The 224,485-nt window shown below is 69.2% G+C and carries 218 protein-coding genes, 7 tRNA genes, 1 other RNA gene, 1 pseudogene and 2 riboswitches (2 of these 229 only partly in view); of the genes and pseudogenes, 142 read left to right on the plus strand and 85 right to left on the minus strand.

Annotated elements, in window-relative coordinates:
- The 4 genes from QWJ39_RS09480 to QWJ39_RS09495 all read left to right on the plus strand — a co-directional run.
- Window positions 1-974, plus strand: the 3' portion of a protein-coding gene (locus QWJ39_RS09480) for a YifB family Mg chelatase-like AAA ATPase (protein WP_290257550.1). Its footprint begins 571 nt before the window's first position; 974 of the gene's 1,545 nt are visible here — the last part of the coding sequence; its start codon lies off the left edge, out of view; it ends in the stop codon at window positions 972-974.
- 28 nt (window positions 975-1,002) lie between these two features.
- Window positions 1,003-2,187: a DNA-processing protein DprA gene (gene dprA, locus QWJ39_RS09485; protein ID WP_290257552.1), complete on the plus strand. Its 1,185-nt coding sequence runs from the start codon at window positions 1,003-1,005 to the stop codon at window positions 2,185-2,187.
- A 126-nt stretch (window positions 2,188-2,313) separates the two neighbouring features.
- The gene (locus tag QWJ39_RS09490; protein ID WP_290257554.1) at window positions 2,314-3,240 is read left to right on the plus strand and encodes a tyrosine recombinase XerC; all 927 of its coding nucleotides are present in this window, start codon (window positions 2,314-2,316) and stop codon (window positions 3,238-3,240) included.
- Between the two features lie 315 nt (window positions 3,241-3,555).
- Entirely contained in the window at window positions 3,556-4,059 is a 504-nt protein-coding gene (locus QWJ39_RS09495) for a DUF3145 domain-containing protein (RefSeq protein WP_290257555.1), read from the plus strand.
- Window positions 4,060-4,151: 92 nt separating this feature from the next.
- Here QWJ39_RS09495 and QWJ39_RS09500 read toward each other — a convergent pair whose 3' ends face one another.
- Entirely contained in the window at window positions 4,152-5,168 is a 1,017-nt protein-coding gene (locus QWJ39_RS09500; RefSeq protein WP_290257557.1) for an Lrp/AsnC family transcriptional regulator, read from the minus strand.
- 117 nt (window positions 5,169-5,285) lie between these two features.
- Between QWJ39_RS09500 and QWJ39_RS09505 the strand changes: the two genes are divergently transcribed.
- Window positions 5,286-6,521: a M20 family metallopeptidase gene (locus QWJ39_RS09505; RefSeq protein ID WP_356903162.1), complete on the plus strand. Its 1,236-nt coding sequence runs from the start codon at window positions 5,286-5,288 to the stop codon at window positions 6,519-6,521.
- Window positions 6,522-6,573: 52 nt separating this feature from the next.
- Window positions 6,574-7,530, plus strand: coding sequence for an ABC transporter substrate-binding protein (locus QWJ39_RS09510; protein ID WP_290257558.1), 957 nt, complete (start codon window positions 6,574-6,576; stop codon window positions 7,528-7,530).
- 90 nt (window positions 7,531-7,620) lie between these two features.
- Here QWJ39_RS09510 and fabF read toward each other — a convergent pair whose 3' ends face one another.
- From fabF to aceE, 6 genes are all read right to left on the minus strand, one after another.
- Window positions 7,621-8,856, minus strand: a complete 1,236-nt coding sequence (gene fabF / locus QWJ39_RS09515) for a beta-ketoacyl-ACP synthase II (RefSeq protein WP_290257559.1) — start codon at window positions 8,854-8,856, stop codon at window positions 7,621-7,623.
- A gap of 180 nt (window positions 8,857-9,036) precedes the next feature.
- Window positions 9,037-9,282, minus strand: a complete 246-nt coding sequence (locus QWJ39_RS09520) for an acyl carrier protein (RefSeq protein ID WP_290257560.1) — start codon at window positions 9,280-9,282, stop codon at window positions 9,037-9,039.
- Between the two features lie 138 nt (window positions 9,283-9,420).
- Entirely contained in the window at window positions 9,421-10,473 is a 1,053-nt protein-coding gene (locus QWJ39_RS09525) for a beta-ketoacyl-ACP synthase III (protein ID WP_290257561.1), read from the minus strand.
- The gene (locus QWJ39_RS09530; RefSeq protein WP_290257562.1) at window positions 10,470-11,399 is read right to left on the minus strand and encodes an ACP S-malonyltransferase; all 930 of its coding nucleotides are present in this window, start codon (window positions 11,397-11,399) and stop codon (window positions 10,470-10,472) included. The genes QWJ39_RS09525 and QWJ39_RS09530 overlap by 4 nt, the downstream gene beginning before the upstream one ends.
- A gap of 87 nt (window positions 11,400-11,486) precedes the next feature.
- Window positions 11,487-12,731, minus strand: a complete 1,245-nt coding sequence (locus QWJ39_RS09535; RefSeq protein ID WP_290257563.1) for a helix-turn-helix domain-containing protein — start codon at window positions 12,729-12,731, stop codon at window positions 11,487-11,489.
- Between the two features lie 164 nt (window positions 12,732-12,895).
- Window positions 12,896-15,649 carry a pyruvate dehydrogenase (acetyl-transferring), homodimeric type gene (gene aceE / locus QWJ39_RS09540; protein ID WP_290257564.1) on the minus strand — a complete coding sequence of 918 codons (2,754 nt, stop codon included), beginning with the start codon at window positions 15,647-15,649 and terminating at the stop codon, window positions 12,896-12,898.
- A gap of 407 nt (window positions 15,650-16,056) precedes the next feature.
- Here aceE and QWJ39_RS09545 point away from each other — a divergent pair, with 407 nt between their 5' ends.
- From QWJ39_RS09545 to QWJ39_RS09565, 5 genes are all read left to right on the plus strand, one after another.
- A complete protein-coding gene (locus QWJ39_RS09545) occupies window positions 16,057-16,476 on the plus strand; it encodes a DUF3052 domain-containing protein (protein ID WP_290257565.1) in 420 nt (139 codons plus the stop codon).
- Between the two features lie 44 nt (window positions 16,477-16,520).
- Window positions 16,521-17,033, plus strand: coding sequence for a peroxiredoxin (locus QWJ39_RS09550; protein ID WP_290257566.1), 513 nt, complete (start codon window positions 16,521-16,523; stop codon window positions 17,031-17,033).
- Window positions 17,030-17,950: an NAD-dependent protein deacetylase gene (locus QWJ39_RS09555; RefSeq protein WP_290257567.1), complete on the plus strand. Its 921-nt coding sequence runs from the start codon at window positions 17,030-17,032 to the stop codon at window positions 17,948-17,950. Before QWJ39_RS09550 ends, QWJ39_RS09555 begins: the two co-directional genes overlap by 4 nt.
- A gap of 100 nt (window positions 17,951-18,050) precedes the next feature.
- Window positions 18,051-18,123, plus strand: a tRNA-Val gene (locus tag QWJ39_RS09560).
- A 152-nt stretch (window positions 18,124-18,275) separates the two neighbouring features.
- Complete coding sequence (locus tag QWJ39_RS09565; protein WP_290257568.1) at window positions 18,276-18,566, plus strand: hypothetical protein; 291 nt, start codon at window positions 18,276-18,278, stop codon at window positions 18,564-18,566.
- A 163-nt stretch (window positions 18,567-18,729) separates the two neighbouring features.
- Here the strand turns inward: QWJ39_RS09565 and QWJ39_RS09570 are convergent, their stop codons facing one another.
- Window positions 18,730-19,470 (minus strand): FCD domain-containing protein, encoded by a 741-nt coding sequence (locus QWJ39_RS09570; protein WP_290257569.1) that lies wholly within the window; start codon window positions 19,468-19,470, stop codon window positions 18,730-18,732.
- Window positions 19,471-19,606: 136 nt separating this feature from the next.
- Here QWJ39_RS09570 and gndA point away from each other — a divergent pair, with 136 nt between their 5' ends.
- A complete protein-coding gene (gndA, locus tag QWJ39_RS09575) occupies window positions 19,607-21,043 on the plus strand; it encodes an NADP-dependent phosphogluconate dehydrogenase (protein WP_290257570.1) in 1,437 nt (478 codons plus the stop codon).
- 61 nt (window positions 21,044-21,104) lie between these two features.
- Here gndA and epsC read toward each other — a convergent pair whose 3' ends face one another.
- From epsC to msrA, 3 genes are all read right to left on the minus strand, one after another.
- Window positions 21,105-21,689: a serine O-acetyltransferase EpsC gene (epsC, locus tag QWJ39_RS09580; protein ID WP_290257571.1), complete on the minus strand. Its 585-nt coding sequence runs from the start codon at window positions 21,687-21,689 to the stop codon at window positions 21,105-21,107.
- Window positions 21,690-21,722: 33 nt separating this feature from the next.
- Window positions 21,723-22,658 (minus strand): cysteine synthase A, encoded by a 936-nt coding sequence (cysK, locus tag QWJ39_RS09585; RefSeq protein WP_290257572.1) that lies wholly within the window; start codon window positions 22,656-22,658, stop codon window positions 21,723-21,725.
- A gap of 67 nt (window positions 22,659-22,725) precedes the next feature.
- Window positions 22,726-23,307 (minus strand): peptide-methionine (S)-S-oxide reductase MsrA, encoded by a 582-nt coding sequence (msrA, locus tag QWJ39_RS09590; protein WP_290257574.1) that lies wholly within the window; start codon window positions 23,305-23,307, stop codon window positions 22,726-22,728.
- A gap of 118 nt (window positions 23,308-23,425) precedes the next feature.
- Between msrA and QWJ39_RS09595 the strand changes: the two genes are divergently transcribed.
- Together QWJ39_RS09595 and QWJ39_RS09600 are read left to right on the plus strand one after the other, a co-directional pair.
- Window positions 23,426-24,409: a Nif3-like dinuclear metal center hexameric protein gene (locus tag QWJ39_RS09595; protein ID WP_290257576.1), complete on the plus strand. Its 984-nt coding sequence runs from the start codon at window positions 23,426-23,428 to the stop codon at window positions 24,407-24,409.
- Window positions 24,410-24,542: 133 nt separating this feature from the next.
- Complete coding sequence (locus QWJ39_RS09600; protein ID WP_290257578.1) at window positions 24,543-25,280, plus strand: C4-type zinc ribbon domain-containing protein; 738 nt, start codon at window positions 24,543-24,545, stop codon at window positions 25,278-25,280.
- A gap of 7 nt (window positions 25,281-25,287) precedes the next feature.
- Here QWJ39_RS09600 and QWJ39_RS09605 read toward each other — a convergent pair whose 3' ends face one another.
- On the minus strand, window positions 25,288-26,052 hold the full coding sequence (locus QWJ39_RS09605; protein WP_290257579.1) for a peroxide stress protein YaaA: 765 nt from the start codon (window positions 26,050-26,052) through the stop codon (window positions 25,288-25,290).
- A gap of 80 nt (window positions 26,053-26,132) precedes the next feature.
- Window positions 26,133-26,963 (minus strand): slipin family protein, encoded by an 831-nt coding sequence (locus QWJ39_RS09610; RefSeq protein WP_290257879.1) that lies wholly within the window; start codon window positions 26,961-26,963, stop codon window positions 26,133-26,135.
- A 110-nt stretch (window positions 26,964-27,073) separates the two neighbouring features.
- On the opposite strand from QWJ39_RS09610, the gene rnpB reads away from it, so the two are divergent.
- An RNA gene (rnpB, locus tag QWJ39_RS09615) (RNase P RNA component class A) lies at window positions 27,074-27,467 on the plus strand.
- Window positions 27,468-27,542: 75 nt separating this feature from the next.
- Here the strand turns inward: rnpB and QWJ39_RS09620 are convergent.
- The gene (locus tag QWJ39_RS09620; protein WP_290257580.1) at window positions 27,543-27,689 is read right to left on the minus strand and encodes a hypothetical protein; all 147 of its coding nucleotides are present in this window, start codon (window positions 27,687-27,689) and stop codon (window positions 27,543-27,545) included.
- A 279-nt stretch (window positions 27,690-27,968) separates the two neighbouring features.
- Between QWJ39_RS09620 and QWJ39_RS09625 the strand changes: the two genes are divergently transcribed.
- The 3 genes from QWJ39_RS09625 to QWJ39_RS09635 all read left to right on the plus strand — a co-directional run bounded on the left by QWJ39_RS09625 (window position 27,969) and on the right by QWJ39_RS09635 (window position 30,675).
- Window positions 27,969-29,462, plus strand: a complete 1,494-nt coding sequence (locus tag QWJ39_RS09625) for a glyceraldehyde-3-phosphate dehydrogenase (RefSeq protein ID WP_290257581.1) — start codon at window positions 27,969-27,971, stop codon at window positions 29,460-29,462.
- Between the two features lie 71 nt (window positions 29,463-29,533).
- Window positions 29,534-29,743, plus strand: a complete 210-nt coding sequence (locus QWJ39_RS09630) for a hypothetical protein (protein ID WP_290257583.1) — start codon at window positions 29,534-29,536, stop codon at window positions 29,741-29,743.
- A gap of 137 nt (window positions 29,744-29,880) precedes the next feature.
- The gene (locus tag QWJ39_RS09635) at window positions 29,881-30,675 is read left to right on the plus strand and encodes an HNH endonuclease family protein (RefSeq protein WP_290257585.1); all 795 of its coding nucleotides are present in this window, start codon (window positions 29,881-29,883) and stop codon (window positions 30,673-30,675) included.
- Here the strand turns inward: QWJ39_RS09635 and QWJ39_RS09640 are convergent.
- The 5 genes from QWJ39_RS09640 to orn all read right to left on the minus strand — a co-directional run bounded on the left by QWJ39_RS09640 (window position 30,662) and on the right by orn (window position 34,473).
- On the minus strand, window positions 30,662-31,633 hold the full coding sequence (locus tag QWJ39_RS09640; protein ID WP_290257586.1) for a 1-phosphofructokinase family hexose kinase: 972 nt from the start codon (window positions 31,631-31,633) through the stop codon (window positions 30,662-30,664). The genes QWJ39_RS09635 and QWJ39_RS09640 overlap by 14 nt on opposite strands.
- Before the next feature lie 49 nt (window positions 31,634-31,682).
- Entirely contained in the window at window positions 31,683-32,255 is a 573-nt protein-coding gene (gene def, locus QWJ39_RS09645) for a peptide deformylase (protein ID WP_290257587.1), read from the minus strand.
- Window positions 32,256-32,309: 54 nt separating this feature from the next.
- Window positions 32,310-33,464 carry an acyl-CoA dehydrogenase family protein gene (locus tag QWJ39_RS09650; RefSeq protein WP_290257588.1) on the minus strand — a complete coding sequence of 385 codons (1,155 nt, stop codon included), beginning with the start codon at window positions 33,462-33,464 and terminating at the stop codon, window positions 32,310-32,312.
- Window positions 33,465-33,565: 101 nt separating this feature from the next.
- Window positions 33,566-33,638, minus strand: a tRNA-His gene (locus tag QWJ39_RS09655).
- Window positions 33,639-33,768: 130 nt separating this feature from the next.
- Window positions 33,769-34,473, minus strand: a complete 705-nt coding sequence (gene orn, locus QWJ39_RS09660) for an oligoribonuclease (protein WP_290257589.1) — start codon at window positions 34,471-34,473, stop codon at window positions 33,769-33,771.
- Window positions 34,474-34,628: 155 nt separating this feature from the next.
- On the opposite strand from orn, the gene mptB reads away from it, so the two are divergent.
- Entirely contained in the window at window positions 34,629-36,206 is a 1,578-nt protein-coding gene (mptB, locus tag QWJ39_RS09665; protein ID WP_290257590.1) for a polyprenol phosphomannose-dependent alpha 1,6 mannosyltransferase MptB, read from the plus strand.
- On the opposite strand, the gene QWJ39_RS09670 is transcribed toward mptB, so the two are convergent.
- The 3 genes from QWJ39_RS09670 to QWJ39_RS09680 all read right to left on the minus strand — a co-directional run bounded on the left by QWJ39_RS09670 (window position 36,199) and on the right by QWJ39_RS09680 (window position 37,719).
- On the minus strand, window positions 36,199-36,921 hold the full coding sequence (locus QWJ39_RS09670) for a DNA alkylation repair protein (protein ID WP_290257591.1): 723 nt from the start codon (window positions 36,919-36,921) through the stop codon (window positions 36,199-36,201). The genes mptB and QWJ39_RS09670 overlap by 8 nt on opposite strands.
- 69 nt (window positions 36,922-36,990) lie before the next feature.
- Window positions 36,991-37,464: a lipopolysaccharide assembly protein LapA domain-containing protein gene (locus QWJ39_RS09675; protein ID WP_290257592.1), complete on the minus strand. Its 474-nt coding sequence runs from the start codon at window positions 37,462-37,464 to the stop codon at window positions 36,991-36,993.
- A 182-nt stretch (window positions 37,465-37,646) separates the two neighbouring features.
- Window positions 37,647-37,719 (minus strand) — tRNA-Arg (locus tag QWJ39_RS09680).
- Between the two features lie 159 nt (window positions 37,720-37,878).
- Between QWJ39_RS09680 and QWJ39_RS09685 the strand changes: the two genes are divergently transcribed.
- The 3 genes from QWJ39_RS09685 to ettA all read left to right on the plus strand — a co-directional run bounded on the left by QWJ39_RS09685 (window position 37,879) and on the right by ettA (window position 40,781).
- Window positions 37,879-38,385 carry a single-stranded DNA-binding protein gene (locus QWJ39_RS09685; RefSeq protein ID WP_290257593.1) on the plus strand — a complete coding sequence of 169 codons (507 nt, stop codon included), beginning with the start codon at window positions 37,879-37,881 and terminating at the stop codon, window positions 38,383-38,385.
- A 121-nt stretch (window positions 38,386-38,506) separates the two neighbouring features.
- The gene (locus tag QWJ39_RS09690) at window positions 38,507-39,016 is read left to right on the plus strand and encodes a hypothetical protein (RefSeq protein WP_290257594.1); all 510 of its coding nucleotides are present in this window, start codon (window positions 38,507-38,509) and stop codon (window positions 39,014-39,016) included.
- 82 nt (window positions 39,017-39,098) lie between these two features.
- A complete protein-coding gene (gene ettA / locus QWJ39_RS09695) occupies window positions 39,099-40,781 on the plus strand; it encodes an energy-dependent translational throttle protein EttA (RefSeq protein WP_290257595.1) in 1,683 nt (560 codons plus the stop codon).
- A gap of 84 nt (window positions 40,782-40,865) precedes the next feature.
- On the opposite strand, the gene tesB is transcribed toward ettA, so the two are convergent.
- Complete coding sequence (gene tesB, locus QWJ39_RS09700; protein ID WP_290257596.1) at window positions 40,866-41,786, minus strand: acyl-CoA thioesterase II; 921 nt, start codon at window positions 41,784-41,786, stop codon at window positions 40,866-40,868.
- 63 nt (window positions 41,787-41,849) lie between these two features.
- On the opposite strand from tesB, the gene QWJ39_RS09705 reads away from it, so the two are divergent.
- Window positions 41,850-42,509 (plus strand): hypothetical protein, encoded by a 660-nt coding sequence (locus tag QWJ39_RS09705; protein ID WP_290257597.1) that lies wholly within the window; start codon window positions 41,850-41,852, stop codon window positions 42,507-42,509.
- 19 nt (window positions 42,510-42,528) lie between these two features.
- Here the strand turns inward: QWJ39_RS09705 and QWJ39_RS09710 are convergent, their stop codons facing one another.
- The 4 genes from QWJ39_RS09710 to QWJ39_RS09725 form a co-directional block, all read right to left on the minus strand.
- Window positions 42,529-43,155: a hypothetical protein gene (locus QWJ39_RS09710; protein ID WP_290257598.1), complete on the minus strand. Its 627-nt coding sequence runs from the start codon at window positions 43,153-43,155 to the stop codon at window positions 42,529-42,531.
- 80 nt (window positions 43,156-43,235) lie between these two features.
- On the minus strand, window positions 43,236-43,688 hold the full coding sequence (locus tag QWJ39_RS09715; protein WP_290257599.1) for a GNAT family N-acetyltransferase: 453 nt from the start codon (window positions 43,686-43,688) through the stop codon (window positions 43,236-43,238).
- A gap of 141 nt (window positions 43,689-43,829) precedes the next feature.
- Entirely contained in the window at window positions 43,830-44,288 is a 459-nt protein-coding gene (locus QWJ39_RS09720) for a globin (RefSeq protein ID WP_290257600.1), read from the minus strand.
- Window positions 44,288-44,953, minus strand: coding sequence for a mechanosensitive ion channel domain-containing protein (locus tag QWJ39_RS09725; RefSeq protein WP_290257880.1), 666 nt, complete (start codon window positions 44,951-44,953; stop codon window positions 44,288-44,290). Before QWJ39_RS09725 ends, QWJ39_RS09720 begins: the two co-directional genes overlap by 1 nt.
- Before the next feature lie 88 nt (window positions 44,954-45,041).
- Here QWJ39_RS09725 and QWJ39_RS09730 point away from each other — a divergent pair, with 88 nt between their 5' ends.
- On the plus strand, window positions 45,042-46,061 hold the full coding sequence (locus tag QWJ39_RS09730) for an NAD-dependent epimerase/dehydratase family protein (protein ID WP_290257601.1): 1,020 nt from the start codon (window positions 45,042-45,044) through the stop codon (window positions 46,059-46,061).
- 31 nt (window positions 46,062-46,092) lie between these two features.
- Here QWJ39_RS09730 and QWJ39_RS09735 read toward each other — a convergent pair whose 3' ends face one another.
- Window positions 46,093-46,560 carry an OsmC family protein gene (locus QWJ39_RS09735; RefSeq protein WP_290257602.1) on the minus strand — a complete coding sequence of 156 codons (468 nt, stop codon included), beginning with the start codon at window positions 46,558-46,560 and terminating at the stop codon, window positions 46,093-46,095.
- 110 nt (window positions 46,561-46,670) lie between these two features.
- A complete protein-coding gene (pepN, locus tag QWJ39_RS09740; protein ID WP_290257603.1) occupies window positions 46,671-49,226 on the minus strand; it encodes an aminopeptidase N in 2,556 nt (851 codons plus the stop codon).
- Window positions 49,227-49,368: 142 nt separating this feature from the next.
- Between pepN and QWJ39_RS09745 the strand changes: the two genes are divergently transcribed.
- From QWJ39_RS09745 to QWJ39_RS09755, 3 genes are read left to right on the plus strand one after another with little or no spacing between them, the layout of a single operon-like run.
- A complete protein-coding gene (locus QWJ39_RS09745; protein WP_290257604.1) occupies window positions 49,369-50,370 on the plus strand; it encodes a hypothetical protein in 1,002 nt (333 codons plus the stop codon).
- 52 nt (window positions 50,371-50,422) lie between these two features.
- The gene (locus QWJ39_RS09750) at window positions 50,423-50,929 is read left to right on the plus strand and encodes a ribose-5-phosphate isomerase (protein WP_290257605.1); all 507 of its coding nucleotides are present in this window, start codon (window positions 50,423-50,425) and stop codon (window positions 50,927-50,929) included.
- Window positions 50,929-51,858 (plus strand): DNA glycosylase, encoded by a 930-nt coding sequence (locus QWJ39_RS09755; RefSeq protein ID WP_290257606.1) that lies wholly within the window; start codon window positions 50,929-50,931, stop codon window positions 51,856-51,858. Before QWJ39_RS09750 ends, QWJ39_RS09755 begins: the two co-directional genes overlap by 1 nt.
- Before the next feature lie 72 nt (window positions 51,859-51,930).
- Here QWJ39_RS09755 and QWJ39_RS09760 read toward each other — a convergent pair.
- Window positions 51,931-52,001, minus strand: a tRNA-Gly gene (locus QWJ39_RS09760).
- A gap of 131 nt (window positions 52,002-52,132) precedes the next feature.
- Between QWJ39_RS09760 and QWJ39_RS09765 the strand changes: the two genes are divergently transcribed.
- The 8 genes from QWJ39_RS09765 to QWJ39_RS09800 all read left to right on the plus strand — a co-directional run bounded on the left by QWJ39_RS09765 (window position 52,133) and on the right by QWJ39_RS09800 (window position 60,017).
- Window positions 52,133-52,207 (plus strand) — tRNA-Pro (locus QWJ39_RS09765).
- 68 nt (window positions 52,208-52,275) lie between these two features.
- A complete protein-coding gene (gene tig, locus QWJ39_RS09770) occupies window positions 52,276-53,667 on the plus strand; it encodes a trigger factor (protein ID WP_290257607.1) in 1,392 nt (463 codons plus the stop codon).
- A 245-nt stretch (window positions 53,668-53,912) separates the two neighbouring features.
- Window positions 53,913-54,518 (plus strand): ATP-dependent Clp protease proteolytic subunit, encoded by a 606-nt coding sequence (locus tag QWJ39_RS09775; RefSeq protein WP_290257881.1) that lies wholly within the window; start codon window positions 53,913-53,915, stop codon window positions 54,516-54,518.
- Between the two features lie 38 nt (window positions 54,519-54,556).
- Window positions 54,557-55,216, plus strand: a complete 660-nt coding sequence (locus QWJ39_RS09780; RefSeq protein WP_056738346.1) for an ATP-dependent Clp protease proteolytic subunit — start codon at window positions 54,557-54,559, stop codon at window positions 55,214-55,216.
- 208 nt (window positions 55,217-55,424) lie between these two features.
- Entirely contained in the window at window positions 55,425-56,705 is a 1,281-nt protein-coding gene (gene clpX, locus QWJ39_RS09785; RefSeq protein WP_290257608.1) for an ATP-dependent Clp protease ATP-binding subunit ClpX, read from the plus strand.
- Between the two features lie 94 nt (window positions 56,706-56,799).
- Entirely contained in the window at window positions 56,800-57,420 is a 621-nt protein-coding gene (locus tag QWJ39_RS09790; protein ID WP_290257609.1) for a DsbA family protein, read from the plus strand.
- Between the two features lie 380 nt (window positions 57,421-57,800).
- A complete protein-coding gene (locus tag QWJ39_RS09795) occupies window positions 57,801-59,663 on the plus strand; it encodes a glycoside hydrolase family 15 protein (protein ID WP_290257610.1) in 1,863 nt (620 codons plus the stop codon).
- A gap of 57 nt (window positions 59,664-59,720) precedes the next feature.
- Window positions 59,721-60,017 carry an antibiotic biosynthesis monooxygenase family protein gene (locus QWJ39_RS09800; protein ID WP_290257611.1) on the plus strand — a complete coding sequence of 99 codons (297 nt, stop codon included), beginning with the start codon at window positions 59,721-59,723 and terminating at the stop codon, window positions 60,015-60,017.
- Between the two features lie 74 nt (window positions 60,018-60,091).
- Here the strand turns inward: QWJ39_RS09800 and valS are convergent, their stop codons facing one another.
- Complete coding sequence (valS, locus tag QWJ39_RS09805; RefSeq protein WP_290257612.1) at window positions 60,092-62,722, minus strand: valine--tRNA ligase; 2,631 nt, start codon at window positions 62,720-62,722, stop codon at window positions 60,092-60,094.
- An 83-nt stretch (window positions 62,723-62,805) separates the two neighbouring features.
- On the opposite strand from valS, the gene QWJ39_RS09810 reads away from it, so the two are divergent.
- Both QWJ39_RS09810 and QWJ39_RS09815 read left to right on the plus strand, forming a co-directional pair.
- Window positions 62,806-63,174 (plus strand): DUF488 family protein, encoded by a 369-nt coding sequence (locus tag QWJ39_RS09810; RefSeq protein ID WP_290257613.1) that lies wholly within the window; start codon window positions 62,806-62,808, stop codon window positions 63,172-63,174.
- Between the two features lie 30 nt (window positions 63,175-63,204).
- Window positions 63,205-63,975 carry an SDR family oxidoreductase gene (locus QWJ39_RS09815; RefSeq protein ID WP_290257614.1) on the plus strand — a complete coding sequence of 257 codons (771 nt, stop codon included), beginning with the start codon at window positions 63,205-63,207 and terminating at the stop codon, window positions 63,973-63,975.
- Window positions 63,976-64,040: 65 nt separating this feature from the next.
- Here QWJ39_RS09815 and QWJ39_RS09820 read toward each other — a convergent pair whose 3' ends face one another.
- Complete coding sequence (locus QWJ39_RS09820; RefSeq protein ID WP_290257615.1) at window positions 64,041-65,114, minus strand: endonuclease/exonuclease/phosphatase family protein; 1,074 nt, start codon at window positions 65,112-65,114, stop codon at window positions 64,041-64,043.
- A gap of 399 nt (window positions 65,115-65,513) precedes the next feature.
- On the opposite strand from QWJ39_RS09820, the gene ileS reads away from it, so the two are divergent.
- The 4 genes from ileS to ndk are packed head-to-tail and all read left to right on the plus strand — an operon-like array spanning window position 65,514 to window position 71,133.
- The gene (ileS, locus tag QWJ39_RS09825; protein ID WP_290257616.1) at window positions 65,514-68,873 is read left to right on the plus strand and encodes an isoleucine--tRNA ligase; all 3,360 of its coding nucleotides are present in this window, start codon (window positions 65,514-65,516) and stop codon (window positions 68,871-68,873) included.
- Between the two features lie 3 nt (window positions 68,874-68,876).
- Window positions 68,877-70,235 carry a folylpolyglutamate synthase/dihydrofolate synthase family protein gene (locus QWJ39_RS09830; protein ID WP_290257617.1) on the plus strand — a complete coding sequence of 453 codons (1,359 nt, stop codon included), beginning with the start codon at window positions 68,877-68,879 and terminating at the stop codon, window positions 70,233-70,235.
- 3 nt (window positions 70,236-70,238) lie between these two features.
- Window positions 70,239-70,682 carry a DUF4233 domain-containing protein gene (locus QWJ39_RS09835; protein ID WP_290257618.1) on the plus strand — a complete coding sequence of 148 codons (444 nt, stop codon included), beginning with the start codon at window positions 70,239-70,241 and terminating at the stop codon, window positions 70,680-70,682.
- A 37-nt stretch (window positions 70,683-70,719) separates the two neighbouring features.
- Complete coding sequence (ndk, locus tag QWJ39_RS09840) at window positions 70,720-71,133, plus strand: nucleoside-diphosphate kinase (protein ID WP_290257619.1); 414 nt, start codon at window positions 70,720-70,722, stop codon at window positions 71,131-71,133.
- An 89-nt stretch (window positions 71,134-71,222) separates the two neighbouring features.
- Here the strand turns inward: ndk and QWJ39_RS09845 are convergent, their stop codons facing one another.
- A complete protein-coding gene (locus tag QWJ39_RS09845; protein WP_290257620.1) occupies window positions 71,223-71,894 on the minus strand; it encodes a vitamin K epoxide reductase family protein in 672 nt (223 codons plus the stop codon).
- Between the two features lie 561 nt (window positions 71,895-72,455).
- Between QWJ39_RS09845 and QWJ39_RS09850 the strand changes: the two genes are divergently transcribed.
- From QWJ39_RS09850 to QWJ39_RS09920, 15 genes are all read left to right on the plus strand, one after another.
- Window positions 72,456-75,989 (plus strand): Rne/Rng family ribonuclease, encoded by a 3,534-nt coding sequence (locus QWJ39_RS09850; RefSeq protein WP_290257621.1) that lies wholly within the window; start codon window positions 72,456-72,458, stop codon window positions 75,987-75,989.
- A 172-nt stretch (window positions 75,990-76,161) separates the two neighbouring features.
- Window positions 76,162-76,259, plus strand: a riboswitch (TPP riboswitch).
- Between the two features lie 118 nt (window positions 76,260-76,377).
- On the plus strand, window positions 76,378-77,931 hold the full coding sequence (locus tag QWJ39_RS09855) for a bifunctional hydroxymethylpyrimidine kinase/phosphomethylpyrimidine kinase (protein ID WP_290257882.1): 1,554 nt from the start codon (window positions 76,378-76,380) through the stop codon (window positions 77,929-77,931).
- A 365-nt stretch (window positions 77,932-78,296) separates the two neighbouring features.
- Window positions 78,297-78,605, plus strand: coding sequence for a 50S ribosomal protein L21 (gene rplU, locus QWJ39_RS09860; RefSeq protein ID WP_290257883.1), 309 nt, complete (start codon window positions 78,297-78,299; stop codon window positions 78,603-78,605).
- A 61-nt stretch (window positions 78,606-78,666) separates the two neighbouring features.
- Window positions 78,667-78,930 (plus strand): 50S ribosomal protein L27, encoded by a 264-nt coding sequence (rpmA, locus tag QWJ39_RS09865; RefSeq protein ID WP_009372867.1) that lies wholly within the window; start codon window positions 78,667-78,669, stop codon window positions 78,928-78,930.
- A 115-nt stretch (window positions 78,931-79,045) separates the two neighbouring features.
- Complete coding sequence (obgE, locus tag QWJ39_RS09870; protein WP_290257622.1) at window positions 79,046-80,635, plus strand: GTPase ObgE; 1,590 nt, start codon at window positions 79,046-79,048, stop codon at window positions 80,633-80,635.
- Window positions 80,625-81,782, plus strand: coding sequence for a glutamate 5-kinase (gene proB / locus QWJ39_RS09875; protein ID WP_290257623.1), 1,158 nt, complete (start codon window positions 80,625-80,627; stop codon window positions 81,780-81,782). Before obgE ends, proB begins: the two co-directional genes overlap by 11 nt.
- A 26-nt stretch (window positions 81,783-81,808) precedes the next feature.
- Entirely contained in the window at window positions 81,809-83,140 is a 1,332-nt protein-coding gene (locus QWJ39_RS09880; protein WP_290257624.1) for a glutamate-5-semialdehyde dehydrogenase, read from the plus strand.
- 80 nt (window positions 83,141-83,220) lie between these two features.
- Entirely contained in the window at window positions 83,221-83,454 is a 234-nt protein-coding gene (locus QWJ39_RS09885) for a hypothetical protein (RefSeq protein WP_290257625.1), read from the plus strand.
- Window positions 83,455-83,467: 13 nt separating this feature from the next.
- On the plus strand, window positions 83,468-84,139 hold the full coding sequence (gene nadD / locus QWJ39_RS09890) for a nicotinate-nucleotide adenylyltransferase (protein WP_290257626.1): 672 nt from the start codon (window positions 83,468-83,470) through the stop codon (window positions 84,137-84,139).
- A gap of 7 nt (window positions 84,140-84,146) precedes the next feature.
- Window positions 84,147-85,448, plus strand: coding sequence for a hypothetical protein (locus tag QWJ39_RS09895; protein ID WP_290257627.1), 1,302 nt, complete (start codon window positions 84,147-84,149; stop codon window positions 85,446-85,448).
- A 110-nt stretch (window positions 85,449-85,558) separates the two neighbouring features.
- Window positions 85,559-85,960 (plus strand): ribosome silencing factor, encoded by a 402-nt coding sequence (gene rsfS / locus QWJ39_RS09900; protein WP_290257628.1) that lies wholly within the window; start codon window positions 85,559-85,561, stop codon window positions 85,958-85,960.
- A 117-nt stretch (window positions 85,961-86,077) separates the two neighbouring features.
- A tRNA-Ala gene (locus tag QWJ39_RS09905) sits at window positions 86,078-86,150 on the plus strand.
- A 197-nt stretch (window positions 86,151-86,347) separates the two neighbouring features.
- Window positions 86,348-86,420, plus strand: a tRNA-Ala gene (locus QWJ39_RS09910).
- Window positions 86,421-86,509: 89 nt separating this feature from the next.
- Window positions 86,510-87,661 carry a class I SAM-dependent methyltransferase gene (locus QWJ39_RS09915; protein ID WP_290257629.1) on the plus strand — a complete coding sequence of 384 codons (1,152 nt, stop codon included), beginning with the start codon at window positions 86,510-86,512 and terminating at the stop codon, window positions 87,659-87,661.
- A gap of 150 nt (window positions 87,662-87,811) precedes the next feature.
- Window positions 87,812-89,014 carry an ROK family transcriptional regulator gene (locus tag QWJ39_RS09920; protein ID WP_290257630.1) on the plus strand — a complete coding sequence of 401 codons (1,203 nt, stop codon included), beginning with the start codon at window positions 87,812-87,814 and terminating at the stop codon, window positions 89,012-89,014.
- Between the two features lie 33 nt (window positions 89,015-89,047).
- On the opposite strand, the gene QWJ39_RS09925 is transcribed toward QWJ39_RS09920, so the two are convergent.
- Together QWJ39_RS09925 and QWJ39_RS09930 are read right to left on the minus strand one after the other, a co-directional pair.
- Window positions 89,048-89,245: a hypothetical protein gene (locus QWJ39_RS09925; RefSeq protein ID WP_290257631.1), complete on the minus strand. Its 198-nt coding sequence runs from the start codon at window positions 89,243-89,245 to the stop codon at window positions 89,048-89,050.
- Window positions 89,246-89,303: 58 nt separating this feature from the next.
- A complete protein-coding gene (locus QWJ39_RS09930) occupies window positions 89,304-89,810 on the minus strand; it encodes a DUF2004 domain-containing protein (RefSeq protein WP_290257632.1) in 507 nt (168 codons plus the stop codon).
- Window positions 89,811-89,918: 108 nt separating this feature from the next.
- Between QWJ39_RS09930 and QWJ39_RS09935 the strand changes: the two genes are divergently transcribed.
- A complete protein-coding gene (locus tag QWJ39_RS09935) occupies window positions 89,919-91,337 on the plus strand; it encodes an aldehyde dehydrogenase family protein (protein ID WP_290257633.1) in 1,419 nt (472 codons plus the stop codon).
- Between the two features lie 27 nt (window positions 91,338-91,364).
- Here the strand turns inward: QWJ39_RS09935 and QWJ39_RS09940 are convergent, their stop codons facing one another.
- The gene (locus tag QWJ39_RS09940) at window positions 91,365-92,285 is read right to left on the minus strand and encodes a LysR family transcriptional regulator (protein ID WP_290257634.1); all 921 of its coding nucleotides are present in this window, start codon (window positions 92,283-92,285) and stop codon (window positions 91,365-91,367) included.
- Window positions 92,286-92,457: 172 nt separating this feature from the next.
- Here QWJ39_RS09940 and QWJ39_RS09945 point away from each other — a divergent pair, with 172 nt between their 5' ends.
- The 10 genes from QWJ39_RS09945 (at window position 92,458) to QWJ39_RS09990 (ending at window position 103,838) form a co-directional block, all read left to right on the plus strand.
- Window positions 92,458-93,834 carry an FAD-dependent oxidoreductase gene (locus QWJ39_RS09945; protein ID WP_290257635.1) on the plus strand — a complete coding sequence of 459 codons (1,377 nt, stop codon included), beginning with the start codon at window positions 92,458-92,460 and terminating at the stop codon, window positions 93,832-93,834.
- A gap of 11 nt (window positions 93,835-93,845) precedes the next feature.
- Entirely contained in the window at window positions 93,846-94,577 is a 732-nt protein-coding gene (locus QWJ39_RS09950; protein ID WP_290257884.1) for a DUF1365 domain-containing protein, read from the plus strand.
- 2 nt (window positions 94,578-94,579) lie between these two features.
- On the plus strand, window positions 94,580-95,992 hold the full coding sequence (locus QWJ39_RS09955; protein WP_290257885.1) for a class I SAM-dependent methyltransferase: 1,413 nt from the start codon (window positions 94,580-94,582) through the stop codon (window positions 95,990-95,992).
- Window positions 95,989-97,236 carry a cyclopropane-fatty-acyl-phospholipid synthase family protein gene (locus tag QWJ39_RS09960; protein WP_290257636.1) on the plus strand — a complete coding sequence of 416 codons (1,248 nt, stop codon included), beginning with the start codon at window positions 95,989-95,991 and terminating at the stop codon, window positions 97,234-97,236. The genes QWJ39_RS09955 and QWJ39_RS09960 overlap by 4 nt, the downstream gene beginning before the upstream one ends.
- A gap of 560 nt (window positions 97,237-97,796) precedes the next feature.
- Complete coding sequence (gene nrdH, locus QWJ39_RS09965) at window positions 97,797-98,042, plus strand: glutaredoxin-like protein NrdH (RefSeq protein WP_120949950.1); 246 nt, start codon at window positions 97,797-97,799, stop codon at window positions 98,040-98,042.
- 42 nt (window positions 98,043-98,084) lie between these two features.
- Window positions 98,085-98,582, plus strand: a complete 498-nt coding sequence (gene nrdI / locus QWJ39_RS09970; protein ID WP_290257637.1) for a class Ib ribonucleoside-diphosphate reductase assembly flavoprotein NrdI — start codon at window positions 98,085-98,087, stop codon at window positions 98,580-98,582.
- 50 nt (window positions 98,583-98,632) lie between these two features.
- Window positions 98,633-100,753: a class 1b ribonucleoside-diphosphate reductase subunit alpha gene (nrdE, locus tag QWJ39_RS09975; protein WP_290257886.1), complete on the plus strand. Its 2,121-nt coding sequence runs from the start codon at window positions 98,633-98,635 to the stop codon at window positions 100,751-100,753.
- A 92-nt stretch (window positions 100,754-100,845) separates the two neighbouring features.
- Complete coding sequence (nrdF, locus tag QWJ39_RS09980) at window positions 100,846-101,820, plus strand: class 1b ribonucleoside-diphosphate reductase subunit beta (RefSeq protein ID WP_290257638.1); 975 nt, start codon at window positions 100,846-100,848, stop codon at window positions 101,818-101,820.
- Between the two features lie 112 nt (window positions 101,821-101,932).
- Window positions 101,933-102,928: an AAA family ATPase gene (locus tag QWJ39_RS09985; protein ID WP_290257639.1), complete on the plus strand. Its 996-nt coding sequence runs from the start codon at window positions 101,933-101,935 to the stop codon at window positions 102,926-102,928.
- Window positions 102,921-103,838, plus strand: a complete 918-nt coding sequence (locus QWJ39_RS09990; RefSeq protein ID WP_290257640.1) for a PIN domain-containing protein — start codon at window positions 102,921-102,923, stop codon at window positions 103,836-103,838. The genes QWJ39_RS09985 and QWJ39_RS09990 overlap by 8 nt, the downstream gene beginning before the upstream one ends.
- A 30-nt stretch (window positions 103,839-103,868) precedes the next feature.
- Here the strand turns inward: QWJ39_RS09990 and QWJ39_RS09995 are convergent, their stop codons facing one another.
- From QWJ39_RS09995 to QWJ39_RS10035, 9 genes are all read right to left on the minus strand, one after another.
- Complete coding sequence (locus QWJ39_RS09995) at window positions 103,869-105,338, minus strand: HNH endonuclease signature motif containing protein (protein ID WP_290257641.1); 1,470 nt, start codon at window positions 105,336-105,338, stop codon at window positions 103,869-103,871.
- Between the two features lie 125 nt (window positions 105,339-105,463).
- The gene (locus tag QWJ39_RS10000; protein ID WP_290257642.1) at window positions 105,464-106,528 is read right to left on the minus strand and encodes a spore photoproduct lyase family protein; all 1,065 of its coding nucleotides are present in this window, start codon (window positions 106,526-106,528) and stop codon (window positions 105,464-105,466) included.
- Between the two features lie 27 nt (window positions 106,529-106,555).
- Window positions 106,556-107,800: a 23S rRNA (adenine(2503)-C(2))-methyltransferase RlmN gene (rlmN, locus tag QWJ39_RS10005; RefSeq protein ID WP_290257643.1), complete on the minus strand. Its 1,245-nt coding sequence runs from the start codon at window positions 107,798-107,800 to the stop codon at window positions 106,556-106,558.
- A 156-nt stretch (window positions 107,801-107,956) separates the two neighbouring features.
- Entirely contained in the window at window positions 107,957-108,931 is a 975-nt protein-coding gene (locus QWJ39_RS10010) for an aldo/keto reductase (protein ID WP_290257644.1), read from the minus strand.
- Between the two features lie 90 nt (window positions 108,932-109,021).
- A complete protein-coding gene (locus QWJ39_RS10015; protein ID WP_290257645.1) occupies window positions 109,022-109,690 on the minus strand; it encodes an alpha/beta hydrolase in 669 nt (222 codons plus the stop codon).
- A gap of 5 nt (window positions 109,691-109,695) precedes the next feature.
- Window positions 109,696-110,484, minus strand: coding sequence for a class I SAM-dependent methyltransferase (locus tag QWJ39_RS10020; protein ID WP_290257647.1), 789 nt, complete (start codon window positions 110,482-110,484; stop codon window positions 109,696-109,698).
- Window positions 110,485-110,493: 9 nt separating this feature from the next.
- Window positions 110,494-112,032 (minus strand): EAL domain-containing protein, encoded by a 1,539-nt coding sequence (locus tag QWJ39_RS10025; RefSeq protein ID WP_290257648.1) that lies wholly within the window; start codon window positions 112,030-112,032, stop codon window positions 110,494-110,496.
- Complete coding sequence (locus QWJ39_RS10030) at window positions 112,029-112,418, minus strand: STAS/SEC14 domain-containing protein (RefSeq protein ID WP_290257649.1); 390 nt, start codon at window positions 112,416-112,418, stop codon at window positions 112,029-112,031. Before QWJ39_RS10030 ends, QWJ39_RS10025 begins: the two co-directional genes overlap by 4 nt.
- 108 nt (window positions 112,419-112,526) lie before the next feature.
- Window positions 112,527-113,150, minus strand: coding sequence for a GNAT family protein (locus tag QWJ39_RS10035; RefSeq protein WP_290257650.1), 624 nt, complete (start codon window positions 113,148-113,150; stop codon window positions 112,527-112,529).
- Between the two features lie 138 nt (window positions 113,151-113,288).
- On the opposite strand from QWJ39_RS10035, the gene QWJ39_RS10040 reads away from it, so the two are divergent.
- A complete protein-coding gene (locus tag QWJ39_RS10040; RefSeq protein ID WP_290257651.1) occupies window positions 113,289-113,507 on the plus strand; it encodes a three-helix bundle dimerization domain-containing protein in 219 nt (72 codons plus the stop codon).
- A 203-nt stretch (window positions 113,508-113,710) separates the two neighbouring features.
- Here QWJ39_RS10040 and QWJ39_RS10045 read toward each other — a convergent pair whose 3' ends face one another.
- The 3 genes from QWJ39_RS10045 to QWJ39_RS10055 all read right to left on the minus strand — a co-directional run bounded on the left by QWJ39_RS10045 (window position 113,711) and on the right by QWJ39_RS10055 (window position 115,711).
- On the minus strand, window positions 113,711-114,373 hold the full coding sequence (locus tag QWJ39_RS10045; protein WP_290257652.1) for a ScbR family autoregulator-binding transcription factor: 663 nt from the start codon (window positions 114,371-114,373) through the stop codon (window positions 113,711-113,713).
- A gap of 208 nt (window positions 114,374-114,581) precedes the next feature.
- Entirely contained in the window at window positions 114,582-114,995 is a 414-nt protein-coding gene (locus QWJ39_RS10050; RefSeq protein WP_290257653.1) for a RidA family protein, read from the minus strand.
- An 11-nt stretch (window positions 114,996-115,006) separates the two neighbouring features.
- Window positions 115,007-115,711 carry a class I SAM-dependent methyltransferase gene (locus QWJ39_RS10055; RefSeq protein WP_290257654.1) on the minus strand — a complete coding sequence of 235 codons (705 nt, stop codon included), beginning with the start codon at window positions 115,709-115,711 and terminating at the stop codon, window positions 115,007-115,009.
- Between the two features lie 81 nt (window positions 115,712-115,792).
- Here QWJ39_RS10055 and QWJ39_RS10060 point away from each other — a divergent pair, with 81 nt between their 5' ends.
- Window positions 115,793-116,341: an AAA family ATPase gene (locus QWJ39_RS10060; RefSeq protein ID WP_290257655.1), complete on the plus strand. Its 549-nt coding sequence runs from the start codon at window positions 115,793-115,795 to the stop codon at window positions 116,339-116,341.
- 3 nt (window positions 116,342-116,344) lie between these two features.
- Entirely contained in the window at window positions 116,345-116,893 is a 549-nt protein-coding gene (locus QWJ39_RS10065) for an AAA family ATPase (RefSeq protein ID WP_290257656.1), read from the plus strand.
- Here QWJ39_RS10065 and QWJ39_RS10070 read toward each other — a convergent pair.
- Both QWJ39_RS10070 and QWJ39_RS10075 read right to left on the minus strand, forming a co-directional pair.
- On the minus strand, window positions 116,890-117,648 hold the full coding sequence (locus QWJ39_RS10070; protein ID WP_290257657.1) for a polysaccharide deacetylase family protein: 759 nt from the start codon (window positions 117,646-117,648) through the stop codon (window positions 116,890-116,892). The genes QWJ39_RS10065 and QWJ39_RS10070 overlap by 4 nt on opposite strands.
- A gap of 129 nt (window positions 117,649-117,777) precedes the next feature.
- A complete protein-coding gene (locus QWJ39_RS10075; RefSeq protein ID WP_290257887.1) occupies window positions 117,778-118,833 on the minus strand; it encodes a DNA polymerase IV in 1,056 nt (351 codons plus the stop codon).
- Between the two features lie 87 nt (window positions 118,834-118,920).
- Here QWJ39_RS10075 and QWJ39_RS10080 point away from each other — a divergent pair, with 87 nt between their 5' ends.
- Window positions 118,921-119,718, plus strand: a complete 798-nt coding sequence (locus tag QWJ39_RS10080) for a class III extradiol ring-cleavage dioxygenase (RefSeq protein WP_290257658.1) — start codon at window positions 118,921-118,923, stop codon at window positions 119,716-119,718.
- Here the strand turns inward: QWJ39_RS10080 and QWJ39_RS10085 are convergent.
- Window positions 119,715-122,153 (minus strand): alpha/beta fold hydrolase, encoded by a 2,439-nt coding sequence (locus QWJ39_RS10085; RefSeq protein ID WP_290257659.1) that lies wholly within the window; start codon window positions 122,151-122,153, stop codon window positions 119,715-119,717. The two genes, QWJ39_RS10080 and QWJ39_RS10085, sit on opposite strands and share 4 nt — an antisense overlap.
- Window positions 122,154-122,222: 69 nt before the next feature.
- Between QWJ39_RS10085 and QWJ39_RS10090 the strand changes: the two genes are divergently transcribed.
- Window positions 122,223-122,852, plus strand: coding sequence for a TetR/AcrR family transcriptional regulator (locus QWJ39_RS10090; RefSeq protein ID WP_290257660.1), 630 nt, complete (start codon window positions 122,223-122,225; stop codon window positions 122,850-122,852).
- Between the two features lie 23 nt (window positions 122,853-122,875).
- Window positions 122,876-123,730, plus strand: coding sequence for a 3-hydroxyacyl-CoA dehydrogenase (locus QWJ39_RS10095; RefSeq protein WP_290257661.1), 855 nt, complete (start codon window positions 122,876-122,878; stop codon window positions 123,728-123,730).
- 33 nt (window positions 123,731-123,763) lie between these two features.
- Here QWJ39_RS10095 and QWJ39_RS10100 read toward each other — a convergent pair whose 3' ends face one another.
- Complete coding sequence (locus QWJ39_RS10100) at window positions 123,764-124,180, minus strand: VOC family protein (protein WP_290257662.1); 417 nt, start codon at window positions 124,178-124,180, stop codon at window positions 123,764-123,766.
- A gap of 9 nt (window positions 124,181-124,189) precedes the next feature.
- Entirely contained in the window at window positions 124,190-124,624 is a 435-nt protein-coding gene (locus QWJ39_RS10105; RefSeq protein ID WP_290257663.1) for a universal stress protein, read from the minus strand.
- A gap of 237 nt (window positions 124,625-124,861) precedes the next feature.
- Here QWJ39_RS10105 and QWJ39_RS10110 point away from each other — a divergent pair, with 237 nt between their 5' ends.
- From QWJ39_RS10110 to QWJ39_RS10135, 6 genes are all read left to right on the plus strand, one after another.
- Window positions 124,862-125,281 carry a hypothetical protein gene (locus tag QWJ39_RS10110; protein WP_290257664.1) on the plus strand — a complete coding sequence of 140 codons (420 nt, stop codon included), beginning with the start codon at window positions 124,862-124,864 and terminating at the stop codon, window positions 125,279-125,281.
- A gap of 81 nt (window positions 125,282-125,362) precedes the next feature.
- Window positions 125,363-125,770 (plus strand): large conductance mechanosensitive channel protein MscL, encoded by a 408-nt coding sequence (gene mscL, locus QWJ39_RS10115; protein ID WP_290257665.1) that lies wholly within the window; start codon window positions 125,363-125,365, stop codon window positions 125,768-125,770.
- A gap of 53 nt (window positions 125,771-125,823) precedes the next feature.
- A complete protein-coding gene (locus tag QWJ39_RS10120; protein ID WP_290257666.1) occupies window positions 125,824-126,045 on the plus strand; it encodes a hypothetical protein in 222 nt (73 codons plus the stop codon).
- A gap of 185 nt (window positions 126,046-126,230) precedes the next feature.
- Window positions 126,231-126,932, plus strand: a complete 702-nt coding sequence (locus QWJ39_RS10125) for a DUF4397 domain-containing protein (RefSeq protein ID WP_290257667.1) — start codon at window positions 126,231-126,233, stop codon at window positions 126,930-126,932.
- A gap of 128 nt (window positions 126,933-127,060) precedes the next feature.
- Window positions 127,061-127,630, plus strand: coding sequence for a sigma-70 family RNA polymerase sigma factor (locus QWJ39_RS10130; RefSeq protein WP_290257668.1), 570 nt, complete (start codon window positions 127,061-127,063; stop codon window positions 127,628-127,630).
- Window positions 127,617-128,510: an anti-sigma factor gene (locus QWJ39_RS10135; RefSeq protein ID WP_290257669.1), complete on the plus strand. Its 894-nt coding sequence runs from the start codon at window positions 127,617-127,619 to the stop codon at window positions 128,508-128,510. Before QWJ39_RS10130 ends, QWJ39_RS10135 begins: the two co-directional genes overlap by 14 nt.
- A 65-nt stretch (window positions 128,511-128,575) precedes the next feature.
- On the opposite strand, the gene QWJ39_RS10140 is transcribed toward QWJ39_RS10135, so the two are convergent.
- From QWJ39_RS10140 to QWJ39_RS10150, 3 genes are all read right to left on the minus strand, one after another.
- Window positions 128,576-129,610: a Gfo/Idh/MocA family oxidoreductase gene (locus QWJ39_RS10140; protein WP_290257670.1), complete on the minus strand. Its 1,035-nt coding sequence runs from the start codon at window positions 129,608-129,610 to the stop codon at window positions 128,576-128,578.
- A gap of 50 nt (window positions 129,611-129,660) precedes the next feature.
- Window positions 129,661-130,923 (minus strand): MFS transporter, encoded by a 1,263-nt coding sequence (locus tag QWJ39_RS10145; protein WP_290257671.1) that lies wholly within the window; start codon window positions 130,921-130,923, stop codon window positions 129,661-129,663.
- 240 nt (window positions 130,924-131,163) lie between these two features.
- Window positions 131,164-131,514 carry a metalloregulator ArsR/SmtB family transcription factor gene (locus QWJ39_RS10150; RefSeq protein WP_290257672.1) on the minus strand — a complete coding sequence of 117 codons (351 nt, stop codon included), beginning with the start codon at window positions 131,512-131,514 and terminating at the stop codon, window positions 131,164-131,166.
- A gap of 105 nt (window positions 131,515-131,619) precedes the next feature.
- Here QWJ39_RS10150 and arsB point away from each other — a divergent pair, with 105 nt between their 5' ends.
- From arsB to QWJ39_RS10175, 5 genes are read left to right on the plus strand one after another with little or no spacing between them, the layout of a single operon-like run.
- Window positions 131,620-132,717, plus strand: coding sequence for an ACR3 family arsenite efflux transporter (gene arsB, locus QWJ39_RS10155; protein ID WP_290257673.1), 1,098 nt, complete (start codon window positions 131,620-131,622; stop codon window positions 132,715-132,717).
- A gap of 23 nt (window positions 132,718-132,740) precedes the next feature.
- On the plus strand, window positions 132,741-133,157 hold the full coding sequence (locus tag QWJ39_RS10160; protein WP_290257674.1) for an arsenate reductase ArsC: 417 nt from the start codon (window positions 132,741-132,743) through the stop codon (window positions 133,155-133,157).
- 2 nt (window positions 133,158-133,159) lie between these two features.
- Entirely contained in the window at window positions 133,160-134,572 is a 1,413-nt protein-coding gene (locus QWJ39_RS10165) for an FAD-dependent oxidoreductase (RefSeq protein ID WP_290257675.1), read from the plus strand.
- The gene (locus tag QWJ39_RS10170) at window positions 134,569-135,084 is read left to right on the plus strand and encodes a GNAT family N-acetyltransferase (RefSeq protein WP_290257676.1); all 516 of its coding nucleotides are present in this window, start codon (window positions 134,569-134,571) and stop codon (window positions 135,082-135,084) included. The genes QWJ39_RS10165 and QWJ39_RS10170 overlap by 4 nt, the downstream gene beginning before the upstream one ends.
- A gap of 40 nt (window positions 135,085-135,124) precedes the next feature.
- Complete coding sequence (locus tag QWJ39_RS10175; RefSeq protein ID WP_290257677.1) at window positions 135,125-135,775, plus strand: DNA alkylation repair protein; 651 nt, start codon at window positions 135,125-135,127, stop codon at window positions 135,773-135,775.
- Window positions 135,776-135,803: 28 nt separating this feature from the next.
- On the opposite strand, the gene QWJ39_RS10180 is transcribed toward QWJ39_RS10175, so the two are convergent.
- Window positions 135,804-136,055, minus strand: a complete 252-nt coding sequence (locus tag QWJ39_RS10180; RefSeq protein ID WP_290257678.1) for a hypothetical protein — start codon at window positions 136,053-136,055, stop codon at window positions 135,804-135,806.
- Between the two features lie 133 nt (window positions 136,056-136,188).
- Window positions 136,189-136,383: riboswitch (cyclic di-AMP (ydaO/yuaA leader) on the plus strand.
- A 2-nt stretch (window positions 136,384-136,385) separates the two neighbouring features.
- Between QWJ39_RS10180 and QWJ39_RS10185 the strand changes: the two genes are divergently transcribed.
- Window positions 136,386-137,147, plus strand: coding sequence for an NlpC/P60 family protein (locus QWJ39_RS10185; protein WP_290257679.1), 762 nt, complete (start codon window positions 136,386-136,388; stop codon window positions 137,145-137,147).
- A 54-nt stretch (window positions 137,148-137,201) separates the two neighbouring features.
- On the opposite strand, the gene QWJ39_RS10190 is transcribed toward QWJ39_RS10185, so the two are convergent.
- The 3 genes and pseudogenes from QWJ39_RS10190 to QWJ39_RS10200 all read right to left on the minus strand — a co-directional run bounded on the left by QWJ39_RS10190 (window position 137,202) and on the right by QWJ39_RS10200 (window position 140,030).
- A complete protein-coding gene (locus tag QWJ39_RS10190) occupies window positions 137,202-137,828 on the minus strand; it encodes a dihydrofolate reductase family protein (RefSeq protein ID WP_290257680.1) in 627 nt (208 codons plus the stop codon).
- A 9-nt stretch (window positions 137,829-137,837) separates the two neighbouring features.
- Entirely contained in the window at window positions 137,838-138,215 is a 378-nt protein-coding gene (locus QWJ39_RS10195; RefSeq protein WP_290257681.1) for a cupin domain-containing protein, read from the minus strand.
- Window positions 138,216-138,299: 84 nt separating this feature from the next.
- Window positions 138,300-140,030 (minus strand): annotated as a pseudogene (locus QWJ39_RS10200) (DUF5129 domain-containing protein).
- Between QWJ39_RS10200 and QWJ39_RS10205 the strand changes: the two are divergent.
- Both QWJ39_RS10205 and QWJ39_RS10210 read left to right on the plus strand, forming a co-directional pair.
- Entirely contained in the window at window positions 139,981-140,436 is a 456-nt protein-coding gene (locus QWJ39_RS10205) for a hypothetical protein (protein WP_290257682.1), read from the plus strand. The pseudogene QWJ39_RS10200 and the gene QWJ39_RS10205 overlap by 50 nt on opposite strands.
- Entirely contained in the window at window positions 140,433-142,154 is a 1,722-nt protein-coding gene (locus tag QWJ39_RS10210; RefSeq protein WP_290257683.1) for a DUF5671 domain-containing protein, read from the plus strand. Before QWJ39_RS10205 ends, QWJ39_RS10210 begins: the two co-directional genes overlap by 4 nt.
- 13 nt (window positions 142,155-142,167) lie before the next feature.
- Here the strand turns inward: QWJ39_RS10210 and QWJ39_RS10215 are convergent, their stop codons facing one another.
- Window positions 142,168-143,259: a cation:proton antiporter gene (locus QWJ39_RS10215; protein WP_290257684.1), complete on the minus strand. Its 1,092-nt coding sequence runs from the start codon at window positions 143,257-143,259 to the stop codon at window positions 142,168-142,170.
- 191 nt (window positions 143,260-143,450) lie between these two features.
- Here QWJ39_RS10215 and QWJ39_RS10220 point away from each other — a divergent pair, with 191 nt between their 5' ends.
- Window positions 143,451-143,837: a hypothetical protein gene (locus QWJ39_RS10220; protein ID WP_290257685.1), complete on the plus strand. Its 387-nt coding sequence runs from the start codon at window positions 143,451-143,453 to the stop codon at window positions 143,835-143,837.
- Between the two features lie 57 nt (window positions 143,838-143,894).
- On the opposite strand, the gene QWJ39_RS10225 is transcribed toward QWJ39_RS10220, so the two are convergent.
- From QWJ39_RS10225 to QWJ39_RS10245, 5 genes are all read right to left on the minus strand, one after another.
- Window positions 143,895-144,893 (minus strand): HAMP domain-containing sensor histidine kinase, encoded by a 999-nt coding sequence (locus QWJ39_RS10225; protein WP_290257686.1) that lies wholly within the window; start codon window positions 144,891-144,893, stop codon window positions 143,895-143,897.
- Window positions 144,894-144,929: 36 nt separating this feature from the next.
- Entirely contained in the window at window positions 144,930-145,592 is a 663-nt protein-coding gene (locus QWJ39_RS10230; RefSeq protein WP_290257687.1) for a response regulator transcription factor, read from the minus strand.
- Window positions 145,593-145,596: 4 nt separating this feature from the next.
- Entirely contained in the window at window positions 145,597-146,379 is a 783-nt protein-coding gene (locus QWJ39_RS10235; RefSeq protein WP_290257688.1) for a VTT domain-containing protein, read from the minus strand.
- Between the two features lie 12 nt (window positions 146,380-146,391).
- Window positions 146,392-147,171: a phosphatase PAP2 family protein gene (locus QWJ39_RS10240; RefSeq protein WP_290257689.1), complete on the minus strand. Its 780-nt coding sequence runs from the start codon at window positions 147,169-147,171 to the stop codon at window positions 146,392-146,394.
- Window positions 147,172-147,257: 86 nt separating this feature from the next.
- Window positions 147,258-148,658, minus strand: a complete 1,401-nt coding sequence (locus tag QWJ39_RS10245; RefSeq protein WP_290257690.1) for a glutamate decarboxylase — start codon at window positions 148,656-148,658, stop codon at window positions 147,258-147,260.
- Between the two features lie 145 nt (window positions 148,659-148,803).
- Between QWJ39_RS10245 and QWJ39_RS10250 the strand changes: the two genes are divergently transcribed.
- The gene (locus QWJ39_RS10250; RefSeq protein ID WP_290257691.1) at window positions 148,804-149,478 is read left to right on the plus strand and encodes a DUF1345 domain-containing protein; all 675 of its coding nucleotides are present in this window, start codon (window positions 148,804-148,806) and stop codon (window positions 149,476-149,478) included.
- 44 nt (window positions 149,479-149,522) lie between these two features.
- Here QWJ39_RS10250 and QWJ39_RS10255 read toward each other — a convergent pair whose 3' ends face one another.
- Both QWJ39_RS10255 and QWJ39_RS10260 read right to left on the minus strand, forming a co-directional pair.
- Window positions 149,523-150,734: an alkaline phosphatase family protein gene (locus QWJ39_RS10255; protein ID WP_290257692.1), complete on the minus strand. Its 1,212-nt coding sequence runs from the start codon at window positions 150,732-150,734 to the stop codon at window positions 149,523-149,525.
- Window positions 150,731-151,999 carry an alkaline phosphatase family protein gene (locus QWJ39_RS10260; RefSeq protein WP_290257693.1) on the minus strand — a complete coding sequence of 423 codons (1,269 nt, stop codon included), beginning with the start codon at window positions 151,997-151,999 and terminating at the stop codon, window positions 150,731-150,733. Before QWJ39_RS10260 ends, QWJ39_RS10255 begins: the two co-directional genes overlap by 4 nt.
- Before the next feature lie 430 nt (window positions 152,000-152,429).
- Here QWJ39_RS10260 and QWJ39_RS10265 point away from each other — a divergent pair, with 430 nt between their 5' ends.
- On the plus strand, window positions 152,430-152,954 hold the full coding sequence (locus QWJ39_RS10265; protein ID WP_290257694.1) for a hemerythrin domain-containing protein: 525 nt from the start codon (window positions 152,430-152,432) through the stop codon (window positions 152,952-152,954).
- A 56-nt stretch (window positions 152,955-153,010) separates the two neighbouring features.
- Here the strand turns inward: QWJ39_RS10265 and QWJ39_RS10270 are convergent, their stop codons facing one another.
- Window positions 153,011-153,691: an endonuclease/exonuclease/phosphatase family protein gene (locus QWJ39_RS10270; protein WP_290257888.1), complete on the minus strand. Its 681-nt coding sequence runs from the start codon at window positions 153,689-153,691 to the stop codon at window positions 153,011-153,013.
- Between the two features lie 125 nt (window positions 153,692-153,816).
- Between QWJ39_RS10270 and QWJ39_RS10275 the strand changes: the two genes are divergently transcribed.
- Entirely contained in the window at window positions 153,817-154,620 is an 804-nt protein-coding gene (locus tag QWJ39_RS10275; RefSeq protein ID WP_290257695.1) for a thioesterase family protein, read from the plus strand.
- Here the strand turns inward: QWJ39_RS10275 and QWJ39_RS10280 are convergent.
- Window positions 154,617-155,000 carry a DUF2177 family protein gene (locus tag QWJ39_RS10280; protein WP_290257696.1) on the minus strand — a complete coding sequence of 128 codons (384 nt, stop codon included), beginning with the start codon at window positions 154,998-155,000 and terminating at the stop codon, window positions 154,617-154,619. The genes QWJ39_RS10275 and QWJ39_RS10280 overlap by 4 nt on opposite strands.
- A 16-nt stretch (window positions 155,001-155,016) precedes the next feature.
- Here QWJ39_RS10280 and QWJ39_RS10285 point away from each other — a divergent pair, with 16 nt between their 5' ends.
- The gene (locus QWJ39_RS10285) at window positions 155,017-155,763 is read left to right on the plus strand and encodes a lipoate--protein ligase family protein (protein WP_290257697.1); all 747 of its coding nucleotides are present in this window, start codon (window positions 155,017-155,019) and stop codon (window positions 155,761-155,763) included.
- 28 nt (window positions 155,764-155,791) lie between these two features.
- Here QWJ39_RS10285 and QWJ39_RS10290 read toward each other — a convergent pair whose 3' ends face one another.
- From QWJ39_RS10290 to QWJ39_RS10305, 4 genes are all read right to left on the minus strand, one after another.
- On the minus strand, window positions 155,792-156,295 hold the full coding sequence (locus QWJ39_RS10290; RefSeq protein ID WP_290257698.1) for a DinB family protein: 504 nt from the start codon (window positions 156,293-156,295) through the stop codon (window positions 155,792-155,794).
- Between the two features lie 84 nt (window positions 156,296-156,379).
- Window positions 156,380-157,024 (minus strand): MBL fold metallo-hydrolase, encoded by a 645-nt coding sequence (locus tag QWJ39_RS10295; protein ID WP_290257699.1) that lies wholly within the window; start codon window positions 157,022-157,024, stop codon window positions 156,380-156,382.
- Complete coding sequence (locus QWJ39_RS10300) at window positions 157,021-158,106, minus strand: S-(hydroxymethyl)mycothiol dehydrogenase (RefSeq protein ID WP_290257700.1); 1,086 nt, start codon at window positions 158,104-158,106, stop codon at window positions 157,021-157,023. Before QWJ39_RS10300 ends, QWJ39_RS10295 begins: the two co-directional genes overlap by 4 nt.
- A 120-nt stretch (window positions 158,107-158,226) precedes the next feature.
- Complete coding sequence (locus QWJ39_RS10305) at window positions 158,227-158,484, minus strand: mycoredoxin (protein ID WP_290257701.1); 258 nt, start codon at window positions 158,482-158,484, stop codon at window positions 158,227-158,229.
- A gap of 166 nt (window positions 158,485-158,650) precedes the next feature.
- On the opposite strand from QWJ39_RS10305, the gene QWJ39_RS10310 reads away from it, so the two are divergent.
- The gene (locus QWJ39_RS10310) at window positions 158,651-159,403 is read left to right on the plus strand and encodes an SOS response-associated peptidase (protein WP_290257702.1); all 753 of its coding nucleotides are present in this window, start codon (window positions 158,651-158,653) and stop codon (window positions 159,401-159,403) included.
- Window positions 159,404-159,416: 13 nt separating this feature from the next.
- Here the strand turns inward: QWJ39_RS10310 and QWJ39_RS10315 are convergent, their stop codons facing one another.
- The gene (locus QWJ39_RS10315; RefSeq protein WP_290257703.1) at window positions 159,417-159,839 is read right to left on the minus strand and encodes a VOC family protein; all 423 of its coding nucleotides are present in this window, start codon (window positions 159,837-159,839) and stop codon (window positions 159,417-159,419) included.
- A gap of 14 nt (window positions 159,840-159,853) precedes the next feature.
- Between QWJ39_RS10315 and QWJ39_RS10320 the strand changes: the two genes are divergently transcribed.
- Window positions 159,854-160,180, plus strand: coding sequence for a chorismate mutase (locus tag QWJ39_RS10320; protein WP_290257704.1), 327 nt, complete (start codon window positions 159,854-159,856; stop codon window positions 160,178-160,180).
- On the opposite strand, the gene QWJ39_RS10325 is transcribed toward QWJ39_RS10320, so the two are convergent.
- On the minus strand, window positions 160,181-160,567 hold the full coding sequence (locus QWJ39_RS10325) for a hypothetical protein (protein ID WP_290257705.1): 387 nt from the start codon (window positions 160,565-160,567) through the stop codon (window positions 160,181-160,183).
- 211 nt (window positions 160,568-160,778) lie between these two features.
- Between QWJ39_RS10325 and QWJ39_RS10330 the strand changes: the two genes are divergently transcribed.
- The 6 genes from QWJ39_RS10330 to pdxS all read left to right on the plus strand — a co-directional run bounded on the left by QWJ39_RS10330 (window position 160,779) and on the right by pdxS (window position 169,196).
- Window positions 160,779-161,108 (plus strand): DUF6504 family protein, encoded by a 330-nt coding sequence (locus QWJ39_RS10330; RefSeq protein ID WP_290257706.1) that lies wholly within the window; start codon window positions 160,779-160,781, stop codon window positions 161,106-161,108.
- Window positions 161,105-164,644 (plus strand): DNA polymerase III subunit alpha, encoded by a 3,540-nt coding sequence (gene dnaE / locus QWJ39_RS10335; RefSeq protein ID WP_290257707.1) that lies wholly within the window; start codon window positions 161,105-161,107, stop codon window positions 164,642-164,644. The genes QWJ39_RS10330 and dnaE overlap by 4 nt, the downstream gene beginning before the upstream one ends.
- Window positions 164,645-164,784: 140 nt before the next feature.
- Window positions 164,785-166,791 carry a threonine--tRNA ligase gene (thrS, locus tag QWJ39_RS10340; protein WP_290257708.1) on the plus strand — a complete coding sequence of 669 codons (2,007 nt, stop codon included), beginning with the start codon at window positions 164,785-164,787 and terminating at the stop codon, window positions 166,789-166,791.
- Window positions 166,792-166,805: 14 nt separating this feature from the next.
- A complete protein-coding gene (locus QWJ39_RS10345; protein WP_290257709.1) occupies window positions 166,806-167,426 on the plus strand; it encodes an HIT domain-containing protein in 621 nt (206 codons plus the stop codon).
- The gene (pgsA, locus tag QWJ39_RS10350; protein ID WP_290257710.1) at window positions 167,416-168,054 is read left to right on the plus strand and encodes a phosphatidylinositol phosphate synthase; all 639 of its coding nucleotides are present in this window, start codon (window positions 167,416-167,418) and stop codon (window positions 168,052-168,054) included. Before QWJ39_RS10345 ends, pgsA begins: the two co-directional genes overlap by 11 nt.
- A gap of 215 nt (window positions 168,055-168,269) precedes the next feature.
- A complete protein-coding gene (gene pdxS, locus QWJ39_RS10355; protein ID WP_290257711.1) occupies window positions 168,270-169,196 on the plus strand; it encodes a pyridoxal 5'-phosphate synthase lyase subunit PdxS in 927 nt (308 codons plus the stop codon).
- Between the two features lie 210 nt (window positions 169,197-169,406).
- On the opposite strand, the gene QWJ39_RS10360 is transcribed toward pdxS, so the two are convergent.
- The gene (locus QWJ39_RS10360; protein ID WP_290257712.1) at window positions 169,407-171,419 is read right to left on the minus strand and encodes a M3 family metallopeptidase; all 2,013 of its coding nucleotides are present in this window, start codon (window positions 171,417-171,419) and stop codon (window positions 169,407-169,409) included.
- 81 nt (window positions 171,420-171,500) lie between these two features.
- On the opposite strand from QWJ39_RS10360, the gene QWJ39_RS10365 reads away from it, so the two are divergent.
- Window positions 171,501-172,781, plus strand: coding sequence for a CapA family protein (locus tag QWJ39_RS10365; RefSeq protein ID WP_290257713.1), 1,281 nt, complete (start codon window positions 171,501-171,503; stop codon window positions 172,779-172,781).
- Window positions 172,782-172,783: 2 nt separating this feature from the next.
- Complete coding sequence (locus QWJ39_RS10370; RefSeq protein WP_290257714.1) at window positions 172,784-173,686, plus strand: alpha/beta fold hydrolase; 903 nt, start codon at window positions 172,784-172,786, stop codon at window positions 173,684-173,686.
- Window positions 173,687-173,696: 10 nt separating this feature from the next.
- On the opposite strand, the gene QWJ39_RS10375 is transcribed toward QWJ39_RS10370, so the two are convergent.
- The 3 genes from QWJ39_RS10375 to QWJ39_RS10385 all read right to left on the minus strand — a co-directional run bounded on the left by QWJ39_RS10375 (window position 173,697) and on the right by QWJ39_RS10385 (window position 176,280).
- Window positions 173,697-174,164 (minus strand): GNAT family N-acetyltransferase, encoded by a 468-nt coding sequence (locus QWJ39_RS10375; RefSeq protein ID WP_290257715.1) that lies wholly within the window; start codon window positions 174,162-174,164, stop codon window positions 173,697-173,699.
- Window positions 174,165-174,184: 20 nt separating this feature from the next.
- Window positions 174,185-174,892: a glutamine amidotransferase gene (locus QWJ39_RS10380; protein ID WP_290257889.1), complete on the minus strand. Its 708-nt coding sequence runs from the start codon at window positions 174,890-174,892 to the stop codon at window positions 174,185-174,187.
- Window positions 174,893-174,975: 83 nt separating this feature from the next.
- A complete protein-coding gene (locus tag QWJ39_RS10385) occupies window positions 174,976-176,280 on the minus strand; it encodes a Mur ligase family protein (protein ID WP_290257716.1) in 1,305 nt (434 codons plus the stop codon).
- Window positions 176,281-176,372: 92 nt separating this feature from the next.
- On the opposite strand from QWJ39_RS10385, the gene pdxT reads away from it, so the two are divergent.
- The 9 genes from pdxT to QWJ39_RS10430 all read left to right on the plus strand — a co-directional run bounded on the left by pdxT (window position 176,373) and on the right by QWJ39_RS10430 (window position 186,285).
- Window positions 176,373-177,074 (plus strand): pyridoxal 5'-phosphate synthase glutaminase subunit PdxT, encoded by a 702-nt coding sequence (gene pdxT, locus QWJ39_RS10390; protein ID WP_290257717.1) that lies wholly within the window; start codon window positions 176,373-176,375, stop codon window positions 177,072-177,074.
- A 3-nt stretch (window positions 177,075-177,077) separates the two neighbouring features.
- Window positions 177,078-177,833: a YebC/PmpR family DNA-binding transcriptional regulator gene (locus tag QWJ39_RS10395; RefSeq protein ID WP_290257718.1), complete on the plus strand. Its 756-nt coding sequence runs from the start codon at window positions 177,078-177,080 to the stop codon at window positions 177,831-177,833.
- Complete coding sequence (ruvC, locus tag QWJ39_RS10400; RefSeq protein ID WP_290257719.1) at window positions 177,830-178,438, plus strand: crossover junction endodeoxyribonuclease RuvC; 609 nt, start codon at window positions 177,830-177,832, stop codon at window positions 178,436-178,438. The genes QWJ39_RS10395 and ruvC overlap by 4 nt, the downstream gene beginning before the upstream one ends.
- A 67-nt stretch (window positions 178,439-178,505) precedes the next feature.
- On the plus strand, window positions 178,506-179,150 hold the full coding sequence (ruvA, locus tag QWJ39_RS10405; protein ID WP_290257720.1) for a Holliday junction branch migration protein RuvA: 645 nt from the start codon (window positions 178,506-178,508) through the stop codon (window positions 179,148-179,150).
- Window positions 179,143-180,219 (plus strand): Holliday junction branch migration DNA helicase RuvB, encoded by a 1,077-nt coding sequence (ruvB, locus tag QWJ39_RS10410; protein ID WP_290257721.1) that lies wholly within the window; start codon window positions 179,143-179,145, stop codon window positions 180,217-180,219. The genes ruvA and ruvB overlap by 8 nt, the downstream gene beginning before the upstream one ends.
- Window positions 180,220-180,430: 211 nt before the next feature.
- Complete coding sequence (gene yajC / locus QWJ39_RS10415; RefSeq protein WP_290257722.1) at window positions 180,431-180,859, plus strand: preprotein translocase subunit YajC; 429 nt, start codon at window positions 180,431-180,433, stop codon at window positions 180,857-180,859.
- A gap of 106 nt (window positions 180,860-180,965) precedes the next feature.
- Entirely contained in the window at window positions 180,966-182,741 is a 1,776-nt protein-coding gene (gene secD, locus QWJ39_RS10420; RefSeq protein ID WP_290257723.1) for a protein translocase subunit SecD, read from the plus strand.
- Window positions 182,742-183,749, plus strand: a complete 1,008-nt coding sequence (gene secF / locus QWJ39_RS10425; protein WP_290257724.1) for a protein translocase subunit SecF — start codon at window positions 182,742-182,744, stop codon at window positions 183,747-183,749.
- Window positions 183,750-183,993: 244 nt separating this feature from the next.
- Window positions 183,994-186,285, plus strand: coding sequence for a bifunctional (p)ppGpp synthetase/guanosine-3',5'-bis(diphosphate) 3'-pyrophosphohydrolase (locus QWJ39_RS10430; protein ID WP_290257890.1), 2,292 nt, complete (start codon window positions 183,994-183,996; stop codon window positions 186,283-186,285).
- A 23-nt stretch (window positions 186,286-186,308) separates the two neighbouring features.
- Here the strand turns inward: QWJ39_RS10430 and QWJ39_RS10435 are convergent, their stop codons facing one another.
- From QWJ39_RS10435 to QWJ39_RS10445, 3 genes are all read right to left on the minus strand, one after another.
- Window positions 186,309-186,914: a type IV toxin-antitoxin system AbiEi family antitoxin gene (locus QWJ39_RS10435; protein ID WP_290257725.1), complete on the minus strand. Its 606-nt coding sequence runs from the start codon at window positions 186,912-186,914 to the stop codon at window positions 186,309-186,311.
- Between the two features lie 110 nt (window positions 186,915-187,024).
- Entirely contained in the window at window positions 187,025-188,443 is a 1,419-nt protein-coding gene (locus QWJ39_RS10440; RefSeq protein ID WP_290257891.1) for a DUF349 domain-containing protein, read from the minus strand.
- 129 nt (window positions 188,444-188,572) lie between these two features.
- Complete coding sequence (locus QWJ39_RS10445) at window positions 188,573-189,373, minus strand: peptidylprolyl isomerase (protein ID WP_290257726.1); 801 nt, start codon at window positions 189,371-189,373, stop codon at window positions 188,573-188,575.
- A gap of 150 nt (window positions 189,374-189,523) precedes the next feature.
- On the opposite strand from QWJ39_RS10445, the gene hisS reads away from it, so the two are divergent.
- Complete coding sequence (hisS, locus tag QWJ39_RS10450) at window positions 189,524-190,876, plus strand: histidine--tRNA ligase (RefSeq protein ID WP_290257727.1); 1,353 nt, start codon at window positions 189,524-189,526, stop codon at window positions 190,874-190,876.
- A 26-nt stretch (window positions 190,877-190,902) separates the two neighbouring features.
- On the opposite strand, the gene QWJ39_RS10455 is transcribed toward hisS, so the two are convergent.
- Window positions 190,903-192,186 (minus strand): APC family permease, encoded by a 1,284-nt coding sequence (locus QWJ39_RS10455; RefSeq protein WP_290257728.1) that lies wholly within the window; start codon window positions 192,184-192,186, stop codon window positions 190,903-190,905.
- A 96-nt stretch (window positions 192,187-192,282) separates the two neighbouring features.
- On the opposite strand from QWJ39_RS10455, the gene aspS reads away from it, so the two are divergent.
- From aspS to QWJ39_RS10470, 3 genes are all read left to right on the plus strand, one after another.
- On the plus strand, window positions 192,283-194,079 hold the full coding sequence (aspS, locus tag QWJ39_RS10460; protein WP_290257729.1) for an aspartate--tRNA ligase: 1,797 nt from the start codon (window positions 192,283-192,285) through the stop codon (window positions 194,077-194,079).
- Between the two features lie 105 nt (window positions 194,080-194,184).
- Complete coding sequence (locus tag QWJ39_RS10465) at window positions 194,185-195,000, plus strand: GNAT family N-acetyltransferase (protein WP_290257730.1); 816 nt, start codon at window positions 194,185-194,187, stop codon at window positions 194,998-195,000.
- 151 nt (window positions 195,001-195,151) lie between these two features.
- A complete protein-coding gene (locus tag QWJ39_RS10470) occupies window positions 195,152-196,741 on the plus strand; it encodes an HNH endonuclease signature motif containing protein (RefSeq protein WP_290257731.1) in 1,590 nt (529 codons plus the stop codon).
- 20 nt (window positions 196,742-196,761) lie between these two features.
- Here QWJ39_RS10470 and QWJ39_RS10475 read toward each other — a convergent pair whose 3' ends face one another.
- Complete coding sequence (locus QWJ39_RS10475; RefSeq protein WP_290257732.1) at window positions 196,762-197,409, minus strand: acVLRF1 family peptidyl-tRNA hydrolase; 648 nt, start codon at window positions 197,407-197,409, stop codon at window positions 196,762-196,764.
- Between the two features lie 92 nt (window positions 197,410-197,501).
- On the opposite strand from QWJ39_RS10475, the gene QWJ39_RS10480 reads away from it, so the two are divergent.
- From QWJ39_RS10480 to QWJ39_RS10610, 27 genes are all read left to right on the plus strand, one after another.
- Window positions 197,502-198,953: a replication-associated recombination protein A gene (locus QWJ39_RS10480; RefSeq protein WP_290257733.1), complete on the plus strand. Its 1,452-nt coding sequence runs from the start codon at window positions 197,502-197,504 to the stop codon at window positions 198,951-198,953.
- A gap of 188 nt (window positions 198,954-199,141) precedes the next feature.
- The gene (rpsD, locus tag QWJ39_RS10485; protein WP_290257734.1) at window positions 199,142-199,768 is read left to right on the plus strand and encodes a 30S ribosomal protein S4; all 627 of its coding nucleotides are present in this window, start codon (window positions 199,142-199,144) and stop codon (window positions 199,766-199,768) included.
- A 142-nt stretch (window positions 199,769-199,910) separates the two neighbouring features.
- A complete protein-coding gene (locus tag QWJ39_RS10490) occupies window positions 199,911-200,285 on the plus strand; it encodes a DUF948 domain-containing protein (RefSeq protein WP_290257735.1) in 375 nt (124 codons plus the stop codon).
- Window positions 200,286-200,315: 30 nt separating this feature from the next.
- A complete protein-coding gene (locus QWJ39_RS10495) occupies window positions 200,316-200,561 on the plus strand; it encodes a DUF6167 family protein (RefSeq protein WP_290257736.1) in 246 nt (81 codons plus the stop codon).
- A gap of 87 nt (window positions 200,562-200,648) precedes the next feature.
- The gene (gene alaS / locus QWJ39_RS10500; RefSeq protein ID WP_290257737.1) at window positions 200,649-203,327 is read left to right on the plus strand and encodes an alanine--tRNA ligase; all 2,679 of its coding nucleotides are present in this window, start codon (window positions 200,649-200,651) and stop codon (window positions 203,325-203,327) included.
- A gap of 9 nt (window positions 203,328-203,336) precedes the next feature.
- Window positions 203,337-203,951, plus strand: coding sequence for a Holliday junction resolvase RuvX (gene ruvX / locus QWJ39_RS10505; RefSeq protein ID WP_290257738.1), 615 nt, complete (start codon window positions 203,337-203,339; stop codon window positions 203,949-203,951).
- A complete protein-coding gene (gene mltG, locus QWJ39_RS10510; protein ID WP_290257739.1) occupies window positions 203,932-205,692 on the plus strand; it encodes an endolytic transglycosylase MltG in 1,761 nt (586 codons plus the stop codon). Before ruvX ends, mltG begins: the two co-directional genes overlap by 20 nt.
- Window positions 205,689-206,549: a shikimate dehydrogenase gene (locus tag QWJ39_RS10515; RefSeq protein ID WP_290257740.1), complete on the plus strand. Its 861-nt coding sequence runs from the start codon at window positions 205,689-205,691 to the stop codon at window positions 206,547-206,549. Before mltG ends, QWJ39_RS10515 begins: the two co-directional genes overlap by 4 nt.
- 26 nt (window positions 206,550-206,575) lie before the next feature.
- A complete protein-coding gene (gene aroC, locus QWJ39_RS10520; protein WP_290257741.1) occupies window positions 206,576-207,775 on the plus strand; it encodes a chorismate synthase in 1,200 nt (399 codons plus the stop codon).
- A 65-nt stretch (window positions 207,776-207,840) separates the two neighbouring features.
- Window positions 207,841-208,371, plus strand: coding sequence for a shikimate kinase (locus QWJ39_RS10525; RefSeq protein WP_290257892.1), 531 nt, complete (start codon window positions 207,841-207,843; stop codon window positions 208,369-208,371).
- Window positions 208,368-209,459, plus strand: a complete 1,092-nt coding sequence (aroB, locus tag QWJ39_RS10530; protein WP_290257742.1) for a 3-dehydroquinate synthase — start codon at window positions 208,368-208,370, stop codon at window positions 209,457-209,459. The genes QWJ39_RS10525 and aroB overlap by 4 nt, the downstream gene beginning before the upstream one ends.
- The gene (locus QWJ39_RS10535; RefSeq protein ID WP_290257743.1) at window positions 209,459-209,977 is read left to right on the plus strand and encodes a tetratricopeptide repeat protein; all 519 of its coding nucleotides are present in this window, start codon (window positions 209,459-209,461) and stop codon (window positions 209,975-209,977) included. The genes aroB and QWJ39_RS10535 overlap by 1 nt, the downstream gene beginning before the upstream one ends.
- Window positions 209,978-210,124: 147 nt before the next feature.
- Window positions 210,125-210,688 carry an elongation factor P gene (gene efp, locus QWJ39_RS10540; protein WP_056739180.1) on the plus strand — a complete coding sequence of 188 codons (564 nt, stop codon included), beginning with the start codon at window positions 210,125-210,127 and terminating at the stop codon, window positions 210,686-210,688.
- Entirely contained in the window at window positions 210,688-211,098 is a 411-nt protein-coding gene (nusB, locus tag QWJ39_RS10545) for a transcription antitermination factor NusB (protein WP_290257744.1), read from the plus strand. The genes efp and nusB overlap by 1 nt, the downstream gene beginning before the upstream one ends.
- A 222-nt stretch (window positions 211,099-211,320) precedes the next feature.
- Window positions 211,321-211,932: a bifunctional pyr operon transcriptional regulator/uracil phosphoribosyltransferase PyrR gene (pyrR, locus tag QWJ39_RS10550; RefSeq protein ID WP_290257745.1), complete on the plus strand. Its 612-nt coding sequence runs from the start codon at window positions 211,321-211,323 to the stop codon at window positions 211,930-211,932.
- On the plus strand, window positions 211,929-212,927 hold the full coding sequence (locus tag QWJ39_RS10555) for an aspartate carbamoyltransferase catalytic subunit (RefSeq protein ID WP_290257746.1): 999 nt from the start codon (window positions 211,929-211,931) through the stop codon (window positions 212,925-212,927). Before pyrR ends, QWJ39_RS10555 begins: the two co-directional genes overlap by 4 nt.
- Entirely contained in the window at window positions 212,927-214,276 is a 1,350-nt protein-coding gene (locus QWJ39_RS10560; RefSeq protein ID WP_290257747.1) for a dihydroorotase, read from the plus strand. Before QWJ39_RS10555 ends, QWJ39_RS10560 begins: the two co-directional genes overlap by 1 nt.
- Window positions 214,276-214,794, plus strand: a complete 519-nt coding sequence (locus QWJ39_RS10565) for a hypothetical protein (RefSeq protein ID WP_290257748.1) — start codon at window positions 214,276-214,278, stop codon at window positions 214,792-214,794. Before QWJ39_RS10560 ends, QWJ39_RS10565 begins: the two co-directional genes overlap by 1 nt.
- A gap of 88 nt (window positions 214,795-214,882) precedes the next feature.
- Window positions 214,883-216,070, plus strand: coding sequence for a glutamine-hydrolyzing carbamoyl-phosphate synthase small subunit (gene carA, locus QWJ39_RS10570; protein WP_290257893.1), 1,188 nt, complete (start codon window positions 214,883-214,885; stop codon window positions 216,068-216,070).
- On the plus strand, window positions 216,070-219,393 hold the full coding sequence (carB, locus tag QWJ39_RS10575) for a carbamoyl-phosphate synthase large subunit (protein ID WP_290257749.1): 3,324 nt from the start codon (window positions 216,070-216,072) through the stop codon (window positions 219,391-219,393). Before carA ends, carB begins: the two co-directional genes overlap by 1 nt.
- Complete coding sequence (pyrF, locus tag QWJ39_RS10580; RefSeq protein WP_290257750.1) at window positions 219,386-220,252, plus strand: orotidine-5'-phosphate decarboxylase; 867 nt, start codon at window positions 219,386-219,388, stop codon at window positions 220,250-220,252. Before carB ends, pyrF begins: the two co-directional genes overlap by 8 nt.
- 115 nt (window positions 220,253-220,367) lie before the next feature.
- The gene (gene mihF / locus QWJ39_RS10585) at window positions 220,368-220,700 is read left to right on the plus strand and encodes an integration host factor, actinobacterial type (protein WP_290257751.1); all 333 of its coding nucleotides are present in this window, start codon (window positions 220,368-220,370) and stop codon (window positions 220,698-220,700) included.
- A gap of 19 nt (window positions 220,701-220,719) precedes the next feature.
- The gene (gene gmk, locus QWJ39_RS10590; RefSeq protein WP_290257752.1) at window positions 220,720-221,289 is read left to right on the plus strand and encodes a guanylate kinase; all 570 of its coding nucleotides are present in this window, start codon (window positions 220,720-220,722) and stop codon (window positions 221,287-221,289) included.
- Between the two features lie 44 nt (window positions 221,290-221,333).
- Entirely contained in the window at window positions 221,334-221,597 is a 264-nt protein-coding gene (gene rpoZ, locus QWJ39_RS10595) for a DNA-directed RNA polymerase subunit omega (protein WP_138769242.1), read from the plus strand.
- A gap of 26 nt (window positions 221,598-221,623) precedes the next feature.
- On the plus strand, window positions 221,624-222,910 hold the full coding sequence (locus QWJ39_RS10600; RefSeq protein WP_290257753.1) for a bifunctional phosphopantothenoylcysteine decarboxylase/phosphopantothenate synthase: 1,287 nt from the start codon (window positions 221,624-221,626) through the stop codon (window positions 222,908-222,910).
- Window positions 222,911-222,988: 78 nt separating this feature from the next.
- Window positions 222,989-224,224 (plus strand): methionine adenosyltransferase, encoded by a 1,236-nt coding sequence (metK, locus tag QWJ39_RS10605; protein WP_290257755.1) that lies wholly within the window; start codon window positions 222,989-222,991, stop codon window positions 224,222-224,224.
- 147 nt (window positions 224,225-224,371) lie between these two features.
- Window positions 224,372-224,485: the 5' portion of a primosomal protein N' gene (locus QWJ39_RS10610; RefSeq protein WP_290257756.1), read on the plus strand. 2,121 nt of this gene lie beyond the right edge of the window; 114 of the gene's 2,235 nt are visible here — the first part of the coding sequence; the start codon lies at window positions 224,372-224,374; the stop codon falls past the right edge of the window.

Genomic DNA, 224,485 nt, shown 5'->3' on the forward strand with positions numbered 1-224,485 from the left:
AGCCTGCGATGGTGCCGGACATGGCCGACGTGTCGGGCCAGGCCGAGGGACGGCGGGCCCTGGAGGTGGCGGCCGCGGGGGCGCACCACGTGCTGCTGACCGGGCCGCCGGGTGCCGGCAAGACCATGCTGGCCGAACGCCTGCCCGGGCTGCTGCCGGACCTCGGCGACCAGGAGGCGATGGAGGTCACCGCCATCCACTCGCTCAGCTCCCTGACCACATCGGCCGTGACGCTCCGGCGCAGGCCGCCTTACGAGAGCCCCCACCACACTGCCACCCCGGCCGCCATCATCGGCGGCGGTTCCGGCCTTCCCCGACCCGGCGCCGCGTCCCGGGCCCACCGCGGCGTGCTGTTCCTGGACGAGGCGCCCGAGTATGAACGCCGGGTCCTGGACGCCCTGCGGCAGCCGCTGGAAAGCGGCGAGCTGATCCTCCATCGCGCCGCAGGCACCGCCGCCTACCCGGCCCGCTTCCAGCTAGTCCTGGCCGCGAATCCCTGCCCGTGCGGCAAAGCCTCGGGGAAGGGTGTGGAGTGCACCTGCACCCCGACGATGCGCCGCCGGTACTTCGCCCGGCTGTCCGGGCCGTTGCTGGATCGGGTCGACATCCAGCTGGACGTCGAACGGGTAGCGCTTGCCGACTTCGGTGCGCCCCGGGCGGAGGAAGCATCGGCCGCCATTGCCGCCCGGGTCAGGGCGGCGAGGGACACCCAGCTTGACCGGCTGCGGCCGCTCGGCTTCGAGACCAACGCCCAGGTTCCCGGCCGGGTGCTCCGCGGTGGGCTTCGGCTGGGCGCCCACCACACCGGAATCCTGGACCGCGCCTTGGAACGCGGCTCCCTCACCGCCCGGGGCTACGACCGGGTACTGCGCCTTGCATGGACGGTCGCCGATCTGGCCGGCCGCGGCAGCCCCGATGCCGACGACGTCGGCCAGGCCCTGGCCCTGCGGCAGTCCACCGGAGCAACCCCATGACAGCGTGTCCGATTCCGAGGAGAGCAACATGACCGCCAACGAACGCACCGCCCGGGCCGCCCTGTCCCGGCTGATGGAACCGCAGGACGCCGCCGGCCTGGCCCTCGTGCGGGCGGTTGGTGCGGAGGATGCGCTCCGGATCGCCACCGGCCAGCTGAAGCCCGGCCCGTCTCTGGAACAGGAGATCACCGGGCTGCTGGCGGACGCCGGTGCCGGCGGCGGCTGGTTGGGCCTGGGTATGGCGCTCAAACGCTGGGCACCCCGCGTCCCGGACCTCGCCCCGGCACGGGACTTGGCTACCATGCAGCGGCTCGGCGGAAGGCTGCTAATCCCCTCCGACCAGCTGTGGCCGGCGCAACTGGCGGATTTGGGGCTGCAGGAGCCGCTGTGCCTGTGGTGGCGGGGCGTGGAGCAGGAGTTACCTCCTCCGACGAAGGCTGTCGCCCTCGTCGGGTCGCGGGACAGCACCTCCTACGGCTCCTCCGTTACCGCCGATCTAGCCTACGCCCTGGCTCAGCGCGGTTTCACCATCGTCTCGGGCGGGGCCTACGGGATCGACGCCCACGCCCACCGGGCCGCTTTGGCCGGGGCCACCGGCCTGCCGACGATCGCGGTGATGGCCGGGGGAGTGGACCGCTTCTATCCGTCCGGGAACGAGGACCTACTCCGCACGGTGGCCAACCAGGGCGCGGTGCTGGCCGAGGTCCCTCCCGGCTCCGCGCCCACCAGGTACCGCTTCCTGCAGCGCAACCGGATCATCGCCGCCCTGGCCGGGGCCACCGTGGTGGTGGAGGCGCGCTGGCGCTCCGGCGCCCTCAACACCGCCCACCACGCCGAAACCCTCGGCCGGTCGGTCGGCGCCGTCCCCGGATCGGTCCACAGTGCCAACTCCGCGGGCTGCCACCGGCTGCTGCGGGAGGGCGGGGCGGTGTGCGTCACGGATGCCGCGGAGATCGCCGAACTCGTCTCGCCCAGCGGTGACTCCCTGCCGGACCCGGCAGCGGGACGGTCGGAGGCCCACGACGGGCTGACCCTGGAAGACCTGATCCTCCTCGACGCGCTGCCGTTGCGGGTCACCAGCACCGTGGAGAAACTGGCGGTCGTCGCCGGGCTAAGCCCCGAGTCCGTCCGGGCCGGCCTGGGACGGCTCGGCCTGGTGGGCCTGGCCGAGTCCCGCCACGGTGGCTGGAAACGCTCGGCGGCGGCGGGTTAGGGCAGACGCCGTGCATCCCGCGTCGCCAAGAGGGGGCGGTACCGTGGCAAGCCCGCTCGAGCCGGAAGGAAACGGCGCGCCGTCGGGCTCCGCCGGGAAGCAGGATGGGGCTGGGAGAGTGGAAGGGTGCCAGCTCCAACCATCCCTCCCGCGCTCGCCGATGCCGCCGCCGCCTTCGGCCGGTACCTCGACGCCGAGCGCGGCCGCTCCGCCCACACCGTGCGCGCGTATCTGGCCGACGTCGAGAGCCTCCTCGGCCACGCCGCGTCCGAGGGTGCCACCGGACTGGGAGACCTCGAACTCGGCACCCTCCGCCGCTGGCTGGGCGCCCAGAGCGAGGCCGGCATGGCCCGGGCCACCCTGGCAAGACGGGCCGCCACCGCGCGGGCCTTCACCGCGTGGGCCGTCCGCGAGGAACTCCTGGCCGCCGACCCGGCCCTCCGGCTGCGGGCCCCCAAACGCGAGAAGTCCCTGCCCGGCGTGCTCCAGCAAGGCCAGGTCCAGCGCCTGGTCGCCGGCGCCGAAGCGGCCGCGGCGGACGGCGGCCCCATGGCCCTGCGGAACCGGGCCATGCTGGAACTGCTCTACGCCACCGGCATCCGCGTCGGCGAGCTGACCGGCCTCGACATCGACGACCTCGACCCGGACCGCCGCACCCTCCGGGTGCTAGGCAAGGGCAACAAGGAACGGACTGTGCCCTACGGTGTCCCGGCCGCGCTCGCCGTCGACGACTGGCTCCGGCGCGGCCGTCCCGCCCTGGTGGCGGACGGCTCCGGGCCCGCCCTCTTCCTCGGCGCCCGGGGTAACCGGGTGGACCAGCGGCAGGTCCGCAGCGTCGTCAAGGACCAGTTGGAGGGCCTCGGGGACACCTCCGCCACCGGTCCGCACGCGCTGCGGCACTCGGCTGCCACCCACCTGCTCGACGGCGGCGCCGACCTCCGGGCCGTCCAGGAGATCCTCGGCCACAGCAGCCTCGCGACCACCCAGATCTACACGCACGTCTCCGTGGACCGGCTCCGCAGCAGCTATCAACAGGCCCACCCGCGCGCCTGAAACAGCATCCGCGACACGCCGAAAACCCGGTGGTGACGGCGCGCTGCGCGGCACTGGCTTATTAGGGTGGGGTACGGCACAATGGGGTTCACGCCCGGCATCCACCACGGGGTCACGCGAAGCTTCCGAGTTTCCCGGCCACCACGGATCCGGACGTGCTTTATGTCGAGTCACCCTGAGTTTCAAAAGTATTTGAGTCACCACACAACTGAATAGTCTGGCAGGGGCACCAGCCCCGCACGCGGGCGACCGCGGCAGACGGACATCCGGGCAGAGGTCGTTGGGGAAGACGTACCTATAGCTATGGAGGATGGAATGTCTGTTGCACTAACCCGTGGTGTCCTGTTCGTTCACTCGGCCCCGACCGCCCTGTGCCCCCACGTTGAGTGGGCCATTGGCTCGGTCGTGGACAAGCGCACGGACCTTGAGTGGACCCCGCAGCCCGCCGCGCCCGGAATGTTCCGGGCCGAGCTCTCGTGGACCGGTACGCCGGGGACGGGGGCCACTTTGGCGTCGGCACTGCGCGGCTGGGCCCACCTGCGCTACGAAGTGACGGAAGAGCCCAGCCAGGGCGTCGACGGCGGCCGCTGGTCCCACACCCCCGAACTCGGCATCTTCCACGCCGTCACCGACGTGCACGGCAACATCATGGTCTCCGAGGACCGCATCCGCTACGCGTATGAATCCGGCGCGGGCGACCCCTCCGCCGTCTACCACGAGCTCTCCCTGGCCCTCGGCGAGGCCTGGGACGAGGAGCTGGAGCCCTTCCGGCACGCCGCCGAGGGCGCCCCCGTGCGCTGGCTCCACCAGGTCGGCTAGCCCCCCCACGACTCCCCGGCAGGCTCCGGCGCCGCTTCCTCCATGGCGGCGCACAGAGCCAGCGGGAGGGAGCTGACCGGGGACTGCCCTGCCTACCAGGGCGAAATCGGCACCGTCCCGATGCGCCGGCCCTCGGCGTCGCACAGGTGCCCCATCCGCTTGGGCGTGCTCAGCGCCACCATCCGGTCCAGCACGCCCAGGGTCGGGAAGACGGCGCTCGTCCGCGCCTCCACCCGCTGCAACTCGCCGAGATCCCTTACCCAGAACGTGGCGTAAAGGTTGGCCGTCCCCGTCACCGCCGCCACGAACCGGCACTCCGGCCACGCGGCCAACTCCCGGCCGATCCGGTCCAGGTCCTGCCCCGGCGCGACGCCCAGTAGCGAGGCCTGGATCGGCCAGCCTGCCAGCGGATGGGCGATCTCGCAGCGGAAGGTCATGATCCCCGAGGAGATCAGGCGGTTCACCCGGCGCCTCGCCGTGGCCGTGCTCGCGCCCGTCAACGATGCCAGCTCCGCCCATCCCAGCCGCCCGTCCAGGGACAGGTGCTCCAGCAGGGACCGGTCCAGGTCGTCCAGGACCATGGCGTAGGTGCCTTGACCCACGGACATGGTGCTCCGGTTGAGGACATTGAGCTGGCTCGGGTCCAGCGACCGTAGCCGCCAGCGGCTACCTTCCAGATAGAGGGACGTGGTGAGAAGCACGGACACGGACACCACCCCCGGCACCCCGTAGACCTTGGTGGTCAGGAAGACGTCCAGTTCGCGCAGGTCACGGGTCAGCACGTCGCAATTGATGTCGTGACCGCCTGTGGCGACCTCAATCGTGGCAACCTCGGGACACGCGGAGAGCCGCTCCACCAATGCCGTCCGGGTACCCGGATCCGCGCGGATCATGACGTAGGAGATGCAGCGGCTGCGGCTGAATTCCCGACCGAAAGAGGCCGTGATCCAGGCCAACCCCGCGGCGGTCATCCGGTCCCACCGGCGGGCGAGTGTGGTCGCCGTCGTGCCCAGCGGACCGGCCAGCTCCGCCCAGCTGGCCCGCGGGCGCAGCTGCAGGGCGTTCACCAGCGCCAGGTCCAGCTCACCCAGCGTGACCGAATCCTGCATATTACGCAGAGTAGAGTCCGTTTCCGTCAATTTGGGCGTCTGCATGGGCCAAGTATCACACGGTGGAGGGGTTGACCCGGTCCCCGTGACCGCCCGACTACCGAAAGCATGGAGAGCGTGACGATCTCAGACACCAGGAAACCCACCCGCACCCAGGAACTGGCGGCGGAGCTCGCCGACGGGCTCGTCTCGTTCCGGCGGGAGCTGCACCGGATCCCGGAGCTGGGCAACGACCTGCCCCTGACCCAGCGCCGGCTCCTCGCCGAACTGGAGGGCCTCGGCCTGGAGATCACGCTGGGACGGAGCCTGAGCTCCGTGACGGCGGTCCTCCGCGGTGGCGCAGTGCCGGCCGGCGGAACCAAGCCCGTGGTGCTGCTCCGCGGCGACATGGACGCCCTGCCCGTGACCGAGGACAACGGGCTGGAGTACCGCTCCTCGCACGAGGGGTTGATGCACGCCTGCGGCCACGACATGCACGTCGCGGGCCTGGTGGGCGCGGCCCGGATCCTGTCCTCGCTGAAGGACGAGCTGGCCGGCGATGTCGTGTTCATGTTCCAGCCGGGGGAGGAAGGCCCCGGGGGAGCGTTGCCGATGATCGAGGAGGGCGTCCTCGAGGCCGCCGGGCGGCGCGTGGACGCGGCCTTCGGCCTGCACGTCTTTTCCGCGGCGCACCCGCGCGGCGTCTGGTTCGGCCGCCCCGGCCCCCAGATGGCCGCCGTCGACGACCTCCACGTCCGGTTCATCGGATCCGGCGGCCACGGCTCCCAGCCGCACCACGCCAACGACCCCATCCCGGCCCTCTGCGAGGCGGTCACCGCACTTCAGACCATGGTGACCCGGGCCTTCGACGTCTTCGATCCGGTGGTCCTCACCGTGGGACGGATCGCCGGCGGCACCCGGGAAAACATCATCCCCGAGCACGCCGAATTCGACGCAACCGTCCGCAGCTTCAGCGCCGAATCCCGGGCCGCCATCAAGGAACGCAGCGTGCGGCTGCTCGAGGGCATCGCCGCCTCCCACGGCCTGAAGGCCGACGTGAACTACCACGAGCTCTACCCGGTCACGGAGAACGCCCCGGACGAGTACGAGCTGGCCCGCGGGGCCATCGTGGACCTCTTCGGCGAGGACCGCTACGAGCCCATGGCCAACCCGATGCCAGGCGCCGAGGACTTCTCCTTCGTCGGCAACGAGGTCCCGAGCGCCTACCTCTTCCTCAGCGCCTGCGCCCATGGCGACCCCGCCGACGCCGGCTCCAACCACTCACCCCACGCGCTCTTCGACGACGCCGTGCTCCCGGACGCCGCCGCCTGGCTGGCCGAGGTGGCGCTGCGCCGGATCAACCAGGGAGCCTAGGACAGCCCGCCCGACCACCACGTGGGAGGGCACCAGGAAAGGTAGTAACAGCATGAACGTACTGAATGGGCAGCGCCTCCGCACGGCGGCGGCCGCAGCGGCCGTCCTCGTCGCCCTGAGCGCCTGCACGAACGCGTCCGAGGCGGGGTCAGGTGCCGGGGCAGGTTCGGGCACCGGCGGCAGCGGGCAGGCGACGGCGACGTTTGACCCGGGAACCGTCGCCAAGGACGACGCCCTTGCCGCCAAGGTGCCGGATCAGGTCCGGTCCAAGGGAAAGCTGACGGTTGGCTCGGACACCACCTACGCCCCGGCGGAGTTCCTCGCGGCCTCCGACGGCCAGACCCCCGTGGGGTACGACGTCGACCTGGCCAAGGCGATCGGCGCCACCCTGGGCCTGAAGGTGGAGGTGCAGACCTCCCCGTTCGAAGGCATCCTCCCGTCCCTCGGCCCGAAGTACGACCTGGGTGTGTCCTCGTTCTTCATCACGAAGGAGCGCAGCAAGGCCGCCAACTTCGTCAGCTATTTCCAGGCCGGGACGCAGTGGGCGGTGCAGAAGGGCAACCCGAAGAACATCTCCCTGGACGACCTGTGCGGGAAGACCGTCGGGGTGCAGACCGGAACCTTCCAGGAGAACCCGGACATCTCCGGACGGAGCGCCCAGTGCGTCGCGGCCGGCAAGCCCGCGATCGACGTCGTCTCCCTGAAGAACCAGACCGACGTCACCACCCGCCTGGTGGCCGGAGGCATGGACGCAATGGCTGCCGGGTCCATCACGGTGGCCTACGCCATCACCCAGTCCGACGGGAAGCTGCAAACCCTCGGCGACGTCTACGGCGCCTCGCCGGTGGGCATCGCCGTCGCCAAGTCTGACACCGCCCTCGCCGAGGCGGTGGCCGGCGCCACCAACAAGCTGATCCAGGACGGGACGTACAAGAAGATCCTGGCTGCGTGGGGCACCGACGGCGGCGCCATCGCCAAGGCCGAGGTCAACCCCACGGTCAATAAGTAACGGCCGGGCCAACGCCAACGCAAACGACGGCGGCCAGGTTCCCCGCGAAGGGAACCTGGCCGCCGTCGTTCGTGCTGCGTGCGGTGGCGGCTAGATGCTGCGCACCGCGATCACGGCGTTGTGGCCGCCGAAGCCGAAGGAGTTGCTTAGCGCGACGATGTTGCCGGCCGGGAGGGCCCGCTCTGAGGTCACGACGTCCAGCGGGATCTCCGGGTCCTGGTTTTCCAAGTTGATGGTGACGGGAGCCTTGCGTTCGTGCACGGCGAGGACCGTCAGGACCGCTTCCACGGCACCGGAGGCGCCCAGCAGGTGGCCCATCTGGGACTTGGTGGCGGAGACCGCCACGTTGTCCACGTGGCTGCCGAGGGCGGCCTTGAGGGCGGTGTACTCGGGCTTGTCACCGACCGGGGTGGAGGTGGCGTGCGCGTTGACGTGCACCACGTCCTCGGCCTGGATGCGGCCGTCGAACATGGCTGCCTTCAGCGCGCGGGTGGCGCCGAGGCCCTCGGGGTCCGGGGCGGTGATGTGGTACGCATCGGCGGTCACCGAGGTGCCGGCCAGTTCGGCGTAGATCCGGGCGCCGCGGGCCAGGGCGTGCTCCTCGGCCTCGAGGACCAGGGCGCCTGCGCCCTCGCCCATGACGAAGCCGTCACGGTCGCGGTCGTACGGGCGGGAGGCGTGCTCGGGATCGTCGTTGCGGCGGGAGAGGGCCTGCATCGAGGAGAACGCGGCGATCGGCATCGGGTGGATTGCGGCTTCGGCGCCGCCGCAGACGACGACGTCGGCCTTCCCGGAGCGGATCAGCTCCAGTCCCATGTGCACGGCTTCGGTGCCGGAGGCGCAGGCGGAGACGGGGGTGTGGGCGCCGGCCCGGGCTCCCAGGTCCAGGCTGACCGCAGCGGCGACGCCGTTGGGCATCAGCATCGGAACGGTCATCGGCAGGACGCGGCGGGGGCCCTTTTCTCGCAGGGTGTCCCAAGCATCCAGCAGGGTCCAGACCCCGCCGATGCCGGTGGCGAAGGCCACTGCCAGGCGGTCGTGGTCGATGCCGTCGATGTTGGCGTCGGCCCAGGCCTCACGGGCGGCGATCACGCCGAACTGGGTGGACGGGTCCATGCGCTTGGCTTCGACCCGGCTCAGGACCTCGAGGGCGGGGGTGGAGGCGCGGGCGGCGAAGTGGACGGGCAGCTCGTACTTGGCAACCCAGTCGTCTTCGAGCGTATGCGCGCCGGAGACGCCCTTGAGCGCGTTCTTCCACATTGTGGGGACATCGCCGCCGATGGGTGTGGTGGCACCCAGACCGGTGATGACTACTTTGCGTGCCATGGGATCACTCTTTCGTCGGTGCGCGTGCCGCTTACGGTGCCAGCCAGGGCGCCGGGGCCTGCGTAGGAAACTCGGTGGTCAGTCAGTGAATCGGGGGAGCGCCGGGAGCCGCTGCGTAAGCGGCACCCGGCGGCCCGCGGTACCGCCCCCGTGGGGGACAGTGCCAGGGACCAGGCGGAATTAGGCCTGGGCGTTGGCGATGAAGTTGACGGCGTCGCCGACGGTCTTGAGGTTCTTGACCTCTTCGTCCGGGATGCGCACGCCGAACTTTTCCTCGGCGTTGACCACGATGGTCATCATCGAGATGGAGTCGATGTCCAGGTCCTCGGTGAAGGACTTGTCCATTTCGACGGCCTCGGGGGCCAGGCCGGTCTCTTCGTTGACGATTTCGGCCAGGCCGGCCAGGATCTCTTCGTTGTTAGCCATGGTGGCTCCTTCTTTTGTTGGTGCCATCGGCCGCCGGACGGGTCCGGAGCGTTGGGCGGAGTGGTTCGGGCCGAGGGTTCGGCCCGGTGGGGGAATCCGGGCTGCCTGCCGTGCCGGCACCCGGGAAGTCACGGTGGACTACGGCAGCACGATCACCTGGGCGCCGAAGACCAGCCCGGCGCCGAAACCGATCTGCAGGGCCAGTCCGCCGCTGAGGCCGGGGTTGTCCTGCAGCAGCCGGTGCGTGGCCAGCGGAATGGACGCCGCCGAGGTGTTGCCCGCCTCGGCGATGTCCCGGGCGATGATGACCGATTCCGGCAGCTTGAGCTGCTTGGCCATCTCGTCGATGATCCGCATGTTGGCCTGGTGCGGGATGAAGGCCGCGAGGTCCTCGGCCTTGACGCCGGCGGCGTCGAGGGCCTGCTGGGCCACCTTGGCCATTTCCCAGACCGCCCAGCGGAACACGGTCTGGCCGTCCTGGCGCAGCGTGGGCCAAAGCGCGGCCTCGGTGACGGCGGCTTCGCCCTCGCTGAGGGCGCCCTTGCCGGCGGCGTGGTCGCGGATGTCCAGCATCGAGTGGGTCATGCCGATGGCGTCCCACTTGCTGCCGTCCGAGCCCCAGACCGACGGGCCGATGCCCGGGGTGTCGGAGGGGCCGATGACGACGGCGCCCGCGCCGTCGCCGAGCAGGAAGGAGATGGTGCGCTCGGTGTTGTCGATGACGTCGGAGAGCTTCTCCGCGCCGACCACCAGCACGTACTTGGCGGCACCGGAGCGGACCAGGGCGTCGGCCTGGGCGATGCCGTAGCAGTACCCGGCGCACGCGGCGGAGATGTCGAAGGCCGGGGCCGGAGTGGCGCCCAGGCGGTCGGTCAGGCTCGCGGCCGCGGAGGGGGTGGCGTAGGGGTGGGTGACCGTGGAGACGATCACGGCCCCGAGCTCGGAGGGGTCGACGCCGGCGCGTTCGAGGGCCTCGCGGGCGGCGCCCTCGGCCATGTCGATCACGCTGACGTCTGCGGGGGCGCGGTGCCGGGTGACGATCCCGGTGCGCTGGCGGATCCACTCATCGGAGGAGTCGATCCACTGGCAGACGTCCTCGTTGGTGACGATGACGTCGGGACGGTACGCGCCGACGCCCAGCACACGGGTGCCGTTCTGCAGGGGAGCCTGCTTCAGCGTAGGAGTGCTCATTTTCCTCCCTCAAGTTCTGCGAATAGTGCCAAGGCAGCGGACAGATCATCCGGTGTCTTGACGGTAACAGTCTTCACGCCGGGCATGCCGCGCTTGGCCAGTCCGGCGAGGGTGCCTGCCGGGGCCAGTTCGATCAGGCCGGTCACGCCGCGCTCCACCAGGGTCTCCATGCAGCGGTCCCAGCGGACCGGGCGGGAGACCTGGGCGATGAGGCTGTCCACCGCGGCGCCGCCGTCGGTGACCGGCGCGCCGTCGAAGTTCGAGAGCAGCGGAACCTGCGGGTTGCGGGGGTGAAGCCTGGGACGCAGCGCCTGCAGTGCGGCGACGGCGGGGGACATGTGCGAGGTGTGGAACGCCCCGGCAACCTTGAGCGGGATGACCCGGGCCTTGGCCGGCGGCTTGTCCGCGAGGGCCTTGAGCTGCTCGAGGGTGCCGGCGGCGACGGTCTGTCCGGCGCCGTTGACGTTCGCGGGGGTCAGCCCGGCGGCCTCGATGGCGGCCAGCACCTCGGCGGGGTCGCCGCCGACGACGGCGCTCATGCCGGTCGGGGTGGCGGCGGCCGCGGCGGCCATGCCGTTGGCGCGTTCCCGGACGAAGGTCATGGCCTCGGTCTCGGTGAGGACACCGGCCAGCGCGGAGGCGGTGATTTCGCCCACCGAGTGGCCGGCGAGGATGACGGGGAGGGTTTCGAGTTCGACGTCGAACAGGGCCTTCGCGGCGACCAGTCCGGCCGCGACGATCAGCGGCTGCGCGACGGCGGTGTCCTTGATGGTTTCTTCATCGGAGGTGGTGCCGTGGGCGGTGAGGTCGATACCTGCTATTTCGCTCAGGGAGGCCAGATGGCCTGGGACGGAGGGCAGTTCCAGCCAGGGGGCCAGAAAACCGGAGGTCTGGGAGCCCTGTCCAGGGCAGACGATTGCAAGCACGTATCCAGCTTTCCAAATGCCGCGTGATTCATCGGTACTTTCATGCACCAAGCTCACTGGGTCAGTTTGTAGGAAGTCTACAACCTCTCAGCCGCCGTTACGGGATGGCTGACGCTCCACGGCGGGCTTCGGCGGGGTGGAGAGACGCCCCACCACGAGGGCCGCCTGGAGCACGAACGCCTCCCGCGGGATCAGCGGATCCCAGCCGGTCACGTCGCAGACCCGCTTGAGCCGGTAGCGGACCGTGTTGGCGTGGACGAACAATTCCCGGGCCGTGGCCTCGAGCGAATGACCCAGTTCCAGGTAGGTCCCCAAGGTCTCCACCAGCCCGTTCGAGGCGGCCAGGAGGGGCCGGTAAATGTTCTTCACCAGGGATCGGCGGGCCGCGTCGTCGCCGGAGATGACCCGCTCCGGCAGCAGGTCGTCCGCGGCCACCGGGCGGGGGGCCGAGGGCCAGGCGCGGGCCGCGGTGAGGCCGGCGAAGGCGGACTGGGCGGAGCTGCTGGCCTCCGGCAGGGAGGCTGCCTCGGCGCCGTACACGACGGGACCGGGGGCAAAGAGTTCGCTGAGTTTCTGGCAGGCGGTCTCCCGGTCCTGCACGCCGCCGAGGATCAGGATCAGCCGGTCGCCCTGGATTCCCACCAAAGCGTCCTCGGCGAACCGGCCGGCGGTGCGGCGCAGCTCGCTGACGTAGCTGGCGCTGGGTTCCGAGGGCGAATTGCCCACCATGACGGTGAAGCGTTCCTGCGCCTTCCAGCCCAGGGCCGCGATCCGGGACCGCAGGGCGTCGGTGTTCTCTCCGCGCAGGATGGCGTCGACGATCAGGGCTTCCAGCCGGGTGTCCCAGGAGCCGCGGGTCTCCGCGGCGCGGGCGTAGACGTCGGCGGCGGCGAAGGCGACCTCGCGCGAGTAGCGGAGCACCGCCTCACGCAGGGCGGCCTGGTCCGCCTCGGGGGCGATGATCGGGACCTGCTCCTCGACCACCTCCACCACGATCCGGATCAGCTGGAGCGCCTTCTGCAGGCTGATGGAGCGGGTCAGTTCGGTGGGGGCGGTGCCGAAGACGTCGGAGAGGATCCACGACGGCGAGCTGGGCCGTTCGAACCAGGTGACGAAGGCGGCGATGCCGTTCTGGGCCACCATGCCGAGCGCGGAGCGTTCGTCGGAGTTCAGCCGGCTGTACCAGGGCAGTGAGGATTCCAGCCGCCGCAGCGTGGTGGTGGAGAGCTGGCCGACGCTGGAGCGGAGCTTCTTCAGCGTCTCGGCCTTCTCCGGGGACAGGGTCCGGGCGGCGGATTTGCGCTGCGCGGGGGTGGGGGTGGGCTCTGCCATGACAACGAGCATACGGCGGCCGCCTGACAAGCTCCATTTGTGCGAAGGCTACAACTCGCTTTGCGCTGGATCACACGGCGCGACCGCCGTGGTTAAAGCCCGACGGCGGCCCCCACACCGTGGGGACCGCCGTCGTCGTGTTTTCCGGTCCGGCCGGGTGACTCCTAGGAGTCGCCGCCCGCGTTGCCGGTGGTGCCGGCGTTGACGTTGAGCAGCCGGTACTTCTCGATCGCCTGGGCCGGGGCCTGCGCGTCGACCTCGCCGCGGCGGGCGAGCATCTGCAGCGAGCGGACCACGATCGAGTGCACGTCGTTCTTGAAGAAGCGGCGTGCCGCGGCGCGGGTGTCGGAGAAACCGAAGCCGTCGGCGCCGAGCGAGGCGAACTCGTTCGGGACGAACTGCCGGATCTGGTCCGGGACGGCCTTCATGTAGTCCGAGACCGCGACGATCGGGCCGGTGGCGCCGGCGAGCTGTTCGGTGACGAACGGCACGCGGGCCGGCTGGCCGGGGTTGAGGAAGGCCTCTTCCTCGGCGGCCATGGCGTCGCGGCGCAGCTCGGTCCAGGACGTGACGGACCAGACGTCGGCGGAAACGCCCCAGTCCTCGGCCAGCACGCGCTGGGCCTCGAGGGCCCACGGCACGGACACGCCGGAGGCGAGGATCTGCGTGCGGGGGCCGTCGATCTTGGCCGGCGCCAGCAGGTAGATGCCCTTGACGATGCCCTCGACATCGAGCTCGGCGGGGGCCGCCGGCTGCGAGATCGGCTCGTTGTAAACCGTCAGGTAGTACATGACGTTCCGCGACGGGTCGTTATCCGCAGGGCCGGGGCCGTACATCCGGTTCAGGCCGTCACGCATGATGACGCCGATCTCGTAGCCGTAGGCGGGGTCGTACGTGACGACGGCCGGGTTGGTGGCGGCGAGGATCGGGGAGTGGCCGTCGGCGTGCTGCAGGCCTTCGCCGGTCAGCGTGGTGCGGCCGGCGGTGGCGCCGATGATGAACCCGCGGGTCATCTGGTCGGCGGCGGCCCAGAAGGAGTCGCCGGTGCGCTGGAAGCCGAACATCGAGTAGAAGACGTAGATCGGGATCAGCGGCTCGCCGTGGGTGGCGTAGGAGGTGCCGGCGGCGGTGAAGGCCGCGACCGAACCTGCCTCGTTGATGCCGGCGTGCACGATCTGGCCGGCGATCGACTCCTTGTACGCGAGGACCAGGTCGCGGTCCACGGACAGGTAGTTCTGGCCGTTCGGGTTGTAGATCTTCGCGGTCGGGAAGAACGCGTCGATGCCGAAGGTACGGGCCTCATCCGGGATGATCGGCACGATCCGGGAACCGAATTCCTTGTCCCGCATCAGGTCCTTCAGCAGCCGGACGAACGCCATGGTGGTGGCGGCGAGCTGCTTGCCGGAGCCGCGGTTGGCGACCTCGTACGCTTTGTCGCCCGGCAGGGTGACGTCGGTGTGCTTGGACCGGCGCTCGGGCACGAAACCGCCCAGGGCCTGGCGGCGCTCCATCAGGTACTTGATCTCCGGAGAGTCCGCACCCGGGTGGTAGTACGGCGGCTGGTACGGGTCGGCCTCGAGCTGGTCGTCCGTGATCGGGATGCGCAGGTGGTCGCGGAAGGCCTTCAGATCCGCCAGGGTGAGCTTCTTCATCTGGTGGGTCGCGTTGCGGCCCTCGAAGTGGGTGCCCAGGCCGTAGCCCTTGACCGTGTGGGCCAGGATGACCGTCGGCTTGCCCTTGAACTCGGTGGCGGCCTTGTACGCGGCATAGACCTTGTTGTAATCGTGGCCGCCGCGCTTGAGGTTCCAGATTTCCTGGTCCGTCATATCCGCGACCATGTCCTTGGTCTGCGGGGTCTTACCGAAGAAGTGCTCGCGGACAAACCCGCCGGACTCGGCCTTGTAGGTCTGGTAGTCGCCGTCGACAGTCTCGTTCATGATCTTCACGAGGGAGCCGTCGTCGTCCTTGGCGAGCAGGTTGTCCCACTCGCGGCCCCAGACGACCTTGATGACGTTCCAGCCGGCGCCGCGGAAGAAGGCCTCGAGTTCCTGCATGATCTTGCCGTTGCCGCGGACCGGGCCGTCGAGGCGCTGCAGGTTGCAGTTGATGACGAAGTTGAGGTTGTCCAGCTTGTCGTTCGCGGCGAGCTGGAGCAGGCCGCGGGATTCCGGCTCATCCATTTCGCCGTCGCCCAGGAACGCCCAGACCTGCTGGTCGGAGGTGTCCTTGATGCCGCGGTTGTGCAGGTAGCGGTTCGACTGTGCCTGGTAGATGGCGTTCATCGGGCCGATGCCCATGGAGACGGTGGGGAACTCCCAGAACTCCGGCATCAGGCGCGGGTGCGGGTAGCTGGAGAGCGCGTGGCCCTCCTTGGACTTCTCCTGGCGGAAGCCGTCGAGGTCTTCCTCGCTCAGCCGGCCCTCGAGGAAGGCGCGGGCGTACATGCCGGGGGAGGCGTGGCCCTGGAAGAAGACCTGGTCGCCGCCCCCCGGGTGGTCCTTGCCGCGGAAGAAGTGGTTGAAGCCGACCTCGTAGAGGGTCGCGGCACCGGCGTAGGTGGAAATGTGGCCGCCGACGCCGATTTCGGGCCGCTGCGAGCGGTGCACCATGATCGCGGCGTTCCAGCGCAGCCAGGCGCGGTACTTGCGTTCGATTTCCTCATCGCCGGGGAACGGGGCTTCCTGGTCCACCGGGATGGTGTTGACGTAGTCCGTGGTGGTCACCATCGGCACGCCCACGCTTTGGGCGCCGGCCCGCTGAAGCAGGCTGCGCATGATGTACTGGGCACGCTCCGTGCCCTGTTCCTGAATCAGGGTGTCCAGGGACTCCAGCCATTCGGCGGTCTCTTCCGGATCACGATCAGGCAGCTGGTTAGTCAACCCGCTGAGGATATGGGAGGTATCTTCTCCTGCAGCCACGTCCAACCTCTCTTTGAGCGCATTCACCGGCACCCTCAGCTCCGGGCAGGGTGACTGCCTGGCGTGAACGCGACGTGTGCGACATATCGGTAACAGCAGCCCGGTCCTGTACGCCGGGCTTGGTCCAATCACAACCAGGCCTGACAGTGGGAGCGGTCGGTTGTCCGCGCAGGCATGGTCGTCATCAGCCACTCTAGCCTTGCGCGTCCGCGGATGCGTAGCCGCCGCCGCCCCGGTGTGACGCAGAATATGGCGGATCGCGGGGCCCACAGCTTGAAGCGGACGCACAAAGGGTGTTGGCTTGGAGTAATGGAAATCACTAGCACCAAGGAATGTGTCACTATCGGACACAGCGGGCATTCTGCCGGCAGGCACCAACAGACGCATCAACAGCATAGGAGCAGCACGTGAGCGAGGCCGACGCCGCCACTTCGGTAAATGTGGCGGAAAGATTGGGTTTCAAGAACGGGGATCTGATTCAGGAGTTCGGTTACGACGACGACGTCGACTTCGACTTGCGTGATGACATCGAGGACCTCACCGGGTCGGAGATCTTCGACGAGGACGACCACGAGGTGGTCGACGCGGCCATCCTCTGGTGGCGCGACGGTGACGGCGACCTGGTGGACACGCTGGTGGACTCCCTGACCTCGCTGACGGACGGCGGTGTGGTCTGGGTGCTGACCCCGAAGAAGGGCCGCACCGGCTATGTCTCGCCCTCGGAACTGCAGGAAGCGGCGCCCACCGCCGGCCTGCACTGCACCACCTCCGCCGGCGTCTCCCAGGACTGGAGCGCCACCCGGCTGGTGACCCGGAAGAACAAGTGACCGGTTCCGCGCCGGTGCAGGCTCCCGCACGGCAGCCAGATACTGTGCCCGCCGTCGGGCAGCCGGCCCCGGACTTCGAGCTGGTCAACCAGTTCGGCGAGCCGGTCCGGCTCTCCGAACTGCGGGGCCGCACCGTGGTGCTGGTGTTCTTCCCGTTCGCCTTTTCCGGCATTTGCACGGGCGAACTGTGCGAACTGCGGGACAACCTGGCCGTCTTCGAGGACGCCGACGCCGTGGTGTTGGGCATCTCGGTGGACAGCAAGTTCGCCCAGCGCGCCTACGCCGAGAAGGAGGGCTACAGCTTCGACCTGCTGGCGGACTTCTGGCCGCACGGAGCGGTGGCGGAGCGGTACGGGGTGTTCGACCCGGAGAGCGGCATGGCCCTGCGCGGGACGTTCATCATCGACGCGGCCGGCACTGTCCGGTACGTCGTGGTCAATCCCCGGGGCCAGGCGCGTGACTTCGCCGGTTACCGGGCGGCCCTCGCGGAACTGTCCGGCGGTTCCCCCGCCCCCTCCCCAGACCCGTCCTACAGCCGGGGACCGGAAACGGCATGAGGCAGCGGCGGCCCGGGGTGGGGATGACGGGATTTGCGAGCCTGCCCCCCGTCACGCCCGCGGAGCCGGCCCGCAACGAACTTGAGGTCCTGCAGGAGATCCACGGGGTCCTCGCGGGGAAACGCTTCGCGTTGCTCACCGGCGCCGGTCTCAGTACCGACTCGGGCATCCCCGACTACCGCGGCCCCGGTGCGGCGCCGCGCGCGCCCATGACGTACCAGGAGTTCATCGGGTCGCCGGATAACCGGCAGCGCTACTGGGCCCGGAACCATATCGGCTGGTCCCATCTCCGCCGGGCCGACCCCAACGACGGCCACACGGCCGTGGCCCGGATGGAGCGGCGCGGGCTGCTCACGGGCCTGATCACCCAGAACGTGGACCGGCTGCACGAGGATGCCGGCAGCCGGAACGTCGTGGACCTGCACGGCCGCTTCGACCGGGTGGTGTGCCTGGCCTGCGGCCGCAGCTACAGCCGGACCCTGCTGGCCGGGGTGCTGGAGGAACTCAACCCCGGATTCCTCGACGCCGCCCTCGCCGGCGGCGTGGTGGAGGCCGCTCCGGATGCGGACGCCACCGTGGAGGACGAGGCGCTGATCAGCGAGTTCGTTGTCGCTAACTGCCCGGCCTGCGGCGGCACCCTGAAACCCGACTTCGTCTACTTCGGCGAGAACGTGCCCAAGGACCGGGTGGAGCGTTCCTACGCCATGGTGGACTCCGCCGGCGCGCTGCTGGTGGCCGGTTCCTCGCTGACCGTGATGAGCGGGCTGCGCTTCGTCCGCCACGCCGTCAAGCAGGGCAAGGAGGTCGTGATCATCAACCGCGGCCAGACCCGCGGCGACGATCTGGCGACCATCAAGCTGGAGGCCGGCGTCAGCGAGTCCCTGACCTGGCTCGAGGCCGAGCTCCCCGCCCTCTGACCCGGCGTTCCGTGGCCGCGCCGATTGGCGCCGGAGCCCGCGTTTCGGGTAAGGTCAATGTTCGTTGGTTGACGTGCCGAGGCATGGAAACCGGCGTGATGGGTCTTTAGCTCAGCTGGTAGAGCGCCACGTTTACACCGTGGATGTCATCGGTTCGATCCCGGTAGGACCCACCGTCATGAACCCCGTCGCGGGAGCCGCAAGGCAGCCGCGGCGGGGTTTTTCTTTGCCTGCGGCCCGGCCCGGGGGACCGGTGGAGGTCAGGCCGTAAACCACGGCGGCCGGTCCCGGATAAATGTCGGTGCCTGGCCATAGCGTCAGCGGCATGGAACACGTACTCGTCACAGCCGGCCCGGACGGGCGCCCCCACACCGTGATCCGCGGCGGCCGGGAATGGATCATCGGCGCGGACCCGGTCCGCTGGTTCGAGCGGGTGAGCTGGTGGGAGGCAGAGCGGCGGATGCCGCGGGGCCTCGGCCGGGTGGACGTGGAAGTCTGGCAGGTCCAGGCGCGGCTGGGCCGCAATGCCGGATCGGCGCTGACCACCATGGAACTGATCCGCGACGGCCTCGGCGGCGGGTGGCGGCTCAGGGACCTGGTGGCCGACGCGGCGTGAGGCCTGTTCCGGGCCGATTTCCGGGCATTGGAAAAGCCCTCCACCGCGGCTATTGGGGGATGCCGCGGTGGAGGGCTTGAGAAAAAGATACCGGAAATGAGACGAAATGTGAAACTGAAAGCGGTTGAATTAGCCCAGTGTCGGGACTAATTCGCGGGGCCGGTCACCGGCCCCGGATCAGGCCGGCCGGACGGGGACGAAACCGGGGCTGGTCCCGCCAGCTCGGCTCCATGTCCGCGATGGTCTCGCGCATGATCTTGTCCGAGGCCTCCCGCGCCGCCGGCCCGTTGCCGGTGGCGATGGCCTCCGCGACATCCACGTGCCACTGCAGCGCGTAGGTCTGCGGATGGTCGGGCATCAGCCCGTGCATGGTCCGCCCGGTCAGCGTTTCCGCCACCTGCCCCACAAGATTGGCGAACATCTCGTTCCCGGACCCCGTGAGCAGCAGCGAATGGAACCTGATGTCGAGGTCCAGGAACCTCGGGACGTCCCCGGCCACGCCCGCTTCCCGCATGGCGTGGGAGATTTCCACCAGCTCGCTGCGGATGTCATCGGGTGCGTTGGCCGCGGCCAGCTCGGCTGCGACGGGTTCCACCGCCGTGCGCAGCTCCGCGAGCGAGCGGAGCTGGGCGCCCCGGCCCTCGCCGGCCAGGCGCCACCGGATCACGGACGGGTCGAACGGGTTCCAGCGGTTGGCCGGCAGCACCCGGATCCCCACCCGCTTGATGGTCTCGACCAGGCCGAGGGACTGCAGCACCCGGACCGCCTCGCGGACCACGGAGCGGGAGACCTTGAGTTCGTCCTCCAGGTGCTCGGCGAGCATCACGTGGCCGGTCGGGAGCTCGCCCCTGACAATCCGGGTTCCCAGATGCTCGATGGCTTGATGGTGGAGGCTGGTCGACATAGTCGTAAGCATAGTGGCGTGCCCGTCACAGGAGCCGCGAACGGGCGCGGTCCCGGCCGAAAATCATAGACTGTCTAGGAGGCGCCGTCTTCGGCCAGCCAACTGCACTCGTTGCACCCAATGAATTGGAGATTTGATGTCAGCACACATCGGTGTCACCGGCCTTGCGGTGATGGGGGCAAACCTCGCCCGTAACCTCGCCCGTAACGGCTTCACGGTCGCCCTCCACAACCGCTCGGTGGAAAAGACCGACGCGCTCCTTGAGAAGCACGGCTCCGAGGGCGACTTCGTCCGGACCGAAACGCTGCAGGAACTCGTTGACTCGCTGGAGAAGCCCCGCCGCGTCCTGATCATGGTCAAGGCCGGCAAGCCGGTCGACTCCGTCATCGAACAGCTTGAGCCGCTGCTCGAACCCGGCGACATCATCATCGATGCCGGCAACTCGCACTATGAGGACACCCGCCGCCGCGAGGCCGCCCTCGCCAAGAAGGACCTGCACTTCGTCGGCATCGGCGTCTCCGGCGGCGAGGAGGGTGCCCTCAACGGACCCTCGATCATGCCCGGCGGCTCCAAGGAGTCCTACGAGGCCCTCGGCCCGCTCCTGGAGAAGATCTCCGCCCACGTGGACGGCCAGCCCTGCTGCGCCTGGATCGGCACCGACGGCGCCGGCCACTTCGTCAAGATGGTCCACAACGGCATCGAGTACGCCGACATGCAGGTCATCGGCGAGGCCTTCGACCTGCTCCGCTCCGGCGCGGGCATCGAACCGGCCGAGCAGTCCAAGATCTTCGCCGAATGGAACAAGGGCGACCTTGCCTCCTTCCTGATTGAAATCTCCGCCGAGGTCCTGGGCCACGTCGACGCCAAAACCGGCAAGCCGTTCGTCGACGTCGTCGTGGACGCCGCCGGCCAGAAGGGCACCGGCCGCTGGACGGTCATCTCCGCCCTGGAGCTGGGGTCCCCGGTCTCCGGCATCGCCGAGTCCGTCTTCGCCCGGGCGCTGTCTTCCCAGGCCGGCCAGCGGAAGCTGGCCCAGGAGCTGCTCGCCGGGGGAGAGGCCGACGTCGAGGTCCCCGAGACCTTTGTGGAGGACGTGCGCCAGGCGCTCTACGCCTCCAAGCTGGTCTCCTACGCGCAGGGCCTGGACATGCTCACCTCCGCCGCGAAGGAATACGGCTGGGAGCTGAAGCTGGACGAGATCGCTTCCCTGTGGCGGGGCGGCTGCATCATCCGCGCCGAACTGCTCAAGGACATCACCAAGGCGTACTCCGCCGATGAGAAGCCGGCCAACCTGCTCTTCGCCCCCGCGTTCACCGCCGCGATCGCCGACGCCCTGCCGGCGTGGCGCCGCGTGGTGGCCACCGCGGTGCAGCTGGGCATCCCGGTGCCGGTGTTCTCCTCCTCGCTGGCCTACTACGACGGCCTGCGCCGCAAGCGCCTGCCGGCCGCCGTGATCCAGGGCCAGCGCGACCTGTTCGGCGCCCACACCTACGGCCGCGTCGACGCCGAGGGCACGTTCCACACCCTGTGGGGCGAGGACAAGTCCGAGGTTGAGGCCGTCGACACCCACTAGCGCTTAAACGGCTGCGGCCGCCGTCCCGGACTTCCGGGGCGGCGGCCGCAGTGGTTTAACCCTAGATGCGGTATTCGATCAGGTACTCGGCCGGGTCGACGGCCTTCTTGGTCTCGCGCTGGGCGTCGCGGTGCCGCCAGGTGGCGGGCACGCCGGTCAGGATCGATTCGGCCGGGGCGTCCTTGACCACGACGGCGTTCGCGCCGATGGCGCTGTCCCGGCCGATGGTGATAGGGCCCAGGACCTTGGCGCCGGCGCCGATCACGACGCGGTCCTCGATGGTGGGGTGCCGCTTGATCTTCGCCAGCGAGCGACCACCGAGGGTGACGCCGTGGTAGATCATCACGTCTTCGCCGATTTCCGCCGTCTCGCCAATCACCACGCCCATGCCGTGGTCAATGAAGAACCGCCGGCCGATCGTGGCGCCCGGATGGATCTCGATGCCGGTCATGAACCGGGCCAGCTGGGAGATCAGCCGGGCCGGGAACCGCAGCGACGGGTTCTGCCACAAGCGGTGGGTGAGCCGGTGGGCCCAGATCGCGTGCAGCCCCGAGTAGGCGAAGAAGTTTTCGAAAGAGCCCCGCGCCGCCGGGTCGTGGGACCGGGCGGTGTCGAGGTCTTCCTTGAGTCGTGCGAAAAAGCCCACAAAATTCTTTCTGAGAATGCGGCCGCGTTAGGGTCAGCCGCGGATGTCGTCGTACAGCACGGTGGAGATGTAGCGCTCCCCGAAATCGCAGACCACGGCAACGATCAGCTTACCGGCGTTCTCCGGCCGCTTGGCCAGTTCCAGCGCGGCCCAGACGATCGCACCGGAGGAGATGCCGCCGAGGATGCCTTCCTTGCCGCCGAGGTCCCGGGCCACCCGGACGGAGTCCTCGAGGGAGGCGTCGATGACCTCGTCATAGATGGTGGTGTCGAGGATCTCGGGGACGAAGTTCGCGCCCAGGCCCTGGATCTTGTGCGGGCCGGGGGCGCCGCCGTTGAGGATGGGGGAGTCCTTGGGTTCGACGGCGACGATCTGCACGCCGGGCTTGCGCTCCTTGAGGACCTGGCCGACGCCGGTGACGGTTCCGCCGGTGCCGACGCCGGCGACGAAGATGTCCACCTTGCCGTCGGTGTCCTCCCAGACCTCCTCGGCCGTGGTGCGGCGGTGGACGGCGGGGTTGGCCTCGTTGGCGAACTGCTGGGCCCAGATGGAGTTCTCGGTGTTGGCGACGATCTCCTGCGCCTTTTCGACGGCGCCGCGCATGCCCTCCGAACCCGGCGTCAGGACGATCTCGGCACCGTAGGCGCGCAGCATGACGCGGCGCTCGGTGGACATGGTCTCCGGCATGGTGAGGATGACCTTGTAACCGCGGGCCGCGCCGACCATGGCCAGGGCGATGCCGGTGTTGCCGGAGGTGCCCTCGACGATCGTGCCGCCGGGCTTGAGGGCGCCGGACTTCTCCGCGGCGTCGATGATGGCGACGCCGATCCGGTCCTTGACGCTGTTGGCCGGGTTGTAGAACTCCAGCTTCACGGCCACGGTTGCGTCCAGGCCCTCGGACAGCCGGTTCAGGCGGACCAGCGGGGTGCCGCCGACAAGCTGGGTTACGTCGTCATAGATTCGTGCCATGGGGAAATGTGCCTATCTGTGAGGAGGGAATTCTAGGGTCAGCTTATTGAGGGCGCGAGAAGCCCGGCTAAGCATTAAGCCATGCGGAGTAATATTTCCTTGCCTTCGCCAGCTTCGGGTTGATAATCACCTGGCAGTAGCCCTGGTCCGGGTTCTTCGCGAAGTAATCCTGGTGGAAATCCTCCGCCACGTGGAAGACCGGCAGCCGGCTGACCTCGGTGACGATCGGGTTGGCCCACAGCTCCTGATTCCGCTCGATCGCCTCCTCGAACAAGATCTTCTCCTCCGTGGTCTCGTAGAACATGGACGAGCGGTACTGCGTGCCGACGTCGTAGCCCTGCCGGTTCAGCGTGGTGGGATCGTGCAGGGCGAAGAACATGTCCAGGATGACCTCCGCCGGGATGACGGATTCGTCGAAGCTGACCGCCACCACTTCCGCGTGGCCGGTGGTCCCGGAGCAGACCGAGTAGTAGTCGGGGTTGCGGTCGTGACCGCCGGTGTAGCCCGAGACCACCGAGGTCACGCCCCGGGTCTTCTGGTACACGGCGTCCAGGCACCAGAAGCAGCCGCCACCCAACACAAAGGTCCGTTCACTGCTGCCGTTCACGACGTCGGTGTCCACGCGTTCTCCTGTCTTGGTTTCCTGCATGCTGTTCCTTTCGGCCCGTGCGGGATCGTCCGTACGGGATCCTCCTTGTTCAATGGATGAACCGTCCGGATCATTCCCGCAGGGCGTCCCGGACGGTCAATAGGGTAAGAATGTGGGTATGGAACCAGAGGATACGGACGCTTCAGCCCCGCCCGCCGGCCCCGCCCCGGACGATGCCGCTCCCACGGGAAGCACCGGGAACACCCCTGACACAGCAGGAACCGCCGAGGCGGCGGGCGCCGATGAGACCGACGACGCCGGGGACACCGGCGCCACCCTCGGCGCCGTCCAGGTGGCCGTCGAGGAACTCTGGCCCGAATCCCTGGCCGAAGGCTGGGACGAGGTGGGCCTGGTGGCCGGACACCCGTCCGCGCCGGTCACCCGCGTGCTCTTCGCCGTCGACCCCACCCTCGAAGTGATCGAGGAGGCCGTGGAGTGGGGAGCGGAACTCCTCATCACCCACCACCCCCTGCTGCTCAAGGGCGTGACCTCCGTGGCGGCCAACACACCCAAGGGCCGGGCGGTGCACCGCCTGATCGAAACCGGTACCGCGCTGCTGACCGTGCACACCAACGGCGACTCCGCTGTGGGCGGTGTCTCCGACGTGCTGGCTGACGCGCTCGGCCTGCAAGACGTCCGGCCCCTGACCCAGGCGGCGAACGGGCTCCCGGAGGAAGGCATCGGCCGGGTCGGCGACCTCGCCGACGTCGAGACCCTGGGTGACTTCGCCGCCCGCGTCTTCGGCATCCTGCCCGCCGTCGCCGGCGGTGTCCGCGTCTCCGGCGACCGCGACGGCCTGGTGCGCCGGGTGGCGGTTTGCGGTGGGGCCGGCGACTCGCTCTTCGATCAGGTGCGGGCCAGCAACGCCGACGTCTATGTCACCGCCGACCTGCGCCACCACCCTGCCTCCGAGGCCCGCGAGGCCGCGCTTAACGACCGCCCCTACCTGATCGACGTCTCGCACTTCGCCAGCGAATGGCTCTGGCTGCCGGCGGCGGCCGAGGCGCTGGGTAACGTCCTGGCGGACCAGGGCCACGACGTCGAGATCCGGGTCAGCACCACCAACAGCGACCCGTGGGACTTCATCCTCACTCCCGGCTGAGTCCGGCTGAGGTCTGCGTTGGGCCCGGCGTGCGGGGAGCCCCGGGTGAGCGCAGGGCATGCCACGCGCTAGAGTCGAGGGAGCGCCGTTCAGGTGCCCGGCACGGCCGGACGACAGACATTCGGAGGAAACAGTGGCCAAGGCAGCCCCGGCGGAACAGATGAAGTTACTCGAGCTGCAGGCGCTCGACGCGAAACTGAAGTCACTCTCCAACCGCCGCCGCAGCCTCGAAGGCGACTCCCGCATCACCGACCTGGAGGCCGCCCTGGGCGTGGCCAACGGTGAACTCGGCGCGGCGAAGGTGGCCGTCGCCGACGCGGAACTGGAGCTCAAGCGCGCCGAGGCAGACGTCGAGCAGGTGGCCTCCCGGATCACCCGCGACGAGGCCCGGCTGAACAGCGGGACCGGCCTGTCCAAGGACCTAGTGGCGCTGCAGAAGGACATCGCGTCCCTGAACAAGCGCCGCTCGGACCTGGAGGACGTGGAGCTCGAAGTCCTGGAGAGGCTGGATGCGCTGCGCCTGCGCCAGGCGGAGCAGCAGCAGATTGTCGACGACATCCAGGGCTCGTTCGCCGGCATCCGCGCCGAGATCGACGAGAAGCTCGCCGAGGTTGCCGCGGAACACACCGTGGTCCGCGGGCAGCGGGCAGAGTTCGCGGCAGGCCTGGACGAGGGCATGCTGGCGATCTACGAAAAGACTTTGGCCAAACGCGGCGTCGGCGCCGCTCGGCTGTTCCACGGCACCTCGGAGGGCTCCGGCATGCAGCTGAGCCCCGGCGACCTGGCCGAGATCAAGGCCGCCGCGGAGGACGACATCGTCTTCTGCCCTGACTCCGGCTGCATCCTGGTCCGCTCCGCCGAATGGGCCTGACCGAGGCCTAGCCCGGCAGGATCAGGTTCAGCGTGTGCGGCTTCCGGGCCGTACCGGGGACCAGTTCCGCCGTCCACCTCTCGGCCGCCGCCTTCTGCAGCTGCGCCGGGGTCTGCGGGGCCTTGCCGCGCCGGGTCAGCAGGTGCCGGGCCAGCTCGCCGCGTGTGTGCTTGGCGAAGTGGCTGACCACCTTGCGCACCCCGTTGACCTCGGTTAAGACGTTCACGGCGACGGTACGCTCCGGCGGCGGGGCCCAGGCGGCCGCGTAGGTGTTGGAGCGGCAGTCCACCAGAAGCTCGCCGTCGGTCTCCCCGGCCAAAGCTGCGGTGATCTGCGGTTTCCAGAAGGATGCCAGGCGTCCGATCCCGGGGAGCGCCGTGCCCATCGAGAGCCGGTAGGCCGGCACCCTGTCGCCGAACCGGATGGCGCCCCAAAGCGCGGAGACCACCAGAACGGACGCGTCGGCCTTCTTCCGCTGCGCCGGGGTCAGCGAAGAGTAGCCCAACGCGTCGTAGAGCACCCCGGAGTAGACCTGGTGTGCGGGCGCGGCGGGCTCCGCGTGCAGCCTGGTGTTGCGTTCGACGTCGGCGCTCAGCGAGGCGCCCACACCCAGCAGCGACAGGGCGTCCTCGTGCGCGCTGACCGTGCCGAGGGCCTCCAGTACCTGCGCCCGCCCGTCGTTCAGGGCGGGAAAACTCAGCGACGAGGGGTCGACGGCGTCGCCGCGGCTGGCGGGGGTCTTGCCCTCGGAGGGCGGGAGCAGAATCAGCACCGTACGATCCTACCGGCGCGGCTCCGGCACCCGCCCCGTCCCCATGGCGGCTGCCGGGCCTCGCGAAGGTGGTGGCGCGCCTAGCTGGGCGGGGGAGGGGCCGGCGGCGTAGCTGCCGTTCGGGCGGCGGCCGCCGCGGCCTGGTTCTCCCGGGCGAGGAAGGCCGAGAGCTCTCCGATGGTGCTCATGAGGGGTGCCGGGAAGACGACCGTGGAGTTCTTGTCCACCGCGATCTCCACCAGAGACTGCAGGTTCCGCAGCTGCAGGGCGAGCGGGTGCTCCATCATCATGTCCGAGGCCTCGCCGAGGGCCGCGGCCGCGATCGATTCGCCCTCGGCGGCGATGATCTTGGCCCGCTTCTCCCGCTCCGCTTCGGCCTGCCGGGCCATGGCCCGCTTCATGCTTTCTGGCAGCTGGATGTCCTTGAGCTCCACCAGGGTCACCTCGACGCCCCATTCCAGGGTCAGGGCGTCCAGGATCTCCCGGATATCCCCGTTGATGCGCTCGGTCTCGGAGAGCGTTTGGTCCAGGCTGTGCCGGCCCACCACCTTACGGAGCGTGGTCTGGGCGATCTGGTTGATGGCGGCGGCGACGTTCTCGATCGCGACGACGGACTTCACGGCGTCGATGACGCGGTAGTAGGCGACAGCGGAGATGTCCACGCTGACGTTGTCCTGGGTGATGATCCCCTGGGACTGGATGGGCATGGTCACGATCCGGAGGCTGACCAGCTGCAGCCGGTCGACGACCGGGATGATGAAGCGCAGCCCCGGCATCCGCACGCCGATTACCCGGCCCAGGCGGAAGAGGACGCCGTGCTCATACTGACGGACGATCCTGATCGAGGAACGGGCGGCGATCAGCACGAGGACGGCGACGATCAGCCATATGACGACGGCGGTGAAGTCCATCCGGATCGCTTCCTTGGACGGTGGGGTGCCTGTTTCCATTCTCCCACCGGCCGCGGCGGAAGGATCCGGGGCGAACGGCCCGCCGGCCAGACCGTAGAATGGTCAGCGGATGGGTTGACCAGGCGGCCGCGCGTCACGCAAGTGGCTCGAGGAACGTCCGGGCTCCGCAGGGCAGGGTGGTGGGTAACGCCCACTCGGGGTAACCCGCAGGCCAGTGCCACAGAGAACAGACCGCCCGGGGCGGCGCCGTGTTTGCACGGTTCCGCGGCCGGGTAAGGGTGAAACGGTGGTGTAAGAGACCACCAGCTTCCCGGGTGACCGGGAAGGCTAGGTAAACCCCACCCGGAGCAAGGCCAGACAGGACACGTTTGAGGGCTGCCCGCCCGAGTGTCCGGGTAGGCTGCTGGAGGGCGTCGGCAACGGCGTTCGTAGATGGATGGCCGCTATTCCCGTGCCGGCAACGGCCCGGGACCACAGAACCCGGCGTATCGGTCAACCCATCCCACGACTTAGAGCAGGACAACGGCTGAGGGCCGGCACCATGCGGTGCCGGCCCTCAGCCGTTGGTGGACGTGCGGGTCAGGCTTTGCGTTTGATCCAGCCCCACACGGCGGTGGCGACCAGGAGGACCAGGCCGATGATGGCCAGCCACAGCAGGCCCTTCACCACGAAGCCAAGGATCGAGAGGATGAGCCAGATGACAAGAAGTGCAACGATGAGTCCCATGCCGCCATCCTAGGCCAGTGGTGCCGGGAAACCCCGGCAATCCGATGTGAGTGATTTCACCCTGTACCGGCCGGTAGGGGGAGGGGGTCCGCCCTAGAATGGAGCGTGAACGTAGAGGTTCAGCCATCGGGTCTGCGTTCGCAGCCGGTGGCTTTTTCTTTGCGGTCACGCGCTCGCCGGGGTGGACCGAATCCCCGCAGCGAGAAGGTTCCGGAGACCCGCCGGCGGCCGACTTCCGCACACGAGGACGTATGCGGTGGATTTTAGGAAGGTAGTTCTGTGAGCCAGACGTCAGATTCTTGTCTTGATACGTGGATGGGCCGGGAGGCGCTCGCCGAGGCCATGATTCCGGTGATCGGCCGGCTGTACCGCGAAAACAACGTGGTGACCTCCATTCACGGCCGGAGCCTGATCAACAAGTCCACCATGAACATCCTCAAGGCGCACCGCTTCGCCCGCCGGATGAGCAAAGAGGAACTCCGCCTCGAGGAGACCGCCCCGCTGCTGGACGCGCTCACCAAGCTGGACCTCGGCGCCGCGGCCATCGACATCGCCCGCCTGACCGAAAAGTACCGCGCCGAGGGCGACGGCGTCAGCCTGGACGAGTTCCTCCGCGAAGAACTCGCCGAGGTTGTCGGCAAGCGCGGCGGCGATGACCGCACCAGCACCGACGTCGTGCTCTACGGCTTTGGCCGCATCGGTCGCCTCCTGGCCCGCCTCCTGATTGAAAAGGCCGGCGGCGGCCACGGCCTGCGCCTGCGTGCGATCGTGGTGCGCCGGGGCTCAGACAACGACCTCGCCAAGCGCGCCAGCCTGCTGCGCCGCGACTCCGTCCACGGCTCCTTCGAGGGCACCATCAAGGTGGACCTCGAGAACGACACCATCACCGCCAACGGCGTCCAGATTCAGGTGATCTACTCGGACAACCCCGCCACCGTCGACTACACCGCCTACGGCATCCACGGCGCGCTGGTGGTCGACAACACCGGCCGCTGGCGCGACGCCGAGGGCCTCTCCCAGCACCTGCAGAGCAAGGGCGTGTCCCGGGTCCTGCTCACCGCCCCGGGCAAGGGCGACCTGAAGAACATCGTGCACGGCATCAACCACGCCGCGATCACCGACGAGGACAAGATCGTCACCGCCGCGTCCTGCACCACCAACGCCATCACCCCGGTGCTTAAGGCCATCAATGACCGCTACGGCGTCATCCACGGCCACGTGGAGACCGTCCACTCCTTCACCAATGACCAGAACCTGATCGACAACTTCCACAAGGGCGACCGGCGTGGACGCTCAGCAGCGCTGAACATGGTCATCACCGAGACCGGTGCTGCCAAGGCCGTAGCCAAGGCCCTCCCCGAACTCCAGGGCAAGCTCACCGGCAACGCCATCCGCGTCCCCACCCCGGACGTCTCGATGGCCATCCTGAACCTCAACCTCGAGAACGGCACCACCAAGGACGAGGTCAACGACTACCTGCGCGAGATGTCGCTGCACTCCGAGCTGCGCAAGCAGATCGACTACATCGACTCGCCCGAGGTGGTCTCCACCGACTTCGTCGGCTCCCGCCGCGCCGGCATCGTAGACGGCCTCGCCACGATCTCCAACGACAAGAACCTCGTCCTCTACGTCTGGTACGACAACGAGTTCGGCTACAGCTGCCAGGTGGTCCGGGTCATGGAGGAAATGGCCGGGGTCAACCCGCCGTCGTTCCCCGCCAAGGACGCCGTCGCCACCCTCGAGGCGGCTGGCCTGCCCGTCGAGGTCGGCTGAGTCACTGACACGGAGCGCTTTCCCGGCCGGTTCTCTGGAAACGGCCGGGAAAGCGAACCACAATGGGAGCCATGGAACAGAACCAGGCTACGGAGCACGAAACCACCCTTGAACACGCCCTCGATGTGGCCCGGCGCAATGCCAAGGAAGCCAAGCGGCTCCTCGACGACGCCCGCGCCAAACGTGAGGCCGGCGAGATCGACGACGCCCGGGTCGCCCAGCTGGAGGCCCTGTCGAACCTCGCGGAGGAGGACCTCCGCCGCGTCACCCGCGAACAGTAGCCCCGCGGCCCCGCCCTTCTGGTAGGACCGTGACCTTCCCTCCACACTGTGCATAACCGCGGCCCTGGGCGGGCCGCGGCCTAGGCTTTTCCCGTGATGGAGAACCAGCACCCGGCACGGGCCCCCGCGGGGACGGCATGAGCGTCACGTGGGCGCAGTACCGGCGGGCACGACGGCGGTCCCGCCAGGCGTGGATCGTCCTGGCGGCCGCCGCGCTGGCCGTCCTCCTGGCGCTGGTCTGGTTCTTTGCCGACGGCCAGTTCCGCCTCGGTGGCAGGTTCTCCGACGGGCCTACGGAGGCCCCGGTGCTGGCGGCGTGGATGACTCCCGTCGCTGCGGTGCGGGCGGTGCCGGCGGCCCGGGCCGCGGACCTGCTGGAGTCGCTGCCGGTCAGGGCCCGGGATCCCGCCGCCAACTACGACCGGGCGGCGTTTGGACAGGCGTGGCTCGACGTTGACCGGAACGGCTGCGACACCCGCAACGACATCCTGCGGAGGGACCTCGCCGACGCCCGTTTCACGGACGGGTCCCGCTGCCGGATCGGGTCCGGCAGTTTCCGAGAGCCCTATACCGGCCGGCAGACCGCCTTCAGACGTGGGGCCGAGTCCAGCAAAGCCATCCAGATCGACCACGTCGTGGCGCTCGGCGACGCGTGGCAGACCGGCGCGCAGCAGCTCACGGCCCTGCAGCGCACACACCTCGCCAACGACCCGCTGAACCTGGTTGCTGCGGACGGCCCGGCCAACCAGGACAAAAGCTCCTCGGACGCCGCCGGCTGGCTCCCGCCCAACAAGGCCTTCCGCTGCCACTACGTCGCCCGCCAGGTCTCGGTGAAGGCGGCCTACGCCCTGTGGGTGACGGCGTCGGAAAAGGAGGCCATCCGGCGGGTGCTCGGGAGCTGCCCGGATCAGCCCACCATCAGGTCAGGCTGAACTCCTGCCGGGCCAGTTCGGCTTCCAGCCGCTCGACGTCGTCCCGGTGGCAGAGCTCAGTGGCCGGGGTGGTCACCGTTGCGCTGCCCGCCGCGACGGCGGAGCGGAACGCGGCGGCGCTGTCCAGCCCTTGCGCCAGCCGCAGGACGAATGCTGCGAGGAAGCTGTCTCCGGCACCGACCGTGCTGCGGACCTTCACCTTCGGGACGGCCAGGCGCAGCGTGCCCGCCGCGGAGGCGAGCACCGCGCCGGCCCCGCCGAGGGTCAGGGCCACGTTCTCGGCGGAGCCGTCCGCTACCAGCGCGGCGGCGGCGTCGAGTTCGGCCTTTTCGTCCGTCAGGGTGGTGCCGAAGTGCAGGCCCAGTTCCCGCCGGCTGGGTTTGACCAGGAAGACGCCCTCGGCCAGGGCGGCGGCCAGAGCCGGACCGGAGGCGTCCACCACGCAGCGGGCGCCCTGCTCCCGGGCCAGGCGGGCGATCCGGGCGTAGAAGTCCTCGGGCACGCCGGGTGGCAGGCTGCCGCTGGCCACCACGTAGCCGCCGGGCTGGATGGAGTCGGCCACCAGCCCCAGGCAGAGGCGCCATTCGGGTTCGCTGAGCTCGGGACCCTGGAGGACGAAGCGGAATTGCTGGCCGGTGCCGGTCTCGTCCACGGTGAAGTCCTGCCGGGTGCTGCCCTGGATCGGGACCACCAGGGCTGGCAGCCGCTCCGCTTCGACCAGTCGTCGGTAGGCCTCGCCGGTGGGCCCGCCGGCGGTGTAAATGGCGAGAGGCCGGCCGCCGAGGCGCTGGACCACGCGGGCCACGTTGATGCCGCCGCCGCCGGGATCCAGGCGGCTGGGGCCGCAGCGCAGCTTATGTCCGCTGGAGACGTGCTCCGTGGTGGTGCTGACGTCCAGCGCCGGATTGATGGTGAGGGTCAGGATGGGCTTCGCCGGGGCGGGCAGAGTGGCTTCCATGCTGCCAAGCATAGGAGCGGCGGCCGCCGGTTTCCCGGGTCCTCTCCGGTCAGTGCCCGAAGGGGTCCGGGTCCACGCCGGGCATCCAGGTCAGGCCCGGGACGCCCCAGCCGCTCTTCTTGGCCTGCTTCATCGCCTTGCGGGAGTACCGGTCGATCAGGCGGTTGACGTACAGCTTGCCGTCGAGGTGGTCGAATTCGTGCTGCATGACCCGGGCGAACCAGCCCGTCGCCTCGAACTCGATCGGGTTGCCCTCGCCGTCGAAACCCTGCACGCGGGCCCATTCGGCCCGCTTGAGGGGGTAGTGGCCGCCCGGGAAGGACAGGCAGCCTTCCTCTTCCTCGTCGGGGTCGGGGAGCGCCCCGGAGACTTTGGAGAGGGTGAGGACCGGGTTGACCACGACACCGGAGGGCGGCGCGCCGTCGTCGTTCTCGTACTTGTAGACGAAGAGGCGCTTGCCGACCCCCACCTGCGGGGCGGCCAGGCCGACGCCGTTGGCGGCGTCGTTGGTCTCGAACATGTCCGCGATCAGGGTCCGCAGCTCGTCGTCGAAGACCTCGACCTCGGCGGCCCGGCGGTGCAGCACGGGTTCGCCCCAGATGGTGATGGGCAGGACGGTCATGGCGCGGGGCTTCCTTTGCTGCGGAGGAGGGAATGGTGCTGGAGAGGGGACGGGTCAGCCGGCGATGCCGCGGCCGACGACGTCCCGCATGATCTCGTTGGTGCCGCCGAAGATGGTCAGCAGGCGGGCGGCGAGGAAGGCCTGCGCCACCGGGTATTCCATGATGTAGCCGTAGCCGCCGTGCAGCTGCAGGCAGCGGTCCGTGACGGACTTCGCCCGCTCGGAGGCCCACAGCTTCACCCGGGCGGCGGAGGACGCGTCGAGTTCCCCGGCGTTGAACGCGGTGATGGCCCGGTCCACGTAGGACTCGGTGACCTCGACCTCGGTGAGGATGTCGGCGAGTTCGAAGCGGCTGTTCTGGAAGTCGATGATTCGCTCGCCGAAGGCGTTGCGGTCCTTTGTGTACCGCACGGTCGCCTCATACACGGCGCGGGCGACGGCGGAACCGGCGACGGCGATGCCCAGCCGGCCCTGCGGCAGCTGCCCGGCGCAGTAGCGCAGCCCCTGGCCTTCCTCGCCGACCAGGTCGGCGTGCGGGACCCGGACGTTGTCAAAGAAGAGCTCGGGGGTGTCGGAGGCCTTGAGGCCCATCTTGTCGAGCTGGTTTCCGGTGGTGTAACCCTCGCCCTTGCGGACCATGAAGAGCGAGAAGGACTCGGCGCCGCCGCGGCCGCTCCCGCCGTCGGTGCGGGCGAGGACCAGGGCGGCGTCGCCGGAGATGCCGTTTCCGATGAACGTCTTCTGGCCGGTGATCAGCCAGTCATCGCCGTCGCGGACGGCCTTCGTGCGGACGCCGCGGAGGTCAGAGCCTGCGCCCGGCTCGGTCCAGGCCACGGAGGTGACGGTCTCGCCGGAGACCATGCCGGGCAGCCAGCGCTGCTTGAGGTCCTCCGAGCCGTAGGCCAGCAGATGCGGCAGGACCATGTCGTCGTGCAGGTGGAAGGCCAGACCGACGGCGAGGTGGTTGCTCTTGGCGAATTCCTCATCCAGCACGGCGCGGAACCGGTAGTCGGTCATGCCGAGGCCGCCGAACTCCTCGGGAACGGCGAGCCCCAGCAGGCCCTGTTCCCCGGCGGCGGTCCACAGCTCCCGCGGCATCATGTGGTCCCGGTCCCACTGCGCGTAGTGCGGGGCCACGGCGCGGACGTTGAACTCGGCCGCCATTTCGCGGAACATCTCATGGTCTTCTTCGAAGAGCTGGCGCCTCATCGCGGTTCCTTCCATGCGTTTTCGGGACAAACAGCAAAGGCCGCACCGGATATCCGGTGCGGCCTTTGGCAAGGTCGGACAATCGTGCCGTCCTCGGTGAGGGTGAGCGACGGGGGTTGAACCCGCGACCTCCTGGACCACAACCAGGCGCTCTGCCAACTGAGCTACGCCCACCATGTGCCTGTCAGTCGAACCGGCGAACCGGCCTTCCGGAAAGGCAACGACAAATAGCTTACCTGCTCCGCGGGGGTGCTTTTGCCAGTTTCGGCGATTTCATCAAAAAAAGGCCGAAACGTGGCGCAGATTACTCTGAGCGGGCGCCCGCGGGAGACTCGGCCGGGGCGCCCCCGGGGTTCCCGGCGTCGTCCGCGGCGTCCGCCGGCGCGCTGCCGGGGGCGGCGCCCGAGGTGGCCATGACGTCCTTGGCGATGCGCTGGGCGGTGGAGCTGTCCGGGCCGGGCGCCGGGACGAAGACGGCCTGCCGGTAGTAGCGGAGCTCGTCGATGGAGTCCTTGATGTCGCCGAGGGCGCGGTGGCCGCCGAGCTTGGCGGGGGACTGGAAGTATGCGCGGGCGTACCAGCGGCGGGAGAGCTCCTTGATGGTGCTGACGTCGATCACCCGGTAGTGCAGGTGCTCGACCAGTTCCGGCATGTCCCGGACCAGGAAGACGCGGTCGGTGCCCACCGAGTTGCCGCCGAGCGGGGCCTTCTTCGGGTCCGGCACCCACTTCTTGATGTAGGCCAGCACCATCTCCTGCGCCTCGGCCATGGTCTTGCCGTGCGGGAGTTCCTCCAGCAGTCCGGAGCGGGTGTGCATGTCGCGCACGAAGTCGTTCATCTGGGCCAGGGCGGCGTCGTCCGGTTTGATGACGACGTCGACGCCGTCGCCTAGGATATTCAGTTCCGAGTCGGTCACCAGGGCCGCCACCTCGATCAGGGCGTCATTCTTGGTGTCCAGGCCGGTCATTTCGCAGTCGATCCACACGATGCGTTCATTAGATATAGGCACGCGCCCAGCCTACCGTTCCGCCGCCCAGGAGGGGCCCGGTGCTACGATTTTGGCAACGCGGCCGTCGGAATTTTTCCTCCGTGCGGCGTGCCCCTGACCGGCTTTCAGGCCACGAGTGGGCTCCACCAGCACTCGACAGATTGGACACCCCTGAGATGACGGCGCCTGTACCTGCGGCGGGGAAGACGGCTGCCGGTACGTCCCGGGCATCCTCCGGGGCACCGTCGGCGGCGGCCCCGGACGACGTGGACAACGCACGCTCACCCATCTTCTCCGGATTCCTGGGCTCGCTGTTCATGTTCATCGGGTCCCTCGGCGTCGGCTGGCTGGCACCGGTCTCCGAACTGCGCCGTCTGCCGCTCTTCATCTGGATGCGCACCGAGGCCGTGGGCGTCGGCATGTGCATCGTGCTGCTGGCGGTTGGCGGAATGCTGCTGGTGCGGGCGTGGCTGCGGCTGGGCCAGCGGGTGCGGCACTGGGGCGCCGGTGCGCGGAAGGCGACCTTGACCGCCGTCGTCGCGTGGGGCCTGCCGATGATGTTCTCCGTGCCGCTCTTCAGCCGCGACGTCTATGCCTACATCGGCCAGGGCCGGCTGATGGTCGAGGGCTTCAACCCCTACGAGAACGGCATCTCCGCGCTCTCCAACTACTTCCAGCTCGGCGCGGACAAGATGTGGACCGAGGCGCCGGTGCCCTACGGCCAGCTATTCCTCTGGATTGAGCAGTTCGTCGTGTGGTCCACCAACGTCCAGCCGGAGGCCAGCATCATGCTGTTCCGGCTGGCCGCACTCGTGGGGATCGTGCTCTGCATCATCTATGTCCCGAAGCTCGCGGAACTCCACGGGGTCAACCCGCACCGCGCCCTGTGGCTGACCGCCGCCAACCCGCTGTTCCTGACCAACTTCATCGCCAGCGTCCACAACGACGCGCTGATGATCGGTCTGGCCCTCGCCGGCCTCTACTACTGCGCCACCAAGCGGGTGCTGGTGGGCCTGGTCCTGGTGACGCTCTCGATTGCGGTCAAGCCGATCACGATCGTCTTCCTGCCCTTCATCGGGCTCCTGTGGGCCGGCAGGAACGCCCGGTGGCCGCGGAAGTTCGTGTTCTGGGCCCTGACCGCCGGGATCAGTGTGGGCCTGCTCTACGCCATGAGCGCCGTCAACGGTTTCGGCTTCGGCTGGATCAACGGCCTGTCCGCCCCCGGCAGCATCTGGATCTGGTACGCCCCGGTGGGCCTGGTCGGGCTGATCGTCGCCTCCATTTCCAACGCCTTCGGCCTCGACGGCTGGGGCTTGGCCAAGTACGTGTACGACGCCGGCAAGGTCCTGGCGCTGGGGATCGTGGCCTGGCAGATTTTCCGCGGCGACTACGACCGGCTGATGCGCCGCCTGACCCTGGCCTTCGCCGCCGTCGTGTTCCTCGCCCCGATGATCCAGTCCTGGTACGTGGTGTGGCTGATCCCGCTCTTCGCCGTCACCGGTATCCGCGACGACTGGCAGGTCAAGGCCCTGTACTTCATGGTCTCGTTCTTCATGGTCTACGCGATTTCCGACCAGCTGGAGGTCTTCCCCTACCTGCAGAGCCAGGACCTGGGCCTGGCGCTGGCCCTGGCCCGCAACGCCGCCGCGATCATCGCCCTGCTGTTCGCGCTCTACCTGATCTTCCTGGACCCCAAGACTAAACAGCTGTTCAGCAAGCCGGAGGAACCGGTCACCAGCCGGCCCGTCATCTGAGGCGGGTCACCTGGGGCCCCTCCTCCAAGGGTGCGGCTGGTCCCAGCTTCCTTAACGCCTCGCGGCGGGAGAGCGGGCTCAACCCGTCCCCGGCGCGGTCGACGAAGCCCCGGACCCAGTCCGGATCCGTCGTGGAGAAGTCCCGCAAGGCCCAGCCGATGGCCTTACGGATGAAGAATTCACGGTCGCCGAGGTTGGCCGTGATCACGTCCGCCAGCAACGCCCGGTCCGTGGCGCCCTTGGCTCCCAGCTGGGCGGTGATGGAAGCACGGCGGATCCAGAGGTCCGGGTCCTGGCTCCACCGGCGCAGCAGCGACGCCATCGTTCCCGGGTGGGCCAGCAGCAGACCGCCCAGGCGGTGCGCCAGGGAATCGACCAAGTCCCACCAGGCACCGTCGCGGATGATCTCCTCGTACAGGGGAAGCATGGCGAGCTCGTCCCGGGCCAGCCGTAAGCCGGTGAGTTCGATGGCCGCGAGCCGTTCCTCCCGCCAGCGTGCCTCGCGCCACAGCCCGGTGACGGCGGCGGTAAGTTCAGACAGCGACTGCGGCGGCAACCGCCGGGCGGCATTCCTGACGATGGCCCGGACCTCCGGGACCCGGACGCCCAGGGATGGCATCTTTGACTTCAGATACCGCTGGGCCGCCGCGCCGCGAACCGGATCCGCCGCGACGTGCAGGGCAGTGCGGATGGTGGTGACGAGGCCTTCGGACATGCGGCAACTGTAGGGCAGTCCGGCCGGTCTGCGCTCCTGCCGTTCCTCCGGCTTGGCGTTTCCTCCGGCCTAGCGGTCGCGGGTGCCCTTGCCGGCCAGACGGGTGCGCTGGCGGTGCGCGGTCAGCCGGAGCTGGATGATGCGGGCGGCCCCGGCGATGGCTACCAGCACCCCGCCGCCGACTGCGGCGATGAACAACGCCACCCCCAGCGGGACGGCTCCCGCCAGTCCGAAGTACTTGACCTGGACGTAGTCCTGGTTCTGCAGGATGAAGACGATCAGCAGGATCAGCACCACAAGGGCGACGGCGACGACGGTCCAGACCATCCCGGCGCGGGTCACCTGGCGGGCCTCGTGCGTGGGCGCGGGTGCTGCCGTGGTGGCGGGGGCGGGCTCCGGCGTGGGAGCCTCTGCGGGCGTCCGGGCGGGGGCGGACGTGGCCGCCGGGGTGTCCTCCCGGGGGAGTCCGGTGGTTGCGTGCTGCGGTGTCGCCGGGGTGTCGGCCTGGTCGTAGGAGTCGAATCCGCGGGGCGTCTGCGTCATGGCTGCCTTACTTTCGGTTACGGGCCGGAGCCCTGCCTCCATCTCTCGACTCAATACTAAGCCTGCTTATGGCTTGGGCGGGAGACGGCGCTCCGGAAGCTGAGCCGGGGAGCCCAAGAAGCGGCGGGAGCTTAATCGGAACGGCCCCGGTCACGGATAGTCCGTGACCGGGGCCGTGCAGGCGCCCCAGGAGGGAATCGAACCCCCGACCGGCGGATTAGAAGGCCGCTGCTCTATCCCCTGAGCTACTGGGGCACTCGCGTGCCCATCGGCCGGAGCCGGGCACGCCTCAAGAAGTTTACCGTGCCACCACGGCCCATTTTCCACATAGCCCCGGTACGGACTGCCGTGCGCCGGACCCCGGTTGCAGAGTGGGAAGGACCAGCCAGCCTTCCCATGAGACAGGACATACCAATGAATGACAGCATCACCATTCGGGGCTTCGTCGCCACGGAGATCAAGAGTTCGACGACGCCCGGCGGCGTCGCCACCGCGTCCTTCCGGCTGGGTTCCACCGGACGGCGCTTCGACCGGGCGGCCAACGCCTGGGTGGACGGGACCACCAACTGGTTCACCGTGCAGGGCTACCGCCAGCTGGCCGGCAACATGGCCTGCAGTATCCGGAAAGGGCAGCCCGTCATCGTTGCCGGCAGGCTCAAGATCCGCACCTGGGAGTCGGAGGGCCGCATCCACCACGCCGTGGACATCGATGCCGACGCCATCGGTCACGACCTGTCGTGGGGCGCCGCCAACTTCACCCGCAATACCGGCGGGCAGCAACAGCAGTCGGACGGGGCGGACCAGGGTGGGACTCCGGGAGCCGCCGGGCAGGGGAGCGGCGGCGACGGCGGAGCCGACGCCGCGGAGGAGTTGCCCGACTTCGACGAGGAAACCGGAGAGGTGAAGGAGGACGCCGCCTGAGGGCCTCGTTTCCCGGCCAGTGCCAGCAGGCTGCCGGCACCGCCGACCAGAGGGGCTCGGACAAGAGCGGTGAAGGCGGTGACGGCGATGTCCGGACCGGTGCCGGTGGCAGAATGGCCGGGTGACCCGGCCCAGACTCCTTCCCCGCGCGCTGTTCCCGACGTCCGCCACCCTGGCAGGCATTGTGGTGGCAGCAGCCCTCGCCGGATGCACCGGGTCGGGCGATACAGTCGCCCCCGCGGCATCAGCGTCCACCGCCGTCGCGACCGTGACGGCCACGCCCACAGCCCCCTCCGCGCCCACGCCCACGGCTCCTTCGACGGCGGGCGGCTCGGCGGCCACGCAACCCGAGGATGCGGCCAAGGTGCGCGACGCGCTCGCCGGCCTCGCCGCTGGGTCGGTGCCGGGGACGGACAGCGTGCGGGCGGCCCTGGTCCGGGCCGGTTACGCTCACGGGGCCATCGAGGTCACCGCCAGCCGGACCCCCACGGGCCTGGACGCCGACGCCGTGGAAGCGTCCGTCCGGCAGGGCGGGGACTGCGTCGTCGCCCAGATCCGGGGGCGGTCCGTCACCGCCACCGTCCTGCCGGCCCTCGCCGACGGCCGCTGCCTCGCGGGCCCGGCCGCCTGACCGGTCTCCCCCGGTATGGGCGGCGCGGAACCTGTCGCCTCGGAATGTGAGTTATCAGCGCCGAACCACTAGATTTGAGAGTATGGCGGAATTTATCTACACAATGACCAAGGCCCGTAAGGCCGTTGGCGAAAAACTCATCCTCGACGACGTGAGTATGTCCTTCTTCCCCGGTGCCAAGATCGGTGTTGTCGGCCCGAACGGCGCCGGTAAGTCCACCATCCTCAAGATCATGGCCGGCCTGGACACTCCCTCGAACGGCGAGGCTCGGCTGAGCCCCGGCTACACCGTCGGCATCCTGCTGCAGGAGCCGCCGCTGAACGAGGAAAAGACCGTCCTCGGCAACGTCCAGGAGGGCGTGGGCGAGATCTACGGCAAGATCCAGCGCTTCAACGAGATCTCCGAAGAGATGGCCAATCCGGACGCCGACTACGACGCCCTGCTTGAAGAGATGGGCCAGCTTCAGGAAGCGATCGACGCCGCCGACGCCTGGGACCTCGACTCCCAGCTGGAGCAGGCCATGGACGCGCTGCGCTGCCCGCCGGCCGACGCCGACGTCACCGTGCTCTCAGGTGGTGAGCGTCGCCGCGTCGCCCTCTGCAAGCTCCTGCTGCAGAAGCCCGACCTGCTGCTCCTCGACGAGCCCACCAACCACCTCGACGCCGAGAGCGTGCTCTGGCTCGAACAGCACCTCTCCTCGTACCCCGGCGCCGTCCTGGCCGTCACCCACGACCGGTACTTCCTGGACCACGTGGCCGAATGGATCGCCGAAGTGGACCGCGGCCACCTCTACCCCTACGAGGGCAACTACTCGACCTACCTCGAGAAGAAGCGTGCCCGCCTGGAAATCCAGGGCAAGAAGGACGCCAAGCAGGCCAAGCGCCTCGCCGAGGAACTCGAGTGGGTGCGCTCCAACGCCAAGGGCCGCCAGACCAAGTCCAAGGCCCGTCTGGCCCGCTATGAGGAAATGGCTGCCGAGGCAGACCGGACCCGCAAGCTCGACTTCGAAGAGATCCAGATCCCGCCGGGACCGCGACTGGGCGGACTGGTCCTGGAGGCGAAGAACCTGCAGAAGGGCTTCGAGGACCGGATGCTGATCGACGGCCTGTCGTTCTCGCTGCCGCGCAACGGCATCGTGGGCGTCATCGGCCCCAACGGCGTCGGCAAGACCACCCTGTTCAAGACCATCGTCGGCCTGGAGCCGCTCGACGGCGGCGAACTGAAGGTCGGCGACTCGGTGAAGATCTCCTACGCGGACCAGAGCCGCGGCGGTATCGACCCGAACAAGACCCTGTGGGAGGTTGTCTCCGACGGACTCGACTTCATCCAGGTCGGCCAGGTCGAAATGCCGTCCCGCGCCTACGTCGCCGCCTTCGGCTTCAAGGGCCCGGATCAGCAGAAGAAGGCCGGCGTCCTCTCCGGCGGTGAGCGCAACCGACTGAACCTCGCGCTGACCCTCAAGCAGGGCGGAAACCTGCTGCTCCTCGACGAACCGACCAACGACCTCGACGTCGAAACCCTCAGCAGCCTCGAGAACGCCCTGCTGGAATTCCCCGGCTGCGCCGTCGTCGTCTCGCACGACCGCTGGTTCCTCGACCGGGTGGCCACCCACATCCTCGCCTACGAAGGTGACGAGGAGAACCCCTCCAAGTGGTACTGGTTCGAGGGCAACTTTGAATCCTACGAGGAGAACAAGGTGGAGCGCCTCGGCCCCGACGCGGCCAAGCCGCACCGGGTCACCCACCGCCGCCTGACCCGCGACTAGTTCCGCGGCCGGCCCGCCAACGCAAAAGCCCGGCGCGCCCCCGAGAGGGGGTGCGCCGGGCTTATGCGTTAAAGGCGTTCGCCGTTACCGGGGCGCCGGTTCCGTGGGCACCCGGATCATGCCCTCCTGCGCCACGGTGGCGACGTGCCGGCCGTCGCGGCTGAAGATCTTCCCGGTCGCCAGGCCTCGGGCGCCCTGGGCGCTGGGGGATTCCTGCACGTACAGCAGCCATTCGTCCACCCGCACGGGCCGGTGCCACCACATGGCGTGGTCCAGGCTCGCCACGGACATCCCCGGCGTAATCCAGCTCAAGCCGTGCCGCCGCAGGACCGACTCCAGGAGGGTGTAGTCGCTGGCGTAGGCCAGCGCGGCGCGGTGCAGGCCGGGATCGTCCGGCATCGGTCCAAAGGTCCGCATCCACACGGCGTTGCGGGCCTCCTTGGGCCCCTCGGCCGAGACATACAGGGCAGGGTCCACGTGGCGGATGTCGAAGGGCCGCTCATAGGCCCAGTGCCGGGCCACCGGGTGGTCGAACTTGCCCAGCAGGTCGGCCGTGCTCGGCAGCGACTCCGGGTCCGGGATTCCCTCCGGCATCTGCGTCTGGTGCTCGATGCCCTCATCCTCGTCCTGGAAAGAGGCGATCATCGACAGGATCGGCTTGCCGTCCTGGTATGCGTGGACCCGGCGGGCCGAGAAGGAGCGCCCGTCGCGGAGCCGCTGGACGCCGAAAGTGATCGGCTGGTTCGCGTCGCCCGGCCGCAGGAAATACCCGTGCATCGAGTGCACGCCCCGGCCCTCGGGAACCGTCCTGCTGCCGGCCACCAGCGACTGCGCCAGCACCTGGCCGCCGAACACCCGCTGCCGGGGCTGCTTTTGCGACGGGCCCAGGAAAATGTCCTCGTCCGTCCGGGCGCCCTGAAGTTCGCCCAGGTCCAGGAGCTGGATGAGCGAGGTGGTCGGGTCCTCCGGGGGTGCGGCCTGCACTGCGGCTTCGGCTTCAGTCATGGTTTGACTTTAGACGGCGGCTTGGCCGGGCTCCAAAGAGGCTCAGCCGGTAAAGTCGGGAATGTGTCTGATGTCCTCACCGAGTCCCTGCAGTTTTCCGATCCCCGCGACCTTGCCGACCTGCGCACCTTCGCCACCAGGGCCAAGGCGGTGGACGACGGCGGCATCCGCCTCAGCGCCGACGGCACCGTCCTGGCCGCCTACGTCTGCCTCCTACGGCCGCGGCTCTTGGGCGAGGGAACGCCGACTATCCTGGGCCTGCGCACGATGGCTCTGGCCGCGCCCGCCCGGCTGGACGTGACCGTGCCCCTCGCGGCGGTGCTGGACCGCCTGGCCCGCTCGGGGCCCGACGACGTCGACCTTCCCGTCCCGCCGATGACCCTGCGGGAATCCTGGGCCGGCGTCGGAGCACCCCGCGGCGGCTGGGAACCGGCCGGCACCGTCCCCGACGCGGAACTGCGGCGGGCGGCTGAGGAGGGGATCAGGGAGATCGCCGGCATCATCCCGGACAAACCCGGTGCCCTGATCGTCAACAACGCCCGCGCCACCGTCTGGGGCCGGCCGCTGCCGGCGGCGCACGGGTTGCCCGCGGGGGCGGCCTTCGCGGCGCTGACCCTGGGGTTCCTGGCCGAGGGGGAGCAGTCCGTCTTCCGCGCCGACACGTGGTTCCGGCTCAGCAGCCCCCGCGGCCACGTGCTGGTCCGCGCAGGGTCCGGCCTCTAGCGGCCCCCGCGACGACGCCCTATCCTTCCGTGACGGCGGCGAGGGCTACCGGAGTGTCCTGACCCTCCCAGGTGCCGACCAGGGAGCGGGCTGCCGGCGGGACAGCGGGGTCGAGCCGCCGGTAGACCAAAATTTCCAGCGCACCGGCGCGGATCACGGTCCCCTCCGCGGCGTCGCTGGCCGTGACGTCGCCGACCTCCGGAACCGGTGTACCCGCGGTTCCCGTGCCGTGCACGGTAACCGACTCGGGGAGGACCTTTTGCCCGCCGTCGACCTGCAGGACATGCTGTGCCTGCGGCGTGCCGGCCAGGATGGCACCGGCCAGGGCACGGACGTAGGCCGGGTCCGCGCACGCGTCGTAGACCCAGCGGCTGCCCAGGACGGAGTGTTCCATGGTGCCGACCAGGTGATCGTCGCCGCCGGGCAGGGGAGCGCCCCGGTAGCTGAGCGGCACCTGGAACACGGCGCCGCCGGAACGCACCAGGATGGTCTCGAGGCCCACCTCCCCCTCCGGGTCGTCGAAGCGGAAGTGCCCGGCCTTCTCCGGGGCGGACCCGGTGTCCGGGAACCAGGACCGGCCGGGGAGCCAGCGCTCGAGGAGTTCCATCTTGGAGGGGGTCAACGTTGCCTGATGAATGATCGCCATGACCGCCAGCCTAGACCCGGGGGCGCCGGGAAGTGCTCGGAAGTGCCCGTAAGCGGGCCCGGTACGGGTGGGTACGCAGCTCAGAAGGTCAGCACGTTCAGTTCCGACGCCGGCACGAAACCGAGCCGCGCGTAAAAGCTTCGAGACTCCGACGACGGAGAGAGGAGCATGCGGACCGCGTTGATCTCCCGCGAATAGGTCAGGGCGGCCTCCACCAGCTGCGCCCCGATGCCGGCGTTCCTGCGGTCCGGAAGCACATAGACGTTCCCCAGGTACACCCAGCGTGAGATGTCCTTGCCTGGCTTGGGCATGCGTTCGAACACCATGAGGTTCAGCATGCCCACGGGAACGCCGTTGTGCTCGGCGAGGAAGAAGGTCCGCGGATTGGCCTCCAGCCACCGCTTGAGCACGGCGACGAACTCTTCCGGGTCTATGGTCGTGCCGTCGGCGGGTGCCTGTTCGGCCGTCCAGGTGGCCCGCAGCGCGGCGAGGGCGGGCAGGTCGCCGTCGACCGTTTCGCGAATGGTGATCATGGCTCCAGCCTAGGCGGAGGGGACCCCTTGCGCGGTCATACCCGGGTGGGTATTATAAATTTCAGAAAGACCCCGGAGGCATCCCCCCAAGTGCCTCCGGGGTCTTTCTCTGTGTGCCGGCCGGCAAGCGGCGCAACCCGCCTAGGCTCCGGACGGGCTGTTGACCATGGAGAGGGCGGCCCGCTCCATGTAGTCCCACAGGGTTCCCTCGTGGAGCGGCGGGAGCTCCAGGGCATCGACGGCGGTGCGCATGTGCCGGAGCCAGGCGTCCTTGGCCTCCGGGGTCACGCGGAACGGCTGGTGCCGCATCCGGAGCCGGGGGTGGCCGCGTTCCTCGCCGTAGGTGGTGGGACCTCCCCAGTACTGCTCCAGGAACATGAGGAAGCGGCGCTTCGCCGGCGCGAGGTCCTCCTCCGGGTACATGGGCCGCAGCAGCGGGTCGGTGGCGACGCCGTCGTAGAACACGTCGATGAGCTTTACGAACGTCTCGTGCCCGCCGACGGCGTGGTAGAAGTTGTCGGTGTAGCCGGGCTTGCTGAAGGGGTCGTTCTGCATCAGCTGCCGGGGCTGGCGGGGATCTCCGCCGAGGGGGATGGTCATTACTCTCCGGCTTTCTGCTGGGGTGCTGCCTCGGCGGCACCGGCCTGGTCGGCCTCGTCGGCGGGCGGGGTGTAGGTGCCCTGGGAGCGGTTGCCCACACGGAGGATCTCGCCGTTGCGCAGGTACCAGATGGTGCCGTCGTCGGCGCGGACCCGGGTGATGCGCAGGCCCATCGACTCCACCGTGCCCACCACCTCGGAGGTTTCGATGACGTCGCCGATGCCGTACTGGTCCTCGATGGTGATGAAGATCCCGGCCAGGAAGTCGCGGATGAGCTGCTGGGCGCCGAAGCCGATCGCGACACCCAGGATGCCGACGCTGGTCAGCAGCGGCGCGATATTGACGTCAAGATACTGCAGCACGTACATCGCGGTGATCACGACGACGAGGACGCTCACCACACTGGTCAGCAGCGCGCCGATGGTGCGGGCCCGCTGCTCCCGGCGCTGGTGGTCCAGCGCGCGCAGGGCGGGGGCAACCCAGCGGAACCGCGGCTTCTTGAAGAAGGTGCTGCCCGCGGCGACGCGCTTGGTGATCCCGGAAATCACGAAGGACGCCACCAGCCAGACGAGGACGCCCACCCCGATGCTGATCAGGGCTCCGGGCACGTTGATTGCGGAGACATCGAGCGGTGTCAGGGGTTCGGGGGTGGTCAAGCTCAAGATCAAGTGGTACTGCTCCTTCGGCACGCCCGCGTTCGCCGGCCGCATAAGACTCTGTTCACTGTCCAGACTAGCGCCGTAGCGTGGCCCCATGCGCATCCTCGTCCTCGGTGGCACCGCCTTCCTCTCTGCCGAAATCGCCCGGCAGGCAGTAGCCGCCGGCCACGACGTCATGTGCCTGGCCCGTGGATCCCGGACCGCGCCGCCGAAGGGTGCCAGCTGGCTCAAGGCGGACCGCTCGCAGGGTCCGGCTGCCTACGCCGGGGCCGTCCACGCGGGGGAGTGGGACGCCGTCGTCGACGTGGCCCGCGACCCCGGGCAGGCGGAGGATGCCCTCGTGGCGCTCGCCGGCCGCGCACGGCACTGGACCTTCGTCTCCAGCTGTTCGGTCTACGCGGACCCCTCGGTCCCCGGCACGGCGGAGGACGCCGTCGTGCTGCCGCCGCTGCCCGCCGGGACGCCGGCGACCATGGAGAACTACGGTGCCGCGAAGTCCGCGATTGAACACCTGACCCTGGAACTGGCCGGGGACAAGGCGCACCTGTGCCGGCCGGGCCTGATCGGCGGGCCCGGGGACGAATCGGACCGTTACGGGTACTGGCCTGCCCGCTTCGCCCGACACCCGGGACCCGTCCTCGTCCCGGACACCCCGGCAGCATTGACCCAGATCATCGACGTCCGGGACCTGGCCGCCTGGGTGCTGACCGCGGCGGAGCGGGGCGTTACCGGGCCGCTGAACGCGGTCGGCGATCCCGTGCCGTTCGCCGAATACCTCGATGAATCACGGCGTCTCGACGGGGGAGCCGCGGAGATCGTGGCCGCGCCGCCCGACTGGCTCGCCGCGCGCGGGGTGAACTATTGGGCGGGTCCGGACTCACTGCCGCTGTGGCTGCCGCCGGGCCACGAGGGATTCACCACCCGCAGCAACGCCGCGGCGGTTGCGGCCGGACTCCGGTTGCGGCCGTGGACCCGGACGCTGGCGGACAGTCTCGACGACGAGCGGCGCCGGGGGCTGGACCGGGAACGCAAGGCCGGACTCAATCCGGACACCGAGCGCCGGCTGCTGGGGGAATGGCGGGACGCGACGGACCCGGTTGGCGCCGCAGGCTAATCGCCGCCCGAGGCTGGGAGGCGCCGAACCGTCAGCCGGCGGACGCCTCGTGCCGGACCGGGAAGTTGACGCTGCGGGCGATGAAGCAGAGTGAGTTGGCCTCGTGGTGCATCTCTGCCAAGGTTTCCGGGGCCACCGGTTCCTTCGTGGCCACCACCGGACGCAGCGTGACCGACTCGAACTGGCCGCTGCCGTCCCGGTTGGTCCGCATCAGCCCCTCGGCCCGGTCCCGGTAGCCGGTGACCACCACGCCATGCTTCACCGCCACGTGCAGGAAAGAGAGCATGTGGCACTGGCTTAGCGCGGCCAGGAGCAGTTGCTCGGGGTTGTACCGGCCGGGGTCGCCGCGGAAGGTCGGGTCCGCCGAGCCCTTGAGGACCGGCAGGCCGGGAATCTCGATGTCGTGGTCCCGGCCGTACGCCCGGTAGCCGGACGTCCCCTCGCCGAGGTTGCCCGTCCAGGTGACCGTCAGGGCGTAGTGGTGCTCGTCCAGGCTCATGCCGCCAGTCTAGGACACGTCCCCGCCCAACTGACTGGCAGCAGGGGCCGTTCTGAGCGTCCAAAACGGCCTTAGCTGCGAGCTAGTTGGGCGGGGTGGGGGCTTCCTGCCTAGCCGACGTCCGCGGCGCGGGCGCGCAGGGCGCGGGCCACGCCGTCGCGGTTCTCCAGCATCATCCGGCGCAGGGCGGCGCTGTCCGCCGGCAGGGCGGCGAGGAACTCGTCCGTGCGGTCCACGGTGGCCTGGGTGGTCAGCTGCGCCGGGTAGAGCCCGACGACGATCTGCTGGGCCAGGGCGTGGGTGCGGTCCCGCACGATCCCGGGAACGGCCTCGAAGTACTTCTCCGCGTAGGGCTCGAGCAGGGCGGTGTCCAACACCCGGGTGAAGCCGGCGACGGCGGACCCCTGCAGAGCGTTGGACAGCTCGCCCGTCACCACGATCGACTCCCAGGCGGCGGCTTTGGCCTCCGGGGTGGGGATGGCGGCCGTGGCCTGGGCGGCCGCGTTCTGGCCGGTGGCGGTGTTGTCGTGCTCGAGCTCGGCGTCGATCTCCGCCTTGCCGGCCCGGCTGCCCACCACGAGGGAGGTGATCAGTTCCCAGCGCAGGTCCTGGTCCACGGTGAGGCCCGGCAGCTCGCGGGAGCCGTCCAGTAGCCCGGCGACCGTGTCGAACTGCGCGCCCGTGCGGGCCAGCAGAGCGTAGGACTTCACGAACTGCAGCTGGGCGTCGGAACCGGCGGCCACGCGGGAGGCGAGGTCCCAGAGCCGGTCCGCGGCGGCGGCCGCCGTGGCGTCCTTGTGCTCGGCGGCGACGTAGAAGTTCAGCGTGGTGGCCAGCTGGCGCAGCTGCACCAGGATCACGGAGGAGTCCGTCTCCTCCGCGATGTTGGCCAGGATCAGCTCCACGTAGCCGCGCGCCGGGGTCTCGCCGTCGCGCGCCGCGTCCCAGGCCGAGCCCCAGACCAGGGTCCGCGGCAGGCTGCGGCCGAAGTCCTTCAGGTGCGCCGTGGCCGTGGCCCACGATTGCGGATCAAGCCGGACCTTCGCGTAGGCGAGGTCGTCGTCGTTGAGCAGGATCAGGTCCGGCCGCGCCAGGCCGGCCAGGGCCGGGACCTCGGTGCGTGCGCCGTCGACGTCGAGCTCCTCGCGGTGCACGCGCTCCAGCTTGCCGGCGCCGTCGAGGTTGTAGAAGCCCACGGCCAGCCGGTGCGGGCGGATGGTCGGCTGCGCTTCGGTGGCGGACTGCAGGATCGCGAAGGAGGTGATGGTCCCATCCTCGCCGACGGACAGCTCCGGCTTCAGGGTGTTCACGCCGGCGGTCTCCAGCCAGAGCTTGCCCCACTGGTCCAGGTCGCGGCCGCTGGCCTGCTCCAGCTCCACCATCAGGTCCGCCAGCTCGGTGTTCTTCCACGAGTGCTTGCGGAAGTACTCGCGGACGCCGGCCATGAACTCCTCCGGACCCACCCAGGCCACCAGCTGCCGCAACACCGAGGCTCCCTTGGCGTAGGTGATGCCGTCGAAGTTGACCTCGACGTCCTGTAGGTCGTTGATCTCCGCGAAGATCGGGTGCGTGGTGGGCAGCTGGTCCTGGCGGTAGGCCCAGGACTTTTCCACCGAGGCGAAGGTGGTCCACGCGGCGTCGAACTTGGTGTTTTCGACGGCGGCGAGGTGGGACATGTATTCGGCGAAGGACTCATTCAGCCAGAGGTCGTTCCACCAGCGCATCGTCACCAGGTCGCCGAACCACATGTGGGCCAGTTCGTGCAGGACGGTGATGGCGCGCCGCTCGACCTGCGCCCCGGTGACCTTGCTGCGGAAGACGTAGCCCTCCAGGATGGTCACCGCCCCGGCGTTCTCCATGGCGCCGGCGTTGAACTCCGGCACGAAGAGCTGGTCGTACTTCTCGAACGGGTAGGGGCAGCCGAACTGCGCCTCGAAGAACTCGAAGCCCTGGCGGGTCAGTTCGAAGATGTTGTCCGCGTCCAGGTACTGCATGAGGGATTTGCGGGCGAAGACGCCCAGCGGGGTGACCTTGCCCGTGGCGGAGACCACCTCGCTGCGGACGCTCTGGTACGGGCCGGCGATCAGCGCGGTGACATAGGAGGACAGCCGCGGGGTCGGCGCGAAGGCCCAGACCGAGCGCGCGCCGCCGTCCTCGCCCGGGCTGGTCTCGGACGGTGCCGGGGTGGGGGAGTTGGACACCACGTCCCAGTGCGACGGCGCGGTGACTGTGAACGTGAACGTGGCCTTGAGGTCCGGCTGTTCGAAGACGGCGAACATCCGGCGGGAGTCGGGGACCTCGAACTGGGTGTAGAGGTAGACCTCGCCGTCGACCGGGTCCACGAAGCGGTGCAGGCCCTCGCCGGTGTTCATGTAGGGGGCGTCCGCGACCACCACGAGTTCGTTCTTCGCGGCCAGGTCCGGGAGCTGGATGCGGATGCCGTCCGAGACCTCGGCCGGGTCCAGTTCGCGGCCGTTGAGGGTCACGCTGTGCACGGTCCGGGTGACCGCGTCGATGAACGTGGAGGATCCCGGCGCCGCGGTGAAGCGCACGCGGGTGGTGGAGCCGAAGACGGTGTCGCCCCGGGTCAGGTCCAGGGTCACGTCGTAGGAGTCGACGGCGATCAGGGCGGCGCGCTCGCGGGCTTCGGCGCGTGTGAGGTTCATACCGGGCAAGGGGGCCTCCAGGAATGCGGGAACGGGAGATGGGGATAGGCGTGAAGTTATTCTTTCACGCCTTGCGGCCTTGGCAAGTTGCCCCCGTCACAGCCCAGCCGCCGGTGGCGCGGACGGGGGTAGCGTTGACGGCATGGGAACCTTCCGGGACTCCGTCGACACCAGGGCCGTGCGCTTCGCCATCGGCTTTCCCCTGGTGTTGGCCGCCGCCTTCACGGTGTGCGCGTTCCTGATCCGGTCCCGGCTGCCCGAGCCGCTGGCCGTCCGGTGGTCCGCGGACGGCGCCGAAAACTTCGCCCCCTTCGCCGCCGTGGTGGGCGTGGGCGCCGCCCTGATCGTCCTGACGGGCTGGGCCGTGCTGCTCCAGGCCGCCCCGTTGACCCGGCCGGCCGTGATGCGTCGGATCATGATGGGCGCCGGGCTGGGCCTCAGCCTGTTCGTCACCGCCGTACTGGCCGCGGTCCTGGTCGGGCAGATCGGGCTCTCCGACGCCCGCGCCTCGCACGTTGACGTCACCATCCTCGCGATGGGCAGCGGCGCCGCCCTGGGCCTGGGCGTGGTGATGGGATTCGTATTCAAGGCCGACGAGCGCTGGTCCGTCGACGACGAACGCGCCGCCCGCGCGGCGCTCGAACACCTCCGCGACCCGGACCTGGCCAGGGACGACGTCCGCCTCTGGGTCCACGCCCGCAGCTCGATCTTCGTGATGCTCGGAATCTCCACGCTGTTCCCGGCGGCGCTGCTCAGCCTGGCCCTGCCCTGGCTCGCGGCCGTCCTGGCGGCCGCGGCGCTCGTGGCGACCCTCTTCCTCTTCGCCCGGGTCAGGGTGGACCGGGCCGGGCTCAGGGTCCTCGCCGCCGGACTGCTGCCCGTGCTGACGATCCCCGCCGCCGAGATCGGCTCGGCCGCCCCGGAGCTGGTGCGCGCGGCGGAGCGTGGCGGCTGGGGCTTCCGCCGCCACGGCCGGGACTCCAGCATGCTGGTGGCCAACGGGCCCGCCGTCGTGGTGCGGCGCCTGGACGGCGGCACCGTGACGGTCAGCGCCGGCGGCCCCGCCTCGGCGGACAACGTCGCGCAGGCCCTGACCCGCGTGGCTTCCCGGGCCCGCGGCGACGGCGCGCCGCCCCGTCCCTAGTAGGCTGGAGCCACCCCGATCACCACGCCGGATGCCCTCCGGCGACCACAGAATGGATCCGACTGTGACCACCGCCCAGGACCTCCCGCGCGTCCACATCGCTACCGACCACGCCGGCATGGAGCTCAGCGCCCACCTGGTGGAGCACCTCAGCGCCAAGGGCTACGAGGTGGTGGACCACGGACCGAAGGTCTACGACGCGCTCGATGACTACCCGTCCTTCTGCATCAACGCCGCCCTGGCCGTCGTGGCGGACCAGGACGCCGGCGTCCACGCCCTGGGGATTGTCCTGGGCGGGTCCGGCAACGGCGAGCAGATCGCCGCCAACAAGGTCAAGGGCGTCCGCGCGGCCCTCGCGTGGAGCCTGCCCACCGCGAAGCTGGCCCGCGAGCACAACGACGCCAACGTCGTCGCCGTCGGCGGCCGGCAGCACAGCGTCGACGAGGCCACCGAAATCATCGAGGCGTTCCTGACTGAGCCGTTCAGCCACGACGAGCGCCACGTCCGCCGCATCGGCAAGATCGCGCGCTACGAGGCCACGGGCGAGGTCGTCGAGTAGTGCCCGAGGGCCACTCGATCCACCGGCTCGCCCGCCAGTTCGCGGACGTCTTCACGGGCGAGCGGCTGGCCGTCTCCAGTCCGCAGGGACGCTTCGCCGTCGGCGCCGCCCTGCTGGACGGGCACGTCCTCACTGGCTCGACGGCGCACGGCAAGCACCTGTTCCTCCGCTTCGAGCACGGGCTGTCCCTGCACGTCCACCTGGGCCTGTATGGCGCCTGGAACTTCGGCGGCGACAGCACCTTCCGGGGCGCCTCGAGCATTGGCGCGCCGCGCAGGGTCGGGGAGCGGGAGGACCGCGACGCCGGCGCTGATGCGGTGAATGACGACGCCGCCTACGCCGGGCCGCCCGCCCCGGTGGGCGCCGTCCGCGTCCGGCTCGCTGGCAGCCACGGCTGGGCGGACCTGCGCGGGGCGACCACCTGCGAGACCCTCACCGAGGGGGAAACCGAGGCCGTGATGGCCCGGCTGGGCCCGGACCCGCTGCGGAACCTGCCGGGGGACAGGGAGGCCTTCGTCGCCACGCTGGGCCGGCGGAAGACCCCGCTGGCCACCCTGCTCATGGACCAGAAGGTGATTGCCGGCGTCGGGAACGTCTACCGCGCCGAGCTGCTGTTCCGGCAGCGCCTGAACCCCTGGCTGCCCGGAACCGGCCTCCCGGCCGGGGACGCCGGGCTGCTCTGGGACGACACGGCCGCCATCATGGCCGACGGCGTGCGCGACGGCCGGATCATCACCACCGGACCCCGGTACTGGAGCGGCGGGGGAGAGGCCTTCGAAGGAGAGGGCGCGGCCCTTCCCGCCCCGGAGGAGGCGCACTTCGTCTACCGGCGGCAGGGCCAGGACTGCCGGGTCTGCGGCACCCCCGTCTCGCTGGTGGAACACGCGGCCCGCAAGCTGTACTGGTGCACGGTTTGCCAGCAAAGATAAGACCGAATGCGAGGCCCGCAGAAAGCACGAAGGGCCCCTCCGCTGGAGGGGCCCTTCGTGATGCTTTTGGAGAGGGGACGACGGGAATCGAACCCGCGTAATCAGTTTGGAAGACTGAGGCTTTACCATTAAGCTACGTCCCCGGGACTATGCTGGAAATTCAGCAAAACTTCCGGTCGGCTGTTCAAGCCGGATACAACTAAACCCAATGCAGCCCCGCAGTGTCAAATGTGCAAATGGCCACACGATGACCTTAGACTGTTCTGTGCACTTACGGGGTGTAGCTCAGCTTGGCTAGAGCGCCTGCTTTGGGAGCAGGAAGTCGCAGGTTCAAATCCTGTCACCCCGACTCTGCAGCAACTGCCGGTCATCGGCGTTGCAGACCCACAATCCCCCAAAACCAGGAGTACTTAGACTGTGAAGAGCGCCGTCGAGAACCTCACCCCTACGCGGGTCAAGCTCAATGTTGAGGTCCCGTTTGAGGAACTGCAGCCCAGCATCGCCGAGGCGTACAAGAGCGTTGCTTCCCAGATTCAGGTACCCGGCTTCCGCAAGGGCAAGGTCCCTTCCAAGCTGATCGACCAGCGCGTTGGCCGCGGCTACGTCCTGGAAACCGCCATCAACGAAGGCCTCAACGGCTGGTACCAGGCCGCCGTCCAGGAGACCGGCATCCGCCCGCTGAGCCGTCCCGAGGTCGAGATCACCGAGGTGCCGGACCCGTCCGCCACCGACGGCGAGCTGAAGTTCCACGCCGAGGTTGATATCCGTCCCGAGATCGAGCTGCCGGACTACGCCGGCATCAAGGTCGAGGTTGCCGCCGCCGAGTCCTCCGAGGCCGACGTCGACAAGGCCCTGGACGAGCTTCGCGGCCGTTTCGGCACGCTGAAGAGCGTTGACCGCCCGGCTGCCGACGGCGACTTCCTGACCATCGACATCACCGCGTCCATCGAGGGCTCCGAGGTTGATTCCGCCTCCGGCCTGTCCTACCAGGTTGGCGCCGGCACCATGCTCGAGGGCCTGGACGAGGCGGTCACCGGCCTCAGCGCCGACGAAGATGCCATCTTCGACACCACCCTGGTGGGCGGAGACCACGCCGGCGAAGCCGCCCAGGTCAAGGTTGTCGTGAAGGCCGTCAAGGAGCGCGAGCTCCCCGAGGCCAACGACGATTTCGCCCAGCTGGCCTCCGAGTTCGACACCCTGGCCGAGCTCCGTGAGGACCTCGCCAAGCAGGCCGCCGACTCCAAGACCGTCGAGCAGGGCGTCGAAGCCCGCGACAAGGTCCTGGACAAGCTGGTCGAAATGATCGAGGTCCCGGTTCCCGAGTCCGTCGTCGAAGAGCAGCTCGAGCAGCACTTCAGCGCCGAGAACAACCACGGTGAAGGCGAGCACGACACCGAGGAGCACCGCGCCGAGGTCAAGGCCAACACCGAGCGCGCCTTCCAGAACGAGATCATCCTTGACGCCATCGCCGAAAAGGAAGAAGTCAACGTCACTCAGAACGAGCTGATCGACTACATCGTCACCACCGCCAGCCAGTACGGCATGGACCCGAACCAGTTCGCCCAGATCATCGATCAGAGCGGCCAGGTCCCGATGATGGTCTCCGAGGTCCGCCGCCGCAAGGCCCTGGCCGTCGTGCTGGGCCAGGCCGAGGTCACCGACTCCGAGGGCAACAAGGTTGACCTGAGCGAGTTCGTCCGCCCCGGCGGCGAAGAGTCCTCCTTCGAGGAAGCTCCGGCCGAGGAAGCGTCCTCCGAGGAAGCCGCCGAGGCTCCCAAGAACGACGACCCGGCGGCAGTGAAGTTCTAGCCCGCCCGGCACCCTGAGCAGTGCCCGCACCCCCGGATCACCGATCCGGGGGTGCGGCTTTTTAAGCCGCAGACGAACCCGGCGGCCCAATCGTGCGCCGTCAGCGAACAGCCCGCCACGCCGGCACAATGCGGCAGGGAAAACGGTTAGTGTCCATGTAGGAAAGTTCAGTGGAGCCACCCCACGGCACCACCGTCGCCAGCGAGAGGTAAGTACACATGTCACAGCAAGCAGGGGCACCCCGGATGGCTACCGTCGATCCCGCGGCCCAGGATAACTACATTTACAACCGCCTGCTGAAAGAGCGCATCATCTGGCTCGGCTCCGAGGTCCGCGACGAGAACGCCAACGCGATCTGCTCCCAGCTGCTCCTCCTCTCGGCGGAGAACCCCGAAAAGGACATCTACCTCTACATCAACTCTCCCGGCGGCTCCGTCACTGCCGGCATGGCCATCTACGACACCATGCAGTTCATCCCGAACGACGTCGTCACCGTGGCCACCGGCCTCGCCGCCTCGATGGGCCAGTTCCTGCTCAGCTCCGGCACCAAGGGCAAGCGCTACGCCACCCCGAACGCCCGCATCCTGATGCACCAGCCCTCCGGCGGCATCGGCGGCACCGCCTCGGACATCAAGATCCAGGCCGAGCTGATCCTGCACATGAAGAAGGTCATGGCCGAACTGACGGCCGAACAGACCGGCCAGACCGTGGAGACCATCCTCAAGGACAACGACCGTGACAAGTGGTTCACGGCGACCGAGGCCCTTGAATACGGCTTCTTCGACAAGATCGCGGCCCACGCCGGGTCCGTGGCCGGCGGCGGCGGAACCAACGCCGACAGCGGCAAGTAACCGGCACGCAGACAGAACCGACTCCAGGAGCAATGAACATGAACTACAACTTCGGATCGACTGCCGGAAACCTGCCCAGCAGCCGCTACGTGCTGCCGCAGTTTGAGGAGCGCACCCCCTACGGTTTCAAGCGCCAGGACCCGTACACCAAGCTGTTCGAGGACCGCATCATCTTCCTCGGCGTCCAGGTGGACGATGCCTCGGCCGACGACATCATGGCCCAGCTGCTGGTCCTCGAGTCGACGGACCCGGACCGCGACATCACCCTCTACATCAACTCCCCGGGCGGCTCCTTCACCGCCATGACGGCGATCTACGACACCATGCAGTACATCCGCCCGGAGATCCAGACGGTCTGCCTCGGCCAGGCCGCCAGCGCCGCCGCCGTGCTGCTGGCCGCCGGTACGCCGGGCAAGCGCCTGGCACTGCCGAACGCCCGCGTCCTGATCCACCAGCCGGCGCTCTCCGGCGGCCAGGGCGGGCAGGCTTCCGACCTGGAGATCCAGGCCGCCGAGGTCATGCGGATGCGCTCCTGGCTGGAGGACACCCTGGCCAAGCACTCGGGCCGGACCTCCGAGCAGGTCAACAACGACATCGAGCGCGACAAGATCCTCACGGCCGCCGAGGCCATGAGCTACGGCCTGATCGACCAGGTCCTCGACTCGCGCAAGATCAAGCCGCAGGCGCTGACCAAGTAGCCTTGGCAGCTTCACAGCAGTAGACGACGCCGGTTCGGCCCGTGGAAACGGGGTGAACCGGCGTCTTCTTTCCACCCAACAGGTCCAAAGTGACCTAGAGTGGACTATGTCACGGCCGTCCCGTTCGGGGCTGGCGGTGTTTCAAAATGGGTGCCACGCTGCACGGAGGCATGACCCGGCCGGCAGCAAGATACAAAGGGGTTCACATATGGCTCGGATTGGCGAGAGCACCGATCTGCTGAAGTGCTCGTTCTGCGGAAAGAGCCAGAAGCAGGTCCGCAAGCTCATTGCCGGGCCCGGCGTCTACATCTGCGACGAGTGCATCGAACTCTGCAACGAGATCATCGAAGAAGAACTCGCCGAAGTCGCCGACCTGGGCAGCTTTGAACTGCCCAAGCCCCGGGAAATCTTCGACTTCCTGCAGGAATACGTCATCGGCCAGGAACCCGCCAAGCGTTCCCTCGCCGTCGCGGTCTACAACCACTACAAGCGCATCCAGGCCGGCCACGCGCCCAAGAGCGGAGCGCTGGCCGAAGGCGGCCACCACGACGACGTGGAGATCGCCAAGTCCAACATCCTGCTGATCGGCCCCACCGGCTGCGGCAAGACCTACCTGGCCCAGACCCTGGCCCGGCGCCTGAACGTCCCGTTCGCCGTCGCCGACGCCACGGCTCTGACCGAGGCTGGCTACGTCGGTGAAGACGTCGAGAACATCCTGCTCAAGCTAATCCAGGCCGCGGACTACGACGTCAAGAAGGCCGAACAGGGCATCATCTACATCGACGAGATCGACAAGATCTCGCGCAAGAGCGAGAACCCCTCCATCACCCGGGACGTCTCCGGCGAGGGCGTCCAGCAGGCGTTGCTGAAGATCCTCGAGGGCACGGTGGCGTCCGTCCCCCCGCAGGGCGGCCGCAAGCACCCGCACCAGGAATTCATCCAGATCGACACCACCAACGTGCTCTTCATCGTCGCCGGCGCCTTCGCCGGCCTCGAGGAGATCATCGGGTCCCGGTCCGGCCGGAAGGGCATCGGCTTCGGCGCCCCGCTGAACGAGGTCAAGGACAACGCCGACTCCTACGGTGAGGTCATGCCGGAGGACCTCCTGAAGTTCGGCCTGATCCCCGAATTCATCGGCCGCCTCCCGGTCATCACCACGGTCTCCAACCTGGACCGCCCGGCCCTGATCCAGATCCTGTCCACGCCCAAGAACGCCTTGGTCAAGCAGTACCAGAAGATGTTCCAGCTCGACGGCGTGGAACTGGTCTTCGAGGACGAGGCGCTGGACATGATTGCGGACCAGGCCCTGGAACGCGGCACCGGCGCCCGCGGCCTGCGTGCCATCATGGAGGAAGTCCTCCTGCCGGTGATGTTCGACCTGCCCAGCCGCGACGACGTCGCCACCGTGGTGATCACCGAGGACGTCGTGGCTAAGAAGGCCGAACCCACGATGATTCCGCACGACGTGAAGCGCCGTAAGTCCGCCTGATTCCGTCCCGAAACGGCAGGAGTCCGGAATAAATCCGCGCCGCTCTCCGCTGTGCCCTGAGACGCCTGTCAGCTTCCCAACAAGGAGAATTCACGTGCCTGAGAACACCGCCACGAACAAGGCCGACTTCTGGTTCGACCCGATGTGCCCCTTCGCCTGGGTCACCTCCCGCTGGATTTCCGAGGTGGAAACCGTCCGGAGCATCCAGACCGAGTGGCACGTCATGAGCCTCGCCGTCCTGAACGAGGGCCGGGAGGAACTGCCCGCCGAGTACAAGGAATTCCTGACCAAGGCATGGGCCCCGGTCCGGGTGATCGTGGCCGCGGCGCAGAAGCACGGCGAGCAGTACATCAAGCCGCTCTACGACGCCATGGGCACCAAGATCCACAACGAGGGCAACAAGGACATCGCCGAGGTCATCGCGAAGTCCCTGTCCGAGGTAGGCCTCCCGGCGGAGCTCGCCGCGGCCGGCGACAGCGACGAGTTCGACGCCGAACTCCGCGCCAGCCACGAGTCCGGCATCTCCCTGGTGGGCCAGGACGTCGGCACCCCGGTGGTGGCCATCAACGGCACCGCGTTCTTCGGCCCGGTCCTGACCCGCATTCCCCGCGGCGAGGACGCCGGCAAGCTCTGGGACGCCTCCGTGGGCCTGGCCTCCTACCCGTACTTCTTCGAGCTCAAGCGCAGCCGCACCGAAAGCCCCGTCTTCGACTAGGCACCGGACCCCGCCACAGCGGGACCACAGGGCGCCGCCGGAACTACCACGCTGTAGTTCCCGCGGCGCCCTTGTGCATCCCCGGGGACGGGAGAACAATAGTTATTACCCACTCCGCAAGGGGAGGGACGCGGGAACCAAAGATTCAGTGACACTCATCCGACGCAGCCTTCGGCACAGTCAGATGATGGCTACCAGTGACGAGGTAGGAAGACCTGAAATTCCAAGGATCCCGCCAGATTGCCTAAGACGTCACGTGGTGATCGAAAAAGTCGAAGCCCCACCAACCGCAAAAAGCTGATGGGGTTTCCCCTTTGCCCAAAAACAGCATTCCCCAAACAGCCCTAAGACTCCCGCCTCACCGGAGGACAGACCGGGACATGAGCAACCAGCCCATCGCCGATTACGCGCTGCTGTCCGACTGCCGGTCCGCCGCCCTGGTCAGTGTCGCCGGCGCAGTGGACTGGCTGTGCTTTCCGCGCTTTGACAGCCCCTCCGTCTTCGGCCGGATTCTCGGTGAGTCCGCCGGTCACTGGTCGGTGCGTGCCGCGGGCGTGCGGGGGAGTTCCCGGCGGTACCTTGGACCCTCGATGGTCCTGGAGACCCGGCACCGGACCGATGACGGCAACCTGACCGTCACCGACGCCCTGGTCCTGGGCAGCGGCCGCCGCGGCCACGACCTTGGAGACGGCTCGCCCGGCACCCTGCTCCGGAGTCTGGCCTGCACGCGGGGGAGCGTCCACGTGGAGGTCGAGTGCGCGCCGCGCCCCGGCTATGGCCTCCTCGAACCTGTCCTGCGGAGAGTCCCCGGCGGCCTGCTGATCACCGCGGGCGGCGAGGCGCTCACGCTGTCCTCCCCGGTGGCGTTGGAGCCCGACGGCGGGACGGCGTCCGCCACGTTCCGGCTGCGGGCCGGCGAGAAGGTGGCATTCGCCCTGCACCGCCCGCATGGCGGCGGCGAGGACCCCGTGTTCTGGGACCAGGCGGAGATGCACCGCAGGCTCGCGGACACCCTCGAAGGCTGGACCAGCTGGTCCGGTATCCACCAGAACTACAGCGGGCCCTGGCAGGACCTGGTGGCAGGCAGCGGGAGGGTGCTGCAGGCGCTGAGCTACTATCCGTCGGGAGCGATCGTGGCGGCGCCCACCACCTCGCTGCCGGAGGTCGCCGGGGGCACCCGGAACTGGGACTACCGCTACACCTGGGTGCGGGACGCCAGCATGACGCTCCAGGCGCTGTGGGTGGCCGCCTGCCCGGACGAGGCCGGTACGTTCTTCCAGTTCCTGGCGACGGCCGCCGCCCGGCAGCTGGCAGCCGGGGAAGACCTCCACATCATGTACGGCATCGGCGGCGAACGGGAACTTCCGGAACGGGAGCTCAGCCACCTGCCCGGCTGGCGTGGCAGCGCACCCGTCCGGGTGGGCAACGGCGCCTGGGACCAGCGGCAACTGGACGTCTACGGAGAGCTGCTGGACGCGGCCGCCACGATGCGGGATTCCGTCGCGGAGCTGGCACCGGAGACCTTGCGGTTCCTGGCCGACGCCGCCGACGTCGCCGCGGCCCGGTGGCGGGGCCCGGACCAAGGCATCTGGGAAGTCCGGGGCGAGCCACGGCACTTCCTGTACTCGAAGCTGATGTGCTGGGTGGCCGTGGACCGCGCCATCGGCCTGGCCGCCCTGCTGCGGGCCACGGACCGGTTGCCCGGCTGGACGGCGGCCCGGGAGGAGATCAGGGAATCGATCTGCACCCACGGCTGGAATGAGGCGGCCGGTGCGTACACGCAGTCCTACGGCGCCGCCGAACTGGACGCCTCCGCACTGATGCTGGGCATCGTGGGGTTCCTGGAGGGGACGGACCCGCGGTTCCTTGCGACCGTGGAGGCCGTGGAGCAACGCCTCACCGATTCCCGCGGGCTGGTCTACCGCTACCTCGCCGACGACGGCCTGCCCGGCGGGGAGGGCGCATTCCTGCTCTGCACCTTTTGGCTGGCCCACGCACTGGCCCTCGCCGGCCGGACCGAGCGCGCCCGGGAGGTCTTCGAGCGCGCCGCTGGCTTCGCCACCGACCTGGGGCTGATGGCTGAGGAGGTAGCCCCGGACGGCCAGGAACTGCTGGGCAACTTTCCGCAGGCCTTCAGCCACATCGGGCTGGTAAATGCGGCCTGGGCCATCGGCGAGGCCGAGCGGCGGAGCCGGGAGGAGAATGCCGGGGGAGACGACGGCGGGGAACAAGCGCCGCGCTGATGAGGTTGGCCCCTATGACAGCATCCACCGGGATGTCCCGCGACCATTGGAGCGACATTGGCTATCACCGCACATCTGGACCTGACCCTGAAGACCGAAGTCCTCGGCACCGCCCCCGACGTCCTGCGCGAGACGCTGGCCGACACCCGCGCCTTCGACGGCTGCCTGGGCGTCGATGTCCTGGTCGAGCGGGAGAATCCCACGCACGTCCTCGTCGTCGAACGCTGGGCGTCCATGGAACAGGACGCCGCCTACCGTGCCTGGCGCGCCACCGAGGAGGGCGCCAGCGGCCTCGGCGCCCTGCTGGCCGCCCCGCCGACGCTGACGCACTTCGAGACCTCGTTCGAGGCCTGAGCGCCTCCCGCAACCGCAGGGGCCCCCGTCCGGCATCAGCCGGGCGGGGGCCCTTGTCGTGAGGGGCAGCGTTGCTAGGCCTGGGTCGGCGCTTCCACGGGGACGTCCGCCGGAGCCAGGACGACGTCGCTGACCGCCAGCTCGCCGTCGCCGGCCACCAGCGTCAGCTCACGGGCGTTCGCGGCGGCCTTCAGGTCGCCCAGTCCGGCACGGAGCTGCTGGACCAGGGACTCCGAGCCGGTGATGGCCGCGGAGAGCACCTCGGTGCGCTGCTTGACCTTCGCCTCGGACTTGGCCTTTCGGATGCCGCCCAGAGCCGCGCCAACGGTGGACAGCAGCGTGGTGTCGCCGTCGACCTCCACGGCGGCGGGCCACTGGGCCCGGTGCACGGAGTCCTTGCGCCACCAGCTCCAGACCTCCTCCGTGGCGAAGGGCAGGAACGGGGCGAAGAGCCGCAACAGGGTGTCCAGGCTGGTGGCGAGGGCAGCCAGCACGGAGGCCCGCTGCTCCGCCCCGGCGGCACCGTAGGCGCGATCCTTGATCAGTTCCACGTAGTCGTCGGTGAAGTGCCAGAAGAAGCTCTCGGTGATCTGCAGGGCACGGGCGTAGTCGTAGGCCTCGAAGGCCTTCGTCGCCTGGGCCACCACGTCGGCCAGCTGGGCCAGCACGCCGCGGTCCAACGGATTCGTCAGGACGGACAGATCCCCGGCGAGCACCGAGTCCTCGGTGGCGCCGAGGTTCAGGACAAACTTGGAGGCGTTGAGCAGCTTGATCGCAAGGCGGCGGCCGATCTTCATCTGCGCGATCTCGTAGGCGGTGTCCGCGCCGAGCTTGGCCGAGGCCGCCCAGTAGCGGACCGCGTCCGAGCCGTACTCGTTGAGCACATCGGTCGGAACAATCACGTTGCCCTTGGACTTGGACATCTTCTTCCGGTCCGGGTCCAGGATCCAGCCGGAAATGGCAGCGTGCTTCCACGGCGCCACGCCCTGCAGGGAGTCGGCACGGACCGCGGAGGAGAACAGCCACGTCCGGATGATGTCGTGGCCCTGCGGGCGCACGTCGAACGGGAAGACCTTCGAAAAGAGCGCCTCGTCGGTGCTCCACCCGCCCACGATCTGCGGGGTCAGCGACGACGTGGCCCAAGTGTCCAGGACGTCGGCGTCGCCGGCGAAGCCGCCCGGGACGTCGCGCTGGGCTTCCTCGTAGCCGGGGGCTGCGTCCGCGGCGGGGTCCACCGGGAGCTGGCCGTCGGCCGGCAGGATCGGAGCGTCGTAGTCCGGGTTGCCGTCGGCGTCCAGCGGGTACCAGACCGGCACCGGCACGCCGAAGAAGCGCTGGCGGGAGACCAGCCAGTCGCCGTTCAGGCCGGTGATCCAGTTCTCGTACCGGGAGCGCATGAACGCGGGGTGGAAGTCGATCTCCTTGCCGCGGCCGATCAGGCGTTCGCGGCGGTCCTCGTCGCGGCCGCCGTTGCGGATGTACCACTGGCGGGAGGTAACGACCTCGAGGGGCTTGTCGCCCTTTTCGAAGAAGTTGACCGGGTGCATAATCTTCTTCGGTTCGCCGTCCAGCAGGTCCGCGGCGGCCAGCAACTCCACCACGCCCTCCTTGGCGCTGAAGACGGTCTTGCCGGCGATCGCGGCGAAGGCCTCGCGGCCCTCCGCAGTGGTGATCCAGTCCGGGGTCTCGCCGACGATGCGGCCGTCGCGGCCCACGATCGCGCGGGTGGGCAGCTGCAGCTCACGCCACCAGGTGACGTCGGTGAGGTCACCGAAGGTGCAGACCATCGCGATGCCCGAGCCCTTGTCCGCCTTGGCCAGCGGGTGGGCCTTGACCTCCACCTCGACGCCGAAGATTGGGGAGGTGACCTTGGTGCCGAAGAGCGGCTGGTAGCGCTCGTCGTCGGGGTTCGCCACCAGCGCGGCGCAGGCGGCCAGCAACTCGGGGCGGGTGGTCTCGATGTAGATCTTCTCGCCGGATTCGGTGAAGAACGGGTAGCGGTAGTAGGCGCCGGCGACCTCGCGGTCCTCCAGTTCGGCCTGGGCCACCGCGGTGCGGAAGGTGACGTCCCACAGGGTGGGGGCCTCGGCCATGTACGCGTCGCCGGCGGCCAGGTTGGCCAGGAACGCGCGCTGGGAGATGGCGCGGGACTTGTCGTCGATGGTCCGGTAGGTCAGGTCCCAGTCAACGGAGAGACCCAGGGTCTGGAAGAGGTTCTCGAAGACCTTCTCGTCCTCGACGGCGAGTTCCTCGCAGAGTTCGATGAAGTTCCGGCGCGAGACGACGTCGAAGTCGCGCTGGTTCTTGGCCGGCTCGGCCGGGGGCCGGTAGTTGGCATCGTAGGGGATGGCCGGATCGCAGCGCACACCGTAGTAGTTCTGCACGCGGCGCTCGGTGGGCAGGCCGTTGTCGTCCCAGCCCATCGGGTAGAAGACGTTCTTGCCGGTCATCCGCTGGTAGCGGGCCAGGACGTCGGTCTGCGTGTAGGAGAACATGTGTCCGACGTGCAGCGAACCCGACGCGGTGGGCGGGGGAGTGTCGATCGAGTAGACCTGCTCCCGGGTGGTGTCCGGGTTGAACTTGTAGGTTCCTTCGTCAAGCCAGCGCCGGGTGAGCGATGCCTCCAGGCCCTCGAGGGCGGGCTTGTCCGGAACGTTGGTGGGGGCGGTGGTGGGCGTGTCTGTACCCTGCGTGTCTTCAGCCATGGGTCAATTCTTGCAGTTCTTTTCACTTTAGTTTTCACCGCGTTTCGCGATTTCGGGATCCCGCTGCAATAACGTGCGGGACTATGAAGGAAAATTCGGCGCATTTCGCGATCAAGCGCATCTATGACCCGCCCGGGGACGGCGACGGCTTCCGGGTCCTGGTGGACAGGCTCTGGCCGCGTGGCGTCAGCAAGGAGCGGGCGCGGCTTGACCTGTGGCTCAAGGAGGTGGCCCCGTCGGGGCCGCTGCGCACCGAGTTCGCGCACATGCAGGAACGCTTTGAGGATTTCCGCTCCGCCTACGAGGCGGAGCTTGCGGAGAACCCGGCGGTGGAGACCCTGCGCCGGATCGGGACCGACCACGCCCGGGTGACCCTGCTGTTCGGGGCAAGGGACGTGGAAACCAACCACGCCCGGGTGCTGTTGGAGTTCCTCCAGCGCGGTGGCCGCTAACCGCCCCCCGATTCCGATTAGGGTGGTGCCATGACTGAGGGAACCACCAACACAGCAGCAGCCAAAGCGGCCGTCGTCACCGGCGCCAGCACCGGAATCGGGCAGGCCACGGTCCGTGCGCTCCGCCGGGAAGGGTGGACCGTGTTCGCCGTCGCCCGCCGCGCCGACCGCCTGGACGCCCTCGCGGCGGAAACCGGCGCCGTCGCGCTGGCCGCGGACGTGACCGACGACGACGCCGTCGCCCGCCTGGTCGAGGAGGTCACCCGCGAAGGCGGCATCGACACCCTCATCAACGTTGCCGGCGGAGCCCGCGGGGCGGACAAGATTGCCGACGGCAAGACCGAGGACTGGCAGTGGATGTACGAGGTCAACGTCCTCGGCACCCTCAAGCTGACCCGCGCCTTCCTGCCGATGCTCCGCGCCTGCGGCGAAGGCACCGTCCTGAACCTCACCTCCACCGCCGGGCTCTCCGCCTACGAGGGCGGCGGCGGGTACAACGCGGCCAAGTTCGGCCAGCACGCCCTCACCGGGGCGCTCCGCTTGGAGGAAGCCGAACACAACCTCCCCGTGATCGAGGTGGCCCCGGGCATGGTGCAGACGGAGGAGTTCTCGCTCAACCGCCTCGGAGACAAGGGCGCCGCGGACAAGGTCTACGCCGGGGTCGAGAAGCCGCTGACGGCCGACGACGTCGCCGACGTGGTCCGCTACGCGGTGACCGCCCCGCACCACGTGAACCTGGACCAGATCATCGTCCGTCCGGTCGCGCAGGCGTCCAACTTCAAGGTCATCCGCAAGGGCTGACCGGATGTTCCGGACCGGAGCAGCCACCTGCCCGGCGGCTTAGCCGAGTAACCTAGCCCGGCGGCTTAGCCCGGCGCCGGGATGGTGAGCGTGGCCACTACGGCCGCGTGATCCGTCCCGGCCACCCGGTGCACCGCGTAGTCCCTGCTGCCGACCGATGGACCGGTCAGCAGATGGTCCAGCGCGGCGCCCGGCAGCGGCAGGTCCATCGGCCAGGTGGGGACCAGCCGCGCACCCTGCGCGGTGGCCACGTCCACCAAGGGATGAGCGGCTCCGGCGGCGACCAGGCGCCGGAACTCGGCGTGGTCGTACCCGGCGTTGAAATCGCCCAGCAGGAGCAGCGGTGGCTGCTGCCCGGCTTGTTTCCGTCCGGCAACGGCGGCTGCCGCTTGCTCCGGCAGCCTGCCGAGGGCCGCCAGTTCCCGGCGCCACTGGCCCAGTCCGCCGCCCACCGGCGCCCGGGTATGCACGTTCGTCACCTCCAGCACGGCGGCGCCGCCCTCCGGGACAGGAAGCTCCAGCCTCGCCGAGACCATCGGAAACCGGGTCCCGGCAAGGGTTCCGGTGGATTGCAGCGGGAAGCGGGAGTAGAGCGCCCCGCCGGAGGCGTCCCGGCCGGGGGCACTGATCCGGTAGGGAAGCTCCCCGTTGATGCCCGCGGCCTCCAGCCGCTGCTCCAGGGCCGGGGTGTACTCCTGGAGCGCCAGCAGCCCGACGTCATGGTCCCGGACCATCCGGACGATCTCCCCGGCGTCGGCCCGGCCAAGCTTCGCGTTGATGCTCATTGTCACCAGCTCCGCGCCCCTGCCCCCCGCCGGCGGCAACGGACGCGCGTAGTCGGGCGAAAACAGCCACGCCGCCTGCAGGGCCAGGAGCGCCGCGGCCGCGCCGGCCGCCACCGGGCGGCGTGCCGCCACCGCACAGAGAAACGAGAAGCCTGCCGGAACCACCAGCCAGGGCGTGAAGGACAGCAGCTGCACCACCGTTTCCGGCCACGGCAGGTCCACGGCGCGGCACACGGACAGCCCCGCCACCGGCACCCCCAGCAGTCCCGCTGCCGCCAGCCAGCGCCGGCGCGGCACCACCGCGGCCCGGGCAGTCCCGGACAACCGGTCGGCAACGCCGTGAGGGAGGCCCATTCCCCGAGTGTAGGCAGGCCCGGGGCCCGGGGCGAGGGTTCGGCAGGACGGATCCGTTTGTATCCCGGGCCGGCGGCCCATGGTGTGCGGCGGGCACCGGCCCCTTTCCGGTACCATCGAACTAACAGCGTCGACCCGGCCATCACCGGTGAGCTTCCGGAAGAACACTCCGGCGCGGACCCCACGGTCCCCGCGGTGCCAGTAGAACCGGACGGGTAAGCCCGTCACAGCAGTCAACGAGCGGCCGGCAGCGGTGCGCGTTCCGCCCACACGGGTGGTCCGGGCCCGGAACCGGTAAGTGAGGTGGTACCGCGGTGCCGGTGTTGTTCCGACAGCACAGGAGCCGTCCTCGCATCCTGAATGAATCCCGTTGTTCACAGCTCAACCCAGGATGTCGAGATGACCCATTACCCCAAGGCCTCAGCCGCACCCTCCGACGCCAGCACCTCCGCCTCCGGCACGGCTTCCACCGCCGCAGGCGTGTCCGCCTCCGTGAAGTTCCCGGAGATCGAGGAGCGCATCCTCAAGTACTGGGACCGGGACGGAACCTTCCAGGCGAGCATCGACCAGCGGGACGCAGGCAAAGACGGCTCCAACGAATTCGTCTTCTACGACGGCCCTCCCTTCGCTAACGGCCTCCCGCACTACGGCCACCTGCTGACCGGATACGCCAAGGACCTGGTGGGCCGCTACCAGACCCAGCGCGGCCGCCGCGTCGAGCGCCGCTTCGGCTGGGACACCCACGGCCTGCCCGCCGAGCTCGAGGCGATGAAGCAGCTGGGCATGACGGACAAGACCCAGATCGAGGCCATGGGCATCGACAAGTTCAACGATGCCTGCCGTGCCTCGGTGATGAAGTACGCCGACGAGTGGAAGAGCTACGTCACCCGCCAGGCCCGCTGGGTGGACTTCGAGAACGACTACAAGACGCTCAACGTCGAGTACATGGAGTCCGTCCTCTGGGCCTTCAAGCAGCTGCACGAGAAGGGCCTGACCTACAACGGCTACCGGGTCCTGCCGTACTGCTGGAAGGACGAGACGCCGCTCTCCAACCACGAGCTGCGGATGGACGACGACGTCTACAAGAACCGCCAGGACCAGACAGTCACGGTGACCTTCCCGATCACGGCGGGGGAGTCCGAGCTCTCGAAGCAGCTCGCCGGGGTCCAGGCGCTCGCCTGGACCACCACGCCGTGGACCCTCCCCACCAACCTGGCGCTCGCCGTCGGACCCGCCATCACTTACGTGGTGCTGCCCGCCGGACCGCACGGGATCAAGGCCGCCTCCGACGAGGCCCCCGTTACCGGATCCTTCCTGCTCGCCGCCGACCTCCTGGGCGCCTACGCCAAGGACCTGGGCTACGGCGATGGCGCCGAGGGTGCCGCCGCGGCCGAGGCCGCCGTCGTCTCCCGGCACCTCGGCACCGAACTCGAGGGCCTGACGTACGAGCCTCTCTGGGACTACTTCGCCGACGCCGAGAAGTACGGCACCGAGGACGGCTGGCGTTTCCTCGTGGCCGACTACGTCACCACCACCGACGGCACCGGCATCGTCCACCAGGCCCCGGCCTACGGTGAAGACGACCAGAAGGTCTGTGAAGAGGCCGGCATCCCCGTGGTCCTCTCCGTCGACGAGGGCGCGAAGTTCCTGCCCCTCTTCGGCCACGGACCCCTCGCCGCGATCGCCGGACTGCAGGTCTTCGAGGCCAACAAGCCCATCACCCAGGTGCTCCGCGCCGAGGGCCGCCTGGTCCGCCAGGCCAGCTACGAGCACTCCTACCCGCATTGCTGGCGCTGCCGGAACCCGCTGATCTACCGTGCCGTCTCCTCCTGGTACGTCGAGGTCACCAAGTTCAAGGACCGCATGTCCGAACTGAACCAGGAAATCAACTGGATCCCGGGCAACGTCAAGGACGGCCAGTTCGGCAAGTGGCTGGCCAACGCCCGCGACTGGTCGATCAGCCGCAACCGTTACTGGGGCAGCCCCATCCCGGTCTGGCAGTCCAGCGACCCGGACTACCCGCGCACCGACGTCTACGGCTCCCTCGCCGAGATCGAGGCCGATTTCGGCCGGCTGCCGCTGAACAACGACGGCCAGGTGGACCTGCACCGGCCGTTCATCGACGAGCTCACCCGCCCGAACCCGGATGACCCGCGCACGCCGGAAGAGGGCCAGTCCGTCATGCGCCGCGTCGAGGACGTCCTGGACGTCTGGTTCGACTCCGGCTCCATGCCATACGGCCAGGTTCACTACCCGTTCCAGAACGAGGAATGGTTCGACACACACAACCCGGCGGACTTCATCGTCGAGTACATCGGCCAGACCCGCGGCTGGTTCTACATGCTGCACATCCTCTCCACGGCACTGTTCGACCGCCCGGCGTTCCGCAACGTCATCAGCCACGGTATCGTCCTCGGCTCCGACGGGCAGAAGATGTCCAAGAGCCTGCGCAACTACCCGGACGTCTCCGAGGTCCTGGACCGCGACGGCTCCGACGCAATGCGCTGGTTCCTGATGTCCAGCCCCATCCTGCGCGGCGGCAACCTGGTGGTCACCGAACAGGGCATCCGCGATGGGGTCCGCCAGGTCATCCTGCCGCTGTGGAACGTGTACAGCTTCTTCACCCTCTACACGAACGCCGCTAACGGGGGCGAGGGCTACGACGCGAAGCTGCGCTACGACGGTTACGCCGACACCCTGGACCAGTACCTGATGGCCAACACCGGCGACCTGGTCCGCACCGTCACCGAACAGCTGGACAGCTACGACATCTCCGGCGCCTGCGACGAGCTCCGCGGCTACCTGGACATGCTCACCAACTGGTACGTCCGGCGCAGCCGCACGCGGTTCTTCGACGAGAACACCGACGCCTTCGACGCGCTCTACACCGCGCTGGAGACCGTCTGCCGCGTCGCCGCCCCGCTGTTGCCCCTGATCTCCGAGGAGATCTGGCGCGGCCTCACCGGCGGGCGCTCCGTGCACCTGGCCGACTGGCCGGACGCGGACCTGTTCCCCGCCAACGCCGGCCTCGTGGAGGCGATGGACCGGGTGCAGCAGATCTGCTCCACCGGCTCCTCGCTGCGCAAGGCCGCGAACCTGCGGGTGCGCCTGCCTCTGCAGGAACTCACCGTGGTCGCCCCGGGCGCGGACACCCTGGCGGCCTTCGCCGCCGTCGTCGCCGACGAGCTGAACCTGCGCACCGTCCGCGTGCTCGACGCCGACGCCGCCTCCCCGGAGGAGTTCGGCATCGAGCAGAAGCTGGTGGTCAACGCCCGCGCCGCCGGTCCGCGGCTGGGCAAGAACGTCCAGAAGGCCATCAAGGGCTCCAAGTCCGGTGACTGGTCCGTGAACGATGCCGGCGTGGTCACCGCCGGCGGCCTCGAACTCGAGCCGCAGGAATACACCCTGGAAACCGTCGTGGCCGAGGCCGCGGCAGGGGAGGGATCCCGGGCGGCGGCAGTCCTGCCCGGCGGCGGCTTCGTGGTCCTCAACACCGAGGTCACGCCGGAACTGGCGGCCGAGGGCACCGCCCGCGACCTGGTCCGCGCCATCCAGCAGGCCCGCAAGGACGCCGGGCTGAACGTCAGCGACCGGATCCGCACCACCGTCACCGCGCCCGCAGCCGTCGTCGAGGCGCTGCAGGCCCATGCCGGCCTGGTCAAGACCGAGACGCTCAGCGTGGACCTGAACACCGTCCCCGCCGACGTCAAGGAACCGCAGGTCAGCGTCGAAAAAGTCACCGTTGAAGCAGGGGCATAATCCATGAGCGACGAATTTTCGGTCGAGAGCGTCTACGCCGAACTCCTGGGCCGGGCGCCGGAGAACAAGATGGAACCCCGGCTGGCGCCGCTGCGCCGGGCGATGGACATCCTGGGGGAGCCGAACAAGGCCTTCCCGATCATCCACGTCACCGGCACCAACGGTAAGACCTCCACGGCCCGGATGATCGAGGCCGGGCTGCGTGCCCACGGCCTGAGCACCGGCCGGTACACCAGCCCGCACCTGTCCAAGGTCACCGAGCGGATCAGCATCGACGGCGAACCGGTCTCCGATGAGACCTTCGTCCGGATCTGGGACGAGATCCGGCCCTACCTGGAGATCGTGGACAACGAACTCACCGCGGAGGACCAGCCCCGGTTGACCTACTTCGAATGCCTAACCATCCTGGGCTTCGCGGTCTTCGCGGACCAGCCGGTGAACGTGGCCGTGATCGAGGTGGGCCTGGGCGGCATCACCGACGCCACCAACGTCGGCGACGGCCTGGTCTCAGTCATCACTCCGATCTCCCTGGACCACACGGACCTCCTGGGCGACACCACCGAGGACATCGCCCACGAGAAGGCCGGCATCATCAAGCCCGGCGGCTTCCTGGTCAGCGCCGCCCAGCCGGTGGACGCCGCCCAGGTGCTGCTGGAGAAGGCCAAAGAGGTGGGCGTGCCGTTCCGCTTCGAGGGCGTCGAGTTCGGCGTCGAGTCCCGCACCGTGGCCGTCGGCGGACAGATGGTGACCATCCAGGGCCTCGCGGACCGGTACGAGGGCCTCCTGGTGCCGCTGCACGGCGCCCACCAGGCCGAGAACGCCGCCGTCGCCGTCGCCGCCCTCGAGGCGTTCTTCGGCGCGGACAAGCCGCTGAACCCCGAGGTGCTCCAGGAGGCCTTCGCCGCCGTCACCTCCCCGGGCCGGCTGGAGGTGCTGCGCACCGCCCCCACCATCGTGGTGGATGCCGCCCACAACCCGGAGGGCATCCGGGTCTCCGCCGAGGCGCTCCAGGAGGCCTTCAGCTTCAGCAAGCTGGTGGTGGTCCTGGGCATCCTGCAGGAAAAGGACGCCGAGGAAATCCTCCGCCAGCTCAAGGACTCCCTCGAGGACGTGCCGGCCGAGTTCTGCTTCACCCAGTCCAACTCGCCGCGGGCCATCCCGGCCGAGGAACTCGGCGAGCTGGCCCTGGACCTGGGCTTCGGCGAGGATGTCGTGCACACCGCGGAGAAGCTCGACGACGCCCTCGAATGGGCGGTGGAGCGGGCCGAATCCAACGACGACCTGGCCGGCGGCATCCTGGTCACCGGTTCCATCACGCTCGTGGCCGAAGCCCGGATCCTGCTCGGAAAGTCCGAGGCGTAACCGATGGCGAAACTCACCAAGGCCCAGCGCGAGTGGCGCCCGGGCATGCCGAAGAAACGGCGTTCCACCAAGGTCATGTTCGCCTCCACCGTCCTCCTGCTGGAGGCCTTCGTGGCGCTCTTCGGGACCCTGGCCGTGTTCGGCCTGCGGCGCGGGGAATTTCCCCCGGCGCTGGTCTTTGGGCTCGGCGTCGGGCTGGCCCTGGTGCTGGCACTGACCTGCGCGGTGCTGACCAAACCGTGGGGCGTGGCTCTGGGCTGGGTACTGCAGCTGGTGCTGATCCTCACCGGTTTCGTGGAACCGACCATGTTCGTGGTGGGCGCCCTGTTCGCCCTCACCTGGTGGTACGGCATCCGCACCGGCATCCGGATCGACCGCGAGGCGGCCCAGCGGGACCGGGAGCAGGCTGCCTGGGAGGCCGCCAACCCGGAGACCCCGAGCAACTAGACTTGTCCCAAACCCACCCCAACACATTGGAGCAGCTGTGAGCATCGAGCGCACCCTAGTCCTGGTCAAGCCCGACGGCGTCGCCCGCAACCTGACCGGCAGCATCATCGCCCGGATCGAAGCCAAGGGCTACACCCTGGCCGAACTGAAGAAGGTCAACGCCACCCGCGAACTCCTCGAGCAGCACTACGAAGAGCACGTCGGCAAGCCCTTCTACGAGCCGCTGGTCGAATTCATGCTCAGCGGCCCCGTGGTCGCGGCGATCTTCGAGGGCCACCGCGTGATCGAGGGCTTCCGTTCGCTGGCCGGCACCACCGACCCGACGACGGCGGCTCCGGGCACCATCCGTGGCGACTTCGGCCGCGACTGGGGCGTCAAGGTCCAGCAGAACCTGGTCCACGGCTCCGACTCGGTGGAGTCCGCCGAGCGCGAGATCAAGATCTGGTTCTAGGCTCGCCGCCCCCGAGGGCGTGCTAAAAAGCCGGGGCCGGTGTTCGTTATCGAACACCGGCCCCGGCTTTTTCGCGCTGCTGCGGCTTCTTAGTAGCCGGACGTACCGACGAAGACCTGGATGAAGGCGAAGAAGATCGTGGCAACGACGGCGATGTAGAGCAGGGCGGTCAGGATCCAACCGGACTCGCCCAGGATGCGGGTGGCGCCGGTGGGCAGCGGAATGACGCCGTGGGTGATGTTGCGGACGGTTACCCAGACAAAGAGCGGAATCATGGCCGCCCAGACGATCATGCAGAACGGGCAGAGGATGTGGATCGAGTACAGCGCCTGCGACCACAGCCACACCACGAAGGCGAAGCCCAGGGTCACGCCGGTCTGCAGCCCGATCCAGTACCAGCGGGCGAAGCGGGCGCCGGACAGCAGGCCCATGCCGGTGGTGATGATCACGGCAAAGGCGACGATCCCGATGAACATGTTCGGGAAACCGAAGAGTGAGCTCTGCCAGGTCTGCATCACCTGGCCGCAGGAGATCCAGGGGTTGACGTCGCAGACGGTGACGTGGCTGGGGTCCTTGAGGACGGCGAGCTTCTCCAGCACCAAGGCGCCGGAGGCGAGCCAGCCGACGACGCCGGTAATCACCAGCAGCCAGCCGAACGGCCGCGGCCGGGTCATCGCAGGAACCTGCCGGTCCGCTTCGGCCGGTCCGTTGTCCCTTGCCGGGGTGGCCACGTCGTCAGGGGCGTGGGAGATGCTGGGCATGGATCGTTCGTCCTTTGCGTCGGTTCTCGGTGCTGGGTCTTCTCATGGTCAGGTTCTCTGTGTTCTGGTCCGTCGTGCGCGCAACGGTGGCTGCGGAACGGCGTGCTCAGGCCGATTCTATCGCCGGAGGCTGGACGAATCCCGGGTCCCGGTCCCGGCCGCCCCCTCGCGTACCGGTGATTCGGTGTCATGTGCGTCCGGGATGTGTGGCCTAAGCCGGCATTTCCGAGTGCTGTGAGACAATGAAGCTGGCTGGGACGTGAACCACATTCGCGCTTCAGTCCGGCGACTTCGAATTCAAGACCGCCAATGAGGAGCAGGGATCTTCCCGGGTCTGATGATCCGGTTTTCCCGCAATGCCATTGGACGGCACCTGGTTGTGATGCATCGATCAACGGGTTCGCAACGAAGCCGCCGGCCCTCCAGGGCTGCCGCACCCCAAGGCCGGTGCGAACCTGAGGGTATTCAATTGACTTCTGTCAATGCCTGCGGGTGTTGACAAATATTTGCCCCCGGGGCGCCGGATGTGGCGGCGCATCAGGGGCAGGAGCGTGGCCACATATGGATAATGAACAGCTGGAAACGGGCAACGACGAAGCAGCAGTTTCCGACGCCCCCATGACCGACGGCGTAACCGCCACCGAGGTGCCGGAAAAGCCCAAACGGGCCCCGCGCACTCGCAAGAAAGCGGCCCCCAAGGCGGAAGCGGCCGCACCGGCCGATGAAACCTCCGACGCGGCGGCTCCAGCCGCAGGCGCCGAAGCGGCCGCTGCCGATGCCGACAATAGCGTCCCGACCGTTGCCGCGGCCGCCGGGGAACCCGTAGCGGAGAAGGCCCCGGCGCGCCGGACCCGCACCCGCCGTCAGGCCGCCCCGAAGGCAGCCGCAGCACCCGACGCCGCACCCGAGGCTGACGCCGCGGACGAAGCCCCCGCCCTCCTGACCGTTTCCGAGGCCGTGGCCCCCGCCGACGTGCCCGCCGATGCCGAGGCTGAGGCCGATGTCCCGCGCAAGCCGGTCCGCCGCCGGGCCAGCCGCGCCAAGGCTGCCCCCGCCGAGGTGCCCGCGGAAACCGCCCCGGAAGCCGGTATCACCGACGACGCGCCGACGGCTGATGCTGCCGTTGCCGCCCCGGACGCTGCCGCTGCCGCCACCGATACCCCCGCCGAGGAGGCCCCGGCAGCGGAGGCCCCGGCAGCGGAGGCCCCCGCCGAGGAGGCTAAGGAAACCGAAACGCCGTCGTTGTTCCTCGCCCCTTCCGCCCCCGGCGCCGTCACCTCCATGCTCTTCCAGGCCCCGGACCTCACCGCCGTCGTTCGTCCCGCCCCCGCCGCGGCAGCTGCCGAGGACGCTGACACCGACGAAGACGAGGAAGACGACGAGCAGGGCAACCGTCGCCGTCGCCGCAGCCGCGGCCGCCGTGGCCGCAGCCGGGTCTCCGAGGCCGACACCGACGCCGAGCCCGGCGACGAGGACGCCGAGGAGGGCCGCGAGGCCGCACTGGAGGACGGCGTGACGTCCCGCCGCCGCCGTCGCCGCCGTCGCGGTGACCAGGACCTCGAACTGACCGGCGGCAGCGACGACGACCCGCCCAACACCGTCACCCGGGTCCGCGCGCCGCGCACCGTCAGCGAAGCACCGGTCAGCAACCGCGTCACCTCGGTCAAGGGCTCCACCCGGCTGGAGGCGAAGAAGCAGCGCCGCCGCGAGTCCCGCGACACCGGCCGCCGCCGCACCGTCATCACCGAAGCGGAGTTCCTGGCGCGCCGCGAATCCGTGGACCGGCAGATGATCGTTCGCCAGCGCGACGACAGAATCCAGATCGGTGTCCTCGAAGACGGCGTCCTGGCCGAGCACTTCGTGTCCAAGACCCAGCAGGACTCCCTGATCGGCAACGTCTACCTGGGCCGCGTCCAGAACGTGCTGCCCTCCATGGAGGCGGCCTTCGTCGACATCGGACGCGGCCGCAACGCCGTGCTGTACGCCGGCGAGGTCAACTGGGACGCGGTCAACCTCGAGGGCAAGCAGCGCCGGATCGAGAACGCGCTCAAGTCCGGCGACTCCGTCCTGGTCCAGGTAACCAAGGACCCGGTGGGCCACAAGGGCGCCCGCCTCACCAGCCAGATCTCGCTGCCTGGCCGGTACCTCGTGTACGTGCCCGGCGGTTCCATGACGGGTATCTCCCGCAAGCTGCCCGACGTCGAACGCAACCGGCTCAAGCGCATCCTCAAGGACCGCTTGCCGGAAGACGCCGGCGTGATCGTCCGCACCGCGGCCGAGGGAGCCTCGGAAGAGGAGCTGACGCATGACATCAACCGGCTCCGCGCCCAGTGGGAGGGCATCGAAAGCCAGGCCACGTCCACCAAGATCCTCGCCCCGGAGCTCCTCTACGGCGAACCGGACCTGACCATCAAGGTGGTCCGCGACGTGTTCAACGAGGACTTCTCCAAGCTGATCGTCTCCGGTGAGGAGGCCTGGGACACCATCGAGGCCTACGTCACCTACGTCGCGCCGGACCTGGTGGGCAGGCTCGAGAAGTGGACCAAGGACACGGACATCTTCTCCGCCTGGCGCATCGACGAGCAGATCCACAAGGCTCTGGAACGCAAGGTCTTCCTGCCGTCCGGCGGCTCCCTCGTGATCGACCGCACCGAGGCCATGACAGTGGTGGACGTCAACACCGGCAAGTTCACCGGCTCCGGCGGCAACCTCGAGGAAACCGTCACCAAGAACAACCTCGAAGCGGCCGAGGAAGTCGTCCGCCAGCTGCGCCTGCGCGACATCGGCGGCATTATCGTCATCGACTTCATCGACATGGTGCTCGAATCCAACCGCGACCTCGTTCTGCGCCGCATGGTGGAGTGCCTGGGCCGGGACCGGACCAAGCACCAGGTGGCCGAGGTTACCTCGCTCGGCCTCGTGCAGATGACCCGCAAGCGGATGGGCACCGGCCTGCTGGAAGTCTTCGGCGAGCAGTGCGAGGCCTGCGCCGGCCGGGGCGTCGTCACGCACGACGAACCGGTCGAGCACCGCCGCGCCAACACCGTCGCCGCGGAACACCATGTTCCGCGCACCGAGCAGCAGCCCGCCGTCCGCAACGAGCGCAAGCGCCGCCGCGGCAAGGGCGGCCAGGGCACCGAGGGCCAGCAGCAGCAGGTGCCGGCGGCCGGGCACCACGAGCCCACCGAGGCCGAGCGGCACGCCAAGGCCGAGGCCACCCGTGCAGCGCTGGCGAATATCGCGGCGGCCGCCCACGCGGCCCACCTGCACGACGGCGACGCCACCGCAGCGCCCGACGCCGAGACACGGCAGGCGGCCCTGGACGCCGCCGTCGAGCTGGCCTCCACCGAGGAAGCAGCCGGCCGTCCCGCCGCCGTGCTGACCTTCGGGGGCGAGCAGGTGGCCCTGCCCTTCGTCGAGCACGCCGAGCAGGCGCCGCAGCCGGCCCTGACCCTGGACCTGCTGACTGAGGCGTTCGCCAACCTGGGCGACTCGGACTCGCGGAACCGCCAGTCCGGGAGCACGGAGACCGCGGCCCACGAGGCCGCCCCGTCCGTGGAAGCGCCGGCTGTGGAGGCACAGTCCGTGGATGCCCCTGCCCCGGAGGCTGAAGAACCCGCCGAGGCTCCGGCCGGCGGTCGGTCCGCTGACCAGTCCCGGGCTACCCGGGGCCGGGGACGTGCCCGCACGGCCCGGATCCAGCCGCCGAATGCCCGCAACCGCGCTGTCGAGCCGGAAACCCGGCGGGAAGCCGCCCCGCAGCAGGACACCCGGCAGCAGGAGGCTCCGAAGCAGGACACCCGCCGGCAGGAGGCTCCCAAGACGGCCGCGCCGGCGGCGGCCCCCGTCGCCACCCGCACTCCGGCGGCAGCGGAACCGGCCACCGGCCAGGGCCGTCCGCGGCGGCACCGTAGTGCCAGCCGTGCCCAGGGGGCAGCCAACGAGACCGCCGTCGAGCAGCGCCGGCAGGCCTCCGCCCCGTCCGGCCAAGGCTCCGTCCACGAGGCCAAGGCACCGGAAACGGTCAAGCCGGTCGTCAAGGACAACGGCGGCCCGATCATCCTCGGCGTCGGCGTACCGGCCTCGGAGCTCTAAACCGCTCCGCCGCCGCACCACCCGGTACCGCTCAGTACCACTCGCGGGTATCTCCCGGACTCGACGTTTCGAAGCGTCGGCTCCGGGCGGTACCCGCGAGCCGGTTAAGGGGAAGGCTGGCTGGAGGATCGAACGGGACGGGCGGGCGAACCCGGGACGGGGCGCTACGCTGGAACGCGACACGGGGTGCCGCGCATCGGGCCGGCTGAGATCCACACCCGTTGAACCTGTCCGGTTAGCACCGGCGAAGGGATGTCTCTTGTCTTCGACCCACCCCGCGGCAGCACCCGCGGCACCCTCAACCACGCCCGCGGCCGGCGCCAGTTTCCTGCAGACGGTGTTCCCGGCATCCAGGGCCGACACCGCCGGACCCGAGGCGTCGGCCGGCATGGCCCACGACGCCACCGGACGGGCCCCGGTTCCCCGGGTCCTGGCCATCGCCGGGTCCGACCCCTCCGGCGGCGCCGGGATCCAGGCGGACCTGAAGAGCATCGCGGCCATGGGCGGCTACGGCATGGCCGCCATCACCGCCCTGACCGCGCAGAACACCCGCGGCGTCCGGTCCGTGCACGTGCCCCCCGCCGCCTTCCTGACCGAGCAGCTGGACGCCATCGCCGAGGACATCACCATCGACGCCGTCAAGATCGGCATGCTCGGCGACGCCGGCGTCATCGACGCGGTGCGTGAGTGGCTGGAACGCACCCGGCCCGCCGTCGTCGTCCTGGACCCCGTCATGGTCGCCACCAGCGGCGACCGGCTGCTGCAGGAATCGGCCGTCGCGGCCCTCCACACCCTGCTGCCGCTCGCCGACCTGGTGACCCCGAACCTGGCCGAACTCGCCCTCCTGCTGGACGAACCGGTCGCCGCCGGCTGGGCGGAGGCACTGGAGCAGGGCAAACGCCTCTCCGCTCTGGCCGGAACCACGGTCCTGGTCAAGGGCGGCCACCTCGAGGAGGACGCCGACGGCGGTTGCCCGGACGCACTGGTCAACAGCGTCGGACTGCCCGGCAGCGAGACCGTGGTGGTGCCGGGGGAGCGGGTCGACACCCGCAACAGCCACGGCACCGGGTGCTCGCTGTCCTCGGCCCTCGCTACGGCCTACGCCGCCGGCGGGGACTGGGAGGCCGCGCTGCGACGCGTCAAGCCCTGGCTGCTCGGGGCGCTGCGCGAAGCCGGACGGCTCGACGTCGGCACCGGCAACGGACCCGTCCACCACTTCCACCACCTTGCCCAGCCGGCGGAACCGGCGCCGGAACCCGGCGCGGAACACTTCGCGGATCACCTCAAGGAACCCGGCGACTTCGCCGCTGGCCTCGAGCCCCTCGCCGCAGAGGGCCTGTCGGAGATCTACGCCCTGGACTTCATCCGGGGCCTGGCGGACGGGACCCTGCCGGAGCACGAGTTCGCCTACTACCTCGGCCAGGACGCGCTCTACCTCAACGGCTACTCCCGGGTGCTCTCCCGCGCCGCAGCGCTTGCCCCGACGGAGGCCGAGCAGCTGTTCTGGTCACGGTCGGCCGCCCAGTGCCTGGAGGTTGAGTCGGAACTGCACCGCAGCTGGCTCGCCGGGCGCGCCGGCACCCCGCGGCAGGGTCCGGTCACCAAGTCCTACGTTGACCACCTGCACGCCTCGTCCCTGGCCGGCAGCTACGGGGTCCTCGTGGCCTCGGCGCTGCCGTGCTTCTGGCTCTATGCCGAGGTGGGCGCCGCGCTGAACGCACAGTTCCTCGCCGCGGGAGCGGACGAAGGCCACCCCTACGCCGCCTGGCTGCGGACCTACGCGGACGAGGCCTTCGCCGAGTCAACCCGGCAGGCGATCCGCTACACGGACGCCGCCGCCCGCCGCGGTTCCGCCGCCGAACGGGGCGCCATGACCGAGGCGTTCGTCCACTCGGTGCGCTTCGAGGTGGACTTCTTCGACGCGCCGAGGCTGCACGCCTGACCCGGAACGGGAGCCGCGGCCGGTAAGGTGGTGGGGCGCGGTTCCCGAAAGCGGCTGCGGCGCCCGGTCCGATTCCTTGGGAAACGGCACTGTGGCACCGGTCACGCCCGACTCTCCGGGGCCTGCCTCGTTTGCGGCCGAAGGCGAAATTAGCGTAGTCTAGATCTTCGGTGCTTACGCCAACACTTGGGTTATGACCCTGAGGACCTGTCCACCCCACGCGGGACGGATGATCCACGGGATAGCTCATGGGTTCCCCCGGGGAGCCTGCCGGCGTTGAGGCACAGCGTGAGCCGCTCCGGTGTTTCGGGGCCAGGTTCCGCACGCAAATCTAGTAATAAACGTCGAGAGAAGTGAGTTCCCCAGTGGTGTACGCGATTGTCCGCGCAGGCGGCCGCCAAGAGAAGGTTTCTGTTGGAGACTTCGTTACCCTGAACCGCGTCCCCGGTGGAGCCGGCAGCACTTTTGAGCTGCCCGCACTGCTCCTGGTGGACGGTGACAAGGTCACGTCTGCCGCAGCGGACCTGGCTAAGGTAACGGTTACGGCTGAGATCCTGGAAGACCTCCGTGGTCCCAAGATCGTCATCCAGAAGTACAAGAACAAGACCGGTTACAAGAAGCGCCAGGGTCACCGTCAGGAACTGACCAAGGTCAAGATCACCGGTATCAAGTAACTTTCCGTTACTGATCAGGTTCCCGCAGTTTCCCAGAATTTTTTGAAGGCAGGCATTCCAAATGGCACATAAAAAAGGCGCGAGCTCCACTCGCAACGGTCGTGACTCCAACGCCCAGTACCTCGGCGTGAAGCGCTTCGGCGGCCAGGTTGTTTCCGCCGGCGAGATCATCGTCCGCCAGCGTGGCACCCACTTCCACCCGGGCGCCGGCGTTGGCCGTGGCGGCGACGACACCCTGTTCGCACTGACCCCCGGCGCTGTCGAGTTCGGCACCCGCCGCGGCCGTCGCGTCGTGAACATCGTGGCTGCTGCAGCCGCAGAGTAACACCTACGTTTCACAATCGGTGGGGCGGGCCAATGGGTCCGCTCCACCGGTGTTTTAACCGCATTACAATCATTCCGGGACCTTGCGGACCGGGAACAGCACTGAGGAGATCCACGTGGCCAGCTTTGTAGACCGGGTAGTACTGCACGTATCCGGCGGTACCGGCGGTCACGGGTGTGTCTCCGTCCACCGTGAAAAGTTCAAGCCCCTCGGCGGACCCGACGGCGGCAACGGCGGCAACGGCGGCGACGTCATCCTCCGCGTCGATCCCCAGACCACCACCCTCCTGGACTACCACCACGCCCCCCACCGGCACGCCACCAACGGCGGCCCCGGTATGGGTGACTGGCGCGGCGGCAAGAACGGCGAGACCCTGGTCCTGCCCGTCCCCGAAGGCACCGTCGTCAAGAGCAAGGACGGCACCGTCCTGGCCGACATGGTGGGGGAGGGCACCGAATACATCGCCGCCGCCGGCGGCCTCGGGGGCCTCGGCAACGCCGCCCTGTCCTCGCAGAAGCGCCGCGCCCCCGGCTTCGCGCTCCTCGGCATCGAGGGCGAATCCAGCGACATTGTCCTGGAACTGAAGTCCATTGCGGACATCGCCCTGGTCGGCTTCCCGTCCGCCGGCAAGTCCAGCCTGATCGCCGCCATGTCCGCCGCGCGGCCCAAGATCGCGGACTACCCCTTCACCACCCTGATCCCCAACCTCGGCGTCGTCCAGGCCGGCGACATCCGCTTCACCATCGCCGACGTGCCCGGCCTGATCGAGGGCGCCAGCGAGGGCAAGGGCCTCGGCCACCACTTCCTGCGCCACGTCGAACGCTGCGCCGCCCTGGTCCATGTCCTCGACTGCGGCACGCTCGAATCTGACCGCGACCCGCTCTCCGACCTGGCCGTGATCGAGGCCGAGCTGGAGAAGTACGCCGTCGACATGAGCTACGCCGGCAACGACGGCGAGGTCGTCCCGCTGAACCACCGCCCTCGGCTGGTCGCCCTGAACAAGGTGGACCTGCCCGACGGCAAGGACATGGCCGAGTTCGTCCGCCCCGAGTTGGAGAAGCGCGGCTACCGCGTCTTCGAAATCTCCGCCACCAGCCACGAGGGCCTGCGCCAGCTCGGCTTTGCCATGGCAGAGATCGTCAAGGCCGCCCGCGACGCCGTCGCCGCCACCCCGCCGAAGGTCGCCGCCCCGGTGCTGCGCCCCCGCGCCGTCAACGAATCCGGCTTCACCATCCGGCGCGAGGAGCGCGGCATGGAACCGCTGTTCCGCGTCCTGGGCGAGAAGCCGGTCCGCTGGGTCAAGCAGACCGACTTCACCAACGAGGAAGCCATCGGCTACCTCGCGGACCGGCTGGCCAAGCTGGGCGTGGAAACCGAGCTGTTCAAGCAGGGCGCCAAGCCCGGCGACGCCGTGGTGATCGGCGAGGACGACGGCGTCGTCTTCGACTGGGAGCCCACCATGATGGCCGGCGCGGAACTGCTGGCCTCCCCGCGCGGCACCGACATCCGCTTCGCGGACATCGGCGACCGGCCCACCCGCGGCCAGAAGCGCGAGGAACAGCAGGAACGCCGCGACGCCAAGGCAGCCGCCCGCGCCGAGCTCGAAGCCGAGCGCAAGGCCGGCATCTGGACCGAATCGGTCAGCGGCCGCCGCGCCCAGCAGCCGCTCAAGGAGAGTGGACTCGGCGACGCCGATGACCAGTAACGCCACCCGGGCCGGCGACGTGACGCCGGCCGTATTTCCCGGCCGGGCCCTCCTGGCCGACGCGCGCCGGATCGTCGTCAAGGTCGGCTCCTCATCGCTGACGTCCATCAAGGGCGGCATCGACGAGGAGGCCCTCACCGGCCTGGCCGATGCCCTGGCGCACAAGCGCAACGCCGGCACCGAGATCATCCTGGTCTCCTCCGGCGCGATCGCCGCCGGCCTGGCGCCGCTCGGCCTGGAGAAGCGCCCCCGCGACCTCGCCACCCAGCAGGCCGCGGCGAGCGTGGGGCAGGGCCTGCTCATGGCCCGCTACACCCACGCCTTCGGCGCCCACGGGGTCACTGTCAGCCAGGTCCTGCTGACCGCGGACGACTTCATGCGCCGCAGCCAGCACACCAATGCCTTCCGCGCCCTGGACCGGCTGCTGAACCTCGGCGTCGTGCCCGTGGTCAACGAGAACGACACCGTCGCCACCCACGAGATCCGCTTCGGCGACAACGACCGGCTGGCCGCCCTGGTGGCCCACCTGGTCCGCGCCGACGCGCTGGTGCTGCTCTCCGACGTCGACTCCCTCTACGACGGGCCGCCCGCACGCGGCGCCCGGAGGATCCCGCACGTCGCGGGCCCCCGTGACCTCGAGGGCGTCTCGATTGGCAGCACCGGCAAGGCCGGCGTGGGGACCGGCGGAATGGTCACCAAGGTGGAGGCAGCCTCGATCGCCGCCGGCTCCGGCATCCACGCCCTGGTCACCTCCACCCCGAACGCCGCCGCCGCACTGGCGGGGGAGGACGTGGGCACCTGGTTCTCCGTTAACGGCGCCCGCAAGCCCATCCGGCTGCTCTGGCTGGCGCACCTCGCGTCCGTCCAGGGCCGGCTGGTGCTCGACGACGGCGCCGTCCGCGCCGTCCGGGAACGCCACACCTCCCTGCTGCCAGCCGGCATCACCGCCGTGCAGGGGGACTTCGAGAGCGGCGACCCGGTGGAGATGGTCGGCGCCGACGGCACCGTGATCGCCCGCGGGCTGGTCAACTACGGCGCCGGGGAGCTGCCGCAGATGCTCGGACGCTCCACCATGGACCTGGGCCGCAGCCTGGGCCCTGGCTACGAGCGCGAAGTTGTTCATGTTGACGACCTGGTGCTGGTCTGACCCACCCACTCGCCTAAACTTGGAGCATGACTGAGGCCCTGACTTCGCACCCCGACCTGCCCCTGAACGACACGCCTGCCGCAGGCCTGCCGCCGGCGGCCCCGGGTGTCGAAGCCGCGGTCCACGCGATCGCCGACCGGTCCCGCGCCGCCTCGCGCGAGATGGCCCGCGCCAACCGGGCCTGGAAGGACCGCGGCCTGCGCGCCATCGGCGCCGCCCTCCTGGAGCACCGGGGCACCATCCTCACCGCCAACGCCAGGGACGTCGCCGCCGGCCGCGCCAACGGCACCTCCGCCGCGTTGCTGGACCGGCTGACGCTGAACGACACCCGGATCGAGGCCCTCGCCGCGGCGCTGGAGAACCTCGCCGGCCTGCCCGACCCCGTGGGCAACGTGGTGCGCGGCCAGACCCTGCCGAACGGGCTCCGGCTCCGGCAGGTGAACGTGCCCATGGGCGTCGTCGCAGCCATCTACGAGGCCCGCCCCAACGTCACCGTGGACATCGCCGGACTGGCGCTCAAGAGCGGCAACGCCGTGATCCTGCGCGGCGGCAGCGCCGCAGCCGAAACCAACATCGCCCTGATCAACGTCCTCCGCGACGCCTTGGTCTCCGTCGGGCTGCCCGCGGACGCCGTCCAAAGCGTCGACGAATACGGCCGCGACGGTGCCAACGTGCTCATGCGGGCCCGCGGCCGCGTGGACGTCCTGATTCCCCGCGGCGGCCGGGACCTGATCCAGACCGTCGTGACCAACTCCGCTGTCCCCGTCATCGAGACCGGCGAGGGCAACGTGCACATCTTCCTCGACGCCTCCGCGGACGAGAAGATGGCCGTGGAGATCCTCCTCAACGCCAAGACCCAGCGGCCCAGCGTCTGCAACACGGTCGAAACCCTGCTGGTGCACTCGGAGTCCACCGTGCTGCCCGCCGTCGCCGACGCCCTCCGGGCCGCCGGGGTCACCCTGCACACCGACGCCCGCGTCACCGCCGCGCTGCCCTCGGTGGAGACCGTGCCCGCCACGGACGTGGACTGGGCCACCGAGTATATGGACCTGGACCTCGCCGTAGCCATGGTCGACAGCATGGACGAGGCACTGGCCCACATCCGCTCCTGGTCCACCGGCCACACCGAGGCGATCGTCACCAACGACCTCGCCAACGCCGAGCGCTTCATCGCGGAGATTGATTCCGCCGCGGTGATCGTCAACGCCTCCACCCGGTTCACCGACGGCGGCGAGCTGGGGTTGGGCGCCGAGGTGGGGATCTCCACCCAGAAGCTGCACGCCCGCGGTCCGATGGGCTTGACCGAACTCACCACCACCAAGTGGATCGTGCAGGGCGAGGGCCAGGTCCGGGCCTAGTCACGCGGTACCATGGACTAAAGCCAGGAACGGTGGGATCCTCCGCCGTCGTCCATTTGTAGAACTCACTAGGGGAGAACATGCTGTTTCAGCAGATCGCCACGTCCGTTGCCGCAGCAGTGGCGCACGAAGAACCCGCTCCGCTCATCGCGCCGCCTTACGTGATCGGCGGCACGATGTTCGTGCTCCTCCTGGTCCTGATGTTCATCACCCTCTCCTACGGCAACCTGGGCAAGCGCCACAGCGCCGTCGAAGAGCACGCTGACCCGCACCGCCAGCACCCGAACAAGCACGACCACGGCCAAGGCCACTAATATTTCCGCCATCATGAAGCCGCACGGCGCAACACGCCGCCTGCGCCTGGGTGTGATGGGCGGCACGTTCGATCCGATCCACCACGGGCACCTGGTGGCCGCCAGCGAGGTCGCGGCCAAGTTCGGCCTCGACGAGGTGGTGTTCGTACCCACCGGGCAGCCGTGGCAGAAGAGCAGCAAAAAGGTCACCCAGGCCGAGCACCGGTACCTGATGACCGTCATTGCCACAGCGTCCAATCCGCGCTTCACGGTCAGCCGCGTGGACATCGACCGGCCCGGTCCGACGTACACCATCGACACCCTGCGGGACCTGCACACGCAGCGTCCCGACGCGGACTTGTTCTTCATCACCGGAGCGGACGCCCTGGCGCAGATCCTCTCCTGGAAGGACATCAACGAGCTCTGGTCGCTGGCGCACTTCGTCGGGGTGACGCGTCCCGGCCACGTCCTGGACGGCATGGGCCGCGACGACGTCACGCTCCTGGAGATTCCGGCGATGGCGATCTCGTCCACGGACTGCCGCGCCCGCGTGGCCGCCGGCAACCCCGTCTGGTACCTGGTGCCCGACGGCGTGGTGCAGTACATCGCCAAGTACGGGCTCTACGACGGCCAGCCGGAAACGGAACTGGACGTCCACCAGGTCCGCCCCGTCCTCCAACCACACCTAACCGCCAGTACCGAGTGAGCCTCCCATGAGTCAGGAACAGCCTCCCATCCGCAGCCGACGCGAACTGCGCCGTGCCAGGGATGAACGGCAGGCAGCGGAACCGGATAACTCCGGGAGCGCCGATACCCCCGGGAACCCGGGGAGTGCCGGCGCCGGTTCCGGCTCCCCGGAGAACGCCGCCGCTGCACGGCAGTCCCGGCCCGTGGAACCCACCGAGGCCGAGACCACCGGCCGCCGCCGGATCCCCGGCCCGGTAGACACCGTGCGCCGCGAGTCGCCCGCCGAGCGGTCCTCCCAGGTCCGTGCCCGTGACCGGGCCGCCCTGCGCACCATCAAGGAACTCGCCGAGAAGGAGGGCCAGCTCTCCCCGGGCGGCCCGCCCACCCGCCGGCAGCTGCGCCTCCAGCAGCTGGCCGAGGAAACGGCTCCGGCCACGTCGGCCAACCCGATCGTGCCGATGCCCTCGCCGCGGACGCAGCGGCACCCGGTGGTGGCTCCGAAGCGGGACGCCCCACCCGAAGCGGCTCCGCAGCAGGCTCCCGAAACGGCGGACGCTCCGGAAGCACCGGCCGCCCCGGAGGGCATGAGCGTCGAGCAGGCCCTTGCCGCCCGGGAACTCCTCGCAGCCCAGGCCCGCAACCAGGTGGCGAAGATGGAGCACATTGCCGCCACCGACCCCGACGCCGTCGACCCCGAGGTCCTGGCGCAGCAGATCGCCCTGGCCGAGCGGGCCGCCGTCCTGAACCGCCGCGCCGCGGCCAAGCAGAAGCTTGCCGAGCAGAACAGCCAGCAGGCGCCCCGGACCACCGCCGGCGTCCCGGAGGCGGGGGCCGAGGGATCCGCCCCCAAACCCGGCGCCCCGGACAACGGGCCCTCCACGGCCAGCAACCTGGCCATGGTCACCCCGCTGGAATTCGTCGAGGTGCCCGGCATGGAACGCCCGGTGATGAAGCGGCCGGCGACCTCCTACGTGCCGCTCGTGACCAACCAGGGTCCGAAAGTTCAGCCCCGCACCGGCCGCCGTCCGGCCAAGCAGCAGCGCGACGCCGGCCGCACCGGCGTCCTGGCCCGGGCCGAAGCCGCGGCCAAGGCCGGTCGGCGTCCCGCAGCAGGGGACCAGGTGCAGGACGCGCAGGCGCAGGAGGACCTGGCCGCCCGTCCGCCGGTCGCCGCCAACGCCGCCTACGGACTGGACCCGTTGGACGCGGCCACCGCCGGGCTCGGCCGGGCGCGGCGGCTGCACCTGCTGCAGCTCAGCGTCCTGGCCCTCGGCGTCCTGGCCCTCGTGGCCGGCGTCATCCTGATCATCACCGGCATGGGCCACTGACGCGGCCCGTGCCGCGGCCCGCCATCTATCACCAGCTTTCACCGTCCGGCCCCGGGCCGGCACCCCATTCACCGAGTTTCACCACAGTTTCATCACCAACAAGGAGTCCCGTGACTGCAACCGATTCAGCCATCACAACCGCCCGCCACGCCGCCCACGCGGCCGCGGACAAGCTGGCCGAAGACATCGTGGCGCTCGACGTCAGCGAACGCCTCGCCCTGGCCGACGTCTTCCTCATCGCGTCGGCCCCGTCCGAGCGCCAGGTCAACGCAATCGTCGACGGCATCGAGGACGAACTGTCCAAGCACGATCTCAAGCCCGTCCGCCGCGAGGGGCGCTCCGGCGGCCGCTGGGTGCTGCTGGACTACGCCGACGTCGTCATCCACGTCCAGCACGAAGAGGACCGGGTCTTCTACGCCCTCGAGCGCCTCTGGAAGGACTGCCCCGTGGTCGACCTGCAGCTCGGCGACGACGCGTCCGCCAAGGCCGCGGCCGGCACCGACGCGGAGTAGCCGCCAGCCCTCCAGGGCGGGCCCATCCTGAATATTCCCGATTTGGAATTTTCGGAAGTGGTGTTCTAAGATATTTGAGTTGCTTCGGCGGGAACGAGGTCGAAGCGGCGAGAATACGGGGCTGTGGCGCAGCTGGTAGCGCACCTGCATGGCATGCAGGGGGTCAGGGGTTCGAGTCCCCTCAGCTCCACCGTAATCCGCCGGAACCAACAGGTTCCGGCGGATTTTTTTATTGCCCGGATGCGCTCCGGAATCCCGCGAAGCCCCCCGGAAACCAGCCGGGACACGCCCGCGGGCGGCCGATTAGCATCCCGGGCCAAAGTGCATTACTCTAATCAGGTTGCTTGATCGGAACGGCATAAAAACCGGATCGGCAGGAAACGGTTCGGGGCTGTGGCGCAGCTGGTAGCGCACCTGCATGGCATGCAGGGGGTCAGGGGTTCGAGTCCCCTCAGCTCCACCGAACGAGGCCCCGCTCATTGAGCGGGGCCTCACCGCTTTAACCCTTCGGCCACCCCACCCACCATGACGAAACGGCGGAAACCGGACGTGTCGGACCATCCCCTCGACCTGCTCTTTGCCGGACTGCGGCGCTTCCCGGACGTGGAGGCCCCCAACCTCCAGGCCTGGGACGCCACGGACCGGCTGCTGCTGGACAACGCTGCCACCTTCCCCGACGGCGGCCCGGTGGCGGTCATCGGTGACAACTACGGCGCACTGACCCTCGGCCTCCTTGCCCTCGGGATCGCCGGCGCCGGTTCCAATCCGGAAACACCGGCGGTCCGGGTCCACCAGGACCTCATCACCGGAGAACGCGCCCTGCGCCTCAACGCCGACGCCGCCGGCCTCACCGGCGGTTTCATCCAGACAACCTTGCCCGACGCCGTCGACGGCGCCTCCCTGGTGCTGCTCCAGCTACCGCGCTCCCTCGCCGAGCTCGAAGAGATCGCCGACGCCGTCGCCCGCCACGCCGCTCCCGGCGCGGTGCTGCTGGCCGGCGGCCGGGTCAAGCACATGAGCCTTGGCATGAACGCGGTCCTGGCCCGCTCCTTCGAAGAGGTCCAGCCCCAGCTCGCGCGGCAAAAGTCCCGCGTCCTGGTGGCCCGCGGCCCGAAGCCGGCCGCGGGGGAGCCGCCGTACCCGGTGTCCCAGCACCACTCCGGCCTGGACCTCACGGTCTGCGCCCGTGGTGCGGTCTTCGCCGGCACCGGGCTGGACATCGGCACCCGTTTCCTCCTGGACTTCCTGCCGCAGATGCCCGCCGCCCGGCACGCTGTGGACCTCGGCTGCGGCACCGGCATCCTCGCCGCCCTCTATGCCCGGAGGCATCCGGAGGCCCGTGTGACCGCCACCGACCGCTCCGCCGCCGCCGTCGACTCCGCCCTGGCCACCGCCCGCGCCAACGGAATTACCACCGTGACGGGTCTGCAGGACGACGCCCTGAGCACCCTGCCCGACGCCTCGGTGGACCTGGTGCTGCTCAACCCGCCCTTCCACCTGGGCTCGGCCGTGCACGCCGGCGCCGGCCTCAAGCTGATCGAGGCCGCCGCCCGGGTGCTGGCGCCCGGGGGAGAACTCTGGACCGTCTACAACAGTCACCTGCAGTACCGGCCCGCCCTGGAGCGCCTGGTGGGTCCCACCCGCGAGGCGGGCCGGAACCCGAAGTTCACCGTCACCGCCAGCACCCGCCGGCCCGCGTAATCCGCGCGAACGTGACGGCTGCCTGTGTGGCAGCAACAGGCCGGTGACGTAGCATTTCCCTCATCAGCAGTACTTGCCCGATGACGTTGAGAGGTACCAGTGACTGAGAGCCGCACACCCTCGCCGCGGCGGGGAACGAACCTCCCACGGATGGGCGACTTCAACCTCACCGTCATCCTGGACGCGATCCGCCGTTCCCCGGCGGGACTGAGCCGGGTGGAGCTGGCCCAGATCGTCGGGCTCTCCCCGCAGACCATCTCCAACATCTCCCGCCGCCTCCTGGACCAGAGCCTGATCGTCGAGGCCGGCAAGGAGGGCACCGGCCCCGGTAAGCCCCGCACCATGCTGCGGCTGAACCCGGCCGGCATGTACGCCGTCGGCGTGCACGTGGACCCCGCCGTCCTCACGTTCGTCCTGCTGGACCTGGTGGGCGACGTCGTCCGGCACACCCGGATCCCGACGCCCGACGGGAGCGAACCCGGCGCCATCATCGACACCATCGCCGCCGAGATCAAACAGCTGATCGACGACTCGGGCGTGGACCGGGCCAAGATCGCCGGCCTGGGCGTCGCCTCGCCCGGACCCATCGACCTGGTGGCCGGCGCGGTCGTCGACCCGCCGCTGCTGCCGGGCTGGGACCGCGTGAACCTCCGCGACGCCCTGGCCGAGGCCACCGGCCTCTCCACCATCCTGGACAAGGACGTCACCAGCGCCGCCGTCGCCGAGACCTGGGCAGGGGGCCCCAGCGGCGCCGGCAGCTTCCTCTTCATGTACATGGGCACCGGCATCGGCTGCGGCCTGGTCCTCAACGGCGAAGTGGTCCGCGGCGTCTCCGGCAACGCGGGCGAGATCGGCCACGTGATCGTGGACCCGGACGGTCCCGAGTGCGACTGCGGCCAGCGCGGCTGCGTCAAGTCCTCCGCCATCCCGCAGGTGCTGGTGGCCAAGGCCGTCGCCACCGGCGTGCTGGACGGCCCCGAGGAGGGCCACAGCGCCCCCGCCGTTCAGGAGCGTTTCGCCGAGCTCTGCGCCATGGCCTACGGCGGCCACGAAGGCGCCGTCGGCATCCTCCGCGACTCGGCCGTGCTGGTCAGCCGCGCCGTGGCCGCGGTGATCAACGCCCTGGACGTGGACCGCGTCGTCTTCGGCGGCCCGTTCTGGACCTGCCTCGCCCCCGCCTACCTGGAACTGGTCCCCGGCCTCGTGGCAGGCAACAGCGACACCGGCAAGATCCACGGCGTGGAGGTGGTGAGCACGGGCGTGGGCGACGACGTCGGCGCCGTCGGGGCCGCCTGCCTGGTGCTGGAGCACATGCTCGCCCCGCGTTCCCAGCGGCTGCTGCTGGAGGGCTGACGCCCGCTGAGGACCGGGCGCCGGTCAACGGCGTTAGTCGATGTCCTCCAGGACCGTGCCGAACGGCAGGGTTTCGTCGATGTGGGCCTGATGATCGTGCGGGTGGACCACCACCCGCACCCCGTGGGACCTGTCCGCCGCGGACTGCATGAGGACCGGCCGGACGGTGTTCACAATGCCCTCGCTCTTGCCTGCGAGGTACTCCTGGTAACTGGCTGGAAGCTGGATCATGCCAGCAGGATAGACCCCGCCGCGTCCGCGGGGGAGGGGCTTCCGGCCGGGGGCCTGCTCAGGACTCCCAGAGGATCTCGTCGTCGACGACCCCGTCCTCGTCCGTGGAGGCGACGAGTACCTCATCGGTGAAGTGCGCGCCCAGGGTGAAGTCGAGGACGAAGTAGCGTTCGGGCTGGCCGGGATAGATGCCCACGTGGCCTAGCTTGAGGGCCTTGAGGAAGACCTGGTTGGTCAGCTGGGACTTGTCCTCGACGCCGAAGACCTGCCGCAGGTGTTCGGGCTTGAGGGCGTTGCAGTGGAAGCGCAGGTACTCCTGCGGGCTGCTGCCCTCCTGGTCCAGCTCCTCGGCGATCATTTCCCGCACCTGGTCCACCACCTCGGGCAGAAAGCGCAAGCGGTAGTCCACCTTGTGCAGGGCCGCCTCGTCAAAGTGGTCATGGGCGTTGACGTTCAGGTCCAGTTCCAGCGGGTGGCCGGCAAGTTCATGGGTGGCGGCGAAGTTATGGTCGCGCCCGTGGTTGAGCTCGATTTCTCCAAAATGCCGGCTGGATACCTTGCTCATGTCTTCAACATAGCCCTGAACCGGTGGCTGTTCCAGCATCACCGGGATTTAGCGGAATTTACCTGAAACCGCAGTCCGGGACGGGTGCGGTGACGGTACATTGATCGGATGCAGACCGTAGCCGCCGCCGTCGCCCGCGCCCGTGAAGAGTTCGACAGCGGGGTGACCCGGCCGTTGCAGTGGCGGCTCCAGCAGCTCGCCGCCCTGCGCCGCATGCTGGTGGAACGCCGGGCCGAGTTCGCGCAGGCCCTCTCCGCGGACCTGGGCAAGCACGAGACCGAATCGCAGATGACCGAGATCGGCTTCGTCACCGCCGAGGCCGCGCACCTGGAAAAACACCTCGCGGCCTGGCTGCGCCCGCGGCCGGTGCCCGTCCCGCTCTCCGTACAGCCGGCCAGGGCCTGGACCGAGCTGACCCCGCTGGGGGTGGTGCTGGTGATCGGGCCGTGGAACTACCCGCTGCAGCTGCTGCTTGCCCCGCTGGCCGGCGCCCTCGCCGCGGGCAACACGGTGATCCTCAAGCCCAGCGAGCACGCCCCCGCCACCTCCGCGGCCCTGGCCCGGTGGGTCCCGGAGTACCTGGCCGGCGCCGTGCAGGTGGTGGAGGGCGGCATCCCGGAAACCACGGAACTGCTGGCCGTCCCCTTCGACCACATTTTCTTCACCGGCGGGGAGGTGGCGGCCAAGGCGGTGCTGCGTGCCGCGGCGGAGCACCTGACCCCGGTCACGCTGGAACTCGGCGGGAAGTCCCCGGCCTACGTGGACGCCACCACGGACCTGGCCAAGGCGGCCCGGCGGCTTGCCTGGGGCCGGTTCATGAACGCCGGCCAGACCTGCGTGGCCCCCGACTACGTGCTGGCCACCGCCGAGGTGATCGAGCCGCTGCAACGGGAACTTGCCACGGCGGTCACGTCCCTGTTCGGCAAGGATGCGGCCGCGAGCGACTCCTACGGCCGGATCATCAACGACAGGCACTTTGACCGGCTCGCCGCGCTCGCGGACGGCAGCACCGTGGTGCACGGCGGGGCCCGGGACGCGGCCACCCGGTACTACGAGCCGACACTGCTCCGGCCCGCGCCCGGCGACGCGGTGATGGGGGAGGAGATCTTCGGTCCGCTGCTGCCGCTGCTCGAGGTTAGCGGCCCCGGTGAGGCGATCAGCGCCATCAACGCCCGGCCCAAGCCCCTGGCGCTCTACGTCTTCAGCGACGACGCCGGCACCCGCCGGGCGTTCTCCGAGCAGACCTCCTCCGGGGCGCTTTGCTTCGACGTCCCCGTGGCGCACCTGACCGTGCCCGGTCTGCCATTCGGCGGCGTGGGCGGCAGCGGGATGGGCGCCTACCACGGCGAGCACTCGCTGAAGACCTTCTCGCACGAGCGGGCCAGCCTGTCCAAGCCGCTGTGGCCGGAAACCCTCGGACTGATCTTCCCGCCCTACACCCGCCTCAAGCACCGGCTGATCAGCAGCTTCGTGTCCCCGGCCGGAAGGAACCCGGGAAAGAACCCCGGCAGGAACCACGGCGGGTAGCCCCGGGGCGGGGGCCGCGAGGACGGACTAGTCGCGGCGCGTGGTGCCCAGTTTCTGCAGGGTGTCGGCCAGCAGCTCCACGAACAGCTGGACCTGGGCGGTCTGCTTCTCCTTCGGCAGCAGCGCGAAGACGTTGCGCGCCAGCCTGATCTCGGGGACGTCCAGGACCACGACGCCGTCGGGCCGGTGCAGCAGGGCCAGTTCCGGGACCAGCGCCGCGCCCAGGCCCGCGGCGGCCATCTCCAGACTGGCGTGGAAGTCGTCGCTGTAGGCCACCACCCGGGGGTGCAGGTTGCAGCTGGCGAAGAGCCGCTCGATCACGGTGGCGTCGGAGGTGCCCGGGTGGTGCATGATCCACGGCATGTCCGAGAGGTGATCCGCGGCGACTTTTGATTCCGGGCCGATGCCCCAGCCGGCGGGCAGCACCACGCGGAAGTCATCGTCGCCGATCCACTGCCGGTTGACCGTATGCGGCCAGGCCAGGCCGGACTGACCCACCTGGTAGACCAAGGCGACGTCGAGCTCGCCACCGGTGCGCAGGCCCTGGATGGTCTGTCCGGGTTCGGCGACGGAAACCCGCAACTCGATGCCCAGCTTCTTCCATGCCGGGTTCTGCAGGATCCGGGGCAGCACGTAGGTGGCCAGGGACGGGAAGATGCCCAGCCGCAGCTCCTGGCGGGGGCTCTCGTTCGTGCGGGCCGCGGCCGCCATGAGCGCGTCGATGTCGGTCAGCACCTTCGCCGCGTGCCGGGTCATGGTGACAGCGGCGTCGGTGGGCTGGATGCTCCGGGCCGACCGCTGGAACAGCTCCACCCCGGTGTCCCGCTCAAGGGCGGACATCTGCTGGGAGACCGCCGAGGCGGTGTAGCCCAGCCGGGTGGCCGCCGCCGCGAAGGAACCCAACCGGACCACTTCGACGAGCGTCCTGAGGTGAACGGGGTTGATCACGGAATTGCCCTTCGGTGTTTGCGGTGGGGCGGGAGCGAAATCCCGCTTCATTCTGGCACATTGGTCCTAGGCGCCCGCCGGAAAAGTCAGACTCATCCGGCTGCCTCGCGGTGACGAATTGCCCTTAGCAAGTTCCACCAGGACGATTCAGGCGAAGCAACAGGAGCAACCAGTGCAGCAAGCAGCAAGCATCCCGGACGGACGCCGGGTTGCCGTGATCGGCAGTGGCGTGGCCGGCCTGACGGCGGCCTACGTGCTGAACCGGCGCGACCAGGTCACGCTCTTCGAGGCCGATACCCGGCTCGGGGGGCACGCCCACACCCATGACGTGCGCCAGGCGGACGGCTCTGTGCTGGGCATCGACACCGGCTTCATCGTCCACAACGAACGGACCTACCCCACCCTGTTGCGGCTCTTCCGGGAACTCGGCGTCCAGACCCAGGACTCCGAAATGAGCATGTCCATCCGCTGCGACGGCTGCGGGCTGGAGTACGCGGGGGCCCGGGGCGGTGCCCGCGGCATCATTCCCCGGCCCTCCACCCTGCTGCGCGGGCGCTACCTGCGGATGCTGCTGGAAGTCACCCGCTTCTACCGCCGCGCCCGGGCCCTGCTGGCGGAGGCGGACAAGACCGGCACCGCCGGCCCCGAACTGACCCTCGGCGAGTTCCTGGCCCGGGAGAAGTTCAGCGACTACTTCATCGCCCACTTCATGACGCCCGTGGTCAGCGCCGTCTGGTCCTGCGACCCGTCGACCGCCCTGGCCTACCCGGCGCGCTACCTCTTCACCTTCCTCGGCCACCACGGCCTGCTCGGCATCAAGGGCTCCCCGCAGTGGCGCACGGTCACCGGCGGCTCCCGCAGCTACGTGGACAAGGTCGCCGCCGTCCTGCCGGACGTCCGCACCGGCAGCCCGGTCCTGCGGGTCCGGCGCCACCCCGGCGGCCTGGAAGTCACCACCCGCGACGCCGCCGGCGCCGAGACGGCGGAGAACTTCGACGCCGTCGTCATCGCCACGCACCCGGCGCAGGCCCTGGCCATGCTGGCCGATGCCACGGAGGAGGAACGCGACGCCCTGGACGGCATGCCCTATTCGGTCAACCAGACCGTCTTCCACCGCGACGACGCCGTGCTCCCCGCCAGCGACAACGCCAAGGCCTCCTGGAACTACCGGCTCCCGGCCTGCGACGCCCGGCCGGACCGTGTGCTGGTCAGCTACGACATGACCCGTCTGCAGCGGCTGGAGCCGGTGGACGGCAAGCGCTACATTGTCAGCCTGGGCGAATCCGAACTGATCGGGGACGGCACGGTGCTGGAGCAGATGGTCTACGAACACCCGCAATACACGCCCGACTCGCTCCGGGCGCAGGAACGCATCCTGGGCCTGGGCGATGACCGGCTGGCGTTCGCGGGCGCCTACCACGGCTGGGGTTTCCACGAGGACGGCGCGCTTTCCGGCGTCCGGGCCGCCGCCCGGCTGGGCCGCGACTGGGAAGCCGACGGTCAGGGCACCCGCAACGCCGAACTGTCCCCGGCCGCGGAGGGCCTGTGAGCCGGGGTCCTGTGAACAGCGGTGCCGCCATCTACCGGACGTCCATCTCGCACGTCCGTCGCACCCCGCTGCACAACGCCTTCACCTACCGCAGCTACAGCTGGTACGTCGACGTCGACGCTCTCCCGGAGCTGCCCCGGCCGCTCCGGCCGCTGGCGGGCTTTACCGCCGCGGACCATCTGGGTGACCCCGACGGGACACTGCGCGGCAACGTCGAACGCTACCTCGCCACCCAGGGCATAGACCTGGGCGGCGGCCGGATTACCATGCTGGCCAGTGCCCGCGTCTTCGGCCACGTGTTCAACCCGCTGAGCCTGTTCTGGTGCCACGACGCCGCCGGGGAGCTGCGCTGCGTCGTCGCCGAGGTGCACAACACCTATGGGGAGCGGCACTGCTACCTGCTGGAGACCGACGGCGCCGGCCGGGCCACCGTGCCGAAGGCGTTCTACGTCTCACCGTTCAACGACGTCGACGGCCGGTACCGGATGAAGGTCCCCGAACCCGGCGACCGGCTGGCGGTCTCAATCGTCCTGGAACGCGAGGGGCAGAAGCCCTTCATCGCCACCATGGACGGCAGCCGCAGCCCGGCCACCACCGCCAACATTCTCGCCGCGGCGATCGCCGTCCCGCTGGCCCCGCTGCGGGTCGCGGCCCAGATCCGCTGGCAGGGCATCAAACTTTGGGCACGACGCCTGCCCATCATCAAAAGACCACACCACCCCTCACAGGAGGCAGTCCAGTGACCATGACCGAAGCGACCGGATCCCCGCAGGGATCCCAGGAACGCGACTTCGCTCCGACCCCCGCCGGATCCCCGGTGCCGTACACCGTGCCCCCGGCACCCGCCGTCGTCGACGCCGCCATCTGGCCGAGCATCGGCACCGTCCCCGCCGGGATCAAGGCCAAGGTGGCCGGCCGCGTGGCCGACGCCATCTTCCGCACCGCCGTGCAGCGCCTTCCCCTGGAGGTCCGCTACCCGGACGGCTCCGTCCTGGGCGAGGCCGGCCAGGGTCACCCGGTCATGACCATGCACCGTCCCGACGACTTCGCGGCCCGCCTGGGCGACGGCGGACTGATCGGCCTGGGCGAGTCCTACATGGCCGGCGACTGGGACGCCGATGACCTCACCGCCGTCATGGAGGTCTTCGCCGCCCGGGTGGGGAAGCTGGTACCCGAACCGCTGCAGAAACTGCGCGGGCTCTACCTGCCACGCACGCCCCGGACCGAGAAGAACACCGAGCAGAACACCCGCTCGAACATCTCCCGGCACTACGACCTCTCGAACGACCTGTTCGCGACCTTCCTCGACAGCACCATGACCTACTCCAGCGCGCTGTTCCCCGAAAGCGGCGACGCGTTGCGCGCCGTGGTCTGGGAGGATCTCGCCGCGGCGCAGCAGGCCAAGATCGACCGGCTGCTGGACAAGGCCGGCGTCACCGCGGGCACCCGGGTCCTCGAAATCGGCACCGGCTGGGGCGAGCTGGCCCTGCGCGCGGCCGCCCGGGGCGCCACCGTCTACTCCGTCACGCTCTCCAGCGAACAGCAGGAGCTGGCCCGGAAGCGGGTGGCCGAGGCCGGGTACGCCGACGCCGTCACCATCGACCTCAAGGACTACCGCGCCGTGCAGGGGCAGTACGACGCCGTGGTCTCGGTCGAGATGATCGAGGCCGTGGGCTACGAATACTGGGCAACCTACTTCAAGACCATCGAGCGGGTCCTGGCGCCCGGCGGTAAGGTGGCAATCCAGGCCATCACCATCGGCCACGACCGGCTGATCGCGACCCGCACCAGCTACACCTGGGTGCACAAGTACATCTTCCCGGGCGGCGTGATCCCGTCGGTCCGCGCCATCGAAGAGATCACCGAGAAGCAGACCGGCCTCCGGGTCCGCGAACGCCTCGCCATGGGTGAGCACTACGCCCAGACCCTGCGCCTCTGGGAGGAGCGGTTCATGGCCCGCGGCGGCGACGTCCGCGCCCTGGGCTTCGACGAGATCTTCCAGCGGATGTGGCTGTTCTACCTCTGCTACTCGCGGGCCGGGTTCGAAACCGGATACCTGAACGTGCAGCAGATCGTGCTGGACAAGGTCTCCACCCGGGCCTCCGCCGCCGAGGCCGCTGCCACCCAGGCCTCTGCTCACGAGCGGGGCACCAAGTGAGCGGGGGACTGGCCGGCACCATCGCCGAGGTCCTGCGCCCGGTGGTCCGCGGCGAACTGCCCGTCCGGCTGGTCGTCTGGGACGGCAGCGAGGCCGGTCCGGCGGGCGCCCCCACGGTGCGGCTGAACTCGCCCGCCGCCATCCGGCGCCTGCTCTGGGCGCCCGGGGAGCTGGGCGCCGCGCAGGCCTACGTCACCGGCGAACTCGACCTCGATGGCGACCTCAACTCGGCCCTGGCCCACATCTGGAAGGTGGTCCGGGACCGCAACCTCGCCGGTATCCGCCCCACCCCGGCGCTGCTGGCCGGCGTGGCCAGGATCGCCAAGGAGGCCGGTGCCCTGGGCGCCCCGCCCGAGCCGCCGGCCAGCCAGGCCAAGGTCAAGGGCCGGCTGCACAGCCTGCTCCGGGACCGTGCCGCCATCAGCCACCACTACGACCTCAGCAACGACTACTACGAGCTGATCCTCGACCCGCAGATGGCCTACTCCAGCGGGTACTGGACCAACCACCTCGAGGACAGCCACGCCGCCGAAGGCTACGGCCTCGAGGACGCGCAGCGGGACAAGCTGGACCTGGTCTGCCGCAAGATCGGCCTCAAGCCCGGCATGCGGATGCTGGACATCGGCTGCGGCTGGGGTTCGCTGAGCCTGCACGCGGCCCAGCACTACGGCGTCGACGTCGTGGGCGTCACCCTCTCCGTGGAGCAAAAGGCGTTCATCGACCGCCGGATCAAGGAGCGCGGGCTCGAGGGTCGCGTCGACATCCGCGTCCAGGACTACCGGGAAATCCCGGACGGCCCGTTCGACGCCGTCGCCTCCCTCGAAATGGGCGAGCACGTAGGCCAGAAGAACTACCCCGTCTACGCGGCCGCGCTGTTCAACAACGTCAAGCCCGGCGGCAAGGTCCTTATCCAGCAGATGTCCCGCCACGGCAAGCACCCCGGCGGCGGCCCCTTCATCGAATCCTTCATCGCGCCGGACATGCACATGCGTCCGGTGGGGGAGACGCTGGGCTTCCTGGAGGACGCCGGGCTGGAGATCGAGGGCGTCCTGGGCATGCGCCGGCACTACGTCTACACCCTGGAGGCCTGGTACGAGCGGTTCGAGGAGAACCACGACGCCGCCGTCGCCATGATGGGCGAGGAAATCGTCCGCGTCTGGCGGCTCTACCTGGTGGGCGCGCTGCGCAGCTTCGCCGAGGGCCGGATGGGCGTGGACCAGATTCTCAGCAGCCGCCCCGAGTAGGAGCGCTCCACACCAAACGCAGAAGGCGGCCACCGGAGGGTGGCCGCCTTCTGTCGTGCCGGCCACCCGGCTTTTCGTCCACCCGGGGGCGTGCCGTCGCCCACTCAGGCTCGTGCCCTACCGCACGGCACCCCGTGGCCCCACGCACAGGAGCGCGTGCCGTCACCCACAGGCGCCCGTGCCGCGGTGCACTACATGTAGTGCCGCCGCTCACTCAGGGCCACCAGAAATGCGCCCCGCGACACGCCGTGAATGTGCGACACGCGGGGTGGTTAATTGTGGCTAACCTGTCCACAGGGTGTGGACGAGGCCGCGAAAAAAGCCGCGATTCCGGACATTTTGAGACCCTCTGCTTGTGGATTAACGGTGGGTTAAATGACATACTTGTAATACATCATCTTGGGGTCCGCGCCGGGCTCTTGCACTACATGTAGTATCGACATACAGTTCGAGCGGAGCGGTTACAGGCCGCAAGGCGAGGCGGGTTCCGGGACGCGAAAGCAATACCGGGCAGGCCCCACCGGACCCGAACCACAGACTTCAACTAAGGGGACCAGGACATGACCGTAACGGTTTACACGAAGCCGGCCTGCGTGCAGTGCAACGCAACCTACCGCGCGCTCGACAAGAAGGGCATCGCCTACCAGAGCGTCGACATCTCCCAGGATGCCGAGGCCCTCGAGCGCCTCAAGTCCCTGGGCTACATGCAGGCCCCGGTCGTCGTGACCGACCAGGACCACTGGTCCGGCTTCCGCCCGGACAAGATCGAGGAACTGGCCCAGGCCTCCGCAGTCGCGGTCGCCTGAAAGCCTTCCCACAGCAGCACCACACCGGATGAGGTGACGACCATGGCCGCACCGGCAACCGCCGGGCCGCCGCTGGCAGCGACGACCGTGGACTCAGCCACGGATTCACAGCCAGTGCAGACCACCGGCAGCCACCTCATCTACTTCTCCTCTACGTCGGAAAACACCCGTCGCTTCGTCCGGAAGCTCGGCGTCGACGCCGCCCGCATTCCCCTCCTGGCGAGGGAACCGGCGCTCGTGGCCACCGAGCCGTATGTCCTGGTGGTTCCCACCTACGGCGGGACCGGGGGAGAGGGATCCGTTCCGAAGCAGGTCATCCGCTTTCTGAACGACCCGAGGAACCGGCAACAGCTCCGTGGAGTGATCGGGGCGGGCAACACGAATTTCGGGGACAACTACTGCATGGCCGGCGACATCATCGCCGCCAAATGCAACGTCCCGCACCTATATCGATTCGAACTCATGGGGACGCCGGAAGACGTCGGCCGAGTACAACAAGGATTGGAAGAATTTTGGACACGACTGTCGCAGACGAAGTGACCGGGGCTCACGCCGTGGAAAAGCACACCGTGGCGGGCGAGAAGCCGGCGCTGCCGGCCGCCTACCAGGGCCTGGGCTACCACGAGCTCAACGCCATGCTGAACCTCTACGGTCCGAACGGCGAGATCCAGTTCGAAGCCGACCGCGAGGCCGCTCACCAGTACTTCCTGCAGCACGTGAACAACAACACCGTGTTCTTCCATGACCTCGAGGAAAAGCTCGACTACCTGGTGAAGAACGAGTACTACGAGCGGGAAACCCTCGACCAGTACACGATGAACTTCATCCGCGAGCTCTTCAACCGCGCCTACAAGAAGAAGTTCCGCTTCGAGACCTTCCTGGGCGCCTTCAAGTTCTACACCTCCTACACGCTGAAGACGTTCGACGGAAAGCGCTTCCTGGAGCGCTACGAGGACCGCGTCTGCATGGTGGCCCTGCACCTGGCCCGCGGCGACGAGCAGCTGGCCACTCAGATGGTCGACGAGATCATCGAGGGCCGCTTCCAGCCGGCCACCCCGACGTTCCTGAACGCCGGCAAGAAGCAGCGCGGCGAGCTGGTCTCCTGCTTCCTGCTCCGCATCGAAGACAACATGGAGTCGATCGGCCGCTCCATCAACTCCGCACTGCAGCTGTCCAAGCGCGGTGGCGGCGTGGCGTTCGCCCTCACCAACATCCGCGAGGTAGGCGCCCCGATCAAGCAGATCGAGAACCAGTCCTCCGGCGTCATCCCCGTGATGAAGCTCCTCGAAGACAGCTTCTCCTACGCCAACCAGCTCGGTGCCCGCCAGGGTGCCGGTGCCGTGTACCTGCACGCGCACCACCCGGACATCTACCGCTTCCTCGACACCAAGCGCGAGAACGCGGACGAGAAGATCCGCATCAAGACCCTCTCCCTCGGCGTCGTGATCCCGGACATCACCTTCGAGCTCGCCAAGCGGGACGAGGACATGTACCTGTTCTCCCCGTACGACGTCGAAAAGGTCTACGGCATGCCGTTCTCCGACGTCTCGGTCACCGAAAAGTACTACGAGATGGTGGACGATTCCCGGATCAAGAAGACCAAGATCAAGGCGCGCGAGTTCTTCCAGACCCTCGCCGAGATCCAGTTCGAATCCGGCTACCCGTACATCATGTTCGAGGACACCGTGAACCGGGAAAACCCGATCGACGGCAAGATCATCATGTCCAACCTGTGCTCCGAGATCCTCCAGGTCTCCCAGCCCACGACGTACCACGATGACCTGTCCTACGACGCCACCGGTAAGGACATCTCCTGCAACCTGGGCTCGCTGAACATCGCGAAGACCATGGACTCGCCGGACTTCGGCCTGACCATCGAGACGGCCATCCGGTCCCTCTCCGCGGTCTCCGACATGTCCAACATCACCTCGGTGCCCTCGATTGCCCGCGGCAACGACCAGAGCCACGCGATCGGCCTCGGCCAGATGAACCTGCACGGCTACCTGGCCCGCGAGCGGGTCCACTACGGCTCCGAAGAGGGCCTGGACTTCACGAACATCTACTTCTACACGGTGCTGTTCCACGCGGTCCGCGCCTCCAACAAGCTGGCCATCCAGACCGGCCAGACCTTCGGCGGCTTCGAGAAGTCCAAGTACGCCTCCGGCGAGTTCTTCGAGAAGTACATCAACCGCGAGTGGGTCCCGGAGACGGCGAAGGTTGCCGAGCTGTTCCAGAACATCCACATCCCCACCCAGGATGACTGGCGCGAGCTGAAGGCTTCCGTCATGGAGCACGGCATCTACAACCAGAACCTGCAGGCCGTCCCGCCGACCGGCTCGATCTCCTACATCAACAACTCCACCTCCTCGATCCACCCGGTGGCGTCCAAGATCGAGATCCGCAAGGAAGGCAAGCTGGGCCGCGTGTACTACCCGGCGCCGTACCTGACGAACGACAACCTGGAGTACTACCAGGACGCGTACGAGATCGGCTACGAGAAGGTCATCGACACCTACGCCGCCGCCACGCAGCACGTGGACCAAGGCCTGTCCCTGACGCTGTTCTTCAAGGACACCGCCACCACGCGTGACATCAATAAGGCCCAGATTTACGCCTGGAAGAAGGGCATCAAGACCATCTACTACATCCGTCTCCGCCAGCTCGCGCTGGAAGGGACCGAGGTAGAGGGCTGCGTCTCCTGCATGCTCTAGCCTCCGGCTGAGGCATGCGAGTACGACGGCGGGCGCCCGCCCGCCGTCGTACGCTTTAACTTAGAGAACCAACCCAACATTGAGGGGATGACATGACCGAGAAGGTCAAGCTGCTGAGCCACGTCGAGGCGATCAACTGGAACCGGATCCAGGACGACAAGGACGTGGACGTCTGGAACCGCCTGGTCAACAACTTCTGGCTGCCGGAGAAGGTGCCGCTGTCCAACGACGTCCAGTCGTGGAACACCCTGACGCCGGCCGAGCAGCAGCTCACCATGCGGGTGTTCACCGGCCTGACCCTGCTGGACACCATCCAGGGCACCGTCGGCGCCGTCTCGCTGATCCCGGACGCGGTCACCCCGCACGAGGAAGCCGTCTACACGAACATCGCGTTCATGGAGTCCGTGCACGCCAAGAGCTACTCCTCGATCTTCTCCACGCTGGCCTCCACCAAGGAGATCGACGAGGCGTTCCGCTGGTCCACCGAGAACGAGAACCTTCAGAAGAAGGCCCAGATCGTCATGGACTACTACCAGGGCGACGACCCGCTGAAGCGCAAGGTGGCCTCCACCCTGCTGGAGAGCTTCCTGTTCTACTCCGGCTTCTACCTGCCGATGTACTGGTCCTCGCGGGCCAAGCTGACGAACACGGCCGACCTGATCCGCCTGATCATCCGCGATGAGGCCGTCCACGGTTACTACATCGGCTACAAGTTCCAGAAGGGCCTGGAGAAGGTCTCCGAGGAGAAGCGCCAGGAGATCAAGGACTACACCTTCGAGCTGCTCTTCGAGCTGTACGAGAACGAGGTCCAGTACACCCACGATCTCTACGACGGCGTCGGCCTGGCCGAGGATGTCAAGAAGTTCCTGCATTACAACGCCAACAAGGCCCTGATGAACCTCGGCTACGAGGCCATGTTCCCCGCCTCCGTCACCGACGTGAACCCGGCGATCCTCTCGGCCCTGTCGCCGAACGCCGACGAGAACCACGACTTCTTCTCCGGGTCGGGCTCGTCGTACGTCATTGGCAAGGCTGTCAATACCGAGGATGAGGACTGGGACTTCTAGTCCCTAACTAGTTGTAATGTCTTAGAACAATGCTGGATTTCCGCGGATTGAATCTCATGTAGGTGTTCAATCGGGGAACTGATCTCTGCCTATCACAAAGAAAAGAGTACAGTTGAAGACGGTCTCCTTTTTCAACCACAAAGGCGGCGTGGGTAAGACCACGCTTCTTTTCAATGTTGGTCTTGCAATGGCGAAGCATGGGAAGACCGTCCTATTTATCGACGCTGATGCGCAAACAAACCTAACAGGCGCGGCTCTTTCTTCGGATAAATATGAGGAGGTTCTGAACCGGAAAGCGACTATTTACAACGCGCTGGAACCGGTTATCAAAACCATTGGTGAACCGAATTTTGTCGAACCCGTCAAAATTCGCGACGGAGCCTATCTCCTGCCGGGAGACATCCGCCTAAGCGAATTCGAAGAAGTTCTTCCCGCGGCATGGACCGATAGTATCGCGGGAATCTACCAAGGCTTTCAGCGGACCACAGCTGTAGACCGGCTAACGAGGCACCTGGCGGCTCAAGTAGGAGCTGACTATGTTTTGGTGGACTTGGGCCCAAGTGTAGGTGCTCTCAACAGGGTGGTTATGCTTGGCTCGGATGGATTTGTCGTCCCGCTTGCCCCGGATCTTTTCTCCCTGACGGCACTTCCGAGCGTGGGAAAGAGTGTCCATCGGTGGGTTGAAGAGTGGCGAACAGCTAAGCAGTCGGCTGCCAGAACGGGTGTTGCTGATGACCTTCCGTATGATCTTCCTGCTGGTACTCCGTCTCCGCTGGGCTACGTTAGCCAGCAATTCGCTAGCTATCGGAGCGCTCCTGCTGCGGCATTCCAGAGGTGGATTGACAAGATACCGCAGACGTACGAAAGCGGGGTCGTGGGACCCCTGCGAAGTGCAGGAGTGACTATCCCGGCGGCTTCTGCGAGGCTGGGCGAAGTTAAGAACCTATCGAGTCTCGTACCTATGGCTCAGCAGAAGAATTTGGCCGTATTTGAGTTGACAGGCTCGGAAGCTCGCGGCTCTCAATATACGCGGGCGCAGGATACATTGAAGTTGTTCAAGGATCTCTCGGACCGGATAGTAACGCGTTTGGATCAGGTCGTTGTCTGAAATCGTTGCAGTGTTTGACACAAATTCTCTCCCTTTGGCCGGACCGCTAAATACGAATTTCTGGCGGTCTATTTTCCAACTTTGCAAAACTACGGGTATCGAGCCCGTTCTCCCGGAGATAGTCCTGCACGAATCGATGAATCTGAGAATGACGCGAGCTGCAGAGGCTACAGAAAACTTGTATTCCGCCATAAACCAGCTGAGCAAGTTCACTGACGCGCCGAGTGTTTACCTACCGTCAGTAGAAGACATGGGCCGGGACTGGGAATACGAGCTGAGGTCGACTTTTACTGTAGTCCCTATTTCGGGCGATGATGCGCTGGAGGCGCTCAAGCGGGAGGCACTTCGCCAACCGCCTGCCAGGGGCGGCGTCGGTGCCCGCGACAGTGCTATTTGGCTTACTGCTTCGAGGCTGGCGTCTCAGGGTAAGGTCGTCAATCTGATCAGCAAAAATACAAAAGATTTCGCATCAGATGCTCAAGGTGGTTTGCACCCGAAACTTCAAGATGATTTGTTGGGTGCTGAGGGTAGTGTAAAGTACTTCACTTCCATTAGAGGTTTTATGGACAGTATCGCTACAAAGGTTCCGGCCCCGGCCCTGAAATCACATGCCGCTCAGGACGTGTTCTCAGACGTTCTCAGGGAGGTTGCTCTGGAGTATCTCCAAAGTGATGATCTCGATGTAGCACCGGAAAAGGTTGCGATATCGCAGGCACGACTCTCTGCGGTTTCGTCCTCTACTGCATACCTCGTTTCCGATACTATTCTGGCCTTAGTGACCGGAGAAGCCACTCTCGTTTCCGAAGACGGTAACGACCTTCTAACCCTGAATTTCGATGCTTGGGTTAACTTTGAGCCTAATGGCGGACCACCAACTTCGGCGGAGATTATTGAATCAACCCTCAAATAGGCAGCTGCGGGACTTGAATTTCAAAGTGTTTTAGCGCTTGGTCAAAAGAGCTCCGCTGAATGGCGAAAGGAAATCCGGCCAGAGTGGAGGTTCCCAATCCTGTTGCTCGCTCCGGTAGCGGCGTCCAGTGGGGGAGACCCATTCCGGCGGCTTCTGTGGCGTGGCGGAAGTCGGTTGCCACGCCGTGGTGTGTCTGAGCCGGTGATGCTTCCGGCACGGCTGGCCGAGGTTACTGATGCCGGTGGTCCCGCCGTTGGCCCAGGCAAGCAGGTGATCTGCTTCCGTAACGAGGGAAGAGTTGTTGCAGCCTGGGAAGGAGCACTTGGCGTCGCGCAGCCGAAGCCATTGCCGCATAGCCTTGGGTATCCGGTAGCTGGTGCGGCCGATCTCCAGTGGCGCACCATCCCGGGGATCCACCAGCACCCGGTAGAACGAGTCCGCCCCGTCCGCCACCAGCCTCCTGGCCGTCGACGGCGGGATCGGTCCGAAGCCATCCAGCGTTGCAGGCTCATCGGTCAGCCCCAGTAGTGATAGCACCGGGACGGTGACCAGCACCTGCGCCCGCGGGACCGGCGCCCGGCCAATGGTGGACGCGGAGGCGGTCCCCTCAATACCAGGTCCGGCGTCGCCGTCGACGTAGCCATCGGAACGGTCGGCCAGCAACAGGGTAACGGCCACGTCCGCACGGAGCTGGGCCAGTGTCCGCGGCTCGTCCGGTCCCTGCAAAGCACGGGAGGCGGAGGTGAGCCGGTCGAAGATTCCGGCCGCTTCCACCGCCGGTAGATAGGCACTCAGCCAGGCCATGCCGTCCCGGTCGGGGTGAAACTCCACCCGCCGGTCGGCCGCGCCGCGGGTGTGCCGGGCCTCGATGCTGTCAGGATGATGCCGCTCGTGCCAGGTCCTGGCCTTTGCCCGGAACCGTCCGGGGACGAGTTCACCTGCGTAACAGCCGCGGGCCGGTGAGGAGTCGTCCGGGTCGAGGAAGTGACTCTCCAAGGCCGTGGCACCGGCGGGGGAGAGACTCGAGGCTTCGTCCACCATGATCCGAGCGTGCTGCCAGGAAACCTTGCCGGCACGCAACGCGCCCAGCGTCAGGGGCAGCGACGTCGTCAGGGACAACGCTTCGCAGATCAGTGCCGCGGCGGACCGTTCACTGACCGTCAGCACACCCGCGATTTCCGCGACCGTGCCCATCTCCCGTGCGGTGCACTCCTGGGGCGATGAGCTAATCCCGGCAACGACCTCCGCAAGCCGGACGTATTCGGCAGTCAGGTGGACCTTCAGCGCGGCGGCCCGGGATTCCACGCGGGCAACTTCCGAGAGCCCGTCCAGGCAGGCATCGGCGAGCAAACGGGCTGGATCGGAGTCGTGCCCAAGCGCAGGGCTGGTGACAGGGCAGGAGAGCAGCAGCTCAAGCGCGGCGGCGGACTGCCTCAGGGCCGCGACCGCCGCCCTGATGCCTGCATTGACGCCATAATCGAAAGCCTCTCCGCTCTCCATGACTCAACACTAGGGCGGAGCACCGACATTCAAACCCGGACGCAGGCTCATCCGTGTCCGGGACCGGCGAGAGATAGCACGCCGGCGCGTAAGACCGGGGACTGCCAACCAGCTCCAAGCCTCCCTCAGAACGCGTAGCGGATCCGACAATAGGGCGCGATGTCGGCGATGAGCTGCGTCAGTTGCCCCACGTAGCCTGCCTTGGCTCCCGACCGGTAGCGGACGTTCGTGAATCCGTTCGACGAGACCTTTGACTCCTGCAGGTCCGGGCGCCAGAGTGCCTGCTCAGCCTGCGGGTGCCAGCCCAGATTTACCTCGTGGAGCCCCTCGTTGTGCGTCAGAAAGATGACCTCCGCCGCGAGTTGGGCCTTCGCGGCGTCAGTCAGGGTGGCGTCGAGCTGACGCAGCAGTTCCTCCCAATCGTGCAGCCAGGTGTCCGTGATGATGACGGGGGAGAAGTTCACGTGCACCTCGTAGCCGGCTTCAACAAAGTCGTTGATGGCGGCCATTCGTTCAGCCATCGGCGAGGTCCGGACGTCGACGGACTTGGCCAGGGCCGCGGGCATCAGGGAGAAGCGGATCCTGGTGTGGCCGCCGTGGTCCCACGCGAGCATTGCCGGGTTCACATATTTGGTGGCAAACGAAAGCTTCGCGGTGGGCAGGTCGCGGAAGAGCATGACCAGGTCTTCCACGTTGTCGCTGATCAGGGCGTCGACGGAGCAGTCGCTGTTCTCGCCGATGTCGTAAACCCAGAGCTCCGGATCGCACTGGTTGGGCTCCAGCTTGATGCCCTGGCGCGTGGCATGCCGCTCCAGCGTCCGGGCGATGTCGTCGATGTTCGCGAACACGGTGACCGGGTTGCTGTACCCCTTGTGCCGGGGCACATAGCAGTAGGCGCAAGCCATGGCGCAGCCGTTCGCCGTCGAGGGTGCAATGAAATCCGCCGACCGGCCGTTGGGTTTGACGGTCAGCGACTTCTTGACGCCGAGGACCAGTGCCTCCGTCTTGATCCTGGACCAACGCGGCACGTTCGTTTCATTCCCGTGGACCTCGGGGATGTTCCAGTGGCTATCGACAAGGACGACGTCGGCGTCCGGCCAGCGTGCGACGATTTCCCTGCCCCGGGGTAGTTCCAGTGCCGCGGGCTGGGCATAGATGCGCCGGATCTGTAGCAGGCGGTTGAACTCCACGATTCCTTTCCCCTGCGGGCCCGGGGACTACTCGTCAGCGGCGGCGAGCTGGCCGCAGGCGCCGTCGATCTCCTTGCCACGGGTGTCGCGGAGGGTGCAGGGGACCCCGGCGGCGCGGAGCCGGGCGATGAATTCCTGGGCCACCGGCTTCTCCGAGGCGGTCCAGATGGAACCCGGCGTCGGGTTCAGTGGGATCGGGTTGACGTGCACCCAGCCGCGGCCGCGCTGGTTCAGCTTCTTGGCCAGCAGGTCGGCGCGCCACGGGTGGTCGTTCATGTCCTTGATCAGCGCGTACTCGATGCTGACGCGGCGGCCGGTCTTGCGGTAGTACTCGTACGCGGCGTCGATGGCCTCGTCGACCTTCCAGCGGTTGTTCACCGGGATCAGCTCGTCGCGGAGCTCGTCGTCGGGCGCGTGCAGTGACAGTGCGAAGGTGACCGGAATTTCCTCGTCGGCCAGCTTGCGGATGGCCGGGACCAGGCCCACAGTGGAGACGGTGATGTTGCGGGCCGACATCCCCAGTCCCTCGGGGGACGGGTCCACGAAGCGGTGCAGCGCCGCCATGACACGCTTGTAGTTGGCCAGCGGTTCACCCATGCCCATGAAGACAATGTTGGTGACGCGCTCGTCGTCGTGCTCCTTGGGGCCCAGCTCGCCCGCCGCGATGGCACGGTTGGCGGCGACCACCTGGTCCACGATCTCCGCGGTGGACATGTTGCGGGTCAGCCCCGCCTGGCCGGTGGCGCAGAACGGGCAGTTCATGCCGCAGCCGGCCTGCGAGGACACGCAGAGCGTGATCCGGCCGGGGTAGCGCATCAGCACGGACTCGACCAGGGCGCCGTCGAACAGCCGCCAGAGGAACTTGATGGTGTCCCCGTTGTCCGTGCGGAGGCGGCGGACCTCGGTCAGCAGCGGCGGGAACATCTCGGCCACGAGCTCCTCGCGCCCGGCCTTGGGCAGGTCGCTCATCGCCGCCGGATCCGTGGTCCAGTGCTGGAAGTAGTGCGTGGAGAGCTGCTTCGCGCGGAACGCGGGAACACCCATCTCCTTGAGCTTCGCGGCGCGCTCCTCCAGCGTGAGGTCAGCTAGGTGCGCCGGCGGCTGCTTCACCCGCGGCGAAGCGAACTGGAGGACCGGCCGGCCCTCCGAGGTGCGCGCCTGCTCCCAGCCTTCCGCCGTCGGGCGGACCTGCGGGCGTGCGCTGCCGACGGCGTCGCCGCCCTTCGCGCGGGTACGGTCGGGGGCGTCGGAGGGGGAAGTTGAGGAAGTCATCCTTTCTATTGTCCCACGCCGTTCTACCACACGCTAAGCGCGGGGCAGCCCGGCGGCCGGGCGCGGCACCGGCGGGCCGCACCCAGGGGCCGCGCCCGCTGCTGCATCCGGCGTCCGGCACCCGCCGTCCGGCGGCCAGTGCATCGGGGACGATCCCTAGTAGCCCGCGACCTCGTGCGGGACGTACGGGCTCTCCAGTTCGGCCATTTCCTCAGGCGTCAGCGTCAGCTCCAGCGAGGCGAGGGCGTCCTCCAGGTGCTGCGCCTTGCTGGCGCCGACGATCGGGGCGCTGACCACGCTGTTGGCTCGAACCCACGCCAGGGCCACCTGCGCACGGGGGACACCGCGGCGCTCGGCGCTGGTTCGGACGGCGTCTGCCACGGCGCGGTCGCCGCTCTCGGCGCTGTAGAGGGTCTTGCCGAACGCATCCTTTTCCGAGCGGTTGGTCTTCTCGTCCCAGTCCCGGGTGAGCTTGCCGCGGGCCAGCGGGCTCCAGGGCAGCACCCCGATCTTCTGGTCCGCGCAGAGTGGGAACATCTCGCGTTCCTCCTCGCGGTAGACCAGGTTGTAGTGGTCCTGCATGGTGACGAACCGGGTCCAACCGTTGAGCTGCTGCAGGTAGAGCGCCTTGCTGAACTGCCAGGCGGCCATCGAGGACGCGCCGATGTAGCGCACCTTGCCGGCCTTGACGACGTCGTGCAGTGCCTCGAGCGTCTCCTCGATCGGCGTCGAAGGGTCCCAGCGGTGGATCTGGTAAAGGTCGATGTAGTCGGTGCCCAGCCGGGTGAGGCTGGCGTCCAGTTCCGCGAAGATGGCCTTGCGAGAGAGTCCGCGCCCGTTGGGGCCGGGGCGCATGACGCCGTGGACCTTCGTGGCGATGACGGTGTCCTCGCGGCGGGTGAACTCGGCAAGGGCGCGGCCCACGATCTCCTCGCTGGAGCCGTTGGAGTAGACGTTCGCCGTGTCGAAGAAGTTGATTCCCGCGTCCACGGCCTGCCGGATCAGTGGACGGCTCTCCTCCTCGGGCAGGGTCCACGGGTGCGGTCCCCGCTCGGGGTCCCCGTACGTCATGCAGCCCAGGGCCAGCGGTGAGATGTCCATGCCGGTGTTGCCGAGTTTGATGTAATCCACGTCTGCCTTCCGTCGCAAATCCCACGGCCGCCGGTGTGGCCTTCGCCCCACGTTAGGCGACGAGTCTGACAAATTGCGAGGAACGCACAGTCAGTGGGAGGAGAGGATTGCGACGACGGCGTCCGCGACGGCGCCGGGCTGGCCAAGGAACGGGGAGTGGCCCGAATCCAGGGCCTCGTACGTGGTGCACCGGCGGGCCATCCGCAACTGGAGCGTGGGGTCGAGGGCCTTGTCCTGCCGGCAGACGATGTACGTGCTCGGCGTCGTCAGCCAGGCGGTCCGTGCCGGGACACCGCGGCCATGCCCCGAACGCTGGGGAACGAGCAGGGACGTGGCCCTGGCTCGGTCTTCGGGACTGCAGTCGGCATAAAGGAGGTCTCCGGCTAACTCCGGCCGCAGGCGTGAGGTCCCGTCGTCGTGGTGCTCGACGATGCTGTTGATGAGGGCCGCACGTCCGCCGAGGGAGGCGCCGCTCTCTCCAGTCGCCGGGACGAAGGCCGCGACGTAGAGGAGGTGGCTGATCCGCTCAAGCCCCGTTACGACGGACCCGCCATAGGAGTGCCCCAGGACCAGCGGCGGGGACGCGCAGGAATCGACGACGGATTGGACGGCGTCCGTGTCGGCGGCGAGCGAGCCGCGATGAAGGTGGGGCGCATGAACCGTCAGGCCCCGCGAACGCAGTTCCTCGACGAGCTTGGCGAAGTGCCGGGGTTGGTGCCACAGGCCGTGAACCAGGACCACCTCGGCACGTGCCGGCACCGGCCCTACACTCCCTTGAGCAGGGCGAAGTAGCCGGGAACCTGCTGGGGGAGCCCCTCCGGCTTCATCGGAACAACCTCGATGTTGACCGGCCCCTCGGAACGCAGCTCCCACTCAGAGGCCGGGAAGGCACGCTGCCGTTCCGCCCCGCCGAACCGTCCCGGCCGGGGGAGGTGCTGCAGTGCCCGCTCCAGTTGCCGGGGGACGTGGTGGTGGCTGGCGCCGAGCGCGGTGAGGTAGTCCAGGCTCGATCCGGGGAAGTTAGTTTCGGCGAGGAACACCTGGCCCTGGCCGGCCACCAGCGTGCAAAGGTTCGCGGCCAGTGCGGCCTGGTGCGCGGGATCCAACACGTGGAAGACGCCCCGGACAAACACGTTCGCCGGACCGAGCCGGTCCAGGAGCTGCTCGCCGGCACCCTCGCCGGTGGCGTCAACGGCCAGGAAGTCTGCGTTGGGGATGGTCCGGGCCTCGTGGGCCGCGCGGGCAACGGCCCCGGGGGAGACGTCGATGCCGAGGACCTGCGGGAAGAGCCCGGCCAGCCAGCGGGTGTGCGTGCCGTTGCCGCAGCCGACGTCGATGACGGGCAGGGCCGGATCGAAGGCGTCCAGCAGGACGCTGGCATACTGGGCGTGTTCCGCAGCGGAATCCGAATCCCAGAGGACATCGCCGTCGCTGCCGGTCGCGCGGACGCCGGTCCAATACCGGTCCCACGCCGTGTGCGGGTCCCGCGGGGCCTTGGAGGTCAGGCGCACCACCGTCGGGACAAGGAGCAGCTGCTGCCAGAGCTTGGACATCCGCTTACTCTACCGGGGCTGGACCGCGCCGCGGAGCCGTTCGAGCACCTGCGCGGCGTCGACCGGGCGCCCGTACAGGTAGCCCTGGCCGTACTGGCAGCCCATGGCCTGCAGCCGGGACGCCTGGCCCTCGGTTTCGATGCCTTCGACGATGGCGTTCAGCTCGGCGGCCGCGATCAGCTGCAGCACGGCGGCGACAAACTTGTGCTGCCGGGGGTCCGATTCGAGGTTGCGGATCAGGGACTGGTCCACCTTGACGGTGTCCGCCGGGAGGGACCGCAGGTAGCTGATCGATGAGTAGCCGGTTCCGAAATCATCGATCTGAAGCCCGACGCCGAGGTCCCGCAGCCGGTGCAGGATTTGCTCCTCACCGGCGCCGCGGGACATGAGGACGGTCTCGGTGATCTCGAGGACCAGGCGGCGGGGCTCCACGCCGTGGCGTGCCAGGGTTTCCCGGACGTCGTCGACCAGGTCGTTGCGCATGAGTTCCGCGGCGGAGAGGTTCACATGGAGGCCGAAGTTGGCCAGATCCGGGGCCTCGGCCTTCCAGCGGCCCAGCTGGGCGATGCCTTCCTGGAGCACCCATCGGCCCAGTTCCAGGATCAGCCCGGTCTCCTCGGCGATGCCAATGAACAGATCCGGCATGATGGTGCCGTGGACGGGGTGGTGCCACCGGACCAGGGCCTCGACGCCGGCGATCCTCCCCGTGGCGAGCTCCACCACCGGCTGGTACAGCAGGGCGAGTTCCCCGCCGGCGGCGGCGCTGCGCAGCTCGGAGGTGATCCGCGACCGTTCCAGGACGGCGTCGAGCATGTCCGGATGGAAGCGGCGGACCTTGTTCCGGCCCTCGGACTTGGCCTGGTACATGGCGATGTCCGCGTCGCGGATGAGGTCCTCGGGCGAGTAGCCGGCGCGTTGGATGCAGACGCCGATGCTGGCCGTGGTCCAGACGGTCTCGGAGCCGATCTTCACGCTTTCCTGCAGCGCGTCGCGGGCGCGCTGGGCGATGGCGAGGGTCTCTTCCTCCGTGGCGCCGTCGATGAGGACGGCGAACTCGTCGCCGCCGAGGCGCGCGACGGTGTCCTCGGCCCGCACCACCGAGAGCAGGCGTCGGGAGACCTCCACCAGCACCGCGTCGCCGGCACTGTGGCCGAGGGTGTCATTGATGGCTTTGAAGGAGTCGAGGTCCAGCACCAGCACGGCGGGGACCCTGGCGGCGTCGGAGGTGGCCGCGATGGCGTCGCGGATCCGTTCGCTGAGCAGGTGCCGGTTGGCCAGGCCTGTCAGGGCATCCGTCTTGGCCATGAGTTCCAGTTCCACCTGGGTCCGGCGCAGCATGGCCGTCCGGGCGGCCACGCGCTCCTCAAGTTCTGCGTGGATGTGGCCGAGTTCCTCCGCCAGCAGGTTGACGCCGGTGATCACCGCATCGATCTCGTCACCGTTCTCGGAGGCAACGAGCCGTGCCTCGAGGTCGCCGGCGGCCAGGCGGACAATTCCTTCGACGAGTTCCTGCAGCCGTGGATCGGCGGTCTCCCCGTCGGGGCTCACGCCGTGGGACCAGCTTGTCCGGTAGTGAGCCACGCCAGGGCGTCGTCACGGGAGGTGAAGAACCGGGTGGGACACGGCGGGATGTGCACGCCGAGGAAGAAGTTCGCCAGGACACGGTCTACCGGCGACCGGCCCAGCAGCGCGATGCGCGAGGCGCTGCAGGGGATGGACCAGATGGCCCGAGCCTCGCGGCTCACCGACGCGACCGAGGCCATGTCCACGAGCATGGGATGGGGCTGGTCCTGGCAGACTTCGTTCACGGTGGCCATCGCGGCCCGGGCGTCCTCGACCTGGATGTCCACCTTGGGCAGCCAGCGCAGGTGCACGTAACCGCCGTCGTCGAGCTCAACGCTGCCCTTGCCGCCGTCGACAATAACCGGTGCCATGTCCCCTTACCTTCCAAGACCCAAGCCGAAATGTTCGGCAACTCCCTAAAGGTACCCCGGGGCTGGGCGCCGCCCGGCAAAACACGCAAATATTCGCCTCGGGCAGCGCTAGGCGGGAGCGCGCAGGGCGGGCCGTCCAGCAGCAATCGTCCGCACCGCCCGTGCCCGGGCTTCGGGCCAGGCTTCCGCGGGGAGGACGAGGACGGCCATGTCCCGCCAGCCGGAGTCCGTGGCGGGCGCCGGGATCCTGCGGAAGCCCTCGACGGCGAACCCCAGGGTGGTCAGCGACTTCAGCGAGCGGACGTTGCGGGGGTCCACGTCGCACTCGATACCGTCGGCTCCGGCCGCGAACAGCCAATCGAAGACGGCGACCTTCGCCTCGTGGTTGGCGCCCGTACCCCACATCGTTGGGTCGATCACGGTGCGGCCCACCCGGACCCTGCCGTCCGAGACGCCGGTGATACCGGTGGTGCCGGCGAACAGCGGCGATCCGGGCATCCTGTGGTGGTGGATGGCGAAGATTGCCAGTCCGTCGTAGCGCCGGTGGATGAATTCGATGAGTTGGCCGTAAGTGGCAGGCCGGGGGCCGCCGTCGCCGTAGCCCTGCGACCACACCGCGTCGTGCGTCAGCAGGCGGGCCAGGGGGTTGATGTCGGCGGCGGCGAAGGGCGAGAGTGCAAACCGGCCGCTGTGGGTCACCAGAACGGGCAGCCGGCGGGGAAGACGCACCATAGTGACCTTTCCTCAACAACGCCCCGGGGATGCGGGGTTGGAGGAAACTGTGCGGCAGGAAGATGAATGCCGGGTGACGCCGCCCGGAACGGCAGTGGATTCATTGACGGCGAATATCCGCTGGCTCACAATGACAGCATGAGCGACGCTGAGCAGGAATCGACCATCAGTCAGGTTACCGAGCGCCTCGCGGCACGCTTTCCTGATGAGCCCCGGCACCGCATCGAGAGCATCGTGGGGGAGGAATACCATTCCCTGGACACGGGCCGGATCAGGATTTACGTCCCCACCCTGGTTGAAAACAGCGCCCGTTCCCGGCTGCACCGCGAGGCGGGCCGTCCTGCCGACGGCGAGTAGCCGCCCCGATCCTTGGTTCCGCTGTCGGCGCCCGAAAGCCGCCGCTGAGTGAGTCCGGACGTGGGGAAACGGAAAAAGCCGTGTCGGCGCCCCCCAAAAACATGTGCGCCGACACAGCTACCGCAAAAGTGCGGTTCCTAATGGATATGTCACAACCTTAGGGCACGGCAGTCCCATAAACAAGACGGGCGTCCGGTTTTTGTCTAACCCGTTACCGGGGCGGGTTCCAGGACAGCCTGGGGAATGAGCGCGGACAGCTTCTTGGCCTGTTCCAGCAAGTCTTCATGCAGGATTCCGGGCAGCATGATGTCCCACATCTGCTCGATGCGCTGCATGACATCCTGGCGTTCGGTCAGGACACAGGAGACCATCTGCACGCCGGTGAAAGAGGCCACCAGGTAATGAGCGAAAGCTTCCGCGTCGACGGAGGCCCGCAGCTGATGCGCGGCCCGGGCCTGGGCGGCCAGCTCCACAATGGTGGCGATCCAGTCCACGTAGGGCTCCCGGACCGGTGGCCCGAACGATGTGGCCTCGAACGTCAGGCGCGTACCGGCGCGGACCACGGGTTCCTCAACCAACTGGCGCCCAAAGGTGGCGCAGATGAGAATCATCGACTCGAGGGGTGGCAGCCCCTTGGCCAGGACCCGCTGGCCCTCTGCCTCCGCCAAGCGGTGCTGTTCGGCAATGACCGCCCGGGCGAGGGCTTCCTTGGAGGGATAGTGGAAGTACATGGCGCCCTTGGTCACCTGGGCCCGCTCCGCCACCTGGGTCAGGCTGGTGCTGCCGTAGCCCTGTTCCTCGAAAACCGCTGCGGCACCGGCGATGACCGCCGCTCGGGTAGCTTTTGCGCGATCCTGAAGGACCATCTATCAACCTCAGACTGGTGGACGTGCACTGCGCGCCGGACGCCGCAGGGCGCGCCGCCGGTCCCCGCGGTTTCCGCGGACCCCTCGATCGTAACAAGGGAGGGCCGAACGACGGCGCACGGCGCACCACCAGCCGCCATGCGCCGGGAGCCCATTCTTCGTTCAGGGGACGCCCAGCGGGGGATCGGTTTTCTGCTGGGGCGGCGCGTCAGGGTGCTACCGCGGCGACGGCCTCGATTTCGACAAGCTGGTCAGCGTACCCGAGAACCGTGACGCCCAGCAGGGTGCTTGGTACGTCGTGATCTCCGAAAGCCTCCCGGACCACCTCCCACGCACCGTGAAGATCAGCGCGGTCGCTGGACGCCACGAGGACCCGCGTGAAGACGACGTCCTGGATGCCCGCGCCGGCAGCTTCCATGGCTACCCGCATGTTGTCGAGTGCCATCCTCGCCTGGCCGGCGACGTTCCCGACCTCCGCCGTCGTGCCGTCCACATTCAGGGGGCACGCTCCCGCCAGGAAGATCATCCGTGCGCCGGGAGCGACGGACGCCGCGTAGGAGTACTGGGCCGCGTTGCTCAGCCCTTCCGGATGAAGGAGGGTGACCGTGGGTCTTTGGTGCATCGACGGCGTCTTCAGCCGGCGTCGAGGACGAAGAAGATGAACGACAGGAACGCGGAGCGTTCGCCGGCGGCGATGCGGGGTGGGAGGAGCTCCGACGGTGTGGTCGGCGAGGGGGCCGGTTCGGCGACCCGTACCACCCGAAAGCCGGCTCCTGAGAACGCGTCGAACATGGCGTGCAGCGGCCGGTGCCAGAAGGTGAGTACTGCGGGCTCGCCGTCGAACTCGTAATCCTCGGAGTGCTCCCGGGTGGTGAAGTAGTCCTCGCCGGGATAGTTGACGACACTGACCGTCGGATGGTTCACGGACAGCATCAGCCGGCCGCCCGGGACCAGGACGCGGCGAAGCTCGGCCAGGGGTGCCGACCAGTCCTCAAGGTAGTGGAGTGCCAGCGAGCAGACGACGTCGTCGAAGGTGCCGTCGGGGAAGGGCAAGGGTTCACCAAGGTCAGCGACGTAGAGATCCGCATCCGGGCCCAGGCGGCGCCGCGCGAGGTCGATCATGGCGGGGCTGACGTCGATCCCGGTGACCGAGGCGCCCCTGGCCGGCAGCGCCTCCGCCAGCGGTCCGGACCCGCAGCCGGCGTCAAGGATTCGCCTGCCACGGACGTCGCCGGCCAGTTCCAACATGGCGGGCCGCTCGTAGTGCGCGTTGAGGAGACTGGACTCGTTCTCCGCGGCGTACCTCGCAGCAAAGCCGTCGTAGAGTGCTGCCTTCATGGATCCTCGCCTTCGTGGATGTCACTGCTGCTTCGGACGGTCCGGCCGATCCTAGCAAAGGGCCCGGGTTAGAGTGCAGCCATGATTGTGTGGATCAACGGAACCCACGGGGCGGGCAAGACGACGACGAGTGCCCTGGTGCAGGAGCTCTTGCCGAATTCCCGGGTCTTCGACGCGGAGAAAGTGGGGGAGGTCCTCATGGACATCGCGCCCGCCCTGCCCGACCTAGGGAACTTTCAGCATTGGGATCCCTGGCGGCCGCTGGTAGTGGAGACCGCCCGCCGCGTCCTCGACTACACCGGCGGCACGCTGGTCATCCCGATGACAGTGCTGGTAGAGAGCTACTGGCGGGAAATCAGCGCCGGACTGGACGGCTATGGCATCCCGGTTCAGCACTTCGTCCTGCACGCAGACGAACAGACGCTCCGGGACCGAATCCAGAAGGATGAGGTCCTTGGCCCGTCGTCGTTCCGCTTCGCCTACGTCGAGCCGTATGCCGAGGCCGCCGAGGCTTGGCTGCATAAGGAGGCCGAGGTCATTGATACGACCCGGATTTCACCGGAACTGGCAGCCCGCCGGATCGCAGAGCGGGTGCTCCGCCGGCACGCCGACGCAACGGTCGGGTCCTGACCCATGGCCGCCTCCCTGATTCTGGTCAACGGGCTGCCGGGGTCCGGTAAGACCACCCTCAGCCGCCAGCTCGGCGGCATGCTGCAACTCCCCGTCATCTCCAAGGACGTACTCAAGGAGGCGCTCGCGGACACCACCGGCGGCTGCGTTTCCGGCGGCCGGCTGGGGCAGATCGCGTCCGACACCATGTGGCAACTGGCGGCCGCGGTGCCCGGCACCGCCGTCGTCGAATCCTGGTGGTACCGGCCCCGCGACCTGGAGCACGCGAGGCGAGGGGCCGCCCTGTCCGGCGCCCCCGCCATTACGGAGATTTGGTGCGACGTCCGCGCGGAGACCGCCCGGGCGCGCTATGAACGGCGGGTGCGCCACCCCTTCCACGCCATGGACCCGGCGACCGTCGACGCGACCTGGGCGGAGTGGTCGGAGCACGGCGCCCCGCTGGAGCTGGGGGCGACCCTCCGGGTGGACACGGAAACCGTCGTGGATCTGGCCGGCCTTGCGGACCTGATCCGGGCCGCCGTGGAGCGGCCCGGACCGGTCGGTGCGGGCTAACCCGCGGGTGCCACGACGACGGCGGGCGAACCCTGGTTCACCGGGTTGGCGGACGACGACGGCGCCACCACCCCGAAGTCGTAGCCCTCGGCGCGCAGGGCGTCGATGGTGGACGACAGGTAGGTCCACTGCGACGCCGGGCAGTTCAGGACGTCTTCGGCATCGTGGAGCAGGATGATCGCTCCCGGGGCGGCCTCTGCCATGACGTAGTTCTGTACGCCCGTGGCGCCGGGGCACTCGAAGTCGCCGGGATTACCGACGTCCCAGTGCCAGAGGACCCCGCCGCTCATGCCGAGCGTCTTGAGGTAGCCGGCCGCATAGGTGGTGCTGTTGCCGAACGGGAAGCGCAGCAGTTTCGGGGTGGATCCGGTAACGGCCGAGATGGCGGCGTTGGTGCTGTCGATCTGGTCCTTCTGCTGGGCGTTGCTCAGCTCCGGGAAATTGGGGTGGTTCCAGGAGTGATTGCCGATCACGTGCCCCTCGGCCTTGATCCGTCGGACCAGGTCCGGGTACTGCTGGGCGTTCACGCCCTGCAGGAAGAAGGTCGCCTTCACGCCCTTCTGCTTCAGGACGTCGAGGACGAAGGCCGTTCGCTGCGGTGAGGGCCCGTCGTCGAAGGTCAGGCCGATCAAGGGCTTGTCCTCCGCCCGGGCGACCGCCGCGGGGCCGCCCAGGAGTGCCGCCACCACCAGACCCGCGGTGACCAGTGCCTTGATGAGAATGCTCTTTCTTGTGGTGTTTCGGGTGGTTTGCATGGTGCATCGATCCCTTCCCAAGGTTGTCTAAACCCTTGTTAACCGAGCACCCTACGGCCGCCTCCGTGGGCTGTAAACACGTAATTTCCAAGCAGCGCCGGGAAAAAACAGGTACCGCGCCGGCCGTCCTCACCAGCCTCCGCGGGTAGGCGTGTGCCCCTGCCGCGCATCGTCGGGCATGGTCATCTCGGCCCGCAGCCCCAGCAGCCGGATAGGCCGCCCGGGGTCGATTTCCCCGGCGATGGCCAGGGTGCGGGCCAGGATGTCCGCGCCGTCCGAGGTCTGCGGAATCTTGCGGGCCAGGGTTTTGGTGGTGAACGGCGCGTAGCGGACCTTCAGGGTGAGTCCGACGACGGGCCGGCCCTCGGCGGCGACGTCGCCCAGGACCTGGGCCACCAGCTCCCGCAGGGCGGCCTCGACCTGGCCGGGGCTGGTGAGGTCCTGCTGGAAGGTGGTCTCCCGGCTGTGCCCCCGCGCAACCCAGGGGGTGCTGTCCACGGTGGCGGAACCGTCGCCGCGGCCAAGCTCCGCATACCAGGGGCCCATCTTTGGCCCGAACTCCGGGACCAGGGCGGCCGGGTCCGCCGCGGCCAGTTCGGACACGGTGGTGATGCCCAGCGCGGCCAGCCGGGCGGAGACCTTGGCGCCGATGCCCCACAGCTCCCGGGTGGGCCTGGTGCCCATGACCTCCAGCCAGTTCTCCGCGGTGAGCCGGAAGATGCCCGCCGGTTTGCCGAAGCCGGTGGCCACCTTGGCCCGGACCAGCGTGTCGCCGATGCCCACGCTGCAGTGCAGGCCGGTCTCCTCCAGCACCGCGGCCTGGATGGCCCGGGCGTAGGCCTCCGGGTCCGCCGTCGTGATGCCGACGAATGCTTCGTCCCAGCCGAGAACCTGCACGGTGGCGCCGGGCTGGTTTCGCAGCACCGCCATCACCGTCTCCGAGGCGGCCAGATAGGCGTCCCGGTCGACGGGGAGGATGACGGCGTCGGGCACCTTGCGGGCGGCGACCCGCAGCGGCATCCCGGAGCCGACGCCGTAGGCCCGGGCCTCGTAGGACGCCGTGGAGACCACCGCACGCTCGGCGGGATCGCCGCGGCCGCCGACGATCACCGGCCTGCCGGCAAGCTCGGGCCGCCGCAGGACTTCGACGGCGGCGATGAACTGGTCCAGGTCCACGTGCAGCACCCAGGGGTTTCCGGTCACGCGACCAGTCTGCCGCAAGGCGACGAATAAACACTTGAATCTTCAACTAAAGACTTCTACACTGAATGCATGACATCCACAGCTGACCGCGCACCCGTCCTCTTCCTCAGCCACGGCGCCCCGCCGCTCGCGGATGACGCCACCTGGACCCGGGAACTCAGCGACTGGTCCGGCACCTTCGCGAAGCCCAAGGATGTGCTGATGATTTCCGCTCATTGGGAGAACGCTCCGGTCACGCTCAGCGCCACCACCCGCAACCCGGGCCTGGTCTACGACTTCGGCGGGTTCGCCCAGAAGTACTACGAGGTCACCTACGACGCGCCGCAGGCCCCGGAGCTGGCCGCCGAGGTGGCCAGGCTGGTGGCGGACCACGGCCACCACGTGGAGCGGGACGAGAGCCGCGGCCTGGACCACGGCGCGTATGTGCCGCTGAAGGAGATGTTCCCCGAGGCTGACGTCCCGGTGGTGCAGATGTCCATGCCCACACTGGACCCGGAAGGCCTGTTCACCCTGGGCCGGTCCCTGGCCCCGCTGCGCGACCGTGGCACCCTGATTGTCGGATCCGGGTTCACCACCCACAACCTGCGCTGGTTCAACCCCGCGGGCGGCCCCGACAGCACGCCACCCTCGGTCTCGCGCGAGTTCGACCACTGGGCCGAGGAAGCCATGGCCCGCGGCGACGTCGACTCCATCCTGGACTTCCTGCACAAGGCCCCGGCGGCCCGCGAGGCGCACCCGCGCAGCGAGCACTGGGCGCCGCTGTACGTGGCGCTCGGTGCCGCCTACGAATCCGGTGACCTCAACGCGAAGACGGCGATCGACGGCTTCTGGTTCGGACTGTCGAAGCGGTCCTGGACCCTGACCTAGGCCGGGTCCGGCTGCAGTTCGGCCCCTGCCTGCGTGGCGGGGGACTGGGTTGCTGGGGTGGTGCGCCGGTCGAGGAAGTCCTCAACCACGGCGGCGAACTCGTCCGGGCGCTCGATCTGGGGCATGTGGCCGGTGTTGGCGAAGACGTGCGACTCCGCCCCCGGGAGGGCCGCGAGCGCTGCCTCGAGGTGGTTGAAGGGCAGGATGTGGTCGTGGTCTCCCCAGACCACCAGCGCCGGAACATCCCTGTGCGCCAGGGCGGCGAGCAGCTCGCTCCGCCACTCCGCGCGGACGCCTGTGATGGTCCCGAGGTCGCGGGCGACATCCAGCAGCGTCTTCCGGTGCGAGGCGCGCCGGGACAGGGCCAGGGCGTGCGCCACCCGGTCCCGCGTCACCAGCGACTTGTCGTAGAACAGCGACTGCACCGTCCGCAGCGAGGCCGCTTCCGCCGGGCGCATCAGCAGCGCGGCCACGGGCCGCACCGCCAGCAGCCGCAGCACCAGGGTGACCTCCTTGCCGAAGCCGGCGCTGTTGGCCAGCACCAGGGCGGCGACCCGCTCCGGGTGGTCCGCCGCCAGCTTCATGGCGACGGCGCCCCCGAGTGAATTGCCCATGACCGGCAGCGGCTCCCGCACCCCGACGGCGTCGAGGAAGCCAGGGAGGATGCCGGCGAGCCGGGCGAGCGTCGCCGTTCCGGGCAGCCGCTCCGAATAGGCGAAGCCCGGCAGGTCAACGCTGTACACGGTGTGCCGCCCGGCCAGCAGCTCATGCTGTTCGGTCCAGTCCTCCAGGCTCTGCCCGATCCCGTGCAGCAGCAGCACCGGGCTGCCGCTGCCGGTCTTGCGGTAGCGCAGCCGCGTGCCGCCCACCTGGACGTAGCCGGTGCCCGGCAGCTCCAGCGGGTCCTTCGGGGCCGGGGCCGCCGGCGCCCCTGCGCGGACGCGCTGGCCGCGGCGCCCGAAGCGGACCCGGTCGGTCAGCCCGCCGGCGCGCAGCAGGGCGAAGTCGCGGAAATAATTCTGGTGCAGCCGCCACGGCGAGCCGGCCCCCTGGCGCGGCAACAGGTCCGAACCGCGGAAGATGTACCCGGCCTTCAGGTCGATCAGCGACGTCAGCTCACCCTGCGAAACCTCGGCCGGTGCGGCCGGAGCCACCCACTGCCGGTCCCGCCGATCCATGTGCTTCAGGAGCCGGACCACGTAGCCGGCCACGAGGTCAGCCTTCAGGGTCCAGGAGGCGTTGGTGTAGCCGATGGTCAGCGCAAAGTTGGGGACGCCGTCGAGCATCATGCCCTTGTAGGTCAGCGTCCGGCCCACGTCCACCGGCTCCCCGTCGACGGTGAGCGACATTCCGCCGATCACCAGCAGGTTCAGCCCGGTGGCCGTGACAATCACATCGGCCGGCAGGAAGCCGCCCGAGGCCAGTTCGATGCCTTCGGGGGTGATCCGCGCGATCCGGTCCGTGACGATGTCCGCGGTACCGGCGCTGATAGCGCGGTACAGGTCGCCGTTGGGGATGGCGCAGACCCGCTGGTCCCACGGCTGGTAGGTGGGCGCCAGGTGCGTGTCCACCGCGAACCCGGACGGCAGCTTGGCCACCGCCGACTTCCGCAGGATGGCCTTCATGGTCTCCGGGCGCCGCCGGCTCAGCTGGTAGGTGAACATCGAGAACAGGATGTTCTTCACGCGCACGACGTCGTAGGCCAGCTGGGCGGGCAGCTTGCCGCGCAGCCGGTCGGCCAGGTGGTCGCGGGCGGGGACCGGGGCAATGTAGGTGGGGGAGCGCTGCAGCATGGTGACCCGCGCGGCCGTCCTGGCCATCGAGGGCACCAGGGTCACGGCCGTGGCACCGCTGCCCACCACCACCACCTGCTTGCCGGTGTAGTCCAGGCCCGCGGGCCAGTGCTGCGGGTGCACGATGGTGCCGGCGAAGTCTTCCGCGCCCTCGATGGTCGGGCTGAAGCCCTCGTCGTAGCGGTAGTAGCCGGAGCAGACCGAAAGGAACGAACACGTCAGTGTCTGCCGCTCCCCGTCCTGAGCCTCGTCGGGCCGGTATTCGCCGTCGCCGGTCCGGACCACGGTGACCTTCCACTGCGCGGTCTCACTGGACCAGTCGGCCGAGACCACCCGGGTGTTGAGCCGGATGGCGGGCTCGAGCCCCTCGTCGGCCACCGTGGACCGGATGTAGTCGCGGATGGAATCGCCGTCCGCGATCGCCTTGGCGCCCTCCCAAGGCCGGAACGAATACCCGAGGGTGTACATGTCGCTGTCAGAGCGGATGCCCGGGTACCGGAAGAGGTCCCAGGTGCCCCCGACCGCCCCGCGGGACTCCAGCACCGCAAAACTCTTCCCCGGCAGCTCGCGCTTCAACCGGCTGGCAAATCCGATGCCGCTCAGGCCCGCTCCGACAATCAACACATCCACGTGTTCGCTCATACGGCCAAGTTATCGACTCGGTGTCGAAAGAGTCAACAGTCTGTTGAGAAGAGGCGCTACGATGGGCGCATGGCTGAACGAGGCAGGCGAAGCGCCCGGATTTCGGGCGACGAACGCCAGGACGCAATCCTCATCACCGCCGAGGCGCTGCTCGCCGAGCGGTCCTTCGACGACGTCACGATCGAGGACCTGGCCCGCGGTGCCGGCATCTCCCGGCCCACCTTCTACTTCTACTTCCCCTCCAAGGACGCGGTGCTGCTGGCGCTCCTGGACCGGGTCATCACCGAAGTGGAGCACCGGGTGGGGGCCCTGCCGCGGGACTTCGGCCGGGACGCGGTGGCCGCCTGGACCCGCTCGATCGGCGTCTTCGTCGACGTGTTCACCGACCACCGCGGCGTTGCCACCGCCGCCATCGCCGCCCGCGCCCGGAACGAGGAGGTCCGCGCGCTCTGGTCCCGGTCCATGCAGTCCTGGGTGGACTTCTCCAGCGACGTCATCGCGGCCGAACAGGACCGCGGCGCGGCGCCGGGCGGAGCCGATCCCCACGACCTGGCCGTCAGCCTCAACCTGATGAACGAGCGGGTCATCACCGCCGTACTCAACCGGGAAACCCCGGCGCTGGAGGAGTCCCGCGCCCTGGATGTCCTGTCCACCATCTGGATCCGCAGTATCTACGGCACCACCAACCCCGGCGCGTAGCCGGACGGAAAGGAAGTACCCGCATGGCCCCGATCCACAACCTGACGGTCCTAGGCACCGGCGTGCTCGGCTCGCAGATCGCCTACCAGGCCGCCTTCCACGGGTTCGCCGTCACCGCCTACGACGTCGACGACGACGCCCTCGGCGCGGCACGGGTACGCTTCGACCGGCTCGCCGCGATATACCGCAGCCAGGTGCCCGGCGCCGCCGACGGCAAGGCTGAAGAGGCCCTCACCCGGCTGCGGCTCACGTCGGACCTGGGCGACGCCGCGGCCGACGCGGACCTGGTGATCGAGGCCGTGCCCGAGGTGCTGGAGCTCAAGCGCGAGGTATACCGCTCCCTCGCGGCCCTGGCCCCGGAGCGGACCATCTTCGCCACGAACTCCTCCACCCTGCTGCCGAGCGACCTCAAGGAGTCCACCGGCCGGCCGGACCGCTTCCTGGCCCTGCACTATGCCAACAACATCTGGGCGCAGAACATCGCCGAGGTCATGGGCACCGCCGAGACCAGCCCCGAGTCGTTCGACGCCGTCGTCGCCTTTGCGCGGGAGAGCGGCCTGGAGCCGGTGGAAATCCGGAAGGAGAAGGCCGGCTACGTGCTGAACTCGCTGCTGGTGCCGCTGCTAAACGCCGCCGCGGGCCTGCTGCTGCAGGGCGTCGCGGATCCGCAGACCATCGACAAGACGTGGCGGATCGCCACCGGCGCCCCCATCGGGCCCTTCCAGATATTCGACGTCGTCGGCCTCACGACGGCGTACAACATCTCCTCGAACGCGCCCGACGCCGGGTCGCAGGCCTTCGCGCGCTACCTGAAGGAGAACTACATCGACCACGGCAAGCTGGGCGTGGCAACGGGCGAGGGCTTCTACCGGTACTGAGCTGTAGCCGGCGGTGCCCGGTTGCGGACGCGGCTAGGCCTGCATCTGCTGCCGGGCCTGCTCGTCGTCCCGCAGGACGTCCTGCACCGTGCGGGAGAGCAGGCAGAATTCGTTGCCCTCCGGGTCGGCAAGGACCACCCAGCTGACGTCCGGGCCCTGGCCGACGTCGGCACGGGTGGCGCCCAGGTCAAGGAGGCGCTGCAGTTCCGCGGCGGTGGAGACGCCGTCGGCGCGCAGGTCCAGGTGCAGCCGGTTCTTGCCGGCCTTGGCTTCCGGGACGGCGATGATGTCCATGCACGGCCCGGAGCGGTCCCGCGCCGCGATGCTCACCAGTTCGTCGCCGTCACCGTCCTCGGGCACCACCTCCCAATCCAGCACGGCGCACCAGAAGGCGGCCAGGAGTCCGGGGTTGGCGGCGTCGAGCGCTATTCCTGCGATGCGGCTGGGCATGGGATCACCCTAGGCGCCGGGTTCGCGGATCACCAGCACCGGGCAGTGGGCGTGGTGGACCGTCTGCGAGGACACGGAGCCCAGCAGCATTCCCGTGAATCCGCCGTGCCCGCGGGACCCGACGGCCACGAGGTCGGCGTCCCGGGAGGCATCGATGAGGGCCGACGCCGGGTTGCCCTGCACCGCCCGGCCGGTCAACGCCCCGCCCCGGTTCCTGGCCCGGGCCAGTTCCGATTCCAGGATGGTCTCGGCGTCGCGCTGGAACACCTCGTAATCCCAGGCCTGGCCTAGCGCGTCGCTGACGTAGGGATAGTGCCAGGCGGCGATCGCCAGCACCTCTCCCGAACGCAGGCCGGCCTCCTCGACGGCCCAGTCCAGCGCCGCCTGCGACTGCGGCGAGCCGTCCACCCCCACCACGATCCTGAACTTCCCGTCTCCTGCCATGGTTCCTCCGCTCCTCGTTGGAAAGGTCCGATGGATGGGCCCGTTGGATAGACCGCCGAATGCGGGGTTCCTGTGCCGCGGGCTCCGGTGCCGCTCCCATGCTGGCAGAACACGGCGCGTGAGGGGAGGGGCACCCGGCCCCGCGAACCGCACCGGGGTCTGGCGGAGGCGGCCCGGGGGTCACTAGGCTCTTGCGTATCCGGCACCACCCACAACCACACAGCCAAGGGGACCGCCATGAGACTGAGCCAACTTCCACTGCGCCTGACCACCGGAGCCTTCATCCTCAACTCGGGTTGGGGTAAACGGAACCTCGACGCCGAGAGCGCCGCCGGAGTCCAGGCCATGGCAGCGCGGGCGCTTCCCCCCGTCGCCAGCATGGACCCGGTGACCTTCGGGAAGATGCTGAGCTACGCCGAGATGTCCCTCGGCGCGGCGCTGCTGGCCCCGTTCATCCCGAGCCGGCTGGTGGGCCTGGGCCTGGCCGCCTTCTCCGGTTCCCTCGTCACCATGTACCTGAAGACCCCGGGGATGACCGAGGCGGACGGGATCCGCCCCACCCAGCAGGGCACCGGTCTGGCCAAGGACATCTGGATGCTGGGGATCGCGGCGTCGCTGATTCTCGACCGGAAGCGGGTCCGTGCCGCCAAGCGGTGATTTCCGTTCCCGTCAAAAATAATTCCGGAAACTTACCCCAAGGTATCTGCTGGTGTATTTCCGGAGTGTAGCTTGGTAAACATGTTAACCGGATTCAAGAATTTCATTCTCAAAGGCAACGTCGTGGACCTTGCCGTCGCCGTCGTGATTGGCGCAGCTTTTGGCGCCGTGGTCACTGCCCTCGTCCAGAGCGTCCTGATGCCGTTTATCGCGGCGCTCGTTGGTTCGCCGAATTTCGATAGCTTTGCCGTCGTCACCCTCAACGGCAACGACATCAAATTCGGCGTCCTCCTCACCGCCATCGTCAATTTCCTCCTGGTGGCGGCCGCGATCTACTTCATCATCGTCGTCCCCATGAACAAGATGATCGAACGCCGCAACCGGCGACTCGGCATTCACCCCGACGTCAAGGACGAGGCGGCCGAAGATCCGCAAATCGCCCTGCTCACCGAAATCCGCGACGCGCTGCAGGCCGACCGCAGGCCCTGACTCCGCGCGCAGTACCCGAGATTTTTCCACCCCACCGATGAAAGGAAATGACCATGGCAGTTTCCATCGAATTGGGCAAGGCCCTCGACAAGGCATATGAGAATGCCACGCTGGATGAGGTTTTGGCGGCACCGCCGTCGGCCCTCGCCGGCCTGACGGAAAAGCACGACGAACTGCTGGCCGGCATGGGTATCAAGACCCTCAAGGACCTGGGCAGCAACAAATACTTCGCCACGGCGGGCGTCCTGGTGGCACTCTCCGGCAAGGTTGGCTGACCCTCCTCCGAGAGGTACCTCGAATCCTCACAGCGCGGCCCGGCGGTCTCATCCGCCGGGCCGCCCTGCGTTCGGGGCCCACGTGCGGAAAAGTTTGGTGCGGGTGCATCCGGGCGGCTCCCTCGGCCGGTAGTAAGGGTGTCAGCGCATCACCCGCCCGCACGGGCCTCAATGAGGAGCTCCACATGTACAAGAAATCACTCTCCGCAGCCGTCGGTGCCATGGCACTGCTCGGCAGCCTCGCGTTCGCCGCCCCCGCCCAGGCGGGCGGCTACTGCCCGGACCCCGGCACGGCGAAACTCTCGGTCCTCCACGGCGTCCCGGGCCTGACCGTGGACGTCTGGGTGGACGGCAAGCTCACCCTGGACAATTTCACCCCCGGCACGCTGGCCGGTCCGCTGGACGTCAGCGCCGGCGACCACAAGATCGCCATCACGGGAGCGGACGCCACCAGCGCCGACAACCCCGTCATCGGTCCGGTCAAGGTCGACCTCAAGGCCGGCCGCGACTACACCGCCGTGGCACACCTGAACGCCGACGGCGAACCCACCGCCACGCTGTTCCGGAACGACACGAAGCCCGCGCCGGAGGGCAAGGGCAAACTGACGGTCCGGCACGTGGCCGCCGCACCCGCCGTCGACGTCCTCGCCGGGGGAACCGCAGTGATCGAGGGCCTGGAGAACCCCGACCAGAAGAAGCTCACCCTCGACGCCGGAACAGTTGAAGCGTCCGTGGCCGCCGCCGGCAGCACCGAGGCGCTGATCGGACCGGCACCCGTGACAGTCACCGCCGGAGAGAACACCATCGTCTACGCCTGGGGCAGCCTCGCGGACAACAACCTGGCCCTGGCGGTCCAGGTGGTCAAGTCCCAGAACCACGACGACTAGGACCGGCCAGACAGGCGCCGGGCGGGCCGCATGTAGCGGCCCGCCCGGACCTTAAGACCGTTGCCGCGCCTCCGCCGAGTCGGAATAATGACGTTCCACGGTCTCACTGTCGCTCGAAGGGGCACACGGTGGAGACTGCCGTTCGCGAATGGGACGCCGGCATCGACCATGCCTTCGCGCAGGGGGAGGAGTGGGCCCTCGCCGAGGCCTACCGCCTGCTGGCACCCCTGATCCACACGCTCGCGCTCCGGGCACTGTGCGAACACGGGGCCGCCGATGACGTCACCCAGGAGGTTTTCATCCGCGCGTGGAAGTCCAGGACCAGCTACCGCCCCGAGGCCGCCCGGTTACCGGCGTGGCTGATCGGGATCACGCGGAACAAGATCTCCGACGCGCTCTCGGCCCGGGCCCACCGCCGCGACCTCGAACAGTCTGCCCGGCAGCTGGTGTCGGTGCCGGGCGAAGTCGCCGGCAGGCCCACTCCCGAGGCGCTAGCGGACCGGCTCACTCTAGAGGATGAGCTGGACCGCCTGGGAGACCCGCAAGCCCGGATCATGCGGCTGGCCTTCTACGAGGACCTGACCCACGACCAGATCTCGTCCCGGCTGAATCTCCCGCTCGGCACGGTCAAGAGCCACATACGCCGCAGCCTGGCGCGGCTTCGTTCCCGGCTGGAGGTGGAACATGGCGCATTGTGACGAGGACCTCCTGGCCCTGTTGGCTCTCGGCGAGCGGGACGCCACCGCGGAGGAAACCCTCCACCTGGACAGCTGCGGGGTATGCCGGGACCTCCTGGACGGGTTCCGGCGGACCGTCGCCGCGGCGAGGGTGGACCCCGCCGGGGCGGAGCTGGCCGCGCCGGGCGGACACAACTGGGCCGCGATCCACGGGACGCTGGGCCTGGCGCCGGCACTCGCCGCCGACCCGCTGGCCGCCGACGCGCCGGCGCCCGCTCCGTTGGCGATCGACCCGTTGGCCGCACCGGCTCTGGCAGCTCCGGCGCCGTTGCGGCCGTCAGCCAGCCGGCGGCGGCCCGAGGCGCCGGCCCCGGAGGATCCGCCCCGGACTGGTACGGCGGGCCAGCTGCCCCGCCGGGCCCCCTGGCTCCTCAGCGCGGCGGCCGGAATCCTGCTCGGCGCGGCCGGCGCCTGGACGGCCTGGAGCGTCCTCGGCCAGTCCACCCCGCCGGCCGCCGGTCCCGCTCCCAGCACCGCTCCGGCCCCGGGCGCCGGCCCCACCGCGGCCGTGATCGGTGAGGCCGTCCTGACGCCGCTGGGCGGACACTCCGCGCTCGGCAGTGCCCTGGTAGAGCAACTGCCCGACGGTACGCGGCAGGTTGTGATCACCCTCCCGGAGCAGCAGCTCGCGGGCTACCGCGAGGTGTGGCTGGGCTCCGCGGACCTGTCCAGGATGGTCAGCTTGGGCGTCCTCGGGCAGGGGAGCCAGGCCTTCGTGGTGCCCGGCGGGTTGGACCTGACGGCGTATCCGGTGCTGGATGTCTCCGACGAACCCTACGACGGCGATCCGGCCCACTCCGCGGACAGCCTGGCCCGGGGGAAGCTGTCCCTCCGGGGCTGACCGCCGGCTTCCGGTGGGTCCGGCAGCCGGCCCCGAGGCGGTGTCTGCCCGGGGGTGGGCCGGTCCTACGCGTCGTCGGCGGCGTACCGGAGGCCGATCCGCTCCCGCACCGTGTCCAGGGCCGCCATGATGCCCACGGTTTCCTCCGGGGGGAGGATCTCGTTTCCGGTGGCGCCGGCGGCGATCAGGCGCTCCATCTCCCACGCCTGGTACTGCATGCCGCGCCCCGTGACCGGTTCCTCGAAGCGCTCCACCAGCGTGCCGGCGTCGTCGTAGCGGCTAAAGCCGGTGGGGGTGTACCAGACCGGGTCGATCTCGATCCGGCCGCCGGTGCCCAGGACCGCGGCGCGGTTGGGGCCCGCGGTGTCCAGGGCGCAGTGCAGGACGGCCTGCTGACCCCGGGCGTAGTCAAAGATCATGGCGGTCTGCCGGTCCACCCCGGTGGCTGTCATGCTGGCCGAGGCATGGATCCGCTCCGGCACACCCAGCACGTCGAAGGCAAAGGACACCGGGTAGATCCCCAGGTCCAGCAGGGCGCCGCCGCCGAGGGCGGGGTCGTTGAGCCGGTGGGCCGGGTCCTTGGGCAGGTTCTGGGTGTGGTCCGCCAGCAGGGTCCGGACCTCTCCGAGCGCGCCGGAGCCGATCAGCTCCCGGATCCGGACCATGTGTGGCAGGTAGCGGGTCCACATCGCCTCCAGCGCCACCAGCCCCTTCGATGCCGCCGCCTCGGTGACGTGCCGGGCCTGCCGGGCGGTCATGGCGAACGGCTTCTCCACCAGCACGTGCTTGCCGGCATCGAGGGCCAGCATCGCATGTTCATAGTGGAACGGGTGCGGCGAGGAAACGTAGACGACGTCGACCTCGGGGTCGGTGGCCAGCGCCTCGTAGCTGGAGTGCGCCGTGGCCAGGCCGAAGCGGTGCGCGAACTCGCGGGCCGTGTCCGCAGCGCGGGAGCCGACCGCCTGGACGCTGAAGCCGTGTTCGACCAGGTCCGAGGTCTGCAGGCCGGCGATGAGGCCGGTCCCGAGGATGCCCCAGCGGACGGGCCGGGCGCTGCCGGCGGAGCCGGAGCGCTGCGGAGGGGTGGTGGCGTCTGGCATCGGGGCTCCCTTGCGTGCGGCCGCGGGGTGCGGCTGACCTGGGAACGACGCTACCGCACCGCCGGGGTAGCGGTGCGGTCCGCGCGGGCTCTCAGTCCGGTCCAGGCCAGCACGATCGCTACCAGCACCATCGCCAGGAAGCCCAGGCCGGAGTAGCCCGCCGCGGTCAGCACGGGTCCGGCCAGCGCGCCGCCCAGGGCGCCGGCGGCGTTCATGCTCAGGTCCGAGATCCCCTGCAGGGCGGGCCGGTCTTGGCCTGCCACGGACTCGGCCACCATCGCGGAGCCGGCCACCACGGAGGCGGACCAGCCCAGGCCCAGCAGGATCAGGCTGACCGTGACGCCGGCCTGCGAGTCGGAGTAGAGGCCGGCGATCAGCAGCGAGGCCAGCAGCGTCGCCTGTCCCGCCAGGACCACGGGCAGGCGGCCGACGCGGTCCGCGAACCAGCCAAAGACGGGGGAGAGCGCATACATGCCGGCGATGTGCAGGCTGATGGTGAAGCCCACAATGGTCAGGCTGGCGCCGTGCTCGCGCAGGTGGATGGGCGTCATGGACATCAGCGCCACCATAGTGGCATGGCTGAGGGCGACGACGGCGACGGCGTACCGCGCCCGGTTGTTCCGCCGCAGAATCTGCCGGCCGGTCTGCGGCGGCTCCGGAGCCTCGGTGCGGGCGCCGGCGCGGAGGGACTGCAGCAGCGGGTCGGGCCGGAGCCCGGTGAGGTAGACCGCCGCGGCGGCCAGCTGGCCGGCGACGGAGAAGGCGAAGGCTCCGGTCATGGGCGGCAAGCCGAGGGCGGCACCCACGGCCTCGCCGGGGCCGAAGAGGTTGGGACCGAGGACTGCGCCGACGGTGGTGGACCAGACGACGACGGACAGGTCGCGGGCGCGGGTGCCCGTGGTGGCGAGGTCGGTGGCCGCGAACCGGGCCTGAAGGTTGACGGCCGAGCCCGAGCCCAGCAGCATCAGGCCCAGCAACAGCAACGGGAAGATGCCGAGCGCCGCGGAGCTGATAGCCGTTGCGGCGCCCAGGCAGGCGATCAGGGCGCCGGTAGAGAGGGACACCCGGCGGCCGCGCGCCAGGGCCAGGCGCGAGAGCGGAATGGCGGCCACAGCGGCACCGAGGGTGCTCATAGTCGCCGCGGTGCCGGCCCAGGCCGGGGACCCGGACAGCTGGGCCGCGAGCAGCGATCCCAGGGACAGGGTGGCGCCCATGCCGACTCCGCCGAGGACCTGGCCGCCCACCAGCACGGAGAGCACCTTGCGCTGCGACGCCTGCCGCGGAGGGTGCTCCCGTGCCGGCCGGGGGGTCACTTGCAGGTGCAGCGCTGTTCAGCGGGAACGTTGGCCATCACGGAGTCAACGTGCTCGCCGCAGCCGGCCCAGGTGATCTTTCCGCAGGTGTTGCATCGAACGGGACTGCACATGGTGTTCTCCTCAAAAGTTGTGGTGCCGGGACTCCGAATGGATACCCGCCCTCCAATAATACCCCTTGGGGTATTATTCATAAGGTTACCCGGCGCTTGCGGAGCCCGGTTTCCCGGCGGTGGGTCCCTAGAGGGATTCGACGAGCCCGGCGGTTCCGGCGATCGCCCCCGGGACAAGAGAATAGTAGGCCCAGGTGCCCCGCTTCTCACGGTGCAGGAGGCCTGCGTCGACCAGGATTTTCAGGTGGTGGGAAACGGTGGGCTGGCTCAGGCCGAGGGGTTCTGTCAGGTCGCAGACACAGGCTTCGCCCCCGCCGGAGGCCTTGACGATCGAGAGCAGCCGCAGCCGGTTCGGATCGGCGAGCGCCTTGAAGACGGACGCCCTGCGCCGGGCCTCCTCCGGCGCCAGGGCCGGGGTCGCAGAGGGTGTGCAGCAGCTCCCGGTGGAGGCCTGATCAAGAATGTCCAGCGACGTCATGCCCTCATTATGCCCACAGATTGACATTCGTCGATATAGCCGCCGATACTTCATATCGACAAGTTTCGATCTCTATCGCGAATCCCTTTACCCGCCAGGAGCCCCGTGAGCACCCAGACTGACCCGTCGCCCACCCGTGAAGGTGAGGCCGCCGTCGTCGGCAGGCTTTCCACCCTGGACAGGTTCCTGCCGGTATGGATCATCGTCGCGATGGTTCTGGGCCTGGTGCTGGGAAGCGCCATCCCTGGCCTGAACGCCGCGCTCGACGCCGTGAAGATCGGCGAAGTCTCGCTGCCGATCGCCGTCGGCCTGCTGGTGATGATGTACCCGGTGCTGGCGAAGGTCCGCTACGACCGGGCGCACCGCGTCATCGGCGACCGGAAGCTCATGGTCACGTCCCTGGCGCTCAACTGGATCCTGGCGCCGGCGTTCATGTTCGCCCTGGCCTGGATCTTCATTCCGGACCTTCCCGAATACCGCACCGGGCTGATCATTGTGGGTCTGGCCCGCTGCATCGCCATGGTGATGATCTGGAACGACCTCGCCTGCGGCGACCGGGAGGCGGCGGCCGTGCTGGTGGCCATCAACTCCGTTTTCCAGGTCATCGCCTTCGGCACCCTGGGCTGGTTCTACCTCCAGCTCCTGCCGTCCTGGCTGGGGCTGCCGACCACCAGCGCCGGCTTCTCCTTCTGGGCCATCACCGGCTCGGTGCTGGTGTTCCTCGGAATCCCGCTGCTGGCCGGATTCCTCACCCGCACCATCGGCGAAAAAGCCAAGGGCCGCGACTGGTACGAGGGGGCGTTCCTGCCGAAGCTGGGCCCCTGGGCGTTGTACGGCCTGCTCTTCACCATCACCCTGCTGTTCGCCCTTCAGGGCGGCACCATTACCTCCCGGCCGCTGGACGTTCTCCGGATTGCCCTGCCGCTCCTGGTCTACTTCCTGGTGGTCTTCGGCGCCGGGATGGCCATCGGCAAGGGCCTCGGTCTCGGTTACGGCAAGACCACCACGCTCGCGTTCACGGCCGCCGGCAACAACTTCGAACTCGCCATCGCCGTGGCAATCGGGACCTTCGGCGTCACCTCCGGGCAAGCGCTCGCCGGCGTCGTCGGGCCGCTGATCGAAGTTCCCGTCCTGGTGGCACTTGTCTACGCCGCCCTCTGGGCCCGCCGGCGTTACTTCACCCCCCGCACCCTTCCCGCCTAACCCCGCACACTCAGGAGAATCGCATGAGCACCGAAACGGCCAAGAAGCCCTCCGTCCTGTTCGTCTGCGTCCACAACGCCGGACGCTCCCAGATGGCCGCCGCCTTCCTCACCACCCTGGGCAAGGGCGAGATCGAGGTCCGTTCCGCCGGATCAGCGCCCGCGGACAAGGTCAACCCCTCCGCCGTCGAGGCCATGGCCGAACTCGGCATCGACATGTCGGCCGAGATCCCCAAGGTCCTCACCACCGAGGCCGTCAAGGAATCCGACGTCGTCATCACCATGGGCTGCGGCGACACCTGCCCGATCTTCCCCGGCAAGCGCTACGAGGACTGGGAACTCGCCGACCCGGCCGGCAAGGGCGTGGAGTCGGTCCGGCCTATCCGCGACGAGATCAAGGCCCGTATCGAGGAACTCATCGCATCCCTGAAGGAGGACTGACCATGGCCGTCACCGGATCCCTTCCCGTCGCCATCATCGGCGCCGGTCCGGTAGGACTCGCCGCCGCGGCGCACCTGCTCGAGCGGGGCCTCGAACCCGTGATTTTCGAGGCCGGGGCGGCCCCGGCCGATGCCATCCGGCAGTGGCGACACATTCGGCTGTTCTCGCCGTGGCAGTACAACACCGACCCGGCGACCGTGCGGTTGCTCGACGCCGCCGGCTGGGAAGCACCGAAGCCGTCGGGTCTGCCCACCGGCGGAGATCTCATCGACCGGTACCTGGAGCCGCTGGCCGCGCTGCCCGCCATCGCCGGGCGCCTGCACACCGGCTCCCGGGTCACCGCCGTCACCCGTGAGGGACTGGACAAGACGCATAGCCGGAACCGCGCCGGTACGCCGTTCCTGCTCCGGATCGAGGAGGCCGGGGGCGGCACCCGCGAGGTGCGGGCCGCCGCCGTCATCGACGCCTCCGGCACCTGGTCCACCCGCAACCCGCTCGGCACCTCCGGCCTGCCGGCCCGCGGCGAGTCGGCCGCCACCGCCCGGATCACCCCGGCGCTGCCGGACGTGCGGGGCCGCGACCGTGAAATCTTCGCCGGCCGCACCGCCGTCGTGGTCGGTTCCGGGCACTCCGCCGCCAACACCCTGATCCACCTCGCCGACCTGGCGGCCCAGGAGCCCGGCACCCGGATCCTCTGGGCCATCCGCGGCGCCTCCGCCGCCAAAGTCTACGGCGGCGGAGACGCCGACGGCCTCGCTGCCAGGGGCCTGCTCGGCAGCCGGCTCCGCGGCCTCGTCCAGGACGGGACCGTGCAGCTGCAGGCGCGGTTCGGCATCGCCGCCGTCTCCCTGAACGGCACCCAGGTCACACTCACGGCCACCGACGGGCGCACGCTCAGCGCCGACGTCGTGGTCCCCGCGACCGGCTTCCGCCCGGACCTGGACGTGCTGCGGGAACTCCGGCTGGACCTTGACCCGGGCGTGGAGGCGCCGCGGCAGCTCGCGCCGCTGATCGACCCGGAGTTCCACTCCTGCGGCACCGTGGAACCGCACGGGGCGCGGATGCTGGCGCACCCGGAGGAAGACTTCTACATCGTGGGCATGAAGTCCTATGGCCGCGCCCCGACCTTCCTGCTCGCCACCGGCTACGAACAGGTCCGTTCCGTGGCCGCGGCGCTGGCCGGCGACCGGGAGGGGGCGGACACCGTCCACCTGGAGCTGCCGGAGACCGGGGTTTGCTCCACAGACGTCGGCAGCAGCTGCGATGCGCCCGCCTTAGCCGATGCGCCCGCCACGGCCGGGACGTCGGCGCCAGCCGGGGCAGGCGGCGGCTGCTGCACTGCACCGGAGCCCGTCCTCCTCGGTTTTCCCACGGGATTGCTGCACGGGCGCAGCGGCGAAGCGGACGCCGGATGAGCGCCGGGGCGGGCCTCCGGATCAGGGATCTGACTGCCGCGGATTGGCCCGCCGTCCGGGCGGTCTGGGCCGAAGGCATCGCCACCGGCCACGCGACCTTTGAGGCGGAGCCGCCGTCCTGGGAGAGCTTCGACGCCGGACGCCGTCCGGACGTCCGCCTGGTGCTGGAGGACGACGGCGCCGTGCTCGGCTGGGCAGCCGTCTCGCCGGTGTCCTCACGCCCCGTCTACCGCGGCGTGGTGGAACACTCGCTCTACCTCGCCGCCGCCGCGCGGGGCCGCGGCCACGGTGCCCGGCTCCTCGCGGAGCTCATCGGCCGCTGCCGGGAGGCCGGCATCTGGACCATCCAGTCGACCATCTTCCCGGAGAACACCGCCTCCCTGGCCCTGCACGAACGCCTGGGCTTCACCGTGGTGGGAACCCGGCGCCGGATTGGCCTGATGTCCTATGGGCCGCTCGCCGGGCAGTGGCGGGACACCGTCCTGATGGAGTACCGCAGCCCGGACCACTAGCCGGACACGGGGCCCACGGCCGGTGCGGAAGAATGGGACGGTGAGCGAGGCCGGTGACTTCATAGACGCGACACTGCAGCGTGAGAGTTCCTGGCAGCGCGCCGAGGCCGGGCAGGACCGCTTCGGGCCCGGGCTCTCGGTCTACGGCGCCTCCGTTGGCGCCGTCCGGGGCACCGTCCGCGACGCGCTCCGCCGGCACCGGCAACTGGACCGGGACGGTCTCACCGCGCTCAGTTCGGAACTGTGGGCCGTGCCCGTGTTCGAGCGCCGCCTGGCCGCCGTCGTGCTCCTACAGTCGGCCCTGCGGCACCTGGACAACTCGGACCTGACCCGGATCGAGGGCTTCCTCCGCGGCGCGCACCTGCCCGACCTCGCGGACCCGCTGGCGGTGGACGTGGTGGGGCCGCTCATCGCCGGGCTGGGCGGGCAGGCCCGGGCCCGCGCCGAGGCCGTCCTGGACCGGTGGCTGGGCGATCCCGACCCCTGGCTTCGCCGCGCGGCCCTGCTGGCTCCGCTGCGGGAACTCCGAAAGGGCGCCGGGGACTGGGCGCGGTTCCGGCGCCGGGCGGTTCTGGCCCTGGCCAACGGCACTGCGGACGGCACGGCGGACGGCGGCCGGGACGGCAGGGCGGCGGAGATCGTGAGGGCCGCCGTCGAGCGCGTCGAACGGGAAGCGGGCGGAGAAGCCTAGTTATATCTGGTGCGCGAAGCGGCGGGACTCAGGCGGGGCGGCGCTCGACGACGGCGTAGGCCTTGCCGTCCAGGAACTCCCAGTCCGTCACCACCATGAAGCCCAGCGCGTCCACCCTGTCGTTCAGCACGTGCAGGTCGAAGCCGCCGTCGCGCGGCTCGGCATCCCAAGTGGCGACGTGGATCTCCTTCCCCTCGAGAACCAGCAGCTCGGTGTTCACGTCGAAGTCTTCCTGCGGCTGATCACTCAGCTGGCAGATCGCGACACAATGGGGATTCATCGGATCCTCCGCTCGGGACATGGTGGGATCATCGTAGCCCCGCCGGGACGCCTCTGCCGTTACCTTAATGTGACATTCGGGAGGATGGCCGTTACCGTGGAAGGGTGCCCGTTGGTTTCCGAGACGGGCACCCCCGGACCGATTGCCTAACTCTGCCGCGGTCCAGGGCATCCTCGCAACCAGCTGGCAGAGACGGGGAAACCAATCGCGACCTGCCCACGGGCGGGTCTTGGGGTGAAGCCGCGCAGTGTCCGCCCAGACGGACCCGCGGCCGGGTGTCTCCCATCCGAATCCGACAGCTCACCTCGCAGGCTTTGGGAGAGGTACATCATGACTTCACGCTCTACTGACGCGCGCCCCGGCACCACCGCAACCACCGGTCGGGGTGCCGCCTTCGCCGCGGCGACCGGCACAGTGGGCCGGCAGGCCGCCGTCGTCCTCGCCGCCTCCGGCCTGGTCCTGACCAGCGGAATGGCGGCCAACGCCGCCGGCAACGTCCCCGCCGAACGGGAATCCGCACCCGTCTCGCACGCCGACGTCGCCGGCAAGGTTACCGCCCCGGTGACCGCCGACTCCGCCGTGCAGATCAGCTTCGACCGCCCGGCCGTGGCCACCACCCCTGCGCCCGTCGTCGAGGCCCCGGCTCCGGCACCTGCCGCCGCGCCCGCCGTTGCCAAGGCCCCCGTGGCCCAGGCCCCGGCCGCCCCGGTGGCGAAGGTGACCGTCCAGGCCGCCGCCCCGGCTCCGGCTCCGGCCGCCGCCCCCGCCGGTGGCGTCAACGCCGCCATGCTTTCCGCCGCGTACAGCCAGATCGGCATCACGCAGGATTGCACCGCCATGGTGGAGAAGGCGCTCGGCGCCGCAGGCATCCCGGTGGGCGACCTCGGCCCGCAGCAGTTCCTCAACTACGGCAAGGTCGTCTCCGACCCGCAGCCGGGCGACATGATCGTCCAGTCCGGCCACGTCGCCATCTACGCCGGCAACGGCCAGGCGATCAGCGGCGGCATGAACGGCTCCAACCAGACGATCGTCCACCCGCTGTCCTGGCTGACCGCCACCGGCGGCGTGACCTTCGTCCGCGCCGGGGCCTAGCCCGCGCGTTCAGCAGCAACGTTCAGTAGTACCGGGCCGGCGCCCGGCAGCCCCTCACGGCTGCCGGGCGCCGGTTTCGTTGTCTGAGGTTTTGTCGTCTGCGCTCTGGTCCGTCGCGTCGGGATTCGCCGCGTACCGCAGGAGGACCACGCCATTGCCGAACGTCCGGGTCTCCAGTAGCGTCAGGTCGGTTGGCGCGGCGGCGGCCTTGAACAGCGGCGTTCCCCGGCCCACCAGCACGGGGTGGACGTAGATCCAGTACTCGTCGATCAGCCCGAGCCGGCGGAAGGAATCGGCCAGCTCCGCCCCGCCCAGGGCCAGGTCGCCGCCGGGGGCGGCCTTGAGCGCCCGCACCTGCCCGGCGTCGACGTCGCGCACCACCGTGGTGTTCCAGCCGGCCTTCGGCAGGGTGCGGGAGTAGACGTACTTGGGCATCTCCCGCCAGATGGCGGCGAAGTCCGCGACGGCGGGCGGGCAGTCCGGGTCCTGGTCCGCCGTGGGCCAGAACCCGGCCATCAGCTCGTAGGTGATCCGGCCGTCGAGGAAAGCGCCCATGGTGCGCAACTGGTCGTTGAAGTGCTCGTGCAGTTTGGCATCAACCCGGTGCCAGCTGAGGTCCGCGTGCGGGCCCTCCATGAAGCCGTCGAGGGAGACCTGGAAGGACAGGATGATCTTCCGCAAGGATCCGCCCTATCCGCCGGGCTTCGCGTAGCCCGCGGCGCTGACGAATTCGATCCCCACGAACGGATCCCCGCCCTCGACCCACGCGTCGTGCCCCGGCGGGATGGTGTAGGAGTGGCCGCCGGCGATTTCCGCCCGGTTGCCGTCGGTGGTCTCGACGGTGAGTCTGCCGGAAACACAGAAGCCGACGTGGCTTAGCTGGCACATTTCGGTGTGGACCACCGGTTTGATGCAGTCGGACCAGCGCCAGCCCGGCTGGAACGTGAAACGGCCGATTGTGTAGTCGTCGAGGGTGACAATATCCACCTCGGTCTTGTCCGGGCGGCGTTTTTCGTCCGGCATGTCATGGGACTTCACCTGCAACTGGGAAACAGCGACAGCAGGCATCGCTCTGCCTCTTTCCTTAGGGAATGGTAACTACGGACAAGGCCTACGATCCTCGCTTGCGCAGGGGTTGTCGATACGGTTTTCCTAGAAGCCGGAGGAGCTTCCGGAGCCGGAAAAGCTGCCCCCGCCGACGCCGTACCCCGTGGTGCCGCCCCGGGCCGAATTGATGCTGGTCACCCCGGTGGTGAAGCCGGAGGAGAACGCGGGAACGGAGAAGAAATAGGTGGACGGGTAGACCGTGCCAAGGATGCTGGGCTCGTAGCCGGGCCGCTTCCTGCCGCCCGTGCCGGACCGGGCCTCTTCCATCTCCCGGCGCATCAGCCGCGCCTCCCGTTCGGTGCGGGCGAAACCCTCGATCACGGTCTCCGCGTGCCGGTTCAGCAGTTCGGTCAGTTCCGTGCGGGCGTCCCGGAGCCGGTCCAGCGCATCCTCCGGGCCGAGGGTGCCGCCCGCGAGATCCGCGGTCCAGCCCTCCATGTCGCCCTGGTTGCGGTCGCGGAAGGACCGCAGCGCGGCGGCGGTCGCCGAGTCGCCCGCGCCGTGGCTCTTGCGGAGGAGGTCCTCGATGCCGGCCAGGTCCCGCCGAAAGGGAGCGAGCTGGCGGTCCCATGCGGTGGGCCAGAGCGGGCTCCGGTTCAGCAGCGCGTTCGCGTCGGAGATGACGTCATCCAGGGCGTCCAGTTCCGCGGCCGCGTCCGCGAACTGCCGGGCCAGCGCCAGGGACGAGCGTTTCCCTTGCTGCCGTCGGGTGAGGGCGTGGACCCGGTTGGAGAGCGCCGTCGCTGCATCGTACCGGCCGAGGAAACTGCGGTGCTTTTCCAGCACCGTGCCGCCGTAGCGGGAGGCGGCGGGGATGGTGCCGGCATTGAGTTCGGTGACCGGCAGGTCCATGCTCACCCGGGCGTAGGCGGCATCTCCCTTTGCGGTCTCCCGGCGGCACCCCACCCGGGTGCGCCAGCGGACCAGGAGCCAGGCGGCGGCCCCGGCGGCGGCGAGTCCCGCGCCGATCCACAGGGAAATGAGGAACGCGGCGCTGCGGTACCAGGGCTGGTTGATCAGTTCCGCGCCGCGGCGGATGCCGGCGATGGTCCCGTCCGTCCACTGCGCGTCGCGGAGCAGGTCCTTGGACGCGTCCTGGATGTCCGTCCGTGCCCCGGGGGAGACCTTCCGGTCCTCACCCATTTAGGTGCCGACGTGGCGGCCCACCGGGTCCAGCGCGAAAATGAACAGCCCGTCCGCCCACTTCTGACCGTCGGGACTGATCCAGTCCGGGTGCTCCGCCCGGGCGTAGCGCAACACCTCCTCATTCAGGTTGTCCGAGGCCGTGCCGTTGTACGTGTAGACCGCGACCTTGGTGGGCTGGTAGAACTCGATCCGCCGGACCGCCGGCAGGAGCGTGGCGAGGTCCAGGACGCCCGCCCGGTCTACGACGACGACGTCGGTGGGCGTGGTGCCGGTGTGGACTAGGTATGTGCGGACTTCTCCCGTGCGGACTACTCCTGCGGGGACGGCGGCGGTGGTGGTGCCCGTGACGATCGCCGCAGCCGATGCCGCGGCCGTCGCTCCGGTCGCGGCGGGTCCCAGGATGAGCGTCAGGGCGAGGGCCGCGGCGAGTGCCAGGAACGCGGCAAACCTGGCGGTAAAGGTCCCCATCGGTCCCACCATCTGCAGAAGGCGTGTTGTCCCAGACTCGCAGCGGACCGGCCGGGCCGAAAGGGTCCAAAGACACCATGACCGGTGCGGGTTGTCCTCGCATACTGTCGGCATGAGCCAGCCGAAGCCGGACCGGGTCCTCGTGGGCATCGCCGCGGCCATCGTGCTGCTGATCGTCGCGGCCCTGGTGGCCGTGCTGCTGCGCGGACAGCCGCGTCCGCTGGACCCGGGCACTCCCTCCGGCGTGGTCCAGCAATACAGCAAGGCCGTGGTGGAGGGCGACCTGACGGCGGCGCAGGGCTACTTGACCGAGAACGCCAAGTCCCGGTGCACGGGCTACTTCGGGACGGTTCAGGCGGCCCGGGTGGTGCTGGTGGGCTCCACCGAGCGGGGGCCCACCGCCACCGTGCGGGTCTCCATCGTCCACCCCGCCGGGGAAGGCCCCTTCGGTCCCTCCGAATTCACCGAGGACGGGGTATTCGTGCTGGTGCGCTCCGGCACGGGCTGGTCCATCGACGACCTTCCCTACAGTCTGCAGGCCTGCACCGGCGGGACACCGGTCAAATGACCACAACGCCGGTCCGGGTTCCCGCCGGAAGTACCGCCCAGGCCAAGGTCCGCCGGCTGGTGGTGTACGTGCTGCTGGCGGCCCTGGTGGTGATCGCCGCCAACGGGGCCGGCGGCCTGCTGGAACGCGCACTGACCGCCGGGCAGGTCCTGGCCGGTGAAGGGGTCGCCGGGCTGGCGCTGTCCCTGGCGTTCGCACTCGTGGGTGGGCCGCTGGCGGCGCTGCTTTGGTGGCTGGTGTGGCGCCGCCTGGGTGCGGAGGCCGAACGTGCGGCGCCGTCGTGGGGTCTCTATGTCAGCGCCCTCTATACGCTGTCGCTGCTGATCTCCACCACCTCCCTCCTGGCCGCGGCGTCGTCGCTGGTCACGGAGCCCCAGCCGCAGTGGCGCCCGCCCCTCGCGGTGGGGGTCACCTGGTTCCTGGTGTGGGTGTGGCACCGGTGGATGTGGCGGCACCCGGCCAAGGGGCCCCTGGCACTCGCGCAGGTACCGGGGGTCATCGGAACGACGGCGGGGCTGGCGATCGGGGCGGGCGCGGCGGTGGCGGCCCTCTCCGGGCTGTTCGACGTCGCCCTGCGCGGCTCTATGGAACTGACCGGCGCCGCGGACCCATGGTGGCGGGCCGTCCTGGGGAACACGGTGTGGGCCGCCGGGGGCGCGCTGGTGTGGTGGTGGCACTGGTTCCGCGGCGGGGCCCACAGGCTCAGGGGCGGCTTCGCCGACGTGGCCCTGCTGCTGGCGGGCGTCCTCGCCGCCGGATTGCTGGCGCTCGGGGGTGCCGGGACGGTGCTGTTCGTGCTGCTGCGGCTCGCGTTCGACCGCACCGAGACGCTGACCGGCTTGCTGTCTCCCCTCGGCGCAGCGCTCGCCGCCGCCGCCGTCGGCGCCCTTGTCTGGCGGTACCACCGGGCGGCGGCACGCGGCCGTTCGCTTCGGGTCAGGCAGGCCGGGACCCTGATCACGTCGGGGGTGGCGCTGGCGGCCGCCGCATCAGGGATCGGCGTGGTGCTCAACGCCGCGCTCTCCCTGGCGGTGTCCCCGTTGGCGGAGACGCCACCGGGCGAGGGACCCGGCGGCGGGAGTGCCCTGACCCTGCTGCTGGGCGGGATCAGTTCGCTCGCCGTGGGCGGCCTGGTCTGGTGGCGCACCTGGCGGCCCCGGGAGCAACACGGAACACAGGGCGTCACGCCCGGCCGGCGGGTCTACCTGGTGACCGTCTTCGGGCTCAGTGCGGCGGTGGCGCTGGTGGCCCTGCTGGTCATTGGCTACCGGCTCTTCGAACTGGCGCTCGCGGACATCACCGGCGGCAGCGTGGTGGACAGGATCCGCGCCCCGCTGGGCTGGCTGGTGGCAGCGGGGCTGGCCTCCGGCTACCACTTCTCCGTCTGGCGGCAGGCCAGGACCCTCAAGGACTCCGAGGCACCAGCGGCCCGTCCCCGCATCGGGAGAATCATCCTGGTCACCGCCGCGGACCCCGAACCGCTCCGCCGGATTCTCGAGGAACAGACCGGGGCGCCGGTCACCGTGTGGCGCCGGGCCGGCGTCATCCCGTCCGGTGTCGCCCCTGATGCTGCCCCGACCGGTGCGGTGCTGCCCGCCGTCGCCGACGTTGCCGCCCCGCCGACGCTCGCCGGCGCGCTCGCCGGGATCAGCGCGCCGCGGGTGCTGGTCATCGCCGACACCCCGGACTCCGCCCAGGTCATCGCCCTCCGCGACTGACGGCGTCGGACGCCTACCGGGTATCGTCCCCGGGCGGCTGGCCAAACGTCCCCGCGGCCCGGGACCCGGCCACCGCACTTGCCCCGATCGTGACCAACGCGCCCAGCAGCAGGGCCGCGTCTTCGCCCGGAAGCAGGACATTCAGCTGGGCGCCGATGCTGGCCGCCGCCACCGGGATGCCCAGCTGCGCCGCGGACATGACTCCCAGCGGCAGCGGCAGGCCCACCGCCCTGAGACCGGCGTGCAGCGCGACGGTCCCCAGCCCCAACGCCAGTCCGAGAGCCACCATCTCCGGCCGGCCGGCCAGGTCGCGCAGGTTCAGGGTGGCACCCAGCCAGACGAAGAACACCGGCCCCAGGAACCCGTCGCTGACGGCGAACAGCTGGCGGGCCAAGCGCCGTGGTTCCCCGACGGCCGCGACCACCAGCCCGAAGGAGAAGCCCGCCAGCATCACCGACACCCGGCCCAGGTTCGCGATGCCGGCCAGGGCGAAGAGCAGCGCCAGCTGGATCCGTAGTTCCAGGGCGAACTTCCGCTGCTCGGAGAGCCGGTGTACGCGCTGGCGGGTGCCCCTGCGCTCCAAGGCGCGCAGGCCGAAGAAGAGGACGACGGCGGCCGCGGCCACGGCGAGAGCCCCCAACGCGCCGCGGGCCGCGTTCGGCGGGTCCAGTGCCAGCGGCAACGCGACGATGCAGGCGATGTCGGCGATGGCCACCTGCGCCATCATGGCAACGACGTGCGGCCCGCTCAGGCGCAGCGAGTCCACGATCGGCAGCACCAGGGCGGCGGAGGAGGACGCCAGCAGCACCACGTAGAGCGGGGCGTGTCCGGTGCCGAAGAGCAGCCCCAGGCCGGTGCCTGCTGCCGCTGCGGCCGCGGCGGCCAGCACCGCCCGTCCCGCCCCGCGCCCCAGGGCCGGCCGGATCACCGGGTCCCGGACCGGGACGTGGGTACCAGCGACGAACATCATCAGGGCGAACCCGATATTGGCGAGCAGGCTGAACGTGGGGTCCAGCACCACCGGCAGATGCCAGCGGACCGGCAGGGCCAGCAACGGACCGGCCAGTGCGACGACGGCGATCAGCGCCAGGGTCAGGAAGCTCACGCGGCCCGGTCCTCCCCGGGTCCGGCCCCGCCGGGATATCTCAGCATGGACTGAGAGTAGTCCCGCCGGGCCTTTCGGGTCCCGTTTCCCGCTCCGCCTTCCAGGCTGGGAAATTGCCAGCAATTTCCCAGCCTGCGTGGATAAGGTCCCGGAGGCGGTCCGCTCCGCCGTGTGATCACCAAGGAGGATGCGTGGGCCCCATCAAGAGTCTCTGGGCAATGGTCCAGGGCGACCCTGTCTTCATGCGGCGCGTGAACGGCTGGCTGGCGATCATCTGGATCCTGATGATCCCGATCTCGCTGATGATGGGCTGGCTGGACTCGGTGGTCTACGTCTCGGCCCTCTCGCTCTGGGCACTGGTATCAGGACACTGGTCCGCGTGGCAGGCTGCCCGGGTGGAAGTGGCGCAGATGGAGGACGCCAAGCGCCGCGACAAGGAAGACCTGGTGGCCGAAGTGGTAGAGGCCCTCCTGGCCCGGACCAACGTGGAACCCGCCGGCGCCCCGGCCTGCGACTGTGCGGAGAAGCGCGCGGGGACCAGCCCGGCGAAGCGTGTGGAGACCAGCGCCGCGCCGTAAGCGGCTGCATCCACGTTAGGCGGGCCGGTCAGGCCCCTTGAGCCCTGCTGTGGCTGCCTAGTCCGTCGCGGCCGGCAACTCGATCCGCAGCATTGTGCCCTCCGGACCGGTTCCCGCCACCGAAACCGTGCCGCCGGCGGCCATCGCGATCTCGCGCACCAGCGACAGCCCGATCCCGAAGCCGCGTCCGCCGTCGGACCCGGCGGGCCGGGCGGCGTGGACGAACCGGTCAAAGATACGGTCCTGGTCCACCCCGGTGATGCCCGGCCCGGTGTCGGAGACGGTGATGACGGCGGACCCGTCCTCCTCCGCGGTTCTAATCAGGACCCGGCCGCCGGACGGGGTGTGCGCCAGCGCGTTGTCCGCCAGGGCCAGCACCGCCCGCCGCAGGGCGTTGGCCTCGATCCGCGCCCGGGGGCGGCCATTGGCCTCGAAGCCGAGCATGATGCCCTTGCCGTCGGCCACCTGCCGCAGGCTCTCCGCGACGGACTCGGCGACGCCGGCCAGCTCCACCGGGGGAGCGCCGGGGTCCGGTGCCGCCGCCGTCGCAGCCAGCAACAGCTCGTTCACGATCCCGGTCAGTGTGGCCGTGTCCGCGCGGATCCTGGCCAGGTTGCGCAGCGCCGTCGGATCTCCCTCCGCGTCACGCTGGGCCAGCTGGACGCGGGTATCCAGGATCGCCAGCGGGGTGCGCAGTTCGTGGCTGGCGTCCTGGACGAAGCGGCGCTGCAGCGCCAGGGCCTCGCCGAGGGGACGGATGGCGCTGCGGGCGCTGAGCCACCCCGCCAGTCCGGCCAGGGCGATTCCTGCCACACCGGCGATGATCATGGCCTCGAGGATGTCGCGCGAGTCCACATAGGCGTACGTTGTTCCGGCGCCCGTGGCCGGCAGTTGGGTGGGCTGGGACAGCTTGTGCACCAGATACGCGGTGGCCACCGCCAGGAGCGCCAGCACCAGCACGGCACTGACGGCGCTGATCCGTACGGCCACCTTCAGCGCCGCCCGGCGCAGCGTGATCTCGTCCGGGCTCGGCCCGGCCGCCGTTGCCTTACTCATGGACACCCGCCCGTGGAAACCTGCTCATCAACCTGCTCATTCGGGGTCGCCGATCTGGTAGCCGAGCCCGTGGACGGTGCGGACCACTGACTTGGAGATCTTCCGGCGGAGGTGGTGGACATAGGTGTCGATCACACCCGGCTGGTCCGTCGGGGAAAAGTACCGGGACAACAGCTCGTCCCGGGTGAACACGCGGCCGGGTTCGGTGGCGAGGGCGGCCAGCAGTTCGGCCTCCTTGGCGGTGAGGGTGACGGTCTGGCCGTAGAGGGAGCGGACCAGGCGCGCCCCGGGATCCAGCTCCCAGCCGCCGATGGCGACGGTGGCCGGCGGCGGCGCGAACGTGCGGGTGAGGGCCCGGAGCCGGGCGGCGAGTTCGCGGGCGTCGAAGGGTTTGGTGACGTAGTCGTTGGCGCCGGCGTCCAGGCCACGGACCTTCTCGTCCGGGTCCCCGAGCGCCGTCAGGATCAGGATCGGCGTCGCGATGCCCTTGGCGCGCAGCGCACCGATCAGGCCGATGCCGTCCAGGCCCGGGAGGCCGCGGTCAATCACCATCACGTCCCAGGACCCGGTCAGCCCGCGGTGCAGGCCCTCCTGCCCGCTGGCGGCAAGGACCACCCGGTAATCGGGCTCCAGGAGTTCGGCGATCAGCGGGCCGAGGACGGGATCGTCCTCGACCAGCAGCAGGGCGGGCAGCGGCATGGGGCTAGTCTTCCACCGCCGCGGTGCGCACCCCGTCCCCGGACGCGCGATCCCGGGATCCGCCGTCGTCCGCGCCATCACTCGTCGCACCGTCGTCCGCGGGCGCACCGGAAGAGTCTGTGCCCGAGGAACCACGGGAGCCGCCGCGGCGCCGCCGGAGCAGCTGGACCAGCCAGGGCAGCACCGAGACCAGGACCATGGCGATGGCGATGATGTCAATGTTGTTCGCGATGATCGCGTAGTGGCCCAGCCAGGTGCCCAGCAGCGTCACCGAGGTGGCCCAGCCGAGGGCCCCGACGATGTTCCAGAGGGTGAAGGAGCGGTAGCCGTAGCGGCCGATCCCGGCGGTCAGCGGCGCAAAGGTGCGGACCATGGGGACGAAGCGGGCCAGGACGACGGCGGCGCCCCCGTGCCGGCGGAAGAAGACCTCGGTGGCGGTGAGGCGGGCGGTCTTGAGGATCCGGGCGTCGTCCTTGAACCAGCGGCGCCCGAAGGTCCGGCCGAGGAAGTAGCCCACCTGGTCGCCGGCTATCGCGGCGGCCGTGATCACCCCGATCAGCACCGGCAGGCCCAACTGCAGCTCCCGGTGCAGCAGCCCGGCGGTGAACAGCAGCGAATCGCCCGGCAGGAACGGGAACAGCACTCCCGACTCAATGAACACCATGACGGCGATGACGCCGAGGGCCGCCGGTCCCAACCCGGACAGCAGGGATGCGGGGTCCAGCAGGGAGGGGGCGCCGGCGACGAGGCCGGAGGCCAGGGTGGTGGCGTGGACGATGCTGTGCACGGGCGGGGTCCTTTAGCGTCGGGGAGAGCGGAGGGCGGCGGGGATCCGTTCCGCCAGGGCCGGGCCGAACCGGTTCCAGAGGCCGGTGACCACCAGGACGGCGGCGCTGGCGGCCAGGAACGAGGCGGTGACGTCGGTGGGGTAATGCACGCCGACGTAGAGCCGGGACCAGGCCACGATCACGGCCACCACGGCGCCGAGGACGGCGACCGGCCGGGCCCAGCGGGTGCCGCGGACCAGGAAGAACAGGGCGAACGCCAGCGCGACGGCAAAGGACACGTGCCCGCTGGGGAAGCTGTTGGAGCCGGTCTCGGGGGAGAGCGGGTCCACCAGCAGGCCCTGGTCCGGGCGCTGCCGGGCGATCAGGAGCTTGAACGCCTCGCTGGCCACCCAGCCGGAGCAGGCCGTCAGCCCGAAGGCCACCGCCTTGACCAGGTCGCCCCGGACCAGCCAGATCACCAGCGCGATGACGGCGACGACGGCAAGTCCCACCACGGGGCCGAAGACCAGGTTGATGGCCATGGCGACGGCGGTCAGCACGGCGATGTGGTGCTGGCTGAGGTTCTGGTCGATGCCCAGCTCGGCCGCGGTGTCGCCGGGCAGCAGCTTCACCGCGACACCGAGGGCGATCACGACGGCGGAGAGCAGTACCGCCAGCAGCAGCCAGTGGCGTTGCCGGGGCAGCGGCCAGAACCGGCCGGCGGCCGTGCCGGATGGACCGGTGCCGGCCAAACCTGTGCCGGAAGAACCGTGGCGCTCGGCTGATCGATCGAGTGGGGCGGGTCCTGTCATGGAATCCTCCGTGTCGGGGGCGCTGGCGCGCGGTGGCGCGCCTCTTCCAGTGTCCCCGGCACCGGTTAAGAATCGCTTAAGAATCCTCAGTGGTGGAAGGCCGGGCTCTGCCCCTGGGAGGGCATCGGCGCATCGAGGGAGTCCAGGTACTCGACCTCCTTCTTCAGGTCGGCCAGGAAGCTCGCCGCGAGGTCCTTCGTGAAGCCGTTACGTACCACCACGCGCTGCACCGTGATGTCGCCGAGGCCGTCCGGGAGCGGGTAGGCGGGAACAATCCAGCCGCTCATCCGCAGCCGCTCCGACAGGTGGTGGAGGTTCCAGTTGCGTGTGTGGCCGTCGGCCAGTTGCCATGCGAAGACCGGGATGTCCGAGCCGTCGCTCCACAGGGTGAACGCCTCCATGGCGCCGATCTCCGCGGAGAGGTAGGTGGCCACGTCGCGGCAGGCGGACTGGACGGAGGCGTAGCCCTCGAAGCCGAGGCGGAGGAAGAGGTAGTACTGAAGGAGCACCTGGGCGCCGGGGCGGGAAAAGTTCAGCGCGAACGTGGGCATGTCCCCGCCGAGGTAGCTGACGTGGAATACCAGCTCCTCCGGCAGGGCGTCCTTGTCCCGCCAGATCACCCAGCCGAGGCCGGGGTAGACCAGGCCGTACTTGTGGCCGGACGTGTTGATCGAGGCGACCCGGGGGAGCCGGAAGTCCCACACCGTGTCCGGCTGCAGGAACGGGGCGATCATCGCCCCGGAGGCGCCGTCGACGTGGATGGGGACGTCGTGGCCGTGCTTGTCCTCGATGGCGTCCAGGGCGGCGGAGATCCCGGCGATGTCCTCGTAGCGGCCTGTGTATGTGACGCCCATGATGGCCACGACGCCGATGGTGTTCTCATCCACATACTGCTCCAGGTCGGTGCCGTCCAGGACCGGGTGTTCGGCGGAGACGGGGACGTAGCGGGCCTCGACCTCCCAGTAGTTGCAGAACTTCTCCCAGCAGACCTGGACGGCGGAGCTGAGGACCAGATTGGGCTTGTCCGTGGGTTTGCCCGCGGCCCGGCGGGCGTTCTGCCAGCGCCGCTTCAGGGCCAGGCCGCCCAGCATGCAGGCCTCGGAGGAGCCGATGGTGGAGGTCCCGACGGCGGACTCCGGTTCCGGGGCGTTCCAGAGGTCGGCGAGCATCCGCCAGCAGCGGGTCTCGATCAGGGCGGTCTGCGGGTACTCGTCCTTGTCGATCATGTTCTTGTCGAACGTCTCGGCGTAGAGTTTCGCGGCCTCGGTCTCCATCCAGGTGCCCACGAAGGTGGCCAGGTTCAGGCGGGCATTGCCGTCCAGCATCGCCTCGTCATGGACCACCTGGTACGCGGTGGCGGGGAGGGACTCGCCGTCGGGAAGTCGGAACTTGGGAAAGGTGGTGGCCTCGCCCGGCCTGCTGAAGAGCGGGTTGAGCTCCACGTCGGTGTCCGGCTCGTGCTGGGGGGATCGGTGGGACCTGGGCATGGCACTCCTTCGGCAGGGGGAAGCCGCGGCGGGGCCGGGGCCTGCCCCGCCCACGCTACCCGCCGGGCCGGGGCCTTGGAAGGAAACGGCGCCGACACGCCCCGCCGTGCGCCGCCGTCGGCGGCTCAACTGGGAAGATCGGCGCATGAACGCAGAGGTAGCGAACGGCCACGGCGGGCACAATTTCAACAGCCGCGCCCACCACTCCCGGCTCCGGGTACTCGTGATGGTCCTGGTCGGCGCGGTCACCGCTGTCGCCGTCGGGTCCCTGATGTCCTGGGCCTACGCGCCCGCGCTGGGCTGGGCGGCGGCGTCCCTGACCTACCTGATCTGGGTGTGGTCGGTGATCGGCGGCCTGCAGCCGCAGGCGACGGCGGCGCACGCCCGCCGCGAGGACCCCAGCCGCGGCCTGGCCGACGGTCTGGTGCTGGTGGCCACCGTGGCGAGCTTCGGCGGCGTCGCCCTGATCCTGCTCGATGCCTCCAACGCCCAGGGCGGCACCAAGGCGGCCATCATTGCCATGGCCGTGGGCAGCGTGGCGCTGTCCTGGTTCCTGGTGCACACCCTGTACACCCTCCGGTACGCCTCCATCTACTACCGGGACAAGACCGGCGTCGACTTCAACGAGGACAAGCTGCCCCGCTACCTGGACTTCGCGTACCTGGCCTTCACCGTCGGCATGACCTTCCAGGTCTCGGACACGGACCTCAAGACCGACGCCATCCGCACCACCGTCCTGCGACAGGCCCTCCTGTCCTACCTGCTGGGCACGATCGTGCTCGCCACCACCATTAACCTGGTGGCCGGCCTCATCCACTGACCGGCCACCGTGGGTTTCAGGCCCCAGAGCTCAGAAGCCCGGCCTTAGACGCCGGCGTTGTAGACGTCGAGGCCGAACCGGTTCAGGCCCGGGGTCCCGGCGTAGCCGAGGTAGGGCAGCCCGAACGTGTCCTCGATGCTGGCCAGCAGGCTGTAGTGGTTGTACGGGGTGGTGGACCAGGTGCCGCCCTTGCTGAACGGGGAGAGCACCAGGGCGCCCACCCGGCCGCCGCCCATGCCCGTGATGCCGGGAAGGGCCGCGTTCGGCCCGGGGCCCTCGCCGCAGCAGGCGCTGGCGTCGGACTGGGGGCCGTCGGACTCGTCGAAGGTGATGACCAGGACGCCGTCCTGCTTGAACGCCGGCGAGCCGGTGATGACCGGGACCCACTGCTTGAGCCAGGCGTCGGCGCTGGCCAGGCCGCCGGGCTTGCCGTCCACGCAGGGGGAGTCGTGGCCGTCGTGGCAGAGGTTGGGCGTGATCATCGACAGGTTCGGCGTCGTGGCGGTGGAAGCGAGGTCGGTGCTCAGGTTGGAGAGGTCGACGTCGTTCGCGGCGCAGTCGGGTGAACCGGTGATCCCGGCGAAGTAGACGAACGGGTTGTGGCGGGCCGCGTACTGGTCGCCGACCCTAGCCTTCTGGGTGTCGTCGACGGCGCCGAGCGCGGGGTGCCGGCAGGGGGTGCCCATGTCCTCCATGTAGCCCTTCCAGGTCTTCCCGGCATCCTTGAGCTGCCCGGCGACGGTGGGGACGCTGGCGGGGAAGACGCAGCCGTCGCCGACGGCCTGGCCCGGGCTGGCGGTACCGGTGCCCACGAACGGCGAGTAGGTCTGGCAGTCGGACTGCATCTGGGCGTTCGGCCCCTGGCCGGAGATCTGCGCGGCGTAGTTGGGCTGGGAGTTGTGGGCGGTGCCGAAGTACTGGTTCAGCAGCACGCCCTGGCTGCGGAGCGTCTGGGACAGGTACGGGGCGGCCGACGCCGGGCCCCAGGTCTCGTCGTAGCCCTTGTTCTCAAGGTTGATGACAAAGAGGTGCTTGGCCCCGGGCAGGTAGCCGCCGGTCTGGGTCGCGGCGGGGACGGCGGTGCCGGCCTTCTGCGGTGCGGCGGCGGCGCCCGCGGTGGCTGACGCCGAGCCGTAGCCGATGCCCGCGGCGGCGAGGACGAGCGCGGAGGCGGCGGCGAACCGCTTCAGGATCCGTCGCCCGCGGCGGGGTGCGGAGTGCGTGCTGGTGCTGGCGTTGCTGGTGGTGTTGTTCACGGCAGTTTCCATCCGTCGGCGAGGGCTTTCTGTTTCAGTCCGGACCATTCCTCTTCCGGGGGCGGTCCCACCGGGGTGCAGGCGGGGCCGGCCACGAAGGGCGGGACGAGGTACTTGGGGGCGGCGAGGTTGGCGGGGGTGCCGAAGTCCAGGACCTCGGCGATGTTCCGGGCGGCCTGGTCGCGGGGTGTCAGCGCCGGGAGGTTCCAACGCCACTCGATCGCCTTGAGGACCGAGGTGTGGTCGTAGACGTCGTGGGCGACGTAGCGGCGGCGGGCGCGCGGGGAGACCACCAGGGAGGGGACCCGGAAGCCGCGAAGGGCCGTCGTGTCCGCGGTGTCGGGGGCCGTGGCCGGGGCGACGTGGTCGTAGAAGCCGCCCCATTCGTCGTAGTTGACCACCAGCAGGGTGTTGGCCCAGCCCGGGCCGGAGGTGACCGCGTTGTAGACCTCGGCCAGGAAGGTCTCGCCGGAGCGGATGTCCGCGTGTGGGTGGTCGTCCCCGGAGGTCCCGGATCCCTCGTCGGTGAAGCGCGGGTCCACGAAGGACACGGCCGGCAGGGTCCCGGCCGAGCAGTCCGTGAGGAAGTCCGCGTAGGGGTGGGAGATGGGCTGGTACTTGGTGCCCCAGAGCGCCGTGAAGGGGATGTCGCCGTAGTAGTACTTCCCGGCCACGCCCGCGGCGGCCAGCCGGTCCCAGATGGTGGGGAGCGTGGAGGTCACGGTGGAGTTGTGGATCCGATCCGTGGCGGCGGCGTGCTGGTAGAAGCGGTTGGGGTACGTCTCGGCCATGGTCGCGGCGAAGTAGCGGTCGCAGACGGTCCAGTCGGGTCCGGCCTGGCGCCAGAAGTCCAGGTCCGGGGCGTCGTAGTAGCCGACGGCGAATTCGTCGTTTTCACCCGCCCGGAGCCAGCCGTCGTTCTTGCCGTTGTTGAACTGGATCCGGCCGCCCTCGTAGGAGTGGTCCGGGTCCGGGTGGCCACAGCCCTGGAAATCGGTCAGGTGGTAGGTCGAGTGCGGGATGCCGTAGCGGTCCCTGAAGCTCAGCCCGGACTGTGTGCCGTCGGCACCGGGCAGCCAGCCGAGGAAGTGGTCGAAGGAGCGGTTCTCCATCATCACCACGATGATGTGCTCGATGCCGGAGGCGTCGGGCGCGGGCAGGCTCGGGGCGGCGGCGGTGGCGGCACGGACCGTGCCGGTGGTGGCAAGGGCGGTAGCCGCCGTCGCTCCCGCCACTCCGAGAAAACTCCGTCTGGAAAAAGTCACGTGATCATTTCCTTCGTTATCGGGCCGGACATTCTGGCTGCTGTCGTCAGCCGGTCCTGCGCAGGGGTAATCGCTGGAAGCGACGGAAAAGTTACGGTCCCGGGGTCCCCGCCCCGGAGGCAGCCGGATTCCCGACGGTCGCGTCAAAGGCTCCGGCCTGCCACATCCCGCCGGCCCCGGGCAGCGCCGGAAGCGCAGGATGACGCCCAAAAGTAGATCACGGGAAGGTTACGGAACTGCCTGTTTTTCACGTCCGTCCGTGCTTTGTTCACGCGATGTTTGCCTGAACACCGGAACTTCCCCGGCCGGGCAGCGCCGCCCGGGGGCCTGCACTAGCATCGGAGCAACGGCATCCCGCCGCCGGCACACGCCGCCGATCCCTCCGCCGCAGCGCGGGCGGGACACGGCCGAAAACCCCGCAGGAGCACGCATGGACATCACCGACGTCATCCTCAACGACCACCACGACCAGCGCCGCATGTTCGCGATCCTGGAGGAGATGCGCGGTGCAGCCCCCGCTGACCTGGCCGCCGTCTGGGACCGCCTGCAGATCCTGCTGGAAGTGCACGCCAAGGCCGAGGAGGAGCTGTTCTATCCGGAGCTGCTGGCGCTGGGCACGGGCGAGGGCGGCAAGGACTCACCGGAGGACGAGACCACCGACGCCATCCACGACCACAACGAGATCCGTGACGCGATCGCCGACGTCGGGCGGCACGACGCCGGCTCCGACGAGTGGTGGGCCGCCGTCGCGAAGGTGAACGAGGCCAACAGCGAGCACATGGGCGAGGAGGAACGCGAGGGCCTCACGGACTTCCGGCTGAACGCGGACCTGGACCTGCGGCACAAGCTGGCCGTGTCCTTCTATGCCTTCGAGGCGGCCCACGCCGGCGGTATCAAGGCCCGGGACGTGGACCCGGACGAGTACGTGGAGCAGAACGAGCCGGACTCGAAGTAACGGGATTAAAGGGGAACGGCCGGGCCTGACCAGCCCGGCCGTTCCGCTATCGACTTCTACTCGGGGTTTTGGCCGTATTCGGCCGAGATCAGGATGGGAAGGTGGTCGGACGCGCCGCGGGGCAGCGTCTCCACCTTCTCGATCACCAGCCCCTGCGAGGTGGCGAAGTCGAAGTGGCCCTTGAAGACCTTGTAGCGGGTGTAGGTGCGCCGGTCGCTGAGCGAGAGCTCGTAGCCGGCGTCCTTCATCTGCTCCGTCAGGTACTTGGTGAAGAACGGGTAGTTGAAGTCGCCCACCATGAGCGTCATCAGCCCACCGCCCATGCTGAGCAACTCGCCGTGGGCGGCATGGATCTGGTTGCGCCGCAACGAGTTCGACGCCGTCAACGGGGCGGCGTGGAACGAGGCGATGACCAGGGCGTGGTTCGTCTGGTTGTCCACCATCCGCGTGCCGATCAGCCGCTCATGCGCCGGCGCCAGCACCCGGTCGTGCACGGACTTCTTCAGCGAGAAGGTCTTGGTATCGCCGGCGGTGAACCGGTCCGTGCTGTAGTAGATCGCCAGGCCCAGCCGGTTGCCACGCGTGGCGTCGGCCAGTTGCAGGTTTCCAATGCTTTCGGGAAGGTCTTCGGTGTCGCACTCCTGCAGGCACAAGGCGTCCACCTTGTAGTCGCGGGCCAGCGCCTCAAGTTCGCCGCTGGCCTTGTGTTTGCGGAGGTTGTAGCTGATAACTCGGATCAGGGGGAGCACCTCTTCGCAGCATAGTCGGGGTAAACCTGCACCCGAGTCTACCCAGTCCGGCGTCGCGGCGAGGCGATAGGGTGGTGGAATTCTCCGATTACGTTGCTGCGAAAGGGTCACCGTTGACTGCTGAAATGCCCGAGCTGGCCGAGGGTGACTTCTACTATGAAGTCCTCGGCGGAGGCCGCTACCGCTCGACCATCCACGCCCAGGGCGCCTGGAATGTCCACGAGCAGCACATGGCTCCGGCCTCCGGCATCATGGCCGACGCGCTCTCCCGGCACGACCCGCGGCCGGACATGCGGATGGCCCGGATCAGCTACGAAATCCTGGGACTGATCCCGGGCGGCGAATTCGAGGTCACCACGACCACGCTGCGCCCGGGCCGGACCATCGAACTGCTCCAGGCGGAACTGACCGCCGGCGGCCGCGTCGCCATCAGGGCCACGGCCTGGCGGATCATCACCTCCGACACCACCGCAATCGCAGCCTTCGAGGACCCGCGGATCCCGGCCCCGGAGGACTGCGAACCCTACGACGCCGCGCAGGTCTGGCCCGGCGGGTACATCGCGTCGCTGAGCATGCGCATCGCCGAGGGACACCGGGCCGGGTCCGGCACCGTCTGGCTGCACACCGACCACCCGCTCACCGACCGGAACGACAGCGGGGACCTCGCCCGGCTGATCGGCCTGGTGGACACCGCCAACGGCATCGCGGCCCGGGTCCCGCCGGGCAAGGGCAGCTACGTGTTCCCCAACCTGGACCTGCAGATCCACATGTACCGGCTGCCGGAGGGGCAGTGGCTGGGCCTGGACAACGAGGTGTCCTTCGGAACGGACGGCATCGGGCTGACCTCCACGGTGCTGCACGACCTGCAGGGTCCGTTCGGCCGGGCCGAGCAGATCCTGACGCTGCGCAAGAGCTAGTGGAAGACCAGCCAGCCCACCGTCGTGGCCAGGCCGGTGAGGACCACGCCCCAGGCGATGTCCACCACCACGATCACCAGCGGCCATTTCTTCAGGGTCGCGGCGTTCGTCAGGTCGTAGGTGGCGTAGGCAAAGCCGCCCAGCGCCGCGCCGTAGCCGAACGCGGCCGCCCAGCCGCCGCCGTCGAGCGCGGGGCGCAGGGCGAAGAAGACGATTCCGGCGATGTACAGCACGTAGAACACGACGGCGTAGCCTAGATGGGGCTTGTCGGCCATCAGGTGGCCCAGGTGGCGGCGGTAGAACCTGCTCGTCGACTTCAGCCAGACGGCGTCGATGACGGCAAACGCGGCGGCCACCACCAGGAATTGCAGAAAGACCATAAGGGAGCATAACCACATGCAGCAGGCCGGACCCCGGAGCCTCACCGTGTTCCGTCAGCCCTCCTCCCTCGGCGCTGCGGAAGACCTCGATTTCGCCCTCGAACTGCTGCGGCGGGTCAAGACCGGGGCGGCGGGGCCGCTGCTGCGGCTCTACCGGCCCGTCCCCACCCTGGCGTTCGGCCAGCGGGACGCCAACCTGCCCGGCTTCGAGGCCGCTGCCCGGGCCTGCCGGGACCTCGGCTTCGAACCCCTGGTGCGGAAGGCCGGGGGACGCGCCGCCGCGTACCACCCGGGCAGCCTGGTGATTGACCACCTGGAGCCCGACGCCTACGCGATCGCCGGCGCCAAGGCCCGGTTCGCCCTTTTCGGCGGCCTGCTGGCGGAGGCGCTCCGGAACGCCGGCGTGGACGCAGCCGTCGGCGAGATCCCGGGGGAGTACTGCCCGGGCGAATTCAGCGTCCACGGCACCGACCGCCGGGCCCCGTCGCACCGGATCAAGCTGGTGGGCACGGCCCAGCGCGTGGTCTCCGGCGGCTGGCTGTTCAGCTCGGCGGTGATCGTCTCGGACTCAGCGCCCATCCGGGCCGTGCTGGAGGCCAGCTACGCGGCGCTCGGACTCGACTGGGATCCGGCGACGGCGGGCGCCGCGGATGACCTGGTGCCGGGCCTCGACGTCAACGCCGTCGAGGCGGCGGTCCTGGGCGCCTACGGGCGGTACGCGGCGCTGGAGGACGGCGACTTCCGGACCCTGACCGCCCCGTAGCAATTACCTTGGCGGTCCCTGTAGCCCATCACTGGGCCCGGGCGGCCAGGATTTGTTCGCGCAGGATGTCCGCGTGCCCGCAATGCTGGGCCAGTTCGCGCAGCATGTGCAGGTACACCCACCGCATCGGCAGCGGCCCGCGCCGGTTGCCGCGGACCAGGTCGTCGGGCCCCAGGGCCGCGGTACGGGCCCGGGAGCCGGCGCAGGCCTCGCGGTAGGCGGCCCGCACCGAGGCGATGGTGTCCTCAGGGTCCAGCACAAACGACTCGTCCGGAGTGGCCGGGATGCCGATCTCGACGCGGCTGCGGCAGGTGATGGCCTCGTCGAACCAGACCTTCTCGACAAAGGCCGCGTGCTTCAACAGCCCCAGCAGCGTGGTGCGCGAGGGCACCAGGGCCGTCCGTGCCTCCTCCTCGCTCAGTCCGTCGAGGCTGGCCTCCAGATCGGCCCGGTGATCGTCGAGGAACGCCTCGAACTGGGTCCGAAGATCCGCGGCGAAGAGGTCCGGTTCCATGCTGGGATTGGTGCTCATGAGCCCACAGCCTAATGGGCCCCGCCCGGAAATCCGGACGGGGCCCAAGAGGTGTGGCTGGTGGGTGGTGTTCCTCCCTTGGCGTCAGTGGCCCCGGTCGATCCACTCCTGCAGGTGCGGGGCCTCGGCGCCGATGGTGGTCTGGTCCCCGTGCCCGGTGCGAACCACCGTCTCCGCCGGCAGGGTCAGCAGCCGGGAGGAGATGGACTCGATGATGGTCGGGAAGTCGCTGAAGGACCGGCCGGTGGCCCCGGGTCCGCCCTGGAACAGGGTGTCGCCGGTGAAGACGGTGCCCTCACTTTCGAGCCGGAAGCTGACCGATCCGGGCGAGTGGCCGGGCGTGTGGAGGGCCACCAGGCGGGCGCCGGCGACGTCGAACGAGTCACCGTCGGCAATCGCGTGGTCCGGTTCGGTGCCCGGGAACACCCGGTCCCAGAGCATCCAGTCGTCCCGGTGCAGGTACACGGGGGCGCCGGTCAGTTTCCGGAACTCGCCCACGGCGGCGATGTGGTCGTCATGGCCGTGCGTGAGCAGGATGGCGGTGACCTTCCGGTGGCCGACGGCGGCGGCGATCGCGGCGGCGTCGTGCGCCGGGTCGATCACGACGCACTCGGCGTCGTCGCCCACGATCCAGACGTTGTTCTCCACGTCCCAGGTGCCGCCGTCGAGCGAGAACGTTCCCGAGGTGACCAGTCGGTCGATCCGCAGGCCGTCCACGTCGTTGCTCACAGCTCCACCACGGAACGCAGGACGGCGCCGGAGTGCATCTTCTCGAAGGCTTCCTCGATCTGGTCGATGCCGATGCGCTCGGTGACGAAGGCGTCCAGGTCCAGCCGTCCCTGCCGGTACAGGTCGATCAGCATCGGGAAGTCCCGGGAGGGCAGGCAGTCGCCGTACCAGGAGGACTTCAGTGAACCGCCGCGGCCAAACACATCCAGCAGCGGCAGCTCCAGGGTCATCTCCGGGCTGGGGACGCCCACCAGCACCACGGTGCCGGCCAGGTCGCGGGCGTAGAAAGCCTGCTTGTACGTCTCGGGACGGCCCACGGCGTCGATCACGACGTCGGCGCCGAAACCGCCGGTCAGCTCACGGATGGCCTCCACGGGGTCTACGGCGGAGGAATCCACGGTGTGGGTGGCACCCAGGTCCTTGGCCCGTTCGAGCTTGTTGGGGTCGATGTCGACGGCGATCACCGTGGTGGCGCCGGCGAGCGCGGCGCCGGCGATGGCCGCCACGCCCACCCCGCCGCAGCCGATCACGGCCACCGAGTCGCCGCGGCCGACGTTGCCGGTGTTGATCGCGGCGCCGAGGCCCGCCATGACGCCGCAGCCGAGCAGGCCGACGGCGGCCGGGTCGGCCTCGGGGTCCACCTTGGTGCACTGGCCTGCGGCGACGAGCGTCTTCTCGGCGAAGGCGCCGATGCCCAGGGCGGCGGTGAGCTCCGTGCCGTCTTCCAGGGTCATCTTCTGGGCGGCGTTGTGCGTGTTGAAGCAGTACTGCGGTTCGCCGCGGCGGCAGGCCCGGCATTCGCCGCAGACGGCGCGCCAGTTCAGCACCACGCGGTCCCCGGGAGCCACCGAGGTGACATCGGGGCCGACGGCGCTGACCACGCCGGTGGCCTCGTGGCCGAGCAGGAACGGGAAGTCGTCGTTGATGGCACCCTGCTTGTAGTGCAGGTCGGTGTGGCAGACGCCGCAGGTGAGGATGTCCACCAGCGCCTCGCCGGGGCCGGGATCGGGCACCAGGATGGTTTCCAGGGTGACGGGGGCGTTGTTGGACCGGACGATTGCGCCCTTGACCTTATGGACCATGGGAGAGCTCCTTTCGATGCCGCCGCCCGGCGCGGGGGTGCCGGATACGGCGCGACGCGGGCCCCGGGTAATCCGGAGTCCGCGTCGTGTCTGGTGTGGCTGTTCTCTGGTGCTGGCGGGTTAGGCCGCGAGGCGGCTCTTGACCTCTGCCGCGGAGGGGTTGGTGGCGGCGGTGCCGTCCGGGAACAGCACGGTGGGGACGGTACGGTTGCCGCCGTTGAGCTGCTCGACCAGTTCGGCCGTGCCTTCGACTTCCTCGATGTTGATCTCGGTGTACCCGATGCCCTGCGCGTCCAGCTGCTTCTTCAGCCGGTTGCAGTAGCCGCACCACGTGGTCGAGAACATGGTGATGGTGCCGGATTCGGGGGTGAAGTCCACGAAATTCTCCTCAGGTGGGTTGCCGGTGCGTGCCGGGACGGTCAATCGGACGTCTCTGGAATAACCGTATCCTGCGGGACGGTATTCCCGCAGGGAGGTGCCGGCAGGGGCAGGCCCCGATGCGGCACCCTGTGCAGGCCGGGCCGGCCGGTGGCATGCTGGGGGCATGTGTGGACGCTATGTGATGGCCCGGGCCGTCGGGGACCTGCTGGCAGAGTTCGACGCCGGGCTCGAGGAGGAGATCGCCGTGCCGCCGTCGTGGAACGTCGCGCCGACGGCGGACGTGCCGATCATCCTGGAGCGGCTGGTCGAGGGGGCGGAGCACCCGGCGCGGCAGCTCCACATCGCCCGCTGGGGACTGGTCCCGTCCTGGGCCAAGGACCCCGGCATCGGGTCGAAGATGATCAACGCCCGCAGCGAGAGCGTGCTGGAGAAGCCGGCGTTCCGGAAGGCCACGCGGTCCCGGCGCTGCGCCGTCCCGGCCGACGGCTACTACGAGTGGAAGGGCCAGGGCAAGGGGAAGCAGCCCTACTACGTGCATCCGAAGGACGGCTCACCGGTGGCGTTCGCGGGACTGTACGAGTGGTGGAAGGACCCGTCCAAGGATGAGGGGGACCCCGGCCGGTGGCTGCTCTCGACGACGATCCTGACCACCGATTCGCCGCCCGAGGGTTACGCCGACGGGATGCTGGCGGAACTGACGGCCCTGCATGACCGGGTGCCGCTGCCGATGGACCGCGCCACCATGGAGGCCTGGCTTGACCCCCGGGCGGAAGATGCCGCGGAACTGGTCGGCATCGTGCGCGCCAACGCCCACGACGTCGCCGAGGGCTGGCGGATCGACGCCGTCGGCACCGCCGTCGGGAACGTCCGCAACGATTCCCCGGAACTGATCGAACCGGTCGGCAGCCTGTTCTAGTCCTGATGCGGGGTTAGACCGTGACCCGGCCGGCCGCGTCCACGGTCCAGGTCGGGTTGAACGCGACCTCCCAGCGGAAGCCGTCCGGGTCGGCGAAGTAGCCGGTGTAGCCGCCCCACGGCTGTGTTTTGGGCGGCGCGACGATGGTGGCCCCGGCGTCCGCAGCCTCGCCCAGGACCCTGTCCACCGCATCGGCGCTGTGCACGTTGTGGCTCAGGGTGATGGGAGGGATGCCGGCGGGGGAATCCGTCCCGGCTTCGGCCCGCATCTGGCCCGCGTCCCAGAGCGAGAGGATGAGCCCGTGGTTGATCTGCAGGAAGAGCACTTCACCGGGGACTTCGCGGTGAACGGGCCAGCCCAGGCCCGTCACGTAGAACCGGCGGGAGGCTTCCACGCTGCGGACGCCAAGGGAGATGAAGTCGACTCGTGGTTGCATCGTTCGATACTGTCATGCAGATGTCGACAAATCACGCAGAGGACAAAGCAGCCCAGGCCGATAAGGACCAGCTCGCCGCCGTGCGGGTGGCCGTGGACGAGGTTGACGAGCAGATCGTCGCGCTGATCGGACGCCGGGAGCGGTTGATCCGGATCGCCGGGACGCTCAAGGCCGACAGTGCCGAGGTCCGCGCCCCGGGCCGGGTGGAGCGCGTCCTGGAGCACGTGAAGGCAACGGCCGAACGCAACGACATCGACACCGACATCGTCGGAGAGACCTACAAGGCCATGATCGATGCCTTCATTCGCCTGGAGCTTGAGGTCTACAAGGCCGGCAGCTAGCTAGAGGGATTCCTCCACGGGGACGTTGGCCTGGTACTCCCGCCCGTCGCAGTCGCTGTAAGCCGTCATCAGGTGCCCCTTGGGCAGGCCCAGTACTGTGCTCAGCGGGAAGTTGCCCGTGATGGTGTTCCCGGAATGCTGGACGCCCTTGATGTCGAAGTTCTCCTCCGTACCGTCATGGCTGAAGCAGAAGAAGGACACAGCCTCGCCATTGAGGAATTCGATTTCCAGCCGCCGCTGATGCGAATGGTCCGGCGTCGCCGCGACCAGCCCCACCACGTAGGCGCCCGAGGCCGGGATATTGCCGTCTATATCGAAGGTCGCCACCAACGTTGAATCCTTGGCGGCGATGCTGGCGTGCTTCAGGAGTGCGTTGTGCGAGCTCATAGGCCAATCCTGCCCCCGCACGTTGGCCCCGTCCACCCCTGATCTAGGTTTTGTCCCGGCCCCGTCGTAGACTTGTTCTATTCGAAGATATGTTCGAATAATTCAAGAGGCAACCCGTCTGGCCTCCCGCCTGTGGCACCTGCACCTTCCGGCGCACCTGCCCAGCGGCCGTCCAGCCCGTTCGTCAACAACACAGCGCCCGGGAGGCATCATGGGGATGTTCAGCGAATCCGTGGAGGTGGCCTGCACCCCGGAGGGCCGGCCCGAGTCCCTGGTCTGGGCGGGACGAAGCTATGAGCTGTGCGCCGAGCCAGTGCGGTGGTTCGAACGGCGTGAGTGGTGGGCTGAAGAGCAGCGCGCCCCGCTGGGCAGCGGCCCAGGCCTGGTGGACTCGGAGATCTGGCGGCTCGAGGTCCGGGACGCCTCGGCCCCGGACCAAAGCCTCACCCTCGACCTCAGTCGCCACCTGCGCAGCGGGCGCTGGCGGTTGCTGCGGCTCCACGACGCCCTGGCCGGGCAGCGGAGGCCCGCATCGGCATGAGCTTCACCCACCTGCATGTCTCCACTGCCTTCAGCGCCCACTATGGCGTGTCCTGGCCGGAGGAACTGGCCGCGGCGGCCGCAGCCGACGGGGCGACGGCGCTCGCCTGCACCGACCGTGACGGCCTCTACGGCACCATCAAACACCTCAAGGCCTGCATGGCCGCGGGGCTGGATCCCATCGTGGGGGTGGACCTGGCGGTCTTTGACGACGACGGCGACCTCCGCACCCAGGTGGGCGGCCGCGTCGTCGTCCTGGCCCACGGGGAAAACGCCGGGGCCGGATACCGCGCCCTGTGCCGGCTGATCTCCGATGCCCACTCCCGCACCACGGGCAAGGCCGGCGGTACGGTCCCCGCCGCGGTGACCCGGGCCGAACTGGCATCCCGGGCGCTGGATCCGCAGACGCTCGAGCCGGTGCTGACGGTACTGATCGGACCGGACTCCGACGTCGGCCGCTCCATGGGCGGGCGGCGCTACCTGCGGCCGCGCACCCTGTTCAAGCAATGGCTCGACGCCATGCCGGCGGGAACCGTCACCGCCGAGGTGGTCTCCCAGCTGAGCGCCCCGGGGGAGCACCTCAGCACGGCCCACGCCGTGCGGATGCTCAAGCTGGCCGCCGAACACGGCGTGCCCGCAGTCCTCAGCAACGCCGTGCGCTATGTCGCCGAGGACGGCGCGGCCACGGCGGACGTGCTGGACTCCGCCCGTACCCTGAAGTCGCTGCCCGAACTGGCCGGCGAGCCGCTGCTGCAACCCAACGGACAGGCCTGGCTCAAAAGCTCCGCGCAGATGCTGGAGCTGGGCAAGGAAATCATTCACGCCGCGGGATTCGGCGCGGCCGACCTCAAGAGCCTGCTGGCGCATACCGAGGCGCTCGCGGACCGCTGCCGGATGGACCCGGCCGCGGACATGGGCTGGAAGCAGCCGGTGGTCCCGGAAGCGGCCGTGATCGGGATCGAGGGGGACCCGCTGGCCGAACTGGCGGCCCGCTGCGAGGCCGGCATCACCCGCCGCTTTCCCGGCATCAGCGGCAGCAGTGCCGTGGAGATGCGGGCCAGGCTGGAGCATGAGCTGCGGATCATCGACAGCCTCGGGTTCGCCTCCTACTTCCTGACCGTGGCCGAGGTGTCCCGGATGATCACGGACATGGGGGTGCGCGCCGCGGCCCGGGGCTCCGGGGCCTCCAGCCTGGTCAACTACCTGATGGGCGTCAGCCAGGTGAACCCGCTGCAGCACGACCTGATCTTCGAACGCTTCCTCTCACGGGACCGGGCCACCCTGCCGGACATCGACATCGACGTCGAGAGCGCCGAACGGCACAACGTCTACCGGAAGATCTTCGACCGGTTCGGTACCGAACGGGTGACCCTGATGAGCATGCAGAACGGGTACCGCGCCCGGGGTGCCGTGCGCGACGCCGGACTGGCCCTCGGCATGGAGGGCGGCGACATCGACGAGATCGCCAAACAGCTGTGGCGGTTCTCCGCAAGGAACTTCCGCGAGGCGCTGGTGGAGAAGCCGGAGCTGAAGGAGTTCGCCGGGCGGGTGGAGCAGCGGGACTTCACCGGCAACCAACAGCTTGACCTGCTGGTGGACCTGACCGAACGGCTGGACCGGCTGCCCAGGCACATCTCCATGCACCCGTGCGGGGTCATCCTGGGCGATGCCACGCTGCTTGACCGCACCCCGGTCCAGCCCAGCGGCCTGGGCCTGCCGATGAGCCAGTTCGACAAACACGACATGGACCCCATGGGCATGCTCAAACTCGACGTCCTGGGCGTGCGGATGCAGTCCGCCATGGCCTTCGCCGTCCGGGAGGTCATCCGGCTGCACCCCTCGAAAGCGGACGTGGTGGCCGCCGGAAACCATCAGCCCGGGCCGGACGGCAGCGGGCCGGACTACATTGCCGAGGACGGCACCATAGACCTGAACGCCGTCCCGCTGGACGATGAGCCCACCTTCGACCTGATCCGCAGCACCCACACCCTGGGCTGCTTCCAGATCGAATCCCCGGGCCAGCGCGAACTGATCGGCAAGCTGGCCCCCAGGGAGTTCAACGACCTCATCATCGACATCTCCCTCTTCCGGCCCGGGCCGATGAAGTCGGACATGGTCAGGCCCTTCCTGGAGCACCGGCATGGCTTCGCCCCGGAGGTGTTCCCGCACCCGGACCTCAAACCGGTGCTGCAGGAAACCCACGGCGTCACCGTCTTCCACGAACAGATCCTGAAGACCTTCGACGTGATGACCGGCTGCGGCCTGGCCCGCGCCGATGAGTTCCGGCGCGCCCTCGGCAACGAGGTGCTGGAGAACCAGGTGGAGGAATTTTTCCGCCGTGAGGCCAAACGGCGGGACTATTCCCCGGCGGTCGTTGACAAAGTCTGGGGAACCCTGAAGGCCTTCGGCAGCTTCGGTTTCTGCAAGGCCCACGGCGCCGCCTTCGCCGTGCCCACCTACCAGTCGGCGTGGCTGAAAACCCACCACCCCGAGGCGTTCCTCGCCGGAATCTGGGAACACGACCCCGGCATGTACCCCAAACGCCTCCTGGTGGCCGAGGCCCGCCGCATGGGCATCCCCATCCTGCCCCTGGACATCAACCGCAGCCAGGCCGAATACCGGGTGGAACCGGTCGTGGACGGCCCGGACCGGGGGAAGCTGGGCATCCGTCTGAGCCTGAAGGGGATCTTCGGTCTCTCCGGCGCGGAACTCAAACGCATCGTCGCCGGCCAGCCCTACGACTCCCTCGCGGACCTGCGCGCCCGGACCCGGATCAGCAAACCCAGCATCCAGCGCCTCGCACAGCTGGGCGCCTTCGACTCCCTGCACCGGGCCGTCGGCGGCAACACCAACCGGGCGGACCTGGTCCACCACCTGCAGCAGTTGCAGACCAGGACGCAGCGCAAGGGCGCCGAGGTGATCGAGGGCCAGCTGGCCCTGCCGCTGGGCGACGTGGAACTGACCAACCTCAAGGGCGGCCGGCCCGCCCCCACGCTGGTGGACACCGTCCGGGCTGAGCTGGACCTGATGGCCGTGGACGTCAGCGCCCACCTGGTGGACAGCCACCGGCCACTGCTGGACCGGCTGGGCGTCACCACGGCAGACCAGCTCCTGAAGCTGCGCAACGGCACCGAGGTGCTGGTGGCCGGGGTGCGGGTGGCCACCCAGACCCCGCCGATGCGCGGCGGCCGGCGGGTGGTCTTCATTAGCATCGACGACGGGACCGGTTGCGTGGACTCAGTGTTCTTCCACGAGGCCCAGGAGCAGGCCGGGCCGCTGCTCTTCAGCACCCGGCTGCTGCTGATCCGCGGCACCACCCGCCGCACCGGGCCCCGCGGCATCAGCATCAGCGCCTCCATGGCCTGGGACCTCAGCCGCACCGACACCCTGCCCTTCCCGGCCGCCGGCGCGGGTACCGGCTTGGGCGGAGGCGCCGGTACCGGTGGCGACGCGCCCGAGGGCCCGCCGCTGGACATGGCGCCGGGCGCGCTGGACGGCATCCGGCGGACCCTCGCGATCACGGGGTTCAGCGGTTGAGTGCGGGTCCGGAAGCGGCGATGGGCGGGGTGGCGGGCGTTGGTTGGGCGTCCGGAAATACCGATAGCATGGACGAGGCTGGCTGTGGTCCCCGTACGCCACAAGCTACGAAGCCTTAAAACCGTGAATAGGAGACACCCGTGTCAGATGCCCAGCAGATCACCCTTCTCGTCGATGGCGAAGAGACCCAGGTGACTACCGGGACCACCGGCGCGGAACTCTTCTTCGAGCGCCGCGACGTCGTCGTGGCCCGTGTCAACGGCGAACTGAAGGACCTGGACCAGCCCCTGCCGGCCGGCGCCGACGTCGAAGGCGTCACCATCGACTCCCCGGACGGCCTGAACGTGCTGCGCCACTCCACCGCCCACGTCATGGCCCAGGCCGTGCAGCAGCTGCGCCCCGACGCCAAGCTGGGCATCGGACCGTACATCACCGACGGCTTCTACTTCGATTTCGACGTCGAGGAACCCTTCACCCCGGAGGACCTGCGCCAGCTCGAGAAGATGATGCTGAAGATCGTCAACCAGAACCAGAAGTTCGTCCGCCGCGTGGTGACCGAGGACGAGGCACGCGAGGCGATGAAGGACGAGCCGTACAAGCTCGAACTGATCGGCCTTAAGGGCGCCGGCAGCGACGAGGACGGCTCCAGCGTCGAGGTCGGCGGCGGCGAACTGAGCATTTACGACAACGTCGAGCGCAAGGAAGGCACCACGGTCTGGTGCGACCTGTGCCGCGGCCCGCACCTGCCCAACACCAAGCTGATCTCCAACGCCTTCGCCCTGACCCGCTCCTCCGCGGCCTACTGGCGCGGCAGCGAGAAGAACAAGCAGCTCCAGCGCATCTACGGCACCGCCTGGCCCACCAAGGAAGCCCTCAAGGCCTACCAGGAGCGCATCGCTGAGGCCGAACGCCGCGACCACCGCAAGCTCGGCGCCGAACTGGACCTGTTCTCCTTCCCGGACGAGCTGGGCTCCGGCCTGCCGGTGTTCCACCCCAAGGGCGGCATCATCCGCAAGGCCATGGAGGACTACTCCCGGCAGCGGCACGTCGACGCCGGCTACGAGTTCGTCTACACCCCGCACATCACCAAGGGCCACCTCTACGAGGTCTCCGGGCACCTGGACTGGTACCGGGACGGCATGTTCCCCCCGATGCACATCGACGCGGAACTGAACGAGGACGGCACCGTCCGCAAGCCCGGCCAGGACTACTACCTGAAGCCGATGAACTGCCCCATGCACAACCTGATCTTCCGCTCGCGCGGCCGCTCCTACCGTGAACTGCCGCTGCGGCTCTTCGAATTCGGCTCGGTCTACCGCTACGAGAAGTCCGGCGTGGTGCACGGCCTGACCCGAGTCCGGGGCATGACCCAGGACGACGCCCACATCTACTGCACCCGCGAGCAGATGAAGGACGAACTGACCAAGACCCTGAACTTCGTGCTGGGCCTGCTCAAGGACTACGGCCTGCAGGACTTCTACCTGGAGCTCTCCACCAAGGACCCGGAGAAGTTCGTCGGCGCCGACGAGGTCTGGGAAGAAGCCACCCGCACCCTCGAGGAAGTGGCGACCGAATCCGGCCTCGAGCTGGTCCCGGATCCGGGCGGAGCGGCGTTCTACGGCCCGAAGATCTCCGTCCAGGCCCGTGACGCCATCGGCCGAACCTGGCAGATGTCCACCATCCAGCTGGACTTCAACCTGCCGGAGCGCTTCGAGCTGGAATTCCAGGCCGCCGACGGCACCCGCCAGCGCCCGGTCATGATCCACCGCGCACTGTTCGGCTCGATCGAACGGTTCATGGGCGTCCTCACCGAGCACTACGCCGGCGCGTTCCCGGCCTGGCTCGCCCCCGTCCAGGTGGTCGGCATCCCGGTGGCGGAGGCGTTCAACGACTACATGTTCGACGTCGTCGACCAGCTCAAGGCCGCGGGCATCCGCGCCGAGGTGGACATCTCCTCGGACCGGTTCCCGAAGAAGATCCGCACCGCCAGCAAGGACAAGATCCCGTTCGTGCTGATCGCCGGCGGCGACGACGCCGAGGCCGGGGCGGTGTCCTTCCGGTTCCGGGACGGCAGCCAGGACAACGGCGTGCCGGTGGCCGAGGCCGTCCGACGCATCGTGGACGCCGTCCGCGAGCGGACCAGCTAGCGGGGGAGCAGCAAGTGCAGGAATCCACAGGCGCCGGCCAGGGCTACCCGGGCGACGACGGCGTAACCGACGACTTTGGCCTCGCCGGCGTGCCGGACTCGTTCCAGCGCCTGTGGACTCCGCACCGCATGGCGTACATCAAGGGCGGCCAGCACCAGTTCAGGAACCAGGACGACTGCCCGTTCTGCGTGGCACCGGAACGCCAGGACGAGGAATCGCTGATCGTCTACCGCGGCCGGACCTGCTACGTGGTGCTGAACCTGTACCCATACAACCCCGGGCACCTGCTGGTCTGCCCGTACCGGCACATCCCGGACTACACGGATCTGACGGTCGAGGAGACCGCCGAGTTTGCCGAGCTGACGCAGACCGCCATGCGCGTGCTGCGGAAAGTCTCGAACCCCACCGGCTTCAACCTGGGCATGAACCAGGGCGTCACCGGCGGCGCCGGCGTCGCGGGCCACCTGCACCAGCATGTGGTGCCGCGCTGGGGCGGGGACGGGAACTTCTTCCCGATCATTGCCCAGACCAAGGCGATGACCCAGACCCTCGGCGAGGTCCGCCGGCAGGTTTCGGAGGCGTGGCCCGCGTCCGCGGCCACGGAACCGGCGGCGGGAACACCGGATGCTGAATAAGCACGCCCGCGGGTTCTTCACCGCGCTGTTCACCCCGCTGGCCCGCTGGCTGCTCCGGATGGGCGTCTCCCCGGACGCCGTGACGATCGTCGGCACCGCCGGCGTCGTCGTCGGCGCCCTCGTCTTCTACCCGCTGGGCCAGCTCTGGTGGGGAACCATCTTCATCACCGCGTTTATCTTCTCCGACGTCATCGACGGGATCATGGCACGGCTGCAGGAACGCGGCGGCCGATGGGGCAACTTCCTGGACTCCACCCTGGACCGGGTGGCCGACGGCGCCCTGTTCGCCGGCGTCGCCGTCTGGTTCTTCACCGGCGGGGCCAACCCGGCCATCGCCGTTGCCGCCCTGCTCTGCCTGGTCCTCGGCATGGTGGTCTCCTACGCCCGGGCCAAGGCCGAGGCGCTGGGATTCCACGCCAACGTCGGCATCGCAGAGCGTGCCGAACGGCTCGTCTCCGTGCTGGTGGTCACCGGCTTCACCGGCATCGGCCTGCCGCCGGTGGTCCTGCTCGTCACCCTCTGCCTGCTCGCGCTGGCCAGTTTCGTGACGATCATCCAGCGGGTCGGCGCCGTCCGCCGGCAGTCGCTGGAGGAAGCCCGCGGCACCACCAGCGACCAGGCCGCCTGAGCCGGGCTGCACCCACGGGACACAGGCTGACGTACCCTGTCCCCGACGCTGTCCCCGCCCGGTTCCGGGGCGTAACGCGAGTTCAACCGGCCCGCGGCGGGGGACTAGTATTACCCTTACCGGCCAATGGTTTCCGGTAATCCGGGGTGAACGCACACGGTACCCGTGTGCCGTCCGCGCCGGGCGAGGTCATCTATCTACCCATAGGGGTTTTTGTGTCTACACCTGATGTAAGCAGCGAAGCCGGCGCGTCCGCCCAGAACGTCACGGGCAGCAGCCGCGTCAAGCGCGGCATGGCGGAGATGCTCAAGGGCGGCGTCATCATGGACGTCGTCAACGTCGAGCAGGCCCGCATTGCCGAAGACGCCGGTGCCGTGGCCGTGATGGCGCTGGAACGCGTTCCCGCTGACATCCGCGCCCAGGGCGGCGTGTCCCGCATGTCGGACCCGGACATGATCGACCAGATCATCGACGCGGTCTCCATCCCCGTCATGGCGAAGGCCCGCATCGGCCACTTCGTCGAGGCCCAGGTCCTGCAGTCCCTCGGCGTCGACTACATCGACGAGTCCGAGGTCCTCACCCCGGCCGACTATGTCAACCACATCGACAAGTGGAACTTCAAGGTTCCCTTCGTCTGTGGCGCCACCAACCTCGGTGAGGCCCTGCGCCGCATCAACGAGGGCGCGGCCATGATCCGCTCCAAGGGTGAGGCCGGCACCGGCGACGTCTCCAACGCCACCGGGCACATGCGCAAGATCCGCTCCGAGATCGCCAAGCTCGCCGCCCTGCCCGAGGACGAGCTGTACGTCGCGGCTAAGGAACTGCAGGCCCCGTACGAACTGGTCAAGGAAGTTGCCGCTGCCGGCAAGCTCCCCGTGGTCCTCTTCACCGCCGGCGGCATTGCCACCCCGGCCGACGCCGCCATGATGATGCAGCTCGGCGCCGACGGCGTCTTCGTCGGCTCCGGCATCTTCAAGTCCGGCAACCCGGCCCAGCGCGCCGCCGCCGTCGTGAAGGCCACCACCTTCTTCGACGACCCGGACGTCATCGCCAAGGCCTCCCGCGGCCTGGGCGAGGCCATGGTCGGCATCAACGTCGACGAGATCCCGCAGCCGCACCGCCTCGCCGAGCGCGGCTGGTAGCCTGCGCGCCCTGCGGGGCGCCGAGCGGCGCGATCCTCTGCGTGCTATTCCCCGCGCGTTGTTGGCAGCCGAGCTGCCGGTTGGGGCGCGGGGCCCCTTTTACGCACGCTGCCGGATCACACCGCCCGTCGCCTTGCGCTTTTGATTGAACGAGTCCGGCCCGCCACCTCTCCAAGGTGGCGGGCCGGCGTCGTATGGGTTCTAAGGGAACTAATCCAGGCCGCGGCGCTTGAGCAGGGGGTCGAGACGGGCGTCCCGGCCGCGGAAGGCCCGGAAGGACTCCAGCGGGTCGCGGCTGTTGCCGCGGGAGAGCAGTTCGGTGCGGAAGAAGTCCCCGTTGGCCCGGGACAGGCCGCCGTTCTCCTTGAACCACTCGACGGTTTCGGCGTCGAGCACCTCGCTCCAGATGTAGGAGTAGTAGCCCGCTGCGTACCAGCCGCCGGCGAAGATGTGCTGGAAGTACCCGGTCCGGTAGCGGGGCGGGATCAGGCTGTGCGCGACGCTGGCGGCGGCGAGGGCCTTCGCCTCGAATTCCAGGACGTCATCGGGGACCTCGGACTCCTCCAGGACGTGCCAGGCCAGGTCCAGCAGGGCGGCGCCCAGGTACTCGGTGGTGCCGAAGCCCTCGCCCCAGAGCGCGGCGGCGTCGAGCTTGTCCACGGTTTCCTGCGGCAGCGGCTCGCCCGAGACGTGGTGCCGGGCGTAGTTGGCCAGCACCTCCGGCCACATGATCCACATCTCGTTGACCTGGGACGGGTACTCGACGAAGTCGCGCGGCACCGAGGTTCCGGAGAACCGCGGGTAGGTCACGGCAGAGAAGAGCCCGTGGAGGGCGTGGCCGAACTCGTGGAAGGTGGTCCGCAGTTCGTCCAGGGTCAGGAGCGTGGGTTCCCCGGCCGGCGGCTTGGAGATGTTCAGGTTGTTGATCACCACGGGACGGGTCCCCAGCAGGTCCGACTGCTCCACCAGGGAGTTCATCCAGGCGCCGCCGCGCTTCGATTCGCGGGTGTAGTAGTCGCCCAGGAAGAGGCCCAGGCCCGTGCCGTCGGCGTCCTTGACCTCCCAGACCCGGACATCGGGGTGGTAGCCGGCCAGGTCGGTCCGCTCGTGGAACGTGATGCCGTAGAGGGCGTTGGCCGCGAAGAAGACCCCGTCCTTCAGGACCCGGTCCAGCTCAAAGTAGGGGCGCAGGGCCTGCTCGTCCACGGAGTAGCGTTCGCGCTTGACCCGGGCGGAGTAGTACGCCCAGTCCCACGCCTCCAGCGGGTGGCCGGCGACCTCGGCGAGGGCCTCGGCCTCGGCGTCGGCGTTCCGCACGGCAGCCGGGGCCAACCGGCCCAGCATCGCCTGCACCGCGGCGAAGTCGGGGGCGGTCTGCTGGTCCACGCTGAGCTCGGCGAAGTTGGCGAAGCCCAGCAGGGTGGCCTTCTCGGCGCGCAGCCGGACCATGTCCCTGACCAGGTCCCGTACGTCCAGGGTCCCTCCGCTGCTGCCGCGGCCGATCGAGGCCTCGTAGAGCCTGCGGCGGACCTCCCGGTTCTCCAGCGCGGCCATTGCCGGCTGGTTGCTCGGCTGGATCAGGGTCAGCAGGTACTTGCCTTCGGCCCCGGCGGTGCGGGCTGCCTCGGCGGCGCTGGCGACGTCGTCGGCCGGCAGCCCGGCCAGGTCCGTGGCGTCGTCCAGCAGCAGCGACGCGGACTTCATGCCCTCCTTGACCCGCTGGCCGAACTCGGTGCCCAGGGTGGAGAGCTCGGCGTTGATGGCCCGGAGCCGGTCCTGGCCGGCGGCGTCGAGCTGGATGCCGGACTGGCGGAACGCCTTCAGGTACTCCTCGACCAGACGGGCGGATTCGGCGTCGAGCCCGTCCGTGGGAATTGCGGCGAACCTCTCGTAGAGGGCGCGGTTGAGGTAGATGGAGTCCTCGTGGGCGGAGAAGGCGGGGGAGAGACGGGTCTCCAGCTCCCGGATCTCGTCCGTGGCGTCCGCGGACACGAGCGTGAAGAAGGACGCCGCCGCACGCTGCAACAGAGCGCCGGAGCGTTCCATCGCGACGGCGGTGTTCTCAAAGCTGGCGGGCTCCGGTGTGTCGACGATCGCCTGAATCTCCGCGAGGTGTTCGGCCAGGCCGGCCTCGACGGCGTCGGCGTAGTGGCCGGCGTCGATGTCCGCGAAAGGTGGCAGTCCGTACGGCAGGGTACTGGGGCTCAGGAGGGGGTTAGTCATGAAACGACACTTTCATGTTTCGTGGCGGTTCTCAATGGTCCGCGGCGCGTGTTGGGGCGGTGCGGCCCGTACGATGTGGCCATGGGGACTCCACATCTTTCGCGCCCGGCCCGCGTCGCGGCCGGCCTGCTCTCGATTGCCATCGCTGCCACGCTGAGCTCCTGCGGGGTGCTGGCCCGCCCGGACGGGGATGCCGCCGGGACCGCGAATGCCGGCGCGACGGCGTCGGGGCAGGCATCCGCGCAGTCGCCGGGCTCGCGGTCGTCGACGTCGCCCAGCCCGACGCCGACCCCCACCCCGACACCCGGGAAGGGCCCCGACTGCGCCGCCGTCCGTTGCACGTCCGTGCTGGTCACCGGCGACATGCTGGTCCACGCCCAGCTCTGGGACCAAGCCCGCGCTGACGCCCTGGCCGCCGGTGCCAAGGGCCTGGACTTCGGCCCGTTGCTGGAGGGCCAGCGCCGCTATATCGCGAAGGCGGACCTGGCCATCTGCCACCAGGAAACCCCGGTGGCCGGGCCTATGGGCCCCTTCTCCGCCTACCCGTCCTTCAACGTCCCGCCGCAGATCATCACCGCCGCCCAGCAAGTCGGCTACCGGGCCTGCACCACGGCCAGCAACCACACCATCGACCGGGGCACCGCCGGCCTGGTCCGCACCCTGGACGCCCTTGACGCGGCCGGCCTGCAGCACACCGGGTCCTACCGCACAGAGGCCGACTCGCAGGGCGTGCTCATCCTGCAGACCGCCGCCGCCAAGATCGCCGTCATCGAGGGCGCCTACGGCCTCAACGGACAGACTCCCGACTTCGCCTGGCAGGTGGACATGCTGGATCCGGCCGCCATGATCGCCAAGGCGAAGAAGGCGCGCGCCCAGGGGGCAGACATCGTGCTGGGCGTGATGCACGCCGGTGAGGAGTACGCCAGCGTGCCGAACGCCGAACAGCGCGACGCCGCCCACGCGCTGGTGGACAGCGGCCAGTTCACCATGATCTACGGCCATCACACCCACTCGGTGCTGCCCATCGAACAGTACAAGGGCACGTGGATCGTCTACGGGCTGGGCAACGGCATCACGGAACTCTCGCCAACGTACGTCGTGAACAACGAGGGTCTCCTGGTGCGGGCGCAGTTCAGCCAGGACGCGGCCGGAAAGTGGACGGCCTCGGACCTGGCCTGGGCGCCGTCGGTGATCGTCCGCGGCCCGTACCGCTGGTGCTCGGTGGCCGCCGACGCGCCGCAGGGCCCCTGCGCCGGTCCCGCCGCCGACGCCGCCACCCGCCAGCGCACCAAAACGGTGGTCGAATCAATGGGAGCGGCGACGGCCGGCGCCCACGAACTGCTGATCACCAAGGAGAAGTAGCAATGACCGACGAAGGGGCCGGATCCACGGCGGCAGAGCAGGGATCGCCGCCGGTACGACGGCGGGAGGTCCGGCAGAGCGCCGCGGGACTGGCTGTCTTCGAGTACGGCCGGGAGCCGGGGCCGGGCGTGCCGAGCCTGTTGCTGATCCACGGCTATCCCGACGACCACCAGGTGTTCCTGCCCGTGATCGCCGAGCTTGCCGGGACGCACCACATGATCGCCTACGACACCCGCAACGCGGGGGAGTCCCGCGTCGCGGCGGACGGCGGGACGGCCGACTACTCGCTGGCGGCGCTGGTGGACGACGCCTTCGCGGTCCTCTCCGCCGTCGGCGTCGGGAACGTCCACCTGGTGGGCCACGACTGGGGCTCCATCCAGGGCTGGGCAGTGGTCAGGGATCCGCGCGCCACCGGGGCGATTACCCGCTACACCAGCATCTCCGGGCCCGACATGGGCCACTTCTCCCGCTGGATCAACGCCCGGATCCGGCGTCCGCGTGAGTGGGGAAAGCTCGGCGGGCAGCTGCTCCGCAGCTGGTATTTGCTGGCGTTCCAGCTGCCCGTCCTGCCCGAGGCGGCATGGCGGCTGGTGCTCACCCGCCGCTTCGAGCAGGCCGCGAACCGGCCACTGGGGGACAACCCCGTCCGCGGGCTGGCCCTCTACCGGAGCAACCTCTTTGGCCGCGGCGCCCGCACCGACCGGCCGCAGGGGGCATCCCGGCGGGTGAATATCCCGGTGCAGGTGGTGGTGCCCCTGCGCGACGCCTACCTCTCGCCCCACCTAACCGAGGACCTCGAGGGCTGGATCGATGACCTCACGGTCGTCCGGGTGGACGGCGGCCATTGGTGGCCCGCCAGCCGCCCGGCCGAGTTCGCACGGCTGCTTCGCGGCGGGGGATCGTGAGAGGCCCCGCCTAGCCCTCCGACAGCTCCAAGGTCATGAACACGCTGTTCGGGTCGGCGGTGTAGTCGGCGAACGGCGGGCAGACCGCGAAGCCGTGCCGCAGGTAGAGTCTGCGTGCCGCCGCGAAGTAGTCCTGGGAACCGGTTTCCAGGCTGACCCGGTTGAAGCCACGCTCCCGCGCCTCGGCGAGGAGCCGCCCCAGCAGGCCGCCGGCGACGCCGCGCCCGCGGGCGTCCCGGGCGGTCCGCATCGACTTGATCTCCGCTCCGCCCGCGCCGAGGTCCTTGAGGGCGCCGCAGCCAAGCAGGATGCCGTCTTCGCGGGCGGTCCAGAAGCTGATCGCGGGTCCGGCGAGGGCGCCGACGTCGAGCGCGTGGACGCTCTCGGCCGGCGAGGTCGCGAACATGTCCGCCAGGTGTTCCTCGAGCAGGATCCGCACGTCCGCGCGGTCCGGCGCGTCAGGGGCGTAGCTGATCATGGCCGGTTCCGGGGCGATCCCTAGCGCGGCCGGCGGGCGGCGTGCTCGCGGGCCAGGACGGCGTACCGGTCATCCGGGGTGCCCGGCGTGAAGCTGCCGTACTTGCGTTCCACCGCCGTCTTGATCAGGAAGTCGGCCAGCGCCGGGTTCTTCGGCAGCAACGATCCGTGGAGGTAGCTCGCCACGATGTTCCGGTACCGGGCGCCCTCATGGCCGTCGCCGCTGTTGTTGCCGGTGCCCTTGGCGGTGGTGCCCAGGGGTTCGACGCCGGGACCCAGGGTGGTCTGGCCGCTGTGGTTCTCGTAGCCCAGGACGGTCCCGAACTCGGGGGTGGAGACGCTGACGTTGCCGATCAACCGCTCGTCCGTGCCGTTCGTCTCGACATCCAGGATGCCGATCCCGGGGATGACCGAGCCGGTCCGGGTCCGGAAGAACCTCCCGAACAACTGGTAGAGGCCGCAGATGACCAGCATGGGCGTGCCGTCCTCGGCGAGTTCGCGCAGCACCGTTTCCCGGGACAGCAGGTCGTCCTGGATCACCAGCTGGCCGCTGTCCTGGCCGCCGCCACCGACGATCAGGTCCACGTTCGCGGGGAAGTCGTCGCCCACGTTGTACTCGAGCAGTTCGGGGGTGTAGCCGTGCCAGCGCAGCCGCTGTGCCATGACCAGGGCGTTGCCCCAGTCGCCGTAGATGTTCATGTCCCGCGGGTAGAGCTGCAGCACCCGGATGGTGCCCTTGCTGGGGGCGGCGGGTTCCTCCGGGGGAAGCTCGTGGCCGTGGGAGAGTTCGTGCTGCGGACCGGTTTCCGGGGTCACGAGACCACCTCCACTGTGGTGATTTTGGACAGCTCGCGGCGGATGGCCAGCATGGCTGTGTAGGTGCAGAAGATCCGCTTCGGCCGGTCCTTGGCGCCGCGGATGAACGCGGCCAGGGCCGGAGCGATCTCCGTGTCGACCGCGCCGATGGCGACGTCGTCGTACTGCAGGCGCAGGGCCATGTCGTAGGCGCGGGAGCCGGTCAGCTGGTCCACGCCGCCCTCGCGGAGGGTGTCGAACTCGACGTCCCAGAGCCAGGACATGTCCCGGCCGTCGGCGTAGTTGTCGTTGATCGCGATCATGGTCGCGTAGCCCGCGGCCGGGAAGGACTTGAGCCCCAGCCGGAAACCGCTCGGGTTCTTGACTAACACCAGGTCCAGCGGCAGGCCGTCCACCACCAGGCTCTCGCCGCGGCCGAACGCCGGCGCGACGTTGCCCAGGGCCGTGAGCAGGCCGGCGTGGTCCGTGGCGGTACCGCGGACGGCAGCGATGGCGCGGGCCAGGGTCAGGGCCGCGGCGGCGTTGAATATGTTGTAGACGCCGCGCAGCTTCATCGGCGTCGACACGGTGGCGCCGTCGTAGTCGAAATCGGCGTCGGCCGGGCCCACGCGGCGGAGGACGACGTCGGCATTCGGCTTCGCGGGGGCGTCCGGAACCGGGCTGCCCGGGGCGGAGCGCATGTCGTCGTCATTGGGGAAGGTGCTCAGCAGCGAGTCGTCCAGCCCGAAGTAGCGGACCTCCGGACCGCCCACGGCCGGGGTGGCGAGGGTGGCGGCGATCCGGGCCACCCGCGGATCCTCGCGGTTCAACACGACGGTCCCGGTGGTCTTCGAGGCAATGTGCTGCAACAGGTCCGCGGTCTTGTCGATCTCGCCGAACCGGTCCAGCTGGTCCCGGAGGACGTTCAGCAGCAGGCAGTAGCGCGGCGGGACCTTGTTGACGAAGTGCACCGCGTGGGCTTCGTCGAGCTCCAGCACCGCGATGTCGGCGTCGAGCCTGCCGCGCCAGTCCACCTCACCAAGCAGCGCGGCGGCAACGCCGCGGGTGAAGTTGCTGCCCGTGCGGTTGGTGAAGACCTTCAGGCCCTGGCTCTCGAGGAGTTCCACGACCATCTTGGTGGTGGTGGTCTTGCCGTTAGTTCCGCTGACGACGGCGACGCCGAGCGGCAGCGTGGCCAGCGTCCTCTGCATGAAGCCGGGGTCGATTTTCTCGACCACCAGGCCGGGAAGGGCGGAGCCTCCACCCCTGAGCCGGGAGACCCGGCGGACGAACTTGCCGAGCGGGACGCTGAAGTAGAGCATGCCTTGTAATATATCCCAGCCGGGGCATAGAACCCGGCCCGGAGGCCCCGCCCGGTGCGGCCCGCGGCGGACGGCCGCACTATGCTGGCAGGATGACCTCCCCACTCTTCCCGCCCGGCTCCAGCGTGGGCTCGGGCCTGCGCATCGGTGTCCTGGCGCTCCAGGGCGACTTCCGCGAGCACCTGCGTGCGGTGGAAGCCGCCGGAGCCACCGGCGTCGGCGTCCGCCGGCCCGGCGAACTCGACGGCCTGGACGGACTCATCATTCCCGGCGGCGAATCGACCACCATCGACAAGCTCTCCCGGGCCTTCGAACTCCGCGAACCCCTCGTCGGACGGATCCGCGACGGCCTGCCGGTCTACGGCTCCTGCGCCGGCATGATCCTGCTGGCCGACGACCTCACCGACCCGGCCACCGACCTCGCCGGGAACCCGCAGCAGACCTTCGGCGGCCTGGACATGACCGTCCGGCGGAACGCCTTCGGCCGGCAGCGGGAATCCTTTGAAACGGACCTGGAGTTCAAGGGACTGGAGTTCAGTGCCGGAGACACCGGCGTCGCACCCGTGCACGCCGTGTTCATCCGCGGCCCGTGGGTGGAACGGGTGGGACCCGGCGTCGAGGTCCTCGCCCGGGTGGAACCCACCGGCGCCGGAGCCTCCGGCGTGCTGGACGGGGCCGCTAGAATTGTTGCAGTGCGTTCCGGCAAGCTGCTGGCCACCTCCTTCCACCCGGAAGTGACAGGGGAAAAGCGCGTGCATGAACTGTTTATTCGAATGATCAGAGGAGAAGCGTAAAGCATGTCAGGCCACTCCAAATGGGCGACGACCAAGCACAAAAAGGCCATCATCGATAGCCGACGGGCCAAGTCGTTCGCCAAGCTGATCAAGAACATCGAAGTTGCCGCCCGGATGGGCGGACCGGACCTCGCCGGCAACCCCGGCCTGGAACTGGCCGTCACCAAGGCCAAGAAGACCTCGGTCCCCAACGACAACATCGATCGCGCCATCAAGCGCGGCGCCGGCCTCACCGGCGAGGTCGTGGACTACACCGAGATCATGTACGAATGCCGCGGCCCGCAGGGTTCGGCCCTGCTGATCGAGTGCCTCACGGACAACAAGAACCGTGCTGCCTCCGAGGTCCGCCTGGCCATCTCCCGCAACGGCGGCACCATCGCCGACCCGGGCTCCGTCAGCTACCTTTTCACCCGCAAGGGCGTCGTGTCTTTGCCCAAGAACGGCCTGACCGAAGATGACGTGCTGATGGCCGTCCTCGACGCCGGCGCCGAGGAGGTCAAGGACAACGGCGAGAGCTTCGAGATCCACTCCGAGCCGACCGACCTGCAGGCCATCCGCGACGCGCTCAAGGAAGCCGGGATCGAGTACGACACCGACGAGGCCGAGTTCGTGCCCTCCATGCAGGTCCCGCTGGACCTCGAGGCGGCCAAGAAGTTCATGAAGCTCGTCGACGCCCTCGAGGACCTCGACGACGTCCAGAACGTGTACAGCAACGCCGACCTCAGCGACGAAGTACAGGCCGCCCTGGAAGCCGAGTGACCCTTCGCGTCCTCGGCGTCGACCCCGGCCTCACCCGCTGCGGGATCGGCGTCGTGGACGTCGAACGGAACCGGCGCGCCACCATGGTGGACTTCGGCGTCGTCGGCACCTCACCGGAGGAAAGCTTGGACCAGCGGCTGCTGGTGATCGCCACCGCCATCGACGAGTGGCTGGACAAGTACCAGCCGCAGGTCCTGGCCGTTGAGCGGGTTTTTTCGCAGCTCAATGTCAGCACGGTGATGGGCGTCGCCCAGGCCTCCGGCGTCGTCATCGCCGCCGCGGCCCGGCGAGGCATCCCCGTCGCCCTGCACACCCCTTCGGAGGTCAAGGCGGCCGTGACCGGCAGCGGAACCTCTAACAAGGACGCCGTGACCAAGCTGGTCACCAAGATCCTGCGCCTGGACGCCCCGCCGCGACCGGCCGACGCCGCCGACGCCCTGGCCCTGGCCATCACGCACGCCTGGCGCTCCGGCGGGGGAGTCGCCGCGGCCGGCGCCGCTAGTGCGCGGATCCCGACGGCGGCCGCCGCGTCGCGCTCGGCGCTCACCCCGGCGCAGCGGGCCTGGGCCGACGCGGAGCTCAAAGCGCGCCGTGCCGCCAAGTAACGGGCCAAACCTCCGCCCGCTTGGTACGGTATTCGTAGATATGTTCGGATAACTCAGGAGCCAGGCCTTGATCAGTTTTCTCCGCGGAACCGTTGCGCACGTCGGCCTCTCCTCGGCGGTGATCGACCTCAACGGTGCCGGCATGAGCGTCTACGCCACTCCGCAGACCCTCAGCAAGCTCCACGTCGGCGAAGAGGGCAAGGTCTTCACCTCGCTCATCGTCCGCGAAGACTCGCTCACCCTCTTCGGCTTCGCCAGCGACGACGAGCGCGAGGTCTTCGACATCCTGCTCAGCGTCAGCGGCGTCGGGCCCCGGCTGGCGCTGGCGGTCCTCGCCGTCCACGACCCCGAGGCCATCCGTGTCGCCGCCCACTCCGGCGACGGCAAGGCGTTCACCAAGGTCCCCGGCATCGGCCCCAAGGTCGCCGGCCGCATCGTGCTCGAACTCGCCGGCAAGCTGGTCCCGCACGGCACTACCGACGCCGCCGCCCCGGTCCGCTCGGTCGAGGCCGTGTGGAAGCCGCAGGTGGTCGCGGCCATGACCAGCCTCGGCTGGTCCGAGAAGGACGCCACCAGCAGCATCGACAAATCCCTGGCCGACTCCCCGGAACTGGCCGAGCGCGGCAACGTCGCTGAGATCCTCCGCGCCACCTTGCGCTGGCTCGGCCAGGATGGCGCCCGTGCCGGGAACCGGGTAGGCACTCGTGGCTGAGCCGTCCCTCGTCGCCGGGGGAGAGGAACCCGAGGAGCGCGCCATCGAGGCGGCGCTCCGGCCCAAGAACCTGCACGACTTCGTCGGCCAGCACCGGGTCCGCAAGCAGCTGTCCCTGGTCCTTGAGGCCTCCCGGATCCGCGGCCGCAGCGCCGACCATGTGCTGCTCTCCGGCCCTCCCGGCCTGGGCAAGACCACCCTGTCCATGATCATCGCCGCGGAAATGAACGCCCCGCTCCGGATCAGCAGCGGCCCCGCTATCCAGCACGCCGGCGACCTCGCGGCCATCCTGTCCTCGCTCTCCGAGGGCGAGGTGCTGTTCCTGGATGAGATCCACCGCATGTCCCGGCCCGCCGAGGAGATGCTGTACATGGCCATGGAGGACTTCCGCGTCGACATCGTCGTCGGCAAGGGAGCCGGGGCCACCGCCATTCCGCTGGAACTGCCGCCGTTTACCCTGGTCGGTGCCACCACCCGCGCCGGCCTGCTGCCCGGTCCGCTGCGTGACCGCTTCGGCTTCACCGGCCACCTCGAGTTCTACGCCGTCGAGGAACTGGAACTGGTGCTCCGCCGCTCCGCCGGGCTGCTGGACCTGAAGGTCAACTCGGCCGGATTCAGCGAGATCGCCGGACGCTCCCGCGGCACGCCCCGCATCGCCAACCGGCTGCTGCGCCGGGTCCGCGACTGGGCGCTGGTGCACGGCGTGGAGCAGATCGATGCCCGCAGCGCCTCGGCCGCCCTGGACATGTACGAGGTGGACAAGCGGGGCCTTGACCGGCTGGACCGCGCCGTCCTGGAAGCGCTGATCACCAAGTTCGGCGGCGGCCCCGTGGGCCTGTCCACGCTGGCGATTGCCGTCGGCGAGGAAACCGAGACCGTCGAAACCGTCGCCGAGCCCTATCTGGTCCGGGAGGGCCTGCTGGGCCGCACCCCGCGCGGACGCATAGCCCTCGCCCCCGCCTGGACCCATCTGGGCTTCGCGGTTCCCGCCGGGGTCTTCGGACAGGAACCCCTGGACCTCTTCGAGGAAGACGGCGCCGGCGGGGAACCGGCCGCAACCCATCCGTAACCGGCAATAGCACTCGCCCGGGCCGTTTTCCCTTTAGACTGGTATGACGCTCGGCACGTTCGGGCCTTCGTTTCCGCAGGGCGGCTCCCGCCAGCCGCCGCTGGCCGGCATGGGTTTGCTGCCGGGCCGTGCGCCGCGTGGCCAGGGACGAAGCTGACGGTGCTGTGAAACCAGCTTGCAAGTACAGAACGGAACTTTCCCCTTGGATCCAATGACAATTCTCCTGTTCGTCATGCTCGGCGTGTTCGTCTTCATGATGTTCCGCCGCAACAAGAAGACGCAGCAGCAGCAGGCAGAGCTCCAGTCGAAGTTCGGACCCGGCGTTGACGTGATGACCAGCTTCGGCCTGTTCGGCCGCATCGTCTCCATCGACGACGCCGAGAACAAGGTTGTCCTGGAACTCTCCCCGGGCAACACCGCCACGGTTCACCGCCAGGCCGTGACCAAGATCGTCGAGCCGGTCGCCGCCGCCGAGGAGCCTACCGTGGTCCCCGACGACGCCTCCTCGCTCACCCTCGGCAACGCCGACACCCACGACGCCGGCGTCACCGGTGCAGCCCCCGCCGCTGAGGCCCCGCGCGCCGAAACGCCGGAGGAAACCCTGCGCCGCCTGAACGATGAGAACAGGAAAGACAGCTAGTCTGCCTCCTGAGCTACCCGCGGAACCACGGTGCGCGGGCATCCGCCGGTGCGGGCCTGAGAGGTCTGCGCCGGCGGTTCTTCCGTAAACAATAGAAAGATCGACAATGGCACGAACTGGCCCTAAAAACTCAGCCCGCAGGGTGCTGGTCTGGCTTGGCGTTATCCTCGTCGCCCTGACCGCAGTCCTGGCCGGCGGCACCATGGCCGGACAGGCCAGCTGGGCTCCCAAGCTCGCCCTGGACCTCGAAGGCGGAACCCAGATGATCCTGGCGCCCAAGGTCGAGGGCAACACGGGCATCAACGAAGACCAGCTCAACCAGGCCGTGGCGATCATCCGCCAGCGCGTGGACGGCTCCGGCGTCGCCGAGGCCGAAATCTCCACCCAGTCCGGACGCAACGTCGTCGTCAGCCTCCCGGGTACCCCCTCCAAGGAGACCCGCGCCCTGATCCAGGCCTCCGCGGACATGAACTTCCGCCCGGTCATCCAGGCCGGCGCCGGCGCGGCCGTGCCCGAAGCCCAGCGCACTCCCGAGGACAAGCTGCCCAAGCCCACCGCCGCTCCCGCGAACAGCAGCGACGAGAACTGGGTCACCGCCGACGTCTACAAGAAGTTCGAGGCGCTCGACTGCGACAACCCGTCCCAGGACAAGCAGGAACGCTCCGACCCGGCCAAGCCGCTGGTCACCTGCGAGCCCGCCGCGGACGGCAAGCCCGCGGTCAAGTACATCCTCGGACCGGTGGAGGTGAAGGGCTCGGACATCAAGACCTCCTCCTTCCAGCTCCAGCGCGGTGCCCAGGGTGCCGTCACCAACGAGTGGGCCGTCGACATCCAGTTCAACGACCAGGGCACCGCCAAGTTCAAGACCGTCACCGAGCGGCTGAACCAGTTCTACGTCGCCGCCGGCGGCGCCACCGGTTCGGACCCGAAGTCCCAGTTCGCGATCGTCCTGGACGACCAGGTCATCTCCGCCCCGCGGTCGCAGGCCGTCATCACCGACGGTCGTCCGCAGATTACCGGCGGCTTCACCGAACAGTCCGCCAAGGCCCTGTCCGACCAGCTCCGCTTCGGTGCCCTGCCGATCAGCTTCGACATCCAGAGCGAGCAGCAGATCTCCGCCACCCTCGGCGGGGAGCAGCTGCGCATGGGCATGCTCGCCGGACTCATCGGCCTACTGCTGGTGGTCGTGTACTCGCTGTTCCAGTACCGGGCCCTCGGCTTCGTCACCGTTGCCTCGCTCGTCGTCGCCGGCGCGCTGACATACCTCGCTATCGCGATCCTGGGCTGGACGGAGAACTACCGCCTGTCCCTGGCCGGCGTGGCCGGCATCATCGTGGCCATCGGCCAGACCGCCGACTCCTTCATCGTCTACTTCGAACGCATCCGCGACGAACTGCGCGAAGGCCGCGGCCTGGTCTCGGCCGTGGAGAACGGCTGGAAGCGCGCCAAGCGGACCGTCCTGGCCTCCAAGGCCGTGAACCTGCTGGCCGCCCTGGTGCTGTACTTCGTCGCCGTCGGCAACGTCCGCGGCTTCGCCTTCACCCTGGGCCTGACCGCGATCGCCGACCTGATCGTCGTCTTCATGTTCACCCACCCGACGCTGCAGCTGCTGGCCCGGACCAAGTTCTTCGGCGAGGGCCACACCTTCTCCGGCCTGGACCCCAAGCGCCTCGGCGCGGTGCCGCTGTACCGCGGCGCGGGCCGGATCCGGACCCCCGAGGACAAGCCGGTCGCCGTCGTGCGCGCCAAGAACACCAAGGCCGCGGCCGAAGCCGAACGGCGCATGACGATCGCAGAACGGCGTCTCGCGGAACGGCAGGAGCAGGCCGGCCAAAGCCAGCTCGCCGGTTCCGGCAAGAACTCGTCCAAGGAGGGCAAGTAAATGGCCAGCTTCGCTACATTCGGTAACGAGCTCTACACCGGCAAGCGCTCCTACGACTTCGTCGGGTCCAAGAAGATCTGGTTCCTGATCGCGGCGGCCGCCGTCGCGCTCTCGATCCTCCTCCCGGTGGTCAAGGGCGGCTTCAACCTCGGCATCGAGTTCCGCGGCGGCTCCGAGTTCACCGTCTCCAACGTCAAGGACCGCGACCCGGGCCTCGGCGAGAAGGCGGTCCAGGACGTCGTCTCCGGCAGCCTGCCGCGGGTGGCCAACGTCGCCGGCAACACCATGCGGATCCAGACCGACAAGCTTACCGACGACGAGACGCTGAAGATCAAGGACGGTCTGACCAAGGCCTACGGCGTGACGGACAACGAGGTGACCTCCACCTTCGTCGGCCCCACCTGGGGTGCGGACGTGACCCAGCAGGCCCTGCTCGGCCTGGCCGTATTCGTCGGCCTCGCCGCGGTGCTGATGGCGCTGTACTTCCGGACCTGGAAGATGTCCCTCTCGGCCCTGGCCGGCATGGCGGCCACGATGTTCATCACCGCCGGCGTGTACTCGCTCAGCGACTTCGAGGTCACCCCGTCCGCGATCATCGGCTTCCTCACGGTCCTCAGCTACTCGCTGTACGACACCGTGGTGGTCTTCGACAAGATCCGCGAGAACACCGCGGACCTGCAGGCGTCCACCCGGCGGACCTTCGCCGAAGAGGTCAACCTGGCCGTCAACCAGACCCTGGTCCGCTCCATCAACACCATGATGGTGGCGATCCTGCCGGTCGGCGCGATCCTCTTCATCGGTGCCGGGCTCCTCGGCGCCGGCACCCTGCGCGACCTGTCGCTCGCCCTCTTCGTGGGCATCCTGATCGGCACCGCCGCCACCATCTTCGTCGCCGCCCCGCTGTACGCGTGGCTGCGCCAGGGTGAGCCGGAACTGGTCAAGCAGGCCAAGCGGGTGCAGCAGCGCCGGGCGGACAACGCCGCCAAGACCGCCGCCGCGACCGCCTGACAGGCCACCACAGCAGCACCGCCCGACGGGCCGGAGAACGTCCAGGACGCTCTCCGGCCCGTCGGGCGTTCGCGCCGGTTATCGAACTGTCTCGCCGCGGGAATACACTTGAGTAATTAACGGGTTGGAAGAGGTTGCTTTCTTGGAAGAACGTTCGACGTCGGCGCCTGCAGTACCGGCGGAAGAGGCCCACGGCCAGGGTTCACAGACTGGCGTGGCCGCTCCCGGACGCCCCGACGCGGCCGTGCCCGTCGACAACACCGGCACCCGCCCCACTTTCCCCGGCCGGCGCGAACGCACCCGCTCACGCCTGGCCCGCCTCACCGGCCGCGGCACCCCCGCCTACTCGCCGATCCTGGAGCCGTTGCTGCGCACCGTCCGCGCCAACAACCCCAAGGACGACTTCGAACTGATCCAGCGCGCCTTCGTGGTCGCCGAACGCTGCCACCGCGGCCAGAAGCGCAAGAGCGGGGACCCGTACATCACCCACCCCGTGGCGGTGGCGACCATCCTGGCCGAACTCGGCATGAACGGCACCACCCTCGCCGCTGCCCTGCTGCATGACACGGTGGAGGACACCTCCTACACGCTGGATGACCTCAAGGGGGAGTTCGGGCCCGAGGTGGCCATGCTGGTGGACGGCGTCACCAAGCTGGACAAGGTCAGCTTCGGCGAGGCCGCACAGTCCGAGACCGTCCGCAAGATGGTCGTGGCCATGGCCAAGGACATCCGCGTCCTCATGATCAAGCTCGCGGACCGGCTGCACAACGCCCGAACCTGGCGTTTCGTCTCCGCCGAATCCTCGGCCAAGAAGGCCCGCGAGACCCTGGAAATCTTCGCGCCGCTGGCCCACCGCCTCGGCATGAACACCATCAAGTGGGAACTCGAAGACCTCTCCTTCGCCGCGCTCTACCCCAAGGTGTACGAGGAGATCGTCCGCATGGTGGGGGAGCGCACCCCCGAACGCGAGAAGAACCTGGCGGTCATCCGCAACCAGATCACCGAGGACCTGCGCGCGGCCAAGATCAAGGCCACCATCACCGGACGGCCCAAGCACTACTACTCGATCTACCAGAAGATGATCGTCCGCGATAAGGACTTCGACGACATCAACGACCTCATGGGCGTCCGCGTCCTGGTCGACTCGGTCCGCGACTGCTACGCCGCCCTCGGTGCGATGCACTCCCGCTGGAACCCGCTGCCCGGCCGGTTCAAGGACTACATCGCGATGCCGAAGTTCAACATGTACCAGTCGCTGCACACCACGGTGATCGGCCCCGGCGGCAAGCCGGTGGAAATCCAGATCCGCACCCACGAGATGCACCGCCGCGCCGAGTACGGCGTCGCCGCCCACTGGAAGTACAAGGACCAACCCAACCGCACCGCCGCCGGCCCCGGAAGCCCGCGCGACGGCGACATGGGCTGGCTGCGCTCCCTGGTGGACTGGCAGCAGGAAACTTCTGACCCGGGCGAGTTTTTGGACTCACTGCGCTTCGAGATCAACGCCCGCGAGGTCTTCGTCTTCACCCCCAAGGGCGAGGTCATGGCCCTGCCGGCCGGGTCCACCCCGGTGGACTTCGCCTACGCCGTGCACACCGAGGTGGGTCACCGGACCATCGGCGCCCGCGTCAACGGCAAACTCGTCCCGCTCAACAGCGAACTCAACCACGGCGACTGGGTGGAAATCTTCACCTCCAAGGCGGAGGGTGCGGGCCCCAGCCAGGACTGGCAGCACTTCGTCAAGAGCGCCCGGGCCCGGAACAAGATCCGTCAGTGGTTCAGCAAGGAACGCCGCGAAGAGGCGATCGACCGCGGCAAGGACCTGCTCACCAAGGCGATGCGCAAGCAGAACCTGCCTCTGCAGCGACTGATGACCCACGACGCCCTCGCCGCGATCGCCGAGGACTTCAAATACACGGACATCTCCGGCCTCTACGCCGGCGTGGGCGACGGACACACCTCCGCCCAGTCCGTGATGGAACGCCTGGTCGAGAGCCTCGGCGGCAACGACACCCCCGAAGACGACCTCACCGAGGTCTCCATCCCGGCCCAGGTGTCCAAGACCCGGTACTCCGACTCCGGCGTCGTGGTCCGCGGCGTGGACGACGTCTGGGTCAAGCTGGCCCGCTGCTGCACCCCTGTGCCGCCGGACCCGATCCTGGGCTTCGTCACCCGCGGCTCCGGCGTCTCGGTCCACCGCACCGACTGCACCAACGTCTCCGGGCTGATGGACCAGCCGGACCGGATCGTCGAGGTCGAGTGGGCACCCACCCAGTCGAGCGTGTTCCTCGTGGAGATCCAGGTCGAGGCACTGGACCGCAAGTCGCTGCTCTCCGACGTCACCCGGGTGCTCTCCGAGAACCATGTGAACATCCTCGCCGCCAGCGTCCACACCTCCACCGACCGGGTGGCGATCTCCAAGTTCGCCTTCGAGATGGGCGATCCGAAGTACCTGAGCCACGTGCTCAGCGCTGTTCGCAGGATCGACGGGGTCTTCGACGTCTACCGGACCACCGGCAACCGCCGCCGCAGCTAGCCTCGGAAGATTGCCCTCACCGGCTACCCACTGCCCTCCCGGACCCTTTCCAGCACCGCGAGGGCCGAGTTCTTGTACGGCAGCCGCGGCACGGCCTCGACCGCCCGGACCAGCAGGTTTAGGCGTACGGGCAGTTCCGGGGCGGACAGCAGTGCGGTGAGCGCGGGCACGGCGTGTTCCGGCCTGACGTGCAGGGCGATGTCGACGGCGGTGCGCAGCGGGCTGGAGACCATCAGGCCCCCCAGGCTCACCACATCCATGGTCCCGAGCCGCGTCTCGTGGAAGCTGCAGCCCCTGGCTCCGCGAAGGCTGGAGATCCGCCGGTTGGCATCCACCAGCAATGCCAGCCGGTCCGGCTCCCGGGCGCAGCCGTAGATCCAGGCCGCGGTCATCCGGCCGGCCACCACCCGCTGCCGGATGGCGGCCGGGATCAGTGCCGCCGCGGCCCGTGCGCGGAGCTGCGGGGTGGCCGGGGCCCCGGGCGGCAGGAAGCCGCGCTGGGAGATCCGCGCCAGCACGCCGTCGGCCGCCATGGCCTGCAGTTCCGCCCACGAGAAGAGCGGCCCCGGCGAGTACAGCACGGGCGGGTCGAGCCCCGAGGGGACGGAGGGGACCGGCGGAAGGGTCATTGAGCCATCGTGCCGCGGTCCCCGGACATGGAACAGGCCCCGGTCCCGTCATGTGGATAACGGGGCCGGGGCCCGGTGAACACCTGTCCGGGCCGCTGGGCCCCGACGTATCAGGAGAGTTCGCTCGCGGAGCGCTCCAGCTGTTCCAGCCACGCCTGGCGGGCCTCGAGGGCCTCCCGGGCGTCCTTGATCTTCCGCTCGTCTCCGGCCTTCTCGGCCTTGGCGAGGTCCTCCTTCAGACCGGCGATGGCCGATTCCAGCTGCGAAAGCGCGCTGTTGGTGCGGGCCTTCGTCTCCGGGTTGGAGCGCTTCCAGTTCTCGTCCTCGGCGTGCCGGACGGCGTCCTCGACCTTGCGGAGACCGGCCTCGACGCGGCCCATGTCGGCGCGGGGAACCTTGCCGGCTTCCTCCCAGCGGTCACGGATGGACTGCAGCGCCTTCTTCGCGGCGGCGAGGTCCGTGATCGGCAGCAGCCCGTTGGCCTCGGCCAGGAGCGCCTCCTTCACCACGAGGTTCGCGCCGTATTCCTGGTCTATTTCCTCGTTGGCGGCCTGGCGGTTCGTGAAGAACACATCCTGGGCGGCGCGGAAGCGGGCCCAGAGCGCGTCGTCGTCCTTGCGGCTGGCGCGAGGGGCGGCCTTCCACTGGTCCATCAGGCGGCGGTATTCGCCGGCGGCGTAGCCCCACTCGGTGGAGGAGGAGAGCGCCTCGGCCTCGACGATCAGCTTCTCCTTCGCGGCCTTGGCGGCGGAGTTGTTGCTGTCCAGCTGGGAGAAGTAGGCGCGGCGGTGCCGGTCGAAGACGGTGCGCGCGGCGCGGAACCGCTTCCACAGGGCGTCCTCGTTGCTGCGGCCGAGCCGGACGCCGCTCTTCTGGGCGGTCTTCCAGTTCTCGAACAGCTCGTTCATCCGGGCGCTGGAGGTCTTCCACTGCACCTGGGACGGATCCTGCGCGGAGATCTGCTCGGCCTCGGCGACGATCGCCTCACGGGCAGCGAGCTCGGCGGCGCGGACGGCGTCGTGTTCGGCCTTTTCGGACTTCTCCAGTTCGGTGATCTGGCCGGAGAGGGTGTCCAGGCGGCCCTCGGCGGCGCGCAGGTCGCCCACCATGTTCCGCTCGGCCAGCTGCTCGCGCAGGTGGGTGACGGTCTTCTGCATGTCCGCGGCGGGGGCCTTGGACGCGACGCGCTGTTCCAGCAGGACGATCTGGGCCACGACGTCGTCGTACTTGCGGGCGAAGTACGCCAGCGCCTCGTCGTCGCTCACGCCGGGGTACTGGCCCACCGGGTGCTCGGCGCCATCGATGGTGAGGAAGACGTGGCCGTCACCCTCCACCCGGCCCCAGCGGGCGGCCTCGGCGGCCGAGGTGCTCGGGGCAGCTGCGGCGACGGCGGGAGCGGCCGGCGACGGCGCTGCCTTGGGCCGTGCCGCGAACGCGGCGGGGGAGGGAGCAGGGCGCGGGGCCGGCCGGGGGGCGGCCGCCGGAGCCGGAGCCGAGGCGGCCTCCGCCGCGGGGGCCTGTTCCGTCACCGGCGCGCCGGATTCGGTCTCGCTGGCAGCTGCTGCCACTGTTTCGTCGGATTTCTGACTGTCTGTCACCGCTAGAAGTCTTTCGCTTGGAGGGAAATACCGGGACCGATGCTCCGGGAGCACGGCTGGTTACTTCAGAGAGAACGAGTCTATCGTGACTGATTCCACCGGCGCGCCGTCCGTGGCGCTGGTGCCCGGCTTGATGCCGGCCGCAGCGATCCCGGAGACCACATCCAGGCCGGAGGTCACCTTGCCCACCACGGTGTAGCCGCCGGCCGAGTCGGCCGGAATCACGGTGTCCTTGTAGACGATGAAGAACTGTGTCCCGTTGCCGTAGGCGTTGTTACCGGTGCGGGCCACCGCGATGGTTCCGGCCGGGTACTTGTTGTCCGTGGGGGTGTTCTCCAGGGGGCCCCACGTATAGGCGGGATCGCTGGCGCCGTCGCCGGTCTTTGACCCGCACTGCAGCACGCCGAAGGAATCGGCCGTGGTCAGACGGTGGCAGCTGACGCCGGCGTAGAAGTTCTGGTCCGCCAGGGACTTGAACACCGCGGCGGCCTGCGGCGCCTTGGTCCCGTCCAGTTCCACGCCCAGGGTGCCGCGGTTGAGCTTGAGGTCGCCGGTGAAGGTCTTCCCGGCGGCGGTCTCCGGCTTGGGGATGTTCTCGCCGTTGCTGGCGGCCGGGGTCGGCGTCGCCGACGGGGTGCTCAGGCCGGCCTCGGCGGCCTTGAACTCGTCCTCGGTGGGGTTGCTGGCGAAGACGGTCATCTGCAGGACCAGGGCCAGCACCAGCGCGGCGCCACCGGCGGCGCCGGCGATGATGTTGTCACGCTTCCGGCGCTTGTCCTGGTGCCGGCGCAGCTCGCGCTTGGCCTCCATCTGATGGACGCGCCGCTTTGCCTCGCGGGCACTGCGTGAACTCGCCGCCAAAAGTCCTCCTGGGGTCGGGCCGCAAGTACGGATACGTGCGGGAAAAAGCATAAACTGACTGCCGCACACAGTTTATGCACGACTGGCCGGTCCGCGGGCGACGCCGCGGCAGCCGGATCCGCCGTCGTCACCAGAGGAGAAAATTCCACCATGGCACGCACCGCCTCCCTGTCCGGATTCCCCGAGTGGCTTCCCGAGGAGCGGTTGGTGGAACTCCATGTCCTGGACACACTCCGGAAGACCTTCGAGCTGCACGGCTTCTCCTCGATCGAGACGCGCGCCGTGGAAACCGTGGGACAACTCCTGCGCAAGGGTGAGATCGACAAGGAGGTCTACGGGCTCAGCCGGCTGCAGGACGACGACGCCGATCCGGCCTCCGCGGCGACGGCGAAGACCGATCCCAACGCGCTGGCCCTGCACTTCGACCTGACCGTCCCCTTTGCCCGCTACGTGGTGGAGAACGCCGGTTACCTCGCCTTCCCGTTCCGCCGCTACCAGATCCAGAAGGTCTGGCGGGGTGAGCGTCCGCAGGAAGGCCGGGCCCGCGAGTTCACCCAGGCGGACATCGACATCGTTGGTGACGGAACCCTGCCGTTCCGCTACGACGTCGAAATCGCGCTGGTCATCGCCGAAGCCCTCAGTGCGCTGCCGATCCCCGACTTCCTGCTCCGGATTAACAACCGCAAGCTGGCCGAGGGCTTCTACACCGGCATTGGCCTGACGGACACCGCCGGCGTGCTGCGCAGCATCGACAAGCTGGAGAAGATCGGCGCTGACAAGGTGGCCGAACTGCTGAAGACGGAACTCGGCGCCACCGACGAGCAGGCCCGCGCCGCCCTGGCCCTGGCCTCGATCCGCACCCCGGACACCGGGTTCGTCGAGCAGGTCCGCGCCCTCGGCGTCAGCAATGACCTCCTCGAGGAGGGCCTGAGCGAACTCGAACAGGTCATCTCCGCCGCGGTACAGCGCGCGCCCGGCAAGGTGGTGGCGGACCTCAGCATCGCCCGCGGCCTGGACTACTACACCGGCACGGTCGTCGAGACCGTCCTGGTGGGCCACGAACAGCTCGGATCCATCTGCTCCGGCGGCCGCTACGACGCCCTCGCCAGCAAGGGCAACCGGACCTTCCCCGGCGTCGGCCTCTCCATCGGCGTCACCCGCCTGGTCTCGCGGATCCTCAGCCAGGACCTCGCGAAGGCCTCCCGCTCCGTGCCCACCGCCGTGCTGGTGGCCCTGAACACGGACGAGAGCTGGGGCGCCGCGCAGGACGTCGCCGCCCAGCTGCGCACCCGCGGTATCGCCACGGAGGTCGCCGCGAAGGCCGAGAAATTCGGTAAGCAGATCAAGTTCGCGGACCGCCGCGGCATCCCGTTCGTCTGGTTTACCGACGACGAGGGCAAGCACCAGGTCAAGGACATCCGCAGCGGCGAGCAGGTCGACGCCGACCCCGCCACCTGGACCCCCGCGGACGAGGACCTGCACGTGACGGTCAGCCGCGCCTAGGTCCTTCCGCTGAGGGCCGCCGGGGGTTAAGCCCCGGCGGCGCGTCGCCGGCTGCGCAGCACCAGCAGCCGGACCACGACGCCGGCGGCCAACAGGGCTGCCATGACGGATACGGACGCCGTCGGCAGGGTGGCCGCCAGCACCAGGCAGCCGGCGAAGCCCAGCACGTTAAGCCAGCGCGGCGCGTGCCACGCCCGTTCGGGAAGCGTGAAAGCGGCCGCGTTGGTCACCGCGTAGTAGACCAGCACGCCGAAGCTGGAGAACCCGACGACGGTCAGCACGTTCGAGGTCAGCAGCAGCACGATCACCACCGCCGCGACCGTGAGTTCGGCGACGAACGGGACCGCGTGGCCGCCGCCCACGCGCGCCAGCACCGGCGGCAGGTCGCGTTCGCGTGCCATCGCCAGGGTGGTCCGGCCGACGCCGGTGATCAGGGCCAGCAGCGCGCCCAGGCACGCCGCGGCGGAGCCGAACTGCACCACCGGCGCGAACCCGTGCAGCGGTGAGGCGGCGACGGCGTCCAGCAGCGGCGCCGTCGAGCGGGCCAGCCGCCCGGCCGGAAGCTGCCACTGCAGCAGCGCGGCGAGGCCGAGGTAGATCACGAACGCCCCGCCCAGTGCGCCGAGGATGGCGCGCGGAATGGTCGTGGCGGGATCCTTGACCTCCTCGCCCAGGGTCGCGATCCGGGCGTACCCGGCGAACGCGAAGAAGATCAGCCCCGCCGCGGGCAGCACGCCCCAGGCCGAGGCGTCCCCGAGGCCCCCGCCGGCGTCGATGACCGCAAAGCCGCCGGCGTGCGGGCCGGCGGCCGCCGCGACGGCAACCAGCGCCAGGGTGGCCAGCACCACGGCCAGCAGGATCTTGGTCACCAGGGCGGTGCGGGTGATGCCCAGCAGGTTCACGCCGGTCAGGACGACGACGGCGGCCACCGCCAGCGGCGTCGCGAGTCCCGGCGCCACGTAGTGGCCGAAGGTCATGGCCATCGCCGCGCAGGACGCCGTCTTCCCGGTCACGAACCCCCAGCCGGCCAGGAAGCCCGGCCACTCACCCAGCCGCTGCCGACCGTACACATAGGTGCCGCCGCTGGACGGGTACCGGGCCGCCAGCTGGGCAGAGGCCACCGCGTTGCAGTAGGCCACCACGCCGGCCACCGCAACCGCCACGAGCAGCCAGGGACCGGCCAGGGCCGCCGCGGGGGAGAAGACGACGAAGACGCCGGCGCCGAGCATCGACCCCAGCCCGATCGCCGTCGAATCGACCACGCCCAGCCGGCGCTGCAGCGGGGCGGGTCCGGGGATTGCTTGCGCCATGGCGGGGGTGGCCTCTCCAACGGGTAAACTCGGACGGGACCGTTCCCGTGGCGGTCCCATTTAATACCACCCTGTTTTCCTTCTGAAAGGCGAGCTGTGCTGCGCACACACGACCTCGGATCCCTTCGCTCCGAGCACATTGGACAAACCGTAACCCTCGCCGGCTGGGTCGGCCGGCGTCGTGACCACGGTGGTGTCGCATTCGTGGACCTGCGCGACGCGTCCGGCGTCGCCCAGGTCGTCGTCCGTGAGGAAGAGGTCTTCCACGGCCTGCGCAACGAGTACGTCCTGCAGGTTACGGGCACCGTTTCGAAGCGTCCCGAGGGCAACGAGAACCCGGCGCTGGCCACCGGCGAGATCGAGGTCATCGCCGAGACGGTCACCGTCCTGAACACCTCCGAGCCGCTGCCGTTCCAGATCGACGAGCACGTCGAGGTCGGCGAGGAAGCCCGCCTGAAGCACCGCTACCTGGACCTCCGCCGCCCCGGCCCCGCCCGGAACCTGCGCCTGCGCTCCGAGGCGAACCGGGTGGCCCGCGAGCTGCTGCACGGTGAAGGCTTCGTCGAGATCGAAACCCCGACGCTGACCCGTTCGACGCCGGAAGGCGCCCGCGACTTCGTGGTCCCCGCCCGCCTGGCGCCCGGCTCCTGGTACGCGCTGCCGCAGTCGCCGCAGCTGTTCAAGCAGCTGCTGCAGGTCGGTGGCTTCGAGAAGTATTACCAGATCGCCCGCTGCTACCGTGACGAGGACTTCCGCGCGGACCGCCAGCCGGAATTCACCCAGCTGGACATCGAGGCCAGTTTCGTCGAGCAGGAAGACATCATCGGCCTCGGCGAGGGCATCGTGAAGGCGCTCTGGAAGCTGATCGACGTCGAGATCCCGACGCCCATCCAGCGCATCACCTACAACGACGCGATGGCCCGTTACGGCTCGGACAAGCCGGACCTGCGCTTCGGCCAGGAGCTCACCGAACTGACCGAGTTCTTCAAGGACACCAGCTTCGGCGTCTTCAAGGCCCCCTACGTCGGCGCGGTCGTCATGCCCGGCGGGGCCTCCCAGCCGCGCCGCACCCTGGACGGCTGGCAGGAATGGGCCAAGCAGCGCGGCGCCAAGGGCCTGGCCTACGTCCTGTTCAAGGAAGACGGCGAGCTGGCCGGCCCGGTGGCCAAGAACCTCAACGAGACCGAGCGCGCCGGCCTGGCCGACGCCGTCGGCGCCAAGCCGGGCGACTGCATCTTCTTCGCCGCCGGCGAGAAGACCCCGTCCCGGGCACTGCTCGGCGCGGCCCGCGTGGAGATCGGCCACCGCACCGGCCTGATCAACCCGGCCGACTGGGCCTTCTGCTGGGTGGTCGACGCCCCGATGTTCGAGCCGGCCGCGGCCGCCGTCGCCTCCGGTGACGTCGCCGTCGGCGGGGGCCAGTGGACCGCCGTGCACCACGCGTTCACCTCGCCCAAGCCCGAATTCATGGACACCTTCGACACCGACCCGGAGACGGCGCTGGCCTACGCCTACGACATTGTCTGCAACGGCAACGAAATCGGCGGCGGCTCGATCCGTATCCACCAGGGCGACGTGCAGGAGCGCGTCTTCAAGGTCATGGGCCTCTCGCACGAGGACGCGCAGGAGAAGTTCGGCTTCCTGCTCGAGGGCTTCAAGTTCGGCGCGCCCCCGCACGGCGGCATCGCGTTCGGCTGGGACCGCGTGGTGGCTCTGCTATCCGGCGTGGAGTCCATCCGCGACGTCATCGCCTTCCCGAAGACCGGCAACGGCTACGACCCGCTGACCGCCGCGCCGGCGCCGATCACGGCCCAGCAGCGCAAGGAGGCCGGGGTCGACTTCAAGCCCGAGGCCAAGAAGGCCGAGGCCCCGAAGAGCGACAGCGCCAAGTAGCTTGTTAGGTGCTGGCAGCAGCGGTTTCCCGGGACACCGGGGAGCCGCTGCTGCTTTTTCAGTGGACTGAGGGCTGGCAGTGATGCCGTCGGGAGGAGACCGTTGATGCCGGAGCTATTGCCGCGGCTCGAGCGGCTGATGGACGCCGCGTGGCCGGCCGCCCAACGGGACGAGGCCGGCGGCTGGGTGTTGCGCGCCGCCTCCGGCGTGACCCAGCGGGCCAATTCCGTCTGGCCCCGTGAACCGGGGGAGGACCCGGAAGCGCTGCGCCGGAGCCTGGCCGAGGCGCGGCGCTGGTACCGTGAGCGTCGCCTGCCGTTGATCTTCCAGGTGTTTGAGGGGCCCGGGTATGCGCCGCTGAACGCCGTCCTGGACGACGAGGGCTTCACCCGGCAGTCCGAGACGCTGATCCTGACCCGCGGACTTAGTGGCAATGCGGCCGACGGAGACTCGGAGGCCGCTGCGGCGTCGGAGGTGGAGGTGCTGGACCACCCCTCGGAGGAATGGCTGCTGCTCTGGTGGAGCGTCGACGGCCGGGGCGGGGTGGAGAGCCTACCGGTGGCCCGGGCGATCCTGGAGGGCTGCCCGTCGCTGTACGCGTTGGTGCGTGACGGGCACGGGGAGCCCGCGGCCGTCGGACGCCTGGCGCTGCCTGCCGACGACGGCGATTTCGGCGCGGCCACTGCGGCCGGGATCTACGGGATGGCCACCAGGCCGGATGCCCGGCGCAGCGGCTATGCCGGGCGGGTGCTGCGGACCCTCCTGCGCGAGGCGGAGGCCCGGGGCCGACGGGAGTGCTGGCTGCTGGTGACGGCGGCCAACACTGCCGCTCGGGAACTCTACGCCCGGGCAGGCTTCTCCCTGGCCGGCAGCTACCTTTACCGGCAGGACCGCCCCCGCCGCGCCCCGACCGGCTGCTGAGACTAACCGCTGATCACGGTCAGTCTGCAGGGGGTTATTTGGCCCTGACTCCGTGCCCTCGCATTCATCTCCAGTCGCCGGTCTTTCGCACCCAACGAACAGTCGTCCCGGTCCGCCGTTAAATGTCAGTGCCTCGACCTATTGTGAGGTTATGGAAGGCGCAGCAGCGTTTGTGGAGGAAACCCGGGAGGCCCTGACGGCCCTCACCGGGTCCGCCGACGCGCTGGCTGCCGTCCTGGACGATGGCGTCGACTCCGCTGACCCGCTGCGGAAACTCGCCGACGACTGTCTGAACGCGCTGGCAGAGTCTGCCCGATGGGAAGCCCGGATGGCGGCGCTGAAGGCGCGGCTGATCGCGGACTACACTCGAGCGGCCGAGGCTCTGGCGCCGCCGGCGCGGTCACCTCAGGAATGCACGGCCCAAGAGATGTCTACTGTTGCCGAGATCGCCTGCGTCCTGACCGTCAGCGAGCGAGCCGCCGGTGCCCTGATCTCTGAGGCCCGGGCCCTGACAGCGGCGCTGCCACTGACCCTGGCCGCCCTGCGGGCCGGGACGATCTCCTGGCAGCGCGCCCGGATCCTGGTCGACGAAACCGCGAACCTTAGCCCGGCCGGTGCGGCGGAGCTGGAAGCCCACTTCCTGGACCCGAATGCACCCAATCCCGCCCGTGGTTGTCCCGCCGGAGAACTCGTCCCGGGACGGTTCCGGGCCAAGGCACGCAGCTGGCGCGAACGCCACCACCCGGTCAGCATCGAAACCCGTCATGCCAAAGGCGTCGAGAACCGGCGGGTTGAATATTGCCCGGACCGGGACGGCATGGCCTGGCTGTCGGCCTACCTTCCCGCCGACACCGCTTCGGGCATCTGGGAGCGGACCACTGCTGCCGCCCGCACCCTCCAGGCGCCCGACGAGCAACGGACGTTGGCGCAGCTCCGGGCTGACATTGCGGCGACCTGGCTGCTCAGCAGCGGTACCGGCCCCGGAACTGCCGAGGATGGAGCAATCGGCGCCGCGGCGGCTGGGGAGGTTCCGGTGCCGCTGGCGCAGGTCCTGGTCACCGTCCCGGTGATGGCCCTCCTCGGTGTCACCGAGGAACCGGCTGTTCTCGATGGACACGGGCCGATCCCGCCGTCGATGGCCCGCCGGCTGATAGTCGACGGTGCCGACTCGTTTCGCCGGGTTTTGACCGATCCGCGCGACGGTGCCCCGTTGGAGATCGGGCGGACCAGCTACCGCGTTCCGAAGGCAATGCGTCAGTGGCTCAGACTCCGCGACGGGAAGTGTCCATTTCCGGGCTGCAGCAACGCTTCCCTGGACAACGACGCCGACCACCTCCTGGCCTGGGCCGACGGCGGCGGCACCGGCGTCAGAAACCTGGGTCAGCCCTGTCGCAAACACCATCGCTTGAAGCACACCACCGCCTGGGCACCGACTGCCGCCGGGACGAACCACCCGCCGGGGTGGACATCGCCCGCCGGCCGGACGTACGCCAGCGAACACCAGGACTGGGAACCACCCCAGTGGCCACCGGCCCCCGTGGCTGTGGAGTGGCTCAACTCCCAGGCGGCAGGTTGGGAGGCCGGGGCGAGCGTTCCGCCGGAACCCTGGCCACAACACGGTGTAATTCTGCTGCCCGGGTTGCCGGAAGATCCTTTTCCGGAATGGGACAAGTGGCCGCTTGGTGAACCGGACGATGCCCCTTGGTTGGATTCCCTGAGCGTCTTCTGCGGAACGACATAGCCCCCGCTCCGACTGCCCGCCTACGACGGCGGGTCGGTGACCTGGATCCGCACGGCACACGCGTCGGCGGCGGCCTTCTTCAGCACGGCCGCCCGCGGATCCGGGACGTCCAGCAAGGCCAGCCGGGCCAGCGGCGCGTAGCGCTTCAAAACCGGCTCGGCGAGGACCAGGTCCGCCAGGGTCCGGTCGCCGCCGGGAACCAGGTACTCGATGCGGTGCTCGGCGAAGATCCGGGCCGCGTGCGCCGCGACCGCCTCCACCAGGGCGTCGGCCTGGTTGGACCGGCGCCGGGCGAAGCGCTGCTGCGACCAGCCGCCGGCGGCCGTGCGCGACTGCACGTGCCGGGTGCCGGTCTTCGAGGCCAGAACTCTTCCCTCCGCAACGACGGCCACCGAATAACCGCCGCGGCGCACCAGCACCAGGCCCAGCTGCCGGGGCTGCGTTGTCAGACTCGCCAGCCGGGTCAGCGCGTCGTCGCCGCGGCCCGGGCGCCCGTCCGCCGGCCAAGGTGCCTGCAGGAGCGCCTCGGCACCGTCGGCGGCGCGCAGCAGCAATCCGTCGTCGGTGTCGGATTCCTGGACGCTTCCGTGCCTGGCCGCGAAGCGCTCCACCCAGCCGGCCAGCCGCTCCCCGGGGACGCGGGCCACGCGGGACTCGGGGCTGGGCATGGCGGATCTCCCTTGGAAACGGGCGGGCGGGGCGCGGAAGGTCGGCCGGCGGCCGTGCGGGGACCCTCCGGAACTAGAAGTAGCCTATCTATGTGGATGATCTCTTTGGTGCAGGGCAGGACAAGGCGTCCGCGAACAACGACTCCGACGCCGACGACTTCGGCGATGAGTCCGGCGACGGCGACTCCCCCCGCGGCTCCGGCCGAGCCGCCCCGCGCAGTCCGCTGGCCGTCCGCATGCGTCCCCGGACCCTGGACGACGTCGTCGGCCAGCAGCACCTCCTGGGCCACGGCTCCCCGCTGCGGCAGCTCGCGGCCGGCAGCAACGCCACCGGACCGGCCGGCCCCAGCTCACTGATCCTCTGGGGCCCTCCCGGCACCGGCAAGACCACCCTGGCCCACGTGATCGCCAAGGGCCCGGGGCGCAAATTCGTTGAGCTCTCCGCCATCACGGCCGGGGTCAAGGACGTCCGCCGCGTCATGGACGAGGCGCTGACCGCCCGGGACCTCTACAAGACCACCACGGTGCTGTTCCTCGACGAGATCCACCGCTTCAACAAGGCCCAGCAGGACGCGCTGCTGCCCGGCGTCGAGAACCGCTGGGTGGTCCTGGTGGCCGCCACCACGGAGAACCCGTCCTTCTCGGTGGTTTCGCCGTTGCTCTCGCGCTCCCTCCTGCTGACCCTCAAGCCCCTCACCGACGCGGACATCGAGGGCCTGCTGCTGCGCGCCGTCGAGGACCCCCGCGGCCTGGGCGGCTCGGTGTCTTTGGAGGGGGAGGCCCTGGCGCACCTCGTCCGGCTCTCCGGCGGCGACGCACGCCGTGCCCTGACCGCGCTGGAGGCGGCCGCCGGCGTCGCGTTCGGCGACGCGGACGACGTCGACGGTGCCCCGGCCGACGGCACGCCCGTCAGTATCGAGCTCAAGCACACCGAACGCGCCCTGGACGTCGCCTCGGTCCGCTACGACCGCGCCGGGGACCAGCACTACGACGTCGCCAGCGCCTTCATCAAATCCATCCGTGGCTCCGACGTGGACGCATCCCTGCACTACCTGGCCCGGATGCTGGAGGCCGGCGAGGACCCCCGTTTCGTGGCCCGCCGCATCGTGATCTCCGCCGCGGAGGACGTTGGCATGGCCGACCCCACCGCCCTGCAGACCGCCGTCGCCGCCGCCCAGGCGGTGCAGCTGATCGGCATGCCGGAAGGGCGGATCATCCTGGCCGAGGCCGTGGTGCACCTGGCCACCGCGCCCAAGTCCAACGCCGCCTACCTCGGCATCAACCAGGCGATCGCCGATGTGCGGGCCGGGATGGGCAACGGCATCCCCGCGCACCTGCGCGACGCGCACTACCCGGGCTCCAAGCAGCTGGGCCACGGCAAGGGGTACAAGTACGCCCACGACGCCCCGCACGCTGTCGCCACCCAGCAGTACCCGCCGGATGACCTGGTGGGCCGCAACTACTACCAGCCCACCGCCAACGGCGCCGAACGGGACATCTCCACGCGGCTGGAACGGCTGAGGAAAATCATCCGCGGCGGCTAAGCCGTGATAGTCTTGAACGTTGTCTGGCAAGGCACGGACGCATAATCCTCTGAACTCGCGGCAGTTTCGGCTGTCACGATGCTCCGCGGGTTGGCTCTGCGCCCAGTAGCAAAAGGCAGCGGTTGGCCGATGCTCTCCATCGTGGAGGCCAGTAACACTGACACACCGCAGATATTGGAAGGACACAAGTGGCTAACAACACTCGTGCTCGCCGTACCGCACGCCTCTCGCGCGCACTCGGCATTGCTCTGACCCCCAAGGCCGCCAAGTACATGGAGCGCCGCCCGTACGGCCCCGGTGAGCATGGCCGTGCCCGCAAGAAGCAGGACTCCGACTACGCCGTTCGTCTGCGTGAAAAGCAGCGTCTGCGCGCCCAGTACGGCATCCGTGAAGCCCAGATGACCCGTGCCTTCGAAGAAGCACGCCGCACCAAGGGCCTGACCGGTGAAAACCTGATCGAACTGCTCGAAATGCGTCTCGACGCCCTCGTGCTGCGTGCCGGCTTCGCCCGCACGATCGCCCAGGCCCGCCAGATGGTTGTGCACCGCCACATCATGGTCGACGGCGTCCGCGTTGACCGCCCGTCGTTCCGCGTCGGCGAGGGCCAGCTTGTCCACGTCCACAGCCGCAGCGAAACCATGCCTCCGTTCCAGGTGGCAGCAGCAGGCGCGCACCGCGATGTCCTGCCGATGGTTCCCGCCTACCTGGACGTCAAGCTCGAGTCCCTGCAGGCACGCCTGGTTCGCCGCCCGAAGCGCTCCGAAATCCCCGTGACCTGCGAAGAGCAGCTCGTCGTGGAATTCTACGCACGCTAGATCCAACGCGAGACCTACAAAGAAGCCCGTGGCAAGCGCCGCGGGCTTCTTTGTAGGTAAGGTACTTGAGGGAGTCCGCGGCCACGCATTATGGCGGAGCGGCCCCGCAGTAATCCACGGAGTTTCAAGGAGATGAACGTCTATGACTGGTGGCGATATTGCCGGCCTGATCGCGGCCGGGGTGTTTGCACTCCTGGTCCTGCTGCTCGCCGTGCCGATCCTGAAGCTCGGGGGAGTGTTCGACGAGGTGCGCAGCACCATCCGCTCGCTCAGCGACGGCGCCACCCCGCTCATGGATGAGGTCACCGCCACCGTCTCCACCACCAACCAGCAGCTGAAGAAGGTTGACGGGATCGCCGCCAACGTCTCCGACGCCTCCGCGAACCTCTCCGCCCTGTCCTCCCTGGTCGCGGCCACCGTGGGTTCGCCGCTGATCAAGGTCGCCGCCTTCAGCTACGGCGTGCGTTCGGCGTTCTCCGCGCGCAAGAAGCCCTCCTCCGGCCGCCGCAGCCGCTGACCCGGCCCGCTCCCGCTGAAAGAAGCTGACATGAACAGGATTCTCTGGATGGGCATCGGCGTCGCCGTCGGCGTCATCGCATTCCGTAAGATCACCCAGGCGCAGACCGCGCTGGGCCCCGAAGGCATGAACCGCGCCGTGGGCCGCCTGGCCGACAGCGTCTACGACTTCGCCGACGCTGTCCGCACCGGCATGCGCGACCGCGAGAGCGAACTGCGCTCAGCGCTGGGAGTAGACGACGCCGCCGCCCCCGCCCGGGACGCGCTGCGCCGCTAGGCCGCCCGCCACCCCGAACCACCCGATGCCACCGGTGCGTCGCCACCTACGTTTGTAAAGAATTATTGAAGGGTTAGTAACCAGGTTATGAAGTCGCAGGAGATCACCAAGCGCTGGATCGATTTTTTTGTCAGCAAGGGACACACCGCCGTGCCCTCCGCCTCCCTGGTATCCAGCGACCCCTCCCTGCTGTTCACGGTGGCCGGCATGGTCCCGTTCATCCCGTACCTCACCGCCCGTGAGGAGCCGCCCTACTCGCGTGCCACCAGCATCCAGAAGTGCATCCGCACCGGCGACATCGAAGAGGTGGGCAAGACCGCCCGCCACGGCACCTTCTTCCAGATGTGCGGCAACTTCTCCTTCGGCGACTACTTCAAGGAAGACGCCATCAAGTTCGCCTGGGAGCTGCTGACCACCGGCGTCGACGACGGCGGCTACGGCCTGCCGCCGGAGCGCCTTTGGGTCACCGTCTACGAAGAGGACGACGAGGCCAAGGAACTCTGGCTGAAGAACACCGGCGTCCCGGCCGAGCGGATCCAGCGGATGGGCAAGTCGGACAACTACTGGTCCACCGGCCAGCCCGGCCCCGCCGGCCCCTGCTCCGAGATCTACTACGACCGTGGCCCCGCCTACGGCATCGAGGGCGGCCCGCTGGCCGACGAGACCCGGTACATCGAGATCTGGAACCTCGTGTTCATGCAGTACCAGATCGACAATGTCCGTTCCAAGGTGGACTTCGACATCACCGGCGAACTGCCCAAGAAGAACATCGACACCGGCCTCGGCATGGAGCGCCTCGCGATGATCCTGCAGGGCGTCGAGAACATGTACGAGACGGACCAGGTCCGTCCCGTCATCGACAAGGCCGCAGAGCTCTCGGGCAAGGCCTACACTTCCGCCGAGACCCCCGAGGACCCGCACCACACCGACGACGTCCGCATGCGCGTCGTCGCCGACCACATCCGCTCGGCCCTGATGCTGATCGCCGACGGCGTCACCCCCTCCAACGAGGGCCGCGGCTACGTGCTGCGCCGCCTGATCCGCCGGGCCGTCCGCTCCATGCGCCTGCTCGGCGTCGAGAAGGCCTGCCTGCCGGAGCTGCTCCCGGCCTCCCGCGACGCCATGAAGGGCGTCTACCCGATCGTGGAGACCGACTTCGAGCGGATCAGCCGGATCGCCTACGCCGAGGAGAAGGCGTTCCTGCGCACCATCGCCTCCGGCACGGCCCGGCTGGAGGACGCGGTCAAGGAATCCAAGTCCGCCGGCCGCCCGCTCTCCGGCGCCGACGCCTTCACCCTGCACGACACCTACGGCTTCCCGATCGACCTGACCCTGGAAATGGCCGAGGAGGCCGGCCTCAAGGTCGACGAGCCCGAGTTCCGCAAGCTCATGCTGGAGCAGCGCCAGCGCGCCCAGGCCGACGCCAAGGGCAAGAAGGGCGCCCACGCGGACATGAGCGCCTTCCAGGAGCTCCTGACCGCGGGCGAGACCGTGTTCACCGGCTACACCGAGCTCGCCGGCGAGTCCACGGTCCGCGGCATCCTCGCCAACGGCCGCAAGGTGGGCCACGCCGCCACCGGCGAGGAGATTGAACTCGTCCTGGCCGAGACCCCGTTCTACGCCGAGGCCGGCGGCCAGGCCGCCGACACCGGTCTGATCACCGGCGACGGCTTCGTCGTCGAGGTCCTGGACGTGCAGCGCCCCATCAAGGGCCTCAGCGTCCACAAGGCGATCGTCCGCGAGGGTGAAATCGGCGCCGACGCCCGCGTCCTCGCCGCCGTCGACCGCGAACGCCGGCACGCAGCCGAGCAGGCACACACGGGCACGCACATCGTGCACGCCGCCCTGCACCAGATCCTCGGGCCGGAGGCGCTGCAGCGCGGCTCCTTCAACAAGGCCGGCTACCTCCGCTTTGACTTCTCCTGGGGCGAGGGCCTGAGCACGGCCACCCGCTCGGAGATCGAAGAGGTCGCCAACATCGCGATCCGCAACAACTACCAGGTTGAGACCAAGATCATGGGCCTGGCCGAGGCGAAGGCACTCGGCGCCATGGCGCTCTTCGGCGAGAACTACGGCAACGAGGTCCGCGTCGTGGAGATCGACGGCGCATGGTCCCGCGAGCTCTGCGGCGGCACGCACGTGTCCAACACTTCTTTGATCGGCAGCCTGTCGCTGCTGGGTGAGCAGTCCGTCGGCTCGGGCAACCGCCGCGTCGAGGCCTTCGTCGGCATGGACGCCTTCCGGCACCTGGCCGCCGAACGCGCCCTGGTCACCGAGCTCACCGACATGCTGAAGGTGCCCTCCGGCCTGCTCACCGAGCGCATCGCCAGCACCCTCGCCAAGCTCAAGGCCACCGAGAAGGAACTCGAGCGCCTCCGCAAGGAACAGCTCACCGCCGCCGCCGCGCAGCTGGTGGGCACCGCCAAGGACGCCTCGGGCGTCAAGGTTATCGCCCACGATGCCGGCCAGATCGGCGGCGCGGACGACCTGCGCGGCCTGGCACTGGACTTGCGCACCCGGCTCGGCTCCGACGCCGCGGCCGTCGCGGTGGCCGGCGTCAGCAACGACCGCCCGGTGATCCTGGTGGCCACCAATGAGGCCGCCCGTGAGGCCGGCGTCAAGGCCGGCGCGCTGGTCCGCCTGGCCGCCGGCATCCTCGGCGGTGGCGGCGGCGGCAAGGACGACGTCGCCCAGGGCGGCGGCACCGACGTTAGCAAGGTCGGGGCAGCCCTGACCGCCGTCGTCGACGCCATCACCAAGCGCTAAAGGCCGCGGATGGTTGACGCTATGGTGTCCGGCGGCTACCTCCGGGGCGTAAAGCTCGGGGTAGACGTCGGCACCGTCCGCGTGGGGGTGGCCGTGTGCGACCCTGACGGCATCCTCGCCACCCCGCTCCGGACGCTCAAGCGCGACTCCAAGAATGCCTCGGACGTCAAGATCCTGGTCCGGGAGGCGCTGGAGCGGGACGTCGTCGAAATTTTTGTCGGCCTGCCCCGCACCATGAAGGGGGAAGAGCACGCCTCCGCGACAATGGCTTCCGACTATGCAAAGCTACTGGTCAGTACCCTGCGGGCGGCCGACGCCGACATTCCCGTCTGGCTGGTTGACGAGCGACTGAGCACCGTTTCAGCGCACCGGGACCTGCACCAAGCTGGCATGAGCAGCCGCGACCACCGTAAAGTGGTTGATCAGGTTGCGGCCGCAGGGATACTGCAACACGCAATCGATATGCAAAAGGCCAGGGGGACGGAAGTGGGTCGCCGCGTCAGCGCGGACCCGCAGCCGGGGCCGACCGGTGGCGGCGCTCAGGCCGCCCCGGACTTAGACGCGCATTCTGCACAACGCATTCTGCCCGAAATGGAAGGCTACAGTGAGCCCGGTCAACAATGACGAGTCCTCTGGTTTTGCCACTGGCGGCGCAGACCGCCCGCTGACGCGCAAGGAAATCCGGGCCCAGGAGAAGTTCCTGGCCACCCAGAACCACGAAGTCGTCCCGCCGCAGGCCTATGTCACGGGCCAGGAGGAGCAGGGCGCCCCCGAAGCGCCGTCCCGCCAGGAGTCCGTGCACGAACCGGTCCAGGAACCCGTGCACCAGGAACCCGCGTACGCCGAGCCCGTGCAGGAGGAACCGGTCCACGCAGAGCCCGTGCACCGGGAGCCGGTCCACGAAGCACCGGTCCACGACACGCACACCGACCAGGTGCCCGTGCCCGAACCGGCCCAGCAGCCCGTCCATGTCGAGCCTGTGCCCGCCGAAGAGGCGCACCACGACGCCGGCTACGCGGCTCCCGCGTTCGCAGAGGCCGCCCACGACGAGCCGGCCCACGAGCTGCACGAAGACGCGGCCCACGAGCCCGTCCACGAATACGCCGGCGGCCTCTCCCGCGAGGAAACCCTCCGCCGCGCCGACGCCCTGCAGTACGGCCACGCCGCCGAGAGCGGCGCCTACTACGACGATCACCACGAGGACGCGGCCTACGCCGAACACCCCCTCGAAGACCACCACGACGAAGAGGAGCACGGCCGCGACCTGATCGGCGCCGCGGGCATCCCCGTCGCCAAGGGCCCGTCCAAGAAGGTCCGGCGCCGCCGGCGCTTCCTGGCCCTGGTCCTGACCCTCGCCGTCTTCGTCGTCGCCATCGTCGTCGGCGCCCAGTTCATCAAGCCGCTGCTCGGCGGCAACACCGTTGCGGACTACCCGGGCCCCGGCACCGGCGAGGTCACCATCACCGTGCCCGCCGGCGCAGGCCCCAAGTCCGTGGCCGCGGACCTACAGGCCAAGCAGGTCATCGCCAACCCGGACAACTTCGTCAAGGCCTTCGTGGCTGCCGGCGGAGCCCTCACCCCGGGCACCTTCAGCATGCGCAAGGAAATGAACAACACCGATGCCGTCAACATCCTGCTGAACAAGGGCAGCGGCAAGGTCATGTACTTCGCCCTCAGCGCCGGCATGCGCATCAACGAATCCCTGCAGGCCATCTCCGAAGGCACCGGCGTGCCGGTCCCCGAACTCAAGGCACTCAGCGACTCCCCGGCACAGTTCGGCGTTCCCGCGAAGGCCAAGAATCTTGAGGGCTTCCTGTTCCCCGGCGAATACCGCTTCCCGCTGGGCACCTCCGCAAAGGACGTCCTGACGAAACTGGTGGGCAGCACCCTGGACGAGCTGAAGGCCCAGGGCATCACCGACCCGGCCAAGCAGTACGACGTCCTGACCGTCGCCAGCATCGTCCAGGCCGAGGGCGGCCAGGCCGAGTACGGTGACGTCGCCGGCGCCATCTATAACCGCCTCAAGCCGAACAACACGGAGACCGGCGGACTGATCCAGTCCGACGCCACCGTCACCTACGGCCTGGGCATCCGCAGCTTCCACATCGATGAGGCGCAGAAGGCGGACAAGTCCAACCCGTACAACACCTACGCCAACCAGGGCCTGCCCGCCGGTCCGATCGGCTCGCCGGGCAAGACTGCCATCGACGCCGCCGCCAAGCCGAAGACGAACGACTACCTCTACTGGGTGACGGTCAACCTGGACACCAAGGAGACCCTGTTCGCCAAGACGCTGGCGGAGCACAACGTCAACGTGGCCAAGTACAACGCCTGGTGCAGCGCCAACCCGAACCGTTGCGTGTGACCGGACGGGCGGCCGTCCTCGGCCACCCCATCGGGCATTCGAAGTCCCCGGCCCTGCACCGGGCCGCCTACGCGGCGCTCGGCGTGGACATCGGCTACGAGGCGATCGACGTCACCGTCGACGCCCTGCCCGGGTTCCTGTCGACTGTCCGCGCTGAGGACAGTTGGCGGGGGCTCTCGGTGACGATGCCGCTGAAGGCCGCCATAGCCGCGGCCGTGGACGAGGTCCGCGGCGTGGGGGAGGCCCTCGGTGTGGTCAACACCGTGGCGTTCGAGCCCGGGCCCGCAGGTCCACGACTCGTCGGGTACAACACCGACGTCGCCGGAATCGTCAACGCCCTCCGCTACGCCGGCGCCCCTGATGCGCCGTCCGCCGCCGTGCTGGGCGGGGGCGGGACCGCCGCGGCCGCCGTCGCCGCCCTCCGCGACCTCGGCACCTCCTCCGCCACGGTTTTCGTCCGCGACGCGGTCCGGGCCGCCGACGTGCGCGCCGCCGCCGCCGCCGTCGGCATCGACCTGCAGTTCCGGCCACTGACGGCGGCCGCCCGTGAACTCCCCGGCTACGACGTCGTCGTCTCCACCCTGCCGCCTCGCGCCGCGGACGGAACCGGAGCGGACCTCGCCGCCGCCGGCGCCGCGACGCCTGGCATCCTGCTCGATGCCGCGTACGACCCGTGGCCCAGCCGGATCGCCGCGGCGTGGACCGCGGGCGGCGGAACCGTGGTCCCCGGCCTGGAAATGCTGCTCTACCAGGCGATCGAACAGGTCCGGCTTTTCGCAGCCGTCGACGGGCCGATGCCCGCCGAAGTCATAGATGTGATGTGTGACGCAGTAGGGGCACCTCGACGGGTGTTCTAAGTGCCGCACATGGCAGGATGGAAGCTATGTTGCGTTGGTTGACCGCCGGTGAATCCCATGGCCCGGCACTGGTCGGAATTATTGAAGGCGTCCCCGCCGGCGTCGAACTCAGCAGTCCCCGGATCGTCGAGGCCCTTGCCCGGCGCCGGCTCGGCTACGGCCGCGGCGCCCGAATGAAGTTCGAACAGGACGAGGTCAGCATCCTTGGCGGTGTCCGCCACGGCCTGACCCAGGGCGGCCCCATCGCCATCCAGGTGGGCAACACCGAATGGCCCAAGTGGGAACAGATCATGTCCGCGGACCCGGTGGACCCGGAGACCCTCGCGGACCAGGCCCGCAACGCCCCGCTGACCCGGCCCCGCCCCGGCCACGCCGACTTCACCGGGATGCAGAAGTACGGCTTCGACGAGGCCCGCCCCGTCCTGGAGCGCGCCAGCGCCCGCGAGACCGCCACCCGCGTGGCCCTCGGCTCGGTGGCCGCCGCCTACCTCTCCCAGCTCGGCATCGAGCTGGTCTCCCACACCGTCTCCATCGCCACCGTCTCCGTCCCTGAGGGCAAGCCCCTGCCGGTTCCCTCGGACGTGCTGGCCCTCGACTCGGATCCGTTGCGCTGCTTCGACCGCGAAACCTCCGACGCCATGGTCGCCGAGGTCGACGCCGCCCACAAGGAGGGCGAAACCCTCGGCGGCGTCGTCGAGGTCCTCGCCTACGGCCTGCCGCCGGGACTCGGCAGCTACGTCCACTGGGACCGCCGGCTGGACTCCCGCCTCGCCGCCGCCCTGATGGGCATCCAGGCGATCAAGGGCGTCGAGGTCGGCGACGGCTTCCTCACCGCCTCGCGGCGCGGCTCGGCCGCCCACGACGAGATCGTCAAGGACTCCGAGGGCCGGATCATCCGCACCTCCAACCGCGCCGGCGGGATCGAGGGCGGCATGAGCATCGGCGACGTGCTGCGCGTGCGCGCCGCCATGAAGCCGATCGCCACCGTGCCCCGGGCCCTCAAGACGGTCGACGTCGCCACGGGCGAGGCCGCCAAGGCCCACCACCAGCGCTCGGACGTCTGTGCGGTCCCGGCCGCCGGCGTCGTCGCCGAGGCCATGGTGGCACTGGTCCTGGCCGAGGCCGTGGCCGAAAAGTTCGGCGGTGACTCGGTTGCCGAGACCGCCCGCAACCTCAAGGGCTACCTGGACAACATCCCGGCGTCCCTGGACTCGATCGGCCACTAGTGCCTGCCAGTGAAACGCCGCGCCGGCAGGCCGGCAGCCGGGCCCCGATCGTCCTGATCGGGCCGATGGCCGTCGGCAAGTCCGCGATCGGCCAGCAGCTGGCCCAGTACCTTGGCGCCCGGTTCATCGACACCGACGCCGAGGTGGTCAGCCAGCACGGCGCCATCGCGGACATCTTCGCCAGCCGCGGCGAGTGCGCCTTCCGCGAGATGGAGGCCCGGGCCGTGTCCCGCGCCGTGGAAGACGCCGCCGAATCGCCGACCGTCATTTCCCTCGGCGGCGGCGCCGTGCTGGACTCGGGCACCCAGCAGCTGCTCGCCGGCTGCACCGTGGTCTATCTCGAATGCGACGCCGGCACCGTGGCGGACCGGATCGCCCGGAACTCCGGCCGGCCGCTGTTGGCAGGGGACGCCATGGATCGGTGGCGGGCCCTCTTCGCCACCCGCCAACCGGTCTATGAACGACTCGCCGACATCGTCCTCGACGTCCGCCACGGCAGCGTCGCGGACTTGGCACACCGACTTGAAGATGCGCTCCGGCGCCCCGCCGGCACCGCCGCGGCGGCCCCGGCGGCAACAAAGAAAGTGGAACTGTGAGCAACGAATCAACCACCATCCCCGTCAGCGGCCAGTCGGCGTCGGAGAACTACGACGTCGTCGTCGGCCGCGGCCTGCTCGCCGGCCTCCCGGCGCTGCTGGGGGAGCGGGTCAAGCGCGTCCTGGTCATCCACCCGCGCGCCCTGCGGCTCACCGGCGACGCCGTCCGCGAGGAACTCGGCACCGCCGGCTTCACCGCCCTGACCGCGGAAATCCCCGACGCCGAAGAAGGCAAGCACATCGAGGTCGCCTCCTTCTGCTGGCAGGTGCTCGGCCAGAACGACTTCACCCGCTCGGACGCGATTGTCGCCGTCGGCGGGGGAGCGGTGACCGACCTCGCGGGCTTCGTCGCCGCCACGTGGCTGCGCGGCATCAAGGTGGTTCACATGCCCACCAGCCTGCTCGGCATGGTGGACGCCGCCGTCGGCGGCAAGACCGGGATCAACACCGCCGAGGGCAAGAACCTGGTGGGCGCGTTCCACCCGCCCGCCGGCGTCCTGGCCGACCTGGACACCCTGGACACGCTGCCGAAGAACGAGATCATCTCCGGTCTCGCCGAGGTGATCAAGTGCGGCTTCATCGCCGACCCGGCCATCCTCGACCTGATCGAGAAGGACCCCGAGGCCGCCACCGATCCGCGCTCGGAGGTCCTGCGGGAACTGATCGAACGCGCCATCACGGTCAAGGCCCGCGTGGTCTCCGAGGACCTCAAGGAAACCGGACAGCGCGAAATCCTGAACTACGGCCACACCCTGGGCCACGCGATCGAACTCGCCGAGCGCTACTCCTGGCGGCACGGCGCCGCCGTGTCCGTGGGCATGATGTTCGCCGCGGAACTGGCCCGCAGCGTAGGCCGGCTCAGCGACGCCGACTTCGACCGGCACCGGAGCATCCTGGAAAGCCTCGGCCTGCCCACCACCTACCGACGCGACCGCTGGCAGGCGCTGCTCGACGGGATGCGCCGGGACAAGAAGTCCCGCGGCGACCTGCTGCGCTTCGTGGTGCTCGACGGCGTCGGACGCCCGGGGATCCTCGATGTCCCGGACACCTCGCTGCTTTTCGCCGCCTACCAGGAGATTGCCTCCTGATGATCAGCGACAACGGCGGCACCAGCGAGTGGCCGGACGCCGGGTTCCCCGGCATCCGGATCAACCCGCGCACGCTCATGCCGGAACTGGTCAACGAGGAGGCCTGCGCCGACGCCCTCGCCGCGTCGCAGGACCCAACCGACCTGATTTTCGTCCGGCTCGTCGAGGGCCACCCCGGGGAGGCGGCCGAGCTGCTCGCCGAGGCCCGGTACAAGGACCCCGATTCCTTCCGGCTCCGGATGTTCGAGGCGGAGGTGCTGCGCGTCTCGCACCGCTCCGACCGCGCCGTCGAACTCTACCGGCAGCTGCTGGCCGAGGCGCAAGGCACCCCCGAGGAGGCCTCCGTCCGGCAGCACCTGGGCCGCTCCTACTTCGCGGCCGGCAACACCGCTGCGGCCGTCGAGTCCTTCGCCAAGGCCCTGGACCTCCGGGTGGCCGGCGCCGCCGACGCGGCCCTGATCTACTCCTCAACCGTGGCCCTGCAGCGCGCCCGGGACGTGCTGGACCTGGCCTCCTGAGGGACCCCGTCCGGCACTGCATCCGTAAAGCCGGTAGAATGGATCTTGGATTTTTGAAAAACACGCGCGGAGCCGCCCATTGGGCGCGCCCGCATGGCATACACGGCTGGCGGCTTAGACCGGCCATTGACGAAACCTGAGGATACTGTGGCAACGACCAACGACATCAAGAACGGAACCGTGCTGAAGCTGGAAGGCCAGCTCTGGAACATCATCGAATTCCAGCACGTCAAGCCCGGCAAGGGCGGCGCCTTCGTCCGCACCAAGATGCGTAACGTCATGTCCGGCAAGGTTGTCGACAAGACCTTCAACGCCGGCCTCAAGATCGAGACCGCCACCGTGGACCGCCGCGACTACCAGTACCTGTACCAGGACGGCGCCGACTTCGTCTTCATGGACACGTCGGACTTCGACCAGCTGACCGTGCCGGCCGCCACCGTCGGCGACGCCACCAACTTCATGCTCGAGAACCAGATGGTCAACATCGCCATCCACGAGGGCAACCCGCTCTACATCGAACTGCCGCCGAGCGTCGTGCTGGAAATCACCTACACCGAGCCGGGCCTGCAGGGCGACCGCTCCTCCGCCGGCACCAAGCCCGCCACCCTGGAAACCGGCTATGAGATCCAGGTGCCGCTGTTCGTCGAGAACAACACCAAAGTTAAGGTCGACACCCGCGACGGCAGCTACCTTGGCCGGGTCAACGACTAGTGAGCGCCCGCGGTAAGGCCCGCAGCAGGGCCCTGGATGTTCTTTTCGAGGCGGAACAGCGTTCCGTCTCCGCATTCGATGTGCTGCGCTCCCGTCGTGAACAGACGGATCAGGTCATCAACCCCTACACCCTGGAGATCGTCGAGGGCGTGGTCTCACACCAGGCCGCCATCGACGAGTTCCTGGAAACCTACTCGCAGGGCTGGTCGCTGGAACGGATGCCGTCCGTAGACCGCATCATCCTGCGCGTGGGCACCTGGGAACTGCTCTACAACGACGACGTCCCCGACGGCGTCGCGGTGAGCGAGGCGGTGGCGCTGGCCAAGACGCTCTCGACGGACGAGTCCCCGTCCTTCATCAACGGCCTGCTGGGCCGGCTGCAGCAGCTGAAGCCGTCGCTGCTGGCCTGATCCGGCCGGCACCCGAAGCGCCCCCATGACGGGGGACTCTGAGGCGAAAAACTCCGGGTCGGCGCCCGCCATCACGGCGGGCGCCGGCCCTTTCGCGTCTGTCCGGTGTGATGCACACCGCGTCCCGGAGGCCCGAACGGCCGGGGCCCGTGTGGTAATTTGAAAGAGCAAATGTTCCTTTTTTAATTCCGTCCCGTGAGGCGGGGAAAGGGGAGACGAGCGATGACTTCTGTTCCGGAATCACCGGTACCGGCGACGGTTCAGCTGAGCCGCGTCGTGCTCAGCCAGGCCGACATCGACCGGGCACTCACTCGTATAGCCCACGAAATTCTCGAGTCCAACAAGGGCTCCCAGGACCTGGTCCTGCTGGGTATCCCGCGCCGCGGCTATCCGCTGGCCGTCCGGCTCGCCGCGAAAATTGCCGCCGCCGATCCGTCCGTGGATCCCGCCGCCATCGTCGGCCAACTCGACGTCACCATGTTCCGTGACGATCTCTCCCACCAGCCCACGAGGCCCCCGTACCCCACGCAACTCCCGCGCACCGGCATCGACAACAAGGTCGTGGTCCTCATCGACGACGTCCTCTACTCCGGCCGCACCATCCGCGCCGCCCTCGACGCCCTCGTGGACCTGGGCCGGCCGAGGATTGTCCGCCTGGCCGTCCTGATCGACCGGGGCCACCGCGAACTGCCGATCCGCGCCGACCACGTCGGCAAGAACCTGCCGACCTCCTCCGCCGAGAAGGTCCGGGTCCGGCTCGAGGAAACCGACACCGCGGACGGCTGCCCCGTCAACGAGGTCGTCATCGAGGCAGCCGTCGAGGCCACCGCATGAGGCACCTGCTCTCCACCGGGGACCTCAGCCGCGCCGACGCGATCCGCATCCTCGACACCGCCGAGGAAATGTCCGCCGTCGGCGACCGCGAGGTCAAGAAGCTCCCCGCCCTCCGCGGCCGCACCGTGGTCAACCTCTTCTTCGAGGACTCCACCCGTACCCGCATCTCCTTCGAGGCCGCCGCCAAGCGGCTCTCCGCGGACGTGATCAACTTCGCCGCGAAGGGCTCCTCCGTTTCCAAGGGCGAATCACTCAAGGACACCGCCCAGACCCTCGCCGCGATGGGCGCGGACGCCGTCGTCATCCGGCACTGGGCCTCCGGCGCCCCGCACCGGCTCGCCGCCACCGACTGGATCGACGCCGGCGTCATCAATGCCGGCGACGGCACGCACGAACACCCCACCCAGGCCCTGCTGGACGCCTTCACCATGCGCCGGCACTGGTCGAAGCTCGCCGGCATCCCCTCAACCGGGGCGGACCTGACCGGGATGCGCGTCGCGATCGCCGGCGACGTCCTGCACTCCAGGGTGGCCCGCTCCAACGTCTGGCTGCTGCGCACCCTCGGCGCAGAGGTCACCCTCGTCGCGCCGCCCACACTGCTGCCCATCGGCGTCGAACACTGGCCCTGCACCGTCAGCTACGACCTGGACCAGACCCTCGCCGGCGGCGTCGACGCGATGATGATGCTCCGGGTCCAGGGGGAGCGGATGAACGCCTCGTTCTTCCCCACCACCCGGGAGTACTCCCGCCGCTGGGGCTTCGATGACAACCGCCTCCGCGCCCTGGACACCCTGGGCCTGAAGGACACCATCATCATGCACCCCGGCCCGATGAACCGCGGCCTGGAGATCTCCTCCGCCGCCGCCGATTCGCCGCGCTCCACCGTCCTGGCCCAGGTCCGCAACGGCGTGTCCGTCCGGATGGCCGCCCTGTACCTGCTGCTCTCCGGCGACACCCGCGAGCCAGCCCGCACCCACGCCAAGGAGAACCACTGATGGCACCGCAGCACCAGACCGGCAGCTACCTCATCCGTGGCGCCTCGATCCTCGGCGGCCCGGCCGAGGACCTGCTGATCCGCGACGGCGTCATCGCCGCCCGCGGCACCGACCTCGCCAACGACGACGGCGCCACCGTCATCGACGCGCAGGGCCTCGTCGCGCTGCCGGGCATGGTGGACATCCACACCCACCTGCGCGAACCCGGCCGCGAGGACGCCGAAACGGTCGAAACCGGCACCCGCGCCGCCGCCCTGGGCGGCTACACCGCCGTCCACGCCATGGCCAACAGCAACCCCGTCGCGGATACCGCCGGCGTCGTCGAACAGGTCTTCAGCCTGGGCCGTACCGCCGGCTGGGCCGACGTCCGCCCGGTCGGCGCCGTCACCGTCGGGCTCGCCGGGGAACAGCTCGCCGAACTCGGCGCCATGGCCGACTCCCGCGCCCGGGTCCGGGTCTTCTCCGACGACGGCATCTGCGTCAGCGACCCGGTCCTGATGCGCCGCGCCCTCGAATACGTCAAGGCCTTCGACGGCGTCGTCGCCCAGCACGCGCAGGAACCCCGGCTCACCGCCGGCGCCCAGATGAACGAGGGCGCCGTCTCCGCCGTCCTCGGCCTCGCCGGCTGGCCCGCCGTGGCTGAGGAAAGCATCATCGCCCGCGACGTCCTGTTGGCCCAGCACGTCGGCTCCCGCCTGCACGTCTGCCACGTCTCCACCGCCGGGTCGGTCGAGATCATCCGCTGGGCCAAGTCCCGCGGCATCAACGTCACCGCCGAGGTCACCCCGCACCACCTCTGGCTCACCGACGAACTGGTCCGCAGCTACGACCCCGTCTACAAGGTCAACCCGCCGCTGCGCACCGACGAGGACGTCCAGGCCCTGCGCGCCGCTCTCGCCGACGGCACCATCGACGTGGTCGGCACCGACCACGCCCCGCACCCCAGCGAGCATAAGGAGTGCGAGTGGGCGCAGGCGGCCATGGGCATGACCGGGCTGGAGACCGCCCTCTCCGTCGTCCAGCACACCATGATCGAAACCGGCCTGATGGACTGGGCCGATTTCGCCCGCGTGACCTCCACCACGCCCGCCGCGATCGGCCGGGTGGAAGACCAGGGTAGGCCGCTGGAGGCCGGGGAACCCGCGAACGTCATCCTGGTGGACGCGGCTGCGCGCTGGAGCGTTGACCCTTCTAAGATGGCAACCATGGGCCGCAACTCTCCATTCGCCGGCCGGGAACTCCCGGGCAAGGTGATGGCCACCTTCCTGCACGGCCACCCGACCGTCCTCGACGGCGCGCTGAACACCCCCTACCGCTGGGACGCCGCGGACACGGCGGGGCGCCCCTGATGGTCAAGGAACTCTCCCTGCTCCTGGTTTTGGTCCTGGTGGCCGTGGCGCTGCTGCTGATCGGGCTGGGCTGGCGCAACCGGCTCCGACGCCAGGCGGACATCCCGGCGCTGCCCGAGGCCCCCGACGCGCTTGGCCCTGCCCTGGCCGAGGCCGAGGGCCAGTACGTGGCCACCACCACCGCGGGGGACTGGCTGGACCGGATCGCCGTCCACGGGCTGGGCCTGCGCACCAACGCCGGCCTCTCCGTGCACCGCGACGGCGTCCTGTTCGACCGCGCCGGCGCGGGTCCGCTCTTCATCCCGGTGGAACGCCTCACCGGCGTCCGCCAGGAAAGCGGCATGGCCGGCAAGTTCGTGGAACAGGACGGGCTCCTGGTCCTGAGCTGGATGCTCGGGACCCGCGAGCTGGACACCGGATTCCGCAGCCGCCGCGCCGAGGACAAGACCGCCCTCCTGACCGTTCTCAATGATTTGATCTCCGCTGCCCCCCAGGCAGAAGCCGAAAGTGGAAAGTAACGACGTGACGCAACCAGTGATCGCAACAGAGCAAGACAAGTCCGAGTCCGGGACCGCCGCCGGCGTCCCCGCCGCGCCGGAGCCCGCCGTGCTTGTCCTCGAGGACGGCCGCATCTTCCGCGGCCGCAGCTACGGCGCCACCGGCACCGCCCTCGGCGAGGCCGTCTTCGCCACCGGCATGACCGGCTACCAGGAGACCATTACGGATCCCTCCTACGCCCGCCAGCTCGTGGTGCAGACCGCGCCTCACATCGGCAACACCGGCGTCAACAAGGACGACGCCGAGTCCCGCCGCATCTGGGTGGCCGGCTACGTCGTCCGCGACGCCGCCCGCCGCCCCTCCAACTGGCGCTCCGAGCGGAGCCTGGACGAGGAGCTCACCGAGCAGGGCGTCGTCGGCATCCAGGGCGTGGACACCCGCGCCATCACCCGCCACCTGCGCGAACACAAGACCATGCGCGCCGGCATCTTCTCCGGCGACGCCGCCCGCGCGACGGACAAGGAACTGGTCGACGCCGTCCTCGCCAGCGCCCCCATGGAAGGCTCCCGCCTGGCCGAGGAGGTCAGCGTCGACGAGGCTTACACGGTCGAGCCCGCCGACTGGGGCTGGGAAGGCGAGCCGCGGTTCAGCATCGCCGCGATCGACCTTGGCATCAAGCGCATGACCCCCATCCGGTTCGCCGAGCGCGGCGTCCGGGTCCACGTCTTGCCGGCCACCGCCACCCTGGAGGACGTCAAGGCCGTTAACCCCGACGGCGTCTTCATGTCCAACGGCCCCGGCGACCCCGCCACCGCCGACACCCAGGTGGGCCTGCTCCGCTCCGTGCTGGACGCCAAGCTGCCCTACTTCGGCATCTGCTTCGGCAACCAGATCCTCGGCCGTGCGCTCGGCTTCGGCACCTACAAGCTGCGCTACGGCCACCGCGGGATCAACCAGCCGGTCATGGACCGCGCCACCGGCAAGGTCGAGATCACCTCGCAGAACCACGGCTTCGCCGTCGACGCCCCGCTGGCGGGCGACACGGTGGCCCCCGAGGAGCGCTTCGGCCGCGTCCAGGTCAGCCACGTCAGCCTCAACGACGACGTCGTCGAGGGCCTGAACTGCCTCGACATCCCCGCCTTCTCGGTCCAGTACCACCCCGAGGCGGCCTCCGGCCCGCACGACGCCGCCTACCTCTTCGACCGCTTCATCGACCTGATGGAGAGCACGAAGACCGCGGCCGCGAACGCCGGCACCACGACCTCCACCGACTCCAAGACTGAGGACAAGAAGTAATGCCCAAGAGAACTGACCTGAAGAGCGTCCTGGTCATCGGTTCCGGCCCGATCGTGATCGGTCAGGCGGCCGAATTCGACTACTCCGGCACCCAGGCACTGCGCGTCCTCAAGGACGAAGGCCTGCGCGTCATCCTCGTCAACTCCAACCCGGCCACCATCATGACCGACCCGGAGTTCGCCGACGCCACCTACATCGAACCGATCACCCCCGAAGTGGTCGAGAAAATCATCGCCAAGGAACGCCCCGACGCCGTCCTGCCCACCCTGGGCGGCCAGACCGCGCTGAACACCGCGATCGCCCTGGACAAGAACGGCGTCCTGGAGAAGTACAACGTCGAACTGATCGGCGCCAACATCGCCGCGATCGAGCTCGGCGAAGACCGGGAAAAGTTCAAGGGCGTCGTGGAGCGCTGCGGCGCCGAATCGGCCCGCAGCCACATCATCCACACCATCGATGAGGCCCTCACGGCCGCCGAAGACCTGGGCTACCCGATGGTGGTCCGGCCCTCCTTCACCATGGGCGGCCTCGGCTCCGGCCTCGCCTACGACGAGGGCGACCTGCGCCGCATCGTCGGCCAGGGCCTTCAGTACAGCCCCACCACCGAGGTGCTGCTCGAAGAGAGCATCCTCGGCTGGAAGGAGTACGAGCTCGAGATGATGCGCGACAAGAACGACAACGTCGTGGTGGTCTGCTCGATCGAGAACTTCGACCCGGTGGGCGTCCACACCGGCGACTCCATCACCGTCGCCCCGGCCCTGACCCTGACCGACCGCGAGTACCAGCGGCTGCGCGACATCGCGATCGCCGTCATCCGCGAGGTCGGCGTCGACACCGGCGGCTGCAACATCCAGTTCGCCGTCGAACCCGACACCGGCCGCGTCGTCGTGATCGAGATGAACCCGCGCGTCTCCCGCTCCTCGGCCCTGGCCTCCAAGGCCACCGGCTTCGCGATCGCCAAGATCGCCACCAAGCTCTCGCTCGGCTACACCCTGGACGAGATCCCGAACGACATCACGCAGAAGACCCCGGCGTCCTTCGAGCCGACCCTGGACTACGTCGTCGTCAAGGTCCCGCGCTTCGCGTTCGAGAAGTTCCCGGCCGCGGACCCCACCCTGACCACCACCATGAAGTCCGTGGGCGAGGCCATGGCGATGGGCCGCAACTTCACCGAGGCCCTGCAGAAGGCCCTCCGCTCCCTGGAGCAGAAGGGTTCGCAGCTGGACTTCACCCCGGTCCCGGAGTGGGAGGTTGCGGAACTGGTCGAGAAGGCCAAGCGCCCCACCACCGACCGCCTGCACCAGGTCCAGCGCGCCCTGCTGGGCGGCGCCACGGTGGAGCAGCTCTTCGAGGCCACCAAGATCGACCCGTGGTACCTGGACCAGCTGCAGCTGCTCAACGAGATCTCCCTCGAGATCCGCCAGTCCACCGCCCTGACCAAGGAGATGCTGCAGCGCGCCAAGCGGCACGGCTTCTCCGACGCCCAGATCGGCGCCCTGACGCACAACCCGGAGGCCGTGGTCCGCGGCGTCCGGCAGGCCCTGGACATCCGCCCGGTGTACAAGACCGTGGACACCTGCGCCGCCGAGTTCGCCGCGTACACCCCGTACCACTACTCCTCCTACGACGAGGAAGACGAGGTGGCGCTGCACTCCAAGCCCTCCATCATCATCCTCGGCTCCGGTCCGAACCGGATCGGCCAGGGCATCGAGTTCGACTACTCCTGCGTCCACGCCTCGATGGCGCTGCGCAAGGCCGGCTACGAGACCGTCATGGTCAACTGCAACCCGGAGACTGTGTCCACCGACTACGACATCTCCACCCGGCTCTACTTCGAACCGCTGACCCTCGAGGACGTCCTCGAAGTCATCGCGGCCGAGGAACGCACCGGCGGCGTCATGGGCGTCTTCGTCCAGCTCGGCGGCCAGACCCCGCTCAAGCTCGCCCAGCAGCTCGCCGACGCCGGCGTGCCGATCCTCGGCACCTCCCCGGAGGCGATCGACCTGGCCGAGCACCGCGGCGCCTTCTCCCGCGTCCTTGACGAGGCCGGCCTGATCGCCCCGAAGAACGGCACCGCCGTGTCCTTCGAGGACGCCAAGAAGATCGCCGACGAGATCGGCTACCCGGTCCTGGTCCGCCCGTCCTACGTCCTGGGCGGCCGCGGTATGGAGATCGTCTACGACGAGGCCAACCTCTCCCGCTACATCGCCAATGCCACCGAGATCACCCCGGACCACCCGGTGCTGATCGACCGGTTCCTCGAGGACGCCGTCGAGATCGACGTCGACGCCCTCTTCGACGGCAAGGACCTGTACCTCGGCGGCATCATGGAGCACATCGAAGAGGCCGGCATCCACTCCGGCGACTCCGCCTGCGTGCTGCCCCCGATCACCCTGGGCAACAACGTGATCGACCGGGTCCGGACCGCAACCCGGGCGATCGCCGAGGGCGTGGGCGTCCGCGGCCTGATCAACATCCAGTTCGCCCTTGCCTCCGACGTGCTCTACGTGCTCGAGGCGAACCCGCGCGCGTCCCGTACCGTGCCGTTCGTCTCCAAGGCCACCGGCGTGCAGATGGCCAAGGCCGCGGCGCTGATCGGCGCCGGCGTCACCATCAACCAGCTCCGCAGCGCCTACAAGATGCTGCCGGAGTCCGGTGACGGCTCCACCCTGCCGCTGGACGCCCCCGTCGCCGTCAAGGAAGCCGTGCTGCCGTTCAGCCGGTTCCGGACCCCAGAGGGCAAGGTGGTCGACTCCCTGCTCGGCCCGGAAATGCGCTCCACCGGCGAGGTCATGGGCATCGACAAGCACTTCGACACCGCCTTCGCCAAGAGCCAGGCCGGGGCCAACAACGCCCTTCCCACCGAGGGCAAGGTGTTCGTCTCCGTCGCCAACCGGGACAAGCGCGCCGTCATCATGGCGGTCAAGCGCCTCTCCGACCTCGGCTTCGAGATTGTCTCCACCGGCGGCACCGCCGACGTGCTGCGCCGCAACGGCCTGCAGGCCACCCCGGTCCGCAAGGTCGCCGAGGGCAGCAGCGCCGAGGGTGAAGGGACCATCGCGGACCTGATCGTCGCGGGCGAGATCGACATGGTCTTCAACACCCCCTCCGGTGGCGAGGCCCGCAGCGACGGCTACGAAATCCGCGCCGCCGCGACGTCCATCGGCATCCCCTGCATCACGACCGTGGCCGAGTTCAACGCCGCGGTACAGGCGATCGAGGCGATGCGGACCTACGAATGGTCCGTCACCAGCCTGCAGGAGCACGCCGCGGCCCTCGCCGAATCGCAGGAAGCCGCCCGGACCGCGGCCCAGCATGCCTGAGCAGGGCACGGACACCACGGCCGGCCGGGAGTCCTTCGGCTCCCGGCTGGGCCGGGCCACGGCCGTGCGCGGCCCGCTCTGCGTCGGTATTGACCCGCACCCGGCGCTGCTGAGCGCCTGGGGCCTGAACGACGACGCCGCCGGCGTCGAACGCTTCTCGCTCACCGTGCTCGAGGCCGTGGGTCCGCTCGCCGCAGCGGTGAAGCCGCAGGTGGCGCTCTACGAACGGCACGGCTCCGCCGGCATGGCCGTGCTGGAACGCACCCTCGCCGAATGCACCGCCGGGGGAGTGCTCAGCATCGCCGACGCCAAACGCGGCGACATCGGCTCCACCATGGCCGCCTACGCCGACGCGTGGCTGCGGGACGGCTCGGCCCTGGCCGCCGACTCCGTCACCCTCAGCCCCTACCTGGGCTTCGAATCGCTGCGCCCGGCCCTGGACCTCGCGGCTGAGGCCGGGAGGGGAGTCTTCGTCCTGGCTCTGACCTCCAACCCGGAAGGCGCCTCCGTGCAGCATGTGGGCGGGGCGGACTCCGTGGCCCGGCGGATCGTCAACGCCGCGGCCGGAGAGAACCGGCGCTACGACGGCGCCATGGGCTCCGTGGGCCTCGTCGTCGGCGCCACCGTCGGCTCGGCCCTGACCGACCTCGGCCTGGACCTGGAGGCCGTCCGCGGCCCCATCCTGGCCCCCGGCCTGGGCGCCCAGGGAGCCACTCCCGCCGACCTCAAGCGGACCTTCGGTGCCGCCTACGGCCAGGTCCTCGGCACCTCCAGCCGGGACATCCTGGCCGCCGGTCCGGACAGCGCCGGCCTGCGGGCCGCGGCCCAGCGCACTTTGGACGGGCTGCGGTCCGCCTGACACCGGGCTGAACCGCTGCCGTGTGGGTCCCGGGGGCGGTGAGGCCGGGGTCCTCCATTGCGTTCCGACGCTGCCAAAGGGTAGGTTCGGGAACAGCTACGCAGGGAGGACCCCAGTGAGTTTGCGACCCCTCACGCCGCAGGAGCGTGCCGATGCCCTGCGCAAGGCTGCCGCCGCCCGGGTCACCCGGGCCGAGGCCAAGGAGCGGCTGAAGTCGGGCCGGCTGTCCATCACCGAACTGCTCGGCGCCGCGGAAACGGACGAGGCGGTGGCCCGCATGCGGGTGGTGGAACTGCTCGAGGCCCTGCCCGGCATCGGCCAGGTCCGTGCCGCGGCGATCATGGAGCGGCTCGGCATCGCGGCCTCCCGCCGGGTGCGGGGGCTGGGAATCCACCAACGCGCCGCGCTGGTAGATTTTATAGACGAGAAGCAGCCCCGTTCGAAATAAAGCACCGCTAAAGGAATATGTGAGCAAGAAACCCGGACTGACAGTCCTCGCCGGACCGACCGCCGTCGGCAAAGGCACCGTGTCCACCTACATCCGGGACAACTACCCCGGCGTCTGGCTCTCGGTCTCCGCCACCACCCGCGAACCGCGGCCGGGCGAGCAGGACGGCGTGCACTACTTCTTCAAGACCGCCGACGAGTTCGACGAACTGGTGGCGAAGGGCGAACTGCTGGAATGGGCCGTGGTGCACGGCCGCAACCGCTACGGCACCCTCCGCTCCACCGTCGACGCCGCCATCGCCGAGGGACGCTCCGTCCTCCTGGAGATCGACCTGCAGGGCGCGCGCCAGGTCAAGCAGGCCGTCCCGGACGCTCAGTTCGTGTTCCTGGCCCCGCCGAGCTGGGACGAAATGGTCCGCCGCCTGGTGGGCCGCGGCACGGAATCCGCGGAAGAACAGCAGCAAAGGCTGGAAACCGCTAAACTAGAACTTGCTGCTGAACCGGAGTTTGACCACACCGTGGTCAACGACGACGTTCGCCGTGCAGCTGACGAGCTTGTTTCACTCATGGGGCTGACCCCGAACCCGTAACCTCGGCCGCGGGACGTATCGGCCCGTAAGAATTTGGAGAATTCGTGTCCACGAACCTTGAAGGCATCATCAACCCGCCGATCGACGAACTGCTGAAGGCAGCCGACTCGAAGTACGGCCTGGTGATCTTCGGTGCCAAGCGTGCCCGCCAGATCAACGCCTACTACGCTCAGCTGCACGAGGGCCTTTTCGAGTACGTCGGCCCGCTGGTCGACACCAAGCTGAACGAGAAGTCGCTGTCCATCGCCCTGCGCGAGATCAACGAAGGCAAGCTCGTTTCCACGCCGATCGAGGCCGCCGCAGAGTAAATGCTCTGCTGCCTGACGGAGGTCACGTGCGCATAGTCCTCGGAGTCGGGGGAGGGATTGCCGCCTACAAGGCGGCATCGCTCCTCCGGCTTTTTACTGAAGCCGGTCATGACGTCACCGTCATCCCCACCGACGCCTCCACCCGGTTCGTGGGGGTTGCCACCTGGGAGGCCCTCTCCGGGCATCCGGTGAGCAACAGCGTCTTCGACGACGTGCACACCGTCAACCACGTCCGGCTCGGCCACGAGGCGGAGCTGATCGTGGTGGCCCCGGCGACCGCGGACCTGCTGGCCCGCGCCGCCACCGGGCAGGCCAACGACCTGCTCACCAACACGCTGCTGATGGCCGGCGGCCCGGTGCTGATGGCCCCCGCCATGCACACCGAGATGTGGCGCCACCAGGCCACGCAGGCGAACGTCGAGACCCTGCGCTCCCGCGGCATCACCGTTCTCGAGCCCGACTCAGGTCGCCTCACCGGCGCCGACTCCGGCCCCGGCCGGCTGCCCGAACCCGCCGCGATCTTCGCCGCCGCCATGGCGCTGGCCGAATCCTCCGGCATCCCCGGAGGCCCGGAGCGTGCTGCGGCCTCCGGCCCTGCCGGCCCCACGGCTTCCGGCCCCGCCCCGCTGGCAGGCATCAGGGTCACCATCAGTGCCGGCGGTACCCGTGAACCACTGGACCCGGTCCGCTTCCTCGGCAACCGCTCCTCCGGGAAGCAGGGCGTGGCCCTCGCCGCCGCCGCCCGCGACGCCGGCGCGAATGTGCGGTTGCTCGCCGCGCACATGGACGTCCCCGCGCCCGAGGGGGTCGACGTCGTCCGCGTGGAAACCGCACTGGAACTCCGGCAGGCCGCCCTGCGCGCCTCCGCCGAGTCGGACGTCATCATCATGGCCGCCGCCGTCGCCGACTTCCGCCCGGCCGAAACCTCTGCGACCAAGATCAAGAAACGCGACGACACCGCCGACCCGGTCATCTCCCTGGTCCGCAACCCGGACATCCTCAAGGAACTGGTGGAGGTCCGCGACACCGCATCCCGCAACCAGCTGATCGTGGGCTTCGCCGCCGAGACCGGCGACGCCGACGGCGGGGTCCTCGAGTACGCCGAGGCCAAGCTGCGGCGCAAGGGCTGCGACCTCCTGGTGGTCAACCAGGTGGGCCGCGACGAGGTCTTCGGCCAGGACACCAATTCCGTAGTCATCCTCGCCCGCTCCGGCTCCGAACCCCAAGAGGCGTCGGGCAGCAAGTCCGATGTCGCTGCTGCCGTGATCGACCGCGTCAGCGCCGAGCTGAGCCGGGTGCAACCGCCCGGCTGACACCCGGCGTTAGCAAGGTCTCCCTCACCGGAGGTCACGCGCCGCCGTATGCCCGTTCCCAACCAGTAAGGTAGTTGAGTGACTTTACCGCTGCACATCCCAGACTTCCACGGGTCCACGCCCGCCTCGCTCCGGCTCTTCACCTCCGAGTCCGTGACGGAGGGACACCCGGACAAGATCTGTGACCAGATCAGCGATGCCATCCTCGACGCCCTGCTGGCCAAGGACCCTGAGTCCCGGGTCGCCGTCGAAACCCTCGCCACCACCGGCCTGGTCCACGTTGCCGGCGAGGTGACCACCGACGCGTACGTCGAGATCCCGCAGATCGTCCGCGAGACGATCCTGGGCATCGGCTACGACTCCTCCGCCAACGGCTTCGACGGCGCCCGCTGCGGCGTTTCGGTTTCCATCGGCCAGCAGTCCAACGACATCGCCGGCGGCGTCTTCAACTCCATCGAGGCCCGCGAAGGCCGCCAGGAGGACGACTACGACCTCCAGGGCGCCGGCGACCAGGGCCTCATGTTCGGCTACGCCAGCGACGAGACCCCCTCCTACATGCCGGTCCCGATCTGGCTGGCGCACAGGCTCTCCGAACGCCTCACCGAGGTCCGCAAGTCCGGCCAGCTGGACTACCTGCGCCCCGACGGTAAGACCCAGGTCACCGTGGGCTACGACGGCGATCGCCCGGTCTCGCTTGAAACCGTCGTGATCTCCAGCCAGCACGCCGAGGGCGCCAGCCTTGACCAGCTCCGGGCCGACCTCGCCGAGCAGGTGGTGAACCCGGTGATGGCCATGTCCAACCTGGACACCTCCCGCTCGCGCAACATCCTCAACCCCGCCGGCGCCTTCGTGATCGGCGGCCCGGTGGGCGACGCCGGCCTGACCGGCCGCAAGATCATCGTCGACACCTACGGCGGCATGGCCCGCCACGGCGGCGGCGCCTTCTCCGGCAAGGATCCGTCGAAGGTGGACCGCTCGGCGGCCTACGCCATGCGCTGGGTGGCGAAGAACGTGGTTGCCGCCGGCCTGGCCCGCCGTGCCGAGATCCAGATCGCCTACGCCATCGGCCAGGCCCGCCCCGTGGGCACCTACGTCGAAACCTTCGGCACCGAGACCGTGGACCCGGCGCGCATCAGCGAGGCGATCTCCGAGATCTTCGACCTGCGCCCGCGCGCCATCATCGATGCCCTCGACCTCAAGCGCCCGATCTACGCCAAGACCGCCGCGCACGGCCACTTCGGCCGCGACGAACCGGACTTCACTTGGGAGCGGCTGGACCGCGTGGACGCGCTGAAGGCCTTCTTCAACGCCTGATTCCACATTGTCAGTGCTCTGTGATGTGCTGTAGCCAGGCCGCCAACCGGCGGCCTGGCTACATGCTTTAACCCGCCCTTTCGGCCGGGCCCGCAGCCTTTTGAATGCCGTTGTGCCGGCCCGAAGCACCTGGGAAAGGAGAGACCCGTGAGCGAGTCACGCCGCGCCGCCGCGCCGGAGGAACCCTTCCAGCTCTCCCTCCTGCAGGGCTTCCCGGCCTCCGCCGCCGCGGCGGGTCCCGCCCTGGCCGCCGAACTTCCC

The organism is Arthrobacter sp. YD4 (assembly GCF_030410515.1).
Classification (GTDB): domain Bacteria; phylum Actinomycetota; class Actinomycetes; order Actinomycetales; family Micrococcaceae; genus Arthrobacter.

Excerpts from the sequence above, each read along its gene's own strand:
- dprA (WP_290257552.1), top strand. The coding sequence starts at position 1,003 with ATGACCGCCAACGAACGCACCGCCCGGGCCGCCCTGTCCCGGCTGATG.
- QWJ39_RS09495 (WP_290257555.1), top strand. The coding sequence starts at position 3,556 with ATGTCTGTTGCACTAACCCGTGGTGTCCTGTTCGTTCACTCGGCCCCG.
- QWJ39_RS09500 (WP_290257557.1), bottom strand. The coding sequence starts at position 5,168 with ATGCAGGATTCGGTCACGCTGGGTGAGCTGGACCTGGCGCTGGTGAAC.
- QWJ39_RS09510 (WP_290257558.1), top strand. The coding sequence starts at position 6,574 with ATGAACGTACTGAATGGGCAGCGCCTCCGCACGGCGGCGGCCGCAGCG.
- fabF (WP_290257559.1), bottom strand. The coding sequence starts at position 8,856 with ATGGCACGCAAAGTAGTCATCACCGGTCTGGGTGCCACCACACCCATC.
- QWJ39_RS09520 (WP_290257560.1), bottom strand. The coding sequence starts at position 9,282 with ATGGCTAACAACGAAGAGATCCTGGCCGGCCTGGCCGAAATCGTCAAC.
- QWJ39_RS09525 (WP_290257561.1), bottom strand. The coding sequence starts at position 10,473 with ATGAGCACTCCTACGCTGAAGCAGGCTCCCCTGCAGAACGGCACCCGT.
- QWJ39_RS09535 (WP_290257563.1), bottom strand. The coding sequence starts at position 12,731 with ATGGCAGAGCCCACCCCCACCCCCGCGCAGCGCAAATCCGCCGCCCGG.
- QWJ39_RS09555 (WP_290257567.1), top strand. The coding sequence starts at position 17,030 with ATGAGGCAGCGGCGGCCCGGGGTGGGGATGACGGGATTTGCGAGCCTG.
- QWJ39_RS09565 (WP_290257568.1), top strand. The coding sequence starts at position 18,276 with ATGGAACACGTACTCGTCACAGCCGGCCCGGACGGGCGCCCCCACACC.
- QWJ39_RS09570 (WP_290257569.1), bottom strand. The coding sequence starts at position 19,470 with ATGTCGACCAGCCTCCACCATCAAGCCATCGAGCATCTGGGAACCCGG.
- gndA (WP_290257570.1), top strand. The coding sequence starts at position 19,607 with ATGTCAGCACACATCGGTGTCACCGGCCTTGCGGTGATGGGGGCAAAC.
- cysK (WP_290257572.1), bottom strand. The coding sequence starts at position 22,658 with ATGGCACGAATCTATGACGACGTAACCCAGCTTGTCGGCGGCACCCCG.
- msrA (WP_290257574.1), bottom strand. The coding sequence starts at position 23,307 with ATGCAGGAAACCAAGACAGGAGAACGCGTGGACACCGACGTCGTGAAC.
- QWJ39_RS09595 (WP_290257576.1), top strand. The coding sequence starts at position 23,426 with ATGGAACCAGAGGATACGGACGCTTCAGCCCCGCCCGCCGGCCCCGCC.
- QWJ39_RS09610 (WP_290257879.1), bottom strand. The coding sequence starts at position 26,963 with ATGGACTTCACCGCCGTCGTCATATGGCTGATCGTCGCCGTCCTCGTG.
- QWJ39_RS09620 (WP_290257580.1), bottom strand. The coding sequence starts at position 27,689 with ATGGGACTCATCGTTGCACTTCTTGTCATCTGGCTCATCCTCTCGATC.
- QWJ39_RS09630 (WP_290257583.1), top strand. The coding sequence starts at position 29,534 with ATGGAACAGAACCAGGCTACGGAGCACGAAACCACCCTTGAACACGCC.
- QWJ39_RS09635 (WP_290257585.1), top strand. The coding sequence starts at position 29,881 with ATGAGCGTCACGTGGGCGCAGTACCGGCGGGCACGACGGCGGTCCCGC.
- QWJ39_RS09640 (WP_290257586.1), bottom strand. The coding sequence starts at position 31,633 with ATGGAAGCCACTCTGCCCGCCCCGGCGAAGCCCATCCTGACCCTCACC.
- def (WP_290257587.1), bottom strand. The coding sequence starts at position 32,255 with ATGACCGTCCTGCCCATCACCATCTGGGGCGAACCCGTGCTGCACCGC.
- QWJ39_RS09650 (WP_290257588.1), bottom strand. The coding sequence starts at position 33,464 with ATGAGGCGCCAGCTCTTCGAAGAAGACCATGAGATGTTCCGCGAAATG.
- mptB (WP_290257590.1), top strand. The coding sequence starts at position 34,629 with ATGACGGCGCCTGTACCTGCGGCGGGGAAGACGGCTGCCGGTACGTCC.
- QWJ39_RS09670 (WP_290257591.1), bottom strand. The coding sequence starts at position 36,921 with ATGTCCGAAGGCCTCGTCACCACCATCCGCACTGCCCTGCACGTCGCG.
- QWJ39_RS09675 (WP_290257592.1), bottom strand. The coding sequence starts at position 37,464 with ATGACGCAGACGCCCCGCGGATTCGACTCCTACGACCAGGCCGACACC.
- QWJ39_RS09685 (WP_290257593.1), top strand. The coding sequence starts at position 37,879 with ATGAATGACAGCATCACCATTCGGGGCTTCGTCGCCACGGAGATCAAG.
- ettA (WP_290257595.1), top strand. The coding sequence starts at position 39,099 with ATGGCGGAATTTATCTACACAATGACCAAGGCCCGTAAGGCCGTTGGC.
- tesB (WP_290257596.1), bottom strand. The coding sequence starts at position 41,786 with ATGACTGAAGCCGAAGCCGCAGTGCAGGCCGCACCCCCGGAGGACCCG.
- QWJ39_RS09710 (WP_290257598.1), bottom strand. The coding sequence starts at position 43,155 with ATGGCGATCATTCATCAGGCAACGTTGACCCCCTCCAAGATGGAACTC.
- QWJ39_RS09715 (WP_290257599.1), bottom strand. The coding sequence starts at position 43,688 with ATGATCACCATTCGCGAAACGGTCGACGGCGACCTGCCCGCCCTCGCC.
- QWJ39_RS09720 (WP_290257600.1), bottom strand. The coding sequence starts at position 44,288 with ATGACCATCCCCCTCGGCGGAGATCCCCGCCAGCCCCGGCAGCTGATG.
- QWJ39_RS09730 (WP_290257601.1), top strand. The coding sequence starts at position 45,042 with ATGCGCATCCTCGTCCTCGGTGGCACCGCCTTCCTCTCTGCCGAAATC.
- QWJ39_RS09735 (WP_290257602.1), bottom strand. The coding sequence starts at position 46,560 with ATGAGCCTGGACGAGCACCACTACGCCCTGACGGTCACCTGGACGGGC.
- pepN (WP_290257603.1), bottom strand. The coding sequence starts at position 49,226 with ATGAACCTCACACGCGCCGAAGCCCGCGAGCGCGCCGCCCTGATCGCC.
- QWJ39_RS09745 (WP_290257604.1), top strand. The coding sequence starts at position 49,369 with ATGGGAACCTTCCGGGACTCCGTCGACACCAGGGCCGTGCGCTTCGCC.
- QWJ39_RS09750 (WP_290257605.1), top strand. The coding sequence starts at position 50,423 with ATGGATCCGACTGTGACCACCGCCCAGGACCTCCCGCGCGTCCACATC.
- QWJ39_RS09775 (WP_290257881.1), top strand. The coding sequence starts at position 53,913 with ATGGCTACCGTCGATCCCGCGGCCCAGGATAACTACATTTACAACCGC.
- QWJ39_RS09780 (WP_056738346.1), top strand. The coding sequence starts at position 54,557 with ATGAACTACAACTTCGGATCGACTGCCGGAAACCTGCCCAGCAGCCGC.
- clpX (WP_290257608.1), top strand. The coding sequence starts at position 55,425 with ATGGCTCGGATTGGCGAGAGCACCGATCTGCTGAAGTGCTCGTTCTGC.
- QWJ39_RS09795 (WP_290257610.1), top strand. The coding sequence starts at position 57,801 with ATGAGCAACCAGCCCATCGCCGATTACGCGCTGCTGTCCGACTGCCGG.
- valS (WP_290257612.1), bottom strand. The coding sequence starts at position 62,722 with ATGGCTGAAGACACGCAGGGTACAGACACGCCCACCACCGCCCCCACC.
- QWJ39_RS09810 (WP_290257613.1), top strand. The coding sequence starts at position 62,806 with ATGAAGGAAAATTCGGCGCATTTCGCGATCAAGCGCATCTATGACCCG.
- QWJ39_RS09815 (WP_290257614.1), top strand. The coding sequence starts at position 63,205 with ATGACTGAGGGAACCACCAACACAGCAGCAGCCAAAGCGGCCGTCGTC.
- QWJ39_RS09820 (WP_290257615.1), bottom strand. The coding sequence starts at position 65,114 with ATGGGCCTCCCTCACGGCGTTGCCGACCGGTTGTCCGGGACTGCCCGG.
- ileS (WP_290257616.1), top strand. The coding sequence starts at position 65,514 with ATGACCCATTACCCCAAGGCCTCAGCCGCACCCTCCGACGCCAGCACC.
- QWJ39_RS09830 (WP_290257617.1), top strand. The coding sequence starts at position 68,877 with ATGAGCGACGAATTTTCGGTCGAGAGCGTCTACGCCGAACTCCTGGGC.
- QWJ39_RS09835 (WP_290257618.1), top strand. The coding sequence starts at position 70,239 with ATGGCGAAACTCACCAAGGCCCAGCGCGAGTGGCGCCCGGGCATGCCG.
- QWJ39_RS09845 (WP_290257620.1), bottom strand. The coding sequence starts at position 71,894 with ATGCCCAGCATCTCCCACGCCCCTGACGACGTGGCCACCCCGGCAAGG.
- QWJ39_RS09850 (WP_290257621.1), top strand. The coding sequence starts at position 72,456 with ATGGATAATGAACAGCTGGAAACGGGCAACGACGAAGCAGCAGTTTCC.
- QWJ39_RS09855 (WP_290257882.1), top strand. The coding sequence starts at position 76,378 with ATGGCCCACGACGCCACCGGACGGGCCCCGGTTCCCCGGGTCCTGGCC.
- rpmA (WP_009372867.1), top strand. The coding sequence starts at position 78,667 with ATGGCACATAAAAAAGGCGCGAGCTCCACTCGCAACGGTCGTGACTCC.
- proB (WP_290257623.1), top strand. The coding sequence starts at position 80,625 with ATGACCAGTAACGCCACCCGGGCCGGCGACGTGACGCCGGCCGTATTT.
- QWJ39_RS09880 (WP_290257624.1), top strand. The coding sequence starts at position 81,809 with ATGACTGAGGCCCTGACTTCGCACCCCGACCTGCCCCTGAACGACACG.
- QWJ39_RS09885 (WP_290257625.1), top strand. The coding sequence starts at position 83,221 with ATGCTGTTTCAGCAGATCGCCACGTCCGTTGCCGCAGCAGTGGCGCAC.
- nadD (WP_290257626.1), top strand. The coding sequence starts at position 83,468 with ATGAAGCCGCACGGCGCAACACGCCGCCTGCGCCTGGGTGTGATGGGC.
- QWJ39_RS09895 (WP_290257627.1), top strand. The coding sequence starts at position 84,147 with ATGAGTCAGGAACAGCCTCCCATCCGCAGCCGACGCGAACTGCGCCGT.
- QWJ39_RS09920 (WP_290257630.1), top strand. The coding sequence starts at position 87,812 with ATGGGCGACTTCAACCTCACCGTCATCCTGGACGCGATCCGCCGTTCC.
- QWJ39_RS09925 (WP_290257631.1), bottom strand. The coding sequence starts at position 89,245 with ATGATCCAGCTTCCAGCCAGTTACCAGGAGTACCTCGCAGGCAAGAGC.
- QWJ39_RS09930 (WP_290257632.1), bottom strand. The coding sequence starts at position 89,810 with ATGAGCAAGGTATCCAGCCGGCATTTTGGAGAAATCGAGCTCAACCAC.
- QWJ39_RS09935 (WP_290257633.1), top strand. The coding sequence starts at position 89,919 with ATGCAGACCGTAGCCGCCGCCGTCGCCCGCGCCCGTGAAGAGTTCGAC.
- QWJ39_RS09955 (WP_290257885.1), top strand. The coding sequence starts at position 94,580 with ATGACCGAAGCGACCGGATCCCCGCAGGGATCCCAGGAACGCGACTTC.
- nrdH (WP_120949950.1), top strand. The coding sequence starts at position 97,797 with ATGACCGTAACGGTTTACACGAAGCCGGCCTGCGTGCAGTGCAACGCA.
- nrdI (WP_290257637.1), top strand. The coding sequence starts at position 98,085 with ATGGCCGCACCGGCAACCGCCGGGCCGCCGCTGGCAGCGACGACCGTG.
- nrdF (WP_290257638.1), top strand. The coding sequence starts at position 100,846 with ATGACCGAGAAGGTCAAGCTGCTGAGCCACGTCGAGGCGATCAACTGG.
- QWJ39_RS09995 (WP_290257641.1), bottom strand. The coding sequence starts at position 105,338 with ATGGAGAGCGGAGAGGCTTTCGATTATGGCGTCAATGCAGGCATCAGG.
- rlmN (WP_290257643.1), bottom strand. The coding sequence starts at position 107,800 with ATGACTTCCTCAACTTCCCCCTCCGACGCCCCCGACCGTACCCGCGCG.
- QWJ39_RS10020 (WP_290257647.1), bottom strand. The coding sequence starts at position 110,484 with ATGTCCAAGCTCTGGCAGCAGCTGCTCCTTGTCCCGACGGTGGTGCGC.
- QWJ39_RS10030 (WP_290257649.1), bottom strand. The coding sequence starts at position 112,418 with ATGGCACCGGTTATTGTCGACGGCGGCAAGGGCAGCGTTGAGCTCGAC.
- QWJ39_RS10035 (WP_290257650.1), bottom strand. The coding sequence starts at position 113,150 with ATGGTGCGTCTTCCCCGCCGGCTGCCCGTTCTGGTGACCCACAGCGGC.
- QWJ39_RS10040 (WP_290257651.1), top strand. The coding sequence starts at position 113,289 with ATGAGCGACGCTGAGCAGGAATCGACCATCAGTCAGGTTACCGAGCGC.
- QWJ39_RS10045 (WP_290257652.1), bottom strand. The coding sequence starts at position 114,373 with ATGGTCCTTCAGGATCGCGCAAAAGCTACCCGAGCGGCGGTCATCGCC.
- QWJ39_RS10050 (WP_290257653.1), bottom strand. The coding sequence starts at position 114,995 with ATGCACCAAAGACCCACGGTCACCCTCCTTCATCCGGAAGGGCTGAGC.
- QWJ39_RS10055 (WP_290257654.1), bottom strand. The coding sequence starts at position 115,711 with ATGAAGGCAGCACTCTACGACGGCTTTGCTGCGAGGTACGCCGCGGAG.
- QWJ39_RS10060 (WP_290257655.1), top strand. The coding sequence starts at position 115,793 with ATGATTGTGTGGATCAACGGAACCCACGGGGCGGGCAAGACGACGACG.
- QWJ39_RS10065 (WP_290257656.1), top strand. The coding sequence starts at position 116,345 with ATGGCCGCCTCCCTGATTCTGGTCAACGGGCTGCCGGGGTCCGGTAAG.
- QWJ39_RS10070 (WP_290257657.1), bottom strand. The coding sequence starts at position 117,648 with ATGCAAACCACCCGAAACACCACAAGAAAGAGCATTCTCATCAAGGCA.
- QWJ39_RS10080 (WP_290257658.1), top strand. The coding sequence starts at position 118,921 with ATGACATCCACAGCTGACCGCGCACCCGTCCTCTTCCTCAGCCACGGC.
- QWJ39_RS10085 (WP_290257659.1), bottom strand. The coding sequence starts at position 122,153 with ATGAGCGAACACGTGGATGTGTTGATTGTCGGAGCGGGCCTGAGCGGC.
- QWJ39_RS10090 (WP_290257660.1), top strand. The coding sequence starts at position 122,223 with ATGGCTGAACGAGGCAGGCGAAGCGCCCGGATTTCGGGCGACGAACGC.
- QWJ39_RS10095 (WP_290257661.1), top strand. The coding sequence starts at position 122,876 with ATGGCCCCGATCCACAACCTGACGGTCCTAGGCACCGGCGTGCTCGGC.
- QWJ39_RS10100 (WP_290257662.1), bottom strand. The coding sequence starts at position 124,180 with ATGCCCAGCCGCATCGCAGGAATAGCGCTCGACGCCGCCAACCCCGGA.
- QWJ39_RS10105 (WP_290257663.1), bottom strand. The coding sequence starts at position 124,624 with ATGGCAGGAGACGGGAAGTTCAGGATCGTGGTGGGGGTGGACGGCTCG.
- QWJ39_RS10110 (WP_290257664.1), top strand. The coding sequence starts at position 124,862 with ATGAGACTGAGCCAACTTCCACTGCGCCTGACCACCGGAGCCTTCATC.
- mscL (WP_290257665.1), top strand. The coding sequence starts at position 125,363 with ATGTTAACCGGATTCAAGAATTTCATTCTCAAAGGCAACGTCGTGGAC.
- QWJ39_RS10120 (WP_290257666.1), top strand. The coding sequence starts at position 125,824 with ATGGCAGTTTCCATCGAATTGGGCAAGGCCCTCGACAAGGCATATGAG.
- QWJ39_RS10125 (WP_290257667.1), top strand. The coding sequence starts at position 126,231 with ATGTACAAGAAATCACTCTCCGCAGCCGTCGGTGCCATGGCACTGCTC.
- QWJ39_RS10135 (WP_290257669.1), top strand. The coding sequence starts at position 127,617 with ATGGCGCATTGTGACGAGGACCTCCTGGCCCTGTTGGCTCTCGGCGAG.
- QWJ39_RS10140 (WP_290257670.1), bottom strand. The coding sequence starts at position 129,610 with ATGCCAGACGCCACCACCCCTCCGCAGCGCTCCGGCTCCGCCGGCAGC.
- QWJ39_RS10150 (WP_290257672.1), bottom strand. The coding sequence starts at position 131,514 with ATGACGTCGCTGGACATTCTTGATCAGGCCTCCACCGGGAGCTGCTGC.
- QWJ39_RS10160 (WP_290257674.1), top strand. The coding sequence starts at position 132,741 with ATGAGCACCGAAACGGCCAAGAAGCCCTCCGTCCTGTTCGTCTGCGTC.
- QWJ39_RS10165 (WP_290257675.1), top strand. The coding sequence starts at position 133,160 with ATGGCCGTCACCGGATCCCTTCCCGTCGCCATCATCGGCGCCGGTCCG.
- QWJ39_RS10170 (WP_290257676.1), top strand. The coding sequence starts at position 134,569 with ATGAGCGCCGGGGCGGGCCTCCGGATCAGGGATCTGACTGCCGCGGAT.
- QWJ39_RS10180 (WP_290257678.1), bottom strand. The coding sequence starts at position 136,055 with ATGAATCCCCATTGTGTCGCGATCTGCCAGCTGAGTGATCAGCCGCAG.
- QWJ39_RS10185 (WP_290257679.1), top strand. The coding sequence starts at position 136,386 with ATGACTTCACGCTCTACTGACGCGCGCCCCGGCACCACCGCAACCACC.
- QWJ39_RS10195 (WP_290257681.1), bottom strand. The coding sequence starts at position 138,215 with ATGCCTGCTGTCGCTGTTTCCCAGTTGCAGGTGAAGTCCCATGACATG.
- QWJ39_RS10205 (WP_290257682.1), top strand. The coding sequence starts at position 139,981 with ATGAGCCAGCCGAAGCCGGACCGGGTCCTCGTGGGCATCGCCGCGGCC.
- QWJ39_RS10210 (WP_290257683.1), top strand. The coding sequence starts at position 140,433 with ATGACCACAACGCCGGTCCGGGTTCCCGCCGGAAGTACCGCCCAGGCC.
- QWJ39_RS10225 (WP_290257686.1), bottom strand. The coding sequence starts at position 144,893 with ATGAGTAAGGCAACGGCGGCCGGGCCGAGCCCGGACGAGATCACGCTG.
- QWJ39_RS10230 (WP_290257687.1), bottom strand. The coding sequence starts at position 145,592 with ATGCCGCTGCCCGCCCTGCTGCTGGTCGAGGACGATCCCGTCCTCGGC.
- QWJ39_RS10240 (WP_290257689.1), bottom strand. The coding sequence starts at position 147,171 with ATGACAGGACCCGCCCCACTCGATCGATCAGCCGAGCGCCACGGTTCT.
- QWJ39_RS10245 (WP_290257690.1), bottom strand. The coding sequence starts at position 148,658 with ATGCCCAGGTCCCACCGATCCCCCCAGCACGAGCCGGACACCGACGTG.
- QWJ39_RS10250 (WP_290257691.1), top strand. The coding sequence starts at position 148,804 with ATGAACGCAGAGGTAGCGAACGGCCACGGCGGGCACAATTTCAACAGC.
- QWJ39_RS10265 (WP_290257694.1), top strand. The coding sequence starts at position 152,430 with ATGGACATCACCGACGTCATCCTCAACGACCACCACGACCAGCGCCGC.
- QWJ39_RS10280 (WP_290257696.1), bottom strand. The coding sequence starts at position 155,000 with ATGGTCTTTCTGCAATTCCTGGTGGTGGCCGCCGCGTTTGCCGTCATC.
- QWJ39_RS10285 (WP_290257697.1), top strand. The coding sequence starts at position 155,017 with ATGCAGCAGGCCGGACCCCGGAGCCTCACCGTGTTCCGTCAGCCCTCC.
- QWJ39_RS10290 (WP_290257698.1), bottom strand. The coding sequence starts at position 156,295 with ATGAGCACCAATCCCAGCATGGAACCGGACCTCTTCGCCGCGGATCTT.
- QWJ39_RS10300 (WP_290257700.1), bottom strand. The coding sequence starts at position 158,106 with ATGGTCCATAAGGTCAAGGGCGCAATCGTCCGGTCCAACAACGCCCCC.
- QWJ39_RS10310 (WP_290257702.1), top strand. The coding sequence starts at position 158,651 with ATGTGTGGACGCTATGTGATGGCCCGGGCCGTCGGGGACCTGCTGGCA.
- QWJ39_RS10315 (WP_290257703.1), bottom strand. The coding sequence starts at position 159,839 with ATGCAACCACGAGTCGACTTCATCTCCCTTGGCGTCCGCAGCGTGGAA.
- QWJ39_RS10320 (WP_290257704.1), top strand. The coding sequence starts at position 159,854 with ATGCAGATGTCGACAAATCACGCAGAGGACAAAGCAGCCCAGGCCGAT.
- QWJ39_RS10325 (WP_290257705.1), bottom strand. The coding sequence starts at position 160,567 with ATGAGCTCGCACAACGCACTCCTGAAGCACGCCAGCATCGCCGCCAAG.
- QWJ39_RS10330 (WP_290257706.1), top strand. The coding sequence starts at position 160,779 with ATGGGGATGTTCAGCGAATCCGTGGAGGTGGCCTGCACCCCGGAGGGC.
- dnaE (WP_290257707.1), top strand. The coding sequence starts at position 161,105 with ATGAGCTTCACCCACCTGCATGTCTCCACTGCCTTCAGCGCCCACTAT.
- pgsA (WP_290257710.1), top strand. The coding sequence starts at position 167,416 with ATGCTGAATAAGCACGCCCGCGGGTTCTTCACCGCGCTGTTCACCCCG.
- QWJ39_RS10360 (WP_290257712.1), bottom strand. The coding sequence starts at position 171,419 with ATGACTAACCCCCTCCTGAGCCCCAGTACCCTGCCGTACGGACTGCCA.
- QWJ39_RS10365 (WP_290257713.1), top strand. The coding sequence starts at position 171,501 with ATGGGGACTCCACATCTTTCGCGCCCGGCCCGCGTCGCGGCCGGCCTG.
- QWJ39_RS10370 (WP_290257714.1), top strand. The coding sequence starts at position 172,784 with ATGACCGACGAAGGGGCCGGATCCACGGCGGCAGAGCAGGGATCGCCG.
- QWJ39_RS10375 (WP_290257715.1), bottom strand. The coding sequence starts at position 174,164 with ATGATCAGCTACGCCCCTGACGCGCCGGACCGCGCGGACGTGCGGATC.
- QWJ39_RS10385 (WP_290257716.1), bottom strand. The coding sequence starts at position 176,280 with ATGCTCTACTTCAGCGTCCCGCTCGGCAAGTTCGTCCGCCGGGTCTCC.
- pdxT (WP_290257717.1), top strand. The coding sequence starts at position 176,373 with ATGACCTCCCCACTCTTCCCGCCCGGCTCCAGCGTGGGCTCGGGCCTG.
- QWJ39_RS10395 (WP_290257718.1), top strand. The coding sequence starts at position 177,078 with ATGTCAGGCCACTCCAAATGGGCGACGACCAAGCACAAAAAGGCCATC.
- yajC (WP_290257722.1), top strand. The coding sequence starts at position 180,431 with ATGACAATTCTCCTGTTCGTCATGCTCGGCGTGTTCGTCTTCATGATG.
- secD (WP_290257723.1), top strand. The coding sequence starts at position 180,966 with ATGGCACGAACTGGCCCTAAAAACTCAGCCCGCAGGGTGCTGGTCTGG.
- secF (WP_290257724.1), top strand. The coding sequence starts at position 182,742 with ATGGCCAGCTTCGCTACATTCGGTAACGAGCTCTACACCGGCAAGCGC.
- QWJ39_RS10435 (WP_290257725.1), bottom strand. The coding sequence starts at position 186,914 with ATGACCCTTCCGCCGGTCCCCTCCGTCCCCTCGGGGCTCGACCCGCCC.
- hisS (WP_290257727.1), top strand. The coding sequence starts at position 189,524 with ATGGCACGCACCGCCTCCCTGTCCGGATTCCCCGAGTGGCTTCCCGAG.
- QWJ39_RS10455 (WP_290257728.1), bottom strand. The coding sequence starts at position 192,186 with ATGGCGCAAGCAATCCCCGGACCCGCCCCGCTGCAGCGCCGGCTGGGC.
- QWJ39_RS10465 (WP_290257730.1), top strand. The coding sequence starts at position 194,185 with ATGCCGGAGCTATTGCCGCGGCTCGAGCGGCTGATGGACGCCGCGTGG.
- QWJ39_RS10470 (WP_290257731.1), top strand. The coding sequence starts at position 195,152 with ATGGAAGGCGCAGCAGCGTTTGTGGAGGAAACCCGGGAGGCCCTGACG.
- QWJ39_RS10475 (WP_290257732.1), bottom strand. The coding sequence starts at position 197,409 with ATGCCCAGCCCCGAGTCCCGCGTGGCCCGCGTCCCCGGGGAGCGGCTG.
- QWJ39_RS10490 (WP_290257735.1), top strand. The coding sequence starts at position 199,911 with ATGACTGGTGGCGATATTGCCGGCCTGATCGCGGCCGGGGTGTTTGCA.
- QWJ39_RS10495 (WP_290257736.1), top strand. The coding sequence starts at position 200,316 with ATGAACAGGATTCTCTGGATGGGCATCGGCGTCGCCGTCGGCGTCATC.
- alaS (WP_290257737.1), top strand. The coding sequence starts at position 200,649 with ATGAAGTCGCAGGAGATCACCAAGCGCTGGATCGATTTTTTTGTCAGC.
- ruvX (WP_290257738.1), top strand. The coding sequence starts at position 203,337 with ATGGTTGACGCTATGGTGTCCGGCGGCTACCTCCGGGGCGTAAAGCTC.
- aroC (WP_290257741.1), top strand. The coding sequence starts at position 206,576 with ATGTTGCGTTGGTTGACCGCCGGTGAATCCCATGGCCCGGCACTGGTC.
- QWJ39_RS10525 (WP_290257892.1), top strand. The coding sequence starts at position 207,841 with ATGGCCGTCGGCAAGTCCGCGATCGGCCAGCAGCTGGCCCAGTACCTT.
- QWJ39_RS10535 (WP_290257743.1), top strand. The coding sequence starts at position 209,459 with ATGATCAGCGACAACGGCGGCACCAGCGAGTGGCCGGACGCCGGGTTC.
- pyrR (WP_290257745.1), top strand. The coding sequence starts at position 211,321 with ATGACTTCTGTTCCGGAATCACCGGTACCGGCGACGGTTCAGCTGAGC.
- QWJ39_RS10555 (WP_290257746.1), top strand. The coding sequence starts at position 211,929 with ATGAGGCACCTGCTCTCCACCGGGGACCTCAGCCGCGCCGACGCGATC.
- QWJ39_RS10560 (WP_290257747.1), top strand. The coding sequence starts at position 212,927 with ATGGCACCGCAGCACCAGACCGGCAGCTACCTCATCCGTGGCGCCTCG.
- QWJ39_RS10565 (WP_290257748.1), top strand. The coding sequence starts at position 214,276 with ATGGTCAAGGAACTCTCCCTGCTCCTGGTTTTGGTCCTGGTGGCCGTG.
- carB (WP_290257749.1), top strand. The coding sequence starts at position 216,070 with ATGCCCAAGAGAACTGACCTGAAGAGCGTCCTGGTCATCGGTTCCGGC.
- pyrF (WP_290257750.1), top strand. The coding sequence starts at position 219,386 with ATGCCTGAGCAGGGCACGGACACCACGGCCGGCCGGGAGTCCTTCGGC.